Source organism: Acidobacteriota bacterium (assembly GCA_030697165.1).
In the GTDB taxonomy this organism is placed as follows: Bacteria; Acidobacteriota; Vicinamibacteria; order Vicinamibacterales; family UBA2999; genus 12-FULL-67-14b.
This window is the reverse complement of the sequence record JAUYQQ010000010.1, coordinates 114,189-308,823: the sequence shown is the minus strand read 5'-3', so window position 1 is coordinate 308,823 and position 194,635 is coordinate 114,189. Positions and strand designations below refer to the sequence as shown.

The window sequence follows — 194,635 nt, the reverse complement described above, 5'->3', positions numbered from 1 at the left end:
GCGGATCCGAGAGAGCCTGTACTTCTTTGACCGCTCTCTCGGATCCGCGCTTCGCTCGTCATCGGACGGCCGACGGCCGTCCGCGGGCCAGGTGCCTTGGAGAATCTGCGACTAATCGGTGACTAATCGGTGGCTGTGTTTCTTAGCGGGCCGTGACGGTGACGCCGGCCTTTTCCAGCACCGCGTTCAGCGTCGCGGCGGTCTTCTTCGTTGGCAGGTTGCTCACGTAGAAATGCTTCGCGCCGAGGTCGACTAGCGATCGGATGGTGCGGGCGCAGACATCGATCGGCGTCGCGCCGGCCGCGAACTCCGCCGTCAACTCGTCAACTGGCACGGGCAGGAACTGGCTCAACATCTCGAGCGTTTTGGTGTTGGCGCTGCGGTAGTAGAACACGCCGAACACGCCGGGCATGGTGAGCCCACCGGCGCGGCCGGCCTCGAGGAACGCGCTGATGTGGCCGGCCTGGTGATGCGAGACGATCTGCGTCAGGTAGAAATCGGCGCTGACGTGCGGATCCAGCAGGAAATCCACCTGCCCCTGCGGGTTGGCAATGGGATTGGCCCAGCCGCCCAGTTCGAGCTCCGGGTGACGCTCGCGGATCAGTTGCCGCAGCCGCCATGCGTGCTCGAGGCAGCGTGGCCGGCCGACGTGCTTGTCGCCGCCGAGCACCACGAGCGACGGAAAGCCGTTCTGCGCGGTTTGGTCGGCATACGCGAGGCAGAACTCGAGCGAATGCTTGGTCGTGAGGAACGGGATGATCTGGTGGCGGCCGACCGTGTCGCCCAGGTTATTCACCAGGTGGCGCAGGTTGTTCTCTTCCTGCGCGCCGACCGCGCTGTCGGTGACCATCACGCGCACGTCGTGGCGCGTCAGCGAGCGAATGGCGTGGTAGGTATCAATCCACGCGTCCATGCCTTCGGCCGACTCGAGCTCCGCCCGGGGTGGGCGAAGCTCGACGGCGATCACGCTGGTGGGGTCACTGCGCAGTTGCGAGAGGTAAGAAGGCAAGCCCCAAGTCTACTGCTGCTGAGTTGCTGTCGTGCGGGGTTTGGCGCTCTTGCCCCACTCGTTGGCCCAGTTCAGCATTTCCGCGACGGTGTGCAGCACCGACTCGCGCGCGACGTAGCCGTGCGCCTCGTGCGGCAGGGTGACGTAGCGGACCGTGGCGCCGTGGCCCTTGAGCGCCATGTAGAGGCGTTCCGACTGAATCGGGAACGTGCCGCTGTTGTCATCCGCCTCGCCGTGAATCAACAGGATCGGCTCGTTGATCTTGTGCGCGTAATTGAACGGCGACATCGCGGCGTAAATCTGCGGCACCTCCCAGAACGTGCGCTGCTCATTCTGGAACCCGAACGGTGTCAGGGTGCGGTTGTAGGCGCCGCTGCGCGCCAGGCCGGCCCGGAAGATGTCGGAATGCGCCAGCAGGTTGGCCGTCATGAAACCGCCGTAGCTGTGACCGCCGACGACGACGCGGGCGGCGTCGGTGACGCCGAGGCTGACCGCGCGGTCGACCGCGGCCTGCGCGCTGGCCACCAGTTGCTGGATGTAGGTGTCATTCGCCGTCTCGCCCGGGCCGACGATCGGCATGATTGGGTCGTCGATGATCGCGTACCCCTGCGTGAGGAACAACAGGTGCGACGCACCACTAATCGACGTATAGCGATCGGCGGAGCCGGTGACCTGGCCGGCGTTGGCGGGATCGGTGAACTCGCGCGGATAGGCCCAGAGCAGCGTCGGCAAGGGCCCTTGAGCCGGCGTCCAGCCCGGCGGCGTGATAATCGTCGCCGACAGCTCGACGCCGTCGCTGCGCTTGTAGGTGACGAGCTGTTTCTGAATGCCCTTGAGCTGCGGCGCCGGATCCGCGTATGACGTCAGCGCCACCCGGGTGCCGGCCTTGAGATCGCGCACGTAGACGTTCGGCGGATCGCTACGCGTCTCGTGGCGGGTGAGGATCTTCGACCCGTCGTCTGACAGCACGCCGATCACCGTCTCGTACGAACGCCCGGTGGTCTGAAACAGGCGCTCGCTCTTGAGCGTGGTGAGGTCGAGGCGGTCGATGAACGGCCGCGCGCCCTCCGGCGCGGCGCCGGTGCCGGCGAGGAAAATCGAGTTGGCGTTCTGCTGGATGGTCGAGACACCGGATGCGCGAGCATGCCGCTGCGGCGCGCCGGGATTGCCGTACGAATCTTCCTGGCTGCGGTCCCACAGCTTGCGCGGCGCGGCGCCCGGCTGGTCGATCACCCAGGTGCGCGTCCAGCGCCGTGCGCGATCGTTCTCGGTCAACAGCACCGCGCCACCGTCGGTCCACGAGATGTTGCCGACCCGATATTCGGTGCGGGCGATCTCAGACGGCGCGGCCGTGAACGGCGCGCTTAACGCCACCACCTTGTCGCGATGCGGCACCTTGATTTTCGGGTCGCCATGGTCGAGCGCCTCCGCCCAGACCACCGTCGCCGGCGCCACCGGCTGCCACTGGAAGTTGCGCGGCCCGGCCGTCACGCCGCCGTTTGGCACGTTGTCGGCCACCGGCAACTGCGCGACCTGCTTCACCGGCGCGCCCTGCCGATTCCATACCTCGACACTGGCCGCAAAGTTCTGGTACGGCACCAGCCACGAGTACGGCCGCTGCACGCGCCGAACCAGGATGAACTGGCCGTCAGGCGACGGCGCCGCCGTCACGAAGACCGCCGGGGTGCCGACCGCGGTGCGCTGACCGCTGGCCGCGTCCACAAAGGCCAGCTGGCTGGTCGCGTAGTAGTCGAAGAGCGACTCGTCATACGCACTGGTCAGCAGATCCTGGTAGGTGCGGACCGGCGCGGTGCCGCCGCGATGTTCCTGGATGTTGGGACCGGTCGGCACGCCCATGGTCGGCGTGGCACCGCGGCTGGGCGAGATGAACTCGCAGAGCATCGAGCCGCCATCGCCGACCCATTCGCAGGGAGCGCCCAGGGCCGCATTGAGCTGCGCCGGGGTCACCGACCTGGCTTGCCCAGTGGCGGCATCACCGATCCACAGTTCGATGCCGTTGTCGCGCTGCTGCGTGAATGCGAAGCGCTTGCCGTCTGGCGAGAAGCCGATCCAGGACAGCATTGGACTAGGCGGCGTCGTCACCCGCAGCTCGCGTCCGTCGGCGATCGACTTCAGCGTGATCGCGCGTGACAGTTGCGCGCGATGAGGGCCGTTGGTTCTCGGGTTGACGCGAATGCCCGCGATCCGATGCATCGGTTGCGAGAGCTGCGCGATGGTCGGCATGCTCGCGCGATCGAGCAGCGCGACCAGGTCGCGAGATGGACTGAGCTCAACCGTCGGCGGCGGCGGCGCGTCGAGAATGTCGACAATGGCCTTGGGCGGAAGCAGGTAGCCCGAGGCGGCCGGCTGCGCGGGCGCCTGTGCAAACACCGCAATCGAGCCAAAGGTGACGAGCGTGGCGAGAGCGAGCAATCGGTAACGCATGACAGTGTTCCTCAGGACGCCGGGTTGATTTTCGGAATCGAGTATACGGCCGCCGGCCGGGCGAAAATCATAAGACGCCGGGTTCATTTTCCGCCGTTGCCAGGGAAAATGAACCCGGCGTCCTTCCGGCGGCCAGCCCAGCCGCACGGCCGGTCGCCCATGCCCAGGCGAAGTTGTGGCCGCCGATCGGGCCAAAAGCGTCCAGGATCTCGCCGCAGAAGTACAGACCCGGGCGCCGCCGGCTTTCGAGCGTGCGCGGCTCCACCTCGTCCAGCGCCACGCCGCCGCCGGTGACTTCCGCCTTCTTGTAGCCTTCGTCGCCGGTAATGGGCAGTTCGTACGACGTCAGGCGCTCGATCAGCGCGAGCCGTTCGGTTCGTCGCAGGGCGCTGGTCCGCCGGCCGGTGGGCACGTCGGCCTCGATCATCAGCTGTTCGGCCAGCCGCGCCGGCACGTGCTTGGCGATCACGGTGCTGACGAGAGCCGAGGGCACGTCGAACTCCTTTTCCCACGCGGCCCCAGACAGTTCGGACCAGTGCGCTCTGATGGTCCGGCTGAAGCCGGACGCCACATTGGTCCGGCTAAAGCCGGACGCTACATTGGAACCCGGGCGCGTCACTACATGAGAAATATCCAGAACGCTCGGGCCGCTGTAGCCGCGGTGCGTGAACAGGAAGCCGCCAGATGTTTCGATGACGCGCTTGCCGTCCTTGTTGCGCAGCCGCACGTTGAGGGATACGCCCGACAGCGAGTCGTGTCCGGTGCCGAGCAGCGGCGTCAGTGCCGGATAAGTGTCGATCATCCGGTGGCCCAATTCGGTCGCGATGCGCAGCCCGGTGCCGTCGCTGCCGGTCATAGGCACCGACAGCCCGCCGGTGGCCAGCACCACGCGCGACGCGTGGACGGGGCCATCCGGTGTGGCGATGGTGAACCCGGCGTCAGCCGCGGCGAGGCCGGTCACCGCGGTGCCGAATTGCATGCGGACGCCGCGCGCGCGCGCGAAGGCCACGAGGCCGTCGCGAATGTCTTTGGCCCGGTTCGATCGGGGAAACAGCTTGCCCGACTCCGCCTCGAGGGCGAGGGGAATGCCGAGGTCGTGTTCGAAGAACGCGCGCTGCTCGTGCAGCGGCCAGGCCCGAAGCATGCCGCGCAGCAGGTGCGCGGGCGAGTCGGTGACGAAGCGCTCGGGGGCCAGTAGCGAGGGCAGGACGTTGCAGCGACCGCCGCCGCTGATCAGAATCTTGCGGCCGCCATCGGCGGTGCGTTCGATCAGCAGGACGTCGGCGCCGCCGGCTGCGGCAAACGCCGATGCGACGAGCCCGGCAGCGCCGCCGCCGATGACAGCAATCGAGTTCACGAGCTACATTGAAACAGGAGATCAGAAGATCAGGAGAAAAAACATTCCTCCCGATCTCTTGGTCTCCTGTTGAGCGCTACCGGAACAGGCTATCGATCGTCACGTGAGTGATCGGACCCAGGTTGAGCGCGCGAATCGGTCCTTCGATCAATTTCAGATCGCCGACCACGACGACCGCCATCTTCTCGGGTTGGATGAAGCGGGCGGCAGCGCGCTGCAGGTCGGCGGCCGTGACCGAAGTGACGCCCGGCACGAAGTCGCTGAACGTCGCCTCCGGCAGGTTGTAGACGACCAGCTCTTCGAGCTTGCGGGCCATGTCGCCAGTGGTCTCGAACTCTCCCGGAAAGCCGAGCGCGACGTAGTTCTTGGCCTTGGCCAACTCCTCGGCCGGCACCGGCGTGAGAATGCCGTTCAGCTCGTTGAAAAACTCGCGCAACGCGTCGGCCGTCTTGTCGGTCTGCACGCCGGCGGCGGCCAGGAACGGGCCCGCCGACAGCCGCATGTCGAACCCTGAACTGGCGCCGTAGGCATAGCCGTTCTTCTCGCGCAGGTTCTGGTTGAGGCGCGAGGTGAACGAGCCGCCGAGGACGGTGTTGAGCACCTGTAGCACCGCGTAGTCAGGCGTTGAGCGCGCCACCCCGACCCAGCCAATGCGAATTTGCGACTGCGCGGCCTCGGGCTTGTCGACCAGGTAGACCTGGCGCTTGCCAAGCTGCGGCGCGTTCGGCACCTGGGCGACGAGCGGCGCCATGCCGCCGGACTTCCAGCCGCCGAATGCCTTTTCCAGCATGGGCAGCGCCGTCGCCGGCGTCAGGTCGCCCACGACGAGCAGCGTCGCGTTGTCGGGACGGAAATGCGACTGGTAAAACGCCCTCACGTCATCGGTCGTGAGCGCTTCGATGGTGGTCGGCAGTCCGTTGGCCGGCGTACCGTAGCGATGCGTCGGTCCGAACACCATGCGCGGGAACGCCAACTGGATGAGCGCGGCAACGTTGTCGCGCGCCTGGAGCAGGCCGGTCAGCCGTTCCTTGCGGAGCCGATCCAGTTCGTCAGCGGGGAACGTCGGCCGCAGCGCCACGTCGGCCATCAGCGGCAGCGCCTCGGCCAGCTTCGAGACCGGCACCGACATGCGCACCGCGGACGAATCGAAGGAGCTGGCCGTCGAGAGGTTCGCGCCCAGGAACTCGATGGCGTCGGCCAGGTCGAGTGCCGAGCGCGAACCGGCGCCTTCGTCGAGCATGGCCGCCGTCAAGCTGCCGACCCCGTACTTGCCAATCGGATCGGCGGCGCTGCCCGCTCGCACGATCAGGTTGATCTGCGCGAGCGGTACTTCGTGGTGCTCGACGATCCACACGGAGAGGTCGTTCGACAGCTTGTGCTTCTGGATGGTGGGCAGCTTCAGCGCCGGGGCCGGGCCAATTGGCGGCGGCTGCTTGCGGTTGGCCTGCTGCGCCGAAAGGGAACCCGAGGCCGCGATGGCCAGCGCCACAAACAAGGTCAGCGTCTTCTTCATTTCTTGTCTCCCGGAACCACGCTGAGCTCGACGCGACGATCCTTCGGCAGGTATCGATCCACCGCCGCCTGTACGTCGGCTGCGGTCACGGCGCGGTAGCGCGCCAGGTCCTGCTCGAAGTAATCCGGCGTGCCGGCCGCCTTGAAGTAGGCGTTCAACTGATCGGCCTTGCCGCCGAACCCGCCGACCCGCTCCATGTTGCGGTAGAACGACGCCTCGGTCTGGTTGAGCGCGCGCGTCATCTCGCGGGCCGCCGGTGCTTCCTTGCGCAGTTTGTCCAGTTCCTCGTCGATCACCGCCTGGAGCTGGTCGAGGGTCTGTCCCGGCCGCGCGGTCGCGATGATCACGAAGTTGCTGCCAAGCGCCTGCGACTGCTGGAAGGCCGCGACGTCCTGCGCGATCTGCAGGTCGTACACCAGCCGGCGATACAGCCGCGAGTTCTTGCCGCTGCTCAGCAGGTTGGCGACGATGTCCATCGTCGCATCGCCCGGTTTCAGGAGCCCCGGTGTGTGCCAGGCTAGGTAGAGGCGCGGCAGTTGCACGCGGTCGGTAATGGTCTTGCGCTTCACGCCGTCGAGCACCGCCGTCGGCGGCGACAGCGGTTCCACGGGCTTGCCGCGCGGCACATCCTCGAACCACTTCTCCACGAGCTGGCGCGTGCTCGCGAGGTCGATGTCCCCGGCAATCACCAGGCTGGCGTTGTTCGGCACGTAGTAAGTGCGGAAGAAGCGCGCCACGTCTTCGAAGCTGGCGGCCGAGAGATCTTCCATCGAGCCGATCACGGGCCAGCTGTAGGGGTGGCCCGGCGGGTAGAGCAGCGCTGACAGCTCGACGAAGGCCTGGCCATACGGCTGGTTGTCGACGCCCTGACGCTTTTCGTTCTTCACCACGTCGCGCTGGCCGTCGACCTTGCCGGGGGCCTTGTCGTCGAGCAGGAAACCCATGCGATCCGACTCGAGGAACAGCGCCAGCTCGAGGGCATTGGCCGGCAGGTCAATGTAGTAGTTGGTCCGATCGGTGCTGGTCGAGCCGTTGTTGTTGGCGCCGGCGGCCTCGAGCCAGGTGTCAAAGGCGCCTTCGGGCACGTGCATGGAGCCTTCGAACATGATGTGTTCGAACAGGTGCGCGAAGCCGGTGCGCCCGACGCGCTCGTGCGACGAGCCGACGTGGTACCACAGGTTGACCGCGACCACCGGCACGCTGGTGTCGCGGTGCAGGATCACGTTCAACCCGTTCGGCAAGGTGAACTGCGTGTAAGGAACACTGAGCGCCTGCGCCTGGAGGGCGGCGCCGCCGCCAACGGGTGACGGCCCGATGAGAACCAGGGCCGCGGCGGCCAGGGACAGGAGTTGGGACGAGCGGGCACGCGTCATCCGCCCAGTCTAGCGCAGAGCCCTATTTCTTTCGCCGCGTCAGCATTTCGTGCGCCGCCTCGGAAATGGCCACCACTGCCGGGTGCTTCAGCCGCCGTTCCACCGAGATCGCGAAATAGCGTTCGCGCACGTTGTCGAGCCGGCCGACCGGCACCACGCCGTACTGGCGGCTCACTTCCTTCTCGATCACCGTCGGCGCCACGAACAGCCCGGCGCCGGCCTGCCCGAACGTGGTCAGCAGCGCGCTGTCGTCCAGCTCGGCGACAATCTGCGGACGAATGCCTTGCTGATCGAACCAGTGGTCGAGCGTGCGGCGCAGCGTCTTACCGTCGGTTGGCAGCAGGAACGGGGCCGCGTCGAGCGACTGCGGGAAGTTCTTGCGGCGCGCGGCGGCCAGCTTGGCGGTGCCGAAGACCGTCACCGTGGTTTCGCCAAGCGGGTGACTGAACGCCTTGACCTTGACCGTCGGCGAAATCGGCGTGTCGGCGATCACCAGGTCAAGGGCGTGGGTTGCCAGATCGGTCAGCAGGCGCTCGGACGCGCCGTCGCGGCAGACAATCTGGACGGCCGGCGTCAGCCGCAACGCCGGTTCGAGCAGGCGGTACGCGATGATCTTGGTGACCTCATCGGCCACCCCCACCTGGAAGCGCACCGGTCGTCCGGTGGGCCGGTCCTTCAGCGTGTCCATCAGCTCGCGGCCGATCGAGAAGATGTCGTCGGCGTAGCGATAGACGACGTGGCCGATCTCGGTCAGCACGAGATTACGGCCGGCGCGTTGAAAGAGCTTCTCGCCGAGCTGATGTTCGAGCGCGCGGATTTGCCCGCTGATGGTGGGCTGCGCGAGGCGCAGCTCCTCACTCGCGCGCGCGATGGTGCCCTGTCGCGCGACGGTCCAAAAGTACAGCAGGTGGTGGTAGTTCAACCACTCCATCGGCCCTACGATATACTTTCTGTTTCCGTTATGTCGGACAAACCACTGGTAGCAGTCATCATGGGCTCCACTTCCGACTGGGACACCATGTCCCACGCCGTGGAGATCCTCGAACGCTTCGGCGTGCCCTTCGAAAAAGCAGTCGTGTCCGCGCATCGGACGCCGGTGTGGATGGCCGAGTTCGCCCAGGGCGCCGAGGCCCGCGGCATCCAGGTGATCATCGCCGGCGCCGGCGGCGCCGCGCACCTGCCCGGCATGGTGGCGTCGCACACCGTGCTGCCCGTGCTGGGTGTGCCCGTGACCAGCGTGGCGCTGCAGGGGCTCGACTCGCTGCTGTCGATCGTGCAAATGCCCGGCGGCATCCCGGTGGGCACGCTCGCCATCGGCAAGCCCGGCGCCATCAACGCCGGCCTGCTCGCCGTCGGCATTTTGTCGCTGACTCGGCCCGAGCTGCGGGAACGGCTGCGCACCTTCCGCGCCGAGCAGACCACCAGGGTCCGCCAGGACGCGCTTCCGTGAACCGCATCGTGCTGCCCGGCGCCACGATTGGCGTGCTCGGCAGCGGACAGCTGGGCCGCATGCTGGCGCTCGAGGCCCGGCGCATGGGCTACCGGGTGCATACGCTGTCGCCCGGCGTCGATACGCCCACCGGCCAGGTGGCCGACCTCGAAGTCAGCGCGGAGTACGACGACCTCGAGGCCATTCGCGCGTTCGCCCGCGGCGTCGACGTGATGACGTTCGAGTTCGAGAACGTCTCGACCGATGCGGCCGATGCGGCGGCGGAGCTGGTGACGGTGCGGCCGAGCGGCTCGGCGCTGCACATCACGCAACAGCGCGCGCGCGAAAAAGGATTCCTGGCCGATCGCGGCTATCCGGTCACGCCGTTTGCGAAGGCGCAATCACTCGATGAGCTCGCGGTCGGCCTCGGCCTGGTCCGCCTCCCGGCAATTGTGAAGACCGCCGCCTTCGGCTACGACGGCAAGGGCCAGCACCGCGTCGATCGCATTGAAGACGGCGATCGCGTGTGGGGCCTGATTGGGCACCAGGAAGCCATCATCGAGAGCCTCGTCGACTTCACCCACGAGATCTCGGTGGTGGCGGCTCGTGGCCTCGACGGCGAGTTCGCCCACTACGGCGCGATCGAGAACATCCACCGCAATCACATTCTCGACCTGTCGGTGAGCCCGGCCCGGGTGCCGAAGGCGCTGGCCGACGAAGCCGTGCACCTGGCGCATCGCGTGCTGGATGACCTGGCCTACGTGGGCGTGCTGTGCGTGGAGTACTTCGTCACCCGCGACGGCGGCCTGCTGGTCAACGAGATCGCGCCGCGGCCGCACAACTCCGGTCACCTCACGATTGATGCCTGCGTGACGTCGCAGTTCGAACAACAGGTGCGCGCGGTGTGCGGGTTGTCGCTCGGCGACACCGCGCAGGTGAAGCCGGCGGCGATGGTCAACCTGCTGGGCGACCTGTGGGCGGACGGCGAGCCGGACTGGGCCGCGGCGCTCGCCGTGCCCGACGTGAAGCTGCACCTGTACGGCAAGGTTGATCCGCGCGTCGGCCGCAAGATGGGCCACATCACCGCGCTCGGTGATTCGGTGGACGAAGCCGCCGCCAAAGCCCTGGCGGCCCGCGACGTGCTCTGCTGATTGCCAATCCCGACACTGGTGTCCTCCCGACAAAAAGTGCCCTCCCGACAAGCGACTCCATCCCGGCTAGAATCAGCGTCGTGATCCGCTTCGGTCCGTTTCAGATCGACCCGCGGACGTGGACGTTGGCCCGCGAGGGTCAACCGATCGATCTGTCGCCTCGCCTCGTCGAGATCCTCGGCCATCTGTCGACCCGTGACGGCCAGATCGTCACGAAAGACGAACTGCTCGAGCGCTTCTGGCCGGGCGTCAACATCAGCGACAACACCTTGACGCGGGCGGTGGCCGACATCCGAAAGGCGCTCGGTGATTCGGCGGCGGCGCCCGTCTACGTGCAAACGCTCGCGCGGCGCGGTTATCGTTTCGTGGCCTCTGCACCCGCCCTACCCGCCTCACCCGTCCTACCCGCCGACGAGGATCCGTTCCAGGCGTGGGAGCAGGGACGCCTGGCGCTGGAGTCGCTGGATCTGTCGCGACTGGATCAGGCGATCTTCGCGTTCGAGCGCGCGGTCACCAACCTGCCGTCCTATGCACCGGCGCACGCCGGGCTCGCCAACGCCTATTTGTTGCGGTTTGAAACCACGCGGTTCAGCAACACCCCCGACCGCGAGATGCTCGAGCGCGCGCTGACCGCGGCACGGCGGGCGTGCGCGGCCGATCCCAGGCAGGGCGAGGGGTGGGCGGTGCTCGGCTACCTGCTGGCGGCCGCCGGACAGGTGGCCGAGGGGCAGGCGGCCGCGCGTCGCGCGACCGCGCTCGAACCCGGCAACTGGCGGCACCATTTCCGCCTCGGTTACGTCACGTGGGGAGAGGAACGGCTGCGCGCCGCCGACCGCATTCTCGAGTTGATGCCGGCGTTCGCGCCCGCGCGCATGTTGTCGGCCATGGTGTTCGTGGCGCGCGGCGCGCTGGCGCGTGCCGAACAGGAAGCCGCGCGCGGCGCCGAGATTCAACGCGGCAGCGCGGGGGCCGGGACGCCGATTCCGGCGGCCGGGCTGCACTGGTTGCGCGGGCTCATCATGTCCGCGCGCGGCGAACGCGACGAGGCCCTCCGGTGCTTCGACGAAGAGATTGCGGCCGGGACCGGTGGCCAGGTTTACGGCCGCGAGTTCATCGCCAACGCACGGGTGGCGGCGGGATTCGTGTTGATCGAGCGAGGCGACGCGCAGGGCGCAGCGGCGCATTTCCATCAGGTCCTGGCCGACACCCCGCGTCACGCGCGGGCCACGCTGGGTCTGCAGGCCACCCGCCTGCTGACCAAGGAGCTGCGCGCGCCGGACGAGGCCATGGGCGCCGTTCACACCACGACCGACGAACTGACCCAGAGCGGCCGCCAGGTCGAGGCGTCGCTGGTCGAGGCGGGCGAGCGCTGCGTCCTCGGCCGCGCCACCGAAGCCGTGGACGTGCTCGACCGAATGCTGACGCTGGCGCCGGTCGGCCCGGCGGGCTGGATCATCCCCGTGGACCCCATGCTCGCCGCCGTCCGTTATGTCCCCGGAAGGGCCGTGATTCTGGCAAAACTGGCGGCGCGCGCCTCCTGACTCAGGCTTTCTCACCTCCAACTCATCCTCCCGTCAGGACTCGGCGGCCGATCAGCCGCCACCATGACTGCGGAGGCTGTGATGCTTGGTCCGATTCTCGCGGTGGTCATCGTCGTGCTGTCGGCTACCTCGGTGGGGGCGCAAATGCCAGTGAACGCGTCACCGGCCGAGGTCTGGCCCGAGGATTCCAATCCCACTCGATTGTTCTTTGCGCCGACCGGTCGCTCGCTCGGGAAGGGCCAGGCCTACTTCGGCGTCTACGAAGTGCTGTTGCCGTTCGTGCAATACGGCATCACCGATCGCGTGTCGATCGGCGGCGGCACGCCGTTCGTGTTTGGGACGGGCGGGGGTCAGCCATTCTGGGTGACGCCGAAGGTCCAGGTGCTGAAGGCGCGCTCGACGGAAGCCGCGGTGGGCGTCCTGCACTTCGTCAACATGGGCGACGCCAGCGCCGGCATCGCCTACGCGGTGGTCACACAGGGCACCCCGGACGCGGCCGCGACCATCGGCGCCGGCTACGCCTACGCGAGCGAGGATGAGTCACGCGCCGGAGCGCCGGTGGTGATGCTGGGCGCCGAGAAGCGCATTGCGAGGCGCCTGAAGTTCGTGACCGAGAACTACTGGTTCAGCGGCATCGGCATGGCGAGCGGCGGCTTGCGCTTCATGGGCGATCGGCTGTCGGCCGACTTCGGGCTGGTGGCGCCGCTCGGCGGCGAGGTCCGGTTCGTGTTCCCGATGATCAACTTTGTCTTCAAGATGAAGTGACGCGTCAGTCCGCGGAGATCACGAGCCGCGGATTGCTCCGCCAGCGGCCGCGCGTGAAGTCGGGGAAGTCCACCGCGCGGCTGCGGCGGGCCGTCGAGGCCACGCTCAAGCCGACCACGGCGCTCAGCGCCGCGGCGTCGTAGACGTTCATGTCGGTGGTGAGGCCGTTCCTCAAACAGTGAATGAGGCGATGGTCCTCGATGAAGTCCATGCCGCCGTGACCGGCGCCGGCGGCGCGGGCTTCGACCGCCTTCCACAGTGGATGGTCGAATTCGCTGCGGATGGCCGCGGCCTCGACCCACTGGTGCGGCTTGCCGCGTCCTTCGATGTAGACGCGGTTCGGGTAACCCTGGAACATGCCCTTGGTGCCCTGCACCATGTGGATGCGCGAGTACGGCCGCGGCAGGTTGGTGCAGTGCTGCACCATGATGGTCCGGCCGCGCGCGGTCTTGATCAGGCTGGTGTTGACGTCGCCCATCGCAAACCGTTCGCGGCGCTCGGGCGCGCCCTCCGGAAAGTGCTCGCGGGCCCAGTCCTGGAGACCGCGCGACGGTCCGCTCATCGACACCAGGTAGTCGAAGCGATCGCCGCGGTTGATGTCGAGGCAGTTGGCGACCGGGCCCAGGCCGTGCGTCGGATAGAGGTTGCCATCCAGCTTGCGCGACCAGGCGCGCCGCCACAGCCCTTCGTCCTTGTTCTCGAACTTGATCGCCCGCAGGTCGTGCAGGTAGCCGCCCTCGGCGTGTACCACCTCGCCCAGCACGCCCTGCCGGACCATGTTCAGCACCATCATCTCGGGCCGGTCGTAGTTGCAGTTCTCCATCATTACGGCGTGGCGCTTGTGCTTCTCGGCCGATTCGACGAGCGCCCAGCAGTCGTCCACCGTCATGGCCGCCGGCACTTCCGTCGCGGCGTGCTTGCCGGCCTTCATGGCCGCCAGCATCACCGGCACGTGCCACTCCCACGGCGTGGCCGTGAAAACGAGATCGAGCTCTTCGGTTTCGCACAGACGCTCGAAATCCCGGGGGCCCTTCGCATAGACCGCCGGCTGCGGATGGCCCGCGGCGACGATCGCTTTGCTCGCCCACGTGGTGCGCTCGTCACGAACGTCGCAGACTGCGGTGATGCGGCAGCCGGGAATCTTCAGGAAGTTCTCGAGGTGGCTGCCGCCCTGCAGGCCAATGCCGACCATCCCGATGCGCACGAGCTCGATCGGCGGCGCCGCCAGCAGGCCCTCGCGTGCCTGCTCATCAGCCATGTGGCGTCCGCCCTCGTCAATGTGGCGTCCGCCGTCACCGTCAATGTGGTGTCCGCCTTTAGGCGGACCTTCCGCGTTGAGCGAGACGGCACTTGCTGCCGCCGCTCCGCTCAGCTTCAGAAAATCGCGCCGATTCAGGTCGCTCATCAACTATCTCAGTGGCGTCAGCATCACGGTCGACACGGCCGGGCCGGGCAGAAACGGCGAGGCCTCGCCGTTCAGCCACGCGCGATACTGATCCCCGTAGTGGGGCGACAACGGATGCCCGCTTTGGCCGGTGGGAATGTGCAAAATGCCCTCGTGCTCGCGGCCGGGTGAGACCACCATGCGCTGCGACGGCCCGGTGCGCGGCGACTGCGCGCGCGGCGTGTAAAGATCGCCCGGCAGCGGATCGCCCGGCATGTTCAGGTAGCGCCCGAACAAGGGAATGCCCGAGGCCAGCGGATGTACGAACTGCGCGCGATTGGCCTCGCCCCAGGTGCGGTCGGCGAGGCGTGCGCCCTCGGACGTCAGCTCGGCAATCGCGACGTCCACCGACGCGAGCATCCAGTCCTCCCACGACGGGTACTTCGGCGCCAGCAGGTGCGCCGGCCGTTCGCTGACGAGCTGCCACACCGGCCCCTCGCCCCGCAACGAGCGCGAGTAGTCGAAGGCCGGATCGATTGCGGTGGCGGGCGCGGTCAACGTGGTCATCACTTCGCGCACGAACACGGTGCGGAAGTGGCGCACCAGCCGATACGCGGCCGAATCTCGCGAGGCGCGGCCGGTCCAGGTCGCTTCGACCAGCCGCTTGAACTCGGCGCGCGGTCCCGTGGTCTGCCGCGCGAGCAGCTTCAGCACCAGCGTCCGCCAGCGCTCGAGATAAAGCGCCTTGTCTTCGAGTTGGATCGAGAGCATGTCGATGGGCGTGGCCTTGCCGAGCGTCAGCAGGCGATCGCGAATCAACCGGGCGCGAATGCCGTCGGCGTAGCCGCCCTCGCCGAGCACCGCCAGCCGCTCGCCATCGACAACCGGCGCGTTCGCCGTCCAGATGCGGCCGGCCGGCGGATCGACAATGCGGGGGAAGTCGGTGGCGGCGAGGTAGCCGTCCCAGCGGCGAGTGCCGTCGGCCCACGATTCCGGCGTCACCCCGTCGAGCCCGACCCGCTTGGGAATGGCGCCGCCGATCGTCCACGCGATGCGACCGGTGTCGTCGCCCATCGTCACGTTCTGGTTGGGCATGCCGAGGCCGGCGATCGCGGCCAGCAACTCGTCAACCGTGTGTGCGCGCTCGGGCGCCAGGATGTTGGATGAGAGCAGCGTTGGGTCGTGCGCCACCCAGTGCTGCGCGTACTCGCGACCGCGCGCGTCGGTCCAGACAATCGGCCCCCACATCGTCCAGCGCACGGCAACCGTGACCGCGTCACCGCCCTTGACCGCAATGGTTTCCTGGAACACGTCGAAGGGCTTCGGGCCATCGGGGGTGAGGTACTTGCCGGCATCGCGCGGATCCGGTTCAATGCGAACCAGGTCGCTCCAGTCGCCGCCGGTATTCGTAAAGCCCCAGGCGACGTGGCCGTTGCTGCCGACGACCAGGCTCGGCAGTCCGGGCAGCGTAAGGCCGGTGACCCTGTGCGGCGCGCCGCGGGAATCGGGAAACGCCATCGACGCGCGATACCAGAGGATCGGCACGCCGATCGACAGGTGCATGTCGTTGGCGACCAGCGCCGCGCCCGATGCCGTGTGCGTGCCATCAACCGCCCAGTTGTTGCTGCCGAGGATCGCGTCCTCATCGGCATTGGGGTTGACTCGTTGTGGCGTGGCCCGCGCGTGGGTCTTGCGAAGGTCAAAGACATCGGGTCCGGGAACCGGCGGCCGCGGCAAGGGTCCGCCGTCCACGGGCGCGTCCCACTCCGACCCGACGGCCGAGAGAAAGCGATACAGCGGTTCAGGCAGCGCATCGCGCATGGCGCCGATGGTCTGCTCGAACTGCGCCTGCCGTCCCTGCAGCGTGTTGAACATGGCCAGCACGGTGAGAATGGTGTCTTCGGGCCGCCACGGTTCCGGCGTCGCGCGCAGCACCAGGTACTCGGGTGGCGCCGCACCGAGTGCCTGCAGCCCGGCGTTGACACCTGCGGCGTAGGCCTCGAGCACCGCGCGATACGCCGGCTCCGTGCCCTCGAACGCGCGACCGGCGACGTCGCGCAGCCGGTGACGCCGCGACTCCTGATCAACGGCAAGGGCGCGCCGCCCGACGAGCGCCGACAGCTCGCCGGCCGGCTGGCGGCGCTGCAAATCCATCTGGAAGAAGCGATCCTGGGCGTGGACGAAGCCGAGCGCGCGGGCCACATCCTCTCGTGAGTCGCCGACGATGGTGGGGACGCCGAGCGAGTCGCGGTCGATGCGGACGGGAGCATCCAGCCCGGCAATGGCCGCTTCGCCGCTGACCATGGGCAGGCTGGCCCGCATCCGCGCCCGCGCGTAGATGCCGCCGGCGACCACCAGGAGGACGAACAGGATCAGCGTCGCGATCAGGAGGCGAAGCAGTCGTCGCACGTGCTGATATTACATCCGGGGGCCTGACCCCCATTTCCACCAAATGGTGTATTGGGGACAGGCATCCCATCACCAACCGTCTCACCAGCCCAGGTCGGGCTATCATCCGCCACATGAGAGCGGTCGTCATTGGCGGGACACAGTTCATGGGGCGCGAGATCGTCCGGCGCCTGGTCGCGAACGGGCACGACGTCTCGGTGCTGCACCGGCGCGATCAGCACGATCTCGGGCCGGAGGTTCAAAACCTGCAAGCCGATCGCGCCGATCTGGCCAGGGTGTCAGACCTGCTGACCCGCGGGCGCTTCGAGGCGGTATTCGACCTGGCGTACGACTGGCAGCATGGCACGACCGCCGATCAGGTCGAGGCCGCGGCGCGAGCGTGCGGCGATCAACTTCAGCGCTACATCTTCATGTCGAGCGTGGCTGCCTATGGCCCCGGGCTCGATCATCGCGAGGCTGACCCACTGGTGCCGGACGATGTGCCGAATCCGTATGCGCAGCACAAGGCGTCGGCCGAACGCCGGCTGTTCGGCTTGCACGCCCAGTCGGGGTTCCCAGTGACGACCATTCGACCCGTTTTCGTTCACGGACCTGGCCAGCCGTTCTATCGCGAGCAGTTCTTCTGGGATCGCCTGCTCGACGGGCGTCCGATCGTCCTTCCCGATGCCGGGTTGGCGGCCACGCAGTGGGTGTTCGTGGCCGACGTCGCCGAAGCGTGCGTGCGTGCCATGGCACGGCCCGAGGCCGCCGGGCAGGCCTTCAACCTTGGCCATGTCGAGCCGATGACCCAGCGCACTTTCGTCGAGTCGTTGGCGCGGGTGGCCGGGCGCGAGCCCGAACTGGTGAGCGTGCCGAGGGCCGCGATAGCGTCGGCGGGAGGACAACTGGTGGGCGGGAACCTGTATTTTGGCGAGTTCCTCGATCTGCCCCCGCACACCGTGAACGTCGACAAAGCCCGTCAACTGCTGGGCATCGTCCCGACGCCAATGGAGAGGGCATTGCAGTTGGGCTTTGAGTGGTACACCCCACAGCCGCGGCGGCCGTCGGACTACGCCTTCGAAGACCGCCTGCTCAGCGCGGTGTGATTCGACTGACCCCAATCCACTAAATTGTGAAAATGGGGGTCAGACCCCAAGCCACCATTCTGATCGCAAGCGGCGGATCGCGGGGGCGGCGGCACTGGCGTAACTTCGCTCCATGATGCAGCATGAACAAAACAGGGTGCCTACGGTGCCTATGGTGCCTGGGGTGCCTGTAGTGCGAATGCCAATAGTGCCAACGGCGCCAGCTGGCGGACTCGACCCGAGATGGAAACCGCTGGCCGCGCGCGACGTCAGGGCCGACGGCAGCTTCGTCTACGGCGTCACTTCCACAGGGATCTACTGCCGACCGAGCTGCCCGAGCCGTCGGCCCCGCGCGGACCGGGTGCGGTTTTTCGATACGACCGCCGACGCGCGCCAGGCCGGGTTCCGCGCCTGCAAGCGCTGTCGGCCCGATACCATCGGACTGATGCAGCCGGGCGTCGAGGCAGTGCGCCGCGCATCCGCGTACCTCGCATCGCACGCCGATCAGCAAGTGACCCTGGGGCAGCTCGCGCGGGTCGCGGCCATGAGTCCCCATCACTTGCAGCGCCGCTTCAAGGCGATGGTCGGCCTGTCGCCGCGCGAGTTCCAGGCGGCGGTGCGGGCCGGCAAGCTGCGCGCGAGCCTGCGCGATGGCCGCGATGTGACCACCGCCATCTACGAAGCCGGTTACGGTTCGCCCAGCCGCGTGTACGAGGCCGCGCCCACCGGCAAGGGCATGACGCCCTCACGCTATCGCCGTGGCGGCGCCGGCCTGGTCGTCGGCTACTCGACGGTGTCCGGTCCGCTCGGCCACGTGCTGGTGGCGGCCACGGCGGATGGCGTGTGCGCGGTCAAGCTCGGTGATTCGGAGTCTGCCCTGGTTCGCGACTTGAGGCGCGAGTACCCAGCCGCCGACATTCGCGCGAACCTGCAGCCCCGCACGGACTGGGTGAAGGCCATCGTTCAGCACCTGCGCGGCACGCAACCGTCGCTCGACCTGCCCATCGACGTGCAGGCCACGGCCTTCCAGTGGAAGGTCTGGCGGGCCTTGCAGCGGATCCCGTACGGCGAGACGCGCGCCTATTCGGAGGTGGCCACGGCGATCGGCCAACCCAAGGCGGCCAGGGCGGTGGCCCGCGCCTGCGCCACCAATCCCGTCTGCCTCGTCGTGCCATGCCACCGCGTCGTCCCCGCGACCAGTGGTACGGGCGGGTATCGTTGGGGAGCCCAGCGCAAAGCCAGGCTGCTCGCGGCCGAGAGCAAGCGCGCGAAACGGGGGTGAGGCTGCGCATAATTGCGCATTTTCACCGGTTCCCGACTCCCGACTCCCGGCTCCCGGTTAGAATCCCTGCGTGCCCTCAACTCGCTATGGCATCTCCCCGTGGCTGGATGCCGTTCTCGTAAAGAAGCGGCCCGAGTTTCCGGCGTTTCGCGGCGTCATCACTCATCCGGTCGTGGTCATCGGCGGCGGCATGGCTGGAGCCATGGTGGCCCAGGCGTGCGCCGCGGCTGGCATGAAGGTGATCCTGCTCGAAGCCGGACGCGTCGGCCAGGGCGGCAGCGGCCGGGCCACGGGACTGATTTCGAGCGAAGCCAGCGGATCGTATAGCGCCCTCGAAGCGCGGGCGGGCAAGCGGGCGTCGCGAGCCCTGTTCGAACATACGGAGAAGGCACCGCGCGAGCTGGCGGCCGCCGTCAAGCGCCTGGGCATCAAGGCAGGCCTCGAGTTGCGAGACGCCATTCGCGTGCTGCCGCAGGGCGCGTCCGACAAGCCGCTGCAGCGCGAGCTGGCCGCGCGCAAGCAAGCGGGGCTGACCGCCGCCTGGATGTCGCCCGCCATGGTGCTGCGCCAGACGGCGCTGATGTCGGCCGGCGCCGTCAAGCTGCCCGACTGGGGATTTGTCGATCCCTACAAGCTCACGCTCGGCTTCTTGTCGGCTGCGATCAAGAAGGGCGTCAAGGTCTACGAACGGTCGCGCATCACCAGGATCACCTTCAATCGCAAGAACGCGACGGCCTTTCTCGATGGCGGCGCCATCACGACCGAAAACCTGATCATCTGCATCGGCGAGCCGACCAGCCTGTTCAAGCCGCTCAAGCGCCACTTGAAGCACGAGGACCGCTATGCCGTGCTGACCGAGCCACTGCCGGCCGCCGTACGCGCCGAACTGGGGCAGCAGGCCGCGCTCCTGACCGACACCGAGGCGCCGCCACACCAGCTGTGGTTTACCGCCGACCATCGGGCGCTCTTCACCGGCGCCGACCAGAAGCGGCCAGCCGATCGCCTGCGCACCCAGACGCTCGTCCAGCGCACCGGCCAGCTGATGTACGAACTGACACGCCTCTACCCGGCGATTTCGGGAGCGAGACCCTCGCATGGCTGGGACGTGCCGTTGGCCCACCCCGTGGACGACGTGCTGTATGCGGGGGCGCACCGGAACTTTCCGCACCAGCAGTTCGCCTTCGGCACCTCGCACGATCCGGCCCGCGCATTCCTGGCCAGCCGCATCATCCTACGGGCGGTGCAGGGAAAGCCCGATAAGGAGGACGTGCACTTTTCGTTCGCCCGAAATCTCTAGATTTCAAAGAAGGACCCATGGCGGAGTCAGGCATTTTTCGCATCAATCCCCTGCAGGGCTGGCAACGCGACGCCATCTTGAAGGCGGCCCAGATGATCCGCGATCGATTCGGCAACCCGCCGGTCGATCCAGTGGCGAAGCAGGCCCACGACGGCCTGCTCGAAGTACTGGATCCGGCGCGCCGCACGGTCAGGCTGCAGCGTGAGATGAGTGAAGCCACGCGCAAGGCCGCGCTCACCGAGCGGGCCGAACGCCGGGCCCGCGAGCGCCGCGCCAGCGACCGCCGCAAGTCCAACCTGGGTCCGCCCCCGGGAGGGCCGGACCGCCGCAAGGGCGACCGTCGGGCGGGCGAGCGGCGCAGCCGCCGATAACCAGCTCTGCGCCGAAAACCAGCTCTGCGCAGAAACTGCCCAGGCATCCGGTACCCGGATGTCATTAGTTGCATCAAATCCCCATGTAACCGTGCCAGGCCCCGGGCGGGTCTATACTGGCTTTTGTCACGTTGTTGTTACTTTTTTGGAGGCGTAACTCCCCATGCTTCGCACCATCACCGCGTTCGTCCTGAGCCTGGCACTCGTGTCGCCGGCTCTCGCGCAGTCCACGGCCATTAACGGCACCATTGAAGGCACGGTCAGCGACGATCAAGGGGCCGTGTTGCCCGGCGTCACCATCACCGTGTCGAACCTCGACACCGGCGACAATCGCGTCGTCATCACCAACGAGCGCGGCTTGTATCGCGCGCCGCTGCTGTCGCTTGGCACCTACCGCGTCGTGGCCGAGCTGCAGGGGTTCAAGAAGTTCGAGCAGACCGGCGTGTCGCTGCGCGCCGGCCAGACCGCGGTGATTGACGTCCGCCTCACGGTGGGCGCGATCGCCGAAACCGTCATGGTGACGGCCGATGCGCCGCTGATTGACCTGGCCAAGATCGAGCAGGGCCGCACGCTGAGCGAGGAAGAAATCAAGACCTTGCCGCTGACCTCGCGCAACCCCTACAACTTCGCGCTGTTGCAGCCGGGCGTGGTGGGTTTTGAAACCAACGAATTCGGTGTGCCCCGCATCACGGCCAATGGCGCGCTGCTGCGCGTGAACTACCAGGTGGACGGCAGCAACAACACCCAGAAGGATCGCGCCGGCCTGCGGCAGATGCCGATGTCGGAAGTGATGATCCGCGAAGTGAAGGTCGTGACCAGCGGCTACGCGCCGGAGTTCGGCCAGACCATGGGCATGGTCTACAACGCGATCACGCCGTCGGGCACCAACACCTTCAAGGGCCAGGGTAGCTACCGCCTGCAGCGCCAGTCGATGGTCGAGAAGCCGTTTTTTACCGCCGCCACGGCGCCCAAGCCGCCGACCGACGTCAACGTGTACACGTTCGATCTGGGTGGACCGGTGGTCAAGGACAAGACGCACTTCTTTGGCGGCTACGAGCACACTGAGCGCGACCTTTCTGGCCTGAGCGTGATCACCATCTCGCCGGCCAACCAGGCGCTGCTCGGGCTCAACGAGCCGGCCTACATGCCGCGCGGCCTGAACACCGAGTTCGCGATTGGCAAGATCGATCACCAGATCAACTCGGCCAACCGCCTCTCGGTGCGCTACATGTTCTTCGACAACTTCATCACCGCCAACGTCGGCGGCGGCCTGGTGTCGGTGCAACGCGCCAACGACTTCGCCGATCGCCAGCACTCGACGGCCGGCCAGCTGATCTCGACCATCGGGTCGAACATGCTCAACGAGTTGCGCGTCCAGTATGCGACCCGCGCCCAGAGCCGCGTCGCCAACGCGCAGTCGGGCACCGGCCCGGCCATCAACGTGACCGGTGTCGCCAACTTCGGCGGCTCGGTGGCCGCCACCTCCGACGTCGGCTTCGGTTTCACGCAGAACGTGATGCAGGTCAATAACAGCACGACGTTGCTGCGTGGCAACCACGCCTTCAAGGCGGGCTTCGACCTGCAGTGGGTCGCCGATACTCGCCAGGCGGGCGCGGCCCAGCTCTACACCTTCCCGAACGCGGCTGCGTACCTCGCCGCCCAGAGCGGCGTGAACCGGTTCGGCTACACCAGCTTCACGCAGTACTTCGGTTTGCCCGGCCTCGAATACAACACGGCGCAGTACGGTCTCTTCATCCAGGACGACTGGCGCGTCACCCCGGACCTCAAGGTGCTCTACGGCGTGCGCTACGACCTCTACGGCGTGCCCGACGGGGATCCCAATGCGCCGATCCTGACCTCGCGCGAGTTCCCGACCTCGACCAACAACTTCGCGCCGCGCGTCGGCATGGCCTGGAGCCTTGGCAGCGACAAGAAGACCGTCGTCCGCGCCAACACCGGCATCATGTATGACCAGACGCTCAACGCCATCTACGAGCAGGCGCTGGCCAACAACGGCACGAACGCCCGCGCGTCGGCATCATTTACCCCGACCCAGGCGGGTGCCCCGGCGTTCCCGCAGGTGCTGAGCGCCGGCGCCGGCGCGACGCCCAACCTGGCGTGGACCGTGGACCCCGACTTCAAGGTCGCCCGCTCGTGGCAGAACAACGTGCAGATCGAACGGGGCCTCGGCGATCACTACTCGATCGGCGTCGGTGCGTCCTACGTGACCGGCTACAACCTGCCGGTGGTCACCAACATCAACCTGATCAACCCGACCGGCACCACCTCGGACGGCCTGCCGGTGTTCGCCACCGCCGTCAACGCCGGCACTCGTGTCGATCCCCGCTACAACGTGATCAACAGCGTGCAGTCGCCCGGCGACTCGACCTACAAGAACATGACGCTGCAGTTCACCCGCCGCACTTACAAGGGCATTGGCTTCGATGTGGCCTACACGCTGGGCAAGAGCGAAGACAACGCGCCGATCACCGGCCAGCTGTCGGTGCAGGGCGACGCCGGCCGCACCGACGTGACCAACCTCGATCGCGACTTGGGGCCCAACATCCTCGACCAGCGCCACACCTTCGTGGCCAGCATTGTCGCGATGCCGACGTTCGAGATGGGCGGCATTGGCGGCGCCATCCTGAACAACAACGTGTTCGGCCTGGCGATCCAGATGGCAAGCGGCATCCCGGTGAATTTGCGCAGCAACCGCGAATTGAACAACGACGGCACGGCGAGCGATCGGCCCTCGGGCGTTGCCCGCAACTCGCTGACCTTGCCCTCGCGCAAGAACGTCGACTTCCGCTACTCGCGCAAGGTCCGCATCAGCAACGCGATGGCGGCGGAAGTGATTGCCGAAGTGAAGAACCTGTTCAACACTGAGCAGGTGTCGAGCGTCAACGCGACGGTTCCGACCGACTTGCTCGGCGTGCCAACCGGCACCCTGCCGACGTCGGGCAAGGATCTGACGCCGACCGGTGGCTACGAACAGCGCCAATTCCAGCTCGGGTTCAAGTTCACGTTCTAGTTTGTTGATCGTAGGGGCGGGCTTTAGCCCGCCCAGTTTTCTGGGGGCGCACTGAAGTGCGCCCCTACGTTTTCATGGCTATGCGTAAAACAACTCTCCTTTTCGCCGTTCTTCTTGCAACCACTTCAGCCCACTCGACCGCCCAGCACCAGCTGGTGCCCGTGTCGCAGCTGAAGGGCGCGCCGGCGCTGGAACTGGCGTTGCGCAAGCTCGACACCGTGGGCAACTTCATGATGACCACGGCCCACCCGGACGATGAGAACAACGCGATGCTGGCGTATTTCGCCCACGGCCAGGGCTTCCGGACGTCGCTCGTGACGGCCACGCACGGTGAAGGCGGGCAGAACGAGATTGGTCCCGAGCTGTTCGAGGCGCTGGCGGTGCTACGCACCGAGGAACTGGCGGCGGCGCATCGGTTCGACGGCGCCGACCAGTACTTCACGCGCGCGATCGACTTCGGCTATTCGTTCAGCATTGAAGAGACCTACGAGAAGTGGGGTCACCAGGAGATTCTTGGCGACTACGTCCGCATGATCCGCACGATTCGCCCCGACGTAATCGTCGGCTTCGTGTTCGATGGCGATGGCGGCGGCCAGCATCACCAGGCTTCGTCCAGGCTGACGCTCGAAGCGTTCCGCGCGGCGGCTGACCCCGCGAAGTTCCCCGAGCAGATCACGGAAGGGCTGCGCGCGTGGCAGCCGAAGAAGTTCTATTACACGGCGGGCTTCGGAGGGCCGCCGGGTGGGGCTGGTAGGGCTGGTGGGGCTGGTCAGGCCGCAACGCCGGCGACGATGGTTGAGGCCCCGGCGCCGCTGCAGTTCACGGGTGGCGACGTGTGGGATCCTGTCATCGGCCGCACCTATAACGAGCTCGGCGGCGAAGCGCGCAGCATGCACAAGTGCCAGGGCATGTCGCAGCTGCTGCCGTTGCCCGCGCCGACCGGTGGCGGCGGCGGCCCGATGGGACCCGGCGGCATTCGCAACTACCGCCTGCGCGACACGGTGCTCGAGGGCGGCGTCGCGCGGACGGATCGGCAAATGTTCGACGGCGTCGACACCAGCCTCCGCAGCCTGCTGTCCTTTGCCCCTGGGGCGCCGGCTGAACTCGGTGCCGGACTCGATCGCATCAGCGCCGCGGTTGCCGAGGCGCGGCAGGCCATGGCGGCCGGTGGCGAGAATGCGACTGTCGCGCCGCTGACGCGCGGCCTGAAGGCGCTGCGCGATGTGCGCGCGTGGCTGGCGTCCTCGTCGCTCACCGAGAGCGCGAAGTACGAGATCGAGTTCCGTCTCGCCCCGAAGGAGCCGCAGTTCGCCAGGGCCCTGATGTTTGCGACCGACGTCCGCCTCGAAGCCATTGCGCGCGATGGCCTGGTGGTGGCCGGGCAGCCGCTGCTGGTGGACCTGATGGCCGCCAATCGCGGCAAGGTGCCCGTGGAAGTCTCAGTCGTAGCCAACGGGTTCGCAACGACTGCTGAGCCCAGCATCTGCGCGAAGCCCACGAACTTGTTGTCTGGCGGCATCAAGTCGTGTGGCGCTTCGCCGCGAATTCCTCTCGATGCGCGCCTGACCGCCGCGCACTTCCACACCGGCCCCCAGGGCGCGCGTTACGTGTTCGACGAAGACGTGCCGTTCGGCCTGCCGTTCCGGCCGACGCCGTACACCGCCACGTTCAACCTCACGGTGGAGAACACGCCGTTTTCAATCACGCTGCCGATCCAGGCGCGGTCGGATCGCGACATCTTCGCCGGCGAGAAGCGCCAGGAGATTCACGTGGTGCCGGCATTTGCGGTGGCGACGACGCCCGACACGGTGATCGTGCCCTTGAAATCAGCGACCCCGGTTTCCAAGGACGTGCGTGTCACGGTTACGAATCACTCCAAGGGCGCCGCCAAGGCCGAGGTGACCCTCGAAGTGCCCCAGGGCTGGCGCGCATCGCCGGCGACGCAGCCGGTGAGCTTCACGCGTGAAGACGAATCGGTGACCGTGCGCTTCATGTTGCAGCCGCCCGCGCCGGGCGTGCTGGCCGCGGCCGCCATGAAGCCGGGTGGCAACCAGTTCACGGTCAGCGCCGGCGTCCGCAGCCATGATGTGGTGTCCGGCTTCAGCCGGACCTTCACCCAGGGGTACCAGGTGGTGGAGTACCCGCACACGACACGGCGTCACGTGTTGACGCGGCCGCAGGTGGCGGTGAAGGCGCTCGACGTCAACGTCAAGCCGAACCTGAGCCTCGGTTATGTGATGGGCGTTGGCGACGAAGTTCCGGCCGCGCTGGTCCAACTGGGCGTGAAGCTCACCTTCATCGATCCGGAAGAACTGGCCTGGGGCGACCTCGGCCGCTACGACGTGATCATGACCGGCGTGCGCGCTTACGAGCGGCGCGCCGACCTGCGCGCCAACAACCAGCGCCTGCTCGACTACGCGAAGGCGGGCGGTACGGTGATCGTCCAGTACAACAAGTTCGAGTTCAACGAGGCGCAGTACGGGCCGTTCCCGGCCAGGGTCGGCCGCGAGCGGGTGACCGACGAGAATGCCGAGGTCACGGTGCTGGCGCCGCAGCATCCGGTGTTCAACACGCCGAATGCGATCGGCCGCGCCGACTGGACGGGTTGGGTACAGGAACGCGGACTGTATTTCCTGGACGAGGCCGCCCGCGATCCGCAGTACACCGATTTGGTCGAGTTCACCGAGCCCTTCCCGTACAACCAGGGCGTCAAGCGCGGCGCGTTGGTCGAAGCGAAGGTGGGCGAGGGCCGCTGGCTTTACGTCGGCCTCGGCCTGTGGCGCCAGTTGCCCGCGGGCACGGATGGTGCATTCCGCCTCATGGCGAACCTGATCAGCCTGCCGTAGTTGAACAGGAGTTCAAGAGATCAGGAGAGACATTTTCTGTATCTCCTGATCTCCTGTTAAACCCTTGGGCCGGTCGAGGGTTCTAACGCTTCGTTCCTCCCATTCGCAGTCCGGCACGTCGTCTCACAGATTCGTAATCGCAGGACGTTTCCTGAGGGCAGCAGACGCGTAAACGCTATGGTTCTGCTGGTGGCGAACAGCGTAAAGTAGGCACAATGCTCGAGCACATTTTGCGGCGGATGGGGTTTGGGGCCAGTCCCGCCGACCTGGCGTTTTGGCGTGACACGCCGATCGATACGGTGATCGACCGGCTGCTCAACTACGAATCGCAGTCCACCGACCACGACTCGAAGATTGGCCAGGCGGCCTACGTCGGCATCACCACCACGTCGGGGCGCCCGTTTTCGGCCAACACCTCGATCAACGACGCCCGGCAACGCTGGCTGTTCCGGATGATCCACTCGCAGCGCCCGCTCGAAGAGAAGATGGCGCTGTTCTGGCACAACCACTTCGCCACGGCTTACAGCAAGATTGCGGGCGCGGTGGGCCAGGAGCGCGCCACGCGGATGATGGACAACGACCCCAATGACCTGGCGGGCAGCGAGCCGGGGCAGATCCAGAAGTTGCGGCAGCACGCCACCGGCAACTTCCGCGACATGCTGCTGGCCATGTCGCGTGACCCGGCGATGATCTACTGGCTCGACAGCCAACTGAACACCCGGACGCGGCCGCAGGAGAACTTCGGCCGCGAGATCATGGAACTGTTCAGCCTCGGTGTGGGCAACTTCACCGAGGCCGATGTCTACGCCGCTGCACGGGTGTTCACCGGCTTCAACTGGCAGGTCGTCGGCGATCGCAATGACGCGATGACCAGCTTCTACCGCTTCGTCTATCGGCCGAACGATCACGACACCAACGCCAAGGAATTTTCGTTTCCAATCTATCCGGATGGCCGCCGCACCATCCCCGCCCGCGCCGCGGCCGCGGGCGAACAGGACGCGGTGGACCTGGTCAACGCGCTCGCCCGGCATCCGGCGACCGCCAGCCGGCTGGCGACGCGCCTCTACAAGTTCTTCGTCAACGAGACGTCGGAGCCCGATGCGGCGCTGATCAACGCCATGGCGCAGACCTACCTGGCGAACAACTTCAGCATCAAGTCAACGCTGCGCGTCCTGTTCCAGTCGTCGCAGTTCCGCAACCCCGCCAACTTCTTCCAACGCTATTCGTGGCCGGTCGAATTCGTCGTCCGCGCGATCAAGGAAGTGGGCTGGACCGGGTTCTCGGTGAATAGCGCGATCACGCCCCTGACCAATATGGGCCAGCAGCTGTACGAGCCGCCCGACGTCAACGGCTGGGCCACCGGCGCGGAATGGATTTCGACCTCGTCCATGCTCTCGCGCATGAACTTCTCGTCAACGCTCGCGTCGAACCAGCGCTTCAACCTGGCGCGTGATGCGCAACCCTATCGCGCTTCGCCCGACCGGGTGCTCGAGTACATGATTGCGCGTTTCCCGAACATGGGCTTCTCGTCCACCGCCACCGTCGCCATGGGCGACTACCTGCGGTCAACGACGTGGACCGGCACCGACTCGCAGTTGCAAACGAGGGTGCCAGGGCTGACCCGTCTGATCGTCGGGTCCGGCGAGTATCAATTCAACTAGGGGACGCCATGAGTTATTCACGACGACAATTCGTCAAGGGCGGCGTCACCGCATTCACCTTTGGGTTTGCCGCGCCACAGGCGCTGTGCGACATCGCCTTCGCGCAAGGGTCGGCGGCCCGCAACCTGGTGGTGGTCTACCTGAGCGGCGGCAACGATTCGCTGAGCACGGTGATTCCCTATCGCGACCCGAACTACACGACTCGGCGGCCGACCATTGCGGTCCCCGCCGCGAACGTACTGCAGATCGGCTCCGATTCATCGCGCGTCGAGTTGGGGTTGCACCCGCGGCTGACCGGCCTCAAGTCGATCTTCGACGCGGGCCGGCTCGCGATCATCCAACGCACGGGCTATCCGAACCAGAGCCGCTCGCACTTTACCGGGTTCGATATCTGGGGCACGGCCAGCACCAGCAACACCTCGGGCACCGGGTGGCTGGGACGCTATCTCGATCTGCAGCCGACGCCGGTCGATCCACTGGTCGCCTGGAACACGCAGCGCGAGACGCCGCGGCCCTTGATGGCGCGCCTGGTCGGCGTGCCGGCCATTACCAGCCCGGCGAGCTATGCGTTCTCGAGCCCTAACAGCGGCGCCGAAGCCGGCTACGAACGCACCGCGCAAACCCGCATTTCGTCGCACATCCCGGTTAACCGGCCGCACCTCGCGTTCGTGAACTCAACGACGCAGGCGGCGCTCAGTACGCTCGACCGCGTGGCCACGGTCGCGACCTATCGACCGGCCAACACGTATCCCAACAACGGGTTCGGCCAGGCGCTGACCGCCGTGGCCGGCGCCATGAACAAGCAGATCGGCACCAAGGTGTTCTGGGTGCAAACGGGCGGGTTCGACACGCATGCCACGCAGGGCGTCAACCAGGGTGCGTACTTCAATTTGATGGCCACACTCGGCGACGGCTTGAAGGCGTTTTATGACGACCTGAGCTCGCAGGGTTTGCTCGGCAGCACGCTCGTGCTGGTCTACACGGAGTTCGGCCGGCGCATTTCCGAGAACGGCAGCTCGGGCACCGACCACGGCGCCGGTGGCAACATGATGGTGCTCGGCGGCGGCGTACGTGGCGGTATTTACGGTACCGCGCCGAACCTGAACCTCGACCCCGCCAATCCCACGCTCGAAAACAACGCGGGCGACGTGAAACACGAAACCGACTTCCGATCGGTCTACGCCAAGATTCTCGACAGCTGGCTGGGAGCGAACTCGGTCACCGTGCTCGGCGGGGATTACCGATCAGGGGCGCCGAATTTCTTGTAGCCAGTAGCCAGTAGCCAGTAGCCAGAATCTCTTCTGGCATCTGGCATCTGGCATCTGGCTACTGGGCGTACTTCGCGAGCGTCTCTTTCCACGCCGCCGTTGATTCTGGCGAGCCGGCGCGGCCCTCGAACACGATCTGTCCCGTCCGATACGCGGTGCCGTAGAAACGCTCGTTGGCATCGCGGTCCTGGCGGATGGTCGCGCCGTTCAGCGTGATGCCGGCGAACAAGCCCCGTGCCCGCGAGTAGCTGAGAATTTGCGCGCGCAACTGGATGTCGGTCGCCGCGCTGGCCTCGCGGCCCACCGGTCCGGCGGCGACCCCGGCATCGGCGCCGATCTTGAACTGGTTCTTGACCAGCTGCTCCAGGCCACGCTCGTTGTTCACGACCAGAACCAAGTCGATGGCCTGTCCGCCGATCTGCGCGCCGATGCTGCCGCCGGTGATGGTCAGGAACGCCGGCGTCGACCAGAGGCCGGTCTTCTTGTCGCGCACGCTCAGTATGCCCTTGCCGCGCTGGCCGCCCACGACGAAGCCGCCCTTGAGCAGCGAAGGAAACACCGCGACGCCGACCGCGTTCTCGAGAATCGACTTCGGCACGGACTTGTCGGCCGCCGCCATGATCTCGTCGAGCACGATGATCGAATCTGAAATGCGCCGCGCTTCGTCCGAAGACTGCGCCGAGAGGGTCGCGAGGGACAGGGCAACGATGACAAACGCGTATCTCATAGGTCCAGGCTCCGAAGTGCAGGTTCAAGTTCACGATGGGCAAACCGAAAGCCCAGCTCCTCGGCGGCGGCCGGCAGCACGCGCTGGCCGGTGAGCAACATGTCCGCCATCTCGCCGAGGCCTATCCGTAAGACGAACGCGGGCGCTTGAAAGACGGCGGGCCGCCGCACCACGCGTGCCAGCGTCCGCGTGAACTCGCGGTTCGTGACGGGCGTCGGCGCGGTGGCGTTGAAGGCGCCAGCCGCCCGATCCGTGGCAATCAGCCAGGCGACCAGTGCCACCCAGTCGTCCACGTGAATCCACGGCATGTACTGCTGGCCCGAGCCGAGCGTGGCACCCAGGCCCAGCTTGAAGGGCAGGATCATCTTCTTGAGCGCGCCACCATCGGCGCCGAGCACCACGCCCGAGCGTACGATGGCGAGGCGGGTCTCGGCCAGCTCCCCGGCGCGGGCCTCCTGTTCCCAGTCAATGCAAAGCTCGGCCAGGAAGTCGGTGCCGGCGGGTGTGCGTTCGGTCACGAGCTCGTCGCCGCGCGCGCCGTAGTAGCCGACGGCCGATCCGCTGATCAGCGTCTTCGGTGGCCGCGCGCAGGCGGAGATCGCCCGCGCGATCGTCCGGGTCGCCAGCAGGCGGCTGTCGCGCAGCTTGGCCTTGCGCGCAGGGCTCCAGAACGTGCCGGCGATGTTTTCGCCAGCGAGATTGACCACGGCGTCGATCCCCTCGAGATGCCGGGCCAGTTCTCCGCCCGAACCATCGGGCTGCCAGGCGATGTCGTCGGGCCGATCCGGCCTGGGCGACCGGGTCAGGGTCAACACCCGGTGCCCACCGAGCTCGAGGTGCGCCCGGAGCTTGCTGCCCAGGAAACCGGACCCTCCCGCGAGAACGACAGTCATCATCTTGATTGTATGGACGCCACCGCGTCAAAAAGGGCCCAAATAATGTTCAGTTGACAGAATCTCCACAGATCCGATTAACTAACCAGTTAGTTCATGACGAAGACACGCTCGGCTGGCCGGCCTGACACTCGCGACGCAATCTTCCAGGCTGCCGCCCTGGCCTTCTCGGCGCGCGGGTTCGACGGCGTGGGCGTTGACGAGATCGCGGCGCAAGCGCAGGTCAACAAGGCGATGATCTACTACCACTTCGCCGACAAACTCGCCCTGTACCGCGCCGTCGTCGGCGACATGCTCGGATCAGTCGGCGCCACGGCCACGGCGATCGCCGACTCGGCCGACTCACCCTCGAACAAGCTGGACCGGTTCATCGAGAATTTCGTGAGCCTCGCCGACTTGCGGCCGTGGTTCCCGACGATGATGCTTCGCGAGATCGCCGACGGTGCGCCGCATCTCGACCTCGATACGTTCGAGTTGATGAAGGGCGTGTTCATGGCGTTCGCCCGCATTCTCGCCGAGGGTGCCGCGGCCGGCACGTTCCGGCCGGTGCATCCGATCCTGGCCTACACGTCGACGATGGGCCCGCTCCTGATGAACGCCGCGCGCGAACGGATGGCCGCGCAGCCGGGCCGCGCCGACCTGCCGATGTTCGCCGAGATTCCCCACGCCGACCTGGTCGGGCACATCCAATACACCGCACACCGAATGCTCCAACCCATATGACGCACATCAAATGCCTCCTCCTCGTCCCGGCACTCCTCCTCGCAGTCGGCTGCGCCGAAGACGCACCGACCGATCGCGTTCGCGTGTCGGGACACGTCGAAGCGACCGAAGTGCGGTTGGCACCCGACGCGGGCGGGCGCGTCCTGACCCTTTCGGCGAAGGAGGGCGACCGCATCGAGCCCGGGCAGACGGTGCTGACGCTCGACACTCGGGACATCGCATTGGCCATCGACCGCGCCAAGGCGGAGCGCGCGGCGGCCGAGGCCCAGTTGCAAGTGGTGCAAGCCGCGGCGCGGCCTGAAGACGTGCGTCAGGCCGAGTCACAGATCGCCACCGCCAGGGCCGATCAGTCTGCGGCGGAGTCGGAACTTGCCGCCGCCGGCCTGGACCTCGAGCGCTTCGAAAGCCTGCTCAAGACCAACTCCGGCTCGCAGAAACAACGCGATGACGCCGCGACCCGCCGCAATGTGGCCCGCGACCGCGTGTCTGCCGCCCAGAGCCGCGTGCGCACCGCTGAAGAAACGCTGGTCCGCGTTCGCGCTGGCGCCCGTCGTGAAGAAGTGGCCGCGGCCCGCGCCCGCGTCGACGTCGTCAGCGCGCAGATCGCCTCCCTCGAAAAGACGCTTGGCGACGCCACGCTCATCTCCCCGATCGGCGGCATCGTCACCGAGAAGCTGGTCGAGGTCGGCGAGATCATCGCGCCACGGGCTCCCGCGCTGGTTGTGGTGGACCTCGATCGCGCGTGGGCCGACGTGTTTGTGCCCGAGCCGATTGTGCCGGCGCTGCGCATTGGCCAACCCGCGACCGTGTTCACCGACGCCGGCGGCCCCGGACTGGCCGGCACGCTCTCGTACATCTCGCCCAAGGCCGAGTTCACGCCACGCAACGTGCAGACCGCCGAGGAGCGATCGAAGCTGGTCTACCGCATTCGCATTTCCGTGGACAACAAGGAAGGCATTCTCAAACAAGGGATGCCGGTGGAGGCGGAGCTAGTGCTTCGCTAGTGCCTAAGGTGCCTAAGGTGCCTAGGGTGCCTAGGGTGCAGGGAATACACCATGACGCCAGCGATTGAGTTTGCCAACGTCACGAAGCGCTACGGCGCCGTTGAGGCGCTCAGTGGCGTGTCGTTCAGCGTGGCGCCTGGAGAGATGTTCGGGTTGATTGGTCCGGACGGCGCCGGCAAGACCACCGCCATTCGCACCCTCTGCGGACTGGTGCATACGGACGGCGGACGGGTTCGTGTGCTCGGCAAGGATCCCGTTGCCGAACATCGCGCGATTACCGGCACCGTGGGCTACCTTTCGCAGCGGTTCAGCCTGTACGGCGACCTCAGCATCGACGAGAACATCGCGTTCTTCGCCGAGATTCACGGCGTGCGCGACTACCGCGCCCGCCGCGATCGCCTGCTCGACATGACGCAGCTCACGCCGTTTCGCGCGCGGCTGGCCGACCAGCTGTCGGGCGGCATGAAGCAGAAGCTGGCGCTGGCCTGCACCCTGGTCCACGAGCCGAGGGTCATTCTGCTCGACGAGCCCACCACCGGTGTGGACCCGGTGTCGCGCCGCGAGTTCTGGAAGCTGCTGTCGCAGTTCCTGGCGCAAGGCATCACCATCCTGATGTCGACCCCGTATCTGGACGAGGCCGAGCGCTGCACCCGCATTGTGCTGCTGCACGAAGGCCGGGTGCTGGCGCTTGATGAACCCGGCGCACTTCGCGCGAGCTTGCCGGGCACGCTGCTCGAGGTGCTGGTCGCGGCACCCGGCGACGCCCTGCGCGCACTCAAGGGTCCCGGCGGCGTGACGAGCGCCCAGGTGTTCGGCGACCGGCTGCACGTGTGGAGCGCCCGCACGACCGCGGCCGACGCCGCGAGCGAGTTCGCCGCCGCCGCGGCCCGCGCCGGCGTTCATCCAGCCGGTGTGCGCGCCATTACCCCGTCGCTCGAAGACGTCTTTATTGCCAAACTGGACAGTCCGGCTTCCACCTTCGCCGTGGCTACGGCGGACGGGGAAAGCCGGACGCCACATTGAACGCTCAACAGAGATTGCCAGCTCATGATGCGCAACTTCACCATCCTCCTGCTCCTCGCCGTGTCCTCGCTGCCCCTGGCGGCGCAGCCGGCGCCCATCCGACTGACCGTGGCCGATGCCATCACCCGCGGCTTCGAGGCCAGCCATCGGCTGGCCGAGGTGCGCGCCCGCGAACAGGGCGCGCAGGCGGCGCTGCGCGGCGCGCAGGCAGCCGACAAGCCCACAGTGACCGCGGGCGGCGGCTACACGCGGACCAACCACGTGCAGGAATTCGCGGTCAGCCAGGGCGGCGCGCGCCTGGTGATCTACCCAGACATCCCCGACAACTTCTCGTCGCGCCTGGCCATGCAGTGGCCGATCTACACGTCGGGACGGGTCGACGCGCTCGAGCGGGCGGCCGATGCCGAAGCCCGCGCGGTGGCCGCCGACATCGAGACCGCGCGGGCCGATCTGCGCTTCGAGATCGTGCGCGCGTACTGGGGTGCGGCGACGGCTCGCGAGGCGGTGCGGGTGCTCGAAGAGTCGGCGGCCAGGGCCGATGCGCAGTTGCGCGACGCGCGCCAGCGATTCTCGGTGGGCCTGATCCCGCCCAACGAGGTGTTGAGCCTCGAGGCGCAGCGCTCGCGCGAGCAGGCGCAGCTGATCGAAGCCAGCAACCAGCGCGAGTCGTCTCTGATCGAACTGCGCCGGTTGATTGGCGTCGTTGACGAGACGGTGATCGAGCTTGCCGACAGACTTGATGCATCCGCCTTCGCTCTCGAGAATCCAAGCGAGCTTCGGCGGGACGGGCCGTCGCTTATTGCAGAAGCACGCGAGCAACGGCCCGAGCGGAAGGCGCTGACGCTCAGGCTTGGTGGCATCGAGGCGCGCGAGCAGGCGGCGATGACCGCGAACAAGCCGGTCGTCGCGGTAGCCGCCGGCGTGGACTATGCCAAGCCCAACCAGCGCATCTTCCCCCGCCAGGGCATCTGGCAGGAGTCGTGGGATCTCTCGGTCAACGTGAGCTGGCCGTTTCTGGATTTCGGTCGCACCAAGGCGCAGGTCGCCGAGGTGGCGGCCGCCGCCGCGGCCACCCGCGAGCGGCTGGCGGAGTTTGACTCGGTGGTGTCGGCCGACGTCCGCCAGCGCCTGCTCGACCTCGATTCGAGCCTGGCCATGGTCAAGGCCGCGTCCGATGCGGTCAAGAGCGCGACCGAGGCGCGTCGGGTCGTGGGCGATCGCTTTGCGGCCGGCGTCGCGACCAGCACGGACGTGGTGGTCGCGCAGGTGGCGATGCTCGAGAACGAACTGGCCCGGACGCGCGCGCTGGCCGGCGTGCGGCTAGCCGAAGCGCGCCTGCACCGCGTGCTGGGGAGGCCGTAATGGAGGAAGAGGTCCGGCTAAAGCCGGACGCCACATCCGCAATCGAGTCGAATGTAGCGTCCGGCGTTAGCCGGACCAGTCCAGCAATCGACGTTCGCGGACTCACGCGCAAGTTCGGCGACTTCGTTGCCGTGAACGACCTGTCGTTCTCGGTGGCGCAGGGCGAGGTCTTCGGCTTCCTGGGCGCCAACGGCGCCGGCAAGTCCACCACCATCCGCATGTTGTGCGGCCTGCTGCGCCCCACGGCCGGCACGGCGCTCGTCGGTGGCCTCGACGTTGGCCGCGATCCCGAGGGGGTGAAGCGGCGCATTGGCTACATGTCGCAGCGGTTCTCGCTGTACGAGCCGCTGACCGTGGACCAGAACATCCAGTTCTTCGGCGGCGTCTACGGGCTGTCGGGCGAGCGCTTTGCCGCGCGCCGGCGCTTCGTGCTGGAGATGGCAGGGCTCGAGGGCCGCGAGAAGACGCTGACCCGGGACCTTCCGGGCGGCTGGCGCCAGCGGCTCGCGCTCGGCTGCGCCATTCTGCACGAGCCCTCGATCGTGTTCCTGGACGAGCCCACGGGCGGCGTGGACCCGCTGTCGCGCCGCCGCTTCTGGGACCTCATCGGCGACCTCTCGTCCAAGGGCGTGACCGTGCTCGTCACGACGCACTACCTGGACGAGGCCGAGCACTGCCACCGGCTGGCCATCATTCACGCCGGCCAGCTCGCTGCCATCGGCACGGCGAACGAACTGAAGCAGGTGTTTTCGTCACGGCCGATCGTGGAGATCCAGTCCGCGCAACCCGTGCAGGCCATGGACGTGCTCGATCGCCTGGAGACGGTGGAGAAGACGAGCCTGTTCGGCACCGCCGTTCACGCCGTGATGCGCGATACCCAAACCTCCGCGGCCATGCTCTCGGCCAGCCTCACGGCCGCCGGCGTGACCGTGCGCAGCATCGGTCCGGTGTCGCCGTCGCTCGAAGACGTGTTCCTCGATGTGGTCGAGCGCTCTCTCGACCGGGTCGAGCGGGTAGGGACGGCATAAGTGGGAAAAATCCTTGCCGTTGCGTCGAAAGAGATGCGCCAGATCCTCCGCGATCGCCGCACCCTGCTGATCCTGTTGTTCATTCCGGCGTTCTTCCTCCTGCTGTACGGCTACGCGCTCAGCTTCGACATTCGCAACGTCCGCCTGGCCGTCCAGGACCGCGATCGCAGCACGCACAGCCGGGCGCTGGTGTCGTCGTTCGTCAACTCCGGCTACTTCGCGCTGGTGGGCTACGAAGATTCCGACGCGGCGCTCGAGCGGTTGGTGGACGAGGGGAAGGTCCGCGCCATCCTGTCGATCCCCGCCGGCTTCGAACGCGACCTGAGGCTGAAGCGCCCCGTCACCGTGCAGGTCGTGATCGACGGCGACAACGCCAACACCGCCGCCACCGTGTCAGGCTACGCCCGCCTGCTCGTCGCCGAGTTCGGCGCCGTGCAGATGCAGACGATGCTGCTGACCGCGGGTTCGCCGCCAATGGTGATCGCGGAACCCCGCATCTGGTACAACCCGCAACTGCGCAGTGCGCTGTTCCTGGTGCCTGGCCTGATCGCCTACATCTCGATGATCACCGCGGTGGTCTCCACGGCCCTGTCGGTCGTGCGCGAGAAAGAGCGCGGGACGATGGAGCAGGTGAGGATGGCGCCGGTGGGCCCGGTGTCGTACATCCTGGGCAAGACGCTGCCGTACCTCGCGATCTCCTTTGCGTCAGCCGTGCTGATCGTGCTGGCCGCCATGCTGCTGTTCGACCTGCCGATGCGGGGATCGTGGCCGCTCTTGCTCTTCGCGATCGGCCTGTTCCTGGTCGGCGCCCAGGCCCAGGGCCTGTTGATCTCGACCATCGCCGACACGCAACAGGTCGCGTTTCAGATTGCGCTGCTGTCGTCGATGTTGCCGACCATGATCCTGTCGGGCTTCGTCTTTCCCATCTCCAGCATGCCGGCGGTGGTGCAAGCCATTACGCACATCGTGCCGGCGCGCTACTTCCTCGTCGCGCTGCGCGCGATCGTGCTGAAGGGGGCCGACATCACCGCCTTCTGGCAGGACCTGGTGGCGCTGGCGATCTTTGCGACGGTGGCCATGGGGCTGGCGTCGTTGCGACTGAGGCGAGAGTGGGCATGAAGGCCGCGCTCAGAAGGATCCTGCACTTGATGCGCAAGGAGGTCCTGGAACTGAAACAGGACCCGCGCCTGTTCGGCGTGGTGATCATCGCGCCGATCATGCAGCTCACGGTGCTCGGCTATGCCGCCACCACCGACGTCAGGGACGTCCCGATCGCCATTGTCGACGCCGACCGGTCGACCGCCAGCCGCGACCTGGTCCAGCGGTTCGCCTCGTCCGCCAACTTCAAGATCGTCGGCATGCCGGGCTCGACCAGCGACATCGATCGTTACCTGGACCACGGCGACGCCTGGATGGTGATTAGCATCCCCGCCAACTTTGGCCAGGCCGTGTCGACGGGCCGCAGCGCGACCCTGCAGATTGCCGCGGACGGCACCGACTCGAATTCGACCACCGTGGCCATGGGCTACGCGCAGACGCTGATCGCGGGTTACTCGCAGGATCTCGCCGCGGCTGCAAGGCCGGGTCAGCCGGCAGTGGCGCTGGTGACGCCGGAGATTCGCGTCTGGTTCAACCCGCGGCTCGAAAGCCGCGACTTCATGATTCCCGGGATCGTGGCGCTGCTGCTGTTGGTCGTGACCACCAACCTGTCGGCGATGGCCATCGTGCGCGAAAAAGAAATCGGGACGCTCGAGCAACTGAGCGTGACGCCGCTGGCGCGGTGGGAGCTGATTACCGGCAAGCTGCTGCCATACGCCGTAATCGGCATCATCGATGTGGTGCTGGTGCTGGTGGTCGCGATCAACTGGTTCGAGGTGCCCATGCGCGGCAGCATCACGCTGCTGTTCGGCATGTGCCTGATCTACCTGCTGTCGACGCTCGGCCTGGGGCTGTTTGTGTCGACGGTGTCGCAGACCCAGCAGCAGGCGATGATGACGAGCATCTTCTTCTTCCTGATGCCGATGATCTACCTGTCGGGATTCATTTTCCCGATCGAGAACATGCCGACCTGGATTCAGCCGTTCACGTACCTGATTCCGCTGCGCTACTTCCTGGAGATCGTGCGCGGGATCTTCCTGAAGGGGATCGGCCTGGAGATCCTCTGGCCGCAGGCGCTCGCGCTGTTCACCTGGGGCGCGGTCGTCCTCGCCCTGGCTACGTTACGGTCGTCGAAGCGACTCGGATAAACGCAACCACGGAGGACCCGAAGTGAAGCCACGAAGGACACGAAGCCTTCTCCTTAAGAATTCGACTTCGCGTTCTTCGTGATTCGACTTTGTGCTCTTCGTGGTTAGGATTCCTGAGCGGCGCGAATTCCGGCTTCTTCATCAACCAGGCTCAATACCCACGCACCCGCTACGAAAAAGCCAAGAATCGCGAGGATCGCCGCGTGGCTGCTGCCGGTGAGTGTGACGCTGACGGTGAAGACGAGTGGTCCGAGCACGGTGGCAAACCGTTCCGCGACCGCGAAGAAGCCGAAGAACTCCGACGTGCGATCCGCCGGCACCATGCGCGAGAACAGCGCCCGGCTCAGGGCCTGCGCGCCGCCCTGGACCGTGGCAATCATCGCCGCCAGGATGAAGAAGTGCGTGACCGTGGTCATGAAATAGGCGAGCACCGTCGCGAGCGCGTAGACCGAGATGGCGATGAAGATCGCGCGCTTGGTGCCAATGCGCACGCCGAGCGACCCGAACAGGAACGAGAACGGGATCCCCAGGAACTGCACCATCACGAACGCCGCAATCTGCGAGGTTTGCTCGACGCCGACCTCGGCGCCGTAGACGGCGGCCATGCGAATGATGGTCTGGATGCCGTCCTGGTAGAGCAGCATGGCGATGAACAGCAGAAAAGCATTGCGGTACTTCCGGACCTCGCGAAACGTGGTGGCCAGCCGCACGAACGCGGCGACGATGGCGATGCCTGATTCGCTGGAGTGCTTGTCCCGCGTCGCGGGTTCGGGAACGCGGCGGAAGATCGGCAGCGAGAACACCGCCCACCACACCGCCACCGCCACAAACGACGCCTTGATCGCCGGGACCGTGCCGCTGAAGCCGAACATGGCCGGCTGGAGAATCCACGCCAGGTTGATCAGCAGCATCACGCCGCCGCCGATGTAGCCCATGGCGTAGCCGGCCGCCGACACGCGATCGGTCTCCTTGGGCTTGGCGACGTGCGGCAGCAGCGAGTCGTAGAAGACGATCGAGCCCGACACGCCGAGGTTGGCGATGAAGAAGAGGATCGACGCGAACCCCACCTCGCCTTCGCCGATGAACGCCATCGAGGCACAGGCGGTGACGCCGATGGCGATGGACACTGCCAGCAGCTTCTTTTTGCCGCCGGTGTAGTCGGCCAGGGCGCCGAGCACGGGCGCCGAAATGGCCACCGTGGCCATCGACAGGGTGGTGACCAGCCCGAAGCGGGCGGTGGCGTCGGCCGGCGCCATGCCGGCCGCCGCATACGTGGCGTAGAACCCCGGGAACACCGCGGTGACGACCGTGGTGAAGAAGGCGGAGTTGGCCCAGTCGTACCACGCCCAGGCGCGTTGCTCAGGCGTGACCAGGCCCACGCGGGCCATCAACCGGGCAATCATGCCCGCACATCATACTGGGAGACGGGAGTCGGGAGTCGGGAGACGGGAGTCGGGAGTCGGGAGGCGGGAGGCGGGAGGCGGGAGGCGGCGGGAGTCGGAAGGTGTCGTCTTGATCGACTCCCGGTTCCCGACTCCCGACTCCCGGCGCGTTACTTTCGAATCGAGACGTCGCCGCTGAATGTTTTCAGCTTGAAGTCGCCGCTGCCGCCGCCGTTCAGCGAGCCCCGGAAATTGCGGCGGCTGCTGTTGTTCAGCGTCACCGGCAGGTCGCTTTCGAAGCTGCCGCTGAAGGTGTTGAAGTCGATGCTGCCGCGGGCGGTGGCCGGCAGGCGCAGCCGCACGCCGCCGCTGAAGGTGTTGATGTCGAGGTCGTGGTCGTTCCACTCGGTGGACTCGATCGTGACACTCGAGCTGAAGCCGTCGATGTGCTGGTCTTCGTTGACGCCGATCACCGTGATCGGAGCGCTGAAGGTCTTGATGTCGAGCCGCGTGCGCGCCGGCACCTGGATGTCGAAATCGGTTTCGACCACGTTGTCGTTGCGGCGCTCGACCATCCGGTGGTTGGCATCCACTTCGATGGTGTTGCCACTTTGCGTGATCTCGAGCTTGATGTCGTTCAGGCGCTCGCGGTCGGCGCGGCGCACGGCCTTGATCACGACCTGGTCACCCGACCCGCCGGTAATGCGAACGTGGCCGGAAAAGGTCTTCAATCTCAACGTCCCGCCCGGCTGCAGGGTCAGCGTGCGGTCGACGTTCTCGGTTTCTTTCTGTGCGGCGGCTGGGACGGCCAGCACCAGGGCGAACAGCAGGGCGAAGGTTGTCTTGAGCATGTGTCCTCGGAAGGCATAGACGAGAACGAGTTCAAGAGGGTTGCTCGGCAGAAATGAACAGGAGACCAGGAGATAAAGAGAAAAATTCTTTATCTCTTTATCTCTTGTTATTTACGGTCGGCGGCCTTGAGTTCGGGAAGGTCCTTGTCCGCCGCCGCCCAGGCCTTCAGGGCCAGGTCGAATTCCCGACGGGCCGTCGCGGCATTGCCGGCGTTCTGGGCCACCAGCGCCAGGGCGTAGTGGGTCCCGAAATAGGCTGGGTCGTGCTCGCTCATGAGCTGCGCCATTCGTCCCGCCAGCTCCCAATCGCCGACCGACCGGGCCGCCCGCGCCATGGCCTCCAGGCGGAACAACGACTGGCTCCAGGCGTCCGGGCCCGGCAGCGAGCGCCACTTCTGCGCGGCGCTCAGCATCATCTTGCGACCCTGCTCGCGTTGCGCCGTGCGCAACCGGAACTCGCCCTGCAGCGCTTCAAGGCCAATGAACACCAGGTCCTGCCCCCCTGGTGAACTCTTCAGCGCGCGCAAGGCGGCGTTCGACGCGGCGCCCGCTTCGGCGGCCTTATTCACGGACAGCAGCGCCAGTCCGGCCTCGATATGACCGGCGGCCTGCACCAGCGGATTCGGATGGGAGATCAGCACCTTGGCCGCGTCCAACGCCTCGGCCTGGCGATTGCGGGCGACCAGGAATGCCAGCCACTCCCGCTTGTGGATGAGTTGCACCAGCAAGCTCGAGGGCAGGTCGAACGACTGCTTCAGCAGCGGCTCCGCCTTCTTCATCTGGCCCAGGTACTGATAGGTCGTCGCCAGCAAGTCGAGGTTGTGCGTGTGATGCCAGTCGAGTTCGGCACCGACCTTCTCGCGCGCGAAGTAGGCGCGCTGCAACTTGTCGGCCGCCTCGAACTGCGCCACGGCCTCGACCGGACGTCCGGCCCGGCGCAATTCGTGACCGTGCATGTGCACCGCATGGGGCACTTGCGGGGCTTGCGCCGCGAAGGCGGCCGCCTGGGTGAGCGCTTCGTTCACCCGCCCGCTGTTCTCGTAGGCATGCGCCAGGTAGTGCCGCGCGCCCATGTGATTGGGCGACAGCTTGAGCGCGCGCTCGTAGAAAGGCACCGCCGCCATGACGGACCCTTGCCCGCGGTCCGCGGGATCCGGCGACTCCGCCATCCCCCGCTTCAGGATCAATTCGACATCGTCCGGGAACGCCGCGATGGCGGTGTCGAGGGCCTTGCGATAGGCGGCCAGCCTGGTCTTGTCGCCCGGCGCCTCCTCAGCCGCCATCTGCAACCGTCGCGCGTCGACGTGGTGCCGCTCATGGGCAGCCATCTGTGAGGCCCACCCGCGCTTGTCCGCCGTAGCGCTGAGCGCGGAGGCGGACTCGATCGCCTGCCGGGCCTCGACGGGCTTATTGACCTCGATGTAGGCGTAGCTCAAGCCGACGTGCGCGAGCGCCAGGCCCGGATCCAGCCGTAACGCATGGTGGAACGACCGTGCCGCTTCGATCCACACGTAGGAGTGCAGGTAGGCGAGCCCCTGATCGTAGAAGCCCTGCGCCTCGGCCGACTTCGTCGCCACCGCATCGTGCGCCCGGCCAATGCCGGTTCGCATGGGCACGGGCCGTTCGAGCAACTCCTGCGGAACCACCGGAATGCGGTGGCCGGCATGCTGCGAGGCCGGAAGTGAGAGGTGAGAGGTAAGAAGAAGGACCGTACAAAGAAAGAGCGGGAAGCCCTGGATGGTGTCCGTGGACTTCCCGCTCTTCACGACGTTGATTCTAAAACGCTAACCCGTAACTACCAACTACCAACTTCTCAACTTTCAACTTCCAGGGTCAGTTAAAAGCTGAACTGCCCGCCGATCTTGAAGAATCGGCTCTGCAGCACGTTGGTTGGACGCAGCCAGGTGCCCGTGGCGGCGGTCGAGTAGGCCGCGTTGACAGTGAACGGCCAGCTGCTGTTGAACACGTTGTAGAGGTCGAAGTCCACCCGCAGCCTGGCGTTGCCGGCCAGGTTGAAGCGCTTGGCCAGGCGGAGGTCGAGCTGGTTCAGGTTGTGCTCGCCGTATTCGAGGCCTTCGCGCATCAGCTGGACGGTGCGCGACGCCACGCCGGTCCAGTTGCGGCCGATCTGCGGGTTGGCCACGGCGTTGATGACGCCCCAGCTGGCGCCGACGCTCGGACCCGCGCCGCCGTTTTGGATGCCGCGCGAGTGCTGGAAGGTGCCGGCCAGCTGGATGTCGTAGGGCAGCGTGTAGGAACCCGAGATCTTGGCGTCGGGCCGGTAGCCATATTCACGGTGGCAGCCGGTGGAGCCGTCTTCGTAGATCTCGGTGCCCTGGGCGGCGGCGCCGACCACCGCGTCGAGGCCGGCCTTCAGCAGGTTGCAGTTGTCGAACGTGCGCGCCGTGGCGGCAAGTCCGCCCTTGAGGAACGCGCCGTTACGGAAGCGGGCTTCCAGGTTGACGTCGAAGCCCTGGTAGAGGTTGGTCTCTCCACCGAAGTCGTCCGAGAACCGGATCAGGCTGTTGGCCGGCAGGTTCTGCGCGAACACCGCGGGCTTGAGGTCCTTGACGCCGCACACCTGGTAGCCGCCGCCGCCAGGCAGATTGGGATCCTGGGGCGCGCGGATGCAGAACGTGTCGTAGCTGCTCTCGTCGTAGCGCAGGTCGTCCACGAACGTCTGGTTGCCGAACGTCCGGCGATAGTAGCCGCCGTTCACCGAGACGCGATCCGCCAGCTGGTGCTGCGCCGAGATCGTGAACTCGTTGTTGTAGCCGCGCTTGCCCCAGCCGCGCAGCAGGTCCGGCGAGTACTGCGTCGTCGGCACCCGCAGCTGGCCGAAGGTCGGCGTCGATGCCGAGTTGGTCAGCTCGTTGAACTGGATGTTGCCGGCGTTGTCGAGCGGCAAGCCGTTGCCGTCGAGGTCGCGCCACACGCGCGTGTCGGCGGCGGTGAGGGCACCGATTGGGTTCACCTGGTTGGCGAACGCAATCGCCTGGCCGGCGACGTAGCGCGACCAGCTCGACTTGAGGGCGGTGCGGCCGTTGCCGAACACGTCCATCGCGAAGCCGATGCGGGGCGAGAGGTCCTTCCAGTTCTGCACTTCGCCCGTGCACAGGTCGCCGGGATCGACCGTGCCGTCGGAGCACTCACCGAAGGTCGCGCCGGCGCCATGCCGGCTCGGGAGCACCGAGCTTTCGCGCGACTCGCCGATGAAGTGGTCGTAGCGCAGGCCCAGGTTCAGCGTGACTCGTCCCAAGCTCCAGCGGTCCTGCACGTAGAGACCGAGGTCCTGCTTGACGCCGTTGGAGCGGTCGAATGGCAAGCGGAGCGTAACCGAAACGGGGGTACCGGCGCTGTAGGTGATGGGCTGAACGTCGCCAGTCCACCTGCGGAGTTCGCGCCAGTCGCCGTTGGTGAGCGTGGCGCCGACCCGGAGGCTGTGATTGCCGGCGAGGTATGAGGCCGCGCCCATGTAGGTTCGGAGTACGGAGAAGTGGTCCGCCGGGTTCGGCCAGGCATTGGCCTGCCGGCCGTTCGACTGGTCGACGACGTTGTAGATGCGGGCGTTGATGATCGACTCGTCGCTCCACACCTTCTTCGTGTCGCCCGTCACGCTTTCCTGGTACAGCTCGGTGTAGTTCTGGTTGTAGCGGCCGTAGCCGGCCTCGAACAGCAGCTTGTTGGTGTGGGTGCGCGTCCACTTGGTCACGTTGACGTAGCTCGTCGGCGTCACCTGCACGCCGGCCGCCTCGGGCGGAATGGTCGAGGCAATGCCCCAGTGGTTGCGGTACTTCCGCTGGTTGTCGTGGTACATCGAGAACTTGTCATTGCTCGTCGCCTGCCATGAAATGCGGCCGGCGTTGCTCACGATGTGGCCATCGTCCAGGCCCGGCTTGTCGAAGTCGGGGTCGTAGACGAACTGCGAGGGGTTCTTGTCGAAGTAGGAGTCGGCCTTGGTCTTCGACGAACCCCAGTGACGGAAAGTGTAGTTGAACCACAGCTTGTTGCGGACGATCGGGCCGCCAATCTGCGGATTGATGTCCCAGATTTCCTGGATGGCATCGACGTTGGTGAGGGTGTTGTTGGCGTTGAAGGTCTTGCTGCCACTCAGGTTCGAGCGGCTGCAGGGCTGACCGACGCCGGCCGAGCCGCAGTTGTCGGAGGTGAAGCTTTCGCCGGCGAAGTTGGCGATGACCGAGCCGCGGAACGAGTTGCCGCCGTCGCGGGGCACCATGTTGACGCGCATGCCGCCCTGGCCCACTTCGGCCGAGTCGGCGCCGGTCAGGTAGCTGAACTCCTCGAAGCTCGAGTCGTTCCAGTAGACGCCGCTGTAGGCGCCCTGCGCGCAGAGGTTGTTGAGGCGAATGCCCTCGATGGTCTGGACGGTGTCGCCGGAGCCCCGGTACTGCAGGGGCGACTGCTGGAGGTTGCCCGAGCCGCCGACGTCGCGCGACAGCGCGCCGCCGCCGCCGACCGCGATGGTGGTGCCGGGAATCATGATGCCGACCGCCTGGATGTTGCGGCCGGTCGGCAGCGCCTCGCGCACTTCCGCCGTCATCACCACGCGCTGCGTGATGCTGGTGGTATCGACGATTGGCGACTCACCGGTGACGGTGAGGGTTTCTTCGAGCGTGCCGACCTTCATGTCGACGTTGATCGTCGCCGTGAAGTCGGACGTCAGCACGACGCCTTCGCGCACCACGGTGCCGAAGCCCGGCAGCGAGTACGTGATGCTGTAGACGCCCGGCCGCAGCGCCAGGATCGAGTAGGCGCCCGAACCACTGGTGACGGTGGCGCGGGTTTTTTCAATCAGCGCCGGGCTCGAGGCCTCGACCGTGACACCGGGCAAGACGCCACCCGATGCATCCCTGACCGTGCCTGAAATGGTACTGGTTTGCGCCGATGCGACAATCGGCGTGACGAGAAGACAAACAACAGCAGCAATCCGAACCGTGAGCGAACGCATCACAAGCCCTCCACAAAAGTTGCAAATCCCCAACCACCGCGTACGGCGCGTGGGGTCGAATATTCCTTCAAACGAAGCGACGACGTGCCCGACTTGCCCGACGATTAATGGAGCTACTTCTTGGTCGCGGTAAACGTGCCGGTGACCATGCCGCCGATATCCAGCTTGCCGCTCATGGTGTTCTTCTCGACCGTGCCGTCGTAGGTCACCGGCGCCTGCTGGCCCTGGACGTCGAGCGTGAACGTGAAGTGAATTGCGCTGCCCTTCACGGTTCCCGTCAGATCGGCATTACCCAACTGCCCGGCGTATTTGCCGGTGAGCTTCTCGCCATCCTGCTTGAACGTGATGACCGGCGTGCCGCCGCCCTGATCGGTGGTGACGTTGAACGCCCACTCGCCGGTGACATTGGGGGCCTGCGCCAGAACCGGCACCGAAGCCAGCAGGAGAAGCGCAAAAAACAGTGAATGAGCTCTACGAATCGACTTCATCTAATCCCTCCCTTAGGGGCACCGCATCCTAACCCAAAAACGGTTACATGGGGTTACAAAGCACGTAAGTCTTTAGGGGGCCTAAGGGGCCTAAGGGGCCTAGGGTGCCGTGCCTAGGGTGCCAAAGGTGTTAGCATTCGCATCCCGAGGCCAAACCATGCGTCGAGTTTCTGCTCTGCTCGTGTTCGCGCTCGTCATCACCACCACGGTGAGCACTCTAGGCACCTTAGGCACCCTAGGCACTCTAGGCACCCTAGGCACCCAAGGCACCCTAAACACCGACTGGACCCACTACGGTGGCAACGCGGCCTCCCAGAAGTACTCCCCGCTCGATCAGATCAACAAGGACACCGTCGGCAAGCTCAAGATCGCGTGGCGGTGGACGTCGCCCGACAACGCCGTGGTCGCCGCCAATCCCACGTCGCGGCCGGGGATGTACCACGACACCCCGCTGATGGTGAAGGGCGTGCTCTACACCGTGACGTCGCTCGGGCAGATTGCGGCCATCAACCCGGCCACTGGGGCTTCGATCTGGGTGTACGACCCGGCCAGTTACAAGTCGGGACGGCCAGGCAATCTCGGGTTCGTTCACCGCGGCATTTCGTACTGGTCAGATGGGACCAGGGAGCGGTTGCTGCTGGGCACGAGCGACGCCTACCTGATCTCCGTGGATGCGCAGACCGGCACGCTCGACACCACCTTCGGCCAGCAGGGCCGGGTGGACCTGATGGCCGGCCTGGCGCACGCCGTGCGGAGCACGAACTACTCGGTGACCGCGGCGCCAATCATCTGCCGCAACGTGGTGGTCGTGGGGTCGAGCATTCACGACGTGCCGACGCACAAGGAGGGACCGCGCGGCGACGTCAGCGGTTACGACGTGCGCACCGGCAAGAAACTGTGGACCCTGCATTCGATTCCGCAGAAGGGTGAGTTCGGCAACGAGACGTGGGGCGACGACTCGTACACCTACACCGGCAACACCAACGTGTGGACCAACATGTCGGCCGACGAGGAACTCGGCCTCATCTATTTGCCGTTCGGCACGCCCACCGACGACTGGTACGGCGGCCATCGTCCGGGGGCGAACCTGTTTGCCGAAAGCCTGGTCGCGCTCGACGCGCGGACCGGCGAACGCAAGTGGCATTTCCAGGCGGTACACCACGGCGTGTGGGACTACGACCTGCCGGCGGCGCCGGTGCTGGCCGACATTCGCGTGAACGGCAAGGACATCAAGGCGGTGGCGCAGGTCAGCAAGCAGGGCTTCACCTATGTGTTCGATCGGCGAACCGGTACGCCGGTGTGGCCGATCGAGGAGCGGCCGGTGCCGCAATCGACCGTGCCCGGCGAACGCACCTCGGCGACCCAGCCGTTCCCGACCCGGCCGCCGGCGTTCGAGCGGCAGGGCCTGACCGAGAACGACTTGATCGATTTCAGGCCCGAACTGAGGCAGGCCGCGATCGAGGCGATCAAGCCGTTCGAGTACGGTCCCCTGTACACGCCACCCTCCGAGAAGGGCACCATCACCTTGCCCGGCTGGGTCGGGGGCGCCAACTGGGCCGGCGCGGCGTTCGACCCCGAGCACGGCACGCTCTACGTGCCGTCGCTGACCAGCCCTATCGTGATTCAGCTCGTGAAGCCGGATCCCGCGAAGAGCAACCTGCTGTACGTCCGCGGCGGCGTGATGGCGCCACCGACGCTCGACGGGCTGCCGATCGTCAAGCCGCCGTACGGGCGCGTGACCGCCATCGACCTCAATCAGGGCGACACCAAGTGGGTGACGGCCGTCGGCGACGGCCCGCGGGACCATCCGCTGCTCAAAGACCTGAAGCTGCCGCCGCTTGGCGCGGCGTTGCGGAACGCGCCGCTCGTGACCAAGAGCCTGTTGTTCATTGCCACGGGGCAAGGCAACCTGGGCGGTGGCCGCAACCTGCCGGTGGGCGGCCGGCCGCTCACTACCGGCTTGCCGCAGGAGCCCATCAAGCTGCGCGCCTTCGACAAGGCCACCGGCGCTGAGTTATGGGACTTCGTGCCGCCCACGCGGCCGCTGGCCTCGCCCATGACCTACATGTATCAAGGCGTCCAATACCTGGTGGTCGCCACCGGCAGCGGCGCCTCGGCCGAGTTAATCGCCTTCAACCTGGGGTCCTAGTTATGAACCGTCGTCATGTGGCGTCCGGCTTTAGCCGGACCGTTCTTGTCGCCCTTCTTCTCGTCCCCTCCCTCGCCTGGGCGCAGGCGCTGCCAAACCTCAGCTCGCTCAGCGTCCGCTACAACACGCGCAAGGCCACCGTGAAGCCGGACGGCGAGCTCAAGGCGCAGATCGATGCGGTGGATCGCGAGATCGCAGCCGCCAACAAACAGGGCCGCACCGGCGAGGTGCGCCGGCAGATTGCCAAGGGCATGGCGTTGCTCGACAAAACACCGTGGACGCCCGCGCTCGACTTCCAGCACTCGCTGGCCCTGCGCAGCGAGCGAACCGTGGCCGATTCGACGGTGCCCTATGCGATGCGCCTCGAACAGATTTACAGCCCCGCCACCGAGCTGACGCCGGCGCTCACCGCCAAGGTAGCGCTGAAGAAGCGGCTGCCGCCGGCCAGGCCGGGCGAGGCGCCTGAAACGGTGCTGGTCCGCGAGCTGGGCGCGTTCGAAGGCGTCAGCCGAGACTTGCGCGAGTCGCCGTTCGCGATAGAGATTGACGTGACCGGCGTGGACGACGGCGCCTATGTGCTCGAGACACAGGTGCTCGAGGGCACGTCGCCGGTGGCCACGACCACACTTGGTGTCGTGCTGCACAAGGGGCTGGACGCGCGCCTGCGCGCGCTTGAAACCGCTTCGGCGTCGATCGCACCGGCCGTCCGGGCCGACGTGGCCTATCCCGCCGACTACATCCGCAACGTCAATCGCGGCCGCATCTCGCTCGGGACCTTCAGCGTGGGCGCCGAGATTGCCGCGGCCGAGGCGGTGCTGGCGGCGGCGAAGGGCGGCAAGGATCCGTTCAAGGGCCGCACCGGCGACTTCGAACGCCATTACCTGCTCGAGGGCGCGAACGAAGTGATGCCGTACCGCGTGTACGTACCGAAGGCCTACTCGCCGGCGGTTGGCGCGCCGCTCGTGATCGCGCTGCACGGGCTCGGCGGCAACGAAGACTCGTTCTTCGATCAGTATTCGAAGCTGCCGCCGCAACTGGCCGAGAAGCATGGCTTCCTGCTGGCCGCGCCGCACGGCTTCCGCGTGGACGGATTCTACGGCTCGCCGATGATGAGCACCGATGCGGCGGCGCGGCGCCGCTCCGAGTACAGCGAAAAAGACGTACTGGAAGTGCTGCGCCTGATGAAGGCCAACTACAAGGTGGACGAGTCGCGCATCTACCTGATCGGCCACTCGATGGGCGCGATCGGTACCTGGGCGCTGGCCTCGAAGTACCCTGACATCTGGGCCGCGCTGGTGCCGTTCTCGGGCGTCGGCTCGCCCGCGCTGGCCGAGCGCATGAAGGGCATTCCTCAACTCGTCGTTCACGGCGACAACGACGCGACCGTCAACGTCAGCGGTTCGCGCAACATGGTGGCGGCGCTCAAGAAGGCCGGCGCCAACGTGACCTATCTCGAGATTTCCGGTGGCAGCCACACCGACATGGTGGTGCCCAACCTGCCCTTGGCGTTCGAGTTCCTGGCGCAGCAGCGCAAGGGCGCGCCGGTGGCGACCCAGCAGCAGCAAGAGCAGTAAGATAGCCCGATGACGTGGAAGGGGCTCTTCACTGGCGCCTGCGTGCTTGGACTGGTCGCGGCCGGGTGGCCGTACGCCAGTCCCGAGCCCGTCTCGTCGCATGGCCGCATCACCACCAACATCATGTTCAACCGGGAGGTCTCGCAGATCTTCCAGAAGAAGTGCTTCCAGTGCCACACCGAGGGCAACGTCTCGATGTCGCTCACGACCTACCGGGACGCGCGGCCCTGGGCGGTGGCGATCAAGGAAGAGATTCTCGAGAAGCAGATGCCGCCCTGGAGCGCGGTCACCGGCTACGGGCATTTTTCGAACGACGTCAGCCTGACCGCCCGCGAGATCAGCCTGATCATCTCGTGGGCTGATGGCGGCGCGCCGAGCGGCGTGCTGCTCGTCGATGAAGACAAGCCGGCCGTAATCATCCCGTCGCTGACCGGCTGGGAGCACGGCCAACCCGACGCGGTGATTCCCGTGGCGGCCGGCGAGAAGGTTGCCGCCGGGTCGGGCGATCGGATCGCGCGCCTCGAGGTCCCGACCGGCTTGAAGGCGGCGTCGTGGCTCAGGTCGCTGCAGCTGAACTTCACCGATCGCCGCGTGGTCCGCTACGCCGCGGTCTACGAACTGCGCACCGGGCAGTGGCTTGGCACGTGGACGCCGACCCATCCGGTAAGCGCGCTGCCCGCGGATGTCGCCATCCGGTTGCCGGCCGGCGGCAAGGTGGCCGTCGAGATTGGCTACCGCGGCACCGAGGAAGACGCCGCCGGCACCGGCGAGCTGGGTTTGTACTTCTCGGACAGCAAGCCCGCGCAAGTGGCGGTGCCGATCGAGATCAGCGCCAAGCCGGTGAGCGTCGCCGCCGGCCAGGCGAGCGAGCGCGTGCGCACGGAGTTCACCATCAAGAGCGCGACCAACGCCGCGGCGCTCTGGCCGCGGCTCGGCGTGGGCGCCACGTCGGTGGAGGTCACCGCCATTCGCCCCGATGGTGTCGTCGAGCCGTTGTTGTGGTTGCAAGACTACCGGGCCGACTGGCCTTCGTCCTATGTGTTCAGGCAGCCGGTGGCGCTACCGGCCGGCACCCGCCTCGCGGTGACGGCGTATTACGGCAACACCGGCGACGCGCCCTTGACGGCGCAGCCGGCGCTGTCGGTCAGTGCCTTTCCGCCCCGCCTTCGCTGAAGCTACGGCGAGGCAAGTGTCTCGCCCAGCCGCGTCACCCGCACCGTAAACGGCAGGGTCGACAGCCGGCCGTGGCGCTGGAACTGCAGCCAGATGCGATAGATGCCCGGCTTCGGGAACAGCGCGTGGAAGGTCAGGTCGGGCCCGCCACCCTCGGTGACCGCGGTGCCTTCGAGCATCTCTTCCGGATGCGCATGCACGTGTTCGGTCATGTCGTCGCTCAGCATCATGGCGTGACCGAAGGCGCCCAGGTAGCGCTGCAGGTCTCTCACCGGCTCGCCGGTCTTCTCGTCAGTAAAGTGAATCGGGATGTCGGTCTCTTCGCCCGCGATCAGCTTGGCCGGGGTCGCATCCATCGACACGATGACACCGTCCGCGGTCTTGGTCAGCGAGCGGTCGGGCGTGAGCGCGGGAACCGACGCGGTGAGGTCGCCTTCGAAGCCGGCCGTGGTGAACGGCGTGACGATCATCTGCGGCCCCCCGCCGACCGGCATGAAGTCGCTGAACAGCGCCCAGTGCCCCGCGGTGGGGATGGTGTGCTCGATGGTGAAGCTGCCGTCCTTGTCGGGCTCCGGGTGCACATGCGCCCACTCCGACATGTCGCGGCTGACGATGAACAGGTGGAACAGCTTGTCGTGGACCTCGGCGAAGTCCTTGACCATGGCGCCGGTCAGCGGATGCAGCACCGCCAGGCGAAACTTGACCGACTGTCCCGGCTTGGGCGCGCGCGGTTCCATGGTCACGCGCATCACGTAATCGGCGGTCGCCATGGGGTCGCCCGGCACGAGCTTCATGCCGCAAATGCTGCACGTGCCGGGCTCGGCCCTCACTTCGTTCGGATGCATCGGGCAGATGTATCCACTCGTCGTCGTCGTGGCGTTCGGGTCGATGAGCGGCCGCCCCGTGCCCGGCATGGCCTCCTGGCTCGGCCGGTTTGGAAACGTCGGCTCCTGGGCCGCCACCACCGCGCCCAACCCCAACAACGCCGCAACGAGGTAACGCATGGCTTAATTCTAATGTGCCTAAGGCACCCTAGGCACCCTAGCTCTTTAAGGCCACAACCAGCCGAAGGTGCCCCCGGTCAGCAAGCCATAGAGCAGGCCATCGGCCATGCCGCGCATGGTCGTGCCCCAGTTCTTGCCGCCCCAAATCGACGCTTGGGGCAGGCCCATCGCGTAACCGGTGAAGGCGACGCAGCCGGCAATCTGGAACACCTTCAGGTAGTCGGCGCCGGGCCCGAGTGCGACGCCGGTGACGTAAGCGGCAAAGAGCGAGATCACGATCGAATAGGCGAACCACATCGCCAACGCGCCCATCATGCCGTCCTTGCCGCTCGGACGTACGGTCATCATCACGACCGGGCCGGCCGCCATCTTGGCCTTGAATTCCGGCGTCCCCATCGCGGCCATCGACGAGGGTAGCGGCATGGCGTAGTCGCCGGGCGCGAGGTTGAAGTTCCTGAGCGCCGACATGACCCCGTCTTCGTTGGGCACCTTCTTCATGTCGCCCTTATGGAACGGCGTGACCATGTGGATGATGGAACTGGCCACAAACACGATGACGGCCGCGACGATGATTGGCAGGAGCAACGACATCACTGGGACCATGGGAACGCCTCCTAACGGGGCCGCCGATTAAAGCAACAGCCGCAGATTAGGCACAGATTAGACACCGATCTTGATGTGTTCAACACCCAAAATCTGCGGCTGGCTTCCTCCGGGGTTTAGAGCAGCCCCTGCACTTGCAGCACGTCGTAAACGATCGCCGACAGGTACAGCAGGCAGAGTCCGGCGAAGGCTGCGGGCCCAAAGTGGCGCGGCGTCCTCGACGGCCGGGGGGCGAGCCGTGCCCGGCAATGTGTGCGCAGGCGTTCGGCCCGCCGGTCGTCGGGCTTCAGCACGGTCAACTGTCTCACTTGTCGCAGGAGGTGGTCGTGTTGCGTCACGTCGGGACCTCTCGGAGCGCGGCGAGGGTTGATTCGTCCGAGGCCAGGCTCACCGCCAGCGCGGCGCGGGCGCGGCTCAGCCGCTGGCGCATGGCTTCCGGCTTGATGCCACACACCTCTGCGGCTTCCGACGGCTGCAGACCCTCGATCGCCACCAGCAAGATGGCCTCGCGGTATGCGACTGGCAGCCCGCCGAGCGCTGTCTCGAGCCGCCGCCCCGCTTCGCCGGCCGCTGCGACCTCGAACGGCGATGGCTGCGGTGATCCCGACGGCCACAAACCGTCCAGGCCGACGGCGTGTGAGTCTTCCAGCATCCGCGATCGCCGATAACTGACATAGAGATTGCGCGCGACGGTGAAGAGCCACGGACCCAGGTGGGTGTCCGGGCGAAGCTGCGCCGCACGGGCGACCAACCGAAGCCAGGTCTCCTCGAGCAGATCTTCGGCCACCTCGCGCCGGCGCGACAGCCGGGCGAGGAAGTTGAACAGCCGGGTGTTGAAGTAGGCATGCACGCAGTCGAACGCGTCCGGATCGCCGTCGCGCAGGCGGGCGACAAGTGCGAGCTCGGAGTCGCGGTCCATGCTGGTCATAACGCTCGAGCCGTCGCAGCGTGACAGAGGCCAGGCAACCCCAAGAAGGGGCTGCCTCCAAGGCTGTCACGCCCTGCCTCGCCGGGCGTTATATCCCATTGGAGGGGGGAAACGACATGGAACTGTTTCAGATTCTCAGACACGCGAGCATTGTCGGGCTGCTCAGCATGCTGGTGAGCGTGCTGCCGCTCGGTGCCGGCCTGGCCTACGCGCTGTGGCCGAGCGAGTCGCGGCTGGCGATGATGCGGCCGGTGTCTCTTGCGGGTCTGTTCTCGGCGCTATGTGGCACGGTGCTCGGCGTTATCAACGTGCTGCGCGGCATCTGGATGGCCGAGGGGGCCGTGGATTGGCGGATCGTTGCGATTGGTTCAGCCGAATCGCTGACGCACCTGTTTCTGGCGTTCGGCTGCCTCACGGTGGCGTGGCTGTGTGTGGCGGCCGGGCTCCGCCGCGCCGCAGATTAGAAAACGCAGCCACAGATTGGACACAGATTAAACACCGATTCTCCGTTTCACTCTTTCTAACCCATTCAATCAGGGGGCGTCTTTGCAATACAAAGCAATTTGTGATTAACTCGTCGTCGTGCTCGACGGTCTGTGGCGTGACCTCGCGCTTGCGGCTCGCTCCCTGGCGAAGGCCCGGGCCTTTTCGTTTGTCTGCGTGATCTCCCTGGGGATCGGCATGGCGCCGGTCATCGCGATTCCGTACGCCTCGCGGCTCACCAGGCTGCCGCCGGCCGGCGTGAACACCGACGGGCTGGTCGAGCTGGTGACTACGTCCAATGGTCCTCACCAGGCGAGTGCGCAATGGTCCTATCCGGACTTCGTCAGCCTTCGAGACGGTGTGACGGGAGCGGCGTTGATCGTTTGGGCCGGTGGCCAGAGCGAGGTCGAGTTTCAGTCGCCGGGCGCGGGCGCGACCAAAGTGTCAACGCTGTTCGTCTCTGCCGGCTACTTCAAGACGATCGGCGTGACGCTGGCGCAGGGTGCCGGGTTTGACGCCGCGATGGACGATCCGATCGAGGCTGAACCAGTCGTGATTCTGGGCTACAGGCTCTGGCAGAACCGCCTGGCCTCCGATCCCGACATTATCGGCAAGACCGTCACCATGGACGGTGTCTCGCATACCGTGGTCGGCGTGGCGCCGGACCAGTTCGACGGTCACCTGGGTTTCCAGGGCCAGCAGCTCTTTGTGCCGCTCGAGTGGCATCCCGGTCTGCGTGCTGACAACAACGCCGAGCGCGACCTGCGCGACGACCGGGCCAGGGAGTGGCTCTACATCCATGGCCAGCTCGCGCCCGGAACCTCCGTTCAGCAGGCCAGTGCTGCGGTGGCTACGGTCACGGGCCGGCTGGGCAGGGAGTTTCCGGCTACGAACGAGTTCAAGGCCGGCGTCGCCGTCGCATACGATCCTCTCGGTTCGCTCACCCGTTCCGAATTCCGGATTGTTCAGGCCGTCGCATTCACCCTCACCGGTACGGTGCTCCTGATCGTCGCCCTCAATATCTCCGGCATGATGCAGGTACGCGGGGCGATGCGTGAGCGCGAGCTGTCGATCCGCCAGGCCATCGGCGCCAGCCGGGCACGGCTGGCTCAGTTTCTCTTGTCCGAAGCGATCGTCTTGGCGGGCGCCGGCGGAGCGCTCGCCTCGCTGGTGCTCTTCAACCTGCCGTCGCTGTTATCGTTGCTCACCGACGATCCCGTACCGGCGCCGATCCTGGAGGCCCTGCGCGTCGATCTCGCCATGGTCGCAATCGCGTTCGGGTTGTGTCTCGTCACGAGCCTGGTCTTCGGATGGCTGCCCGCCCTGCGGTTCAGCCGGCCCGTGATCATTTCCTCCCTGACGGACGATGCGGGCGTCGGGGGGCGGCGGGTGGGCCGCGTGCATCGCGTGACGGCCGCGCTGCAGGTGGCCATCGCCGTGCCCCTGCTCGTCATGAGCGGCCAGTCCCTCGATCGCGTGCGCGCGACGGCGACCGCTTCTTTGGGGTTCCAGTCCGAGCTGGTCTACGCCGCTCCGCTCAAGCTCGATCGTCTCAGCATCGAGAGTGCCGGCTTCGAGATCCGGCGGCTGAGCGACACGCTCGCGCGCGCCGACGGCGTGGCATCGGTCACGGTGGCCGATGGCCTGCCGCTCGACGCCCGGTACCGCATCGAGAGGGCTTCGCTACAGGTGGACCACAGCATCGCGCCGAGGCCCGTGCCCGTACACGTGACGCGCGTCGGCCACGGATACCTGGATACCCTGGGCATCCCGCTCCTTCGCGGGCGCAGTTTCACCGTGGACGACCGGGTGGGCACGGAGCTCGTGACCGTGGTCTCGCAGCCGCTCGCCGACCGGCTCGTCCCCGACGGCGACGTGATCGGCAAGCGGTTGACCCTGGGTGCGGACGAGGCCACGCAACAGAGGCTCACAATCGTCGGCGTGACCGCAGATTTCCCGACCTCACAGATGAGCACCGCGCGGGAGCAGTTGCTGCTGCCGCTGGCCCAGCACCCGGGCGTGAAGCGAGATTCCGTGGCCGTGGTCGACGACTTGGGCAGCACGCCGCGCGTCCTGTTGATCGCCCGCAGCGCGCCAGGGGAACAACCGAAAAAGCTGACCACGGCGCTCGAGAACCTGGCCCGCGAACTCGACCCGGATTTCCAGCCCATCGGCGTCGTCACCGGCACGGGGCTGCGACAAAACAGCGTGGACGACTTCCTCACCCAATCGGCCGTCGCGGGCGTCGCCGGCGGGGTGATCCTGATGCTGGCGGCGCTTGGCATCTACGGCGTGGTCGGACTGATGGTGGCGACGCGCACGCGCGAGATTGCCGTGCGGGCCGCGCTTGGCGCCTCGCGCCGGCGCGTGCTCGGCATGATCCTCCTCGACGTCGTCAAGCTCGTGCTCCCCGGCGTCGGCGCCGGTGTCGCCCTCACCGTTGTCCTCAACCGCCTCAACAGCGAGAACATGGGCGTCGCCCTGAGCGAGCTGGAGCCGCTGGCCTACGTCGCCGGCGCGGCGATTGCCGTGCTCGTCGCGATCATCGCCAGCCTTGCGCCGGCCCGCCGCGCGGCCTCGGTGCAGCCGATGGTGGCCATGCGAACCATTTAAAGTCTGAAAAAGATCTTCAATGGAGCCGGAGCCATTACCCGCGCAGCGTCACCGCAATTCTTTGCGTACGACCAGCTTGAGGCCGGACCACACGTCCGTCACCGCGCACACCTTGATGTCAACGAACCCCATCGGGAGCGCCACCTCCCGGATCACATCCTCGGTGATGTCGGTCGCCACCTTCGACGCCCTCTTCGGCCACGACACCCAAATCGCCGCGTCAGGCCGCAGCGCTGCCCGAAGGCGCGTCAGCTCGTGGGCCAGGCGGGCGCGCCTGGTCGCGAACACGTGCGCGATGTCGGTCGTGGCATCGGCACGAGTGACAACGGCCGCGCCCGGCGGCAGCGGCCCAAGCCACGTCAAATAGTCGGGCGGGGCGTTGATCGCGAGCAGCCGCGTCGCGTCCTTGATGCCAAGCTTCTTGATGAGCGGCGTTCCCGAGTATCCGTGACCGGCTGATACCTTCGCGGGCAAGAGTTCTCCTCGTGGCTCGCAGAAAATAAATCGGTGTCCAATCTGTGTCTAATCTGTGGCTGTCTTGGCCTGTGGCTAATCGATGGCCAGCGAGCCCGTGTAGATGGCCATGCCCACGACCGCGTCGATGCCCTGGGCGTCGAGGGCGTCGATCTCGGCGCGGGTGGTGATGCCGCCGGCGGCGGTGAGCTTGCGCTCGGTGGCCTTCGCGACGGCCGTGATGGCGGCCATGTCGGTGCCCTGCATCAGCCCTTCCTTGTCCACGTGGGTGTAGAGGAACTCTTCGCAGTAGCCTTCGAGCAGCTGCACAGCCTGTACGGCGGTGAGCGGCAGCACCGTCTTCCAGCCGTGAATGCACACGCGGCCACCGCGCGAGTCGACCGCGGCGATCAGCCGGTGCATCCCGACGGTGTCGGCCAGCGCGCGCGCGAAGTCGTGGTCGATCATCTGCGCCAGGTCGGTGCCGTCGCCGCGCCGGAACAGGCCCGAACCGGCAATCACGGCCCGCGCCCCGGCGGCGATCAGCTCTTCCGCGCGGCGCACGCTGCGGACCCCGCCGCCCACGCGGCACGGCAGCTTCGCCGCGATCTGGGCGACGAGGGCATCGTTGTTCCCGCGCGACATGGCGGCATCCAGATCGATCAACTGGACCTTGGGGAACTTCGCGAACTTCGCGATCCAGCCGTCGAGGTCGTCGGAGGAGATGGCGAGCTTGTCGCCCTGCACGAGTTGGACGACCTTACCGCCCTGGAGATCGATCGAGGGTATCAACATTGTAAATAAACCAACAGGAGGTCAGGAGATCAGGAGAATCCTAACTCCTGATCTCATCATCTCCTGTTCATAGACGAACGGAAACTCCTGCGTCCTTTAAGAACGCCTTCAATGCGCTCACGGACTTTTCATTGAAATGAAAGATCGACGCGGCCAATGCCGCATCGGCATGGCCGTCGCGAAAGACCTCGGCAAAGTGCTCGAAGGTGCCGGCGCCGCCCGAGGCGATCACGGGGATGTTGACCGCGTCCGACACGGCCGCGGTCATGGCGCAGTCAAACCCGGATTTCGTCCCATCGCGGTCGATCGAGGTCAGCAGGATCTCGCCCGCACCGCGATCGGTTGCTTCGCGGGCCCACTCGATCGCGTCGCGAGTGGTGGCTGACTGTCCCGACCTCGCGAACACGTTGTAGGGCACCCCGGTATGGGGTGCCGCCGCCGGCTCGCCGCGTTTCGCATCAATCGCGACGATCACGGCTTGGCTTCCGTACCGCTTTGCCAACGTGGTGATGAGCCCTGGCGTCTTGAGCGCCGCCGTGTTCAGGCTGACCTTGTCGGCGCCCGCTTCAATCGCCGCCGCGGCATCGGCTTCGCTGTGAATGCCGCCACCGACGGCGAGCGGGAGGAAGATCTCTCCCGCCACCGCGGCAATTGTGTGCGCGCGCGCCTGGCGCGCCTCAACGGTGGCGGTCACGTCGAGGATGACGATCTCGTCGATCCCCTCGACGTTGTAGCGCCGCGCCAGTTCAGCGGGATCGCCGGCTTCGCGCAATCCTTCGAAGTTCACGCCCTTCACGACCTTGCCGTCGCGGACGTCGAGGCACGCAATGATGCGCTTAGACAGCATTCCGCAACCAGTTACTCAAAATCTGTAGTCCAGCAGCTCCGGATTTCTCCGGGTGGAACTGCACGGCCGACACGTTGTCGCGTTCGACCGCGGCGCTGAACGGGACACCGTACTCGCAGATCGCCGCCGTGTCGTCGATCACCGGCGCGGCGTACGAGTGGGTGAAGTAGACCTGCGTCCCCGGTTCGATCCCGGTCATCAACTTGCCAGGCCGTGGCATCGAGAGGCTGTTCCAGCCCACATGTGGCACTTTCTGCTTCGCATTTACGGGGAACGTAAAAAGGGAGCAGGTCCCTTTAAACACGCCGAGCCCGTTTACGTCCGGGGCTTCGGTGCTGCCTTCGAACAGCCACTGCAGTCCGACGCAGATGCCGAGCATCGGCACGCCCCCCGCGATCGACCCGCTGATCGCGGTGCGCCAGTCGCTGGTGATGCCCCTGGTGGCGTCGAAGTGGCCTACGCCAGGAACGATCACGCCGGTAGCGCGCGCCAGTTCGGCAGGGGCCGACGGCGTCCAGACGTCCGCGCCGAGAGCGGCCAGCGCCTTTCGCACAGACGCCAGGTTGCCGGCGCCGTAATCGACGAGTGCGATCACAGCAGGCCCTTGGTGCTCGGCAGGCTGCGCGCCATCTGCTTGTCCTTCGCGCACGCCACCCGCAGCGCGCGCGCGAACGCCTTGAAGCAGGCCTCGATCTTGTGGTGGTTCGACCGCCCGTACATCACCTTCAGGTGCACGTTGGCCCGCGCGGCCATGGCGAAGCCGTCGAAGAAGTCGTGCACCAGTTCGGTCTGCAGATCGCCGACCACCCGCACCGTGACCTTGGTGTCCACGACGCAGTGCGGCCGGCCGCTCAAGTCGATGGCCGCGACCGCGAGGGTCTCGTCCATCGGCATCACGAAGTACCCGGCGCGGTTGATGCCGCGCTTGTTGCCGATGGCGGCCAGCACGGCCTCGCCCAGGGCAATGCCGGCGTCCTCCACGGTGTGGTGCTGATCCACGTCCAGGTCGCCGGTGGCCTTGACCTTGAGGTCGAAGCCGCCGTGCCGCGCCACCAGGTCCAGCATGTGATCGAGAAAGCGGATGCCGGTGCTGTTCTCGTAATTGCCTTTGCCATCGAGCTTCAGCGTGACCTTGATCTGCGTCTCGGCTGTGCGCCGATCGATTACCGCACTGCGCCTTGGCCGCCGTAGCTTTAGCGAAGGTGGCACAATGCCTCCAATGTCGCCACCGCGTGACGCGTGTGCTCGACGACCCCGGTCGTGAGACGGAAGCAGTTGGGGCACGCCGGGTCCTTGGTGCGGTCCCGCACGAACACCCCTTGCGCGATCATTCCGTCCACCAGCGCGCGCGCGCGATCGCCGCCATCAATCAACACGAAGTTGGCCCCGCTCTTCCAGTAGCGCAGGCCCGCGCGGCCGCACGCCGCGTAAACCAGCTCTTTCGATTCATTCGCCTGCGCCACATACCAGGACCGAAACTCGGTATCGCCGACCGCGGCGCGGAGGGCGGCCACCGCGACCACGTTCAGGTTGAACAGCGGCATGGCGCGGCGAATCGGCGCCAGGATGGCCGGCGACGCCATCATCACGCCGACGCGCATGCCGGCCAGGCCGAACGCCTTCGAGAACGTGCGCCCGACGATCACGTTCGCGTAGTCGGCCGCCTCGCTCAGGAAGTTCTCGCCCAGGAAGTCGTGATACGCCTCGTCCACGAACACCAGCGCATGGCCGGCCGCGCGCGCCACGCGGCGAATCGCCTCTTGCGGCACCGGCTGGCCGCTCGGGTTGTTCGGGTTGTTCACGTAGACGATCCGGGTGTTGGGCGTGATGGCCTTCAGCACCCCCTCGAGCGGATAGGCGTAGTCGGGACCGGCTGGTACCGACACGACGCGCGCGCCAAGGGCGTGTGCCGCATGCAGGTACGGCTCGAATGCCGGCTGCGAGACGATGACCTCTGCGGCGCCGGAGAGGGCCGTGATCGGCGCGCCGAGCTCCACCAGTGCCTCGGGTGTCCGGTGGCCCAGGTAGGCGATCGACGCGAGCAGGATGCCCTCGTCCAGGCCATTGGTCAGCACGATGCGGTCCGGTTCGACACCGAGGAAAGCGGCCGTCTCGAAGATCGCGTCGCGGAAATCGGGATAGGTCGCCAGCCGCTGGCCGTCGAATGCCCGGACGGCCTCGACCACCTTCGGCGAGCAGCCGGCGGTGTTCTCGTTGAGGTGAAGGCGAAGGCCGGGGCCCAGATCAGGCACTCCTTGAATGGTGGTCATGATTGTTTCCTGCCGGGAGTCGGGAACCGGGAGTCGGGAGTCGATCGAGCTTCAATCGATCGCGCGTGGCCCTCGAGGCCTTCGGCGCGCGCCAGTGTGGTTACCGTGCCCGCAATGCTCGCGAGTCCGCGCTTCGTCATACGTTGGACCGAGACCAGCTTCACGAAATCAGCGGCGTTCAGCCCGCCGCGATAGCGGGCCGCACCGGCGGTCGGCAGCACGTGATTCGAGCCGATGGCGTAATCGCCGGCGACCTGTGCCGTCCACTCGCCCACGAACACGGCTCCAGCATTCCATACGCGCCTGGCCAGCGCCTCGGTTCCCACGACGAGATGTTCTGAGGCGGCCTGGTTGGCCAGATCGATCGCCTCGGTCATGGTGCGGCACACGATGATGCCGCCGTGGCGCTCGAGCGACTGCAGCGCCGGCCCGGAGCTGGGCATCTGGGTGGCGACCTCGCGTGCCACCTGGTCCGCCAGGCGGGCATTCCAGGTAATGAACACCGCGCGCGCGTCTGGGTCGTGCTCGGCCTGGGCGATCAGGTCGGCGGCAATGGCCGCCGCCGATCCGGTGGCGGTGACGATCAGGATCTCGGTGGGCCCGGCGTAGAAGTCGATGCCGCAATCGGCCGAGACCAGCGACTTCGCGGCCGACACCCAACGGTTGCCGGGCCCGACGATCTTGTCGACCCTCGGCACCGTGCGGGTGCCGTATGCCATGGCGGCTACCGCGTGGGCGCCGCCCACCTGGAACAGCCGATCAACGCCAGCCTCGACCGCCGCGGCAAACACCGCGGCATCGGGCCGCGGGCACGCCACGATCACTTCGGGCACGCCGGCCGCGCGCGCGGGAATCGCGGTCATCAGCAACGAAGACGGCAGCGGATACCGGCCGGCCGGCACGTAACAGCCGACCCGGGACAGCGGGATCACCCGCTGCTCGACGCTGATTCCGGCACCGACGGCCTTGCGCCAGCCTTTCGGCACCTGCGCCTTCGCCACGGTGCGGATGTTCGCGGCGGCGCGTGTGATCGCGGTTCGCACCGCGGGCGCGAGCGTGCGCGCCTGCGATTCCCACGCTCGCCTGGGCACCTCGATGCCGCCCGTCAGGCCATCGAGCTTCCGGGCGTACTTCGACAGCGCGGCATCGCCACCCTTTCGGACGTGTTCGACGATCGCGGCGGCGCGCGTCTCGGTGACGCGATCGCGAATGCGCGTCGCCGACAGCAGCTCGTTGACCGCACGGCGGTTGGTGGAGTTCACGAAGTTCATAGAACGATCTTCGTCAGCGGGTATTCGACGATGCCCTGGCCGCCGGCGGCCTTGAGCCGCGGAATCAGGTCGCGCGCCACTTTCTCCTCGAGGATGGTGTTGATGGCGACCCACTCCGGATCGCTCAGCGACGACACGGTCGGGCGCTGCAACGCCGGCAGCAGGGCGATCAGTTTCTCCAGGTCGGTGCGCTTCGCGTTCAGCATCAGGCCGACGCGGCCCTGGGCATCGATGGCGGCGCGCAGCAGCAGCGCCAGGTTCTCGATCTTGTTCTTCTTGAAGGCATCGGCCATGGCCGACTGATTGGCAATCAGCTGCGTGTTCGACTCCATGATGGTTTCGAGAATGCGCAGGCGGTTGGCGCGGAGCGTCGAGCCGGTTTCGGTGGCTTCGACAATGGCGTCGGCCAGCACCGGCGGCTTGACCTCGGTGGCGCCCCACGAGAACTCGACGTCCACGTCCATGCCCTTGGTGGTGAAGTAGTGCTTGGTCACGCGCACCAGCTCGGTGGCGATGCGCTTGCCGTTCAAGTCGGCGACGGTCTTGAACGCCGAGTCTTCGGGGGCGGCCAGCACCCACTTCACCTTGCCAAAGCTTTGCTTGGCGTAGACCAGGTCGCAGATGCGCGCGAGCGGCGTCTGTTCGGGGTGGCCAATCTCGTGTTCGGCAATCCAGTCCTGGCCGGTCAGGCCCGCGTCGAGCACGCCGTCGGCGACGTAGCGGGCCATTTCCTGCGCCCGGATCAGCATGCACTCGATCTCGGGATCGTCGATCGACGGGAAGTACGAGCGCGAGTCCACGCGCATCTGGTAGCCGGCGCGCTGGAACAACTGGATCGTCGCATCCTGCAACGACCCTTTCGGTATACCAAGCTTCAACTTCATCGTGTCCCCTTCTGATCGACTCCCGACTCCCGACTCCCGACTCCCGGCAGTTCCGTGTAAAAGCACGATCGTTCGCCGGTGTGGCAGACGTTGCCGTCGCCCTCGCGCGCCACCTTGATCAGCACGGTGTCTTGGTCGCAATCGACGAACACCTGCTTGACCGCCAGGCGGTTGCCGGACGTCTCGCCCTTCATCCACAGCTTGTTGCGGGTGCGGCTGAAGAAGGTGACGTAGCCGCTCTGCTGCGTCAGCTGCCACGCCTCGTCATTCATGAAGCCCACCATCAACACCTCGTGGCTGGTCTCGTCCTGCACGACCGCCGGTATCAACCCGTCCAGTTTCGTGAAATCCATATTCGGCCCCGTCAAGAAGTTCCATCCCGTCAAGTGGTGCCCCCCGTCAAGGAGTGCTGTCCCGTCATAAACGCAAAGAGCCCGCCGTTGCCGGCGGGCTCTTTGCGTGAAGCGAATCCTGGTGGATGTCGTCAGGTCTCTACGCGCAAACTCCTGCCGTGCCGTTTCGGTGAACGGTGGTGATGGCTGCGGTGCGCGTGGTGGACGAGCGACATGACCTGAAAAAGGGTAGCCGATTTTTACTTGCGCGGCAACCGTTCGTTTGTGTTCGCCGCGTACCACGCAAACACCGCCGCCACCGCACCTTGCTGGATCACATCGTCTTTTTGCACGTGATCGAACGTGTCCATGTTCGAGTGGTGGGTCCGCGAGTTGTATTCGAGCCGCTCCTGGATGAACTGGAACCCCGGGAGGCCGGCCGCGTCGAACGAACCGTGATCGGTCTGGCCGACCGAGCGCGGACTCACGTTCTTCCAGCCGATGTCCTTCAGCGGCTTGCCCCACTCCTCGAACATCTTCATGGCGCCGGTGTTGCCCTGGCCCCAGATGCCGACAATGCGGCCGGTGCCGTTGTCGAGGTTGAAGTAGGCCTGCACGTTCTCGTGGCCCGGCCGGGGTGTCTTGGTCGCGGGGTCAAAGAAGTGGCGTTCGACGTAGAGCCGCGACCCGAGCAGACCCTGTTCTTCGGCCGCCCACAACGCAATGCGAATCGTCCGGCGCGGCTTCAGCCCGAGCGACTGGATCACCCGCACCGCCTCGATCATCGCCGCCGAGCCAGTGGTGTTGTCGGTGGCGCCGGTGGCGTACGGGTAGGTGTCGAAGTGCGCGCCCATGATCACGACCTCCCTGGCGAGGTCGGTGCCCGGGATTTCCGCAATGATGTTGAAGGCGTTGCCCGCCGGATCCGTTTCCGGATGGAACTTCGTCTGGATGTCCACTTCCATCCGCACCGCCTGGCCGCGCGCCAGCAGGCGGACGATGCGGTTGTAGTGTTCGACGGCGAGGGTGGCCGATGGCACCTGGGCGGGCACCTTGGGGTCGCGGCTGCCGCCGTTGCCCGGGAAGACCGTGCCGCCGTCGACCACTTGCGTCCGCCACGACAGGTTGCTGCCGCCAAGCGGCGCGTCGCTGTCGGATCCGCGGTCGAGATACACCGCGGCGCCTTCGGCCACGAGAAACCGTTGCAGCGCCGCCTGCGTGAGTGGCGCGGTGGGGCCGGTCGCGGGTGGCGCCGGCGTGGCGGTCGGCGTTGCCACCGGTGCCGGCACCTGCATGGCCTCGGCCCAATCGGCGTCGTTCATCTGCAGCACGATGCGGCCGTCGAGCATGCGCACCGGGCGCACGGCCTGGCTGACGATGATCTTGCCTTGCAACTGGCCCCGGTACTTCGCGAGGTCGCCTTCGGTTGCCGCCTGCACGTGAACGACGTCGGCGGTGACGGCTCCCCTGGTGGACGGCGAGTTCCAGCGCGGCTGGCCAATCACGACCGACGCCTGCGGCGTGGTCATGTGGGCCGAGAAGCGTTCAATCGTCCAACCCTGGCCGAACGGGAAGCGCTCGATGTGAATGTTCTGCAGTCCCCACTCGGCGAACTTCTTCATCACCCAGTCGGCGCCCTGCTGGTAGCCCGGCGTGCCGGTGGCGCGAGGGCCGTAGACCTCCGACAGCCACCAGTGCGTCTCCATCGCCTGCGAGCGCGTGACGGCCTCGCCGCGAATGCGGTTGACGGTGTTCTGGTCAACGCCGGCCGGCGCCTGAGCGGCGCCGCGAGCTAAGGAGAGAACAAGAGCAAGAACAACAACTGCAAACGTCCGATTCATGAATCCCTCTAAAGATCGACAGGAGACCAAGAGATCAAGAGAACAGAAATGTAAAGACTCCTGACCTCCTGACCTCCTGTAATTCTTCTTTACTGCTGCGCGGCCGTGGTCGTGACCGCCGGGCCGCGCTTGTATTTATCGAACCAGTGCCGCAGGTACAACTGCGTGCGCACGAAGTTCGACGGCTTGCTCGACGTGCCGTGCGCCTCGTCGTTGAAGCGCAGCATCGCGGTCGGCACCTTCAGCAGTTTCAGCGCGCTGTAGAACTGCTCGGTCTGTGGCATCGGCGTGCGCAGGTCGTTGACGCCGGTCATCAACATCGTCGGGGTCTTGACGTTGCCAACGTAGGTGAGCGGCGAGCGGCGGATGTGCTCGGACGGGTCCTCCCACGGCAGTTTCGCAAAGTTGTGGTACCAGCCGGCGCCGTCGGTGGTGCCGACGAAGCTGACCCAGTCGATCACCGGGCAGTTGGCCGAGGCGGCCGCGAAGCGATCGGTCTTGCCGACAATCCACGCGGTCAGCACGCCGCCGCCGCTGCAGCCGGTCACGAACATGTTGCGCTCGTCGACGAACCCCTGCTTCAGGACCTCGTCCACGCCGGCCATCAGGTCGTCGTAGTCCTTGCTGGGATAGGCGTTGTTGATCTGGTTGCCGAACGACGAGCCGTAGCCGGTGCTGCCGCGCGGGTTGGTGTAGAGCACGACGTAACCGTTGGCGGCCTGTTCCTGCCAGCCGTAATTGAAGCCGACGCCGTACATGCTGTGCGGGCCGCCGTGGATGTGCAGTTGCAGCGGGTACTTCTTGGTGGCGTCGAAGTCGGGCGGCGTGATGTACCAGCCCTGGATCTTCATGCCGTCGGACGAGGTGTACCACATCTCCTTGACGGCGCCGAGCTTCTTGCCGGCGAGGATGTCCTCGTTGACGCTAGTGAGCTGCCGGATCTTCTCGGGCGCGGCGACGTCGAACGAGATGATGTCGGCCGGCGCGTTGGGCGAAGTGAGCACGCCCACCGCCTTGCCCTTGACCACGCTTGCGGTGGTCAGCATGTAGGTGCCCTTGGTCAACGGCTGTACCACGTCGCTACGGTCGCCGGCCATGGGCAGCACGTACAGGTTCTGCGAACCCTGGTCCTGCGCGGTGAAGAAGAGACCGGTGCCGTCTTCCTTCCACATCACGTTCTGCGGCGAGCGGTCCCACTCGCCCGACACCATGCGGTGATTGGTTCCGTCGATGTTCATGACGTAGAGCTTGCTGTCCTGCCAGGTGTTGCGCGACTGGTCGTAACCGACGTAAGCCACGCGCTTGCCGTCGGGCGAGACCCGCGGGCTGCCGTCGGGCCCCTTGCGGGTGGTCAGCTGCTTGATGGCGCCGCTGTCGACGGCGACCGAGTAGATGTCTGATTCGCGGAACTGGTACTCCGCGTCGGCGACGCGGTTCGACCCGAACAGGATCTGCTTGCTGTCGGGCGTCCACTCGATGCCGTTGTGGTGCCACTGGCCGTCGGTCAACTGGCGGGCCGTGCCGCCGGTCGCCGGCACCACGAACACGTGCCGGAACGCATCGTCATCGAAGCCGACGCCGTCGGAGCGGTAGTCGAGCCGTTCGACAATGCGCGGCGCCTCGGTCCACTTGGCGCCCTCGGGCGCGCGAGGCATCTTGATGGGCCACGAGTTCTTCGACTCGACGCTCATCACGAACCCGAGCTTGGTGCCGTCGGGCGACCATGCCACGCCGGTGGGCGCCTTCTCCACACGCGTCACCTGCGAGGTCGCGCCTTCCGCGTCCATGTAGCGGACGAAGATTTGCGAGCCCTTGGGCTCGCCCTGGGCGGTGTAGGCAATGCGGTCGCCGCTCGGCGACCAGCGCGCATTGCTGCCGCGCGCGAGGAAGCGGTTCTTGCCGCCATCGGCGTTCATGATCCAGAGGGACGACTCACGCTTGTCGTTGACCTTGTCGATCCATCCGCGGGTGTAGATGATCTGCGCGCCATCGGGGGACAATTGCGGGTCCGAGACGGTCTCGAACTCCCAGTACAGATCGAGATTGAGCCGGTCGTTGGCGGCGGTGTTCGAGGTCGTCGCGTTCTGTGCGGCGATCGCGGCGGGCAGGGCGGCCAGGGCAAGGGCGACAAGAAGACGACGCATACGGTGTTCCTCCTTCGAGTGACTCGGACTGAGGCACAGATATTAGCCCCATTCGGGCCACGCGGCGCTACGGCGCACGGCGCAGGCGGGCCAACCGTCGATAAAGCGCCGAGGGCGGCTCGCGGCGGTTGTTGGGTGTGCGCTCGAGCGCCGCTTCGTAAGCGGTAATGGCGCCGGCACGGTCGCCCCGCGACTCCAGCGCAAGACCGCGATAGTAATAGCCGCGGGCGTCCTCCGGCGCCTGCGCTACGAGCGCATCGGCGGTGGCAGCCAGCGTGTCGGCCCCCCGCATCTGCTGGACGCGGGCGCGAGCGGCCAGTTGATCTGCCGGGGTCGTAGGCGGCGCCGGCATCATCACCCAGTCGGTGGTGACGGTTCTTCCGCTCACCGGGAGCGACACGCGAATGCGCTGCCCCGCCGGGGGCAACGTCGTCATGGTGACCCAGACTTCGAGCGTCGTCGTCGCCTCCATGCGGATGGGTGCTTCGTCTGCCGCCCTTACTATTGAGACCGGTGGCCCGGCCGTGGCAGTGCCGTCCGGCTGTTCGACCTCGATCCGGACGCCGGCGTCGAGTTGCGCGCGCGAGAAGGTGACCAGATCGCCTTCGGTCGTGATGCGGTTGCGCAGCCTCCCGTCGAACAGGCTCACGATGCCCAGGGCCTCGTCACCAGGCGCGCCGGTTTCGATCGCGAGACGGGCCATCAGGTCTAAGGTGCCAGGGGTGCCAGGGGTGCCAAGGGTGCCAGGGGGGGCTTGCATTCGTAGCCAGAACCACAAGACTGCTCCGAGCAGCGCTACGAGGCCCAAGCCGTATACCACCAGCCTGGCGCCCTTCATTTAAGCTTCACCTGGTGCTGGCAGTTGCCGACCGTGCTGCTGCCTGACACGGGCATCGGGTGGCCGTCCTCCATGCGCCGGGCACCGCTGTTGATGCTGGTGCCGGCCTTCGACGTGCAGAACTGGTCGCCGAACTCGGCGGGGAAGGTCCAGGCATGGCACCGACCGTCCCAGCCGCGGTAGTAGGCGGCGTCCGAATAGGCCATGACGCAGCCGCGGTGGCCGCTGGTCGCGCCGCCCCAGATGGCAATCACCCCGTCGTCGCCCCCGTTACACTTGCCTTCGTCGTAGTCGCCGTGGTGTTCCACCGACACGGCGTGGCCCAGCTCGTGCGCAATCGTGTGGGCTTCCTCTTCGGAGGAGCTGGTACGCATCACCGCCCCGTTGATGCACACCTTTTCGACGTCGTTGGGTGTGCCCACGTCGGGAAACACCTCGCCGGCCGTGGTCTCGTCGAGGCCGCAATCGCCGGTCAGCAGCAGGCCCTTCTGCGCGCCGGCCGATGCGTAGCCGCGGTTGAAGTTGACCACGCGCGAGGTGTCGTACTGGGTCTGCTGGATGGTGTAGGTCAGCACGCCGCTGGCGCTGAAGGAGCCCAGGCCCCTGGCATAGGCATCGTAGATGAAGAGCTCCTTGTGCCTGGGGCTGGTGGTTACCCAGTCGCCACCCACCATGAACCCGCGGTACTCCTCGAAGTTGGAGAAGCCGTCGCCGCGGTTCTCGCCCGCCGGCTCGTCGTCCTGGTCCGCCGACGCCGCCTGGCCCCACACGCCGGCGTTGCGCTCCCACCCGTCCCAGATGCGGTTGCCGTTGGCGTCGAGCGGAACCGTGATCGATGAGCCGCCGCCGGCGGCATCGAGCAGGTACCATTCACCGTCCACGATCACTTCGGCCTTAAGCTTGCCCGAGGCGCCATAGTCGAACGCGGCCAGGGTCACGCTGGCCGAGGTGGTGGCGTCATTGGTTTCGATAATGAGGGTATCGCTGCCGGGCGGTTCCACCGGCGCGCTCATGGGCTGCGGCTGTTCTCCCGAGAATCTCAGGTCGAGTCCGGTGCCGCTGCCCCCGGCATTGAGCGCGTAGCCTTTTTCTCGAGACACGTCGAACAGCGTGAAGCGGAAGCGGCCGGCCACGCCAAGGGCGGGATCGATCGAGGCCCGCACCGTGACCTGCTCGGCCAGCTTGGGGCGCCACGTCGCGTCGACGGCGTCGAGCGTGCCGGTGATGCCGAGACGGCGGCGCAGATCCCACTTGACCGTGCGCGTGATGCCGGCCTCCGATGCGCGCCCACTCGCGGCGAACGATCCCTGCATGCGGCCGTCGATCAGGGCGCGGCGCTCGCGGTCGGCATAGGGATAGTCGGCCAGCGTGTTGGCCATCAGGCGGCGCAGGCCCGTGGTGTCGATCGAGGCCGGCGCGGGCGTCTGTCCGTTCCAGAAGAACACCGGCAGGCGAGTGCCGATGGCGTTCAGCATCTGCTGGGGCGGGACCTCGGCGGGCGAGCGCTGCAGGATGACGGTGCCGTCGGTGGCCGTGAAGGTGTGCAGCACCTGCAGGTCGGCGGCGGTCCAGAGTGCATAAGCACCGCTCGGCAGGATGTCTTTCAGCGGATCGTCGTCCGCCATCGATTGATACACCCATCCCGCCTGCAGCACGCTGCCGCCCGAACCGGATCCCGACAGCTGCAGGCGCTCGGGACGGCGCCGCGTCACCGCGACGCCGCTTGCCTCGGCCGTCCACGACGACCCATCGTCAACCAGCAACACCAGTTGTCCCGTGGTGCGGCCGCTCGGATCTTTCACGTCGATGCGCTGCTTTTCGAGCCACTTGACGCGCACCTGGAAGGTGGCCGTCCACACGCCATCGGCAAACGGGTTCTCCTGCCGCGCGAAGTCCTCGGTGGCGACCGATGTGAGCGTGCCTTCCCAGTGCACGGGCCGGGCCGGCGCCTGGGCGGTGGGATGCCACGGCACGAGCGCGAGCAGCGATACGGCGGCAAGGCCGGCCACCACCCAGCGGGGCGACGGGTGACGGCGAATGAAAGGCAGAGGTGGCACGGGTCACAGATTATGACCAGTCGCGCCGGCGAAATGTCAAAAGACCGGCTCTGATACAGTTTCCAGAGCCTCTCCAGGACCCATGACGAGCCCCGAATTCACCGACTTCGATTCCCTGCGCAACCAGCACTTTCCGACCGATGCCATGGTCGAGGCAATCCGGCGGGCGCTGCCGGCGGTGGCGCAGACGCGCGGATCGACCCAGGCAGAGCTCAATCGGACGCTGGCGCGGTACCTGCTCTGCGAGCCGGAGCATGTGCAGGTGCTGCAGGGCGCCTCGCAGATCTTCCCGATCTTGAAGCGACTGGTGGGCGTCAGGCCGGTGCTGCGGCCAGAACCGTCGCTCGGTGAGTACGCGCGGATCTTCCCGCGCGCGAAGACGTACGCCGATGCCCTTGCCGGCTTCGACCTCGCCGCGTTCGACGCCGCCATTCCGGGCGACGGCGTCGTGGTGATTGCCTCGCCGAACAGTCCCACCGGTACGGTCGTGCCCACGGCGTGGGTCGACGAGTGCGTTCGGCGGCATCCGCATACCCTGTTCGTGGTCGACGAGTCGTTGGCTGACTTCTGCGATGAGACGCCGATGGTCGAGCGGCTGAAGGCCGACCCCGTCTCGAACGTGATCGTCATCAAGAGCCTGGGCAACGCCTTCGGCGTGCCGGGGCTTGGCCTGGGCTACGTCTATTGCCTCAATCCCGAGGTCATTCGGGTGCTGGACGATGAGATTCCCCTGTGGAATCTGAGCCGGCCGGCCGAGTTCTTTCTCGAGCTGATGCTGGCGCACCGAGCCGACTTCGAGCGCTCGCTGGCCGCGACCAAAGCCGACCGCGCGGCCTTTGCCGAGATTCTTGCCAAGGTGCCGGTGGTGGCCCGCGTGCATGCGGGCGGTGGCAACTTCCTGCTGGCGTCGCTGAGGGGCCACGACCCCACCATGGCCGGTGCGATCAAGACCGAGTTGCTGGCGCAGCACAACATCGGCGTTGCGGATGCGTCGTACCGCCTGCGTCCGGCCCTGCCGCGCCTGCGCGTGGCGGTGCGGCTGCCCGAAGAGAACGCGCGGTTCTGCCGCGCGCTTGACAGCGTGACCATCGCGGTCCCGTCATGAACAACCCCGGTCTCGCCCCGTGAACGCACAAAAGGAAGATGTCATGTCCGCTGCCAACGATTCCGCGGCCTTCGCCGCCCTCGCGACCGTCACCACCGCCACGCTCACCACGATCCTGCTCAAGAAGGGCCTTCGCAACGTCTGGATCCGCGGGTCGTTCCCGCTCACCAGCGGCCAATCGCGCATCGTCGGTCGCGCGTTCACGGTTCGCTTCATTCCCGCGCGCGAAGATCTCGCCACACCCGCGTCGTGGAGCTCGCCCAAGTCCACGCGCGCCGCGATCGAAGAAATGCCGGCCGGCTGCATTGCGGTGATCGACGCCAACGGCGTCAAGGACGCTGGTTTCTGGGGCGACATCCTGTGCGCGCGCATGGCCGTGCGCGGCGTGGCCGGGCTCGTGAGCGACGGCGCGGTCCGCGACCTCGCGGGGGTGTTGTCCACCGGGTTGCCGGTCTGGGCCAACGGCACGGCAGCGCCGCCGTCGGTGGCCGGCCTGACCTTTGTCGATTGGCAGCAGCCGATCGGTTGCGGCGGTGTCGCGGTGTTTCCTGGCGATGTGATCGTGGCCGATGGGGATGGTGCGGTGGTGATCCCGGCCGCGCTCTTCGAAGAGGTCGTCGCCCTGGCCGTCGAGCAGGAACGTCTCGAGGGCTGGATCATGGACGAGGTCAAGGGCGGGGCGGCGCTGCCCGGGTTGTATCCGGCCAACGCCGAGAACCAGGCGCGCTACGAGGCGTCGAAGCGGCACCCCTAGACACGGTCAGCTCACCGTTATTGCGCTATTGCCCTGATCGCGCTGCTTGTATCGCCACGACCTCTTCAAGCACGGGCACGACCAGCCGATCCTTCGGGCGATCAGCAGCCTTCTTGCTCACTAGAATGCGTGCCAGGGGCAGTACCCTCGTGACCACATCACCCACTGTGACGTCGATGGCGTTGGCCCACTCTTCATCAAAGCTGTTGAGCCCGCTCATGCTGAGCACGACATCGAACAACTCGAGCCCCTCGCCGGCGAGCATCGGTGGCGTATGGAGCGTGGGCGCGACGTAGGCGCCACCGACCTGCCGGAGGACAGCGGCCAGCTTGGGATCATCAAGACTGCCAAACCACAGGTCCACGTCCTGAGTGACGACCGGCGCGCCCTGCAACGCCGCGGCTGAGAGACCGACAATCAGGAAGCGGACCTGCTGATTGACGAGCTCCCGCACAAAGCGGAGCTCACGTTCGGTAAGCGGCGGCAGCTCGGCCACGGAGCAGGCTTCGATTGAGGCGGGTCAGCGGGTCCAGGCGAAGGAGTGCGAGCGTGTGGCGGACGGTGTCGGGGTCGAGCCCCGGACTGCGCTGAAGTGCCGCCGCGACCTCCCGGAGCAGGTCACCGGCATCCGCGAGGGCCGTTGCCAGCACCTCCTGATCGCTCTTGCGCGTGGGCTCCACTGGCGCATCCATAGGGCCATTGTCACGCCCCATGCCCCGAAGCGTCAATCTGAGATGCGTCGCTTCGTTGAGGCACCTCAACGGGATCACCGCAGCCGGCCGATCATCACTTCGGTGGATTTGATGATAGCGACGGCCTCGTCGCCCTTCTTCAGCTTCAACTCGTTCACCGCATCGCGCGTGATCACCGCCGTCAGGATCTGATCGCCGATGCGCAGCCGTACCTGCGACAACAAGCCGTCGCTGCGGACCTCGTCGACAATGCCGCGCAGTTGGTTGCGGCCGCTGAGCGCGACCAGCACACCGCGCGTGGCGGGCGCGCGACGCGGCGCGCGGCTGACGGCCTTGCCGCCAGCCGGGGCCATCTGCAACCGCAGCACTTCGGACTCGGCAATGCGATGGTGACCGCCGTTGGTTCGGGTGGTGCGGACCGAGCCGTCGTAGATCCACTGTTTGAGCGTCGAGTACGCGACCCCCAGCCGATCGGCCGCCGCCCGCACCGTGAGCAGATCGCTCATGTCACATCCCTCACCGTCTTCTCAGTTCTTCCCAACACCGCAAACTCACTCTAAATCGTTATCTAAATCGTAGTAAATCATACTAAATTACCTATTCGATGACGAGATCCAGCCGGACCACAAAGTTCGTGAACTGGCTGGTGGCCGGGATTACAGTTCTCGGCCTCAGCGCGTCGCTTGTGGCGCGAGGCGCGCCCGTTGCCGCACAGCCCCCCGGCCTGGTCGTGTCAGTCGCCGTGAGCCTGCATGCGGCGCTCGCCGAGATCGCCGGCTTGTACCGTGCGGCGACGGGCGTGTCTGTTTCCCTCAACACCGGCGGTTCCAACACGCTGGCCCGGCAGATTGTCGCGGGTGCGCGGGCGGCGGTGTTCGTCAGCGCAGACGAGGTGCAGATGGACGTGGTCGAAACGGCCGGCCGCGTCGTCGCCGGCACCCGCACGCCCCTGGTGACCAACGAACTCGCCGTCGTGGCCCCGAACGATCGCCCGGCCCCGGCCGGTCTCGCCGAGCTGCTCCAGGGCGGTGTGGCGCGGCTCGCGATGGGTGAGACCGCCAGCGTCCCCGCGGGTGTTTACGGGCGCCGCTGGCTCGAGCATGAAGGCGCGTGGGCGCGGCTGCAGACGAAGGTGATTCCGTTCCCAACCGTACGAGCCGTGCTGGCGGCGGTCGAAGCGGGCCGGGTGGATGCCGGCATTGTTTACGCCACCGACGCGCGCGAAGCGGCGGTGCGGGTGGTCGGCCGTGTCTCGGCCAGGGAGCACGCGTACCTGAACATCGTGCAGCCGGCGGCGGTGATTGCCGGGCCCAATGAAGCCGACGGCCGCCGCTTCCTGCAATTCCTGCAAGGGCCTGCCGCCCGCGCCGTGTTTGAGCGGAGAGGATTCCGCACGATTGAGCGCTGAGACCTGGCAGATCGCGCAGTTCACGGTGCTGATGGCGGTTGTCGCCACGGCGCTGACGCTGCCCTTTGCCGTTGCCGCGGGCTGGCTGTTGGCGCGTGGCACGTTTTGCGGCAAGGCGCTGGTCGAAACGGTGGTGTCGTTGCCTTTGGTCCTGCCACCGGTGGCGACGGGCCTGCTGCTGTTGTGGCTGTTCAGCCGCCGCAGCCCCGTGGGCCAGGCGCTCGATGCCATGGGCATCGAGGTGATCTTCACGTGGAAGGCGGTAGTGATCGCGATGATGGTCGTGAGCTTCCCGCTGTTCGCCCGCAGCGTGCGCTCGGGTATCGAGCAGGTGGATCGCCGCTACGAAGACCTTGCGGCGACGCTTGGCGCGGGCCGCTTCCGCATTCTGCGGACCATCACGCTGCCGCTCGCCTCGAAGGGGATCATCGCCGGCGCGGTGCTGGGCTTCTCGCGCGCGCTCGGCGAGTTCGGCGCCACCATCATGGTCGCCGGCGCCATTCCCGGGCAGACCCAAACGCTGGCGGTGGGCATCTACACCTTTGTCGAGACCGGTCGCGAAGAGGCGGCGTGGGGGTTGTTGCTGCTGTCGGCGCTGCTGGCGTTTGGTGCCATCTATCTCTCCAACCGGCTCGTGGCGGCGGGCCCGTGATCCAGCTGACTCTTGACGTCACGCTGCGCCAGCAGGCCTTCGAGCTGCGCGTTCGCGACGCCTCGTCGGTCGAAGTGCTCGGCCTGTTCGGGCCGTCGGGCAGCGGCAAGACGACCCTGCTCGAGGTCATTGCCGGCATTCGCACGCCCGATGCCGGAGAGATTCGCGTTGGCGATCGCGTGCTGTTCTCGTCGTCCGCCGGCATCAACCTGCCGCCTCGCGATCGCCAGATCGGCTACGTGCCCCAGGACGCGCTGCTGTTTCCCCACCTCGACGTCGACGGCAACATCAACTACGGCGTCCACCACAGCCGTCGTAACCTGGCGGGCGACGACGAGTCACGCTTGCGCTCGGCACTCGTCGAGATCCTCGATCTGGAGCCGTTACTGAGGCGCCGGGTGCAGAAGCTGTCGGGAGGCGAAAAACAGAGGGTCGCCATTGCCCGCGCCCTGATGACGCAGCCGGCGGTGCTGTTACTGGACGAACCGCTGGCCGGCGTCGATCGCGCGCGCCGCGATCGCATCCTGCCGTATGTGCTGCGCATTCGCCGCGACCTGCACGTGCCCCTTGTCTACGTGACGCACGACGAAGCCGAGCTCACCGCGATTGCCGATCGCGTTCTGCACCTCGAGGCCGGACAGGTCACGAACGTGACGGTGCGCTCGCCGGAAGCCGCACGGTGAACGTGGCGCCCTCGCCGGGCGTGCTGCTGGCCTCGACGGTGCCGCCATGCAGTTCGACGAGGTGGCGCACGATCGCCAGCCCCAGGCCAAGTCCGGCCTGCTCGCGCGTCGGGCTGGCATCGGCCTGCCGGAACCGATCGAACACGAACGGCAGGAAGTCGGGCGGGATCCCCGGGCCGGTGTTGGCCACGACAATGCACAGGTCGCCGGCGACGTCGCTGACGACGGTGTCGACGCGGCCGCCCGACGGCGTGAACTTGACGGCGTTCGACAGCAGGTTGGCCACGATCTGCTGCAGCCGCGAGGGGTCCAGGTTCCTGGTGCCGACCTGGCTGATCGTGGCGTGAAGTTCCAGGCCCTTGTCCTCGGCGGCGGCCCGCATCGACTCCACGACCCCCTCGATCAACGGCGCCACGTCCACGGTCTCTCGGGTGAGCCGCAGCTTGCCGGTCATGGCCGCCGACTCGTCCAGCAGGTCGGCAATCAGGCGGAATTGGAGCTCGGCGCTGCGTTCAATCGCATCGAGCGCGCGGGCCCGCTTGACCTCCGACAGCTGGCCCGACCGCAGCAGCTGGATCCAGCCCAGCAATGCGTTGAGGGGTGTTCGCAGTTCGTGTGACAACGAGGCGAGGAACTCGTCCTTGAGGTGATTGGCCGCCTGCGCATCGGCGCGCGCCTTGGCCAGCCGGTGCGCCAGCACCGAGATGCCGGCGCCGATCACGAGATACAGCGACAGCGGCACGACCTCGTCCGATGCCCGGGGAAAGGCCAGGTACGGCAACCGAAAGAAAAACTCGGCGGCCAACCCACCCATCAACGTCGCCACCAGGCTGGCGCGCAGGTCGGTCCACATCGCCGTCACCAGGATCGGCGGCACGAACAGCAGGAACGCAATCGGGTTGGTGGGCGTGAACTGTTGAATCGCCAGGCCCACGACAATGGTCACCGCGACCGAGATCCCGGCGATGCCGTACGAACTCACGCTACTGACCGTCGGCGATCAGCCCGGCCGAGGCGCCCACCCATCGCAACCCCTTGTTGTGATCGACGCCCATCATCTTGCCGCGCCCCATGCGGATCAACGGCAGCACCGGCTGAAACCCCTTGGCAGATCGTACATACATGATCCGGATCTCGGCCTGGGTCGGGCCCTCGGGCGTGTCGATCACGGGCTCGAACCGGATGCGTTCCTGCAGGATGTAGTTCGCCCGCTCGTCAGCGGGAATGGCGGCGACCTGCGCATCGGTTGGCGCGAAGATGATGCCGCCGCCGGCGAACGAGAACAGCGGCTTCAGCAGGTAGCGCTCCCGGTCGGCCGGCAGTCGATCGAGCTGGTGCAAGAACGTCGTCTCGGGGACCGCGCGGTGCTTCAGCCACGGAATGGAGAACTTGCTGATCTGGAAGTACCACGACGGATGGCCGGCCCACTCCACCTCGAGGTCGTCGCGGTAGTCGAACGGCAGCGGCACGTTCTTGCGTTCGAGCTCGTCGGGGATGACGCGGTTGTAGATCCGCGCGATCGGAGTCCGCTGGCCATCGCGCTGGTAGAACAGGCGCCGGCCGTCGCGTTCGATCTCCGACGTGTCCACCGCGCGCACGCCCCACATGTCCTCGGAGACGACGAAGTCGGGCCAGGTCTTCTGCTTGCGCGGCTCGATCTCCATCAGCACCACGTGTTTCGGATCGTGGCCGTTCAGCAACGCCTGGCCGACGAGGTCGTGGTACTGCGCCGCCTGCAGGCCCGCCAGGAACATGCCGAGCGACGGGTCCAGCGCAAACGCGTCGCGATAGGCCTCGGCCACCGCCAGTTGAAACCCGTACAGCGAAGCGAACGCCTGGAGTTCGACGAGCTTCGGCTCGATCGCGCCCGATGGCCCGAGCACCAGGCCGAAGTCCACCTGCAGGAACGTGGGATGCGTCTCGGCGTTCGGCCCCCTGAACCGGTCGGGCACCGCGGCGAGCGCGGCGGCGCGGGCGTCGGGGCGATCGAGAATCTGGCTGGCCAGCTCGAGGCCGGTCGCCGACAGTTCGTCCATCAGCGAGCGCGGGAAGAAGCAGGGCGTTTCGCTGATCGGAAAGCCGATCGAGGCGACGGTGCGCGTTTCGAGCCGAGCGAGGAGGCCGCGGTACGAGCGCTCTGACCACGACTCGTTGAACGACCGGCGTAACTGTGGAATCAAAAGGGACCTGCTCCCATTTTACGGTTTACGTAAGTCCTCTAAAATGGGAGCAGGTCCCTTTTTAGAGTCCCGCCTGAGTCTCGGCGACCATGTACTCGACCACTTTGTTGAGATCTTGAGTCTCGGCGAAGACGGCGAGCTGGCGTTCGGCGCCGTTGCCGTGTTCGAGCATGGTCCTGATGTAGTCGATCTCGTTGCGGCTGCCCAGCTCGTCCACTACATCGTCCACGAAATCGAGGTATTCGAGCATCAGGTCCTTGGCCGGGACCTCGGTCTCCTGGCCGAAGTCGATCAGCTTGCCCTCGAGCCCGTAGCGCGCCGCCCGCCACTTGTTCTCCATGATCAACGCGCGGCTATACATGCGGAAACCCTGGTTGCGCGAGTGCAGCTTGTAGAGCTTGGCCATGGTCGCCTGGATCAGGGCGGCGAGCGCCAGCGTCTCGTCCACGCGCATGGGGATGTCGCAGATGCGCACTTCGACGGTCGAGAAGAACGGGTGCGGCCGCACGTCCCACCAGATCTTCTTGGCGTTGTCCATGCTGTTGGTCTTGATCAACAGGTTGACGAAGCTTTCGTAGTCGGCCCAGCTCGTGTAGGTGTCGGGGATGTTGGTGCGCGGGAACTTGTCGAACACCTTGCAGCGATACGACTTGAGGCCGGTGTTGTCGCCGATCCAGAACGGCGAGTTGGCCGAGAGCGCCAGCAAATGGGGCAGGAAGTAGCGGACCTGGTTCATCAGGTGGATGGCCACCTCGCGGTCTTCGATGCCGATGTGCACGTGCAGCCCGAAGATCAGGTTCGAGCGGGCGACGAGCTGCATGTCTTCAACGACCTGGCGGTAGCGCTCGTCCGGATAGATGTCCTGGGCGCGCCAGTCGGCGAACGGATGCGTGGCGCCGGCGCACAGCAGCAGGCCGTTGTCCCGGGCCAGGTTCACCATGGCGCGCCGCAGGTTGACGATGTCGGCGCGCGCCTCCTGCATGTTGCGGCAGACCCCGGTGCCGACTTCGACCACCGACTGGTGCATCTCGGCCTTGATCCGCTCGTCGAGCTGCCGCTTGCCCTTGGCGATGATCTCGGCGTTGATGTGCGATCGCAGGTCGTAGGTGACCGGATCGATGGTCTGGTATTCCTCTTCGATGCCGATGGAAAAGGACGGCTTCATAGAGGTTCAGGGAGGTTCGGGGAGGTTCGTGAGGTTCGGGGTGGTTCGGGGAAGGAACAGTCCTGAACCATTCAGAACCCCCCTGAACCTTTCAGGAGTGCATCCCACCGGTAGCTCGCCGGGGGTGCGGGTTCGGCGGCCTGCTTCACGGCCAGGTCGGCCACCGCGTTCACAATCCAGTCGAAGTTGGCCTGGCCCACCGAGTGCAGATCCGCATCGGGCGCCGGGTTCATGAAGTCGATGGCGTAGGGCACGCCGTCCTCGACGGCGAACTCGACGGTGTTGAGATCGTAGCCGAGTGCCCGGCACAGCGTGCGGGCATCGCGCTCGACCCGCTCGATTAGCGCCTTCGGGTACTCCGGCGGGTTCTTCACGTAGCGCTCGTGGAAGGGCAGCCGCGGGTCGTAGGGCATGATGCGGACGTGTTCCTGACCGACCACGTAACAGCGGAAGTACTCCTTGAAGTCAACGCCGCGCTGCAGCGTCATGCACAGGGTTCTGGTCTGGTCGTAGGCCGCGAAGAACTCCTCGCGGTTGTTGATCTTGTAGACGTCGCGCCAGCCGCCGCCGTCAAACGGCTTCAGGAACGCCGGAAACCCGACGTAGTCGAAGATCGCGTCCCAGTCGAGCGGGTACTTGAGGTTGCGCATCGACCGCTCGGTGGTGCCGGTCGGGTGCTCCTTGTGCGGCAACAGGATGGTCGGCGGAATGGCGACCCCGAGCTTGGTGGCCAGCGCGTAGTTGAAGAACTTGTCGTCGGCGCTCCACCAGAACGGGTTGTTGATAATCCGCGCGCCACAAAGCGCCGCGTTCTTCAGGTACGAGCGGTAGTACGGGATGTCGTGCGAGATGCGATCGACAATGACGTCGTAGCCGCAGGGCTCGGCCATGCGCACGTCGGCGATCTGCACGAACTCCGCCGACACGCCGGCCACGTTCATGGCCGTGATGCGCTCGACGAGCGCCGCGGGGAACGTGTTCTCCATTCCGAACAGGATGCCAATCTTCTTCATAAAAGACCTGCCGGGAGTCGGGAACCGGTAACCGGGAGTCGAAATCTGACGACCATGGGCACTAGCTTACTCCCGACTTCCGCCTCCGCGGCCAAGGGCCGCTTCGGCGAGACCTCGCCGTAGCTCGTCGTCTTGAGCCGAGCGGAGGCGGGCCCGACTCCCGACTCCCGACTCCCGACTCCCGTCTCCCGACCCCCGACCCCCGACTCCCGACTCCCGACTCCCGTCAAGGAACATACGCCGCGGCCATCGGGCGCCAGTACGGCCAGTCGTGTTTGGAATCGTTCCACACGTGCAGGGCGTGCGGGATGCCCTTGGCGCGCAGGATCGCCGCGAACTGTTCGTTGGGGGCCCGGCAGATGTCGTGGTCGCCGGTGACGATCACCCACTTGTTGCGCCGGAACTGATCCAGGTAGTACGGATCCGACAGCCCCGGCAGGAAGGCCGGCGGGTTGAGGAAGTAGCAGTCCTCGTCGTGGTAGCCGTCGAGAAACTGGGTGATGTCGAAGGCGCCGCCCATGGTGATGCACGACGTGAACGTATACGGGTGCCGCAGCGCCAGCGCCATGGCGTGATAGGCGCCAAAGCTGCAGCCGGTCACGCCGATGTTGTCGTGGCGGGTGAGGTGACGCACGAGCGGCACGACCTCGTTCAGGAGGTAGTCCTCGTAGTGCAGGTGCCGCTCGACCCGGTGGCGCGGGTGAATCTTCTTGCAGTACCAGCTTTCGCTGTCGACCGACGACACGCAAAACAACCGTAGCCGGCCGTGCTCCAGCTTGTCGGCCAGGGCGCCGACCATCCCCCGGTCCTCGTACTCGAAAAACGCCCCCTGCGACGAAGGAAACACGATGACCGGCGGGCCATCGTGCCCGAAGATCAGCAGCTCCATGTCGCGGTTCAGCGAGCGGGAAAACCACTTATGGTGGTCGCGGGTCATGCACCCTGAAGCCTATACTGATCGTGCGGCCCGATGCACCCTCCGAACGCCACGCTCCAACGGCACGAGCAGTTCCATTCCGCCTTCCTGCCCGACGACCGCGACCTGCTGGTCTGGCTGCCCCCCGGCTATGCCGGCGACCCAGGCCGCCGCTACCCCGTGCTTTATATGCACGACGGGCAGAACCTGTTCGATCCCGAGACCGCCTTTCAGCCGGGCGAGCACTGGCGGGTCGGCGAAACCGCGGCCGGGCTGATCGCGGCCGGCGAGCTCCACCCGTTGATCATCGTCGGTATCTACAACACCGGTGACGAGCGGATTCACGAGTACACCCCCACGAAGGATGCGCGGCTCGGCGGCGGGCTGGCCGGCGCGTACGGCCGCCTGATCGTCGAAGAAGTGAAGCCCCTCATCGATCGCACCTATCGCACGCTGCCGGATGCCGCCCATACCGGCCTTGGGGGCTCGTCGCTTGGCGGGCTGGTGACGCTGCATCTGGGCTTCACGCATCCCGAGGTGTTCAGCCGCCTGGCCGTGCTGTCGCCGTCGGTGTGGTGGGACCGGCGCGCGGTCCTGAAGACGGTGCGCCAGGCCCGGCCCAGGCCCGCGTTGCGGCTGTGGGTGGACATGGGTACCGCCGAAGGGCGCCGCGGCCTGGACGATGCGCGGTTATTGAAGGCGGCGCTCGTGGGGGCGGGATACGCCGAAGGCGTGGACTTGCACTACGCCGAGTTCGAGGGCGCGACGCACAGCGAAGCCGCCTGGGCGGCACGCGCGGGCGCCATGCTCGCGTGGCTGTATCCGCCGCGGCCCTGATCAAGCACCAGGTTGTGGAGCTCCAGCACACTTGGAGGTAAACTCGACCAAGGCTTGAGAGCTGTAGGTCCCTCTATTGTCGAGGTGGAAGTGCACCAAAACCTTGACATTGCTGGGCTATTCACTCCACTATGCATCCGAGATGTCTCGCCGCGAAAAGGTTGTTACGGCGAAGCGTCCAGCGAATCCTGCGGGACACACCCCGCGCGGGCAATCGCCCGCCGCCATCGATCAAGATCATAAGAATTCTCTGGAGGACAGCATGACGACCGAAAGCGTCGCATCGGCGACCGACCCCATCATTCGCAAGTGGACCCTGGCTGCGGCGGGTGCTGGACTCATTCCGGTGCCTCTGGTTGACCTTGCCGCCATCGCCGCCATCCAGCTGAAGATGGTTGCGGATTTGTCGTCGCACTACGAGATCCCATTCAGCAAGAACCAGGGCAAGGCTGCGCTCGGCGCGTTGACCGGCACGGCCGTGTCGCGGCAGCTGGCGCCAATTGCCGGAAGCTTGCTGAAGGCCATCCCGGTCATCGGCCAGGCCGGCGGAGTGTTGGCGATGGGTGTCTCGGGCGGCGCGGCCACCTACGCGGTGGGTCGCGTGTTCGACATGCACTTTGCCGGCGGCGGCACGCTACTGGACTTCGACGCATCCAAGGTCAAGAGCGTGTTTACGCGCGAGTACGAAAAGGGCAAGGCTGTCGCCCGAGCCTGACCGATTCGAGAATCGCAGGGCCCGCGTCGCACAATGCGATGCGGGCCCGTCTTCTGTACCGTCAGCGAAGTTAATTAATGAAGAGAAGGTTCGATCGCCTCGTGGCCCGACGAGTTCTGTCTGCACTCGCGCTTTGTGCCGCCATGTCGGCTGGCCTGTCGGCGCAGCAACCGGCGCCGCCGCCGGCTCAAGGGCAGCCTGCCGGGGCCCCCGCCGATTCCGCCGCCAAGCCGCCCGGCTACGGCCAGTGGTGGCTCAAGCATGCACGCGAAGTGACCCCACAGCCTCCCGGATGGCTGTTCCACATCGAAGGACAAGGGTCGTTCGCGAACCAGACCGGTTCGATCTCGGGCTTTGAATACACGCTTGACACTCTCTCTGCGCAGCGAAAGGGCCTGGTCACCAACCAGGTCGGCGTGTCCTTCGTCCTCCAGGAATCGCGATCTCAAGACGGCAACTTCAAGCAGACAACGGCCAAGGTCTCAGACATGGTCATGGTCAACATCGCCAGGTCGTGGGATCTGGTCACGGCCGCGATCTGGGAGAAGGATGAACCGAAGCATGTGCTCCACCGCCGGACAGTTCTCCAAGGTCTGACTCGTTACTTCACGCCGGGCGACGGGCGCTCGCTCGGCCTGTCGGCCGCCATCGGGTACGAATGGGAAGACTTGGAGAACGAAAACGGCGAGGTGGATCAGCAAAGCCCGGTGATCTACCTGCGGAACATCTTCGCGACACCAGTCGCCAGGAAAGGCCTGCTCTCGCACAACCTCGAGTTGTTTTACGATCTCGAGAACAACAACGATGTCCGGGTGAATTGGGACGTCAGCCTCAGTTATCAGCTGACGCCGCACATCTCGATCGGCCCGGCCGCGAAGATCCGTTACGATGCGCAACCAGTGGTGCAAGTGCAGTCGACCGACACGATGGCCATGATCGCCGTCCAGTTCAGGTGACCGGAGCGAACTATGAACGTCCTCATCCCGATCTATCTGGTGCTTTGCCTCATCGCAGCGTTCTTCGGCAGGCGTCGCGCCATGGGATTCTTTGGGACGTTATTGTTCTCGTTGCTCTTGACCCCGATCTTGGTCGGTGCGGTCTTGCTCCTGACCGCGCCCCGTCCGGTAATTGCCGGTAAAATGAGAGTTTGATCCAATCGGGCGGTTAGCGTGCGCCTGTTCATCGTGGCCCGACTTCGAACCACACGGTCCGCAGCGGCCGCCGGTTACCGAGAAACTCATCCATGGTGCAAAAACACGGAAGCTCATCTATGTCTGTCGTGATTCGGCAGCTGGCGCCTTATATTGCCGCCGCGCTGACGCTGCTCGCCCTGACGTTTGTCGTGCCCGGCGTCAATCCCTACCGACCCCCGTTGATGGACCTCACGGGGTCGGTCGCGATCGCCGCCTATTACCTGACGCTCAGTGGCGCCGGCAATGTCGCGCCCCTTACCGCCACCGTCATCATCCTGTTCCTGGTCGCGCGTCCCGGCATCAGCTGGGGCCGTCGCCTGAAGGAATTCGTCGCCGTCTTTGTCGTGGTGTTTGGGACCATGCAAGGTTGGATGTTCGCGGAGTCCCTCCTGAAGGATCTCGCGCGGCAGCCGCGCCCGGTGATTGTCGAACTCGCGACGCAGCCGGCCGTCGCCCCGTCGCTGCAGATGCCGATTGACGCCTTCTACGAGCTGCGCGCCTACAACCCCAATGACCGTCGCGCCCACCTCGAGAAGGTCCTTGGGCCTGAGTTCAACGCGACTGCGATGGACCCGAGAATTCGCAACCACTGGCAGGGTATGACGGACTACGGATTCCCGTCGGGCCATTCAGTCGGCGCCATGATGAACGCGATGTTCGCACTGGCGATGGCCTTCAGCTACCTGTCACGCAAACGATGGTGGTTTGCCTACCTGGTATTCGCATGGGGCATCGCCATCTGCTATTCGCGGCCGATCCTCCGTGAGCATTCACCCATCCAGGTTCTGGTGGGTGGTACGATCGGCGTGTGCCTCGCGTTGTTCGCGGTCATGGTCTCGCGCCTGATTATCGACAAGTACCTCGCACCGGCCAGCGGGCAGCAGACTGCCTCCTGACGGCGCGGGCCGTGAAGTAGTGTTTGTGAAGTCGTAATTTCGCCCGCCTCCGTGAAGGCGCGCATTTAACACCAGCGCGACGCGAGCCTTTTTGCCCGGGCTGCGACTACTGCAACTTTCTCAGACGTCTGTCGACGCCCGGTGGCCAGCAAGCCACTGGCGTCACTTGGGGGTTTCCGTCCGATGATCCTTCCGCCGTTCCACCTTCCGCAGGCCGATGCGGGCGCGGCAGCCGTGACCGCGGCCGCCGCCGTTCGGGCGGCGCTGCTCCGCGATCCCAGCGTGGACCTCTGCGAAGTGGCGGTACGCGACAACGCGTCGGCTGGGCAGGTTCTGTCAGCGTGGCTCGTGCCGAGCGGACCTCTGCACCTCGATCGGCTCGCCAGGCTTCAGGACGAGATGACCAGGCTCGTGCCGTTCGCCGTCGAACTGATCCCGGTATCCACGATCCCCTTCACCGATCAGGGCGGGGTCGATTGGGACGCGCTCCACCAGGTTGAAGTTGTCGGCCAGGCAGTGCTGGCGGCGTGGGAATCGGCGGTGTCGCGACTGCCCGAAGTCAGCCGCGCAGCGGTCGTGGCCGGGTCACGGGAAGCGACCGAACAACGGTGGCACCTGGCGGATGTGCTTCCCGACTGGAAGACGGTGCTGGCGCCGGCCGTTCAAACGCAGATGCGGCGGCTCGACGAGCCGGCCGCCACCGCCAGGAGCGGCCCGCTCCCGCTGGCCCTCCGCGCGGGTGACGCGCGCGATCCCGCTTACGCCGTCCCGCCGACGCTGGTCGACTCCTTGGTTCAGACGGCGCAGCGCGTCGCCGGCGACCGCATCTTCTTCGTCGACGCATCCGGCTCGCGCGCCCTGAGTTACGCGGACCTGCTACAGCGCGCCGAGCGGGTTCTGGGCGGGCTGCGCGACCACGGGCTCTTGCCCGGCGACAAGGTCATCCTGCAATTGGTTGGCAACGACGACATTCTCGAGGCCTTCTGGGGATGTGTCCTCGGCGGTTTCGTGCCGGTCATTGCCGCCGTGCCGAAGGCGTACCTCAGCTCCGACCGCGAGTTCCAGCAGCTGTGCCGCGTGTGGGAGGCGATCGGGCGACCGTGGCTGATCGTGCCCGCCGGCCAGGCGGCGTCCGCACTGGAACGCGATCTCGATCCGGCCAGGCTGATCACGCTCGAGTCGCTGCGCCGCCATCAACCCGACCATCGGCACCACGCCGCTCAGCCTCACGACGTCGCGTTCTTCAGCCTCACGTCCGGAAGCACCGGCACGCCCAAGTCGGTAATGCTCACCCACCATTCGGTGCTGCAACGCGCCGCCGGCGTCGACCAGCTGTGCGGCTGGGGCTCCGACGACGTCGTGGTCAACTGGCTGCCGCTGGATCACATCGGCAGCATCTCTGACTGGCACCTGCGCTGCGTCGCAACCGGCAGCACGCTCGTGTATGCGCCCAAAGAGTACGTCCTGGCCAAACCGCTGCGATGGCTCGACCTGATCGATCGCTTTCGCGCCACCCACAGCTGGTCGCCGAATTTTGCGTACTCCCTGGTCAACCGCGCGCTGGAGAAGCCCCACGATCGGACCTGGGACTTGTCGTGCCTGACGACCCTGCTCTCGGCCGGCGAATCCGTCTCGCTTAGTATCGTCGACAGATTCCGGGAACTGCTGGCGCCTCACGGATTGACGCCGACCGTGATCCGGCCGGCGTTCGGGATGGCGGAAACCGGATCCGGCATCACGTACTTCCAGCCCACCGCCGACATCCCCGGCCGAATCTTCAACGTTGACCGTCATTCGCTGTCTGGCGGGCTGGTGATGCGCGAGCCCGGCCACCCGGACGCCATACCGTTCGTCAGCCTGGGACCGCCGATTCCCGGTGTCACGATCAAGATCGTCGACGCGAACGGCGACACGTTACCCGAACAGCGAATCGGCCAGCTCTACATTGCCGGTGACGCGGTCTCGGCGGGGTACTTCAGGGACGATGCCGCGACCCGGGCCGTGTTTCGGGACGATGGCTGGTTCGACAGCGGCGACCTTGCTTTCCTGTCTGGCGGCGAACTCGTCATCACCGGCCGTGCCAAGGAAAGCCTGATCGTCAACGGCGCAAACTTCTACAACAGCGAGATCGAGGCCGCGGTCGAAGAGGTGCCCGGCGTCAGCGTCAGTTTCTGCGCGGCGTGCGCGGTGCGGCCGAGCCCGGCGGCCGCCGAAGCCGTCGCGATCTTCTTTCATACTCCCGCCACTGATGATGCCGACGTCCGTGAGCTGATTGGCCAAATCCGCGCGACGCTGGCGCGACGGCTCGGTTTGAAGCCCGATTTCCTGCTGCCGGTGAGCAGGGAAGACATTCCGAAGTCGCCAATCGGGAAGCTCCTGCGGTCGCAGTTGGCCGCGCGGTTCGAGCGTGACGAATTTGCCGGCGTCCTTCGTCGCGTCGACGTGCTGATGGCCAACGAGCACACGATGCCGAACTGGTTCTTCCGTGCCACCTGGCGGCCGAAGCAGTCGCCGGCGGCCGACGGCCGTCCCGCGTTTGCCAACACCCTGCTCTTTGCCGGCGGGTCCCACGCCGGCGAGTTGGCCGGGGCGGCAATGGCGACAACCGGCACGGCCGTGGTTCGCGTCGAGCGCGCCGACACCTTCAGTGCAACGTCGCCGGGACGCTATTCGCTACCGCCGGCCGACGTCGACTGCTATCGACAGCTGTTGACCCGGTTACGCGGCCTGCAGGCCTTTCCCGATCGGATCGTTCACTGCTGGAATCATGGCGGTGGCGATGACAGCGCCGCCAGCACGGAATTTCTGGCGCTGATCGGCGCGCTGGCAGAGTTGAAAGCGCCCGGCGAAATCATCCAACTGGACGTGCTCACGTCGGGCGCCCGCGTGCTCGCGACCGGCGATGCCTTTGTCGCCGGACGCGCGGCGATCGCCGGTCTCGTGAAGACGATTGCCGCCGAGCACCCATGGCTGGTGTGCCGCCATGTCGATGCTCCTGACAACGAGTCGACGGCTGCCCTGGTGGCGGACGAGCTCAGCCTCCCTCCGGCCGACAAGGAAGTCGCCCTGCGCGCCGGTGGGCGTTTCGTGCCGCGCCTCGAGCAGGTGCAAATCGACGGCCTGGGCGGATCGGTTCCATTCACGAACGGCGGCCGATATGTCATTCACGGCGGCCTCGATGGCGTCGGTCCCGAGGTGGCGCGGTACCTCGCCACGCGCCACGGCGCCCAGGTGCTGTTGCTCGGCGATCCACGAAGCAACCAGGTGCCCGTGAGCAGCGTCCCTTCCGGCGTCACCGTCGAACAGTATCGAGAGCCGGCCGAGTTGCCGCAATGCATCGCCGGCTTCGAGCTGCGCAGCGGCGGCGTGCTTGACGGCATCATCCACGTGTCCGGCCTGCATCGCGAGCGCGCCCTGCTGGACGAGGCGGCGGACGACCTCGGGCGCGAGCTTGCTCGCGAGGTCGACAGCTGCCGGCACCTGTGTGAGGTGGCCCGCAACCGTCCCTCGTCGTTGTTCATCTCCTTCACCTCGGCCGCGGGCTTCTTTGGCGGCGCCACCGCGGGCGCGACTTCGGCGGCGGCCGCCGAAGTCACAGCGATGACCGACGACCTTCGGGTCCACACCGGGCAGCCGTGTTACACCTTTGCCTGGTCGCTGTGGAGCCATCAGGCCGAGAGCGCCGCCGGCGATTCCTCGCAGCTGGCCCGCGCGTCCGGTTTTCAGCCCGTGTCGATCCGGCAGGGCCTGTTCAGCTTGCTGGCGGGACTGCAATGTGGCCCGGATTCCTACGTGATCGGCCTCGATGCGCAGCATCCCAGGGTTCGATCGAGAATGGCCACCCGGCCGATGCCGCTGCTGCAGCCGGTGGTGTGTTTCAGCGCGCCTTCGCTAGTCGACGTGGACGCCCTGGCCGGACTCACCGTCCGCGACCACCACGGGAGCGCCAGCCTGGCGAGGTTCCAGCAGCTCCAGGAGCCCGAGTCGGTGCGCCGGGCGCAGGTCGAGTTGTGGCCCTCGGTTGCGGAGTACTTCGTCTACGACGACCTGCTGTATCACGTGCTTGCGCATGATGAACGCCGCAATCACAGCTACAAGGTCGCGATCGAGCGGTCGGTCAAGGACAAGGTCGTCGTCGAGATCGGCACCGGCAAGGAAGCCATCCTCGCCCGGTTCTGCGTCGACGCCGGCGCGCGGAAGGTGTATGCGATCGAGATCGGTGACGAGGCGTTTCGCGATGCCACCGCGCTCGTCGCGAAGCTCGGACTGCAGGACACGATTGAGCTGATTCATGGCGACGCGGCGCAGGTCGAGCTGCCGGAGCTCGCCGACGTCTGTGTCTCCGAGATTGTCGGCCCCATTGGCGGTTGCGAAGGTGCCGCCGTCCTGATCAACGATGCGCGCCGGTTCCTCAAGCCCGGCGGCATCATGATCCCGGCGCGAAGCGTCACCACCATCGCCGCGGCGACGTTGCCGGCCGCGGTGTTGCGCAATCCCGGCTTCAACGATGTCCCCGGCTCGTACGTGCCGAAGATCTTCGACGAAATCGGCCGGCCGTTCGATGTCCGATTGTGTGTCAAGAACGTCGACGAGACGCGGCTCGTCTCCAGCATCGCGACCTTCGAGGACCTCGACTTCAATCGGCCAATCCCGCTCGAAGAGTCACACGACATCGAGCTCGTGATCGATCGCGACGCCCGCCTCGATGGGTTTCTCGTCTGGCTCAATCTGCACACCATCGACGGCGAGGTCATCAATACCCTGCAGTACGAATACTGCTGGTTGCCGGTATTCCTGCCGGTGTTCGATCCTGGTGTCGAGGTGACGGCCGGCGACCGCATTGTCGCCAGCATCGAGCGCCGATTGTGCGAGAACCGGCTCAATCCCGACTTCCGCGTCCGTGGCCGCCTGATTCGGGCGTCCGGCGAGCAGCTGGCGTTTACGCACGACTCGCTGCATCACGAGGGCGCCTACCGCGGCACGCCGCTGTACGACCGGCTGTTCGGCCGCGAGCCCAATGGGTTGTACCTCGACGGTTACCGCCGCGATCTGTACCGGAGGTTGCCGGAAATGCCGGTCGGCGCAGACGGCGCGATCGACCGCCAGCTGCTTCCGGTGCCCGGCCGCGGCGCTGCCGGCCGCGAGGCCGACGTCGCGCCGGCGACTGCGACCGAACAGAAGATTGCCGCCATCTGGCAGGACGTGCTCGAGGTCGGCCAGGTCGGCCTGTTCAGCAACTTCTTCGAACTGGGGGGCCATTCGCTGTTGCTGGTGCAGATGCACGAGCGGCTGAGGGACGAGTTCACCACTCCGTTCACGCTGGTCGAGTTGTTCAAGTACCCGACGGTCGCGAGCCTGGCGCAATTTCTCGATGACGGCCACGCGGCGGGGTCGCCGGCGGCGGCCCAGGGCCGCGACCAGGCCGCACGGCGCCGGTCACGGCGGTCGATGTCGACCGCCGACACCGACGTGGCAGTGATCGGCATGTCGTGCCGGTTTCCCGGCGCCGACGACCTCGACACCTTCTGGAACAACCTCGCGGGCGGCGTCGAGTCGATCACGTTCTTCAGCGACGAAGAGGTGGCGCGCTCGGGCATCGATTCGCGTTCGGCACGCGACCCCAACTACGTCAAGGCGAGTTCGATCCTGTCGGACGTCGCGGGCTTCGATCCCGACTTCTTCGGCATGAGCACCCGCGAAGCCGTGCTGATGGACCCGCAACAGCGCGTGTTCCTCGAGTGCGCGTGGGAGGTACTGGAGGACGCCGGCTACGACCCGCTGACCTATCCCGGCCCGATTGGCGTGTATGCCGGCGCCAGCATGAACACCTACCTGCTGAACCAGGTCTTGCCCAATCGCGGCACGCTCGACAGCCGCGACGACCTCGGCGTGACGACGCTCGACTCGATGGGCGGCTTTCAATTGATGATCGGCAGCGACAAGGACTACCTGCCGACCCAGGCCGCCTATCGCTTGAACCTGCGCGGTCCGGCGGTCAACGTGCAGACGGCGTGTTCCACCACCCTGGTTGCCATTCATCTCGCCGTCCGCAGCCTGCTCGACGGTGAATGTGACATCTGCCTGGCCGGCGGGGCGTCGATCAAGGTGCCGCAAGCCGCGGGGCACCTGTACCAGGACGGCATGATCGTCTCGCCGGACGGGCACTGCCGCGCCTTCGATGCCAAGGCACAGGGCACCATTTTCGGCAGCGGCGTCGGCATTGTCGCCCTGAAGCGCGCCGCCGACGCGGTGGCCGACGGCGATCACATCTACGCGGTCATCAAGGGCACCGCGGTCAACAACGACGGCGGCACCAAGGTGGGCTACATGTCGCCGAGCGGCGATGGCCAGGCGTCGGTGGCCGCCGAAGCACTGGCGGTGGCCGAGGTCGCGGCCGAATCGATTACCTATGTCGAGGCGCACGGCACGGCCACGGAGCTCGGCGACCCGATCGAAATTGCCGGGCTGACGCAGGCGTTTCGCGGCGCCGAGCTGCGGCCGCATTCGTGTGCCGTCGGCTCAGTAAAGACCAACGTCGGTCACCTGCAAATCGTGTCGGGCGCCGCCGGGTTCATCAAGACAGCCCTGGCGCTGCACCATGCGAAGATCCCCGCCTCGCTGCATTACGAGCGGCCGAATCCGGCCATCGATTTCGCCAGCACTCCGTTCTACGTGAATACCAGCCTGACCGACTGGACGGTCGCCACGGGCACGCGCCTCGCCGGCGTCAACTCGTTGGGCATCGGCGGCACCAACGCGCACGTCATTCTCGAAGAGGCGCCACCGCGACTGGCCGCGACCAACGCGGTGGAACGCCGCGCGCATGTGCTCACGGTGTCGGGCAAGACCGAGGCGGCACTGTGGCAGCAAGTGTCGCGCTACATCGACCATCTCGACACCCATCCTGACGCCGTGATCGGCGATCTCTGCTTCACGGCCAACGCCGGTCGCCATCATTTCGATTATCGAATCGCCGTGACCGGCGCCACCACGAGCGACCTGCGCGCCGCGCTGGCCGAGCAGCGGCGCCAACAGCAGGCCGGCCGCGCGCCGGTGCCGGCGGTTGCCGGGGCCAGACCGCGGGTGGTGTTCCTGTTCACTGGACAGGGCGCTCAGTACGCCGGCATGTGCCGCGAGCTGTTCGAGACCCAGCCGACCTTCCGCCGCACCCTCGAGCGCTGCCAGGAAATTCTGCGCGACATCCTCGATGTGCCGCTGCTGGATCTGCTGTATGCCGCCGAGAGCGCAGGCGGCGCGAGCCGGATTGACGAGACTGCCCACACGCAGCCGGCGCTGTTTGCCATCGAATACGCCCTTGCTGAGTTGTGGCAGTCGTGGGGCATTCGTCCAGACGCCTGTCTCGGGCACAGCGTTGGCGAGTATGTGGCCGCGTGCGTCGCCGGCGTCTTCAGCCTGGAGGACGCACTGCGGTTGGTGGCCGAGCGCGGGCGGCTCATGCAGCAACTGCCGAATGACGGTGCGATGGCGATGATCCACGCCGGGGCGGGCGCCCTCGACCAGTTTCTCGCGGCCCACCCAAACGACCTCAGCGTCGCGGCGGTCAACGCACCGGCCAACACGGTGGTTTCCGGCTCGCGCCTCGCGCTCGACCAGCTGTTGGCGCAGCTCGACAAGGCCGGTGTGACGTGGCAGAGGCTGACGACCTCGCACGCGTTCCATTCGCCGCTGGTGGAGCCGATGCTCGACGCCTTCGAGGCGCGCGCCGCCACCGTCACGTTTTCGCCTCCGCGGATTCCGGTCATTGCCAATCGCGACGGCCTGCCGGCCGGCGACGAGATCACCACGCCCGGGTATTGGCGCCGGCACGCGCGCGAGCCGGTGGCGTTCATGGCCGGCATCACGCACCTCGAACGGCAGGGGCATTCGGTATTCCTGGAGGTTGGTCCTCACCCGGCGTTGCTGCGGCTGGCGCGCGAGACCTGGACCGGCGCCGACGCCCGATGGCTGCAGAGCTGCCGCCGCAACCACTCCGACTGGGACGGCCTGCTGGCCAGCGTCGCTGAGCTGTACATGCTCGGCTGCGACGTGGACTGGCACGCCTTCGATCACGACTACGAACGGCGGCGCCTGAGGCTGCCGACCTATCCCTTCCAGCGGCGTCAATGCTGGATGAACGCGCCGGCGCCACAGGTGGCAGCGGAGATCCCGCCGCCGGTAGCGCGTACGTCACAGGCGACCACGCATCCGCTGCTCGGTCGCAAGATTCGATCGGCCGTGACGCTTTATGAATCCGAGCTGGGCACCGACACGCCCGCGTGGCTCGGCGACCATCGCGTGTTCGACACCGTCGTCACCCCGGCCGCGGCCATGCTCGAAATGGTGCGGGCCGCCGCCATCGGGCATTTCAAGACGAGCGCGATCTCGATCGACAACAGCGCCATTCATCAAGCGCTGGTGCTGCCGCCCACGGGGCGCCGTACGGTGCAGCTGGTGGTCGAGCCGCGCGTCGGCGACTCGGCCGCCTTCCGCCTGATGGCACTCGACGATGCGACCGGCGATGACACGTGGCAGCTTCACTTCGCCGGTGAGATCTCGGCGCGAACGTCGCCGCCATCATCAGCGGGACCCGTCTCTCTGGACCGTCCTGCCGATGCCGTGTCCGGACGCGCGTGGTATCAGCAGTGCCAGGAGTGGGGCGCGGCCTTCGGTCCGGCCTTTTTGTCGCTCGAGTGGTTGCATCGCGGACCGGGCACGACCTCGTCCGCGATCGTGGTCCCGGAGCATCTGGCCGACCAGCCGGGATACGGCATCCATCCGATCCTGCTGGACGGCGCGCTGCAAACCGCGGTCGCCTCGCTGCCAGACGGCGGAGTGCACTTGCCGCTGTCGTTCGATCGCTGTGAGATCCGATCGTCGCAGTGCCGTCGTGCCATCTGCCACGTGCGACGGCACGAACGCAGCGGCTCGAGCCTGGGTCAAGTTGACATCGAGATGTTCGACGACCGCGGCGCGCTGCTCGCGCGCATCACCGGGCTGACGTTGCGGCCGGCCCGCCGCGAAGCCATCCGGCCCGTGACGGCCGCCGCCGGCCGCTACCGGGTCAGCTGGACCCGCGATGCGTCGCCACCGACGGTGGCGGTATCGGATGAGATTCGCCGCTATCTCATCGTGTCGGATTCAGAGGAGGCGGCGGCTCGCGTCGTCGAGCAGCTTCGCACCCGCGGTGCGCTGTCCACGGTCGGCGTGCACGCGCCAGCCTTTGACCGCCCGGCCGACGATCGGCTTACGCTCAACCTGGATCAGCCTGAGGACGTCCGGCGCATGCTGACCGCCGTGGTCGCCGCGCCCGACCGGCTCGATGGCGTGGTCTACCTGTCTCTCTCGGGCGGCAGTGGCGATGCGACCGGCGCGCCCGATGCCGCGGAACGCGATTGCCGGCGGCTGCTGAACTTTGTGCAGGCGGCGGCGCAATTCGACGTCGTCAATGGGCCGTCGCTGTGCGTGGTCACATGCGGCGCCCAGCCGATCGGCGACTCGCCGGTGGCGGTGGACCCGGCCAGGACCGCGCTGTGGGGAATGGCCACTGTGATTGCGCTCGAACATTCCGAGTGGCGTCCGGTGCTCGTCGATGTCGATCCGCGATCGTGGCGAGACGATCTGGCCGGCGTGGTTGACGATGTCCTGTTGGCCGCGAGTCCGTCGCCCGGCGGCGGTGAGGACCGGGTCGCCTATCGGGGCGGCCAGCGGCATGTCGCGCGGCTGATGCCGCTGCCGGCGGGTTCCGGGCACGATCGCGCGGTGGTTCGCGGCGATGCCGCCTACTTGATCACCGGCGGACTCGGGGCGCTCGGCCTCGAGACTGCCGGGTGGCTCGCGGCGCGCGGCGCTGGCACGATTGTGCTGGCCGGCCGGCGAGCCCTGCCGGCATCGTCCGAGCTGGCCCTGGAAACGCTGAAGCAACGCGGTGCGCGCGTCGTGGTCGTCCAGCTCGACGTGACGGACGAAGCCCAGGTGGCCGCGCTCATCGCTCGCATCAACGCCGAGATCGCGCCGCTCAAGGGCGTGATCCACGCCGCCGGTCTGCTCGAGGACGGGATTCTGATCAACCAGCAGGCCGATCAGTTCTCTCGGGTGCTGGCACCGAAGACGCGTGGCGCGTGGAATCTCCACGTGCACACGCAGAATCTGGCCCTCGACTTTTTCGTGTTGTACAGCTCGCTGGCCTCGGTCACCGGCTCGCCGGGCCAGGCCAACTATGCCGCGGCCAATGCGTTTCTCGACGGCCTGGCCTGGTATCGCCGCGAACGGAATCTGCCGGCACTGAGCATCAACTGGGGACGCTGGGCGGACGTGGGTCTGGCTGCGGGCGTTGAGGCCGTCGGCGGCTGGCACCTCGAGGGGTTTGGCGCGCTCACCAATGACGAGGCGTTCGCGCATCTCGACAGCCTGATGCGGTCGAACCATGCCCAGGTCAGCGTCTCGCCAATCGAGGTGTCGAGGCTGGCGGAAGTGTTCAGGCGGCTGCCCTTGTTCCGGTCGCTGGCGCCGGCCGCGGCCGATCGGTTCGAACAGCGCACGTTCCGCGATCGACTGAACGCCGCGCCGGCCGGCCGCCGCCGGGCCATGCTCGAGTCGTTTGTCCGAGAGAGTGTCGCGGCGGTGCTCGGTGTCGAGACGCGCGAACTGACCGATCGTCGCGCCGGATTCTCGTCGCTCGGCATGGACTCGTTGTCGACGCTGGACCTGCGCAATCGCCTGCAGACCGGCTTGCGCGAATCGCTGCCGGCGGCGCTGGCGTTTCACTATCCCAGCCTCGAAACCCTCACGGACTTCCTGGCGACCGGCCTGGTCCGCGAGTCGGACGCGACGCCGGGGACAGTGGGGTCCGCCCCTGAGCGTCCTCTGGTCGGAGCCCGGTCGCGTTCAGAGCTGGACAGTCTGCTGGCCGACCGGATGGCGTCGCTCAAGGACACGTTGAACCGGTCGAACGATTGACCATGAGTGATTCGCAGAACGACCACCAGGCGCTGTACGACGCGTTGGTGCTTCTCGAGCGCGCCGACGAGAAGATCCAGGCGCTCGAACGCGAACGACGCGAGCCGATCGCCGTGATCGGCATGGCCTGCCGCTTTCCCGGCGGCGCGTCGGATCCGGAGTCGTTCTACGAAGTGCTGCGCGAGGGGCGCGACGCGATCTCGACGGTGCCGCCGGATCGCTGGGATGTTGACGCGTATTACGATCCCGAAGCCGGCGCGCCCGGCAAGATCCGCAGCCGCTTCGGGGGCTTCGTGCCTGGTTGCGAGAACTTCGACGCGGCGTTATTCGACATCTCGCCGCGGGAAGCCGAGAGTCTCGATCCACAGCAGCGAATGCTGCTCGAGCTGAGCTGGCAGGCCATGGAGCGCGCGGGACTGGCACCGCTCGGCCAGTTCGACAGCCGGACCGGCGTGTTCATCGGCATTTCCGGGTCTGACTACCTCCGCTTCATCAGCCAGGACGATGCCCGGCGCATCGACGCGTACCTGGGCACCGGCAACGCTCACAGTTCCGCGTCGGGGCGGCTGTCGTACTTCTTCGGCTTCAAGGGGCCGTGCGTGTCGCTCGACACCGCATGTTCCTCATCCCTGGTGGCGGTCCACCAGGCATGTCACAGCTTGCGCTCGGGCGAAAGTGACCTCGCGCTGGCGGGCGGCGTCAATCACCTGCTGATGCCGGACATGTCGATCAACTTCTCTCGCGCGCAGATGCTGGCCCCCGACGGCCGTTGCAAGAGCTTCGACGCCCGCGCCAACGGCTACGTGCGTGCGGAAGGCGGCGGGATCGTCGTGCTCAAGCGACTGTCGGCGGCGTTGGCGGCTGGCGACCCGATTCTGGCGGTGATCCGCGGGTCTGCCGTGAACCAGGACGGCCGGTCCAGCGGCCTGACGGTTCCCAATGGGCCGGCCCAGCAGATGGTGATTCGCGACGCGCTGAAGAGTGCCGGCCTGCCGCCGTCTGCCGTGAGCTACGTCGAGGCCCATGGCACTGGCACGGCGCTCGGCGACCCGATCGAGGCCGACGCCCTCGGCGCCGTGTTCGGCGAACGCCCGCACGACCATCCACTCTGGATCGGTTCGGTCAAGAGCAATATCGGCCACCTCGAATCGGCCGCCGGAATCGCGAGCCTGATCAAGGCCGTGCTGTGCCTGCAGCACAAAGAACTGCCGCGAAGCCTTCACTTCGAGACGCCGAGTCCGCACATCTCGTGGCCCACGTTGCCGATTCAAGTAGTCGGCACGCGCATTCCCTGGAACCCGGACCAGGCCACCCGCGTGGCCGGTGTCAGCTCGTTCAGCTTCAGCGGCACCAATGCACATGTCGTGCTCGAAGAGTCCGCCCCCCACGTCGCGGCGACCGGGCGTCGCGAGCTGGAGCCGCCGCGATCGATGCACGGTCTGGCGCTGTCGGCCCGCACCGACGCGGCGTTGCGCGACCTGGCCGGGCGGTACGCCGACCGATTCGCCGGCCTCACCGAGGCCGACTTGCCTGACGCCTGCGCTACCGCGGCGCTCTCGCGCACCCATCTCGAGTGCCGTCGGCTGTTCGTCGGTCAGTCGACAGAGGCGATCCGTGCGTCGCTCGCGGAATTTGCCACGAGTGCTGAAACGAAAGTGGTCGAAGGCGAGCGATCAGCGATCGGCTTCATGTTTACCGGGCAGGGTTCGCAATACCCGAACATGGGTCGTGGGCTGTATGAATCGGAACCTGTATTTCGGGACACCGTTCAGCGGCTGGCCGGCGTGCTCGACCACGAGTATGGCGTGCGACTGCTCGAGGTGCTCTATCCGCCCGCCGATTCCTCGCGGCTCGGGCCAAGCGCGTTGGACGACACCGCGTTCACGCAACCGGCGCTGTTCGTGGTCGAGTACGCGCTGTCGGAGCTCTGGCGATCGTGGGGCATCGAACCCGATGCCGTCGCCGGGCACAGCGTCGGCGAATATGTCGCCGCGGCGGTCGCCGGCGTGTTCAGCGCCGAAGATGGCTTGAGGCTAATCGCACAGCGGGCGCGATTGCTCTCCCAACTGCCGGCCGGCGGCGGCATGGTCTCGGTCTTTGCCAACCAGGCCACGGTGTCCCGGGCGATCGCGGGTCTTTCCAAAGAGGTCGCAATTGCCGCGGTCAACGGCGCCGACCATGTCGTGATCTCGGGCACGCTCGACGTGCTGGCGAGGGTCACGGACTCGTTCCGTGCGCAGGGGGTGCAGACCAGGGCACTCAATGTCTCGCACGCGTTTCACTCGCCGCTGACCGACCCGATCCTCGACGACTTCAGGCGCAGCGCCGCGGCGATAGCCTTTCACGAACCGCACCTCGACTTCGTCTCGGCGTTGACGGGGCGGCTGGCCTCGGGCGAGGTGTCCACGGCGGAGTACTGGGTGCGGCACATCCGCCAGCCGGTGCTGTTCCACGACGCCCTCCGCGAGCTGGCGGCCTTGAACTGCGGACTTCTCGTCGAGGTCGGGCCGCAGCCGGTGCTGTGCGGGCTCGCCGAGCAGGACCGCGGCGATCGGCCGCGATGGTGTCTGCCAAGCATGCGTCGCAATCGCGACGATCACGCCCAGGCGCTCGAGACCCTCGGAGAACTGTACGCGCACGGGGTGCCGGTCAACTGGGCCGCCTACTACCGCGGTCGCCAGTCGCGGCGCCTCGCGCTGCCCACCTATCCATTCGAGCGCAGGCGCCACTGGTTTACGCCCGCGCGGTCACGGGCGGGCGAGGCGGGCGCGCTGGTCGAAGACCCGCGCGCCACCGGTGTGGCCGCCGGTCACCGGCAGTTTCGCTCGGATGACTTCGTTGCCGGCCATCGCGTGTTCGGCGAGGTCGTCGTTCCGGCCGCGGCGCTGATCGAGATGGCACTCGCGGCGGCGCACCAGTCGCCGGCTGCGCCTTCTCTTCTGGAAGAGTTTCGCATTCATCGCGCGATGCCGATCGCCGCCGACTGCACCACGCAGGTCCGGCTCGTCGCGGCTGCCGGCGCCGGTGATGATCGCCATGAGTTCCATGGCCGGGACGATCAGGAGCCTGGCGGCGACTGGTCAACGTACGCCAGCGTGCGAATCACGCCGAATCGTACGCCGGATCCGCCGCCGGCCGTGGCAGTCGACAGCCTGCGCGCGCGCTTCGCGGCCGAAACGCCGGTGCCAGAGTTCTACGCGCGATGCCGCGCCCTTGGCTTCGACTACGGCACCGGGTTTCAGCTCATCACGCAACTCCTGACTCGGGACGGCGAAGCGCTGGCGCGCATCCAGCGGTCGGAGCGGGCGTCGCTGATGGTCCGCGCCGACGTGCTCGACACCTGTACGCTCGACTCGTGCTTCCAGGCGTTGATGTCGCTGCTGCCCGCCGCGCATGGGGCCGGCACGACCTGGCTACCGGTGGGCGTGAGGCGACTGCGCGTGCTGCGGCCGCCACCGGCGTCATTCTGGTGCCATGCGATCCTGCAGCCCTCCGATGCGAACCAACTGTCCGCGGATCTGCGCCTCATTGATGACAGTGGTCAAGTCATCGCGGTCGTCGAGGGCCTCGAGGCGCGCCAGGCGTCGAGCCCGGATGTGTCGTCGGCTGGCGCGGGCCTGGAACAGTGTCTCTATCGGCCGTCCTGGGTGCGACGCGGGCTGATTCACCCGGCGTCTGGCGCCTCGTATCTGCCGGCCCCGGCCGATCTGACAGACACGTTGCAGGGCGAACTGAACAATGCCGCGGACGCGCTCGATCTCGAGCGCTGTGGAGAGGGCCTCGCAGCGGTCAACGCACTTACCGTCCACTACATTGCGTCGGCGTTTCGCCAGTTGGGCTGTGCGCTGCAGGCCGGCGAACAATTCTCCCCGGCGACCATTCACGTCGTCACCCGCCACCAGGTGTTCCTGCAGCGGCTGGTTGCGATCCTTGAAGAAGCGGGCGTACTTCAGCGCGACGGCGATCGCGATCAGTGGCTCGTCGCGCGCACGCCCGACGCCGCCAATCCCAGCGAAGCCAACCAGGCGCTGCGCGAGCGGTATCCGGAGATCCTCACCGAGTTGACGCTGGTCGACCGCTGCGGGTCGGCCCTGGCCGAAGTGCTCGCGGGCAGCCGCGATCCGCTCACCGAGTTGCTGTTTCCGCCGAACGAGACGGTGACCGCCGCGGCATTCTTCGGCGAGGCGCGAGCGTCACAAGCCCTCAATCGCGTGATGACCGCGGCTCTCGATATGGTGGCGCGGCAGGTTCCCGGCCGGCGCGGCGTTCGGATTCTGGAGGTCGGTGCCGGCATGGACGGCACGGTCCTGGCCTTGGCGCCGCGGCTCGACGGAGCGAGGGTCGAATATCACCTGGCCGACGTCTCAGGCGGAGCGTTCACGGCCATCGCCGAGGCGGCGACCGAACGCACGCGGGCGAAACTTGCGGACTTCCCGTTCGTCACCTTTCATCGGCTCGATCTCGAGCGGGATCCCGCCGAACAGGGTTTCGCCGCCGGTGCCTACGACATCGTCATTGCCCCCAACATCCTGCACGCCACGCGGGACCTCGGGCGAAGCGTGACGAACCTGAGGCGCCTGCTGGCGCCGGGCGGTTTGTTCCTGATCGTCGAAGGAACCGCGCCGCAGCCGTGGGTCGACCTGGTTTACGGCATGACGGCGCCGTGGTGGAGCTTCAGCGATATCGAGGTCCGCCCGAATCACCCGGTAATCGCACCGTCACGGTGGAGCGCAGTGCTGGCCGCTTCCGGATTCGCCGATCCGCAGACCTTTGAGTGTGCACCCGCGCATCAGGCACTGATTATTGCCAGCGCCGCTGACACCCCGGCTGCACCCCCGGCCCGTCTCGAGCATTGGCTGATCTTCGATGACCAGCAGGGCCTGGGCGTCGAGGTCGCGCAGCTGTTGTCGCTCTCCGGTGCGACGTGGACGCTGGTCATACCGGGGAGCGGGTTCTCGCGCGTCGATGACCAGACGGTGACGATCGACCCGACGGGGCGCGCCGATTACGACCGCCTGCTCATCGGCCCGGATGCCGGCAGCATCAGCCACTGCGTGTACCTATGGCCGGCGAATGTGACATTGACGGCCGACCGGACCCTGCCCGAGGCGGCCCAGCGGCTCTGCGAATCCACGCTCTACCTGACGCAGGCGCTCGCCACGCAAGCGGTGGCGCCGCGGCTTGCGATCGTGACGAGAGGTGCCGTGTCGGTGACCGGCGAAGCGCTGCCCGGGCTGGTCGCGTCGCCACTGTGGGGGATGGGCAAGAGCATTGCGCTGGAGCATCCGGAGCTTCATTGCCTGTGCATCGATCTGCCCCCGACGCCACGCTCCGACGACGCCAGCTGCGTGCGCGACGACCTCCATTACTCGACCGACGACCAGGTCGCCTATCGCGGCGAGGATCGTCACACCGCTCGAATTGTCCGGAGCGACGCCACCGGCGGAAGCACGTTCACGTGCCGGCCGGACGCGACCTATTTGATCTCGGGCGGCCTGGGCGACCTTGGCCTGCATGCGGCTGAGTGGCTGGTGAGCCGGGGCGCGCAGCATGTGACGCTGGTCGGGCGCAGTCGCGCCCGGCGTGAGGCCGAGGAGCGGATCGAGCGCCTGAGACAGGCGGGAGCGCGCGTAGCCATCCACCTGGCCGACGTGTCCGACCCTCTGCAGGTTGGTGCGCTGTTCGCGCTGTTCGAGGCGTCGCTGCCACCGCTTCGCGGGATCATCCACGCCGCCGGTGTCTTCGACGACGGCACGCTTCGCGAGTTGACGGGGGCGCGGTTGGCGGCGGTGCTGAGCCCCAAAGTCGCCGGTGCGTGGGCGCTCCACCAACACTCGCGAGAGCTGCCGCTCGATCTGTTCGTGCTGTACTCATCGGCGGCGTCGCTGTTCGGTTCGGCCGGCCAGGCGAATTACGTCAGCGCGAATGCCTTTCTCGATGCCCTCGCGGCGGCGCGGCGCGCCGAGCGCTTGCCGGCGGTGAGCATCAACTGGGGCGGCTGGCAGGCCATCGGCCATGCCGCGCGGACCGGTGCGGATCGCGCACTGCGGAATCGAGGCATCGGCTCCCTGACACCGGCGCAAGGCGCCGCGGCGCTCGATCGCGCGTGCGACAGTCAGCACGCACAACTTGGTGTCGTGCGCGTCGACTGGCCACGGTTCTTCGCCGCACAGGTGTCGCCGTCGCCGATGTTTGCCGCGTTCGCCGAGGGCGCGCGAGGCCAGGCCCTGCCGGCTCTGCTGGAGACGATCGGCGGACGGTCCCTCGACGATGTCCATACGTGGTTGCTGCAGTACGTGGCCTCGCAAGTCGCCGCGGTCCTCGGCCTCGCCTCCGCGGATGACGTCTCGACCGGCCGGCACTTCTTCCAGATGGGCATGGATTCGTTGACGGCGATCGAACTTCGCAGCCGGTTACAGCAAGGTCTCGAGCATGCCTTGCCCGTGACGGTCGCCTTCGACTACCCGAGCGTACCGGCGATGGCCGGGTTCCTGGCGAAGCCCCTTCACGATCGGATCGCCGCTCACCGACCGGGTGCAGCCGGAGTCGCCGCGCGTGCGATCGAGCGCACCACCGATCACGGGACGGCCACCCGTCTGCCCGCTGCGCCGATCACTGGTGCGGCCGCTGCGGCCGAACCGATCGCCGTGATTGGCATGGCGTGCCGCTTTCCCGGCGGCGCCGACACTCCAGCGGCGTTCCTCGCCCTGTTGCGCGAAGGCCGCGACGCGATCAGCGAAGTGCCGGCCGACCGGTGGGATGTCGATGAGTGGTACGACCCCGATCCGGACATGCCGGGCAAGACCAATTCCCGGCACGGAGGCTTCGTTCCGGGTTGCGAGTACTTCGACCCCGCCTTCTTCGAGATCGCGCCACGCGAGGCCAGGAGCGTCGACCCGCAGCACCGCATGTTGCTCGAGGTCAGCTGGGAGGCGATGGAGAACGCCGGCCTGGTGCCGAGCGAACATGCCGGCACCAACACCGGCGTGTTCGTCGGGATAACCGGCAACGACTATTACCGCCTCGTGGCCGGCGGCGATCCGCGACGGATCGATGCCTACCTGGGCACCGGCAACGCGCACAGCGCCGCGTCGGGTCGGCTCTCGTACTTCTTCGGCTTCCGGGGCCCGTGTGTGTCGATGGACACCGCGTGCTCCTCGGCGCTGGTCGCCGTGCACTCGGCCTGCCAGAGCCTGCGCACCGGCGAAAGCGACATGGCGCTCGCCGGCGGCGTGAATCACCTGTTGCTGCCCGAGATGTCCGTCAACTTCGCCAAGGCGCACATGCTGGCGCCCGACGGCCGATGCAAGGCCTTCGACGCCAGGGCCGACGGCTACGTTCGCTCCGAGGGCTGCGGCGTGGTGGTGCTGAAGCGACTGTCGAGCGCGATGGCCGCGGGTGATCCGATCCTGGCCGTCATTCGCGGATCGGCTGTGAACCAGGACGGCCAGTCGGGCGGGTTGACCGTGCCGAACGGTCCCGCGCAGTCGGCCGTCATTCACCGCGCGTTGGCGATGGCCGGTGTCGCGCCAGCCGAGGTCAGCTACGTTGAGACGCATGGCACCGGCACCTCGCTCGGTGATCCCATCGAAGTCCACGCGTTGAACGCCGTGTTCGGTGAACGAGCCAGCGACCAGCCGCTCTGGATTGGATCGGTCAAGAGCAACGTCGGTCACCTAGAATCGGCTGCGGGCGTGGCGAGCCTGATCAAGACGATTCTCTGCCTGCAACACCGCGAGCTCGTGCCGAGCGTCCACTGCGACACCCCGAATCCCCTCGTCGACTGGGCCCAGCTGCCGATCAGGGTGGCCGCGCAACGCATGCCCTGGCATGCACCGCAACGTCGCCTCGCTGGCATCAGCTCCTTCAGCTTCAGCGGCACTAACGCGCACGTAATCGTGGAAGAGCCGCCGCCGGTGCCGGCTCGGCTCGAGTCCCCAGGGCCCGCGGTGGCGCGCAGCCGATACGGCCTGGCGTTGTCGGCGCGCAGCGAGCCCGCCCTGCGCGATCTGGCCGGACGCTACGCGGCGTTTCTCGCTGATCAGCCCGAAGCGTCGCTTGGTGACGTCTGCGGATCCGCGGCGATTTACAAAGAGCGATTCGATCATCGCGTGTGCGTGATTGCCGATTCTTCCGACGAAATGCGAGTCGCGCTCCAGTCGTTCGCCGCGGGCCAGCCATGCCGGGCGCCGAGCGTGTCCGGTCGCGCCAAGACCGGGGCCCCTCAAGCCAACGGCCCGGCCACGGCCGAACCAGGCAGGCGAGACTCCGAAATTGAACACCTGGGCCGGCAGTTCGTGCGGGGTGTTGCGGTCGACTGGGCCGCGTACTACCGCGGCCAATTCGTGCGCCACCTCGCACTGCCGACGTATCCGTTCCAGCGTCATCGTCATTGGTACGACGCCGCGGAGCTGTGCTATCGCACGGTGTGGCACGAGCGCCCACTCGATCGCCCGGCGATCACCGCCGGCGCAGGGCAGTGGCTGATCTGTGCGGACCGCCCATGGCCGGCGTTGGCTCGTGCGCTGGAGTCGGCCGGCCGCCGCGCCCTGTTTGTGTCGCCGGGACGCGAGTTCGCTCGCGACAGTGACGGGCACTGGCGGATCGACGCTGCGACGCCGGAGAGCTACGGCCGGCTACTCGCGGAAACCGGCGCGCTGGAAGGTGTCGTCTACGCCTGGCAGCCGACGGCCGATCTGAACACCGCCGCGGCCGACATTGGCGACTGCGGATTGTCGCGGCTCGCCGCGCTGGCGCGAAGCCTCGCCTCGCTGGCGGCGCCGCCGCGGTTGTGGGTCACGACGCGTGGCGCCACCTCGGCCGGCGCGGCACCGCTGACCGCGCCGTTTGCGACCACGCTTCTTGGCATGGCCCGTTGTTTGTTCCTCGACCATCCCGAACTGGCCGGTGGGTTGTTCGATTTTGATGACGTCGAACACGACGGCGATGCGAACCTGCTGAGGGACTCGCTTCTCGATGGGCGCCGCGAAGACTGCGTGGCGGTGCGCGATGGCCGGCGCTATGTGAGCCGGCTCGAAGCGTATCGTCCGGGTGACACGCCGATGCCGCCGTTCGCCCGTGACGGCGCGTACCTGATCACCGGGGGCCTCGGGGCCATCGGTCTCGAGATGGCGCGCCACCTGGCCGACCATCGCGCTGGCTGCCTGGTGTTGATGGGTCGTAACCCGGCGTCGGCGCCTGCGCTCCAGGCGGTGCGCCGCCTGGAGGAAAAGGGCAGCCGGGTGCTGGTCATCCAGGGCGACGTCTCGGACGAAACGGCCGTGACGGCGGCGCTGGCGACGATTGCCGCCAGTTCGTTCACCCTCAAGGGCATCGTCCACGCCGCCGGCGTGAACGATCGGCGTGCCACCACGGCACTCGAACCCGTCCACCTGCGGGCGACGCTGGCACCCAAGATCGCGGGCGCGCTGAACCTGCATCGGTTGACCAGGGACGTGGCGCTCGACTTCTTCATCTGCTGTTCGTCGATTGCGTCGGTATGGGGCAGCGCCGACCAGGCTCACTACGCGGCGGCCAACGCTTTTCTTGATGGCCTGGCCGAGTATCGACACGGGCACGGCCTGGCGGGGCTCGCCATCAACTGGGGACCGTGGAGTGGACCGGGCATGGCGCTCGGCGCGGGCGCACCGGTCGCCGACGCTGGCCTGCGGCTGCTCGAGCCTGAGCTGGCGTTGCAGATGCTCGGCCGCCTGATGGCCTCCCGTGAGAGCCGCATTGCGGTGGTTGATGTCGATTGGACACGCCTGAAGGACCTCTACCAGGTGCACGGCCGTCAGCCGCTGTTCGACCATGTGGGTGCGCCAGCCGCGAGTGCCGACAGCGGCGCAGCGGTGGCCCTGGTCGCTGACCTGGCCGCCACTGCGCCGGGCGAGCGCTTCGAGCGGCTGGCCCGTCCCGTGGAGACGCTGATTGCCGACGTGTTACGCCTTGCCGGCGACCACGCGATCGATCGCGAACTTGGCTTCTTCGACATGGGCGTTGATTCACTGATGGCCGTCCAGATCAAGGACCGCATTCGCCAGATGGTCGGGCGCGACTTCCCGGCGTCGCTGTGTTTTGACTACCCGACCGTCGTGGCGCTCGTCGGGCACCTGCTCGCCGAGTTGTTTCCGGAGCACGCAGGGCAGGCTGCCGGCCCGCCGTCACGCGCCGGCCGCGCCGTGCCGGATGCGGCAGCCGAGGAGGCCGCGATTCACGGCTTGTCAGACGAGGCCATTGCCGCACTGATCGAAGACGAGATGAAGGCGCTCAAGCTGGAATGACCGACAAACCCGCGAACCCCAACGCCGGTGAGTTGACGCCGCTGCAGAAGGCGTTGCTTACCATCCGGACGCTGCGCAAGGAACTGGACGCGGCGCACGCCGACCGGTCCGAGCCGATTGCGATCGTCGGCCTCGGCTGTCGCGTGCCTGGCGCCGACGGTCCCGTGGCGTTTTGGGAACTGCTGTCGCAGGGCCGCGATGCCATCACCGAAGTGCCGCGCAGCCGGTGGGATGTGGACGCGCTTTACGACCCGCGACCCGGCACCCCCGGCAAGGTCTACAGCCGCTTCGGCGGCTTCATCGAGCATGTCGACCTGTTCGACGCGTCGTTCTTCGGCATCTCATCGCGTGAAGCCGCGTCCATCGATCCGCAGCAGCGCGTGCTGCTCGAGGTTGCGTGGCACGCGCTCGAGCATGCGGGCATCGCGCCGTCGTCGCTCAAAGCCACCCCGACCGGTGTCTTCGTCGGCGTCACGTCCGCCGACTACGCCTGCCTGCAGCTGGAGCAGAACCGCCTGCCCAACGATCCGTATTTCAGTTCAGGCGCGGCGCTGAATGCGTGTGCCGGGCGGCTCTCATACGTGCTTGGCCTGCAGGGACCGTGCATGGCCGTCGACACGGCCTGTTCGTCGTCCCTGACCGCCATTCATCTCGCGTGTTCGGCGCTCAGAAATCGTGAATGTGACACGGCGCTGGCCGGCGGCGTGAACCTGATGCTCGCGACCTGGCCGCATGTCACCCTGGCCGCCGCTCAAATGGTCGCCGCGGACGGCCGTTGCAAGACCTTCGACGCCTCGGCCGACGGCTACGTGCGCGGCGAAGGCTGCGGGATGGTCGTGCTCAAGCGGCTTTCTGATGCCGCGAGGGACGGCGATCGCATTCTCGCCCTGATCCGCGGGACCGCCGTCAATCAGGATGGTGCCAGCAGCGGTTTCACCGTGCCGAACGGTGTCGCTCAGCAGGCGTTGATCCGGCGGACCCTGGACGCGGCCGGCGTGGCACCCGCGGCGATCGACTACGTCGAGTCGCACGGCACCGGCACGGCGCTCGGCGATCCGATCGAGGCCGGCGCGCTCGGGGCCGTTTTGGGCCGCGCCGGCGGGCGCGATCGGCCGCTCTTGATCGGTTCGGTCAAATCGAACATCGGCCACCTGGAGTCGGCGGCCGGCGTGATCGGACTCATCAAGCTGGTGCTGGCGATGGGTCACGGCCGGATTCCACAGACGCTGCACGTGCACCAGCCCAATCCCAAAATCGATTGGGACGGACTGAATCTCACGCCGGTCTCGGAATCGGTGGCGTGGCCGGGCGGCGACCGGCGCCGGCTGGCGGCGCTCAGTGCGTTCGGCGTCAGTGGCTCGAATGCACACCTGGTCCTTGAAGATGCGCCGGCCATCGTCATGGTGCGGCCGGAGCGCGACCGGCCGCTCCACGTGTTGGCCCTCTCGGCCAAATCGCCGATCGCGCTGGCCGAGCTGGCTGCCGCCTACGACGCATTCCTGGCCGGCCGGCACGACGATGAACTGGGTGCGATCTGCAGTAGCGCGAATCGCGGACGCAGCCATTTCAAGCATCGGGCGGCGATCTGTGCCTCGTCGGTCGACCAGTTCCGCGCCGGACTCGCCGGTATTCACGGTGGCGAGCCGGCTCCTGGGCTGTTTCTGGGCGGCGAACCGGCGCGCGGCCATCAGCCACCGTGGCCGGGCCCGGCCGCGCTCTCGCCCGACGCCACCCCGGCCGAGTGGTCGGCGTGGCTGCAAAGCCTGGCCGACGCGTACGTCCATGGTGTCGACGTCGACTGGAGCGCTCTCGACGGCTCGATCCCACACGCCCGGGTGCACCTGCCGACTTATCCGTTTCAACGCAAACGCTTTTGGATCGCGGAAAGAGAAGAGATCATGCCGCTGACGCCGACCCCACCGATCGCCGCACCTGCCGACGCGCTGCAACGCCATCGCGACGCGGTGCGGACCGATCTGATTGCGCTGGTCGCTGAAGTTTTGCGTGAACAGCCCGCCGACGTGCCGCGCGACGTGCCGTTTCTCGAAATGGGCGCCGACTCGTTGGTCCTGGTGTTTGCCGCCCGTCGCATCGACGAGCGTTTTGGGGTCAAGGTCGAGATTCGCCAGTTCTTCGAGGAGATTAGCTCCGTGGCAGCGTTGGCCGATTACGTCGCCGAGCGGGTGCCGCTGCCGGCGCCGTCCCCGGCGCCCGTGGCCCCGGTGGCCGTCGCCATCGCGGCCCCTGCCGCGGCGGTCCTGCCCGCCATGCCGACGTTGACCGACGCGTCGAGTGGGGAGGTCATGCGCGTCGTCCAGGCGCAGATGGAGCTGATGGCGCGCCAACTGGAACTGCTGGCGCGTGCCCAGGTGCCGGCTCACCCGACGCTGGCGATGAGTCTGCCTTCGCCGGCGGCGTCGACCCCGCCGTCGGCGAGTCCGTTGCCTGTGTCACCGGCGCGGTCATCTCCGCTCAACGATCTCAAGCATCCGGTCACCGCCAAGCCGAGCGGATTGACCGAGCGGCAACAGCGCAGCCTGGACGAGTTCATCCAGCGGTTCACCGCGCGGACGCAGCGATCGAAGGCGCTGGCCGAGGCGTGTCGCGATCGCCTGGCAGACAGCCGCGCGACTGTCGGGTTTCGTTTTTCGACCAAGGAGATCCTCTACCCGATTACCGGCGCGGCGGCGCTCGGTTCCTCGCTCGAGGACGTCGATGGCAATCACTACATCGACCTGACGATGGGGTTTGGGTCGTTGTTGTTCGGGAGTCGTCCCGATTTCGTGGTGCAGGCGATTGCCGCTGAACTTCAGCGTGGCATTCAGCTGGGCATGCGCTCTGACCTGATGGATGAACTCACGCGCCTGTTCTGCGAGGTGACAGGGAAGGCGCGCGTCGTGTTCACCAACTCCGGCACCGAAGCGGTGATGACCGCGTTGCGTCTGGCGCGGGCCGCCACGGGCCGGTCGACCGTGGTCATCTTTGAAGGCGCGTATCACGGCCACTCCGATGGCACGCTGGCGCAGCGGGCGGTCGGCGACACGCCGCTGGCATCAGAGCCGGTGGCGCCCGGCATTCCCGCCAACGTCGCGCGCGACGTGATCGTCCTCGAGTACGGCACGCCGGAGTCGCTGGCAATCATTCGCAGCCGGGCCCACGAACTGGCGGCGGTCCTGGTCGAGCCGGTGCAGAGTCGCCGGCCGGACTTTCAACCAGTCGAGTTCCTCCGCGAGTTGCGGGCGATCACCGCGGCGTCGGGCACGGCCTTGATCTTCGACGAGATGATCACCGGCTTCCGGGCCCATCCGGCCGGCTGCCAGGGCCTGTTCGGCATTGAGGCCGACATCGCGACTTACGGCAAGATCATCGGCGGCGGCATGCCGATCGGCGCGGTGGCCGGCATCCCCAGGTTCCTCGACGGAATTGACGGCGGTACCTGGCGTTACGGCGACCACTCGTACCCGGGCGCGGCGCGGACCTACTTTGGCGGCACCTTCTGCCAGCATCCGCTGGCGATGGCGGCGGCGCTTGCCGTTCTTCGCCACCTCAAGGCCGAAGGGCCGGCACTGCAGGCCCGGCTGAGCCAGCGCACCACCGCCTTTGCCGAGACGCTCAACGCTTTCTTTGTCGACGCGGGCGTACCGATTCGCGTCTCGCACTTCGCTTCGATCTTCCGCTTCGAGTTCTCCGGCAACCTCGAGTTGTTCTTCTATTACATGCTCGAGAAGGGCGTCTACATCTGGGAATGGCGCAACTGCTTCCTGTCGACCGCGCACACCGATGAGCAACTCGATCGGGTGATCCGCGCCGTCAAGGACAGCATCGCGGACCTGCGGGCGGCGGGCTTCCTGCCGGCCGCCGGGAACGCCGGTGACGCCGCCCTTTCCCCCTCACCTGGCACCTCGGATCCGTCCGGGAAGGCCCTTGCGACCGGGTTCTGGGACCGCGGCAAGTCGAAGCTCGGTCAACGCGAAAAGACCGGCTCGCCGGCTCGCGGTGCGGCGTCGGCGCGCAAGCGCGAGCAAACGCTCAGCTTCAGCCTGTCGTACTTCGGCAGCTACGAGCCGGCCTACTCGCCCGACAAGTACGACCTGCTGATTGAAGGCGCGCGCTTCGCCGATGCCGAAGGCTTCGCGGCGATCTGGATTCCAGAGCGGCACTTCCACGAGTTCGGCGGCCTGTCGCCCAACCCCTCGGTGCTCGCTGCCGCCCTGGCCCGGGAAACCAGGCGCGTGCACCTTCGCGCGGGAAGTGTCGTGGCGCCACTGCATCATCCGATGCGCATCGCCGAGGAGTGGTCGCTGGTCGACAACCTGGCCGGCGGCCGCGTCGGCGTCGCGTTCGCATCCGGCTGGCACCCGAACGACTTCGTGTTCGCGCCGCAGAACTTCGGCCGGCAGCGCGAGATCACGTTCGACACCATGGAAACCGTGCGCCGGATCTGGCGGGGCGAAGCCGTCTCGTATCGCAACGGCGCCGGCCAGGATATCGCCACCACATTGCACCCACTGCCGAGCCAGGCCGAGCTCCCGTGCTGGCTGACGATTGTCAATAACCCCGAGACGTACCGGAAAGCCGGGGAGCTGGGCGTGGGCGTGCTGACCAACCTGATGGGGCAGACGTTGGACGAACTCGCGGCCAACGTGGCGCTCTACCGCGAGACGCTGGCCGCACACGGACACGATCCGGAGGCGGGCAACGTCACCGTGCTCCTGCATACCTATGTCCGCGATGATTCGGCGCAGGCGATCAGCGAGGCGCGCCGGCCGCTGTGCGACTACCTGCTGTCGTCGATGACCCTGTTCAAGCAGCTCGTCAAGAGCCAGGGCCTGGCGATCGATCTCGACGCGTTGTCGGCCGCCGATCGCGAGTTCATCGTGCAGACCGCGTTCGACAACTACGTCGCGCACAGCGCCCTGATCGGTTCGCCCGAAACCTGCCAGCCGATCGTCGAGAAACTGATCGCGGCGGGTGCTGACGAGGTCGCCTGCTTCGTCGACTTCGGCGTGCCGACCGAGCTGGCGCTGCGCGGGTTGTCGTCTCTGAACGACCTGCGAAAGCGCTGGTTGGGTCCGGTCGGCGTCGCCGGGCCGCGGTCATTCCCGATGAGTGAGGCGCAGCGGCAGCTGTGGCTGCTGGCTCGGATCTCGGACGATGGCGCGAACGCCTACAACGATCCGGCGGTGCTGGCGATCGAAGGCGAGATCGATCGCGAGGCTTTCGCCAGCGCCATCACGATGGTCGTCGCTCGACACGAGTCGCTGCGCACCACGGTCGATCCCGATGCCGACCGCCTGATCGTTCATCCGCCGGCCCCGGTGACTCCCCGCGAACTCGACTTCTCGACCGCCAGTGACCCTGACCGCGAGGTGCGGGCGCATCTGCAGCAGGCGAATGCGACCCGGATCGACCTGGTGAACGGCCCGGTGTTTACGGTGACCGTGATCAAGACCGCTCGGCGCCGGCACGTCCTGGTGCTCGGTTCGCATCACCTGCTCACCGACGGCGCGTCGATGGTGAATGTGATCAACGAGCTCAACGACAGCTATTCGGCATTGCGGCGCGGCACCGCGCCGGCGTTGGCACCGCCGCCGCAGTATCGCGACTTCGTCCGGTGGCACCAGGAACAGGAATCGACGGCCGCCATGCGGGCGCATGAGGCCTTTTGGGTGGGGCAGATGACGCCGCTGCCGCCGCCGGCCGACCTGCCGACCGATCGCCCGCGGCCGGCCGTCAAGACGTTCCGCGGCGCCGTGCGGCACCTCGCAATTGACGAGGCGCTCGTCAGCCGCGCGGCCAGGTGTGCCGGCGCGCAGGGGTCAACGGTCTTCATGTTGCTGCTGGCAGTGTTCCAGGTGCTGCTGCACCGGGTGAGCGGCCAGGACGCCATGGTGGTGGGCTGTCCGAGCAGCGGCCGCGGCCTCGACCGAGGCGAAGCCGTCGTCGGCTACTGCGCCCATCTGCTGCCGATCGTCAGCACTATTCCCGCCACGGGGTCCAGCCGGTTGTCATTCTCCGGCCACCTGCGCCGCCTGCGCGGCACGCTGCTCGATGCCTTTCAGCACCAGGATTATCCGTTCGCGCGGCTGCTGAACAAGCTCGCCGTCAAGCGCGACATCAGCCGTACCCCGCTTGTTTCGACCGTGTTCAATCTCGAGCGGCCGTCGTATCGGGCGATTGACGGCGGCCTGACACTGGCCCCGTACCAGCGACAGGTCTCCTTCGCGCGCATGGACCTGACGCTGACGGCCAACGTCTTCGATCACGGCGCCGTGCTCGAGTGCGACTACAACACCGACCTGTTCGACGCCGCCACGATCGACCGCCTGTTGGCGCAGTATCGGACCCTGCTCGAGAGCGTGGTGGCCGATCCCGATGCCGACGTCCACGCCTTGCCGCTGCTGGACGAAGCGTCGCGGCTGCAGCACCTCTCGATCTGGAACGACAGCCCTGCGCAATCGGTCGAGCACTGCTGCCATCAGCTGTTCGAGGCGCAGGCAGCCACGCGGCCCGACGCCGTGGCCGTTTCCGAGCGACGTCCTGGTGGTGAACGCCTTTCGTACCGGCAACTGAACGAGCGCGCGAACCAGCTGGCGCACTTCCTGCGACGGTCGGGCATCGGACCGGAACAGCGCGTCGGCGTCCATCTGCGGCGCTCGGCTGATTTACTTGTCGCACTGCTTGGCACCATGAAGGCCGGCGCCGCATACGTCCCGATCGACCCGGAGTATCCCGCCGCGCGCCGCCAGCAGATCCAGGATGATGCCCAGATTGCGATGCTGCTGACGCAGCAGGAACTGCTGGCGGGATCACCCACGTCGGCAGTGTGCTGTCTCGACCGCGACCGCGCCACGCTGGACGCCGAATCGATCGAGACCCCGGCGGTGACCGTCAGCCTCGACCACCCGGCCTACGTGATCTACACGTCTGGATCGACCGGCCGGCCGAAGGGTGTCGTGGTGCCGCATGGCGGCCTGACGAATTACCTGCAGTGGGCGGCGCGGTCCTATTTGTCGAGCGCCGATGGCGGCGCGCCGGTTCTTGGGTCGGTGGGTTTCGACGCCACGATTACGAGCTTGTTCGTACCGCTCGTGGCCGGCGGATTCGCGGAACTGTGGCCGGAAGGCGACGAGTTGGCAACGCTGGCCGAGGTGCTCGGCGGCGATGCCGACTATCAGTTTGTCAAGATCACCCCCGCGCATCTCGAAGTGCTCAATCGCTTGTTAGCCGACGGACCGGCCGCCGGGGCGACGCGGCGCCTGGTGCTCGGCGGCGAGGCCATCTCGCCGCCGGCGCTCGCGGCCTGGACACAGCACGATCAGCTCCGCATCATCAATGAATACGGCCCGACCGAAGCGGTGGTCGGCTGCTGCACCTACGAGTTCAGCGGCCCGCCGGGCGAGTCGGTGCCGATTGGCCGGCCCATCAGCGGCGCGCGGCTGCACGTCCTTGACGATCATCTCGAGCTCGTACCCGCGGGCGTGGTGGGCGAGCTCTGCATTGGCGGCCGCGGCGTCGCGCGCGGCTACCTGGGGCGGCCCGACCTGACCGCGGCCTCGTTCATTCCCGATCCATTCGCCGGACGTGGTGGAGCCGGCCAGCCTGGCGATCGGCTCTATCGGACTGGCGACCGGGCGCGCTATCGGGCAGACGGGACGCTCGAGTACCTGGGCCGGGCCGACGGGCAAGTCAAGTTGCGGGGCTTCCGCATCGAGCTCGCGGAAATTGAAGCGGTGATTGCGCAGCGGCCCGGCGTCCTCGAGGCCGCCGTGATGCTGCGGGAAGACGAGCCGGGCAACCCCCGAATCGTCGCCTATGTGTGCGCCGCCGCGAACGAGACCGTGTCGATCGTCACGCTGCGCGATGAGCTGAAGCAGCTACTGCCCGAATACATGGTGCCGTCGGCCTTCGTGAGGCTGGCGTCGATGCCGTTGACGGCGAACGGCAAGGTGGATCGCGGGGCGCTCCCGGCGCCGGACCGCGAACGTCCGGAGCAAGCTGCCGAGTTCGCGGCGCCGCAGGGCGAGATGGAACGCGCCCTGGCCGGGATCTGGCGAACGGTGCTCAACCTGAACGAGGTCGGCGCCCGAGACAACTTCTTCGATCTTGGCGGCAGTTCGCTGCTGGCGGTCGAGGCGTACCGGCAGATGGCCACGATCGCCAACGGCAAGTGCCAGGTCATCGATCTGTTCAGGTATCCAACCATTCGCGCGCTGGCGGCCTTTCTCGGTGACGAAGCGGCGGTGCCCGAGGTGCGCAGCGACGTCGATCAGCGCGCGGCGCGGCAGCGGGCCTCGATCCGGAAGCGCGCGAGCCAGCGCAATCGCGTGGTTCCACAACCAAGTTGAATATGAACACCCACATCCCACACGAAGCGAGCGACGAGATCGCAATCATCGGCATGGCCGGGCGGTTTCCCGGCGCTGCTGACCTGGAGACGTTCTGGCGCAACCTGCGCGACGGCGTGGAGTCGATCGGCCGCTTCAGCGAAGCGGAGTTGCTTGATTCGGGCTTCCCGCCCGAGATGATCCGCCGCCCCGATTTCGTGGCCGCCAAGGGCATTCTGGAGGGCGCGGACCTGTTCGACGCCGCGTTCTTCGGTTTGTCGCCGCGCGAAGCCGAGTTGATGGATCCACAGCATCGGCTGCTGATGGAGTGTGCCTGGCAGGCGCTCGAAGATGCCGGGTACGACTCGGAACGTGAGCAGGGCCGCATCGCCGCATTCACGAGCACGGGCCTCAACACGTACTTGCCGTTCAACATCTGTTCCCACCCCGGGCTGGCGTTCAGCGTGGGTGGCTTTCACCTGTCGATCTGCAACGACAAGGACTTCGTCGCGACGCGCATCGCCTATGCGATGAACCTGACCGGCGCGAGCGTCAACGTCAGCACCGCCTGTTCGTCGTCGCTCGTCTCGCTGCATTTTGCGTGTCAGAGCCTGCTCGCCCATCAGTGCGACACGGCGTTGGTCGGCGCCGTGACGGTCCACTTTCCGCAGAAGGCCGGGCATGTCTACGAAACCGGTGCGGCCTATTCACCCGATGGCCATTGCCGCCCGTTCGACGCGACCCCCAGCGGCCTGGTCGACGGCAGCGGCGTCGCCGCGGTCGTGCTGAAGCGGCTGGACGAGGCGATTGCCGCCGGCGACCGCATCTGCGCCGTGATCAAGGGCACGGCGGTGAACAACGATGGGCGCAACAAGGTGGGCTACACGGCGCCGAGCGTGGCCGGCCAGGCCGCGGTCATTGCCGAAGCACTGGCCATGGCCGGTGTGGCGCCAGACACGATCTCCTACGTCGAAGCGCACGGAACCGCGACGCCGCTCGGTGACCCGATTGAAGTCGCCGCCCTGACGCAGGCGCTTCGGTCCGTCACGCCACGCCAGGCCCGATGCGGGCTGGGCTCCGTCAAATCGAATATCGGTCACGCCGATACCGCGGCGGGACTGGCCGGCCTGCTGAAGGTGGTGCTCGGGTTGCAGCACCGGCAACTCGCACCGACCTTGCATTTTCAGAAGCCCAACCCGGATCTGCAGCTCGACGACAGCCCCTTCTACGTTGTCGGCGCGCTCACCGACTGGCCGCGCGACAGCCGCCATCCGCGACGCGCGGGGATCAGTTCGTTTGGCGTCGGCGGCACGAATGCGCACGCCATTGTTGAAGAGGCACCGGAGCCCACCGTCGGTTCGAGCTCACGCCGCCACCAGTTGCTGATGCTGTCGGCCAGGACGCCGGCCGCGCTGCAGGACGCGGTCGCCGGCCTGGCGCGTCATCTCGACACGCATCCCGATGTGAACCTGGCCGATGCCGCCTACACGTTGCAGGTGGGACGGCGGGCGTTCAACCGCCGGGCCGTGGTGCCGGTCAGCTCACGGGAGGACGCCATTGCCGCACTTGCCGATCCCCGTCGGGTTCGTTTGGGCAGCGCCGGCGGCGCCGGCGTGGCGTTCATGTTTCCTGGACAGGGCAGTCAGCACCCGGGGATGGCGCGCGACCTCTACGACCACGAACCGAGTTTCCGCGCGGACGTTGATACCTGTGCGGAACAGCTGCAGCCGGCAATCGGTCTTGACCTGCGTCGACTGTTGTTCCCTGATGCCGGCGCCACCGAGACCGCCGCTGCCGAACTGCGGCAGACCGCCATCGCGCAGCCGGCGATCTTCGTGATCGAGTACGCACTCGCGAAACTGTGGATGCGCTGGGGCGTCCAGCCGTCGGCGATGATCGGGCACAGTATTGGCGAGTACGTGGCCGCCTGCCTGGCAGGCGTGTTCACGCTGAAGGACGCGCTGACGGTGGTCGCGACGCGTGGCCGGCTGATGCAGGGCATGCCCGAGGGCGCCATGCTCGCGGTGCTGTTGCCCGAAGCGGAGGTGGCGCAACTCGCGCCCGAGCTCGAAATTGCGGCCGTGAACGCACCGTCGCTGTGTGTGGTCTCGGGTCCCCTCGACCTGGTCGCCCAGTTCGAGGCGCTGCTGACAGAACGCCACGTGGCGCACCATCGACTCCACACGTCGCATGCCTTTCATTCGTCGATGATGGAGCCGGTACTGGCGCCCCTGGTTGACGCCCTACGCCGAATCCGCCTGAGCACTCCCACCGTGCCCGTGATTTCGAATCGAACCGGCGGCTGGCTGAGCGCGGAGGACGCCGTGCGGCCGGAGTACTGGGCTGGACAACTGCGGCACACCGTCCGGTTTGCCGACGGACTCGCCTGCCTGCTGCGTGACCATGCCGCGACACTGCTCGAGGTCGGCCCGGGGGGCACCTTGACCGGGTTGGCGAAGCAGATCGGCGCCGAACCGCGGGTTCGGTGCCTTACCAGTCTTCCGCACGCCAGTGATGCGCGCGACTCCCAACAGAGCGTGCTCGCGGCGCTGGCCGAACTGTGGCTGTCCGGTGTGCCAATCGATTGGCCGGCGTACTACGAGCACGAGCGCCGCCTTCGGGTGCCGCTGCCGACGTATCCCTTTCAGCGCCAACGCTACTGGATCGAGCCGCGCAAGCCTGACGCCGCGGCCTTCTCGCCCGAGCCCTCATCGCCGGGTGCTGCGATCGCCGCCCACGAGCCCGACATGGCGCCTTCGGCGCATGACCCGCTGCAGCGTCACGATCGTCCGAACCTCGACTCTGAATACGCCGCCCCGCGCAACGCCGAGGAATCGGCGGTCGCCGAGATCTGGCAGGAGGTCCTGGGCATCCGCCAAGTCGGCATCCACGACAACTTCTTCGACCTGGGTGGCCACTCGCTGCTTGGCACGCAAGTCCTGGCGCGCCTGCGGCAAGACCTCGGCGCCAATCTCGAGCTCACCGCTTTGTTCGAGAATCAGACGATCGCCGGCCTCACGGCCGCCTGGCTCGACCAGGCTGTTGACGGCGACGATCACGGCGCCGTCGCGCAGTTGCTCGATCGCCTGGACCGCATGACCGACGAGCAGGCCGAGGCGTTACTGGCCGAGACCCCGCCCACCCCACGAAACCGCCCGTGAGCATGACTGACCTGCCCACCCGGTTGGGTTCGCTGTCGCCGGCCAAGCGGGCCCTGCTGCAGAAGCTTCTCGGCGCGACGGCACCGGTCGCGGAGGAACAGATTCCGCGCCGGCCGGCGGATGCTCCGCCGGCGCTATCGTTCGCCCAGCAACGGTTGTGGTTCCTGAACCAACTGGAAGGACCGAACGCGACCTACAACATGCCGAGCGCGTTCCGGTTGCGGGGCGACCTGGAGCTCGACTCTCTGGAATGGGCGCTCACCGAAATCGTGCGCCGCCATGAATCGTTGCGGACCACCTTCACCCAGGCCGCCGGCAGGCCAGTGGCGGTGGTTCACGACGACACCGCGGGTTACCTGTCGTTCGTCGACTTGTCATTCGTGGATGCGGCTGGGCGCGAAGCCGAGATTGCTCGCCGGGCGCAGTTGCACGCGCAGCGGCCCTTCGACCTCGGCCGAGACCGCCTGTTGCGAATCGAGATCCTCCGCTGCGACCAGCGCGACCACGTGATGCTGATCAACATGCATCACATCGTCTCCGACGGCTGGTCGCTCGGCGTGATCGTGAAGGAGATGCTCGCGCTCTACACGGCGCGGGCGGGTGGGGTCGCCGGCGCGCTGGCTGACCTGCCGATTCAGTACGCCGACTTCGCGCACTGGCAACAGCTACGGGCCTCCGGCGCGTCGCTCGACCCCCAGGTGGACTACTGGCGCCAACGCCTCGCCGACGTGCCGGCGCTGCTGGCGCTGCCGACCGACCGGCCGAGACCGGCCGTGCAGACCTTCCGCGGTACTACGCGCCATTTCACGATCGATGGCAGTCGCCTGCACGCGGCGAAAGCACTGGGCCGCAGTTGTGACGCGACCCTGTTCATGGTGTTGTCGGCCGCGTTCGCCACGGTGTTGTGGCGCTACAGCCAGCAGGATTCATTCGTCGTCGGCACGCCGGTCGCCAACCGCGGCCGGAAAGAGCTGGAGCCGTTGATCGGCTTCTTCGTCAACACCCTGGCGCTCAGAATGGAGTTTGCCGGCGACCCGTCGGTGCGGGAATTGATTGAGCGCGTCAAGGTCGAGGCGATCGGCGCGTTTCGCCATCAGGACGTGCCGTTCGAACGGCTGGTGGAGGTGCTTCAGCCGACGCGGCACCTCGGGTTCTCGCCGATCTTCCAGGTCATGTTCATCCTGCAGAACGCGCCGTTGGACGAGGTGCGGCTGCCGGGGGTGACGCTCGAGGAGATTGAAGTCGACGCCGGCACGTCGATGTTCGACATGACGTTCAAGCTGCGCGAGCGGGCCGGCGTCCTCGAAGGGGAGCTCGAATACAACACCGACCTCTTCGACGCCGACACTATCGACGGCGTCGTCGCCCACTATCAAACGGTCCTCGACGGCATGGTCGCCAACCCGGGCAGCGCGGTGTCGCGGCTGCCCATCCTGTCGGACCGCGAACGCGATCTGCTGGTGGTGCGTTGGAACGACACGCGGCAAGAAGGACCGGGGACAGACACCATCGTCCAGTTGTTCGAGGCACAGGCCGCGCGCGACCCGGCACGAATCGCGTTGTCGTGCGAACAGGAGCAGCTGACCTACGAGACGCTGAACACACGCGCGAACCACCTGGCGGCGTACTTGAGGTCGATCGGCATCGGTCCGGAGCGGCTCGTTGGGCTGTGCCTGCCGCGATCCGCCGACACGGTGGTTGGCCTGCTGGGCATTCTCAAAGCGGGCGGCGCCTATGTGCCAATGGATCCCGCGTTCCCGGCCGAGCGGCTGGCCTTGATGGCCGAGAACGCCGGCCTGTCCGTGATCGTCACGACGACGGCGACGGCGGACGTGCTGCCTGAGAGCGCGGCGGTCCGCGTTTGCCTGGATGCCGATTGGGATCGGATCGCCGGAGCGCCGGTGCCGGCTGAGCGCGCCATCGCGCGGCCGGATCATCTCGCGTATGTGATCTACACCTCGGGCTCGACCGGTACCCCGAAGGGTGTCCAGATCACGCACGGTGCGCTCGCGAACTTCCTGACCTCGATGCTGCGCGCACCCGGCCTGCAGCGCACCGATGTGCTGTTGGCCGTGACCACGATCTCCTTCGATATCGCGGCGCTCGAGCTGTTCCTGCCGTTGCTCGCTGGCGCCCGCGTCGAGGTGATCTCGCAAGAGACAGCGGCCGATGGATTCAGCCTGCTTGGGGCGCTGCAACGCTCGGGTGCCACCGTCATGCAGGCCACCCCGGCCACGTGGCAGATGCTGCTTGCCACCAACTGGAACGGGGCGCCGCTGACGCGCGGATTCTGCGGCGGCGAAGCCCTGTCTCACGAACTGGCGCTGCAACTGCGCGACAAGGGCCTGGAACTGTGGAACCTCTACGGCCCGACCGAGACCACGGTCTGGTCCACCGCGTCGAAGGTCGAGGCCCTGGATGCGCTGGACCGCACCCGTGACGCGAAGGTGTCGATCGGACGTCCGATCGCGAATACGCAGGCCTACATCCTGGACCGGGGACTGCAACCGGTGCCGGTCGGTGTCGCCGGCGCGTTTTATCTCGCGGGCGATGGCCTGGCGCGCGGCTACAACCGCCGCCCCGACCTGACGGCCGAGGTGTTCGTGCCGAATCCGTTCGCGGCCAACGGCGAGCGGATGTACAAGACCGGCGACCTCTGCCGCTATCGCGCGGATGGCACCATCGAGTTCATTGGCCGCATCGACAACCAGATCAAGCTCCGCGGCTTCCGCATCGAATTGGGCGAGATCGAAGCCGTGATCGACGAGCATCCGTCGGTCACGAGCTCCGTTGTCATGTACCGGGAAGACCAGCCGGGTCGGCCGCAACTGGTCGCGTATCTGCACCGGGAACCGGCGAGCGACAGCCGTCAGGACGCGACCGACCCGGTGTCGACCGGACAGGTGGAACGATGGCGTTCGGCCTGGAACGCGGTCTACCAGGATGGCGGAGAGAACCGGGACGAGCGGTTCGACCCGACCGGCTGGATCAGCAGCTACACCGGGCAACCGCTGCCGGCCAGCGACATGCAGCCGTGGTTGGACGAAACGGTGACGCGCATTCTCTCGCTCGCGCCCCGTCGTGTGCTGGAGATCGGGTGTGGCACCGGTATGCTGCTGCATCGCATAGCCCCGCACGTGGCGTCGTACCTCGGCTCCGACATCTCCGAGCTGGTCATTGCACGGTTGCGGGAGGCGGTAGCCCGGCAGGGCCTCCGGAACGTGGCACTCAGTTGTCGCGAGGCCACCGCGCGAGACGAAGACGACCGTGAAGCCTTCGACACCGTCATCCTCAACTCGGTCATTCAATACTTTCCGACGGTCGACTACCTCGTCGACGTCCTGAAGGTGGCAATCGACGCGCTGGCGGACGGGGGGACGATTTTCGTCGGTGACGTTCGCTCGCTGCCGCTCGAACCGTTGTTTCTGGCATCGGTTGAGTTCCACCGCGCGTCGGACGACTGCTCGCGCGATGAGCTGAGCCGGCGCGTCGCCGTGGCCACCCGCCGCGAAGAGGAGTTGCTGATCAGTCCGGAGTTCTTCAGCGCGCTGGCCTCGCAACTGCCGCGCCTGAGCCAGGCCGCCATCCAGGTCAAGCGCCACCGCGCGGCCACCGAGATGAGCAAGTTTCGCTACGACGTGGTCCTGACCGTGGGCCCGCGCGTTGACACGCGTTGCCCCCCGGTCGTTCGCACGAATGCCGAGGCCGCCGGCCTCGACCCGGAAGGCCTGCGCCGGCTGCTGGCATCGCCTGCGGCGCCGGGCACGATACTCGTCGAGCACCTCGCGAACCAGCGTCTGGCCGCGGAACTTGCGCTGCTCGAGTGGCTGTCTGACCCGTCGGCGACCGGTTCGGTCGGCGAATTGCGATCGCGGCTCGCCTCGGCCAGGTCCCGCGACATCGACCCGATGGAGGCGTGGCAGCTTGGGGAAGCCGCCGGGTATGACGTGTCCATCCGCTGGTCGGCCGCCGCGTCGGACGGCCGCCTCGAGGTCCTGTTTCACCGTGGCACCGATGGGGACACCGCGGCGCGGGTCCATTCCCTGCTGGCGAGCGGCGAGGCGGCCGCGCGGCCGTGGCGCGAGTACGCCAACGACCCGGCGCGCAGTGCCGGCGATCGGCAAGTGGTCTCTGAGGTTCGCAAGAGGCTGGCCGCGCGCTTGCCGGCCTACATGATGCCGTCGAGCTTCATGTGCCTGGAGAGCTTCCCACTGACGCCGAACGGCAAGGTCAATCGGGCCGCGCTGCCGGCGCCGGAGACGCTCGTGGCCGAGGAACGGTATGTCGCGCCGCGAACCGACCTCGAGCGCCAATTGGCCGACATCTGGACCGAGGTCCTCGACGTCCCGCGGGTCGGCATGACCGACAACTTCTTCGCGCTCGGAGGCCATTCGCTGCTGGCCATGCAGCTGATCTCGCGGATCCGCGAGCGCTGCGCCATCGAGCTGCCGATTCACGCCCTGTTCGAGGCTCCGCAGCTTGGCGAACTGGCCGCGCGGGTGGCGGCCGGCGCCACCGACCGCCGGCCGCTGCTGCGGCCGATCGTGCCGATCGACCGCACCACGCCGGCCCTGCCGCTGTCGTTCGCCCAGAGGCGATTGTGGTTCCTGGACCGGCTCCAGGGGCGCGATACCACCTACAACCTGTTTGGTGCGGTGCAGCTGGCCGGTGAGTTGAACGTCGCGAGTCTGGAAGCGGCGTTCCGCCAGGTAATCCGCCGCCACGAGGTCCTGCGAACCACGTTCGTGGAACGCGACGGAAACCCGGTGGCCGTGGTCTCAACGGCCGACGACTTCCCGATCGCCGTCGTCGATCTCGAAGCGCTCGACCCCGATAGTCAGGCGCTGGAGATCGAAAACTGGATGACGGCGGAGGTCGGCCGTCCCTTCGACCTGGCTCGGGACCGCTTGCTTCGTGCGACGCTGATACGCCGGGACCGCCACACCCACGTCCTGCTGATGTCGATCCACCACATCGTCTCTGACGAGTGGTCGATGGGTGTGTTGATCCACGAATTGTCTGCGATCTACGCGGGCCATGAGGGTGGCCAGGCGGCGCCGTTGCCCGCGCTCACGATCCAGTACCTCGATTACGCAGCCTGGCAGCGAACCTGGCTCGCCGATGCGGCAATCGACAGCCAGCGGGAGTTCTGGCGCGGCGCACTGGCGGGAGCGCCGGCGTTGCTCGAACTGCCCACCGATCGGCCTCGCCCGGCGTTGCAACGACATCGCGGCCGCGTGCGGCCGTTCCACATCGAACGAGCCCTCTCCGACCGGCTCGAGGCCCTCAGCCGCCAGTCGGGGGCCACGTTGTTCATGACGCTGCTGGCCGGTTACTCGGTATTCCTGCATCGCTACAGCGGGGCGACCGACGTCGTGATCGGTTCGCCGGTGGCCAACCGGGTGCGACCCGAACTCGAGTCGTTGATCGGCTTCTTCGTCAACACGCTGCCGCTTCGCATCGACCTGTCGGGCGATCCGTCCGTGCGCGAGTTGCTTGCGCGGGTGCGCCAGACCGCGGTTGCCGCCTATGCCCATCAGGATGTGCCATTCGACCAGCTGGTCGAGGCCCTGCGGCCCGAGCGGCACCTGGGCCACGCGCCGATCTTCCAGGTCATGTTCGTCCTGCAGAATGCGCCGGCTCCGGACCTGACGCAGACGGCGCTCGCCATTTCGCCGATCCCGGCGCGCGCGGTGGCCGCGAAGTTCGACTTCACGATGTCGGTCGAACCGACCGCCGATGGCCTGGCGGGGCTGATCGAGTACGACACCGACCTCTTCGACGATTCGACGATCGACCGCATGACGGGACACTTCCGCAACGTGCTGGCGTCGATGGTCGACCAGCCGGACAAACGCGTGCAACAACTCCGCATGCTCGGCGACGACGAGCGTCGTCTTGTGCTGGCCGCTGTCAACACCGCCACAGCGCCGGCCGCGGCCCAGCCGACCGTGACGCGCCACTTCGAGGCACACGTGCGACGGACCCCAGGCGCGCCGGCGTTGCAGGTGGGCGAGACCACCATCTCCTACGCCGCACTCAACGTCCGCGCCAACCAGCTGGCTGCCGAGCTGGGATCACGTGGGGTAGGGCCGGAAGTCGCCGTCGGCATCTACTTGAACCGCAGCGTCGATGCGGTGGCGGCCTTGCTCGCGGTCCTCAAGGCCGGCGGCTGCTATGTGCCATTGGAGGTGTCGGCGCCGCCGGCGCGGCTGCTGCACATGATCGGCGAAACGCGCATGCCGGTCATCGTCACCAACCGATCGCTTGGGCCTGAACTGCCGGCGACGACGGCGCAGACGCTGTTCGTCGATGAGCTTCGGGAACGCGCCGACGCGCTGGCGGACCCCACCCCGGCGATTGGTCACGACCACGCCGCCTACATCATCTACACGTCCGGGTCGACGGGCCGCCCCAAGGGTGTCGCCGTCACTCACGACAATCTGGCCCGGGCAGTCAGCGCCAGGGCCGGATACTACGCCGACCCGATGGCGCGCTTGTGTTCAACGCTGTCGTTCTCATTTGATGCGGGCAATGGTGCGGTGTGGTGGGCGCTCTGCCAGGGTGCCTGCCTGGTCCTCGGCGGGGACGATGCCGCACTGCATCCACAGGAGGTTGTGCGTCAGCTGGCGGACGGCCGTTGCTCCCACTTGATCACGACCCCGGCGATCTACGGAGCGATCCTGGATGCGGCGGACCGCGATCGTCTGGCCGGTTTGCGCACCGTGGTGGTGGGTGGTGACACGCTGGCCCGGCCGCTGGTGGCACGTCATGCCGAGATGGCGCCGCAGGCAGCATTGCACAACGAGTACGGACCGACCGAAGCGACCTGGTGGAGTTCGGTGTCGCGCGTTGATTGCGATACCGCCGAGGCACCGACGATTGGCACGGCCGTCCCCGGCTGCCGGCTATACGTGCTCGATCGCGCTCTTGAGCCGGTGCCGCCGGGCGTGACCGGCGAGCTCTATATTGGCGGCGGCCAGGTCGCGCGCGGATATCTCGGGCGCCCGGACGCGACGGCGGAGAAGTTCGTTCCGGACCCGTTCGCGGCGGAACCAGGCCGGCGGCTGTATCGGACCGGCGACCTCGTCACACGGCGCGCCGACGGCGATCTGCTGTTCATCGGTCGCCAGGACCATCAGGTCAAGATCCGCGGCTTCCGCATCGAGTTGGGTGACATCGAGGCCGCGCTCGACCAGCACGCCGGCATTCGGGCCTCGGCGGTCGTCGTTCATCTGGACGCGGCGACCGGCGCCAAGCGCCTGGCCGCGTACTGCGTTGGTGACGGCGCGCCGGCGCCCTCTGGTGTCGAGTTGCAAGCGCACCTCAAGACCAGGCTGCCCGCCTACATGGTGCCGGCGGCCTTCATCTTCCTCGACGAGCTGCCGCTCACGGTCAACGGAAAAGTCGATCGCCGCGCGCTGGCGGCCGCGGGCATTCAAGAGGTCGCCGGCAGCTTCACGGCGCCGCGTACGCCGACCGAGCACCTGTTGGCCGGGATCTGGCGCGAGGTGCTGGGCGTTGCCGCCGTCGGCGTCCACGACAACTTCTTTGAACTGGGCGGCGACTCGATCCTCAGCATTCAGATCATCAGCCGGGCCAACCGCGCCGGGTTGGGGCTCACCGTCAAGCAGCTGTTCGAGCAACAGACGATCGCGGAACTGGCGCGGGTCGCGCCCGACCGGCGGACGGCCCCGGCGGAACAAGGTCTCGTGACCGGGCCCGTGCCCTTGACGCCGATTCAGCGGTGGTTCTTCGACGGTTCGCCGTCCGACCCGCACCACTGCAACCAGGCCGTCTTGCTCATGACCGAGTCGCGCCTGGATCCCGGGCTGGTCGAGCAATCACTGCATCACCTGATGCTGCATCACGATGGCCTGCGAACGCGCATTGACCTCGACGGCGGGCTACCGACCGCCCGCATCGACGGAGGTGGCGTCGCGGTGCCGTTCACCGTGTGCGACCTGTCCGGCGTCGCGGCACCGGAGGCGAGCCTGGTGCTGACTGCCGACGCCGACCGGCAGCAGCGCAGCCTCCATTTGAGCGCCGGTCCGTTGATCCGAAGCGTGCTCTACCGGATGGCCTCGGGCGAGCCCGATCGCCTGCTGCTGGTGATCCATCACCTGGTCGTAGACGGTGTGTCGTGGCGGATCCTGATCGAGGATTTCGCACTCGTCTACGGGCAGTTGCGCTGCGGCGACACCGTGCGGTTGCCGGAGAAGACCACTTCGTTCCGGCGCTGGGCCGAGCGACTGCATGAGTATGCCGCGACCGCGGAGGTGTCTGCCGAAGCCAGCTGGTGGCGCGACGTGATCGACACTCCCATCACGCCGCTGCCGCGCGATTACGGACGCGACCTCTCCGACAACACCTGCGCCTCCGCCGACGAGGTGGTCGTCCAGTTGCCGGCGGCGATGACGCAGGCACTGCTGACCCGTGTTCCCGGCGCCTACCGCACGCAGATTAACGACGTGCTGCTGACCGCGCTGACCCGCAGCATGGCGAACTGGACCGGCGGCGACGACCTCCGAATCATGCTCGAAGGGCACGGCCGCGAGGAACTGTTCGACGATGTCGATGTCTCGCGGACGGTCGGGGTGTTCACGTCGTTCTTCCCGGTGGTGCTGTCGCGCGCGTCCGGCGAGGGCCCCGGCGACACGCTCAAGCGGGTCAAGGAGCGCTTGCGCGCGGTGCCGCTGCGCGGCATGCGCTTCGGGCTGCTCAAGTACCTGCAACCGGCCGACGGGATCGCCGGCTGCGAGTCTGTCGCTGAAGTGGTCTTCAACTACCTGGGCCGTTTCGACAGCCAGGGCCGCAATGACGTCTTTACCGGGCTCGCGCCAGAATCGACGGGCGCCAACCAGAGCGAAGCCGGCCAGCGTCGCTACCCGCTCGAGATCAACAGCGTCCTGAACGATTCGACGTTGGAGTTGAGCTGGAGCTTCAGCACCCATCTGCATCGCCGGGAGACCATCGCCGCGCTCGCTGCCGACTTCATTCGCGAGCTCGAACAACTGATCGACCACTGCGCCGATTCACGGCACGGCGGATACACCGCCTCCGACTTCGCGCTCTGCCGGCTGGCCGACGACACACTCGAGACGCTGTTCGCGCGCTGGGGACGCGGCGTCGAGGACGCCTATCCACTCGCACCAATGCAGCTCGGCATGCTGTTCCACGCCCAGTTCGAGCAGCACACGGGTGTAGATGTCATCCAGTTGTCGTGCCGCCTCGAGGGCGACCTGCGCCCGGATCTGTTTCAAGGCTCGTGGCAACTGGTCCTCGATCGTCACCCGGCGTTGCGCACGGCGTTTATCGCCATCGACGGCGACGATCCCCTGCAAGTCGTGCTCGAGGGGGCCGAGTTGCCCTGGCAGGTGTCCGACTGGCGTGGGGTGTCCGAGTCGCAGCGCGCTGATCGACTCGCCGAGCTGCTGGAGGCCGACCGGCTGCGGGGATTTGCGATTGATCAGCCGCCACTGATGCGGTGCGCGCTGATTCGCATCGAGGCGACGGGCTGGCAGTTCGTCTGGACCCATCACCACCTGTTAACCGACGGCTGGTGCCTGCCAATCCTGCTCACCGAAGCGCTCGCGATCTATCAAGGCCTGCTCTCCGGGCGGGCGATTGCTCCCCATGCCGGACGGCCCTTCCGCGATTACCTGCACTGGTTGTCACAGCAGGACCACGTTGCGGCCGAGTCGTTCTGGCGCGCGAACCTCGCTGGTTTCACGGCGCCGACGCGCCTCGGCATCGACCGCGTCGGTGCGGCCGCCGGCGAGTCGCGCCGTTTCCCCACCGCCGCGCTGACGCTGTCGGCCGAGACGACGCGCGCGCTGCACCAGCTGGCGCAACAACGCCGCGTCACGCTGAGCGTGCTGATCCAGGCGGCGTGGGCGGTGTTGCTCGGCCGCTACGCCGGCGCCGCCGACATCGTGTTTGGCGCGGTCGTGTCCGGCCGGCCGCCCGACATCGCCAATATCGATTCGATGATTGGCCTGTTCATCAACACGCTGCCGGTCCGCGTCACGCTGGCCGACAGCGAGCCGGTCGTGGCGCTTCTCGCCAGGCTCCAGGACGAGCAGGTCGCCCGCGACGCGTTTGCGTATGCGCCGCTGGCCGACATTCAACGCTGGAGCCAGGTGCCGGCGCCCGACCCGCTGTTCGAGAGCGCGGTGGTGTTCGAGAACTACCCGATGGACGAAGCGCTGGGTCAGGCCGGTGGTCCCTTCACCGTGCGCGACTTCGAACTGCGCGAGCAGACCAACTTGCCGATCACGCTGATGGTCGCTCCCGCGGAGTGCCTGCCGCTGCGAATTGCCTACGACGAATCGCGTTTTGATCGGCCGTCGATCGACGGCATGCTGTCGCATCTGGGCCGCCTGCTCGAAAGGCTCGTCGCTGATCCGCGCGTCAGCGTCGCCGACTGGGAGATGATGGCGGCGGCCGAGCGGCATCGACTTGTGCACGAGTGGAACAACACGCAGACGCGGCCCGCCGGTCGCGCTCACACGCTGGCCGCACTGTTCGAAACGCAGGTCCGGACGACGCCCGCCAGCGTCGCCGCGATCTTCGGCGACACCACCCTGACCTACGAACAGTTGAACCACCGTGCCAACCAGCTGGCCCGCCGGTTGCGCGCGGCCGGCGTTGCTGACGGCAGCACGGTGGGACTGTTTATGGAGCGTTCGCTCGACATGTTGATCGGCCTGTTGGCCGTCACCAAGGCCGGGGCTGCATATGTTCCGATGGACCCGATGTTTCCGTCGGAACGACTTCGTCACATGCTGAGCGACGCCCAGGTAGCGCTCGTGCTGACAGAGCGGGCGCTGGTCGAGTCGGTCCCGAAATCCGGTGCGCGCGTGCTCTGCATCGACGATGAGGGCGGCCACGCCGGGTTGGGCGGCGACAACCTGGAACGGCCGGCGCACCCGACCAGTCCCGCCTACGTGATCTACACGTCCGGTTCCACCGGCACACCGAAAGGCGTGGCGGTCTCGGGGGCGGCGCTCGTGAACCTGCTGCTCTCCATGCAGGAACGGCCCGGGCTGTCCGAACACGATGTCATGCTGGCGGTCACGACCATCTCCTTCGACATCGCGGCACTGGAACTGTTCCTGCCGCTGGTGACCGGCGCCACGGTCGTGATCGCGTCGCGGGACATGGCGCGTGACGGCGCGGCCCTGCTCGGCGAGATGCAACGGACCGGTGCGACCATCATGCAGGCGACGCCGGTGACCTGGCGCCTGCTGCTCGAGGCCCAGTGGCCGGGCGCCCCGCTGACCCGGGCCCTCTGTGGCGGCGAAGCGCTGCCGCGTGATTTGGCCGCGCAGTTGTTGGCGACCGGTGTCGAACTGTGGAATGTCTACGGTCCAACCGAGACGACGATCTGGTCGACCGTGCACCAGGTGTCGAACGAGGCGCCGTTCGAAGCCACCGAGCCGATTGGCAAACCGATTGCGAACACGCAGACATATGTCGTCGACCGACGGATGAACCCGGTGCCGATCGGCGTGGGCGGCGAGCTGTTAATCGGGGGAGACGGGGTCGCCAACGGCTATGTCGGCCGCGGCGACCTGACGGCAGAACGGTTCGTGCCGGACCCGTTCGGCGCCACGCCCGGCGGCCGGCTCTACCGCACCGGCGACCTCGTCCGCTTCCGAGCCGACGGCTCCCTGGTGTTTCTGGGACGCCTCGACTCGCAGGTCAAGGTCCGTGGCTTCCGGATCGAGTTAGGCGAAGTCGAGGCCGCGCTCAGCCGCCATCCCGACGTGGCGCAAGCCGTGGTCATCGCGCGGACCGCCAGCCATGGCGAGAACGAACTGATCGGCTACCTTGTCACCGTCGGCGGCGTCGAGATCGATGACCAGGCGTTACGCACGTGGTTGGGCCAGTCGCTGCCGGCGTACATGATTCCGACGCACGTGACGGTCATGTCCGCGTTTCCGCTGACACCCAACGGCAAAGTTGCGCGTCGCCAGTTGCCGCTGCCCGACCCGAGACCGCAGCACCAACACGTGCCCCCGGTTACGGCCACCGAGGAACGGATGGCCCGCATCTGGTCGGAGGTCTTCCAGTTGCCCGAAGTTGGCATCGACGACAGCTTCTTCGAGCTGGGCGGCCATTCGCTGCTGGCCGCGAAGGTCGTGGGCCGCATTCGCGCCGCGCTCAACGTATCCGTGCCGCTGCCATTGCTGTTTCGACAGCCCACCATTCGCCAGGTCTCGGCCTTTGTCGATAATACGGTGTGGGCGGCGAGCCAGGGTGGGCCCGACGCGGCCGCCGGCCACGACGTCGAGGAAGTCGCGCTGTGAGAGTGATCGACCAACTGCTGGCGGAGCTGCGAGCCCTGCGCGTGGAGATTCGCGTCGACGGCGACCAGCTGCGGCTCCGTGCGCCGAAAGGCACCCTGACACCAGGGTTGACGGCCGAAGTGCAGGAACGAAAGGCCGAGATTCTCGATTACCTCCGCCGCGCGGCTGAGAACACGGCGTCGCCGGATCACCAGCCCATCCCGCCGTCGCCCGCGGATGAGCCCCTCCGCCTGTCCTTTTCACAGCAGCGGTTGTGGTTTCTCGATCAGCTCGAAGGCCGCTCGCCGGCGTACAACATGCCGCTGTCCGCGCGACTCGAAGGCCCCCTGGACCAACCAGCCCTCCGGCGTGCCCTTGACGAGATCGTGCGCCGGCACGCGGTCCTCCGCAGCAACTATGTGGCGACGGCCGAGGAACCACAGGTCGTGATTCGCGAGCACGCGCGGTGCCCGTTTGTCTTTCGCGATTCCCCGCCCGGCCCCGGCGCCGCCCGCCAGAGCCACGAACAGCGGCTGATGCGCGAAGAAGCCGAACGGTCCTTCGATCTCGAGAACGACGTCCTGATTCGGGCCAGCCTGCACCGAATCAGCGACACCAGCCACGTGTTGTTCGTGACGATGCACCACATCGTCTCTGACGGCTGGTCGCTCGGGGTCTTCAGCCGCGAGCTGTCAGCGCTGTACGAGGCGTATGTCGCCGGCCGCCCCTCGCCGCTCGCTGAGCTGCCGATTCAATACGCTGACTACGCACACTGGCAGCGCCAATGGCTGTCGGCGGGCGTATTGCAACGGCAGCTCGATTTCTGGCGCCACACGCTGCGTGGGGCGCCCGCGGTGATGAGCCTACCGCTTGATCACCCTCGTCCGGCGGTGCAGACGTACCGCGGCCGCGGCCATGCGTTCGTGATTGACGCCGAGCTCAGCCGACGGCTCCAGGCCTGCTGTCGCGAGGGTGACGCGACGCTGTTCATGGCGCTGCTCGCGGGTTTTGCAGCAGTGCTGTCCCGCTACAGCGGGCAGACCGACCTGTCGGTGGGCACAGCCGTGGCCAACCGGCGGCCCGAAACGGAGTCGCTGATTGGCCTGTTCGTCAACACGCTGGTGCTGCGAGTCGACTTGTCTTGCGAGCCGAGTGTCCGCGAGATGATCGGTCGGGTCAAAAACACCTGCCTGGCGGCCTACGACCACCAGGATGTGCCGTTCGAGCAGGTGGTCGACGCGCTCAAGCCGGCGCGCGACCTGAGTCACGCCCCGCTGTTCCAGGTGTCGTTTGACATGCAGGACGATGCCGCCGACGGCGTGCGGATGCACGGCCTCACCCTGATGCCCATGGACCAGGAGGCCGTGTCGTCGAAGTTCGATTTGAGCCTGTCGATCGGCCAATCGGGCGACACGCTCTCTTGCGTGCTGCTCTACAACGCCGATTTGTTCGACGCGGCGACAGTGGCGCGCCTCGCCACGCACTACGTGGAACTGTTGCGCGACCTGGCTGCCAGGCCCGACGCGCGGGTGTCGCGGTTGCGGCTGATGGACGACGCCGCCCGCCAGCGGGTGCTCGTACACTGGAACCCCGTACCCCGGGAATGGCCAGACGCGCGGACTCTTCCAGAGTTGGTTGACGAGCAAGCGGCCGCCGACCCGCAGAAAATTGCCGTCACAGCCGGCGATCAAAGTCTGACTTACGGCGAACTGGTGACGCGCGCCAATCGGCTGGCGCGCTACCTCCGCGGCTGCGGCGTCACGCCGGAATCGCGGGTGGCGCTGGTGCTCGACCGCTCCGTCGATCTGCTGGTCGGACTGCTCGGCATCATGAAGGCTGGCGGCGCCTACGTGCCGATCGACCCGTCGTATCCCAGGAGTCGCATCGCCAGCATGCTCGACGCCGCGGGACCGGTGGCGATCGTCACGCAGCAATCGCTGGCAGCCGACCTGCCGGCGGGCCGCGCACTGGTCGTTGCGATCGATGCCGCCGCGGCCGAGATCGATCGCCTGGCCGGCGAGCCGTTGGCCGACCAACCCGTGGCCGATGGCCTGGCCTATGTCATCTACACCTCGGGATCGACCGGGCAGCCGAAGGGCGTGCAGATCTCGCATCGAGCCCTCGTCAATTTCCTATGGTCGATGCGTGACGAGCCGGGACTGAGCGCGGCCGATACGGTGCTGGCGCTGACCACCATCTCGTTCGACATTGCGGCGCTCGAGCTGTACCTGCCGTTGATCGTCGGCGCCCGCGTCGTGATTGCTGACCGCGCCACGGCGGGTGATCCGCAGGCACTGGGCCGGGCAATTGAGGACCATGGCGCGACCTTCGTGCAGGCCACCCCGGCGACCTGGCGCATGTTGATGGACGCCGGCTGGCAACCGAAGACGCCGATTCGCATCGCCTGTGGCGGCGAGGCGCTGCCGGCCGAGCTCGCGCGTCGACTGCGCGGACAGGGTCACGAACTGTGGAACCTGTACGGTCCAACCGAGACGACCGTCTGGTCCGCCGTCCGGCGCGTTGGTGGCGCGCCGCCGACTGACGTCGAGGAGTTGCCGGGTGGCTTCGATCCGATCGGCCGGCCCATCGCCAACACGCAGCTTTATGTCCTGGATGAGCAGTTCTCGCCGCAGCCGATTGGTGTGCCCGGCGAGCTCTACATTGGTGGCGAGGGACTGGCGCGAGGCTACCTGAATCAGCCGGACCTGACGGCCGATCGCTACCGCCCCGATCCGTGGTCACGACAACGCGGCGCGCGGCTCTACCGCACGGGTGACCTTGTCAGGAGACTTTCCTCCGGCGACATCGAGTTCATTGGCCGGGTCGACAACCAGGTCAAGATCCGCGGGTTCCGCATCGAGCTGGGCGAGATTGAGGCGGCGTTGTCCCGGCACGAGGCCGTCGGGCAGGCGGTCGTCGTCGCGCGCCCCGACCATCTTGGCGACAAACAACTGGTGGCCTACATCGCGACGGCAGGTCCGGCGCGACCCGGGGCCGAGGAGTTGCGGGCGTTTCTCAAGGTCAGGCTGCCGGAGTTCATGATTCCCGCAACCGTGGTCTTTCTCGAGGCGCTGCCGCACACCGCCAACGGCAAGGTTGATCGTCAGGCGCTGCCCGCCGTCGAAGAGCGCCGACGTGAACTGCACGCGGTCTACCAGGCGCCGCGGACCAGTACCGAACAGGCGATTGCGGCGATCTGGAAGACCGCTCTCCACGTCGATCGCGTGGGCATCGACGACAACTTTTTCGACCTCGGTGGCCATTCGTTGTTGATGACCCGTGTGCACGCGCGGCTGCAAACGGCGGTCGCCGCGCGCCTGTCACTCGTCGAGCTGTTTCAGTATCCAACGGTGCGGACGTTGGCGGCCCGGATCGCCCCGGCCCCGGCCACGGTCGTGCCGCGCCCCACCAGGGCCGGGTCACCCGAGGGCACCGACATCGCCATCATCGGCCTGGCCGGCCGGTTCCCCGGGGCCGACGACCTGGCCGCATTCTGGCGAAACCTTCGCGACGGCCGTGAATCGATCACGTTCTTCACGGACGAGGAACTCCTCGCCGCCGGCGTCGAACCTGAACTGATTGCCGATCCGAACTACGTGCGCGCCAACGGCATCCTGTCTGACGTGACGCACTTCGACGCGTCCTTCTTCGGGATTTCTCCCGCCGAAGCCGAAGTGATGGATCCGCAGCACCGCATTTTTCTCGAGACCACCTGGCACGCGTTGGAGCATGCCGGCTACGGCGCCGGCGTCGGCGACGACAACGTGGGCGTCTTCGCGGCTTGCAGTCACGATCGTTACCTGATCTTCAACCTGCTGCCGCACCTCTACACGCAAAGTCCGCTGTCGATTTATCAGGTGCTGATCGGCAACGACCGTGACTACCTGGCGACGCGCGCCTCGTACCTGCTCAACCTGCGGGGTCCCAGCGTCAACGTCCAAAGCGCCTGTTCATCGTCACTGGTGGCCGTACACATGGCGTGCCGGAGCATTATCGCAGGCGAATCCGATATGGCGGTGGCCGGTGGCGTGGCGGTCAAGATTCCCCAGCGTTCCGGCTATCTCTATTCGGAAGGAATGATCGTCTCGCCCGACGGCCACTGCCGCCCTTTCGACGCGCGCGCCAATGGCACGACCTGGGGCAGCGGCGTCGGGATCGTGCTGTTGAAGCGCGCCGACCGGGCGGTCGCCGACGGCGACACCATCTACGCGCTCATCAAGGGGTCGGCGATCAACAACGACGGCTCGTTGAAGGTCGGCTTCACCGCGCCGGGTGTGGACGGGCAAGCGCGCGTGATCGCAGCGGCCCATGCCGCGGCCGGGGTCGATCCCGCGAGCATCACCGCGGTCGAGGCTCATGGCACCGGCACGCCGATGGGCGATCCGGCTGAAGTGGCCGCCTTGAACCGCGCGTTCGGCCCCCGCCGGGACGGCGCGCCGCACTGCGCGCTCGGTTCGGTCAAGGCCAACATCGGGCACCTCGATACCGCCGCCGGCATCGCCGGGCTGATCAAGACCACTTTGGCATTGCAGCATCGGCAGCTGCCGCCAAGCATCCATTTCGAGACGCCCAATCGCGACATCGCCTTCGCCGACAGCGCGTTCTTCGTCAACGACCGGCTGCGTGACTGGGAATCGGCCGACGGACCGCGGCGCGCCGGCGTCAGCTCGTTCGGGCTCGGCGGCACCAATGCGCATGTCATTCTCGAAGAGGCGCCCTCCGCGCCGGCCGCTTTGCCGTCGCGTGGCGCGCAGGCAATCGTCTTTTCGGCGCGCAGCGAAGTCGCACTCGGCGAGATGCAGGCCAACCTGGCCGCCTTCTTCGCGGCCCATCCGGAGACCGCGATTGCCGATGCGGCCTACACCCAGGCCGTGGGCCGGGCCCCGCTGCCTTATCGGGGCGCGTTCGCCTGCCGGAGCGGCGCCGATGCGGCGGCGGCCGTGGTCGATCCGCGCCGGGTTCATCGGGGCGTCGCCGCGGCCACCGAAGTCGTGTTTATGTTCCCCGGGCAGGGCACTCAGTACGCGGGCATGGGTAGTGAGCTGTATCGCGACGAGCCCGTGTATCGCGCCGCGATCGACCGCTGTGCGGAGTTGCTGACGCCGGACCTGGCGATCGACCTGCGCGAGGCCCTCTATCCCACGGCGGCGCAGAGCGGCGCGGCATCACTGCGGCTGGGCGAAACCTGGCTGACGCAGCCAGCGCTGTTCGCGACCGAGTACGCCCTGGCCCGATTGTGGATGTCGTGGGGCATCCAGCCGGTGGCGATGATCGGCCACAGCATCGGCGAGTATGTCGCCGCCTGCCTGGGTGGCGTGTTCGATCTGCCGGCCGCGTTGAAGCTGGTCGCCGCTCGCGGGCGCCTGATGTGGCAGCAACCCGAGGGTGCGATGCTGTCGGTGGCCGCCGCGCCGGCCCTGCTGGAGGGACGGCTGCCCGCGGGCGTGTCGATCGCAGCGATCAATGCGCCGCAATCGTGCGTCGTGTCCGGGCCGACGCCGGTCATCGACGCATATGCCGGCCAGCTCGCTGCGACGGGGTTGGCATGCCGCCGGCTGCGCACGTCGCACGCGTTCCATTCAGCGATGATGGACCCGGTCGCGACGTCATTTGCAGAAGTCCTGCGGCAGTTCACCTTCGCTCGACCGGCCATCCCATTCATCTCCAACGTGACTGGCGACTGGGCAGGAGACGAGGTCACCGGCCCGGCCTACTGGGTGAAGCACCTGCGGCAGGCGGTTCGCTTTGCCGACGGCATCAGTCACCTGGCCGGCGAGGGTCGCGTGTTGCTCGAAGTCGGGCCGGGCGCGGCCTTGACCAGGCTGGCTCGGCAGCAGGCGACGGGTGGGCGAGCACCCACGACCGTTACCTCCATGTCGGTTGCGCGTGAGGCGGCCGACCTCCAGGTAATGGGCGATGCCGATCAAGTCGCCGACGCCCTTGCTCAGCTGTGGGTGGCGGGCTGCGAGGTGGACTGGACCGCGTATTTTGCGCATGAGCGTCGGCGTCGGGTGGCCATGCCGCTCTACCCGTTCGCGCGCGAGCGGCACTGGGTGAATCCTCCCGACGCCGGCCCAGATCGCGTCGCCGACACCGCGGGCAGCCGCACCAAAAAGCTGCCGCTGGACCAATGGTTCTACCTGCCGACCTGGGTCCCGTCGCTGTCGCCCCCCACTGCCGGTCGGGGCGCGCTCGACCGTTCAGCCGAGCCATGGCTGATCTTCACCAACGGCGGCGAGCTCGGTCGTGGCCTGATTGCCCTCGTGGAACGCCAGGGTCAGCAGGTGCTGTCGCTGCCCGCCGAGGGCGTCACCGACTATGACGAGGTCGTCGCAACGATCGCGCGGCACGGAATCAAGAGGATTGTGCACCTGTGGAACGCCGAGCCCGCCGGCGATTCGGTGACGATGCGGCGGTGGGGGTACGACAGCTTGATCGGCCTGTCGCAGGCGCTGTCGCGACGCCCGGTCGAGGCGCCGCTCCAGATCATCGTCGTGTCTGACCGGTTGCATGATGTCTTCGGCCTTGGCGACGTCAGTCCCGACACGGCGCTGCTGATGGGGCCGGCGCTGGTCATTCCACAAGAGCATCCCGGCCTGACGCTGCGAACCATCGACCTGCGCACCCCGTCGCCAGCCGTCTTGCTGGCCGAGATCGCGAGCGGCACTAGCGACCCCCAGGTCGCGTATCGCGGTCGCACAAGGTTCGTCCCGGGTTTCAATCGCATCGACGTCACCGTGGATGCCGGCGCGCCAACCGCTTTGCGTGATCACGGCGTTTACCTGATTACCGGAGGCTTGGGGAACGTCGGGTTGCAACTCGCCGAGCAGCTGTTCGCCAGTGCCCACGCCCGGATCGCCTTGCTGGCCCGATCGCCGTTTCCTGACCCGGCTCAGTGGCCATCGTGGCTGGAGCAGCACAACCACGACGACGCCACGAGCGTCAGGATTCGCCGCCTCCAGGCCCTGCAACAGCGTGGCGCCGAGGTCCTGGTCGTGTCGGGCAACGTGTCAATCGAGTCGGAGATGCGCGCGGCCGTCGACAGCATCCGGCATCGCTTTGGCGCTCTGCATGGGGTGTTTCACGCCGCTGGTGCGCTCGCGGCCCCGTCGTTTACGTGCGCAGTCTCGGCATTGGACGAAGCGGCCTCGGCGACACAGTTCCTGGCCAAGGTCGATGGCCTGGGCGTGCTCGAACGCGTCGTGCAGGATCAGCCGCTCGACTTCTGCCTGCTGGTCTCTTCGCTCGCGGCCGAACTGGGCGGACTTGGTTTTGCGGCGTACAGCGCAGCCAATCGCTACATGGACGCCTTTGCCGCAACTCGTAACGGCCAGAATGGCACCGCCTGGATCTCGACCAATTGGGATGCGTGGTCGTTTGCCGATCGCGCCGGCGCCGCCGAGCTGTCGATGACCCCGCTGCAGGGTGCCGAGGCGTTTCGTCGCGTGCTGTCGCGGATGCCGCCGGGCCGCGTGCTGATTTCGACCAGTGACCTGTCGGCGCGATTCGATCAATGGGTCCGGCGCACCGGGTGGGACACGCCGCTCGAGGTCGCCCCGAAGGTTCGCCCCCGCCGGCCAGGGGCAGGCCACATCGTCGCTCCCACCAGCGCGTCCGAGCGCCTGCTCGTCGACCTCTGGACCGAGCTTTTTGGCTTTGCATCGATGAGCGTGGACGACGATTTCTTCGACCTGGGCGGCGATTCGCTCACCGGCGTTCGCCTGATGTCGATGATTAAGTCGGCGGTCGGCAAGACGCTCTCGTTGAATGTGCTGCTCAAGGACACCACGATCCGAAGCTTGGCGGCCGCCCTCGACGCCGCCGACGCCGGTCTGGCGGCATGGTCTCCGCTGGTGCCGATCGTGACGGCCGGCTCGCACGCGCCATTCTTCTGCGTCCCAGGCACCGGCGGCAGCGTCGTCTATTTGCGCGAGCTGGCGCGGGCACTGGGCGAGCACGGCCGTCCGTTCTATGGCTTCCAGGCTGCTGGCCTTGATGGGCGGACACCGCCGCTTGGCAGCGTCGAGGAATTGGCCGAAGCAAACATCGCCGCGTTGCTGGCGTTCCAGGCGACCGGGCCTTACTTCATCGGCGGTCACTCGTTCGGCAGCTGGGTAGCATTGGCGATGGCCCATCAGCTGAAGCGGCAGGGACACGACGTGGTGGTGGTGATCCTGGACGCCGCGGCGCCCGGCGATCGCGATCTGTCTGCCATGGCCGTACGCAGCGACACGCAGTGGCTGGTCGCCATCGCCACCATGCTGCGGCAGCTTTCTGGCACGACCGCGGATCTGAATCTCGACTTGCTCGAAGGCCTCGACTGGTCGGACAAGCTCGATCGCTTCGCGCAAGCCCTGATCGACGCCGGCGTCATTCCGCCGGATGCCGATCGCCGGGAGATCCGGGGCTTGGTCGGCGTCTACAAGGCGCAGGCGCAAATGCGCTACCGCCCCGAGTTGCCGCCCGTTCCTGTTGATCTGACCCTGGTGCGCGCCACCGAGACGCTGGCCGACTTCGTCGACGGCATCCCAGTGGCCATGAAGCACGACGACACGTGGGGCTGGCGCGATTTTGGCCGCGACGGCGTTGCCGTGGAAGTCGTCCCGGGCGACCACTTGACGATGCTGACGAAACCGCATTGCCACGTCGTCGCTCGATGCATCAACACCATTCTTTCTCGCTACGAGCAGTTGGCCGCGACGGCCGCGACCGGCAAGCATTCGTAAAACGCATTACCAGGAGACTTATGAACCGCAGCCAGGCAGACCTTCAGTCCCGCAAGATCGTGTGGGCGGCCATCACCCGCATCATGGACACCGGTGGTTTTCTCAAGTCGTTCGCCGGCAGCGGACCGGAGTTGGCTCGCTTCCGCCATTTCCTGGCGATGTTGCAAGGACACGAGCCCGATCCACGCGATGCCAACCCGCCCGGCCCGAACGACATCGATCCATGGGTCTTGCCGCCGTTTCCAGGCCTGCGCAATGTGCCGTGGCCCGATCCCGCTGACTACCCATGGGTCGCCGCGATGGAAAACGGATTTGAATCACTGCGCGCCGAAGCGCTCCGCCTTCGCGAATCGTTCATGTCCATGAGCTATGCCAGTTCGAACGACAAGCAGGAATCGAAATGGCGGCAGGGCTTCGTATCAGCGTTCGGCACCCAGATCCCGCGCCAGGCGTTCGCGGCCGGCACCGTCCCCGAGGCGGCCATCGCCCTGCTGGAGAGCCTTAACGCGGACGACTACGCCGGGTTCAGCCACTACCCGTTCGCCGACGCTTTCTATTCGTGGCTCGACCCGAAGTTCGTCGTCAGGGGCCACCATAGTGCAGACAACTTCCGTGTCCGCTGCCAGCTCGCGCTCGACATTCCCGACGACTGCTATCTCAAGGTCGCCGGCGAGGCGCGCACCTGGCAGGAGGGCAAGGCCCTGCTCCTCGACGATTCGTTCTGGCACGAGGCGGTGAACAACAGCGACCGTCACCGACTCGTCTTCCTGACCGATTTCTGGCACCCCGACCTGACGGTTCCCGAACGTCGCGCGCTGAAAGCGGCGTTTGGCCGCAAGGAGATTCGACTGCTGTTTATGACGATGCGCGAAGTGCCGCAAGCGATCGTCGATCAGTTCATGCCGGTGTTCGCGGCGGTGGACCGGGAGGACCCGGAGATCGCGGCACGGTGGACCGCAGAGCCCGACATCAGCCATATCCCCGAGCTACTGGCGCGGATCCGGCAACTGCATCACGACGAGGCGCAGCTGCTGAAACCGCCTCAATAGCCGACCATCGAGGCGAGCAACGCCGAGTGGTGTGGCCGTTGCGGGCTGGGGAAGACATAGACTGCCCGGAACAGCGAGAGCGCGAGGTGCCAGGTCAAGTCGCGGACGTCGCGTTGCATGGCCTGGCAGAAGATCGGCCGCAGCGCCTCGGATTGGTACAGCCAGGTGACGCGAAGCAGCGAGCCAAGCGCGTCATCGGTCAGGCACGCGAATTCCCAATCGACGATTCCCGTGATTCGGCCCTCGTCGGCCAGGCAGTTGCCCGGGTTCGGATCGCCGTGCGACATCACGAGCGGACGCGATGGCGGGCGATGCTCGCGGAGCCAGGACAACGAGTAATCGTGCAGCGGCTCGGCTCGGAAGCTGTGCGATTTCTCTGCGCACCACGCCAGGTCCTGATCGAGGGTTCGGTGAACGAGGTTTGCTGACAGCCAGGAACCCGGTGCGACGGCTATCGTCGACACGGTCGCGACGGCGCGGGCATACGCCGGCAGGATCTTCTCGTGCGAGGGCGTGTATTCGTGCGCCAGGGGCGTGCCGGGCAGGTATTCCATGACGAAACTGGGCACCCCCAACGCGTCGCTGAACCCAAACGCCGCCGGCGCGGGCAGCCCGAGATTGAGCGCCGGCAGTTCCTGAAGCACCCGGAATTCGCGCTCGAGATCGTAGAGTCCCCAGTCCCGCCGCCACTCCGGGATGCTGTCAGGCTCGCACCGCAGCACCCACCTGTGGTCGTGACCGTCGACGCGGACCGAGCACAGGTAGTTGCGATTCTCGGATCCGCCGACCAGCCGCCGTGGCGGTTCGTTCAGCTTCTCGATCCTGCCACCGATCGCGCGAGACAGGTACTCGAGCAGGCGCGGCGCGTTCTCGGCAGCCACCGGGTTGAGGAAGGTCGCGGCCACGGTCAGCCGGCGGCCAGGTGTTGGCCGATTACCCGCAGTAATTCAACTCGCGCGGTTTGAATAAAGAAGTGCGAGCCCTCGAACATCGTCACGGTGAGTGGGGGGCGCGTGTGTTCCTGCCAGGCCGACAAATCGCTCTCGGAAACAAGATCGTGCCGCCCTCCGAACACCGAGATCGGGCAGTCGAGTGGAGCGTCGGCGAGGTAACGATACGACTCGACCATCTCGATGTCGGCCCGCAACAGCGCCACGAACACTTCACGAATTTCCGGATTATTGAGGGCCTCGGTCGGCACACCGCCATAGCGGCGGTCCAATTCGTCGAAGAACTGGCCGGCCGGGAGTCCGTGGAGCGGTGGATCGGTGTTGACGATCTGCGGCGCCTGGCGGCCCGAGACGAGCAGGCGCTGCGGCGGTGGGGCACCGAGCCGGCGCAACTCCCGGAGCAGCTCGAACGCAATCAGCCCGCCCATGCTGTGTCCCAGGATCGCGAACGGCTTCTGCAAATGCGGGAGCATCACCGGTGCGAGCGTTCGCACCAGTTGCGGAATGCGCGTGAATCGCGGCTCATGAAACCGTGCTTCCCGGCCGGGCAGCTGGATCGGGCAGACTTCGATATCGGCGGGTAACTCCCCGGGCCACGAGCGAAACATCGCCGCGCCACCGCCGGCGAAGGGCAGACAGTAGAGGCGAAGACGGGCATTGGGACGAGGATTGAGGACGGAGATCCAGTCGCGCGAGGACTTGCCCATGGCAGCGGGGGGCGGGCCATCCCCCGGCATCCCGCCGCCGATCACGACTTGTCGTTCCGGCCGTCCATGGATTGGCGGAGGCTCAACGGCCGCATGTCGGTCCAGGTGTCCTTGATGTACTCGAGGCACACGTCTTTGGACCCCGTCGGTCCCACCGCGGTCCAGCCGAGCGGCAGGTCCTTCCAGTCGGGCCAGATCGAGTACTGCTCCTCGTGATTGATGACCACGCGGTAGACGGTGGTGTCGTCGTCGGTGTCGCTCATGATGCCTGGGTCGATCTCACTATTGTGGCGTGTTCAGGATCAGCGGCAAGCCATCCTTGCCACCGACGATCACGACCTTGGCGTTGGCCGACTGGGCCAGGGCGAGGGTCGCTTCGATGCCTTTCCATTGCAGGTAGGCGGGTGTAATACCGCTGGAGATGGCGTTCTGGAAGTCGGAGATGCCAATCGCTTCGATCTTCTTGCGTTCCGCCTCTCGCTTCTCCTTCTCGATTCGGTAGTCATACTCCAGCGCTTCCTGTTCCTGCTGAAGCTTCTGCTGAATGGCCGCCTGTACCGATACCGGCAGCGTGATCCGCCGGATGATCACGTCGTCGATCTGGAGGAAGTGTGCGCGAGCCTCGACCGTGGCGCGGGCGACGAGCTGCCGGGCGATGTCTTCGGAACGGAGTGTGTAGAGTTGCTCCGGGCGATATCGCCCGATCACTTCACGCACCACCGACACCACCTCGGGCACGATGATCCGCTCAGCGTAGTCAGGGCCGATGTTCTGGTGCAGCTGCGGCAGGCTCCGGGCCTCCGGGCGGTAGCGCATGGTGACGTCGACGCTAATCTCCAGGCCATCGGTCGCCAGCACCGCCACCGTGTAGTCGATTTTCGCGACCCGCAGGTCGTAGATGTAGAGCTTGTTCCAGGGCGGAATGAAATGGGTGCCTTCCCGATAGATCACGTTGATCTGCGTCCCCGAAAAGCGCTTCCAGTACACGCCGGCCTGACCGGGGTGAATCGTATAGACGATCGCGCTCCAGAAGAACACGAGCGTGAAGAGCGCCAGCAAGCCGGTGATGGATAACCCGAAGGCGTGCCGCGTCAGCCAGGCCTGCACCCTGACGCGCAGACGCCGGGCCCGCGTTCGATACGACCGATCAGCGGTGTCGCTCATGGTCTGCTCCTTCACTGTCCTGCTCCGGTTTCGCCGGCCGGCGTCGGTGCCGACCGCCTGGTCCGCTCGTCAAACGCCACGCGCATCCCGAGGCCGGCCCCGGCCGGCGGACTCCACGGGCACTTGATGCTGACCTGCGCGGCATCAACCGGCATATGGCCCGCGACGATGAACTCGCTTTCGGTCGCCGTGCATTGCATGCCGACAAAGGTTCCGGTGATCTCGACAAACTGCTTGAGGCGAATCGTCATCGCCGTCTTGTGAGCTTGCATGTTCGGTGCGAGCGCCCGCGCGACCTCGTCCGGCGAGGTCGCGTCGACCGCCTCGACAAGGTAGACGTCGGAGTCGAGATTACCGGACCAATCGAACGGAACCGGGATGGTCGAGCCCGGGTCCATGGTGATCTGACCGGTCTGGGCGCCGTGCAGGGTGGACCTCAAGGTCACGCGCTTGGTGCTGAAGTTGCGAAGCACCATGCAACCGCATTGCCCGAGTGGTGCCGAGGCCTCGATGACGTTGCTGAAATTCACGCCGCGCCGCGCCGTGTCGCGCTCCGCTTCTTCCTCGGCCGCCAGCATACGATTCATCGCCAGCGTGCCGAACGCGCAGTCCTTGTCGTTACACGCCGTCGCGGCCACCGGCGCGAACTCGGCGAGCGTCGCCTGCGCGTCGAGCCGGCGGTCACGCTGCGGGCGCCCCGCCGCATCGGCCTCGTACGGCACCAACTCGTAGCGGTCGGAATTGAGTGGTCCCCCCCAATCGAACAGCACGCGGTGGACGGCCTGGTCCTCGATCAGCATGAAGCCGCGGGCAACGCCGTAAAACGTCGATTCGAGGTAGACCTTCTTCCCGGTTTTGTTCTCCAGCGAGATGCACCCGCACGACGGCGGGAGCGAAGCGACCCACATCGTGTGGTCGGGCGTGAAGCCGCGGCCGGACGGGATTCGCTCGACATGCTGGCGGCAGGCCATCACCGTCAGCGAGAGACACAGGCACACCGCCAGCCGGCCGCGCGCCTGTCGCATCATCGATCGTCCCATGGTCATGCGTTCTCCAAACCCTCGCCAGCGACAAACTGCCCCATCTCCATTTTCAGCACACGGTCGCCCGCGTAGAAGTAGCGGTCATCATGGGTCGCGGCAATCACAGTCTTGCCCTGGGCCTTCAAGTCCGGCAGCAGGGTGTCGTAGAAAAACTTGCGGAACGCCGGGTCCTGATCCGCCGCCCATTCGTCAAACACGTAGATCGGCTTGTCTTCGAGCAGGCTGACGATCAGCGCCAGGCGTTTCTTCTGCCCGGTCGACAACTCCTGGTTGACGAACCGGCCGTCGCGCCACGCGGTCTTGCCTTCGAGCTGCATCAGCCGCAACAGCTCGTCCACGCGGCGATCGTCGACCTGATTCAAGCCGTAGAGCCGTGTGAATAGATGATAGTCGGTGAAGACGGCGGAAAACAGTTCGCGATACCGGCGATCGCCGATGGTCTTGACGTCCACCCCATCGATGAGGATCGTGCCGGTGTCGGGATAGTACAAGCCGGTCAGCAGCTTGAAGAAGGTGGACTTGCCGCTGCCGTTGCCGCCGACGGTCAGGATGGTCTCGCCCCTGGTGATGGTGCAACTCACCGGCCCGAGTGTGAACAGCGGCCGGCCCGCCTTGTCGCGGTGGCTGAACGTCACGCCGCGTACCTCGATGGTGTGGAAGTCGGGCGGCGTGACGACTTCGCCGTTGTCCGGATCCCTCGCCAGTTGCTGGGCGCGGTCGAGCGCCGCTTCGAGGTTCGCCATGTTCTGGACCGCGTGGGTGGCAGTGCGAAACACCGGCACCGAGGCGACCACGGTGGTCAGCGGCCCGATGATGAACAGGACCGCGGCGGTGATGCTGGTGACCTGGTCCGGCTCCACCAAGTTGGCCGAGAGTTCGGGCAGGATGAACACCATCGCCGCCAGCAGCAGCAGGAACATCACCTGCGTGAACAGGTAATAGTGCGCGTAGCGAATGCCGCTGCGGGTCTTCAGTTCGGCGGCGTCGACGGCGATCCCACGCAGGTGCTCGTACAGGTCGCGGTTGCGGGCGCTGTTGAGCTTGACCTCCTTAAACCCGTCGAGCAGGTGCGTCACCACGTCGAACAGCTCGTTCTCCTTGGCGCTCGACTCGGCGAGCTCGTAGGCCAGCTGCTTCTTGTTCTTGAAATGAAGGGCGATCCCGATCGCGACGATCGCCAACGTGAGTGCGAACGCGGTCGGCTCGAGATACCAGATATAGCCGAGGCTGAACACCACCAGCAGCGCGCCCTGCGACGCGATTATCATCGGCGCCGTCGCCCGCGAAATCGTCAGCGTGTCGTTGTTCAGGCTGGCGTACAGCTGGGCGCGTCCCAGGGTTTCCATGGCATGGAGATCGGCGCGGCGGATCCTGTCCGACAGCGAAATCCTGATCTTCGCGATGATCTTCTCGACCTCGATCGTCGACACCTGCAGGATGTATCGCTGCGTCAGCACGTAGATAGTGATCGCGATCAGGAACAGGAAGAACTTCTGCGTATTCAGCCCGTCGGCCGCCACCTCGTGCGCAGCCGAATTGATCACGGCGATCAACGTCGCGTTGGCGAGGCCCGAGAGGCTCGCCACCGCCATCACGCGGTGAAGCGGTACTTCGGAGCGCGCCTGGAGGAAACTCCATAGCGAAAATTCGGTGGATGGCGCCATCTTGAAGACATTGAGTGTAGCACTGCACGGTGGCTGCGACGCGCCCTTGGGCACCGCCGTACGCGACGCTTGCGTGTTGATACACGGTCTAAGGCCGGGCGGCGGTATCCTGACCGTGTGAATCCCGGCCTGGACGCCATTGCCGGCCTCGTCGTCGCCATCCTCGGCGGTGCTGCCGTAGGTGTCGAGCGCCAGCAATCGGGACATGCGACCGGTCCCGATGCGCGGCTGGGCGGCGTGCGCACGTTCACCCTGCTCGGTGCGCTCGCCGGCATTGCCGGCCTGCTCACCGCCGGCGGGTATCCGCTGGCCGCCGGGCTGCTGGTGGCCGGCGCGCTCAGCCTGGTCGTGGCCGGCTATGTGCGCGCCAGCCAGCACGACATCGATGCGACCACGGAGGTGGCCGCGCTCGTAGTACTCGGCGCCGGCGTGCTCGGCGGGCTCGGCGAGTTGCGCTTTTCAGCGGCGCTCACGACCCTCACCGTGCTGCTGCTCGCGGAGAAGCAAGGTCTGCACAAGTTCGTCGACCGCCTCGACGACACCATGCTGCTCGCGGCTGCCCGCGTCGCCGTCATGTCGGTCGTGATCCTGCCCCTGTTGCCCGCGGGGCCGTTCGGTCCGGCGCCCGGCATCCGTCCGCGCGAGCTGTGGCTCCTCGTGCTGCTGTTCTCCGGTCTCAGTTTCGCCGGGTTCATTGCCCAGCGTCTCGCGGGCGCCGCGGGCTATCCGATCACGGGCTTGCTTGGCGGGTTGGTGTCATCGACCAGCGTGACGCTGACGTTCGCGCGCCTGAGCCGCGCCCATCGCGCCCAGGCGGCGCCGCTGGCGACTGGCGCGGTTGCCGCCAGCACCATCCTGTTCCTGCGCGTGGTGGTCGCAGTGGCGGTCCTCAATGCGGCGTTGGTGCAAACGCTGGCGTGGTACCTGTGGGCGCCGTTTGTCGCCGGCCTCGTCGCGCTGGGACTGGCCTGGCGGCAGATGGATGGTCCGAAGGCGGCGCCATCGGACTTGCGTAACCCGCTCCAGTTCCGCGCGGCGCTGGAAATGGCGGCGCTCTTCCAGGTGGTGTTGTACGGCGTGCACTATGCGCGCTCGTGGATGGGGGAGAGCGGCCTGCTGGCCGGCGGCTTCCTGCTGGGCCTGACCGACGTCGATGCGCTGACGCTCGCCATGACCCGGAGCGTCACGACCGGCACCGCGGCGGACCTCGCCTGCCGCGCGATCCTCATGGGCGTGATCGCCAACTGCCTGATGAAAGCCGGTATCGCGATGGTGATCGGCGAGCGCCGGTTTGCGTGGCAGACGGCGGGGTCGCTGCTGGCGATGGCGGCCGCCGGCGCCGCGATGCTGGCCCTCTAGAGGGCACCGCCCGGGCCTCCAGGCACTGCGGAATATTCCCCGTCTTCGGGTCCGCGGCCGAGGGAGTCATCGCCGCAGACCCCTTTTTGGGCCGATCCCACCGCGTGCTCGCTTGGCACATCTGATGCTTGAGCCGTCAGGTGCTGACTCTCAGCAAAAAGGAGGAGCCTGATGTTCCGATTTGTCTTCATCGCACTCGTCGCTCTCGCGCTCTCGGCCGGCTCGGCGTTCGCCCAGGCGAAAATCGAGCAGGCGCCCATCAAGAACGTCAACGCGTCAGACGCCAAGGGCATGTTCGACAGCTACTGTGCGGTGTGCCACGGCAAAGAGGGCAAGGGCAATGGCCCGGCCGCGTCGGCCTTGGCCAAGGTTCCTGCCGACTTGACCCGGATCAACGCGCGCAACGGCGGCAAGTTCCCTGACGTCAGGGTCCGCCGTTACATCGAGGGTCTGGACGAAGTGGCCGCCCACGGTTCGCGCGACATGCCGATGTGGGGCGGCCTGTTCAACTCGTTGAATCGCGACACCGCCCAGCTGCGCGTGGCGGCGCTGGCGGACTACATCAAGGGGATGCAGGTACCCTAGTCGGCGGATCGAGCACTATCGCGAGGCGGGGGTCGCCCTCGCCTCGCGGCCGTGTTAGGTTTCCCGTGATGACTCGTCGTGAACTGCTTGCCGCCGCGTGTGGCTGGTCGTCGCTGGCCGCAGTTGGGCGTGCCCAGCACATGGGGATGACGCACCCCAAGCCCCCCACGCAGCCGCAGTCGTTCACCGAACCAGCGGACATCACCCTCCGCATCGGCGAGGTGTCGCTCGAGCTCAAACCCGGGCGCACGGTGAAGACCCTGGCCTACAACGGCCAGGTGCCAGGCCCGCTCTTGCGCGCGCGCCGGGGACGGCCGGTGATCGTCGACGTCTGGAACGACACCCGCGAAATGGACATCGTCCATTGGCACGGCCTGCACATTCCCTCGGAGGTCGATGGCGTGTATGAACAGGGCACGCCGGGCGTCCCGCCAAAAGGCCGCCAGCGATACCGCTTTACGCCAGACCCTGCCGGCACCCGCTGGTACCACAGCCACCACATGGCCGGCCGTGACTTCAAGAAGGGCACCTACACCGGCCAGTTCGGCATGCTCGTGGTCGAAACCGGCGACGAGCCGGGCGCCTACGATCAGGAAGTCCCGATCCTGCTTCACGAATGGGAGCCGCGGGTGACCAACGCCAGCCCGGCCGACGTCACGTACCGCTACCACTCGATCAACGGCAAAATGCTCGGCGGCGGCGAACCGATCCGCGTCCGCGAGGGTCAACGGGTACTGTTCCGCATGGTCAATGCGAGCGCCACGCTGCATCACAGCCTGGCGCTGCCCGGGCACCTGTTTCGCGTAATCGCCCTCGATGGGAATGCCGTGCCGACGCCGGCGATCGCGCCGATGGTGGAGCTTGGCCCGGGCGAACGCGTCGATGCGATCGTCGAGATGAACCGGCCCGGCGTGTGGATCCTCGGCGAAACGAGATCCGCCCAGCGCGAGGCCGGGATGGGCATTGCCATCGAGTACGCCGGCCAGCCGGGTCCGCCGCGATGGGCGCCGACGGCGACCGACGGCTGGAGCTACCTGCGGTTCGGCGCGGCCGCCGAAGTGGCCGAACCAGACGGCCGGTTGACGCTGGTGTTCAAGCCCAAGGGCGACGGGCACAGCTGGACCATCAACGGCCAGTCACACCCCCGCATCGACCCGATCGTCGTCCGCGCCAACCGGCGGTATCGCTGGCTGCTCGACAACCAGAGCGCCGACGCGCACCCGATCCACCTGCATCGGCACACGTTCGAGCTGGTCAAGTACGCGGGTCAACGCGTCTCGGGCATCTGGAAGGACGTGGTGGTCGTGCCCGCCTGGCAACAAGTGGAGATTGACGTCCCGACCACCCAGCCCGGACTGTCCTTGTTTCACTGCCACCACCAGTTCCACATGGACATGGGCTTCATGACCATGATGCGGTACGAGCCGTGAGGAGGAGAAGTTACGGGTAGCTAGGTCGTCGCCGCGTGATCGAGGCCGTAGACCAGCGGCAGGTCGCGCTCGTGAAAGCCGGGGTCGACGCCGTGGGCCTCGGCGCGCAGCCGAATCGCGCGGTAGAGCGCGAAGCGGAGCGGGCCCATCAGCGTATAGCTCGAAGTCAGGTGCAGGGCGTGATCGTCGGTGTCGGCGTCAACCGGCTCGGTGAGCGCGGCGATGCGTTCGGTCACCCACTGCTCGTTGACATCGCCGCGCGCGCGCTTCTTTTCCAGCAACACGAGCTGGCGCTGACGGTTCACGATCTCGGGATGGTGGTTGACGCCGAGGATGCGCGGGATGCTTGCGGCCGGGTCATCCGCGACCTCGATCATGGTGACGGCGTCGCCCGGGTCCCCGCCCTCGTCACAGTCAACGGCCAGCAGCCTGACGCCGCCCGGCACCGCACCGCCGGGAATGAGATCGTAGAGCCGGTTGTCGAGTACCGGAAAACGCGCGGCGCTGCCGATGGTCCGGGCAAAGGGTGCGAACCACGGATGGCCTTGCCCCGCGGGAGTGAGCACGTTGTGCCGGACGCCGACGCTTTTGCCGCCCTTCTCCGGGCCGCGCAGCACCGCATCGGCGACACCGAGCCACCGGCACATGACGCCGAAGGTGTGGCAGACGGCAAACAACGAGCTGCGCTGGTCGTCGCGGATCGCATCAAACAACTTGAACAGGCGTGGCTCCCACGCCGGGTTTTCGACAATGCCCTGTGAGCCGTCTCGCCCGTCGTTGACGGCGGGGTCGAGATGGCCGGGGCCACCCGTGCCAATGTAGATGGTGTGCCGGCCGCCAGGGGCTTCGGGCAGCGCCTGGCCCCGGCGCACGTCGTACGAGATCACGCGCACGTTGAGCCGCGCCCGGAGCAGCGGCTCGCGCAGATCGCAGACGGCGTTCTGCAGGACGTGCACCAGCGCCTCGTGGCCGAGGTTGGGCCACCCGTGGTGCATGTCCAACATGGCCACATCGATCACGCGCGAATCGGCCGGTGGCACGTCGCGGTCCTGTTCGACGCGCGCGAACTGGAAACCGCCGACCTCAGCCATGGTGGGGCACGCGGTCAGGCAGGCATTGGCGCCGTGGCGTGCTCGGTGCGCACAGTCGAAAGGCATAAGTTCAGGCCCCCAGGGGCCGACTACATTATCCCGCAAACCACCGCGCCGGTCCGTCGAGGAGATCATCCTCGAAGCTCCTGCCGCGCACCGAAAAATCAGGCACTCGAACCCGAAATATCGGACAAGTGCTGTATGGCAGCGGGTGCCGGCCCGAGTCACCATGGTCACAGTAACGGAGGGAATGACCATGACCACCTACACCGGAAACCAAATCGTCGAACCGGGGCTCTACTACGCTGTTGCCCCACTCAAACTCACGACTGTTGACGAGCGCGGCCCGCTGCCTGGCGGCGACACCCGGACGTACTACCGAGTCCCGATGCTGGTGATGCTCGCATTGGCCCCGCTGCTCGGTCTGGCATTTGTCATCTTCCTGCCGTTCATCGGCTTTGCCATGGTGTTCCGCCTGGCGGGCGAAAAGGCCCTCGAAGTCGGTGGGCGCGCTGCCACGCAAGGCGTTCGCGTGCTCCGTCCGGCCTGGGCCCCAGCACTGGCGTTCCTCGCCAGGACGAAGCCCGTAAAGCCAGGCGCACCGGCACCACCGCCCGACCCGTGGGCCGACGCCACCGAGGAAAAGCTCGACGAGGCCGTGACCCGCGAGCGCTGATCATGTGCGATAGACTGGGAGAAACCGACGGGAGGACGACGATGGTGCGGCGTCTAGCGCAGGGGGTGTTCGGAGTCTCCGGTGCCTTGACACTCTGTGCGGCCGTGTTCGCCGCCACTGTCGCCACCGCTGTCACCGCCGGGCCGCCGGCCCCGCCGATCACCTCCCAAGCCCCACCGCCTCAACCTCCAGGGACCCCGGCCGCGTCGGCCCCGGTCCCTGAGGCGGTGGCGGCCTGCCTCGAATGCCACCAGGACAAGTCGATGGCCATGACGTTTGCCGACGGCTCGACCATGAGCCTGTTCGTGGACCCGGGTCACCTCACGGGTTCGGTGCACGCGTCCCAGCTCACCTGCACCGACTGCCACGCCAAGTACGACGCCGACCACCCCATGGGCACGTCGTTCGCGAGCCGTCGCGCCTACACCGTCAACTCGTACGAGCTCTGCAAGAAATGCCACTTCGACACCTACACGCGCACGCTGGAAAGCGTGCACTATGACCTGCTGAAAGCCGGCGTGGAGTCGGCGCCGATTTGCACCGACTGTCACGGCGCGCACGACATTGCCAACCCCCACGCGAAGCGGGCCATGGTCTCGCGCAGCTGCGCCGCCTGCCATGCCGACGTCAGCACCATGTACGCCAGCAGCGTGCACGGCCGCGCGCTGGTGGAAGACGACAACCAGGACGTGCCGGCGTGCGCGGATTGCCATACGCACCACCAGGTGCAGCAGCCGGGTACGACCCGATTCCGACTGAACTCTCCGGAGACGTGCATCCGCTGCCATGGCGACGAGGCGCTGATGGCCAAGTACGGCATCTCCACCAACGTGGCGAAGACGTATCTCGCCGACTTTCACGGCGTGACGGCCTCGTTGTCGAGAAACCTTCCCGATGACCAGCAGCAGATCGTCGTGACCTGCAACGCCTGCCACGGGGTGCATGACATTGCCTCGCCGCGGCTGCTTGGGGCGGAAGCGATGAAGGCCACCGTGCAACAGGCGTGCCGCACCTGCCATGCCGAGGCGGCGCCGACGTTCCCTGCCGCGTGGCTTTCGCACTACCCGCCCTCGCCCAGGAACGCGCCGTTGGTCTGGGCGGTGGAATCGTTCTACCGGTTCTTCATTCCGTTCGCCGTCATCGGCCTGATCCTGAATCTGTCGCTGCACGTGTACCGGATGTCGGCGGGCCGCTGAGGAGCCACGAATCATGACTGCTGACCCTCCCGTCGAATACGTCGTGCGGTTCTCGCCCTGGGCACGCTTTCAGCACGCCGCCATCATCGTGCTGTTCGGCCTGCTGCTCGTCACGGGCATGCCGCAGAAGTGGCCGGCGGCATCGGCCAGTGTGTGGGTGGTGGACGCCATGGGCGGGATCTTCGCTGCGCGTTGGCTGCATCGCATGGTCGGGATCGTCTTTTCCGTGCTGGTGGTGGCGCACCTCGCCGTCGCCATCACCGGCCTGCTGAGTGGCCGGATGAAGGGCACGATGCTTCTCGGGCAGAGGGACTTCAGGGACGCCATCAACAACCTGCGGTACTACGCCGGCTACACCGACACGGCACCGCAGTTCGGACGGTTCGACTACCGGCAGAAGTTCGAATACTGGGGCCTCATCTTCGGCAGCCTCGTCATGGTCGCCACCGGTTTCATCCTGTATTTCCCCATCGCCGTCGCCGGCGTGCTGCCGGCCGAACTGATCCCCGCCGCCAAGGTGATGCACAGCTACGAGGCGCTGTTCGCGTTCTTGATCGTGCTGGTCTGGCACATCGCCGGCGCGCACTTGTCGCCGGAAGCGTTCCCCCTCGACACCAGCATCTTCACGGGCAAGATTCGCAAGGACAAGCTCCGTCACGAACATCGGCTGGAGTACGACGAACTCTTCAAGGATCAGTGATTTCGTACCTGTGGCAGGTCGCCCTCCATTCGGGCACGATGGGCCTGATTCTGTACGTGTGGGTGCACCGGGTCGGCCTGCCGGCGGGACCGACGCGACAACGGCTGCTCGCGCTCCTGCTGGTGTTGCCGATGGTGACGGCGGCGATACCGTGGCGCACCTCGGTCGAGTTCGGTGAGCGGGTCGCCTGGCTCAACAGCGCCCGGCTCCTCGCCATTCCACTCCCGGTCGGACTCGAGGGAGTTCACCTCGGCCATGTCCTCGCCGCGGGTGGCGCGCTGATGGTGCTGCTCACGATCTGGCAGGAGATCCTGCCGGCGCTCGGACGGCGGGCACCAAGCGACGGCCCGGCGCCCGAAGCACTGGTCGCGTCCGCACGCGCCCGCCCTGGATGGGAACAATGCGAGGTCCTCGTCACGGGGGAGTCGGCGATGGCCGTCGCCACCAGCGGCCGCCCCGGGCGGCCGCGGCTGATCGTGTCACGCGGCGCCCTCGAGATTCTCAACCGCGACGAGCTCGCGGCTGTCCTCACCCACGAACATGCCCACTGGCAGGCCGGACGTTGGTGGCAAACCCACGCCATGTTCGCCGTTCGCCTCCTGCAAAGCCACAACCCGGTGGCGATGTGGGCCTTCCGCGAGTACTGCATCGAAATGGAAATCGGGTGTGACGCCGCCGCGGTCGCCGGCCGCGATCCCCGTCTGCTCGCACGTGTGCTGCTGCGGGTGTATCAAGACACTGACCGGCGCGACCTGGCCGCCCGGGCCGCGCTGCGAAAACGGGTGGACGTGCTGCTGGCTGGCGGCCCCGATGCCACCCTCCCGTCCCTCACCCTTCCCGCCATTTCAGCGGTGATGCTGGTGGTGCTGCCATGGCTGGTGTGAAGGGCCTGCCGGCGTTCCTCCTGATCACCGCCGGCGTGTTCGTGACGCTCCGGGGGCTGCACGTCGCGGTGCCGCTGGTGTTTCCGATGACGCGGCAAGGTGTCATCACCGTAACGCGCCTCGAGGACGTGCAGCCACAAGTGGGATTCGCGCCGCTGGTGCCCGCGTACCGGCCGGCGGTCCTCGGCGATCAGGCGCCCCGCATGACCATTCGGCTCAGTCCAATACCGGCCTTCGAGATCCAGTGGCGCGGCCTCGAACACGACCTCTCGGTCAGCCAGCGGCGAGGTGGCCCGAGCCCCGTCATCGCGCCGCTGGCCCGCCCGCTTGACGGCGTGCCCAATGCCACGTGGTGGGTGGCGGGACAGCGCAGCCACCTGGTGCTGCAGCGGGACGGATTCTGGATCGAGATGGACACGAGCCTGCCGCCGCGTGAACTGCGGCGGTTCGCCGATACGCTGACCGCCTTCTGACCCAGAAATGCCTCACACAGAAACACAGAAACACGGAAAATTCTTCTCTCTTGGGTCAGAACAAAAGGGCTTTTCCGTGCTTCCGAATTTCCGTGTGATGTATTGGCGCGCCGATCTCTCGCTCATGCTCGCCGGTCTGAGGCGCCGCCTCGCTAGGCATCATTCACGAAAATCACGCCCTTGCGCACCGCGTAGCGGATCAACTCGGACCGGGTGTGCATGTTGAGCTTCGCCATCACGTTCGTGCGATGGGTCATGGCGGTCTTGAGGCTGATCGACAGGTACTTGGAAATGTCCCGGCTCGTCTTGCCCTCGGCGAGCAGCGTGAAGACCTGCCGCTCCCGTGGAGTCAGCCGGTCGTACTCGTCTTCGGCATCCTCGACCGACTTGCCGGCGGTCACCAGGTCGACCAGGCTGTCGGCGACCGACGGGTGTAGATACCGTTGGCCGGCGTGGACGGCCTTGATCGCATCCTTCAAGTCGGCGGCGGCGCTGCGCTTCAGCAGATAGCCGCGCGCGCCAATGCGAAGCGCGCGGCGAATGTACTCGCGGTTCTCGTAATGCGTGAGCACGATCACCTTCACCTCGGGCGTGTCGCGGACGATGGCCTCGGTGGCGTCGAGTCCGCTCAGGCCGCCCGGCAGGTGCACGTCCATGAGCATCACATCGGGCTTGAGGCTGGCCGCGAGGCGAATGGCCTCCTGTCCGTCGCTGGTTTCCGCCACGATCTTGAACAGCGGGTCCTGCTCGAGAATCGCCCGGATGCCCGCGCGCAGCAGGTCGTGGTCGTCGACAATGGCGAGGCGGATCATTGGAGGGGAATCTCCACGACCACGTGCGTGCCCTGTCCGGCCTCGCTGTCAAACGTGATCGTCCCGTTCACGAGCGCTGCCCGTTCGCGCATGCCGATCAGGCCCGCGCCTTCAGCCTTCGCCTCTGGATCAAACCCCCGGCCATCGTCCTCCACCGCGAGCACCAACTTGCCATCGCGCCGGTACAGTTCCACCGACACGTGTTCCGCATCGGCATGGCGCAGGATGTTGGTCAGCAGTTCCTGGTAGATGCGGAAGATCACGGTCTCGATCTCGGTGCCGGCCTGCAGCCCGCTGTCAATCTCCAGGCCGACCTGCAGCCCGTGACTGACCAGGTGGTCGTCGGCGTACGATTGCATCGCGGCCGCCAGGCCGAGGTCATCGAGCAGCGAGGGCCGCAGGTCGTGGATGATCCGGTGGATCTCCACCTGCGTCTTGTTGAGCAGCGCGTTCGCCCGCTGCAACTCTGGCGTCTCCGGCGCGATCTGGTGCAGCGACATCTGGATGACGGTCAGCATCTGCGCGATCTCGTCGTGCAGTTCACGCGCGAGCCGGCGCCGCTCGTCTTCGGTGGCCCCCAGCATTCGCCGCACCAGCAGCTTGCGCTGTTCGCTCTGCTGCTCGATCACGCGAGTGCGGGCGGCCACCTGCGCCTCGAGCTGCTCGTTGAACGCCTGCAGGCGGCCCAGCGTGGACGACAGCCGGGTCCGGGCCTCGTCCAGCGTCCGGGCCAGCACCGCGATTTCCAGATCGCCCGACACTTCGATGACGCTCGACAGGTCCCCGGCCCGCATCCCTTCGGCCTGCCGCGACAGTTGTCGAATGGGCGAGACGATCGATCGCGTCAGCGTTCGCACCAACAGCGCGCCGAGCACGGCCAGCGCGAAGCCGGTCACCACCAGCGCGCGGCTCGTCATGTTCAGGCTCGCGAAAGCGCTGCCCTCCGCCTGCTGGATAATCACGCCCCACGCCGCGAACCGTAGTGGCGCCATCACCGACAGGGTCCCCGCCGACTCGTCGAGCACCAGCGGCCGATGGGCACGGATCCGGTCGCCGAGGGCCTCGGCGTCAGGAAGCACCCGCAGTAACTGCGCCGGGTCCTGGGACGCCACGACCACTCCGTGTTCGTCGACCACCAGCATCTGCATGGTGGAACTGGGCGCCAGGCCCTGCAGGAACGTCGTCAGGGCCGACCCGCGAACCGGCATCTCTGCCACGAGATAGTGATCGACGCCAGTGCGCTTGAATGGCTGAATCACCGCGAGCACGGGCGCCGCCTCGGCCCCGGCCTTGCGCACCATCGGCGTCACGGCCTCGTGGTACCCCAGCCAGGAGGCCGGCACGGGTTGCACCCCGGCGCGATCGGCCGCGATCAGCTGACCGTGCGCATCGAGCAGGTAAATGGCTTCGCTGAACGGAGACTCGAACCGGAAGCTATGGAGGCGGGCGGCGACCGCGTCGGTGGCGCCAGGCAAATCCTGCGCCAGGCGGCCGAGTCCCTGGATGGCGGTAGACAGGCTCGTATCCAGACCGTGCGCCACCGAACGCGCCAGCAGCAGCCGCTCATCCACCAGATTACGGCGAATCCCCGGCAGCGCCAGCAACCAGACGGCGCCGGTGATGACGATCAGCGACACGACCCATTGCAGCAGGACCGTGTTCAGCCGTTGACGCAGTCGCACTAAGCCGATTGTAACGCCCGAACTAGTACAAAAGCCTTACAGTCACCGTCGCCGCGGGTTCCTATGATGGGAGCAGGAGGCTTGCTCATGCAGCCACATCCGAAAGGGACCCGTGCCCGCGTTCTCCTGGCGTCGGTCTTCAAACCCTTCGCGCAAGACGATGAGTTTGGCAGCCGGGCGATCAACCCGGTGGAGCTGTACCACAATCAGGTGACCCGGGCGCAGGGCCCGTTCTCGCTGCGCCTGTTCCACCGCACGTGGAGCCTGATGCTGTTGCAGCAGAACATCTCGGCGCCGTGCACGGTGCTCGATTTTCCCACGCGGGAGCACTTCGTCCGCGAGTTGACGTCCCACGACTACGACGTCGTCGGGCTGACGGGCATCATCGTCAACGTCGGCAAGATTCGCGAGATGTGCCGGCTCGTGCGAAAGCACTCGCCGCGATCCACGCTGGTTGTCGGCGGCCACGTGACGGCGATTCCAGGCATCGAGGGGATGATCGACGCCGATCACATCGTGAAGGGCGAGGGCGTGGCGTGGCTGCGGGCATATCTCGGCGAGGACGCTGGTCACCGCATCGACCATCCGTTGATCCCTTCGTCATTCGGCTTCCGGCTGATGGGCCTGCCGGTGCCGCGGGGCGGCGGCAACGCCGCGGCCACCATCATCCCGTCGGTGGGATGCCCAATCGGCTGCAACTTCTGCACGACTTCGGAGTTCTTCGGCGGCAAGGGGAAGATGGTGACCTTCCTGGAACGCGGCGAAGACGTGTTTCGCGTGATGTGCGAGGCGGAGAAGGGCCTCGGTGCCCGGGCGTTCTTCATGATGGACGAGAACTTCCTGCTCTATAAGAAGCGGGCTCTCGAGCTGCTCGATCTGATGAAGGCGCACGGCAAGGCCTGGTCGCTCTACGTCTTCTCGTCGGCCAACGCCATCCGCAAGTATGACGTGCGCCAACTGGTGGAGCTCGGGATCGAGTGGATCTGGCTCGGGCTCGAATCCTCGGGCAACCAGTACCAGAAACTCAAGGGCGCCGACACCCAGGCGCTGGCGCGTGAACTCCAGTCGCACGGCATCCGTGTGCACGGCTCGACCATCATCGGGCTCGAGCACCACACGCCCGGCAATATCGATGCGGTGATCGACCATGCGGTCGCGCACGAAACAGTGTTCCACCAGTTCATGCTGTATACCCCGGTGCCCGGGACCCCGCTCTATCGCGAGGTCGAGTCGGAAGGCCGGCTGCTCGACGGCGTCGACCTGGCCGACATCCACGGGCAGTTCAAGTTCAACTTCCGGCACGCGGCGATCTCGCGCGATCAGTCGAAGACCATGCTCGACCGCGCGTTTCGCCGCGACTACGAGGTCAACGGTCCCAGCCTGTTCCGGCTGACGGCCAGCATGCTGACCGGCTGGCGCCGCTACCGCGACGACCCCGACCAGCGCGTCCGCGCGCGCGTTCGCGGCGAGGCCGCGCAGCTGCGCTCGGGCTGGGGCGCGACCTTGTGGGCGATGGAGAAGTACTTGCGCGAGTCGAACCGGATGGTGAGCGACCGGATCGCCGATCTGCGGTCGCAGGTCGAGCGCGAGGTCGGCGGGTTGGCGCCGGTGATCGACCGCCTGGCCGGGCCGCTGATGCTGTGGAGCGCCCGCCGCGACGCGCGGCTGGCGCCCGCGGGGCGCGTACGGGAGCCCCGCACGTTCGTGGATCGACGTAACTGGCGTGGCTGATCGGCGGCGGACCCGCCGGCCTGCCCCCGGGTCGCCGGTCGGCGGTTATTCAATTATCATGAAACTGATCGCACCCTCACCCTGATTGAGACTCGGAGCTGTTGTGAAAAATCTCGCCATCCTGTTGGTCCTGTCGACCGTTGTCATTTCCGGGCAGAGTCAGCCTGCGCCGGCCACCCTGGTGCTGCACAACGGCAAGGTCGTGACCGTCGATGCCGCGCTGCCCGAGGCGCAGGCGATCGCCATCCGCGGCGACCGCATCGCCGCGATCGGCACCAACCAGGCCATCCAGCCATACATTGGCCCCGCCACGCAGGTCATCGACTTGCGCGGCCAGCTGGCCATTCCCGGGCTGGTCGAGAGCCACGGCCACTTCATGGGCTTTGGCCTGTCGAAGATGACGCTCGACCTGATGGACGTCAAGGATTGGGACCAGATCGTCTCGATGGTGGCCGACGCCGCGAAGCAGGCGAAGCCCGGCGAGTGGATTCTGGGCCGCGGCTGGCACCAGGAGAAGTGGGCGAGCGTGCCGAAGCCGAACGTCGAGGGCTTTCCGCTGCACGATGCGCTCAGCAAGGTGTCGCCGAACAACCCGGTGATGCTGACGCACGCCAGCGGCCACGCCAGCTTCGTGAATGCAAAGGCCATGGAGGCCGCGGGCCTGACGCGCACGACCGTGAACCCGTCGGGCGGCGAGATCCTCAAGGATGCCAGCGGCCGTCCGACCGGACTGCTGCGTGAAACCGCGTCGGGTCTCGTCGGCCGCGCCCTCGACCAATGGCGAGCGGCGAAGACCGTCGCCGAACGCGATGCCGATGCGCGCCGCCAGATCGAGCTGGCGGTGCAGGGCAGTCTCGAGAACGGCATCACCAGCTTCCAGGACGCCGGCTCGAACTTTGGCACCATCGATGTCCTCAAGCGGGCCGCGTCGGAGGGCGCACTGGGCATCCGGTTGTGGGTGATGGTGCGCGACAGCAACGACAACCTGCGCGCGAAGCTCGGACAGTACCGCGCCGTTGGTCTCAACAACCACCACCTGACGATCGCCGCGATCAAGGTCACCGCCGACGGCGCGCTCGGCTCGCGCGGCGCCTGGATGCTCGCTCCGTACAGCGATTCGCCGTCGAGCGTCGGGCTGCCGACCCACTCGCCCGAGAGCATCGCGGAGACCACGCAGATTGCCCTCGAACATGATGTGCAGCTGTGCGTGCATGCGATCGGCGATCGCGCCAATCGCGAAGTGCTGAATGTCTACGAGCGCGCCTTCAAGTCGCGGCCGAACCAGAAGGACCTGCGCTGGCGCGTCGAGCACGCCCAGCACATCAGCGCCGCCGACATCCCGCGCTTTGGCCAGCTTGGCGTGATCCCGGTGATGCAGGGCATTCACGCCACCTCGGACGCGCCCTATGTGCCGGCGCGGCTTGGCGCCGGGCGCGCGGAAGAAGGTGCCTACGTGTGGCAGAAGCTGATGAAGAGCGGCGCGATCATCGCCAACGGCACCGACGTCCCGGTGGAACGCATCGACCCGATGGCGAGTTTCTACGCCTCGGTCAGCCGCAAGACCACCGACGGCTCGGTGTTCTACGGCGATCAGAAGATGACGCGCGCCGAGGCCCTCAAGTCCTACACCTGGAACGGCGCATTTGCCGCGAAGGAGGAATCGCTCAAGGGCTCGCTCGCAGTCGGCAAGCTGGCCGACATCACGGTGCTGTCGAAAGACATCATGACCGTGCCCGAGGACGAGATCCCCTCGACGCGGGTGGTCTACACCATCGTCGGCGGTAAGGTGGCGTACCGGCGCTAGCCGGTCGCCAGCGCGGACACCGATACCAATCAGTCTTTCAGCGAACGGACACTGCCATGACGTGGCTTCGAGATTCGATGACGGATTCATTCTTCAAGGCGATGGCCGGTGAGCCGGACGCGATCGCCATCCTCGAGCGCGAGGTCGAGACGCTTCGGACCAACCAGAGTTTGATTCTGGCCGACCGTCCGGACACCTTGATTCTGGCCACGCGGAGTTTGCCAGGTTCCCTGTATGAGGGACTGACGAAGAGCGCGCGCGTGGGGCGCCCGATCTCATACGCGATGTTTGCGCATTCATCGGGGCCCATGCCCGGCCTGGAGCAGAGGCTGGAAATCCAGCGGTTCGCGTTCGAATGCAAGAGCGATGCGGAGATTCATGCGGGGCTCGCCGCGGGCGTGACGATTCCCGACGCCGTGAGGGAACCGGCGAAAGCGATGCTGGCGTCCGACCCGGCATTCGACCTCGCCGAGTTCGATCGGCTGCTGGCCATCCTCTGGCTCAATCACGCCGACTACTTGCGCGTGTCGCCGGCCGCCTGCGTGGTCGAAGCGCTCCGGATGCTGCACCTGTGCGAGACCCAGAACGGCCTGTACTTCGATCTCACGCCGGCCCCCGACGGGTCGAACGAGGCGCGTCTGCTGTTTGCGATCGCGAATCCGCCCCACACCGGCTACGTCGCGCAAGTGGTGGAGGTGCTGCACCGGTTCGACGTGGGCATCCGCAGCGCCGACGTCCTCGACGTGTCGACCGGCGCGCAGCCGTATGCGCTGTTTGCGATGTCGGTGCGGCAGCGCAAGGGGCAGATTCAAGAGACCGCGGCGTTCCTCCGCGACCGGCTGCAGAGCGAACTGTACAACACGCAGATCCTGACCGCCAGTTCCACGGAATATCGCGAGTTTGTGACGACCGGGCAGATGAGCGGCGACGACGCCTCGCTGACCCGCGCGTTCGTGGCGTTCTGCCACACGCAGTTGGCGCACGCGCAGCCCGATCGTTACGACTGGAAGGAAGTGCAGAGCGCGATCTACGCCAACACGCCACTGCTGGCGCAGTGCGTCGCCCTGTTCCGGCTGCGCTTCGATCCGGCGGTCGAGGGGCGCGACGCGGCCTACGCCGCGCTGCGGGCGACCGTCGTCAAGGCGGTGGCCGACTACGACACCGGCCACGCGCATCTCGATGCGATTCGCCGGACCGTGTTTCACTGCTGCCTGACCTTCATCGAGCACACGCTGAAGACCAATTTCTTCGTGAAAGAGAAGCAGGCCCTCGCGTTCCGGCTCGACCCGGTCTACCTGGCCGACCTCGGCCAGGTCTCGACCGCCGACCTGCCGTCCGGCATGCCGTTCCGGGTGACGTTCTTCTTCGGCGGCCACGCGTTCGGCTATCACATCGGGTTCTCTGACATCGCGCGCGGCGGCTGGCGCACGGTGATCTGCCGCACCCAGGATGATTTCCTCACCAACGCCGCGACCTTGTTCAAGGAGAACTTCGTGCTGGCGCACACGCAGCACCTGAAGAACAAGGACATCTACGAGGGCGGCTCGAAACTGGTGGTGCTGCTGGATGCGTCGGCGTTTGCGAAGGAGCCGCGGTCGGTGCTCGATCGCCTGTTGCGCAAGAAGCAGCGTGATGTCTTCAGCGCCTTCCTCGACATTTTCGTCACCGAGGGGGGCGTCGCGAAGAACCCTGCGGTCGTGGACTACTACCGGCAGGACGAACCGATCGAGCTCGGCCCCGACGAGAACATGCACGACGACATGATCGAGCAGATCGCGCTGACCTCGAAGCGCCGCGGCTACATTCTCGGCACCGGCGTGATGTCGTCGAAGACCATCGGCATCAATCACAAAGAGTACGGCGTGACCTCGACCGGGGTGGTCAAGTTCGCCGAGATCGCGATGCGCGAGATCGGCATCGACATCACGCGCGACGCCTTCTCGGTGAAGTTCACCGGCGGGCCGAACGGGGATGTCGCCGGCAACGCGATGCAGATCATGCTGGAGCTCTGCCCGAAGATGCAGATCCGGCTGATCCTGGACGGCGCCGCGGCGCTGTTCGATCCGGCGGGCGCCGATCCGACGGAACTGCGGCGCATCCTGCTCGAGCAGGACCTTGACGGATTTAGTCCCGAGGCGCTGCACCCCGGCGGGTTCATGCTGTTCCGGGGCTCGCCGAAGGAAGACGGGATGCGCCTGCTGTACCGCAAGGTCACGCGCACCGCGGCGGGGCTCGCCGAAGAGTGGATCTCGATCGACGACCTGTCGCGACAGTTCGGGGAACTCCCGTTCTCGGTGCCGGCTGACCTGTTCATTCCCGGCGGCGGCCGCCCCGAGACGATCAACGACGAGAACTGGCAGCGCTTCCTGCTGCCCGACGGCAGCCCGTCATCGAAGGTCATTATCGAAGGCGCCAACTCGTTCATCACGCCGGCGGCTCGGCTGGAGCTGCAGAAGAAGGGCGTCCTCCTCATGCGCGACGCCTCGGCGAACAAGTGCGGCGTGATCTCCTCGTCCTACGAGATCATCGCCAACCTGCTGCTCACCGAAGAGGAGTTCCTCCAGAACAAGCCGAAATACGTCGCCGACGTGCTCGCGATCCTGAAGCGGCGCGCCGAGGATGAGGCCCGTTTGCTGGTGCGGCGCCATGCCGCGAGCAAGAAGCCCTGGACCGAGATCTCCGATGACATCTCGGTCGAGATCAACCGGAATTACCAGCGCCTGTTCGAGTTCTTCCAGGCCAACCCGGGCGTTGCCACGCAGCCGATCTTCGACAAGGTCATCCTGAGCCACCTGCCGGCGCTCCTGCGTGAGGACCCGCGCTTCAATAGCCGGTACCAGAACCTGTCGCCGAAGTATCGCTCGGCGATTCTGGCGGCGGAAATCGGTTCATCAATGGTCTATCAGGCGGACCAGGACGCGGAGTTCGAAGACGCGATCCGCCGGCATGTGGAGCGCCGGTTCAAGAGCTAGGGTAGGGAGAAGGGGCCGGGGAACGTTTCTTCGGTCTGCCAACGGGCCTTAAAGTCAGTCCGACAAATGGAGCGACAGCCTCGACCCACTTCGGATCCCCAACTGGCTGATCGCGCTTGATTCGGACACGCAGATCCGCCAGTTCCTCTTCTGTCTGCGGGGTGTTTACCAGCTCAACCCAGTTGGCCGGTGGCAGAATTGGCCACCTGGCTAGCGGAATCGGATAGTAGTTATTGCAGCGCGCATGTAGGCTGCCCCACTCCCAGTCCTCCGCGGCCCTAACCAGGTTTTGTCTCAAGGCGTTGCGCTCAACGTACCTGCAGACCCGAAACAATGAATGGCTGGTCTGGATTGGAATGGCTTTGAAGCGACCTTGATACACATAACCCTTGCCGCGGGCGTTGTGAGCGCCCGCCCAGTTATTGGCATGTCTCCCCTCGAAGTCATGCATCAGCCTGGAAAGATTTGCGATCCGATCGCAGGTCATGACGAAATGCCAATGATTTCGCATGACCTCATAGGAAAGAATCTCTACTTGGGAGCCATAGAGTTCCTCTCGCAGAATTCTTGAGAACGCGTCGAAGTCGCCTTGGGTTTCGAAGAGGTTGGTCCCACGCACGGCTCGATTCATCACGTGGAACGCCACACCTTGCAGAGTGTGACGGGGTCGTCTTGGCATTGAAGTCTCCCTACCGAAGAACTTCAACGCAATCGAGATGCCAAAGAGAAAGCTCCCCGGCCCCTTCCGGCCCCGGACGTGCAGTCGCAAGCGGTGCTAGCCGTCGATATGACCGGTGTCATACGCCCGTCTCCAGGACCCCGGTATCGTGGTCGTGGAGTTGCGGCGGGATGGCCCGAGCCTACGACAAGCGTCCAATTGAACAGACGCTGCTGATCCGGCGCGCGGTGCAGATGGCGTTTCTGCTCCTGAATCTCTGGATCGGTGTGCGGTTCTACTTCTGGGTTCGTTTCTACGAAACCGGCGGGGCCACCGTCTACGTCCCGCGCCCGCCTGGGGTTGAGGGCTGGCTGCCGGTGGCCTCCCTGATGAACCTGAAGTACCTCCTGCTGACCGCCAGCGTTCCCGAGGTGCATCCGGCCGGCTTGTTCCTGCTGCTGGCGTTTCTGGCGATGTCGCTGGTGTTCCGCAAGGCGTTCTGCAGTTGGCTCTGCCCGATCGGCACGATCTCCGAATGGCTCTGGCAAGGTGGGCGCGAGATGTTCGGCCGCAACCTCGCGCTGCCGCGCTGGGCCGACCTGCCGCTGCGCAGCCTGAAGTACATCCTGCTGGCCCTCTTCGTCTATGCGGTCGTCACCATGCCGGTGCCCGAGCTGCGCGCGTTTCTCTCCAGCCCGTACGGGCTGGTCGCCGACGTGAAGATGCTCGACTTCTTCCGCGACGCCGGCCGGCTGACCATCCAGGTCTGCCTGGGCCTGGTCCTGCTGTCGGTGGTGACCAAGAATTTCTGGTGCCGCTACCTGTGCCCGTACGGCGCGCTGATGGGGCTGGTGTCGATGCTGAGCCCCACGCGCATCACGCGCGATCCGATCTCGTGCATCGATTGCGGCAAGTGCGCCACGGCGTGCCCCTCGTTGATCCCGGTGGATCAGCTGATGACCGTGCGCACGCCCGAGTGCAACGGCTGCCTGACCTGTGTGTCCGTGTGCCCGGTGAAGGACGCCCTGGAGATGCGGACGCTCGTGACCCGGCGCCGCGTCACCGCCCCGCGGATCGCCATTGGGGTTGCGGCGATCTTCCTGGCGCTGGTCGGCTACGCCAGGGTCGCGGGTCACTGGCACGGGAACACGCCCGAGCACGTGTTCTTCCAGTTGATCCCGAACGCCGCCTCCTTCGCACACCCGCGATGAGCTCACCGCCACTCAATCAGGTTCGGTTGGTCCGTGAGGCGTCGTACCTTCGGCTTGCCGATCGTCTCGCGCTGGCGGCGCGGTGCTGGCACCGCTCAAGTGGGCACGACGAGTTTCGGCAGCACCCACACCTGGCGCCGGTAGCTTTAGTTGAAGGTCAGCCGGCGCGTGTCGCTCACGGTGCGGGCGATGTACCCCTGGCTGCAACCACCGTAGATGAGGTGATAGGTAAGCGGATCAGCGGTCGGCAGAAAGTACGCTTCCGTCAGGTCGCAACGCGGGAACGACTGAATCGCATCGGTCCACCGCGCTTGCCGGAACCGGCCGCTCCCGTCGTTCAACCACACCGCATCGGCCGGCCGGCCCGGGTCAGAGAAGGACGTATAAACCTTGCCCAGCGGCGCCAGGTCGAGGCTGCCGTCGAAGTCCAGGTCGATCGCCACAACGCGCTGGCTGTAGTCGTTGCCGTTGTAGGCCGCCGTGGCCGGAAACGCGTCGCGCTTCTCGACCAGTCCCCCACTGCGGTCGCCGCGGTACATCGCAAAGCGCGCCTCCGACAGCGTCGGCTCGCCCTTGCTGTTCACTTTGACCACGTCCGCCAGACCGTCGCCGGTGAAATCGGCCGTGACGGTGGTTCGCCAGAACCGGTAGCCTTCCAGCTCGACGACGCTTTCGGCGAGCGGCCGCGCCGTCCCCAACCCATTTGGACCGCTCAGGAAGAACTGCGTCCCGCCGGCAATGTCCGCGTAGCCATTGCCGTCGAAGTCGGCGGTCGCGGTCGCACCGAAGCCGCGGTCCCCGGCGCGCGATAGCGTGTGCGTCTGGACGAAGCGCGAGTTCATATCCCACGTCAATACGAACGCGGCGTCATGCCCTTTGTCGCTGTACCACGACATCATTGCAATCGAGGCGCGACCCGAGCGATCGATGTCGCCGGCGCTGCAGCCCCAGCTCGAGGTGACCAGGCGTGGAAACCCATCGGTGAGACGCAGCTTGCCGCCGCGATTGAGCAACACCTCGTTCTGCGCCCCTCGCATGCCATCGGTGAGCGCGGACCCTTGGGGCGGGTTGGGGCCCACGTTGCGGCCACGGTCGCAGATCATGATGTCGGCGGCACCGTCGGCGTCGAAGTCGCCAGTGGCCAGCGTCGCGTTCCAGGAGGTCGGCGGCGTCTCGAAGAAGTCCGCGGAGCGATCGACCACGCGCTCGTCCACGACGCCCAGGACGAACAATGGGGTCTTTGAGGTCAGCTGGTTGAACTTTGCCCCGTCCATCGTCGCGACGACGAGCTCGGACGAACCATCGTGATCGAGGTCGGCGGTGACGGCGTTCCACAGCGCGTACGGCGTGGGCCAACGGAAGTCGGCTTGCTGTTGCTGTGTCAAGAGTGGCGTCGGCACCGAGGCAACGAGGCCGGTGCCGACCGCCACGGAGATGAGGAATGGTCTCGGTTTCATGACGCGAAGCTATTGACTGAGGTTGACGTCGCCGTCGGCAAACCGTGCGATCTGCACGCGGATCAACCGATCGGTCCCGCCGCTTCCCTGGGCGGGCCGAATGGTGGCGTGGTCGCCATCGCGACCGATCGTCCAGTTCGCTTGCGGCCCCGGATACACCGCGACGTTGCTGCCAAGTCCGCCGTCGATCACGCAGTCCGGATCCGTGACTGCGCGATGAATCGTATCGTTGCCGGCGAAGGTCCGGATGCGGCGGCTGTTGTTCCGGGTCGCCACGGTGAGATCTCGCCGAAAATCGGTCGTCAGGTTGACCTGCAGCGGGACGTTCACGAACGCTCGGGCAGGTTTTCCGTCAATGGTCGTCCGGAGGACCGCGAGGAAATTGACCGCGCCGTTCGGGGTGCGATAGGGAAGGTACTGCGGGGTGAATCCGGGGCCGATGCTGGATCCTGGCACGCGGGCGCTCGCAAACGGCGCGATTTGCGTTCGCATCGCGCGAAACTCATCATGCATTGCCGTGTAGAGGCGCCCGGTACCGTCGTTGACGAGGATATATTGCCCCTGCTTGGCTTCGTCGTCGGCGACCTGAGGCACCTGGACCGACGCCAAGAACAAGGTCTCGATGCCGCTGCCGTCGACATCAATCAGCTTGGCACTGTAGTCGAGGTTTGACAGCTTGCTGAACTCGGGCGCGAGCGAATCGGTGTCGTCCGCGAACAGCATGTTGCCGCGATTGAGCATCAACTGCAGGGCGCCGCGCTGGAAACCGACGCCCGACCGCCAAATGGACGCGAGGGCGATGATGTCGAGCAGGCCATCCTGATTGAGGTCGGCGCTCAACAGCCTGGGCGTATGGGTCTTCGAGTAAGGGTCCCACTGGCTGGCGAACGACGCGTATTCGGGCTTGTCGTTGAAGTACGGCTTCGGCAGCGCGACATAGGGCAGTGTCGGGTTCTGGTTGTTGAACTTGTACGCCCAGTTGAGTCCTGGATTGGTGACTGAATAACTGCGTCCGATACCGGAGTTCGAATCGCCCGCGACGATCCACAGGTCGCTGTTATTGGTGAAGTGTCCCACCAGCACCGCCATGCCGCCGACGTCGCCCACGTTCGTGGTAGAGAATCCCGATCCCGTCCAGTGGTAGACGACGTTGTAGCCGGCGCCACGTCCGTTGTTGCCGCTGCCGCCGAACGAGCGCGCCACGGCACGGGTCGAGCCGTCCACGGTGTAAAGGCTCGTGTGATGGGCCATCACGGAGTCGGGCAGCGTCAGCTTCCGCAGGCCGTCGCCCTGCGAAACGTAGGCGACGCTCGGCTTGGCAATGAACGGGCTCTCGTTGTGGGCAGGCAGTAGGACATCGTCTCGTCCATCACCGTTGAAATCGGCCACCAGCACATCACCGACGCCGAACGTCGTCGGGTCGCCGAACAGCCTGGTGGTGGCGTCCTGCAGCGTGCCGTCGGCTTGCTGCTCGAAAATCATCGCGCGGGTCGGGGTCACGTCGGGGAGCGTCGACTCGAAGGAGCCGTTGTAGGCCCACCCGGCCAGCACCAGGCCTTCACGTTGGTCCGACCCGAGTTTCATCGCGCTCCAGAATGGGCCGATGATGGTGGCGGTCGTATCGAGCGGTACCCAGGTCCCGGCGAAAGTCAGGCGACTGGTGATGTTGGCCGTGGCCCAGAAGCGGATGTCGGTACCGGGCAGCGCGGGCGACTGTGCATGGGGCACGGCAGCCACGACAAGCAGGGCGATCGCAAGACGGCAGAGCGGTGAACGACTCATAGGCGATGAGACGGACAGAACCGAGAGATTACTGCATTTCACTGCGTCGGACAGTCCTGCTGCAGAAAAGTGCAGATCCGCTTACTTCTCGTGGTTAGTCAAAATCCACGAATCTGCGGATTCTTTTAGGAACCATAGGGTCACAGGTTCCGAACCTCGCCGCGACGCCTCCCGGTTTGGTGACAGAGCCGCCCGAGGAACCCGCCACGTGCCCCCGAAATTCTGAGCGTGACCCGGCGCCTTGCGCCGACGTCCCCCAGAGAACGGCGCCGTCCAGGGTCGAACAACAGGAGAAGGCGCCAACGCCGCCGCCCGCGGCCGCTGCCACCACCGAGCTGCCACCGGCGCTGGTCGGCTACGCCAGGGTCGCGGGTCACTGGCACGGGAACACGCCCGAGCACGTGTTCTTCCAGTTGATCCCGAACGCCTCGTCGTTCTCACACCCGCGATAAACTGGACGCATCACCATGGAACGCAAGGCACATTGGGATCGCGTCTACACCACGAAGCAATCCGACGAGGTCAGCTGGTATCAACCTGAGCCGACCATCGCGCTGCAGTTGTTGGAGCGAACGGGGTTGGCCGCCGGCACGTGAGTCATCGACATTGGGGGCGGGGATTCCTGCCTCGTGGATCGGCTGGTTGCCCGTGGCCTGCGCTGCGTCACGGTGCTCGACGTCTCCGGAGCCGCGCTCGCGCGAGCGGCGGCGAGGCTCGGCCGATTGGCCGATCACGTGAACTGGATCGAGGCCGACGTCACGTCGCCGTGGACGGCGGCGCCGGTCGAGATCTGGCACGACCGTGCCGTCTTTCACTTCCTGACTGAAGCCGGGGACCGCGCCCGATACGTTGCTCACGTGCACGACCTGGTGCAATCCGGGGGAAGTGTGATCATCGGCACGTTCGCGCCCGATGGTCCGGAGCGCTGCAGCGGTCTGCCGGTGTGTCGTTATGACGCGGCCGGGATCAGCGCCGAACTCGGCCCGGGGTTCTCCCTGGTCGACACGGTGGCCGAGGCTCACCGCACGCCGACTGGTGCGATCCAGAACTTCAATTACAGTCGGTTCGTTCGCGCGTAGTAACGGACTGGGGCCGGGATCACGCATGACAGGCGACACGCCGAGAAGAACTGAGGACCTGACGCTTGCCGCGCTGTTTGAGTTTTCGGCGCCCGGCGCGGCCGCCGCATGGCAGACCGTCAACGACGGTGTGATGGGCGGCGTGTCAGACGGTCGATTCCGGATCACCGACCGCCAGACGCTGGAGTTCTACGGCACCCTGTCACTGGAGAATAACGGTGGCTTCGCCTCGGTGCGTTCCCAGCCGGCAGCGCTGGGACTGCAGGCCGGCGACACGCTGGTGGCCCGCGTCCGTGGCGACGGACGGGAGTATCGTTTCAACCTCTACACGTCCGGGCGGATGAAGGCCTTCTCATACCGGGCGCCCCTGAAGACCCGCGCGGCAGAATGGATCGAGGTGCGCGCGCCGCTCGACTCGTTCGAGGCCACCTCGTTCGGCCAGGTCCAGCGCGGGATGGGCCCGGTCGATCCCCAAAGCGTCACCGCGGTAGGGTTCCTTCTGGCCGAGAACACACCCGGTCCGTTCGCGCTCGAGGTGGCCTGGATCACGGTGCTGCGCGCCCCGGCTTCACCGTAGTCAGCGCCTGGGTATCCCTCAGTCCGGCTCGATCCGCAGGTTACTCCTGATCGGATCGCTCATCGTCCCGCGCCGGCCGGCGCGGTGCTGGCACAGCTCAAGTGGGCACGCCAAATTTCGGCAACACCCACACTTGAAGGGCCACCCAGATCACGAGAAACGCCGCCATGCCGATCCAGTTATCCATCGCTACCACCGCCTGCAAATGCCAGGCCGACCCACAGGCCCGACTAGGTCGTGGGTTTCGGCTCCCGCAGCATGATCAGCAACATGCGCGAGGCGACGGCCGCCTCAACCGCGTGCGGCACGTTGGCGGGCATGCGGACGATGGTGCCGGGCGTCGCGGTGACGGCCGTGCCGCCAATGGTGAGCGCCAGCTCGCCGTCGAGCACCATCACGAGCGCATCGTACGGCGTCGTGTGCTCGGTCAGCCCCTGTCCTCGATCAAACGCAAACAGCGTCAGGTTGCCGCCGCCGTTTTTTGCCAGCACGCGGCTGGCTATGCCGCCGTCGGTGAACGCGATGAGGCTCTCGAGCGGCAGCGCTTCGGAAGCCGGAATAGTGCCTGGTGTCGTCGTCATTTGAGTTCCTTATGCAAGGCGGAAGGCGCCTTCGTAGATGACCGGGCCGCCCGTTCGCAGGCCCGGCGCCGGTCGATTGAGTTCACGAACGGGCCGCGCCGGATCCGGTTCGAAGCCGGCGGCGCCCAGTTCATCCGCCAGTTGCGCCTCGGTCAGGAAGCACTGGGGCGCGCCGGAGAACTGGGTGAACACGAACGTCTCGCCGGCCACTGGCTCCGCGTCGGCGGCCAGGGTGTGGCGCGAGAAGGTGAAAAGGAACAACGCGGCGCCCGGCCGCGCGACGCGAGCGGCTTCGCGCACCGCGCCGCGGAACTCGGCGCCCGAGCGCGCGAGATTCCAGATGCCGTGCGCGACGATGAAGTCGACCGACGCGCCCTGGATGGGCAACGCCGCCATCTCGGCGTTGGCGAGGTGAAGATGGTGACCGCCCTCGCGTGCCGCTGCTGCGCGCAACATCGGCTGTGAAGAATCGGTGCCGGCGACGCGCCACCCAAGGCGCGCCAAGGGCACCGCGTTACGGCCCGCGCCGCAGCCAATGTCGAGCAGGCGCGCCGTACGGGCGCCGCCCAGCCGGGCGGCGGCGTAGTCAATCAGCGTGAGATTCGGAGATGCCGTCGCGAAGCCCGCCACGGTGGCGGGCTCGCTCCAGCCGCTGCTAGTGTTTCGCGAAGACGTACTTCTTGCCGTCCTTCGTGAACGCCATCACGTTGTACGACTCCTTCATGCCGCCCTGCTCCATACCGGGCGATCCCATCGGCATGCCCGGCACCGAGATGCCGGCAATGGCCGGCTTCTCTTTCAGCAACCGCTTGATGTCTTCGGCTGGGACGTGGCCGATGATGGCGTAGCCACCAATCGTCGCCACGTGGCACGAGGACAACTCGTCGGTCATGCCGGCCTGCTTGCCGACCGCTTGCACCTGGGGGTCACTGACGTCCTTGGCTTCCACCTGGAAGCCTTGCGCCTGGAGATGTTTCATCCAGGCGGTGCAGCACCCTCAAGTCGGGGACTTGTACACCACGACCGAGGTCGGCGTGGCGGTCTTCGCTGTCGCGGACGGCTTCTGCTGAGCTAGCGCGACGAGGCTGAAGCCTGCCACCACCAGTCCCACCATGGCTGCCGCCGTGTATTTGATTCGCATTGCTCGATGCTACCCCAATCCTCTAGGCGGTGAGAATCACCTTCAGCGCCCGCTCGGCCGCCGCGTTTCCGAACGTGTCGTAAGCCTTCATGATGTCGGCCAGCGCGAACCGGTGCGTCACCAGCTGGGCCGGCTGCAATTTGCCCGATTTCACCAGTTTTAGCAGCATCGGGATGGCCGCCGTGTCGACCAGGCGCGTGGTAATCGCGATATTGCGATCCCAGAGTTTCTCGAGATGTAACTCGACCGGCTTGCCATGCACGCCGACGTTGGCCAGGCGTCCGCCGGCCGCCAGAATCGACTGGCAGATGTCGAACGTGGCCGGAATGCCCACCGCCTCGATCGCGACGTCCACGCCGGCGCCCTCGGTCAGCGCCATGATGCGCGCGACGGCCGTCCCGTCGCTGCTGTTGATCAGCGTGGTGGCACCGAACTGCTTGGCCACCTGCAGCCGGTTGTCGTCCACATCGACCATCATGATCGTTGTCGGCGAGAAGAACTGCGCCGTCAACAACGCCGCCAGGCCAATCGGACCCGCGCCGACGATGGCGACGGTGTCGCCCGGTTTGACCTGGCCGTTCAACACGCCGCACTCGAGGCCGGTCGGCAGGATGTCGCTCAGCATGACCGCGGCTTCGTCCGGGATCTCCGCCGGCAGGTGATAGAGGCTGGTGTTGGCGTGCGGCGTGCGGACGTACTCTGCCTGCGTGCCGTCGATGGTATTGCCGAGCACCCACCCGCCGGTCGTGCAGTGCGAGTACATGCCCTTGCGGCACGACTCGCAGATGCCGCACGCGCTGACGCACGAGACGAGGACGCGATCGCCCTTCTTGAACGCCGACACCTGGGCGCCGACCTCGTCGACGATGCCGACGCCTTCATGCCCGAGAATGCGCCCGGGCGTCACGCTCGGCACATCGCCCTTCAAGATGTGGAGGTCGGTGCCGCAGATGGTTGAGGTGGTGATGCGAACGATCGCATCGCCCGGTTCGTGAATGACCGGCCGGGGCGCCGGCTGCCACGCCCGCTGGCCTGGTCCGCCGTAGACCAGGGCGTTCATGGTGCTGCCGTTCTTGCCGGACGTGATTGGATCGATGACGACTGTGACTTTTTGCAAGACTTGCCTCCAACTACTTTCGGCCGGTCACCAGGGCCGGCACTTGATCGCTGCCATACAAAACGTATGTGAACGTGCCGTGCAACCAGGCTTCGCCCGCTGCGTCGTCGTGCTTGGTGACGATTGATTCGCCATGCACGTGCGCGTAGCAGCCGCCGAGCCGCGTCACCTCCGCCGTCACCCGGTCGGTGGCATTGGCCATCAGTTGCCGGTAGCAGACATCCCACAGGTCGTCGCGATGGGCCAGCGTTCCAGGCACGCGATCGCTGTTCGCCGCCACCGTGTGCTCGGCCATCACCGCCGCGTCAAGCGGCGGGAGGTCGCGGTGCCAGAAGACGACTTGTGACGATGGCATGTGGCGGCCCTTTTCTGACGACCAACCGCACAAGAAATCTGTGCTAATCGGTATTTAATCTGTGGCCTAGCTGACCGGACGCGCGAACAGCAGGCCAGCGACGGCGACCATTCCAAATGCCACCAGGCCGGCCGCCACGCACACGGCCACCGCCCTGCCCATGCTGCGATAATCAAGCGCCTGCCTCACGGCGAGCACGGTCGCGGCCACCATCCAGAGCGTGGCCAGCGCCACGACAAAGGGCGCGACCGCCCGCATGGCGCCAAAGGCCAGGAAGACACCTGGCGCGGCGGCAAACCCCATGGTGCGCAACAACTCCGCCGGCCGGCTGCTGGTGGTGGGTTCCGGCACGACCAGCGTGCCGATGGTCGTAATCAGGAGCGCCCACACCACCCACGCGCCGAGCGTCGCGGTCAGGCCGGCGATGAACATGGTGACGTTCAACTGCGAGCTGCCGGCGACCGCGAGGCCGCCCGCCAGGCACGTCAGCAACACCACAAGTGCGGCCTGGCCGCCCGCCGTGCGGTCTGCCTCGACGTCTTCAAATGTCGCCGGATCCAGCGCCAACGCGCCCATGAAGCGCCTGACGAACTGCGTCGTGGTTCCGCTTGCGGATTGCGTCATGGTGGCCATGTCGAACTCCCTGCCCGGATCAGGGAGCACAGACCATGCCAGTGCCACCGGCGCGCCGGGCGAGAAGATCCTCGAACGGGCCGGGGATATTCCCCCGCTCGGCGAAGAATTCCACGCGGAATCCGCCCATTTCCGGCGATTATCAAGGGACTGTATTTTGCAGTCTTCGCTGCCCATGGTCATGCTGAGCTTGCTCGTCTTGTGTCTCTTGCTGCCCTCGTCGTCGGCGGCGCAGCCCATGGCGCCTCCCGGCTGGGACGCGGGCCTCAAGCTCAAGGAATCGATCGATACCAATCCCGACCCGAAGGTGGTGGAGATCACCCTGACGGCCCGGCTGGCCGAGGTCGAGGTGGCACCGGGCAAACGGGTGCAGGCGTGGACCTACGACGGCGGGTTACCCGGGCCGCTCATCAAGACGCGCGTCGGCGACCGGCTGATCGTGCACTTCAAGAACGAACTGCAGGAGCCGACCACGGTGCACTGGCACGGCGTGCGTGTGCCGATCGAGATGGACGGCGTCCCCGGCATCTCGCAGCCGGAGGTCAAGCAGGGCGAGTCGTTCATCTACGACTTCATCGTGCGCGACGCGGGGCTGTACTGGTATCACCCGCACGTCATGTCCGCGGCGCAGGTCGGCTTCGGCCTCTATGGCGCGCTGCTCGTCGAGGATCCCGATGATGGCGTCGGTGTCGCCGACCAGGTGACGATCGTGCTGAGCGACATCGGCTTCGACGCCAAGGGCAAGCTCGAACCCTGGGACAGCGGCGGCTCGGCCGGCATGGTGTTCGGCCGCGAGGGCGACTACGTGCTCGTGAACGGCCGCACCCGCCCGGTGCTCGGCGCCCGTCCCGGCGCCCCGCAACGCTGGCGCATCGTCAACGCCGCCAAGAGCCGGTTCTTCTATCTCGATCTCGACGGCCAGATGTTCACGGTCATTGGCGCCGACGGCGGGCTGCAGGAGCACTCGGTGACGACCGACATCCTGCTGGTCACGCCCGGCGAACGGGTTGACGTGATCGTCGCGCCGAAAGGCACGGCCGGCACGCCGCTGACCTTGCGCGCGATGCTCTACAACCGCGGCTACGGCAGCGTGCAGTATCGCGGCGTCGAAGACGTGCTGACGATCGAGTTCACGAAGGAGCCGGCCGTGACCGCGCCGCCGGTGCGCGTGAGTCGTGCGCTGCCGGTGCCAACGGTCGAAGGCGCGACGCCAGTGGAGATGGTGCTGACGCTGCCGCCGATGGAAAACGGCAAGTCCGAGTTCCGCATCAACGGCGTGCCCTTCTGGAAGGCGGAGCCCTTCCGGGCCAGGCTCGGGGAAACGCAGCTCTGGACCGTCAAGAACGACAGCGACTGGGACCACCCGTACCATCTTCACGGATATTTCTTCCAGGTCATCGACGACCAGGGCCAGCCGGTGCGGCCGCTGGCGCTGAAGGACACGGTCAACGTGCCGATGAAGACGACGGTGCGGCTGCTGGTCACGTTCGACGAGCGGCCGGGGGAGTGGATGATCCACTGCCACATCCTCGATCACGCCGAGGGCGGGCTCATGGGGACGGTCCTGGTCGGCGACGTAAAAGCATCGGACCACGTGCACACAAAGAAGCAATAATCGGCTGCCATGGGCGAGACCCTTGCTTCCGCGCCGGTCTTCACCGCCCGCGGCATCACCAAGGTCTATCCCATGGGTGAGATCGAGGTGCATGCGCTACGCGGCGTGGACTTCGACCTGTTCCCGGCCGAGTTCGTGGTCCTGCTCGGTCCCTCGGGCAGCGGCAAGTCCACGCTGCTCAACATTCTCGGCGGCCTCGACATCCCGACCGCCGGCCACGTGGTCTACAAGGATCACGACCTGACGAAGGCGGGCGAGGCGGCGCTGACGGAGTATCGCCGCGAGCACGTCGGCTTCGTGTTCCAGTTCTACAACCTCATTCCCAGCCTGACTGCGCGCGAAAACGTCGCGTTGGTGACCGAGATTACCGAGCATCCGATGACCCCCGAGGAAGCGCTGGCGCTCGTCGGGCTCGGGCACCGGCTGGATCACTTTCCGGCGCAGCTGTCTGGGGGCGAGCAGCAACGCGTGGCCATTGCCCGCGCCATCGCCAAGCGGCCCGACGTGCTGTTGTGCGATGAACCGACCGGGGCCCTCGACATCACGACCGGCGTCGTCGTGCTCGAGGCGATTGAGCGCGTCAACCGCGAGCTCGGCACCGCCACCGTCGTCATCACCCACAACGCCGCTATTGCGGGCATGGCGCACCGCGTCGTGCGGCTCGCCGACGGCAACATCGCCGGCGTCAGCCGCAACCAGTCGCGGCGATCGGCGAAGGACATCCAGTGGTAGGCCGCCTGCCAATCGCCGCGCTCGATCGCAAGCTGCTGCGCGACCTGTGGGAGATGCGCAGCCAGGCCCTCGCGATCGGCGCCGTCATGGCCGCCGGCGTGGTGATGTTCGTCACCTACCTGTCGAACTTCGATTCCCTGCAACGGACGGTTGACACTTACTACGAGCGGCAGCGGTTTGCCGATGTCTTCGCCATGCTGAAGCGGGCGCCGACCAGCCTCGAGTCGGACCTGCGGGCGATCCCCGGCGTCGCCGTTCTCGACACCCGCGTCGTCGCGGACGTGACGCTCGACGTGCCGGGCCTGCTCGAGCCGGCGACCGGCCGGCTGATCTCGGTGCCGTCGCGCGGACGGCCGCTGCTGAACGATGTGTTCCTGCGGTCGGGGCGCTGGCCCGAGCCCGGGCGGCCCGACGAGGTGCTGGCGAGCGAGGTTTTCACCGAGGCCAACGGCATGTTGCCGGGCGACCAGATCACCGCCATCATCAACAGCCGCCGCCGCCGGCTGACCATCGTCGGCGTGGCGCTGTCGCCCGAGTACGTCTTCAGCATCCGTCCCGGCGAGATGATCCCCGACAACCGGCGTTTCGCGCTGCTGTGGATGGAGCGGCGCGCGCTGGCGAGCGCGTTCGACATGGAGGGCGGCTTCAACGACGTCAGCCTGCGGCTGATGCCGGGCGCCTCGGCCGACGAAGCCATTGCCGGCCTCGACCGTGCGCTCGAGCCGTTCGGCGGTCTCGGCGCGGTGCCGCGGCGGCTGCAGCAATCGGCGTGGACGCTCGACAACGAGCTGGCGCAGTTGAGCACGTTCGGGTTCATCATCCCGGCGATCTTCCTGGCCGTCGCGGCGTTCGTGCTCAACGTGGCGCTGGCGCGAGCGCTGGCGCTGCAGCGGCCGCAACTGGCCGCGCTCAAGGCGCTCGGCTACTCGAACGGCCAGCTGGCGTGGCACTACTTCAAATGGGCGCTCGTCATCGCGCTGCTTGGGGCCGTGACCGGCGTGGTCGTCGGCGCGTGGCTGGGCGCGCAGATGATCGAGTTGTACAACCTGTATTTCCGCTTCCCGTCGCTCGACTACCGGCTGTCGGCCGAAGTGGCGCTGGCCGCCCTGGCCCTGGCGCTCGTCTCGGCGGTGATTGGTTCGGTGTCGGCGGTGAGGCGTGCGGTGAAGATCCCGCCGGCCGAGGCCATGCGGCCCGAGTCGCCGGCCCGCTATCGCGCCAGCGTGCTTGAGACGCCGCGGGTCCAGCGCCTGCTGCCGCAGGGCGCCCGCATGGTGCTGCGCACCCTCGAGCGTCAGCCCATGCGCGCGTTCGCGTCGGTGATCGGGATTGCGTTCGGCGGCGCCATCCTGCTGATCGGCTTTGGCTTCATCGATGCCATCGAGGTGTTGATCGAGCGGCAGTTCAACGACGGCATGCGGCAGGACGTGACCGTGAGCTTCGTCGAGCCGCGGTCGTCAGCGGCGATGCATGCCGTGGCGGGCATGCCCGGCGTGATGTCGGTCGAACCGTTGCGGATGGTGCCGGCGCGGCTGCGGGCCGGCACGCGCTCGCGGACGGTCGCGCTGACCGGCCTCGACCCCGCCGCCGACCTCAACCGGGTCGTTGATCAGCGAGGGCGGCCGCGGACGCTGCCTCCGGAAGGCCTGGTGCTGTCGCTGATGCTGGCGACGGTGCTGGACCTCGCGCCCGGCGACCTGGTGCAGGTGGAAGTGCTCGAGGGACGCCGGCCGGTGCGGCAGGTGCGGGTGGCCGGCGTCATCGACGACATCATGGGGCTGCAGGCCTACCTGGACATCGCCTCGCTCGGGCGGCTGATGCGCGAGGGCGGCACGGTGTCGGGCGCCTATCTGCAGGTTGACCCGGCGCAGCTCGAGCCGCTCTACGCAAAGCTGAAGTTAACGCCGGCGGTGGCCGGGGTCGCGATTCGCGAGACGGCGCTGCGCAACTTCCGCGAGGTGATGGCGCAGAACATGAACCTGACCATCGGCATCAACGTGATCTTCGCCGCCATCATCGCGGTGGGCGTCGTCTACAACGCGGCCCGCATCTCGCTGTCGGAACGGGAGCGCGAGCTGGCCAGCCTGCGCGTGCTCGGGTTCACGCGCGGCGAGATCTCGTCGATCCTGCTCGGCGAGCTGGCGATTCTGGTGCTGGTGTCGCTGCCGTGCGGCACGCTGATCGGCTACGGGCTCGGCCTGTTCATCATGAGCATGTTCCAGAACGAGGTCTTCCGCATTCCGTTCATCGTCACCCCGGCCACGGTGGCGTGGGGATGGCTGATCATCATCGGTGCGGCGGCGCTGTCGGCGCTGGCCGTGCGGCGCCGGCTGGATCGGCTGGATCTGGTCGCGGTCTTGAAGTCGAGGGAGTAAGGTGATCGCCATGACCCGTTATTGGCGCTGGTTGCTGGTCGTGCTGGCCGTCGGCGCCGTAGTCGCGATCGCGTTGTGGCCGGCGCCGGTGCCGGTCGATGTCATGCCCAGCACGCGCGGCCCGCTGGCCGTCACCGTGGACGACGAGGGCGAGACGCGCGTCCGGCATCGCTACGTGGTGTCGGCGCCGCTGACCGGCCGGGTGCTGCGCAGCGAGCTCGAGGCCGGCGATCCGGTGGTGCGCGGCACCACGGTGGTGGCACGGGTTCGCGCCGAAGCGCCGGCGTTGATGGACGCGCGCAGCCGCGCCGAGGCCGACGCGGCGGTGGCCGTCGCGCGGGCCGCCCTGGGCCGCGCCGAGGCCGACCTGCGCCGAGCCACGGCTGCCGTGGGACTGGCGCGCGCCGACCTCAGGCGTCAGCGCGACCTGGGTGCCGCGCAGCTGACGACCCAGCAGGCCGTGGACGCGGCAGAAACCAACGCCAGCGGAGCCGAAGAGGCCGTGCGCGCGGCCGAGTTCGCCGTCGCCGGCGCCCGGTCGCAGTTCGACCAGGCCACCGCCCGGCTGATGACGCCGACCCTGGAAGCGAGCGGCCGGATCCTGACGCTCACGGCCCCGGCCGACGGCGTGGTGCTGAAGCGCCTGCGCGAGAGCGAGAGCGTGGTCGCGGCCGGCGAGCCGCTGCTCGAGATCGGCAACCCCGCGGCCGACCTCGAAATCGTGTCCGACCTGTTATCGACCGACGCCGTGAGGGTAAAGCCCGGGGCGAAGGTCCGCGTGGAGCAGTGGGGCGGCGATCGCGTGCTGGCGGCGACGGTGCGGCGGGTCGAGCCGTCGGGCTTCACGAAGATCTCAGCCCTCGGTGTCGAAGAGCAGCGGGTCAACGTGGTGATGGACTTCGATGACCCGGCCGAAGCCTGGAACGCACTCGGCGACGGCTACCGCGTGGAAGTGCGGATCGTGATCTGGGAGGCGGCCGACGTGGTGAAGGTGCCGACCAGCGCGCTGGTGCGCCAGGGCGACCGGTGGGCGGTGTTCGTGGTTGACGGTAATCGGATTCGCCGCGTGACGGTGGCGGTCGGCCAGCGCAACGCCGAAGAAGCCGAGATTCAATCTGGCCTCGCGGCGGGCGCACAGGTGGTGGTCCACCCCAACGACCGGGTGGTGGACGAGGCGCTGGTGGAAGTGCGCGCGTCACGCGAGTCGTGACCCGCGAGCCGCGCTGATCAGCGGATGGGCGTGCAGCGAATCGCCGACGGGATCCGATCGAGCATCATGTTGGCTCGCGTGTCGTAGAGGATCAGGTCGCGATCGAGAAACCGGTACTGGACATCGTCCGGCAGTGTCGGCAGCACGCCCAGCACGCTCGGCGGGACCGTCGAAAGCGATGAGTTCCGCGGGTACGGCGCGTTGGGGCGGAACGGGATGTTGCCGGGATTGTCCTCGAGGATGGCCGCGCAGATGCCGGGCTTCGTCACCCCCATCAGCAGTTGCTTGAACGCCGAATTGATCGCCGGCGTGAAGATGTCGCCCTGTCTGGCGCGCTCGCGCGCCAGCCGGATGCGCCTGGCCAGCGCTTCCTCGGCGCGCCGGATCTCGTTGTTGTTGGCGGTCACAACCAGTCCGGGCAGCCCGTCCTCGAGCGTCCGTCGCAACTCGGCGTAGGCGGTAATACGCGCGCTGAACTCGGCGACGATCAGTTCGTCGGCGGCCGCCGACGGTTTTGCGGACGGTGGCGTCTGGACGTTCTGTGCCATGGCCACCGACGCCAGCAACGCGCAGGGCAGGAGAGCCGCGAAGGCGAGTCGCAGGTTCAGTCTCACGTCATCTCCATTGTCGGTGATCTCCGGGCCTCTTGCTGTGCTTCATTGCACGTCGCATTGCACGCCACCGTGTAGCATCCGGCTTTAGCCGGATAAGGCCACTAGCGCGGCGGTAGGTTCATGGTCACGTCCTGGAGTTCGAACTCGCCATAGATGAACTCCCCTTCGGGCAACAACCATCTCCCTTCGCCGTAGGCGGCCAGCGTCAGGGGCCCGAAGGCGCGGTGGTCGCGCACCGGCGTCGAGAAACGAAGCGGCGTGAACGTCCTGCCATCGGGCGACGACCGGGTTCGATCGTCCGAGACGAAGTTGCTCAGCCAGCCGTCCGCGTCAAACAACAGCTCGGCCGAGATCGTCTGGCCGGCGTTGGTAAAGCGCGCTCGCGCCGAGTGCCCATCAATCGGCTCCCATGTGATCCCGGGTCCGACGAGCGTCCCAGGTGCCAGCAGGCACATGTCGTTGAACAGCGTCACCGTCTCGGCGCGATCCATCTCTGGGCCGCGCGCATCAACCATCGAGATGGCACCAATCAATTTCACCTGCATCGTGGCATGGCCACTGGTCAGCCGATGAAAGACATCGACCGGCAAACCAAACATTCGCGCCCGCATGTGGAACAGCCGGGTCGGTGGGTCTGCGAAACTCTGTTGGTCGGCCTCGAATGGCATCCACGCGGCACCTGGCGCGCTCCGGATGCGACCGGTGAAGCGGAGGCGGTAGTTCTGGACGCGCGGCTGGCCGACGACACCCGCCAGGCGCAGGTAGCGCTGCACCGGCGCGGGCAGCGGCGCCAGGTCGGTGTCGGTGACGATGGCCGAAGCAGTGATGCGCGCCAGGCCTTCGGCGGCGTCGCGCTCGAACTGCGCCTGGAAGCTGCGCGGCCCGGCAGTGAACCAGCTGTGAGCCACCACCAGCAGCAACACGATGTTGGCGAGGGTGCCCGCCCACGCGTCACGCCAGGCCGTCAGGATGACGGCCTGCGACAACAGGATCGCTATCGCCCCAGCCATCCAGGTGTGACGCGAGCCGATGGCCAGCATGGCGGCGGTCGCGATCACCAGTCCGCCGGCCAGCAGCCACGCCACGCCCATCGCGCGGGAGATGGGCTGGCCCAGTTGCGGCAGTTCAGCAAAGCCAAACGCCTTCGCGAACCCCATCGCGTGAATGAGTCCGTGTAGCGCCAACACGCCGACGACCAGCCATCGCATGCAGTTGCAGACAGCAATCGACGTACCTGGCGGCCGTCAGGAAGTTGGACGGACTCCATGCGCCCCGCGCGAGCGGCGAGACTGCTGCTGGGGGCTTTTTCAGGGCGTGGTGCTGAAATTTACCACCTACGAACGCCGTGGATGCACGATCAACACCGGGCACGTGGCGTGGCGAATGACGTCCTGGACGTTCGAACCGAACACGGCGCGGCTGACGGCGTTGCGTCCGTGCACCCCCATCACAATCAGGTCGACCTTCCTGGCGGCCGCCATGCGCAGCACCTCGCGCGACGCCTTGCCTTCGACCACCGTCGTCTCCACGGTGCAGTAGTCGCGCACCGCGAATGGGATCAGGGCTTCGAGGCGAAGCAGTTGCGATGCTTCGGTCCGGGTCCGCAAGTCCTCGATGTCGTAGTCGTACGAGGCGGGTGGCTCCCGCAGCTCGAGCGGCACTTCGATGGCGTTCAGGATGGTGACGTGCGCGCCGGCCTCGGCGCCGAGCGACAACGCGTAGCCGAGGGCGTCGCGGGCGCTTTCGGAGAAGTCCACCGCGCACAGGATGCGGTCGAACTCGACGTTGCCGGGCGGCACGGCGTGGTCCGTGCCGTGCGGCACGATCAGCACGGGGCAGGGTGCCAGCCGGAGCACCCGTTCGGCGACCGATCCCAGCACCAGCCGCGTCAGCCCGCCGTGACCGTGGTTGCCCATGACCACCAGGTCGGCCGGCCAGGTCAGCGCCTGGTCCAGGATCTCGGCGGTAACGCTCGGCGACTCGGCGACGGCCATGTCGGCCGCGGCCGCGACACCGGCGGCGGTGGCGAGCTGGCGCATGTGCCCGGCAATCTTGTCGCGGTCTCCGGGCGCCAGCGTGAACGCCTTGGGCGGACTCTCCAGAGGTGGCAGGATGCCGACCGGCGGCGCCAGCACGAACACGTGAAGGGCTCGCAAGTGCGCGCCGTACCACCGCGCAATCGCCGCGGCGTGGTGCAGCGCCCGGTGCGATGGTTCCGAAAAGTCGATCGGGCAGAGGATGCGCGAGATGTCGACGGGGGTTGGTAACGACACGGTGGCTCCCGCCGAGGGTGAAGCAATCGCCGTGCCCGCGCCCAGGTCAGGCTCAAAGGATCGCGTGGTTGCCGGACGGTCCGTACAAAAAAACAGGGCGGCTGACGAGCCGCCCTGAAAAGTCGTGGAGGAGACGAAGCTAGAAGCGGTAGAGCACGCGCGCAAACACCCGGTGCCCCTCGTAGGGCCGGTTGCCGTAGCCGGTCATCAAGCCGCCCAGCCAGTCGATGCGCGGCACGCCGGTGGCCTCGTAGAAGCCCACCGGACCGTTAGAGTCGATGGTGTTGAAGTCGGTGATGCTCAACTTGTCGTAGGAGTAGCCGATGCCGGCGCCGATGGCGGAGGTCAGGAAATATTTCAAGTCGACCGACAGGCGCTGCCATTCGTTGACGACGTTCGGCAGCGGGATGAACGAGTTGGCGGCGATCAGCGCGGGGATGCGCGGCCCACCGTAGTTAAAGGCGTTGTCCGAATCGTTCATCTCGTAGCTGAAGCGGAGGTCCGCCTTGGCGTTGGCCAGTCCGGTCAGGTCGAGGTAAGTGATCAGCGTGTTCACGACCTCGTTGTTGTCGAGCGTCCAATTGCGCGCCGGGTCGGTCCAGCTCGCGTCGGGCGGCGGGTTGGCGTTGCGCGCTCGCTGCAGGGCGTCGAACTGGTCGCGTCCATAGCTGATGCCGAAGTGCACGGTGTCGTTCGGGTTGATGTTGACGCCCCCAACGAGCGCCTTGATGTCCTGGCTCAACAGGCCGAACTGCTCGCGGCCTGCCGGAATGGAGTCGTCGCCCAGGAACTCGTCCTCAGTCGTTGACCATTGCACGAAGACATCGAACATCGGCACCGGGTTGATGCTGAACGTGATCGTCGCGCGGGTCCGGTCCCGGTCGGCCTCGTCGTAGTAGCGCAGGCCAGGCTGCGTGCCCGCCGGTCCCGACTCGTAGTCGAGGCCGCTCAGGATGTAGCCATCGCCGCGGCGCTGCCCCGCGTCGTAGGTGGCCCTGATGGTGGCCGTCGTGAACAGGGTGGCGTCATACGCGAGCCGGAACGTGTTCTCGGAGACATCGCTGAAGCCGCGGCCATGCCGGTCGAACTTCTCGTTGGCGACGCCGACTTTGAGAGAGCCCATGTCACGCAGCCCGAAGGTGGCATTGGCATCGAAGTTCTTCCGGGTAATCTGGAAGTACTCCGAGTAGCCCTCGACAAACGGCGTCAGCGGATCATCGGAGAGGCCGCGCACGGCGCCGTCGAAGGTCACGTACTGCCGGCCGTCGAAGTGGGGGGTGTTGTTGTTGTGGTCGTTGTAGCGATAACGCGCCTGGAGGGTCAGGTAACTCGTCGGCCGGCTGTTGAAGTTGACGAGCGCATTGAGGCTGTTCACCTCGGCCTGCGCCGAGGCCCGCGGCAGGTCACGAAAGACGGGATACGTGGCCAGCACCGCCGGGTTGTTGATCGACGTGTTGAGCGACCAGGGCAGCAGGGACTCGTTCTGCCGCATGTAGGCCAGCTGCACGTTGCCGTTGATCGTGGTCCGTGGCAACAGCTTGTACATCCCGGTCGCGCCGAACGAGTTGAGCGTGTTGCTCGGCCACAAGGCGGTCTGCCCGAACGCCGGGCCATTGCCGTTGCTGTAGGCGCTTGGGTCGAAGGGGCCGCGCGGCGGTTCCAGGCCGTTGTTGAAGTCGGTGGCCCGAATCGGGTTGTCCCACGTCAGCGTCTGCTCGTTGTTCTCGAAGTAGCTGCCCCAGTAATCCAGGCGGAACATGCCTTTGGCGTTGACCCACTCGGTGCCCGCCTTCAGCTCGTTGTTGCGCTGGTCGATCGGCGCCGCCAGGTGGTTCACGTTATTGAACGCGAACGAGGCCGCCCAGGGCATCGAGCCTTTGCGGCCGGTGGACGAGAACTCGAGGTTGAGGCCCAAGGCCGGAGTCGCGGCATAGTCGAGACTGACGGCGGTGATGCTGCGCAGCACCTCCATGTCGTCCGGCTGCAACAACTGGTTGTAGATCGACCGGTTGTTCCTGGCGGCCGCGGCGGTGGTCGCGTTGCAGGAGGTCGGCCCCGAGCCCGGGGCGCAGGGCACGCCGACCGCGTTACCGTCGGCCGGCGCGTTGGTCGGTCCCTGGATGCCCTGGCGCACGGCCGCATCCAGCGTGAACCGGCCATTGCCCTGGTTGGTCCACGCCAGCGGCGCGTCGTACAGGTAGTTCATGGGGACCTGGTCAAACAGTCCGCTGATTGAGACCTTCCCGTTGGTGTAAGCGGCCGAATAGCGCTGGTCGCGATAGCCGACGTTGGAAGCACCGGCCGCGAAGCGGTAGGTATCGGCGTCCTTCTTCATCTCGAAGAACGTCGTGGCTCCCGGGCGCAGGTCGCTGTAACGCTCGAAGCGCGCTTCGTCGCCATCGGTGCTGCCGCCGCGGAGGCCGACGTCGAGCAGGCCCACGGTGGGCACGCCGGCGGGGGGAAGGGGCAGGGACGGCGGGGCCTGGGCCAGCGCCGAGTGGGCGGTGGCCAGCAGCAGCGCCGCACAGATTGTCAAAGTTCGGTTGCGCATCACATGCCTCCAATCACCGCAGGAAGAACTTGCCGTTCGGATGGTTCGACCCGTGAACCTGCTGGTGGCAGTTCGCGCAGGACTTGCCGTAAATCTTGTTGGCATTCTGCGAGTTGTTCAGGGTAAAGCCCTCGTAAACGGTTGGAGGATGCCGCGAGGTCACGTGACACCGCTGGCAGAGGAACGGCTGCTTGGCGACGAGCATCCGGTCGTTGTTGCTGCCGTGCGAGTCGTGGCAGGTGGTGCAGCTGTCGGCGACCGGCGCGTGCTCCCACAGGAACGGTCCGCGCTTCTCGGTGTGGCAACTGGTGCAGCTCTGGTCGATCGTGGTGCCCACCTTGAGCAGTTTCACATTCACCGAGCCGTGCACGTTGTGGCACGAGGCGCAGGTCATCTTGCCCTCGCGAACCGGCATGTGGTTGAAGCGCTGCTGCTTGTTGGTGACGTTCTGGTGGCACTTGGCGCAAGTGAGCTGCTCGGTCTTGGCCCGCATCAGCACCGGGCCCTTGGCCGAGTGGATGCTGTGGCAGTCGATGCACTTGACGTTGCGGTTTTCGTGCTGGCTGCCTTCCCAGAGGGCATGCTCGCCCCGGCTGTGGCAGGTCTGGCACTGTTGATTGGACTGGCTCGCCGAGACCTTGGCCAACAGGATGGGCTTGATCTTCTCCGGGTCGCTGACATGCGCCTCGCCCGGGCCGTGGCACGACTCGCAGCCTTGTTGCGCCGCCGGCGTGCCCGGGTTGGCCTTGAACCCGTGCTTGGTCCCCGCTACGTTCTGGTCGTAGCCCTCGTGGCAGGTGGCACAGGTGTCGGCGCCGACATACCCGGCTGGCGGCGTGGCCGGCGCCTGCGACTGCTGCGGCTCGGCCGCGGGCGCCTCCACGGCACTCGGCTCGGCCGGAACCGCCGTTGGGGGCGACGCGACGCCGCTTGCCACGAACACCGCGCCCCACAGGCCGGCAGCTAAAACCAAGACGTATCTGGTGATCGACATACAAAGTCCTCCGGACTCAACCGGTGCTGAAACTTTCCCGCCGATGGGGGAATATCCCACCGGTTCGTACCTGACTTGTCTTACTCAGGACACTTCATGGCAGGTCGAGCAATCCTGTGAAATCACCTTGCCATCTCGAGTCTTGTGCTCGTCGTTATGACACCGGAAACAGCCCGGAAACTCCATGTGGCCCTTGTTGTCCGGATGGGTCCCAAACGTCACCTTCATCGCCGGGAACACGTTGCGGCTGTGCAAGGTCTGTACCCCCTTCACGGCGCGCTCGATATCGGCCTGGCGCGAGGTCCACAGCGCCGGATAGCCGTCGCGATAAAACGCACTCACCCGGTTGGCGATCTCCCGATCGGCCGTGGCGCGGTCAGGGTAGGGCACGGTCAGCGCCGCTACCGCCTCGCGCTTCGCAAACGGCAGATCCTTGGCAATGGCACCGGACGCCATGGCCTCGTTGACCGCCCGATCGGCCGACCGGGCAAAGGCGTGACTCGGACGATTGTGGCAGTCAACGCAGTCCATGCGCCGGCGCTCGCCGACGGCGAGTTGCGCCTCGGTGACGCCCTCGCTGTAGTACTCGCGCGTCTCGCCGTCCGCAGTCGTCAGCTTGACGTAGCCAATGTTCTGCCGCTCGCGGTCGAGGGCAATGTACTCGACGACGTTCTCTTCGGCGACGTGCCAGTGGATGCCGCCCGGCCGGCCGGTGCCGTCAATCCCGCCGATGCGCAGCCGCAGCGTCGTGATCGACTCGGTGTTCGCCTCGTCGTCGGCGAACTCGTGCCTGGTCTCGATCTTGTCGCCGTGGAACTGGGCCGGCCAGTGGCACTCGGCGCAGGTTTCGCGGGCCGGGCGCAGGTCGTGCACCGGTGACGGAATCGGCCGGCTGTGCGTGTTCAACATCACCGCGAACACCTGGCGGGTGCCCGACAGCTTCGATTTGGCAAACCAGCCGGCGCCCGACCCGATGTGACACGACACGCACTTGACGCGCGCGTGCGGGCCATTCTGGTAGGCGACATACTCCGGCTCCATCACCTCGTGGCAGGTCGCGCCGCAGAACTCCACCGAGTCCATCGCCTCGACGCCTTTGTAGGCCGCGGCCGAAAGAATCAGCAGGTTGACCGGTGTCAGCACGGCGATCCCAAACAGAATCGCGCGCGTGTGGGAATTGTTGAGGTCGATCCGTGGCCACTCCCGCAAACTTGGCGCGAGCCCCGCCAGCCGCCGCCGCCGTTCCCGCCAGACGCCGAGCGGAATCATCAGCAGGCCGAGCACGGCCAGGGCCGGCAGCGTGATGAAGAACACGATGCCGAGATACGGGTTCTCGTGGGCGATCACGCCGCTCAGCTCGATCAGGAAGAAGGCGAGGAACAGCAGCACCGAGATGGTCGTCAGCACCGCGCCGGCGATCGTGATCGGATTGCGAAGCACGCCCACCGGCGAGGCGGGTTCGGCTGGCGGCAACGTCTCACTCATTGAAGGTCCCCACAAGGATTAACACCAGCAACACCAGGCCCAGGATCACCGCCGCGGTGCCGACGACCCGGCCGGCCTGCGACAACCAGCCCGGCGCCGGCGGCGCCGACAGCGCCTCGAGCGTGCCATCCTTGGCCATCCGCTCGTACTCCGCGGGCCGTTCGCTCAGCAGCTCTTCCTCGGTGACCTGCCCGGTGAACATCACCATGTCCATCGGGAACTTCTCGGGCCGGAAGTGACTGTTGAAGAAATGGATCGTGAAAATAAAGCCCGTCGCCAGCAGTGCTTCCTCACCGTGAATAATCACGGCCACGTTGAAGATCCAGCCCGGGAAGAACCCGCTAAAGAACTCCGGGAACCACAGCAGCAGGCCCGAGCCACCGATGATCACCATCCCCCAGAACACCGCCCAGTAGTCGAACTTCTCCCAGTACGTGAAGCGGTCGAAGTGCGGTCGCTCCGCTTTGCCAACGAACCACTTGACGTGCTGCCACAACTGCGCGGCATCACGCGGCTGCGGGACCATCGAGGTCGGCCCCCACAACAGACCTGGTTCCTTGCGCCGGGTGAGCCGCCAAACTAACTCGGCGAGATGACCCGCGAACAGCACCAGCAGCGTCACCGCGAAGATTCTGTGCAGGATGCCGGCGACTTCGATGCCGCCGAGGCCGCGCGACAGCACGCCCGCCCACGGGCGGTCGCTGAACATCAGCGGCAGGCCGGTAGTCGCCAGGCCGAGAAAGCTGGTGAACAGGACCAGGTGCATCGCCCGCTGGTAAGGCTGGAAGCGGACAACATGGCGTTCGCCGGGCGTCATGACGCCGAGTCCTCTCTGGCCGCCGCGGCCGCGCGCCGCTTCTGCCGCGCCCGGTACGACCGCGGGAACCAGAGCAGCGTGTGCACTCCGAAGAACGCAAACACACCGAGCAACAGGCCTTGCATGGACCGATAGGTCCAGTAGACCGGCGCGCTGCGGGTCGAATCATTCTTGTCGGCATGCGGGTCGTACTTCACGAACGACTCGCTCGCCTGGGGATGGCAGCTGCGGCAGGTGGCGACGAGATTCTGCGGCGCGATGGTCGAGGCCGGATTGCTGGCCGGCAGGACGCCGTGATAGTCGTGGCAACTGCTGCAGGTCGCCGTGCGCGTCGACCCGAGCGTGGTCTTCTGGCCGTGGAAGTTGTCGCGGTACGACGAGACCCGCTCCAGATGGCACGTGCCGCACTCGGCGATCACCGAGAGGCGCCAGGCATCGGCGTCGCTGCGCTGGATCCGATGCGCGGTGTGACAGTCCGAACAGACCGCCGCCGCCGACTGATTGGGCCCGAGCGGTTGGGCGTGAACGCTCGTCGCGTACAGCGGCGCGATGCCCTCGTGGCATGTCGTGCAGGTGCCGGCGATCTTGGCGCGATGGACCTTGCTTTCAGGGTTAGAAGGACCCTGGATGTCGTGCGTGCCATGACAGGTGCCGCAGCGTGGCGCGACCGCCAGGCCGCTCCTCGAAACGGCCAGGCCGTGCACGCTATCCTCGTAGTTACGACCTTCCCCGTCGTGGCAGGTGGAACAGGTCGCGGGCTGAAGCTTCTCGGGGTGCGGCCACTCCGTGGTCTTGGCCAGATCGGCGTGGCAACTGACGCAGGTGAGCGGGCCATGCACGGACTTGGCGACGGCGTCCACCGCGACGGCGATACTGGAGCCGTTGGCGCGGGTGGCCGAACTGTCCTCGTGACAGGCCAGGCAATCTTCGTTAGCAGGCGGCGCCGGGGCTTGCCCTTCGGCTGGCGCCTGGGCTGCGGCTGGTGCCGCGGCTGCCATCAGGCAGACCGCCAGAACACCAACCGCAAACACGACCCGGGTCGACATGAGCGCTTACTTGGTGAGCGACTTCATGTAGGCGACGACCGCATCCAAGTCGGCCTTCTCCAGCTTGGGATACGCCCGCATCGGTGGCTTGGCGGTCGACTTTGCCTTCTTGGCCGCTTCGACCGGGTCGACCATCCACTCGCGGATCTGGTCGGCCGTCAGCTTGGTGCCCACGCCGTCAAGCGGAAACTTCTTGTTGCCAACGCCCGCGATGGAGTGGCACATCGAGCACTTCTGAGCCGCGTAGACCTTGGCTCCCGCTTCTGCCTGCGCGTAAGCCGGCCCCGCCGACACGACCAACGCGCCGCCGAGAAACATCAGGGTCAGTGAGCAGAACCGAAACATAAGGCCTCCGAAAAGTCAGTTTGTTTAGTCGCGTTCCCAATCCTGGGGAAAGTCGGCCGCGATTGCTGTTCAATAACGGACATATTCAGTCCGGATTGCCAGAGCGCGCTCGATGCCGGTCCAACCAGCTTTAGTGCAAGAATCCAGCCGTCCTGCGACGGCCTTCCTGCCCGGGCTCGCCGCCGACAACTGGGGGAATATTCCAAAAACACACGGAAAGATCCCCGCCCCGCATCATCGCTGAGCCAGAATCCCGCAAGCGCAGCAGGGTCCCTCGCGCACGATGGCCTGGCACACGCGTTGCCACTAGCCTGATGCTGAGCATCACCAACCGTCGATCTACCTCGGCCATAGCCGCCGCATGTGTGGTGGCCATCAGCCTACATCTACTGCTGAAGTACGGCCAACTGGCCAGCGCCGCCGCCGCGGACCTTCCCCTGCTGGCGGCCATCATCCTCGGTGGCGCGCCGCTGCTGTACGACCTGTTCCGCAAGTTCCTGCGACGCGAGTTCGGGGCCGACCTGCTTGGCGGCATTTCCATCCTGACTTCGCTGTGGCTCGGCGAGTATCTCGCCGGGTCGATCATCGTGCTAATGCTGGCCGGCGGCGCTGCCCTCGAGAGCTACGCCCTGCGCAGCGCCTCCTCCGTGCTTGACGCACTGGCCCGCCGCGTGCCCCTCGTGGCCCATCGCCGCACGGACGGAGCCACGACCGACGTGGCGCTCGGCGACATCGCGGTGGGCGACACCCTGGTGATCCACCCCCACGAGATCTGCCCGGTCGATGGCGAGGTGCTCGAGGGCCACGGCGTGATGGACGAGTCCTATCTCACCGGCGAGCCGTTCGAGATCACCAAGACGCGTGGCTCGCAGGTGATCTCAGGTGCGATCAACGGCAACGCCGTGCTCGTCATCCGGACCACGCGCCGGGCCGCCGACTCGCGCTACGCCCGAATCATGGACGTGATGCGCGACTCGGAAGCGACCCGGCCGCGACTGCGCCGGCTGGGCGATCAGCTGGGCGCGATCTACACGCCGGTGGCGCTGGCGGTCGCGTTGGCCGCGTGGGCGGCGACCGGCGACGCCACGCGCTTCCTGGCCGTGCTGGTCATCGCCACACCGTGCCCCCTGCTGATTGCCATTCCCGTCGCCATTGTCGGCTCGATCTCGCTCTGCGCCCGCCGCGCGATCATCGTCAAGAGCCCGGCGGTGCTGGAGTCGATCGCGACCTGCCGCACGGCGATCTTCGACAAGACCGGGACGCTGACCTACGGCGAGCCCACGCTCACGGAGATCCTGGTGGCCGAGGGCTTCTCGAGGGAGGAGGTCCTGAAGCTGGTCGCCAGCCTCGAGCGCTACTCGAAGCACCCGCTGGCGCGTGCGGTGCTCGCCGCCGCCAGCGCCGACGCCGTCGGGCTGGCCGAAGCGTCCGAAGTAACCGAACCGCCCGGTGCGGGCCTGCGCGGCAGCGTGCTCGGTCGCGAAGTCATGGTGACCGGCCGGTCGCAACTGCTCGCGCGCGACCCGTCCGCAGCCGGTCAGCTGCCGGCGGCGGCCGGCGGCCTCGAGTGCGTGGTGGCCCTCGACCATCGCTACGCCGCGACCTTGCGGTTCCGCGATGCGCCTCGACCCGACAGCCGTTCGTTCGTGCAGCACCTTGGCGTGAAGCATGGCTTTCGCAAGACGATGATCGTGTCGGGCGATCGCGAGTCGGAAGTGCGTTACCTCGCCGACAAGGTCGGGGTGACCGAGGTGCACGCCGAACAGAGTCCTGAACAGAAACTGGCGCTCGTCCGCGCCGAAACCGCGCTGGCGCCGACGCTGTATGTCGGCGACGGCATCAACGACGCGCCGGCGATGATGGCCGCGACCGTGGGCATGGCCATCGGCGAGCACAGCGACGTGACTGCCGAAGCGGCCGGCGTGATTGCCCTCGAGAACACCCTGAAGAAGGTCGATGAATTCATGCACATCGCGCGGCGGATGCGCGCCATTGCACTGCAGAGCGCGGTCGGCGGCATGGCGCTCAGCATGATCGGCATGGGCTTCGCCGCCGCCGGCTACCTGACGCCCGTCGGCGGCGCCTTGCTGCAGGAGGCGATTGACGTGCTGGCCGTGCTGAACGCGTTGCGGGCCGCGTTCCCGCCAGCGACCATGCACGACTTTTAGGTTACCGAAGTGCTGCGCCGCTGCGTGGCAGCAACTGGAACATCTTCGTCACGCCTTCATCCACCTGCTTTTCAAGCCGCTCCTGGTTGTCGATGACGCCGGTCATGGTGTCCTGCGACCAGCCGCGCCAAATCACCTTCTTGGTCTTGACGTCGACGATGTCGATCACCAGGGTGCCCTGGTCGAAGTCGACCACTTGCGGCTGGCAGTCGCCGTAGCAGTACCCGGCCGCGTGGTCGGCGCCGTACACGTCCAGCCGCTGGTTGACGCTGGCGTGGTAGTGCACCAGCAGGTCGGCGGGCCGGCCCTCGGCGGCGCGCGTGAAGCCCTTGGCCGTCATCTGCTTCTCGACGGCGCCCTGCAGGTAATCGTTGAAGAACGGGTTGTTATCGAGCCGCGGATCGCCGACCGGCAGGTTGTCGGGCGGGCCCCATTCGTAGGTCACGAACTCGGCAAAGTTGACGCCGCGCTCGAGGTGGGCGCTGACGTTCATGGTGGCGCAGGCCGCGGTGACCGCGAGGGCCACGGCGGCGGCAAGGGCAGTGAGGGTGCGCATGACGTTCTCCAATGTGATCAATAGCCGCCGTGTGCACGCGCGTAGCGGCCCGTTTCGTCGCGCTGCAGAAAACCTTCCCTGACCAGGTGGTCCAGGGCCTGTTGGCAGGTGGCGGCATCGACCGACCACAGGCGCCTGGCTTGTTCGAGCCGAAGTCGCAGGCCCGGCATTTCGCGGTACTCGCCGCGAATGCGGAGTTCCAGTGCGCTTGACGGCGAGCGATGGAACACATGTACCGTGCAGGGCTCATTCAATTGGCCAGCCATAACACCTCCCGTTTCATCCCGGAGAGAGCATCCCGCATGCCAACACTGGACGGGCCGCGAATGACGCAGATACCCGCAGGTTTAGCGGGGAAATACCCCCAGCTTGCGGAGTATTCCTCGCTTCAACAACCGTCACCGGCCGCACACCCCGCGGGCCCGGCGGCAGCGAGTTTGCAGCTTTCCCGGCAGACACCTTATCCAGGAGAGTCGCGATGAGAGTCTACGAAGTGATGAGCAAGGCCGTCGAAACCGTCAAGCCGAAGGTGGCCGCCTCGGAAGCCAAGACTCGCATGCGGCAAAAGAAGATCCATCACCTGGTGGTGACCGACGGCTCCGAGCTGCAGGGCATCGTGTCGGATCGCGATCTCGGCGGCGCCAAGCTGCCCAAGGTCCTTGGCAAGTGGACGGTGGCCGACCTGATGACGAGCCCGGTGCTGACGGTGACGACCCGCACGCCGGTGCGGCGGGCGGCGAGCCTGATGAAGGGCCGCTCGATCGGATCGCTGGTCGTGACCTCGGCCAACGGCAAGGTGGCGGGCATCGTGACGGTCTCGGACCTGCTCGAGTTGCTCGCCCGCAAGCCCGAACACAAGTCCAACCGCGAGGTGCGCAAGGCCCGCGGACAGGAGGAGTGGATCGAATCGGAGGCGTAAACAACCAGCCTCGCCACAGTCCCTCGCCCCCAGCGACGCGCGTTGGCGGCAGCCCCGCTCGCTGCCAATGTGGCGTCCGGCTTCAGCCGGACCGTTGATCGCCAATCGCCGCGCGACCACCGTAGACCGACGCGTGACGCGCGGCAGATGGCTCAACGCAACGCGAAGGTGCGTGCCGCACACCGGCGGTTCCGCACGGGACTGTGGCCCTCTTTACCGGCGCGCGAGCGGCCCACGGAATAGCCGATACAAAACCGAGGTAATCTGCTATTCGTTGTGCGGCACCGCGCATGAGTGAACCCGAACCGCAGAAGCTGATGGACGCCGGCCGCATTGCCGAGGTGCGCTGGCGCGCGGTGATCGACGCCGCCGTCGACGGCATCATCGTGATCGACGCGAAGGGCACGATCGAGGTGATCAACGCTGCGGCCCAGCAGATGTTCGGCTACAGCGAGGCCGAGGCGATGGGCCGGAACGTCAAACTGCTGATGCCCGAGCCGGATCACTCGCAACATGACGGCTACCTGGCGAGACACCTCAGGACCGGCGAGCGGAAGATCATCGGCATTGGCCGGGCGGTCACCGGCCGTCGCAAGGACGGCCACACCTTTCCCCTGCACCTGTCAGTCGGCCGGATGGAGATTGACGGCGAACCGCATTTCACCGGCATCCTGCACGACCTGTCGAGCCGGGTCGAACTCGAAGACCGCCTGCGCGAGGCGACCGCCATGGCCCGCCTGGGCGAGATGGCCGCAGTGATTGCGCACGAAGTGAAGAACCCCCTGGCCGCCGTGCGCGGCGCCATCCAGGTGATTGGTTCGCGCATGAAGGGCGAGTCCGGCGACGGCGCGATCATCAGGGAGATCATCGCCCGCATCGACGCGCTGAACAGCCTGATCCAGGACCTGCTGGTGTTCGCGCGGCCGCCGCAACCCAAGCTGGTCCCCAGTGACCTGCGTGCCCTGCTGTCGAGAGTCGCCGACCTGATGAAGGCCGACCCGGCGCTTCACGCTCTCGAGGTCACGATTGCCGGCGAGGCCCCGCCCATGCCGCTCGACCCGTCCCTGATGACCATCGTGTTCCAGAACCTGTTGATCAACTCGGCGCAGGCCATGCATGGCAAGGGGGCGATCACGGTCTCGATGACTTCGGCGGACGGCTGGTTACGGGTGGAGGTCGCCGACCATGGCCCCGGCATTCACCCCGAGATCCGCGCGGCGCTGTTTCGTCCGTTCAAGACGACCAAGGCGCGGGGCACCGGCCTTGGCATGGCCACGGCCAAGCGGCTGGTCGAACTGCACGAGGGCCGCATCCACGTGACCTGTCCGCCTGACGGCGGCACGATCGTTACCGTGGAGTTGCCTTCTCCAGCTTGAACTTCTCGATCCGATAACGGATCTGGTCGCGGTTGAGGCCGAGCAGCGTCGCCGCCTTGGTCTGGTTCCAGCCGCTGCGCTCCAGGGCCTGGACCACCAGCGACCGTTCGAGCTCCTCGAGATTGATGCCGCCGGCCGGCAGCCCCATGCCCGCCGACAACTCCGCGTCTCCCGAAACGAGCATGGCGAACTGCGCTTCCGACAACTCGGCGCTCTCGGTCAGCAGCATGGCCCGCTCGACGGCGTTGCGCAGCTCGCGCACGTTGCCGGGCCAGGCGTAGGCCTGCAGCATCTTCATGGCGCCGGGCGACACGCCCGAAATCTTCTTCCGGAACTCGGTGTTGAAGAGGTCGATGTAGTGATGCAGCAGCCGCGGGATGTCGTCGCGCCGGTCGCGCAGCGGCGGCAGCGGCACCGCCATCACGTTCAGGCGATAGAACAGGTCTTCGCGGAAGCGGCCCTTCCGGACCTCGTCCTGCAGCGAGCGGTTGGTGGCGGCGATCACCCGCACGTCCACCTTGATGTCGGCGGAGCCGCCCACCCGCTTGAACGATTTCTCTTCCAGGAAGCGCAGCAGCTTCGCCTGCAGCAGCGGCACCATCTCGCCGATCTCGTCGAGGAACACCGTGCCCCCGTCGGCCGATTCGAGCAGGCCGTGCTTCTGCCGATCGGCGCCCGTGAACGCACCGCGCTCGTGGCCGAACAGCTCGCTTTCGAGCAGCGTTTCTGGCAGCGCCGAACAGGTGATGTTCATGAACGGCCGCGCCGCGCGGCTGCTGCTGTAGTGGATGACCTTGGCGGCCAGGTCCTTGCCCGTGCCGCTCTCGCCGGTCAGCAATACCGTCGACGCGGGGCTGACGCCAATCTTCTCGAGCATCGACCGCACCGCC

At 66.7% G+C, this 194,635-nt stretch carries 131 protein-coding genes and 1 pseudogene (1 of these 132 running past the window's edge); 61 read left to right on the top strand and 71 right to left on the bottom strand.

Features of this window, described 5'->3' with window-relative positions; all coding sequences use genetic code 11:
• Positions 1-142: 142 nt before the first annotated feature.
• The 6 genes from Q8T13_11385 to nhaR all read right to left on the bottom strand — a co-directional run bounded on the left by Q8T13_11385 (position 143) and on the right by nhaR (position 8,628).
• Positions 143-1,009: a hypothetical protein gene (locus tag Q8T13_11385; protein ID MDP3718358.1), complete on the bottom strand. Its 867-nt coding sequence runs from the start codon at positions 1,007-1,009 to the stop codon at positions 143-145.
• A 9-nt stretch (positions 1,010-1,018) separates the two neighbouring features.
• A complete protein-coding gene (locus Q8T13_11380; GenBank protein MDP3718357.1) occupies positions 1,019-3,454 on the bottom strand; it encodes a prolyl oligopeptidase family serine peptidase in 2,436 nt (811 codons plus the stop codon).
• Positions 3,455-3,521: 67 nt separating this feature from the next.
• Positions 3,522-4,811 (bottom strand): aminoacetone oxidase family FAD-binding enzyme, encoded by a 1,290-nt coding sequence (locus Q8T13_11375; protein MDP3718356.1) that lies wholly within the window; start codon positions 4,809-4,811, stop codon positions 3,522-3,524.
• Positions 4,812-4,887: 76 nt separating this feature from the next.
• Positions 4,888-6,324 (bottom strand): pitrilysin family protein, encoded by a 1,437-nt coding sequence (locus tag Q8T13_11370; GenBank protein ID MDP3718355.1) that lies wholly within the window; start codon positions 6,322-6,324, stop codon positions 4,888-4,890.
• The gene (locus Q8T13_11365) at positions 6,321-7,697 is read right to left on the bottom strand and encodes a pitrilysin family protein (protein ID MDP3718354.1); all 1,377 of its coding nucleotides are present in this window, start codon (positions 7,695-7,697) and stop codon (positions 6,321-6,323) included. Before Q8T13_11365 ends, Q8T13_11370 begins: the two co-directional genes overlap by 4 nt.
• A 22-nt stretch (positions 7,698-7,719) precedes the next feature.
• Positions 7,720-8,628, bottom strand: coding sequence for a transcriptional activator NhaR (gene nhaR / locus Q8T13_11360; protein MDP3718353.1), 909 nt, complete (start codon positions 8,626-8,628; stop codon positions 7,720-7,722).
• Positions 8,629-8,688: 60 nt separating this feature from the next.
• Here nhaR and purE point away from each other — a divergent pair, with 60 nt between their 5' ends.
• The 4 genes from purE (at position 8,689) to Q8T13_11340 (ending at position 12,583) form a co-directional block, all read left to right on the top strand.
• Positions 8,689-9,147 (top strand): 5-(carboxyamino)imidazole ribonucleotide mutase, encoded by a 459-nt coding sequence (gene purE / locus Q8T13_11355; protein ID MDP3718352.1) that lies wholly within the window; start codon positions 8,689-8,691, stop codon positions 9,145-9,147.
• Positions 9,144-10,277: a 5-(carboxyamino)imidazole ribonucleotide synthase gene (locus Q8T13_11350; protein MDP3718351.1), complete on the top strand. Its 1,134-nt coding sequence runs from the start codon at positions 9,144-9,146 to the stop codon at positions 10,275-10,277. Before purE ends, Q8T13_11350 begins: the two co-directional genes overlap by 4 nt.
• 80 nt (positions 10,278-10,357) lie before the next feature.
• Complete coding sequence (locus Q8T13_11345) at positions 10,358-11,818, top strand: winged helix-turn-helix domain-containing protein (protein MDP3718350.1); 1,461 nt, start codon at positions 10,358-10,360, stop codon at positions 11,816-11,818.
• Positions 11,819-11,881: 63 nt separating this feature from the next.
• Positions 11,882-12,583: a hypothetical protein gene (locus Q8T13_11340; GenBank protein ID MDP3718349.1), complete on the top strand. Its 702-nt coding sequence runs from the start codon at positions 11,882-11,884 to the stop codon at positions 12,581-12,583.
• Between the two features lie 4 nt (positions 12,584-12,587).
• Here Q8T13_11340 and Q8T13_11335 read toward each other — a convergent pair whose 3' ends face one another.
• Entirely contained in the window at positions 12,588-13,988 is a 1,401-nt protein-coding gene (locus Q8T13_11335; GenBank protein ID MDP3718348.1) for a Gfo/Idh/MocA family oxidoreductase, read from the bottom strand.
• Positions 13,989-13,991: 3 nt separating this feature from the next.
• On the bottom strand, positions 13,992-16,376 hold the full coding sequence (locus tag Q8T13_11330) for a penicillin acylase family protein (protein ID MDP3718347.1): 2,385 nt from the start codon (positions 16,374-16,376) through the stop codon (positions 13,992-13,994).
• 113 nt (positions 16,377-16,489) lie between these two features.
• Between Q8T13_11330 and Q8T13_11325 the strand changes: the two genes are divergently transcribed.
• The 8 genes from Q8T13_11325 (at position 16,490) to Q8T13_11290 (ending at position 29,196) form a co-directional block, all read left to right on the top strand.
• A complete protein-coding gene (locus Q8T13_11325) occupies positions 16,490-17,461 on the top strand; it encodes an NAD-dependent epimerase/dehydratase family protein (protein MDP3718346.1) in 972 nt (323 codons plus the stop codon).
• A gap of 178 nt (positions 17,462-17,639) precedes the next feature.
• Positions 17,640-18,722: a bifunctional DNA-binding transcriptional regulator/O6-methylguanine-DNA methyltransferase Ada gene (gene ada / locus Q8T13_11320; GenBank protein ID MDP3718345.1), complete on the top strand. Its 1,083-nt coding sequence runs from the start codon at positions 17,640-17,642 to the stop codon at positions 18,720-18,722.
• Positions 18,723-18,792: 70 nt separating this feature from the next.
• Entirely contained in the window at positions 18,793-20,019 is a 1,227-nt protein-coding gene (locus Q8T13_11315) for an FAD-binding oxidoreductase (protein MDP3718344.1), read from the top strand.
• A gap of 17 nt (positions 20,020-20,036) precedes the next feature.
• Positions 20,037-20,390 (top strand): hypothetical protein, encoded by a 354-nt coding sequence (locus Q8T13_11310; GenBank protein ID MDP3718343.1) that lies wholly within the window; start codon positions 20,037-20,039, stop codon positions 20,388-20,390.
• Between the two features lie 163 nt (positions 20,391-20,553).
• Complete coding sequence (locus Q8T13_11305) at positions 20,554-23,421, top strand: TonB-dependent receptor (GenBank protein MDP3718342.1); 2,868 nt, start codon at positions 20,554-20,556, stop codon at positions 23,419-23,421.
• An 80-nt stretch (positions 23,422-23,501) separates the two neighbouring features.
• Positions 23,502-26,267 carry a PIG-L family deacetylase gene (locus Q8T13_11300; protein MDP3718341.1) on the top strand — a complete coding sequence of 922 codons (2,766 nt, stop codon included), beginning with the start codon at positions 23,502-23,504 and terminating at the stop codon, positions 26,265-26,267.
• A gap of 215 nt (positions 26,268-26,482) precedes the next feature.
• Complete coding sequence (locus tag Q8T13_11295) at positions 26,483-27,928, top strand: DUF1800 domain-containing protein (protein MDP3718340.1); 1,446 nt, start codon at positions 26,483-26,485, stop codon at positions 27,926-27,928.
• 8 nt (positions 27,929-27,936) lie between these two features.
• Positions 27,937-29,196 (top strand): DUF1501 domain-containing protein, encoded by a 1,260-nt coding sequence (locus Q8T13_11290; protein ID MDP3718339.1) that lies wholly within the window; start codon positions 27,937-27,939, stop codon positions 29,194-29,196.
• 58 nt (positions 29,197-29,254) lie between these two features.
• Here Q8T13_11290 and Q8T13_11285 read toward each other — a convergent pair whose 3' ends face one another.
• Together Q8T13_11285 and Q8T13_11280 are read right to left on the bottom strand one after the other, a co-directional pair.
• Positions 29,255-29,923, bottom strand: a complete 669-nt coding sequence (locus Q8T13_11285; GenBank protein ID MDP3718338.1) for a lipid-binding SYLF domain-containing protein — start codon at positions 29,921-29,923, stop codon at positions 29,255-29,257.
• Complete coding sequence (locus tag Q8T13_11280; GenBank protein MDP3718337.1) at positions 29,920-30,819, bottom strand: TIGR01777 family oxidoreductase; 900 nt, start codon at positions 30,817-30,819, stop codon at positions 29,920-29,922. Before Q8T13_11280 ends, Q8T13_11285 begins: the two co-directional genes overlap by 4 nt.
• Positions 30,820-30,912: 93 nt before the next feature.
• Here Q8T13_11280 and Q8T13_11275 point away from each other — a divergent pair, with 93 nt between their 5' ends.
• The 7 genes from Q8T13_11275 to Q8T13_11245 are packed head-to-tail and all read left to right on the top strand — an operon-like array spanning position 30,913 to position 38,202.
• Positions 30,913-31,539 (top strand): TetR/AcrR family transcriptional regulator, encoded by a 627-nt coding sequence (locus tag Q8T13_11275; protein ID MDP3718336.1) that lies wholly within the window; start codon positions 30,913-30,915, stop codon positions 31,537-31,539.
• Positions 31,536-32,543, top strand: a complete 1,008-nt coding sequence (locus Q8T13_11270) for an efflux RND transporter periplasmic adaptor subunit (protein ID MDP3718335.1) — start codon at positions 31,536-31,538, stop codon at positions 32,541-32,543. The genes Q8T13_11275 and Q8T13_11270 overlap by 4 nt, the downstream gene beginning before the upstream one ends.
• Positions 32,544-32,594: 51 nt before the next feature.
• Positions 32,595-33,566, top strand: coding sequence for an ABC transporter ATP-binding protein (locus Q8T13_11265; GenBank protein MDP3718334.1), 972 nt, complete (start codon positions 32,595-32,597; stop codon positions 33,564-33,566).
• Positions 33,567-33,590: 24 nt separating this feature from the next.
• Positions 33,591-34,928, top strand: a complete 1,338-nt coding sequence (locus tag Q8T13_11260) for a TolC family protein (protein ID MDP3718333.1) — start codon at positions 33,591-33,593, stop codon at positions 34,926-34,928.
• A complete protein-coding gene (locus Q8T13_11255) occupies positions 34,928-35,956 on the top strand; it encodes an ABC transporter ATP-binding protein (GenBank protein MDP3718332.1) in 1,029 nt (342 codons plus the stop codon). Before Q8T13_11260 ends, Q8T13_11255 begins: the two co-directional genes overlap by 1 nt.
• On the top strand, positions 35,957-37,075 hold the full coding sequence (locus Q8T13_11250) for an ABC transporter permease (GenBank protein ID MDP3718331.1): 1,119 nt from the start codon (positions 35,957-35,959) through the stop codon (positions 37,073-37,075).
• Positions 37,072-38,202 carry an ABC transporter permease gene (locus tag Q8T13_11245; GenBank protein ID MDP3718330.1) on the top strand — a complete coding sequence of 377 codons (1,131 nt, stop codon included), beginning with the start codon at positions 37,072-37,074 and terminating at the stop codon, positions 38,200-38,202. The genes Q8T13_11250 and Q8T13_11245 overlap by 4 nt, the downstream gene beginning before the upstream one ends.
• Before the next feature lie 104 nt (positions 38,203-38,306).
• Here the strand turns inward: Q8T13_11245 and Q8T13_11240 are convergent, their stop codons facing one another.
• The 5 genes from Q8T13_11240 to Q8T13_11220 all read right to left on the bottom strand — a co-directional run bounded on the left by Q8T13_11240 (position 38,307) and on the right by Q8T13_11220 (position 45,892).
• Positions 38,307-39,605, bottom strand: coding sequence for an MFS transporter (locus Q8T13_11240; protein ID MDP3718329.1), 1,299 nt, complete (start codon positions 39,603-39,605; stop codon positions 38,307-38,309).
• A 149-nt stretch (positions 39,606-39,754) separates the two neighbouring features.
• Positions 39,755-40,435, bottom strand: a complete 681-nt coding sequence (locus Q8T13_11235) for a hypothetical protein (GenBank protein MDP3718328.1) — start codon at positions 40,433-40,435, stop codon at positions 39,755-39,757.
• A gap of 107 nt (positions 40,436-40,542) precedes the next feature.
• Positions 40,543-42,201: a tetratricopeptide repeat protein gene (locus tag Q8T13_11230; GenBank protein ID MDP3718327.1), complete on the bottom strand. Its 1,659-nt coding sequence runs from the start codon at positions 42,199-42,201 to the stop codon at positions 40,543-40,545.
• Between the two features lie 71 nt (positions 42,202-42,272).
• Positions 42,273-45,404, bottom strand: coding sequence for a carboxypeptidase regulatory-like domain-containing protein (locus tag Q8T13_11225; protein MDP3718326.1), 3,132 nt, complete (start codon positions 45,402-45,404; stop codon positions 42,273-42,275).
• Positions 45,405-45,517: 113 nt separating this feature from the next.
• A complete protein-coding gene (locus Q8T13_11220; protein ID MDP3718325.1) occupies positions 45,518-45,892 on the bottom strand; it encodes a hypothetical protein in 375 nt (124 codons plus the stop codon).
• A gap of 157 nt (positions 45,893-46,049) precedes the next feature.
• Here Q8T13_11220 and Q8T13_11215 point away from each other — a divergent pair, with 157 nt between their 5' ends.
• The 3 genes from Q8T13_11215 to Q8T13_11205 are packed head-to-tail and all read left to right on the top strand — an operon-like array spanning position 46,050 to position 50,788.
• Positions 46,050-48,041 (top strand): pyrroloquinoline quinone-dependent dehydrogenase, encoded by a 1,992-nt coding sequence (locus tag Q8T13_11215; GenBank protein ID MDP3718324.1) that lies wholly within the window; start codon positions 46,050-46,052, stop codon positions 48,039-48,041.
• Between the two features lie 2 nt (positions 48,042-48,043).
• On the top strand, positions 48,044-49,615 hold the full coding sequence (locus tag Q8T13_11210) for an alpha/beta fold hydrolase (GenBank protein ID MDP3718323.1): 1,572 nt from the start codon (positions 48,044-48,046) through the stop codon (positions 49,613-49,615).
• Positions 49,616-49,624: 9 nt separating this feature from the next.
• A complete protein-coding gene (locus Q8T13_11205; protein MDP3718322.1) occupies positions 49,625-50,788 on the top strand; it encodes a cytochrome c in 1,164 nt (387 codons plus the stop codon).
• A 2-nt stretch (positions 50,789-50,790) separates the two neighbouring features.
• Here the strand turns inward: Q8T13_11205 and Q8T13_11200 are convergent, their stop codons facing one another.
• From Q8T13_11200 to Q8T13_11185, 4 genes are all read right to left on the bottom strand, one after another.
• On the bottom strand, positions 50,791-51,792 hold the full coding sequence (locus Q8T13_11200) for a heavy metal-binding domain-containing protein (protein MDP3718321.1): 1,002 nt from the start codon (positions 51,790-51,792) through the stop codon (positions 50,791-50,793).
• A 45-nt stretch (positions 51,793-51,837) separates the two neighbouring features.
• Positions 51,838-52,395: a hypothetical protein gene (locus tag Q8T13_11195; GenBank protein ID MDP3718320.1), complete on the bottom strand. Its 558-nt coding sequence runs from the start codon at positions 52,393-52,395 to the stop codon at positions 51,838-51,840.
• 116 nt (positions 52,396-52,511) lie between these two features.
• The gene (locus Q8T13_11190; GenBank protein ID MDP3718319.1) at positions 52,512-52,733 is read right to left on the bottom strand and encodes a hypothetical protein; all 222 of its coding nucleotides are present in this window, start codon (positions 52,731-52,733) and stop codon (positions 52,512-52,514) included.
• Positions 52,730-53,314 (bottom strand): RNA polymerase sigma factor, encoded by a 585-nt coding sequence (locus tag Q8T13_11185; GenBank protein MDP3718318.1) that lies wholly within the window; start codon positions 53,312-53,314, stop codon positions 52,730-52,732. Before Q8T13_11185 ends, Q8T13_11190 begins: the two co-directional genes overlap by 4 nt.
• Positions 53,315-53,439: 125 nt before the next feature.
• On the opposite strand from Q8T13_11185, the gene Q8T13_11180 reads away from it, so the two are divergent.
• Together Q8T13_11180 and Q8T13_11175 are read left to right on the top strand one after the other, a co-directional pair.
• On the top strand, positions 53,440-53,787 hold the full coding sequence (locus tag Q8T13_11180; GenBank protein MDP3718317.1) for a hypothetical protein: 348 nt from the start codon (positions 53,440-53,442) through the stop codon (positions 53,785-53,787).
• 118 nt (positions 53,788-53,905) lie between these two features.
• The gene (locus Q8T13_11175) at positions 53,906-56,419 is read left to right on the top strand and encodes an ABC transporter permease (protein ID MDP3718316.1); all 2,514 of its coding nucleotides are present in this window, start codon (positions 53,906-53,908) and stop codon (positions 56,417-56,419) included.
• 48 nt (positions 56,420-56,467) lie between these two features.
• Here Q8T13_11175 and Q8T13_11170 read toward each other — a convergent pair whose 3' ends face one another.
• From Q8T13_11170 to Q8T13_11110, 13 genes are all read right to left on the bottom strand, one after another.
• Positions 56,468-56,893 carry a DUF3052 domain-containing protein gene (locus Q8T13_11170; GenBank protein MDP3718315.1) on the bottom strand — a complete coding sequence of 142 codons (426 nt, stop codon included), beginning with the start codon at positions 56,891-56,893 and terminating at the stop codon, positions 56,468-56,470.
• 75 nt (positions 56,894-56,968) lie between these two features.
• Positions 56,969-57,667, bottom strand: coding sequence for a HisA/HisF-related TIM barrel protein (locus Q8T13_11165; GenBank protein ID MDP3718314.1), 699 nt, complete (start codon positions 57,665-57,667; stop codon positions 56,969-56,971).
• Between the two features lie 67 nt (positions 57,668-57,734).
• Positions 57,735-58,514: an imidazole glycerol phosphate synthase subunit HisF gene (gene hisF, locus Q8T13_11160; GenBank protein MDP3718313.1), complete on the bottom strand. Its 780-nt coding sequence runs from the start codon at positions 58,512-58,514 to the stop codon at positions 57,735-57,737.
• Positions 58,504-59,109, bottom strand: a complete 606-nt coding sequence (hisH, locus tag Q8T13_11155) for an imidazole glycerol phosphate synthase subunit HisH (protein ID MDP3718312.1) — start codon at positions 59,107-59,109, stop codon at positions 58,504-58,506. The genes hisF and hisH overlap by 11 nt, the downstream gene beginning before the upstream one ends.
• Positions 59,106-59,723, bottom strand: coding sequence for an imidazoleglycerol-phosphate dehydratase HisB (gene hisB, locus Q8T13_11150; protein MDP3718311.1), 618 nt, complete (start codon positions 59,721-59,723; stop codon positions 59,106-59,108). The genes hisH and hisB overlap by 4 nt, the downstream gene beginning before the upstream one ends.
• Complete coding sequence (locus Q8T13_11145; GenBank protein MDP3718310.1) at positions 59,708-60,784, bottom strand: histidinol-phosphate transaminase; 1,077 nt, start codon at positions 60,782-60,784, stop codon at positions 59,708-59,710. Before Q8T13_11145 ends, hisB begins: the two co-directional genes overlap by 16 nt.
• Positions 60,781-62,055, bottom strand: coding sequence for a histidinol dehydrogenase (gene hisD, locus Q8T13_11140; GenBank protein ID MDP3718309.1), 1,275 nt, complete (start codon positions 62,053-62,055; stop codon positions 60,781-60,783). Before hisD ends, Q8T13_11145 begins: the two co-directional genes overlap by 4 nt.
• Positions 62,052-62,939: an ATP phosphoribosyltransferase gene (gene hisG / locus Q8T13_11135; protein ID MDP3718308.1), complete on the bottom strand. Its 888-nt coding sequence runs from the start codon at positions 62,937-62,939 to the stop codon at positions 62,052-62,054. The genes hisD and hisG overlap by 4 nt, the downstream gene beginning before the upstream one ends.
• Positions 62,936-63,292, bottom strand: coding sequence for a phosphoribosyl-AMP cyclohydrolase (hisI, locus tag Q8T13_11130; GenBank protein ID MDP3718307.1), 357 nt, complete (start codon positions 63,290-63,292; stop codon positions 62,936-62,938). Before hisI ends, hisG begins: the two co-directional genes overlap by 4 nt.
• Positions 63,293-63,531: 239 nt before the next feature.
• Complete coding sequence (locus tag Q8T13_11125) at positions 63,532-65,112, bottom strand: M20/M25/M40 family metallo-hydrolase (GenBank protein MDP3718306.1); 1,581 nt, start codon at positions 65,110-65,112, stop codon at positions 63,532-63,534.
• An 89-nt stretch (positions 65,113-65,201) separates the two neighbouring features.
• Positions 65,202-67,256 (bottom strand): S9 family peptidase, encoded by a 2,055-nt coding sequence (locus Q8T13_11120; GenBank protein ID MDP3718305.1) that lies wholly within the window; start codon positions 67,254-67,256, stop codon positions 65,202-65,204.
• A 67-nt stretch (positions 67,257-67,323) separates the two neighbouring features.
• Positions 67,324-68,016, bottom strand: a complete 693-nt coding sequence (locus Q8T13_11115; GenBank protein ID MDP3718304.1) for a tetratricopeptide repeat protein — start codon at positions 68,014-68,016, stop codon at positions 67,324-67,326.
• A gap of 74 nt (positions 68,017-68,090) precedes the next feature.
• Positions 68,091-70,151, bottom strand: a complete 2,061-nt coding sequence (locus Q8T13_11110) for a M43 family zinc metalloprotease (protein MDP3718303.1) — start codon at positions 70,149-70,151, stop codon at positions 68,091-68,093.
• Positions 70,152-70,233: 82 nt separating this feature from the next.
• On the opposite strand from Q8T13_11110, the gene Q8T13_11105 reads away from it, so the two are divergent.
• Both Q8T13_11105 and Q8T13_11100 read left to right on the top strand, forming a co-directional pair.
• Positions 70,234-71,256: an aminotransferase class I/II-fold pyridoxal phosphate-dependent enzyme gene (locus Q8T13_11105; protein MDP3718302.1), complete on the top strand. Its 1,023-nt coding sequence runs from the start codon at positions 70,234-70,236 to the stop codon at positions 71,254-71,256.
• A 43-nt stretch (positions 71,257-71,299) separates the two neighbouring features.
• On the top strand, positions 71,300-72,010 hold the full coding sequence (locus Q8T13_11100; protein MDP3718301.1) for a ribonuclease activity regulator RraA: 711 nt from the start codon (positions 71,300-71,302) through the stop codon (positions 72,008-72,010).
• Between the two features lie 25 nt (positions 72,011-72,035).
• Here Q8T13_11100 and Q8T13_11095 read toward each other — a convergent pair whose 3' ends face one another.
• The 3 genes from Q8T13_11095 to Q8T13_11085 form a co-directional block, all read right to left on the bottom strand.
• Complete coding sequence (locus tag Q8T13_11095; GenBank protein ID MDP3718300.1) at positions 72,036-72,506, bottom strand: hypothetical protein; 471 nt, start codon at positions 72,504-72,506, stop codon at positions 72,036-72,038.
• Positions 72,475-72,702 carry a hypothetical protein gene (locus tag Q8T13_11090; protein MDP3718299.1) on the bottom strand — a complete coding sequence of 76 codons (228 nt, stop codon included), beginning with the start codon at positions 72,700-72,702 and terminating at the stop codon, positions 72,475-72,477. The genes Q8T13_11095 and Q8T13_11090 overlap by 32 nt, the downstream gene beginning before the upstream one ends.
• Positions 72,703-72,776: 74 nt before the next feature.
• Positions 72,777-73,208 (bottom strand): TOBE domain-containing protein, encoded by a 432-nt coding sequence (locus Q8T13_11085; protein ID MDP3718298.1) that lies wholly within the window; start codon positions 73,206-73,208, stop codon positions 72,777-72,779.
• 98 nt (positions 73,209-73,306) lie between these two features.
• Between Q8T13_11085 and modA the strand changes: the two genes are divergently transcribed.
• Genes modA through Q8T13_11070 form a run of 3 tightly spaced genes read left to right on the top strand, consistent with a single transcriptional unit; the run spans position 73,307 to position 75,445 of the window.
• The gene (gene modA / locus Q8T13_11080) at positions 73,307-74,110 is read left to right on the top strand and encodes a molybdate ABC transporter substrate-binding protein (protein ID MDP3718297.1); all 804 of its coding nucleotides are present in this window, start codon (positions 73,307-73,309) and stop codon (positions 74,108-74,110) included.
• Positions 74,100-74,762, top strand: coding sequence for a molybdate ABC transporter permease subunit (gene modB / locus Q8T13_11075; GenBank protein MDP3718296.1), 663 nt, complete (start codon positions 74,100-74,102; stop codon positions 74,760-74,762). The genes modA and modB overlap by 11 nt, the downstream gene beginning before the upstream one ends.
• Complete coding sequence (locus tag Q8T13_11070) at positions 74,759-75,445, top strand: ATP-binding cassette domain-containing protein (protein ID MDP3718295.1); 687 nt, start codon at positions 74,759-74,761, stop codon at positions 75,443-75,445. Before modB ends, Q8T13_11070 begins: the two co-directional genes overlap by 4 nt.
• On the opposite strand, the gene Q8T13_11065 is transcribed toward Q8T13_11070, so the two are convergent.
• The 5 genes from Q8T13_11065 to Q8T13_11045 all read right to left on the bottom strand — a co-directional run bounded on the left by Q8T13_11065 (position 75,405) and on the right by Q8T13_11045 (position 80,740).
• Positions 75,405-76,427: a HAMP domain-containing sensor histidine kinase gene (locus tag Q8T13_11065; GenBank protein ID MDP3718294.1), complete on the bottom strand. Its 1,023-nt coding sequence runs from the start codon at positions 76,425-76,427 to the stop codon at positions 75,405-75,407. The genes Q8T13_11070 and Q8T13_11065 overlap by 41 nt on opposite strands.
• Before the next feature lies 1 nt (position 76,428).
• Positions 76,429-77,625, bottom strand: coding sequence for a hypothetical protein (locus Q8T13_11060; GenBank protein ID MDP3718293.1), 1,197 nt, complete (start codon positions 77,623-77,625; stop codon positions 76,429-76,431).
• Positions 77,626-77,686: 61 nt separating this feature from the next.
• Positions 77,687-78,790 (bottom strand): carboxylate-amine ligase, encoded by a 1,104-nt coding sequence (locus Q8T13_11055; protein MDP3718292.1) that lies wholly within the window; start codon positions 78,788-78,790, stop codon positions 77,687-77,689.
• Positions 78,791-78,861: 71 nt separating this feature from the next.
• Positions 78,862-79,803 (bottom strand): hypothetical protein, encoded by a 942-nt coding sequence (locus Q8T13_11050; GenBank protein MDP3718291.1) that lies wholly within the window; start codon positions 79,801-79,803, stop codon positions 78,862-78,864.
• Between the two features lie 226 nt (positions 79,804-80,029).
• Positions 80,030-80,740 (bottom strand): alpha/beta hydrolase-fold protein, encoded by a 711-nt coding sequence (locus Q8T13_11045; protein MDP3718290.1) that lies wholly within the window; start codon positions 80,738-80,740, stop codon positions 80,030-80,032.
• Positions 80,741-80,773: 33 nt separating this feature from the next.
• Here Q8T13_11045 and Q8T13_11040 point away from each other — a divergent pair, with 33 nt between their 5' ends.
• The 11 genes from Q8T13_11040 (at position 80,774) to Q8T13_10990 (ending at position 139,155) form a co-directional block, all read left to right on the top strand.
• A complete protein-coding gene (locus Q8T13_11040; protein MDP3718289.1) occupies positions 80,774-81,556 on the top strand; it encodes an alpha/beta hydrolase-fold protein in 783 nt (260 codons plus the stop codon).
• Positions 81,557-81,818: 262 nt separating this feature from the next.
• Positions 81,819-82,271 carry a DUF697 domain-containing protein gene (locus tag Q8T13_11035; protein ID MDP3718288.1) on the top strand — a complete coding sequence of 151 codons (453 nt, stop codon included), beginning with the start codon at positions 81,819-81,821 and terminating at the stop codon, positions 82,269-82,271.
• A 101-nt stretch (positions 82,272-82,372) separates the two neighbouring features.
• Positions 82,373-83,227, top strand: a complete 855-nt coding sequence (locus Q8T13_11030; GenBank protein MDP3718287.1) for a DUF481 domain-containing protein — start codon at positions 82,373-82,375, stop codon at positions 83,225-83,227.
• 314 nt (positions 83,228-83,541) lie between these two features.
• The gene (locus tag Q8T13_11025) at positions 83,542-84,360 is read left to right on the top strand and encodes a phosphatase PAP2 family protein (protein ID MDP3718286.1); all 819 of its coding nucleotides are present in this window, start codon (positions 83,542-83,544) and stop codon (positions 84,358-84,360) included.
• Positions 84,361-84,543: 183 nt separating this feature from the next.
• Entirely contained in the window at positions 84,544-95,316 is a 10,773-nt protein-coding gene (locus Q8T13_11020; GenBank protein ID MDP3718285.1) for an SDR family NAD(P)-dependent oxidoreductase, read from the top strand.
• Positions 95,317-95,318: 2 nt separating this feature from the next.
• Positions 95,319-105,599, top strand: a complete 10,281-nt coding sequence (locus Q8T13_11015; GenBank protein MDP3718284.1) for an SDR family NAD(P)-dependent oxidoreductase — start codon at positions 95,319-95,321, stop codon at positions 105,597-105,599.
• A complete protein-coding gene (locus Q8T13_11010) occupies positions 105,596-113,947 on the top strand; it encodes an amino acid adenylation domain-containing protein (protein MDP3718283.1) in 8,352 nt (2,783 codons plus the stop codon). Before Q8T13_11015 ends, Q8T13_11010 begins: the two co-directional genes overlap by 4 nt.
• Positions 113,948-113,949: 2 nt before the next feature.
• Entirely contained in the window at positions 113,950-117,087 is a 3,138-nt protein-coding gene (locus Q8T13_11005) for a beta-ketoacyl synthase N-terminal-like domain-containing protein (GenBank protein ID MDP3718282.1), read from the top strand.
• Positions 117,088-117,089: 2 nt separating this feature from the next.
• On the top strand, positions 117,090-129,401 hold the full coding sequence (locus Q8T13_11000; protein MDP3718281.1) for an amino acid adenylation domain-containing protein: 12,312 nt from the start codon (positions 117,090-117,092) through the stop codon (positions 129,399-129,401).
• On the top strand, positions 129,398-138,106 hold the full coding sequence (locus Q8T13_10995) for an amino acid adenylation domain-containing protein (protein ID MDP3718280.1): 8,709 nt from the start codon (positions 129,398-129,400) through the stop codon (positions 138,104-138,106). The genes Q8T13_11000 and Q8T13_10995 overlap by 4 nt, the downstream gene beginning before the upstream one ends.
• A 20-nt stretch (positions 138,107-138,126) precedes the next feature.
• On the top strand, positions 138,127-139,155 hold the full coding sequence (locus Q8T13_10990; protein MDP3718279.1) for an aspartyl/asparaginyl beta-hydroxylase domain-containing protein: 1,029 nt from the start codon (positions 138,127-138,129) through the stop codon (positions 139,153-139,155).
• On the opposite strand, the gene Q8T13_10985 is transcribed toward Q8T13_10990, so the two are convergent.
• From Q8T13_10985 to Q8T13_10960, 6 genes are read right to left on the bottom strand one after another with little or no spacing between them, the layout of a single operon-like run.
• Positions 139,149-140,060, bottom strand: a complete 912-nt coding sequence (locus Q8T13_10985) for a phosphotransferase (GenBank protein MDP3718278.1) — start codon at positions 140,058-140,060, stop codon at positions 139,149-139,151. The two genes, Q8T13_10990 and Q8T13_10985, sit on opposite strands and share 7 nt — an antisense overlap.
• Positions 140,061-140,062: 2 nt before the next feature.
• A complete protein-coding gene (locus Q8T13_10980) occupies positions 140,063-140,857 on the bottom strand; it encodes an alpha/beta fold hydrolase (protein ID MDP3718277.1) in 795 nt (264 codons plus the stop codon).
• Entirely contained in the window at positions 140,854-141,075 is a 222-nt protein-coding gene (locus tag Q8T13_10975) for an MbtH family NRPS accessory protein (protein MDP3718276.1), read from the bottom strand. Before Q8T13_10975 ends, Q8T13_10980 begins: the two co-directional genes overlap by 4 nt.
• 19 nt (positions 141,076-141,094) lie before the next feature.
• Positions 141,095-141,976 (bottom strand): prohibitin family protein, encoded by an 882-nt coding sequence (locus tag Q8T13_10970; GenBank protein MDP3718275.1) that lies wholly within the window; start codon positions 141,974-141,976, stop codon positions 141,095-141,097.
• An 11-nt stretch (positions 141,977-141,987) separates the two neighbouring features.
• The gene (locus tag Q8T13_10965; protein ID MDP3718274.1) at positions 141,988-143,022 is read right to left on the bottom strand and encodes a hypothetical protein; all 1,035 of its coding nucleotides are present in this window, start codon (positions 143,020-143,022) and stop codon (positions 141,988-141,990) included.
• On the bottom strand, positions 143,019-144,683 hold the full coding sequence (locus Q8T13_10960) for a cyclic peptide export ABC transporter (GenBank protein ID MDP3718273.1): 1,665 nt from the start codon (positions 144,681-144,683) through the stop codon (positions 143,019-143,021). The genes Q8T13_10965 and Q8T13_10960 overlap by 4 nt, the downstream gene beginning before the upstream one ends.
• 117 nt (positions 144,684-144,800) lie before the next feature.
• Here Q8T13_10960 and Q8T13_10955 point away from each other — a divergent pair, with 117 nt between their 5' ends.
• The 3 genes from Q8T13_10955 (at position 144,801) to Q8T13_10945 (ending at position 148,057) form a co-directional block, all read left to right on the top strand.
• Positions 144,801-146,042, top strand: coding sequence for a DUF4010 domain-containing protein (locus Q8T13_10955; protein MDP3718272.1), 1,242 nt, complete (start codon positions 144,801-144,803; stop codon positions 146,040-146,042).
• A gap of 171 nt (positions 146,043-146,213) precedes the next feature.
• On the top strand, positions 146,214-146,627 hold the full coding sequence (locus Q8T13_10950; protein MDP3718271.1) for a c-type cytochrome: 414 nt from the start codon (positions 146,214-146,216) through the stop codon (positions 146,625-146,627).
• A 68-nt stretch (positions 146,628-146,695) separates the two neighbouring features.
• Positions 146,696-148,057, top strand: coding sequence for a multicopper oxidase family protein (locus tag Q8T13_10945; GenBank protein MDP3718270.1), 1,362 nt, complete (start codon positions 146,696-146,698; stop codon positions 148,055-148,057).
• Positions 148,058-148,077: 20 nt separating this feature from the next.
• On the opposite strand, the gene Q8T13_10940 is transcribed toward Q8T13_10945, so the two are convergent.
• Positions 148,078-149,214, bottom strand: coding sequence for a hypothetical protein (locus Q8T13_10940; GenBank protein ID MDP3718269.1), 1,137 nt, complete (start codon positions 149,212-149,214; stop codon positions 148,078-148,080).
• A 184-nt stretch (positions 149,215-149,398) separates the two neighbouring features.
• Here Q8T13_10940 and Q8T13_10935 point away from each other — a divergent pair, with 184 nt between their 5' ends.
• The 5 genes from Q8T13_10935 (at position 149,399) to Q8T13_10915 (ending at position 153,077) form a co-directional block, all read left to right on the top strand.
• A complete protein-coding gene (locus tag Q8T13_10935; GenBank protein ID MDP3718268.1) occupies positions 149,399-149,824 on the top strand; it encodes a hypothetical protein in 426 nt (141 codons plus the stop codon).
• A 104-nt stretch (positions 149,825-149,928) separates the two neighbouring features.
• Positions 149,929-151,020: a cytochrome c3 family protein gene (locus Q8T13_10930; protein MDP3718267.1), complete on the top strand. Its 1,092-nt coding sequence runs from the start codon at positions 149,929-149,931 to the stop codon at positions 151,018-151,020.
• Between the two features lie 13 nt (positions 151,021-151,033).
• Positions 151,034-151,720 carry a cytochrome b/b6 domain-containing protein gene (locus Q8T13_10925; protein MDP3718266.1) on the top strand — a complete coding sequence of 229 codons (687 nt, stop codon included), beginning with the start codon at positions 151,034-151,036 and terminating at the stop codon, positions 151,718-151,720.
• A complete protein-coding gene (locus Q8T13_10920) occupies positions 151,717-152,604 on the top strand; it encodes a M56 family metallopeptidase (GenBank protein ID MDP3718265.1) in 888 nt (295 codons plus the stop codon). The genes Q8T13_10925 and Q8T13_10920 overlap by 4 nt, the downstream gene beginning before the upstream one ends.
• Positions 152,592-153,077, top strand: coding sequence for a hypothetical protein (locus Q8T13_10915; protein MDP3718264.1), 486 nt, complete (start codon positions 152,592-152,594; stop codon positions 153,075-153,077). The genes Q8T13_10920 and Q8T13_10915 overlap by 13 nt, the downstream gene beginning before the upstream one ends.
• A gap of 152 nt (positions 153,078-153,229) precedes the next feature.
• Here Q8T13_10915 and Q8T13_10910 read toward each other — a convergent pair whose 3' ends face one another.
• On the bottom strand, positions 153,230-153,889 hold the full coding sequence (locus Q8T13_10910) for a response regulator transcription factor (GenBank protein MDP3718263.1): 660 nt from the start codon (positions 153,887-153,889) through the stop codon (positions 153,230-153,232).
• Positions 153,886-155,571 carry a histidine kinase gene (locus Q8T13_10905; GenBank protein MDP3718262.1) on the bottom strand — a complete coding sequence of 562 codons (1,686 nt, stop codon included), beginning with the start codon at positions 155,569-155,571 and terminating at the stop codon, positions 153,886-153,888. Before Q8T13_10905 ends, Q8T13_10910 begins: the two co-directional genes overlap by 4 nt.
• A gap of 87 nt (positions 155,572-155,658) precedes the next feature.
• Here Q8T13_10905 and Q8T13_10900 point away from each other — a divergent pair, with 87 nt between their 5' ends.
• From Q8T13_10900 to Q8T13_10890, 3 genes are all read left to right on the top strand, one after another.
• On the top strand, positions 155,659-157,302 hold the full coding sequence (locus tag Q8T13_10900) for a cobalamin-dependent protein (GenBank protein ID MDP3718261.1): 1,644 nt from the start codon (positions 155,659-155,661) through the stop codon (positions 157,300-157,302).
• A gap of 103 nt (positions 157,303-157,405) precedes the next feature.
• Complete coding sequence (locus Q8T13_10895; GenBank protein MDP3718260.1) at positions 157,406-159,106, top strand: amidohydrolase; 1,701 nt, start codon at positions 157,406-157,408, stop codon at positions 159,104-159,106.
• 77 nt (positions 159,107-159,183) lie between these two features.
• The gene (locus Q8T13_10890; protein MDP3718259.1) at positions 159,184-162,078 is read left to right on the top strand and encodes an NAD-glutamate dehydrogenase; all 2,895 of its coding nucleotides are present in this window, start codon (positions 159,184-159,186) and stop codon (positions 162,076-162,078) included.
• On the opposite strand, the gene Q8T13_10885 is transcribed toward Q8T13_10890, so the two are convergent.
• Positions 162,068-162,724, bottom strand: coding sequence for a transposase (locus Q8T13_10885; GenBank protein MDP3718258.1), 657 nt, complete (start codon positions 162,722-162,724; stop codon positions 162,068-162,070). The genes Q8T13_10890 and Q8T13_10885 overlap by 11 nt on opposite strands.
• A gap of 203 nt (positions 162,725-162,927) precedes the next feature.
• Between Q8T13_10885 and Q8T13_10880 the strand changes: the two genes are divergently transcribed.
• Positions 162,928-163,947 (top strand): 4Fe-4S binding protein, encoded by a 1,020-nt coding sequence (locus Q8T13_10880; protein ID MDP3718257.1) that lies wholly within the window; start codon positions 162,928-162,930, stop codon positions 163,945-163,947.
• Positions 163,948-164,093: 146 nt separating this feature from the next.
• Here Q8T13_10880 and Q8T13_10875 read toward each other — a convergent pair whose 3' ends face one another.
• Positions 164,094-165,404, bottom strand: coding sequence for a VCBS repeat-containing protein (locus Q8T13_10875; GenBank protein MDP3718256.1), 1,311 nt, complete (start codon positions 165,402-165,404; stop codon positions 164,094-164,096).
• Positions 165,405-165,413: 9 nt separating this feature from the next.
• Entirely contained in the window at positions 165,414-167,186 is a 1,773-nt protein-coding gene (locus tag Q8T13_10870; GenBank protein MDP3718255.1) for a VCBS repeat-containing protein, read from the bottom strand.
• 467 nt (positions 167,187-167,653) lie between these two features.
• Here Q8T13_10870 and Q8T13_10865 point away from each other — a divergent pair.
• Positions 167,654-168,265 (top strand): annotated as a pseudogene (locus tag Q8T13_10865) (class I SAM-dependent methyltransferase).
• Between the two features lie 25 nt (positions 168,266-168,290).
• Positions 168,291-168,842 (top strand): CIA30 family protein, encoded by a 552-nt coding sequence (locus Q8T13_10860; protein ID MDP3718254.1) that lies wholly within the window; start codon positions 168,291-168,293, stop codon positions 168,840-168,842.
• Positions 168,843-169,072: 230 nt separating this feature from the next.
• Here the strand turns inward: Q8T13_10860 and Q8T13_10855 are convergent, their stop codons facing one another.
• From Q8T13_10855 to Q8T13_10825, 7 genes are all read right to left on the bottom strand, one after another.
• Positions 169,073-169,423, bottom strand: coding sequence for a cupin domain-containing protein (locus Q8T13_10855; GenBank protein MDP3718253.1), 351 nt, complete (start codon positions 169,421-169,423; stop codon positions 169,073-169,075).
• Positions 169,424-169,432: 9 nt separating this feature from the next.
• Positions 169,433-170,053, bottom strand: coding sequence for a class I SAM-dependent methyltransferase (locus Q8T13_10850; GenBank protein MDP3718252.1), 621 nt, complete (start codon positions 170,051-170,053; stop codon positions 169,433-169,435).
• Positions 170,054-170,078: 25 nt separating this feature from the next.
• Positions 170,079-170,402, bottom strand: coding sequence for a DUF411 domain-containing protein (locus tag Q8T13_10845; protein MDP3718251.1), 324 nt, complete (start codon positions 170,400-170,402; stop codon positions 170,079-170,081).
• An 18-nt stretch (positions 170,403-170,420) separates the two neighbouring features.
• Positions 170,421-170,564 carry a hypothetical protein gene (locus tag Q8T13_10840; protein MDP3718250.1) on the bottom strand — a complete coding sequence of 48 codons (144 nt, stop codon included), beginning with the start codon at positions 170,562-170,564 and terminating at the stop codon, positions 170,421-170,423.
• Positions 170,565-170,586: 22 nt separating this feature from the next.
• Positions 170,587-171,624 (bottom strand): zinc-dependent alcohol dehydrogenase family protein, encoded by a 1,038-nt coding sequence (locus tag Q8T13_10835; GenBank protein ID MDP3718249.1) that lies wholly within the window; start codon positions 171,622-171,624, stop codon positions 170,587-170,589.
• A 70-nt stretch (positions 171,625-171,694) separates the two neighbouring features.
• Positions 171,695-172,036, bottom strand: coding sequence for a hypothetical protein (locus Q8T13_10830; GenBank protein ID MDP3718248.1), 342 nt, complete (start codon positions 172,034-172,036; stop codon positions 171,695-171,697).
• A 66-nt stretch (positions 172,037-172,102) separates the two neighbouring features.
• On the bottom strand, positions 172,103-172,660 hold the full coding sequence (locus Q8T13_10825; GenBank protein ID MDP3718247.1) for a YIP1 family protein: 558 nt from the start codon (positions 172,658-172,660) through the stop codon (positions 172,103-172,105).
• 184 nt (positions 172,661-172,844) lie between these two features.
• On the opposite strand from Q8T13_10825, the gene Q8T13_10820 reads away from it, so the two are divergent.
• The 4 genes from Q8T13_10820 to Q8T13_10805 are packed head-to-tail and all read left to right on the top strand — an operon-like array spanning position 172,845 to position 178,601.
• Positions 172,845-174,284 (top strand): multicopper oxidase family protein, encoded by a 1,440-nt coding sequence (locus Q8T13_10820; protein ID MDP3718246.1) that lies wholly within the window; start codon positions 172,845-172,847, stop codon positions 174,282-174,284.
• A 9-nt stretch (positions 174,285-174,293) separates the two neighbouring features.
• Positions 174,294-175,016, top strand: coding sequence for an ABC transporter ATP-binding protein (locus Q8T13_10815; protein ID MDP3718245.1), 723 nt, complete (start codon positions 174,294-174,296; stop codon positions 175,014-175,016).
• On the top strand, positions 175,010-177,391 hold the full coding sequence (locus tag Q8T13_10810; protein MDP3718244.1) for an ABC transporter permease: 2,382 nt from the start codon (positions 175,010-175,012) through the stop codon (positions 177,389-177,391). Before Q8T13_10815 ends, Q8T13_10810 begins: the two co-directional genes overlap by 7 nt.
• A 10-nt stretch (positions 177,392-177,401) precedes the next feature.
• Complete coding sequence (locus Q8T13_10805) at positions 177,402-178,601, top strand: efflux RND transporter periplasmic adaptor subunit (protein MDP3718243.1); 1,200 nt, start codon at positions 177,402-177,404, stop codon at positions 178,599-178,601.
• A gap of 17 nt (positions 178,602-178,618) precedes the next feature.
• On the opposite strand, the gene Q8T13_10800 is transcribed toward Q8T13_10805, so the two are convergent.
• The 9 genes from Q8T13_10800 to Q8T13_10760 form a co-directional block, all read right to left on the bottom strand.
• The gene (locus Q8T13_10800) at positions 178,619-179,215 is read right to left on the bottom strand and encodes a hypothetical protein (GenBank protein ID MDP3718242.1); all 597 of its coding nucleotides are present in this window, start codon (positions 179,213-179,215) and stop codon (positions 178,619-178,621) included.
• A 101-nt stretch (positions 179,216-179,316) separates the two neighbouring features.
• The gene (locus tag Q8T13_10795) at positions 179,317-180,423 is read right to left on the bottom strand and encodes a hypothetical protein (protein MDP3718241.1); all 1,107 of its coding nucleotides are present in this window, start codon (positions 180,421-180,423) and stop codon (positions 179,317-179,319) included.
• A gap of 126 nt (positions 180,424-180,549) precedes the next feature.
• Positions 180,550-181,488, bottom strand: coding sequence for a universal stress protein (locus tag Q8T13_10790; GenBank protein MDP3718240.1), 939 nt, complete (start codon positions 181,486-181,488; stop codon positions 180,550-180,552).
• Between the two features lie 139 nt (positions 181,489-181,627).
• Positions 181,628-184,039, bottom strand: coding sequence for an MtrB/PioB family outer membrane beta-barrel protein (locus tag Q8T13_10785; protein MDP3718239.1), 2,412 nt, complete (start codon positions 184,037-184,039; stop codon positions 181,628-181,630).
• Between the two features lie 13 nt (positions 184,040-184,052).
• Positions 184,053-185,033: a DmsE family decaheme c-type cytochrome gene (locus Q8T13_10780; protein MDP3718238.1), complete on the bottom strand. Its 981-nt coding sequence runs from the start codon at positions 185,031-185,033 to the stop codon at positions 184,053-184,055.
• A gap of 84 nt (positions 185,034-185,117) precedes the next feature.
• The gene (locus Q8T13_10775) at positions 185,118-186,518 is read right to left on the bottom strand and encodes a NapC/NirT family cytochrome c (protein ID MDP3718237.1); all 1,401 of its coding nucleotides are present in this window, start codon (positions 186,516-186,518) and stop codon (positions 185,118-185,120) included.
• A complete protein-coding gene (locus Q8T13_10770; protein MDP3718236.1) occupies positions 186,511-187,335 on the bottom strand; it encodes a cytochrome b/b6 domain-containing protein in 825 nt (274 codons plus the stop codon). The genes Q8T13_10775 and Q8T13_10770 overlap by 8 nt, the downstream gene beginning before the upstream one ends.
• Positions 187,332-188,381 carry a cytochrome c3 family protein gene (locus Q8T13_10765; protein MDP3718235.1) on the bottom strand — a complete coding sequence of 350 codons (1,050 nt, stop codon included), beginning with the start codon at positions 188,379-188,381 and terminating at the stop codon, positions 187,332-187,334. The genes Q8T13_10770 and Q8T13_10765 overlap by 4 nt, the downstream gene beginning before the upstream one ends.
• A 6-nt stretch (positions 188,382-188,387) precedes the next feature.
• The gene (locus Q8T13_10760; protein MDP3718234.1) at positions 188,388-188,726 is read right to left on the bottom strand and encodes a cytochrome c; all 339 of its coding nucleotides are present in this window, start codon (positions 188,724-188,726) and stop codon (positions 188,388-188,390) included.
• 314 nt (positions 188,727-189,040) lie between these two features.
• Between Q8T13_10760 and Q8T13_10755 the strand changes: the two genes are divergently transcribed.
• Positions 189,041-190,894, top strand: a complete 1,854-nt coding sequence (locus tag Q8T13_10755) for a heavy metal translocating P-type ATPase (protein MDP3718233.1) — start codon at positions 189,041-189,043, stop codon at positions 190,892-190,894.
• A gap of 1 nt (position 190,895) precedes the next feature.
• Here Q8T13_10755 and Q8T13_10750 read toward each other — a convergent pair whose 3' ends face one another.
• Together Q8T13_10750 and Q8T13_10745 are read right to left on the bottom strand one after the other, a co-directional pair.
• Positions 190,896-191,450, bottom strand: coding sequence for a DUF4136 domain-containing protein (locus Q8T13_10750; protein MDP3718232.1), 555 nt, complete (start codon positions 191,448-191,450; stop codon positions 190,896-190,898).
• Between the two features lie 17 nt (positions 191,451-191,467).
• Positions 191,468-191,680: a hypothetical protein gene (locus Q8T13_10745; GenBank protein ID MDP3718231.1), complete on the bottom strand. Its 213-nt coding sequence runs from the start codon at positions 191,678-191,680 to the stop codon at positions 191,468-191,470.
• A gap of 248 nt (positions 191,681-191,928) precedes the next feature.
• Between Q8T13_10745 and Q8T13_10740 the strand changes: the two genes are divergently transcribed.
• The gene (locus tag Q8T13_10740; GenBank protein MDP3718230.1) at positions 191,929-192,369 is read left to right on the top strand and encodes a CBS domain-containing protein; all 441 of its coding nucleotides are present in this window, start codon (positions 191,929-191,931) and stop codon (positions 192,367-192,369) included.
• A 290-nt stretch (positions 192,370-192,659) separates the two neighbouring features.
• On the top strand, positions 192,660-193,745 hold the full coding sequence (locus tag Q8T13_10735; GenBank protein ID MDP3718229.1) for a PAS domain S-box protein: 1,086 nt from the start codon (positions 192,660-192,662) through the stop codon (positions 193,743-193,745).
• On the opposite strand, the gene Q8T13_10730 is transcribed toward Q8T13_10735, so the two are convergent.
• Positions 193,717-194,635, bottom strand: the 3' portion of a protein-coding gene (locus Q8T13_10730) for a sigma-54 dependent transcriptional regulator (GenBank protein MDP3718228.1). It continues 452 nt past the right edge of the window; the window shows 919 of its 1,371 coding nt (coding positions 453-1,371); its start codon lies off the right edge, out of view; the stop codon is at positions 193,717-193,719. The two genes, Q8T13_10735 and Q8T13_10730, sit on opposite strands and share 29 nt — an antisense overlap.

What these genes read in the sequence shown, in the direction of transcription:
- Q8T13_11380 (MDP3718357.1), bottom strand. Translation starts at nt 3,454, where the DNA reads ATGCGTTACCGATTGCTCGCTCTCGCCACGCTCGTCACCTTTGGCTCG.
- Q8T13_11370 (MDP3718355.1), bottom strand. Translation starts at nt 6,324, where the DNA reads ATGAAGAAGACGCTGACCTTGTTTGTGGCGCTGGCCATCGCGGCCTCG.
- Q8T13_11365 (MDP3718354.1), bottom strand. Translation starts at nt 7,697, where the DNA reads ATGACGCGTGCCCGCTCGTCCCAACTCCTGTCCCTGGCCGCCGCGGCC.
- nhaR (MDP3718353.1), bottom strand. Translation starts at nt 8,628, where the DNA reads ATGGAGTGGTTGAACTACCACCACCTGCTGTACTTTTGGACCGTCGCG.
- purE (MDP3718352.1), top strand. Translation starts at nt 8,689, where the DNA reads ATGGGCTCCACTTCCGACTGGGACACCATGTCCCACGCCGTGGAGATC.
- Q8T13_11340 (MDP3718349.1), top strand. Translation starts at nt 11,882, where the DNA reads ATGACTGCGGAGGCTGTGATGCTTGGTCCGATTCTCGCGGTGGTCATC.
- Q8T13_11335 (MDP3718348.1), bottom strand. Translation starts at nt 13,988, where the DNA reads ATGAGCGACCTGAATCGGCGCGATTTTCTGAAGCTGAGCGGAGCGGCG.
- Q8T13_11325 (MDP3718346.1), top strand. Translation starts at nt 16,490, where the DNA reads ATGAGAGCGGTCGTCATTGGCGGGACACAGTTCATGGGGCGCGAGATC.
- ada (MDP3718345.1), top strand. Translation starts at nt 17,640, where the DNA reads ATGCCAATAGTGCCAACGGCGCCAGCTGGCGGACTCGACCCGAGATGG.
- Q8T13_11310 (MDP3718343.1), top strand. Translation starts at nt 20,037, where the DNA reads ATGGCGGAGTCAGGCATTTTTCGCATCAATCCCCTGCAGGGCTGGCAA.
- Q8T13_11305 (MDP3718342.1), top strand. Translation starts at nt 20,554, where the DNA reads ATGCTTCGCACCATCACCGCGTTCGTCCTGAGCCTGGCACTCGTGTCG.
- Q8T13_11300 (MDP3718341.1), top strand. Translation starts at nt 23,502, where the DNA reads ATGCGTAAAACAACTCTCCTTTTCGCCGTTCTTCTTGCAACCACTTCA.
- Q8T13_11295 (MDP3718340.1), top strand. Translation starts at nt 26,483, where the DNA reads ATGCTCGAGCACATTTTGCGGCGGATGGGGTTTGGGGCCAGTCCCGCC.
- Q8T13_11290 (MDP3718339.1), top strand. Translation starts at nt 27,937, where the DNA reads ATGAGTTATTCACGACGACAATTCGTCAAGGGCGGCGTCACCGCATTC.
- Q8T13_11285 (MDP3718338.1), bottom strand. Translation starts at nt 29,923, where the DNA reads ATGAGATACGCGTTTGTCATCGTTGCCCTGTCCCTCGCGACCCTCTCG.
- Q8T13_11280 (MDP3718337.1), bottom strand. Translation starts at nt 30,819, where the DNA reads ATGATGACTGTCGTTCTCGCGGGAGGGTCCGGTTTCCTGGGCAGCAAG.
- Q8T13_11275 (MDP3718336.1), top strand. Translation starts at nt 30,913, where the DNA reads ATGACGAAGACACGCTCGGCTGGCCGGCCTGACACTCGCGACGCAATC.
- Q8T13_11270 (MDP3718335.1), top strand. Translation starts at nt 31,536, where the DNA reads ATGACGCACATCAAATGCCTCCTCCTCGTCCCGGCACTCCTCCTCGCA.
- Q8T13_11265 (MDP3718334.1), top strand. Translation starts at nt 32,595, where the DNA reads ATGACGCCAGCGATTGAGTTTGCCAACGTCACGAAGCGCTACGGCGCC.
- Q8T13_11260 (MDP3718333.1), top strand. Translation starts at nt 33,591, where the DNA reads ATGATGCGCAACTTCACCATCCTCCTGCTCCTCGCCGTGTCCTCGCTG.
- Q8T13_11255 (MDP3718332.1), top strand. Translation starts at nt 34,928, where the DNA reads ATGGAGGAAGAGGTCCGGCTAAAGCCGGACGCCACATCCGCAATCGAG.
- Q8T13_11245 (MDP3718330.1), top strand. Translation starts at nt 37,072, where the DNA reads ATGAAGGCCGCGCTCAGAAGGATCCTGCACTTGATGCGCAAGGAGGTC.
- Q8T13_11240 (MDP3718329.1), bottom strand. Translation starts at nt 39,605, where the DNA reads ATGATTGCCCGGTTGATGGCCCGCGTGGGCCTGGTCACGCCTGAGCAA.
- Q8T13_11235 (MDP3718328.1), bottom strand. Translation starts at nt 40,435, where the DNA reads ATGCTCAAGACAACCTTCGCCCTGCTGTTCGCCCTGGTGCTGGCCGTC.
- Q8T13_11225 (MDP3718326.1), bottom strand. Translation starts at nt 45,404, where the DNA reads ATGCGTTCGCTCACGGTTCGGATTGCTGCTGTTGTTTGTCTTCTCGTC.
- Q8T13_11220 (MDP3718325.1), bottom strand. Translation starts at nt 45,892, where the DNA reads ATGAAGTCGATTCGTAGAGCTCATTCACTGTTTTTTGCGCTTCTCCTG.
- Q8T13_11215 (MDP3718324.1), top strand. Translation starts at nt 46,050, where the DNA reads ATGCGTCGAGTTTCTGCTCTGCTCGTGTTCGCGCTCGTCATCACCACC.
- Q8T13_11210 (MDP3718323.1), top strand. Translation starts at nt 48,044, where the DNA reads ATGAACCGTCGTCATGTGGCGTCCGGCTTTAGCCGGACCGTTCTTGTC.
- Q8T13_11205 (MDP3718322.1), top strand. Translation starts at nt 49,625, where the DNA reads ATGACGTGGAAGGGGCTCTTCACTGGCGCCTGCGTGCTTGGACTGGTC.
- Q8T13_11200 (MDP3718321.1), bottom strand. Translation starts at nt 51,792, where the DNA reads ATGCGTTACCTCGTTGCGGCGTTGTTGGGGTTGGGCGCGGTGGTGGCG.
- Q8T13_11195 (MDP3718320.1), bottom strand. Translation starts at nt 52,395, where the DNA reads ATGGTCCCAGTGATGTCGTTGCTCCTGCCAATCATCGTCGCGGCCGTC.
- Q8T13_11185 (MDP3718318.1), bottom strand. Translation starts at nt 53,314, where the DNA reads ATGGACCGCGACTCCGAGCTCGCACTTGTCGCCCGCCTGCGCGACGGC.
- Q8T13_11180 (MDP3718317.1), top strand. Translation starts at nt 53,440, where the DNA reads ATGGAACTGTTTCAGATTCTCAGACACGCGAGCATTGTCGGGCTGCTC.
- Q8T13_11165 (MDP3718314.1), bottom strand. Translation starts at nt 57,667, where the DNA reads ATGTTGATACCCTCGATCGATCTCCAGGGCGGTAAGGTCGTCCAACTC.
- hisF (MDP3718313.1), bottom strand. Translation starts at nt 58,514, where the DNA reads ATGCTGTCTAAGCGCATCATTGCGTGCCTCGACGTCCGCGACGGCAAG.
- Q8T13_11145 (MDP3718310.1), bottom strand. Translation starts at nt 60,784, where the DNA reads ATGACCACCATTCAAGGAGTGCCTGATCTGGGCCCCGGCCTTCGCCTT.
- hisD (MDP3718309.1), bottom strand. Translation starts at nt 62,055, where the DNA reads ATGAACTTCGTGAACTCCACCAACCGCCGTGCGGTCAACGAGCTGCTG.
- hisG (MDP3718308.1), bottom strand. Translation starts at nt 62,939, where the DNA reads ATGAAGTTGAAGCTTGGTATACCGAAAGGGTCGTTGCAGGATGCGACG.
- hisI (MDP3718307.1), bottom strand. Translation starts at nt 63,292, where the DNA reads ATGGATTTCACGAAACTGGACGGGTTGATACCGGCGGTCGTGCAGGAC.
- Q8T13_11125 (MDP3718306.1), bottom strand. Translation starts at nt 65,112, where the DNA reads ATGAATCGGACGTTTGCAGTTGTTGTTCTTGCTCTTGTTCTCTCCTTA.
- Q8T13_11120 (MDP3718305.1), bottom strand. Translation starts at nt 67,256, where the DNA reads ATGCGTCGTCTTCTTGTCGCCCTTGCCCTGGCCGCCCTGCCCGCCGCG.
- Q8T13_11115 (MDP3718304.1), bottom strand. Translation starts at nt 68,016, where the DNA reads ATGCAAGCCCCCCCTGGCACCCTTGGCACCCCTGGCACCCCTGGCACC.
- Q8T13_11105 (MDP3718302.1), top strand. Translation starts at nt 70,234, where the DNA reads ATGACGAGCCCCGAATTCACCGACTTCGATTCCCTGCGCAACCAGCAC.
- Q8T13_11100 (MDP3718301.1), top strand. Translation starts at nt 71,300, where the DNA reads ATGTCCGCTGCCAACGATTCCGCGGCCTTCGCCGCCCTCGCGACCGTC.
- Q8T13_11090 (MDP3718299.1), bottom strand. Translation starts at nt 72,702, where the DNA reads ATGGATGCGCCAGTGGAGCCCACGCGCAAGAGCGATCAGGAGGTGCTG.
- Q8T13_11085 (MDP3718298.1), bottom strand. Translation starts at nt 73,208, where the DNA reads ATGAGCGATCTGCTCACGGTGCGGGCGGCGGCCGATCGGCTGGGGGTC.
- modA (MDP3718297.1), top strand. Translation starts at nt 73,307, where the DNA reads ATGACGAGATCCAGCCGGACCACAAAGTTCGTGAACTGGCTGGTGGCC.
- Q8T13_11055 (MDP3718292.1), bottom strand. Translation starts at nt 78,790, where the DNA reads ATGAAGCCGTCCTTTTCCATCGGCATCGAAGAGGAATACCAGACCATC.
- Q8T13_11050 (MDP3718291.1), bottom strand. Translation starts at nt 79,803, where the DNA reads ATGAAGAAGATTGGCATCCTGTTCGGAATGGAGAACACGTTCCCCGCG.
- Q8T13_11045 (MDP3718290.1), bottom strand. Translation starts at nt 80,740, where the DNA reads ATGACCCGCGACCACCATAAGTGGTTTTCCCGCTCGCTGAACCGCGAC.
- Q8T13_11040 (MDP3718289.1), top strand. Translation starts at nt 80,774, where the DNA reads ATGCACCCTCCGAACGCCACGCTCCAACGGCACGAGCAGTTCCATTCC.
- Q8T13_11035 (MDP3718288.1), top strand. Translation starts at nt 81,819, where the DNA reads ATGACGACCGAAAGCGTCGCATCGGCGACCGACCCCATCATTCGCAAG.
- Q8T13_11025 (MDP3718286.1), top strand. Translation starts at nt 83,542, where the DNA reads ATGTCTGTCGTGATTCGGCAGCTGGCGCCTTATATTGCCGCCGCGCTG.
- Q8T13_11020 (MDP3718285.1), top strand. Translation starts at nt 84,544, where the DNA reads ATGATCCTTCCGCCGTTCCACCTTCCGCAGGCCGATGCGGGCGCGGCA.
- Q8T13_11015 (MDP3718284.1), top strand. Translation starts at nt 95,319, where the DNA reads ATGAGTGATTCGCAGAACGACCACCAGGCGCTGTACGACGCGTTGGTG.
- Q8T13_11010 (MDP3718283.1), top strand. Translation starts at nt 105,596, where the DNA reads ATGACCGACAAACCCGCGAACCCCAACGCCGGTGAGTTGACGCCGCTG.
- Q8T13_11005 (MDP3718282.1), top strand. Translation starts at nt 113,950, where the DNA reads ATGAACACCCACATCCCACACGAAGCGAGCGACGAGATCGCAATCATC.
- Q8T13_11000 (MDP3718281.1), top strand. Translation starts at nt 117,090, where the DNA reads ATGACTGACCTGCCCACCCGGTTGGGTTCGCTGTCGCCGGCCAAGCGG.
- Q8T13_10990 (MDP3718279.1), top strand. Translation starts at nt 138,127, where the DNA reads ATGAACCGCAGCCAGGCAGACCTTCAGTCCCGCAAGATCGTGTGGGCG.
- Q8T13_10975 (MDP3718276.1), bottom strand. Translation starts at nt 141,075, where the DNA reads ATGAGCGACACCGACGACGACACCACCGTCTACCGCGTGGTCATCAAT.
- Q8T13_10970 (MDP3718275.1), bottom strand. Translation starts at nt 141,976, where the DNA reads ATGAGCGACACCGCTGATCGGTCGTATCGAACGCGGGCCCGGCGTCTG.
- Q8T13_10965 (MDP3718274.1), bottom strand. Translation starts at nt 143,022, where the DNA reads ATGACCATGGGACGATCGATGATGCGACAGGCGCGCGGCCGGCTGGCG.
- Q8T13_10960 (MDP3718273.1), bottom strand. Translation starts at nt 144,683, where the DNA reads ATGGCGCCATCCACCGAATTTTCGCTATGGAGTTTCCTCCAGGCGCGC.
- Q8T13_10950 (MDP3718271.1), top strand. Translation starts at nt 146,214, where the DNA reads ATGTTCCGATTTGTCTTCATCGCACTCGTCGCTCTCGCGCTCTCGGCC.
- Q8T13_10945 (MDP3718270.1), top strand. Translation starts at nt 146,696, where the DNA reads ATGACTCGTCGTGAACTGCTTGCCGCCGCGTGTGGCTGGTCGTCGCTG.
- Q8T13_10940 (MDP3718269.1), bottom strand. Translation starts at nt 149,214, where the DNA reads ATGCCTTTCGACTGTGCGCACCGAGCACGCCACGGCGCCAATGCCTGC.
- Q8T13_10935 (MDP3718268.1), top strand. Translation starts at nt 149,399, where the DNA reads ATGACCATGACCACCTACACCGGAAACCAAATCGTCGAACCGGGGCTC.
- Q8T13_10925 (MDP3718266.1), top strand. Translation starts at nt 151,034, where the DNA reads ATGACTGCTGACCCTCCCGTCGAATACGTCGTGCGGTTCTCGCCCTGG.
- Q8T13_10915 (MDP3718264.1), top strand. Translation starts at nt 152,592, where the DNA reads ATGGCTGGTGTGAAGGGCCTGCCGGCGTTCCTCCTGATCACCGCCGGC.
- Q8T13_10910 (MDP3718263.1), bottom strand. Translation starts at nt 153,889, where the DNA reads ATGATCCGCCTCGCCATTGTCGACGACCACGACCTGCTGCGCGCGGGC.
- Q8T13_10900 (MDP3718261.1), top strand. Translation starts at nt 155,659, where the DNA reads ATGCAGCCACATCCGAAAGGGACCCGTGCCCGCGTTCTCCTGGCGTCG.
- Q8T13_10890 (MDP3718259.1), top strand. Translation starts at nt 159,184, where the DNA reads ATGACGGATTCATTCTTCAAGGCGATGGCCGGTGAGCCGGACGCGATC.
- Q8T13_10880 (MDP3718257.1), top strand. Translation starts at nt 162,928, where the DNA reads ATGGCCCGAGCCTACGACAAGCGTCCAATTGAACAGACGCTGCTGATC.
- Q8T13_10875 (MDP3718256.1), bottom strand. Translation starts at nt 165,404, where the DNA reads ATGAAACCGAGACCATTCCTCATCTCCGTGGCGGTCGGCACCGGCCTC.
- Q8T13_10870 (MDP3718255.1), bottom strand. Translation starts at nt 167,186, where the DNA reads ATGAGTCGTTCACCGCTCTGCCGTCTTGCGATCGCCCTGCTTGTCGTG.
- Q8T13_10860 (MDP3718254.1), top strand. Translation starts at nt 168,291, where the DNA reads ATGACAGGCGACACGCCGAGAAGAACTGAGGACCTGACGCTTGCCGCG.
- Q8T13_10855 (MDP3718253.1), bottom strand. Translation starts at nt 169,423, where the DNA reads ATGACGACGACACCAGGCACTATTCCGGCTTCCGAAGCGCTGCCGCTC.
- Q8T13_10845 (MDP3718251.1), bottom strand. Translation starts at nt 170,402, where the DNA reads ATGAAACATCTCCAGGCGCAAGGCTTCCAGGTGGAAGCCAAGGACGTC.
- Q8T13_10840 (MDP3718250.1), bottom strand. Translation starts at nt 170,564, where the DNA reads ATGCGAATCAAATACACGGCGGCAGCCATGGTGGGACTGGTGGTGGCA.
- Q8T13_10835 (MDP3718249.1), bottom strand. Translation starts at nt 171,624, where the DNA reads ATGAACGCCCTGGTCTACGGCGGACCAGGCCAGCGGGCGTGGCAGCCG.
- Q8T13_10830 (MDP3718248.1), bottom strand. Translation starts at nt 172,036, where the DNA reads ATGCCATCGTCACAAGTCGTCTTCTGGCACCGCGACCTCCCGCCGCTT.
- Q8T13_10825 (MDP3718247.1), bottom strand. Translation starts at nt 172,660, where the DNA reads ATGACGCAATCCGCAAGCGGAACCACGACGCAGTTCGTCAGGCGCTTC.
- Q8T13_10820 (MDP3718246.1), top strand. Translation starts at nt 172,845, where the DNA reads ATGGTCATGCTGAGCTTGCTCGTCTTGTGTCTCTTGCTGCCCTCGTCG.
- Q8T13_10815 (MDP3718245.1), top strand. Translation starts at nt 174,294, where the DNA reads ATGGGCGAGACCCTTGCTTCCGCGCCGGTCTTCACCGCCCGCGGCATC.
- Q8T13_10805 (MDP3718243.1), top strand. Translation starts at nt 177,402, where the DNA reads ATGACCCGTTATTGGCGCTGGTTGCTGGTCGTGCTGGCCGTCGGCGCC.
- Q8T13_10795 (MDP3718241.1), bottom strand. Translation starts at nt 180,423, where the DNA reads ATGCGATGGCTGGTCGTCGGCGTGTTGGCGCTACACGGACTCATTCAC.
- Q8T13_10785 (MDP3718239.1), bottom strand. Translation starts at nt 184,039, where the DNA reads ATGCGCAACCGAACTTTGACAATCTGTGCGGCGCTGCTGCTGGCCACC.
- Q8T13_10780 (MDP3718238.1), bottom strand. Translation starts at nt 185,033, where the DNA reads ATGTCGATCACCAGATACGTCTTGGTTTTAGCTGCCGGCCTGTGGGGC.
- Q8T13_10775 (MDP3718237.1), bottom strand. Translation starts at nt 186,518, where the DNA reads ATGAGTGAGACGTTGCCGCCAGCCGAACCCGCCTCGCCGGTGGGCGTG.
- Q8T13_10770 (MDP3718236.1), bottom strand. Translation starts at nt 187,335, where the DNA reads ATGACGCCCGGCGAACGCCATGTTGTCCGCTTCCAGCCTTACCAGCGG.
- Q8T13_10765 (MDP3718235.1), bottom strand. Translation starts at nt 188,381, where the DNA reads ATGTCGACCCGGGTCGTGTTTGCGGTTGGTGTTCTGGCGGTCTGCCTG.
- Q8T13_10760 (MDP3718234.1), bottom strand. Translation starts at nt 188,726, where the DNA reads ATGTTTCGGTTCTGCTCACTGACCCTGATGTTTCTCGGCGGCGCGTTG.
- Q8T13_10755 (MDP3718233.1), top strand. Translation starts at nt 189,041, where the DNA reads ATGCTGAGCATCACCAACCGTCGATCTACCTCGGCCATAGCCGCCGCA.
- Q8T13_10750 (MDP3718232.1), bottom strand. Translation starts at nt 191,450, where the DNA reads ATGCGCACCCTCACTGCCCTTGCCGCCGCCGTGGCCCTCGCGGTCACC.
- Q8T13_10740 (MDP3718230.1), top strand. Translation starts at nt 191,929, where the DNA reads ATGAGAGTCTACGAAGTGATGAGCAAGGCCGTCGAAACCGTCAAGCCG.
- Q8T13_10735 (MDP3718229.1), top strand. Translation starts at nt 192,660, where the DNA reads ATGAGTGAACCCGAACCGCAGAAGCTGATGGACGCCGGCCGCATTGCC.